The organism is Streptococcus suis S735, assembly GCF_000294495.1.
Taxonomy (GTDB): domain Bacteria; phylum Bacillota; class Bacilli; order Lactobacillales; family Streptococcaceae; genus Streptococcus; species Streptococcus suis.
The window spans coordinates 1,440,273-1,670,958 of the sequence record NC_018526.1; the positions used below are offsets into that span (position 1 = coordinate 1,440,273).

At 41.7% G+C, this 230,686-nt stretch carries 220 protein-coding genes, 3 pseudogenes and 1 riboswitch (2 of these 224 only partly in view); of the genes and pseudogenes, 52 read left to right on the forward strand and 171 right to left on the reverse strand.

Features of this window, described 5'->3' with window-relative positions:
- From YYK_RS07155 to YYK_RS07165, 3 genes are all read left to right on the forward strand, one after another.
- Positions 1-909 carry the 3' portion of a hydroxymethylglutaryl-CoA synthase gene (locus YYK_RS07155; RefSeq protein WP_012775288.1) on the forward strand. Its footprint begins 246 nt before the window's first position, so the window shows 909 of its 1,155 coding nt (coding positions 247-1,155); its start codon lies beyond the left edge, outside the window; the stop codon is at positions 907-909.
- 61 nt (positions 910-970) lie between these two features.
- Entirely contained in the window at positions 971-2,251 is a 1,281-nt protein-coding gene (locus tag YYK_RS07160; protein WP_012027565.1) for a hydroxymethylglutaryl-CoA reductase, degradative, read from the forward strand.
- A 227-nt stretch (positions 2,252-2,478) separates the two neighbouring features.
- Complete coding sequence (locus YYK_RS07165) at positions 2,479-3,645, forward strand: IS110 family RNA-guided transposase (protein ID WP_012027566.1); 1,167 nt, start codon at positions 2,479-2,481, stop codon at positions 3,643-3,645.
- A 234-nt stretch (positions 3,646-3,879) separates the two neighbouring features.
- Here YYK_RS07165 and YYK_RS07175 read toward each other — a convergent pair whose 3' ends face one another.
- Complete coding sequence (locus YYK_RS07175) at positions 3,880-4,347, reverse strand: GNAT family N-acetyltransferase (protein WP_012027567.1); 468 nt, start codon at positions 4,345-4,347, stop codon at positions 3,880-3,882.
- Between the two features lie 592 nt (positions 4,348-4,939).
- Here YYK_RS07175 and YYK_RS07180 point away from each other — a divergent pair.
- Positions 4,940-6,142 carry an IS110 family RNA-guided transposase gene (locus YYK_RS07180; protein ID WP_014917293.1) on the forward strand — a complete coding sequence of 401 codons (1,203 nt, stop codon included), beginning with the start codon at positions 4,940-4,942 and terminating at the stop codon, positions 6,140-6,142.
- 286 nt (positions 6,143-6,428) lie between these two features.
- Here the strand turns inward: YYK_RS07180 and YYK_RS07185 are convergent, their stop codons facing one another.
- From YYK_RS07185 to xseA, 10 genes are all read right to left on the reverse strand, one after another.
- Positions 6,429-6,704 carry an HU family DNA-binding protein gene (locus tag YYK_RS07185; RefSeq protein WP_002936247.1) on the reverse strand — a complete coding sequence of 92 codons (276 nt, stop codon included), beginning with the start codon at positions 6,702-6,704 and terminating at the stop codon, positions 6,429-6,431.
- Positions 6,705-6,793: 89 nt separating this feature from the next.
- Positions 6,794-7,390 carry a YpmS family protein gene (locus YYK_RS07190; RefSeq protein WP_012027570.1) on the reverse strand — a complete coding sequence of 199 codons (597 nt, stop codon included), beginning with the start codon at positions 7,388-7,390 and terminating at the stop codon, positions 6,794-6,796.
- On the reverse strand, positions 7,362-8,195 hold the full coding sequence (locus YYK_RS07195; RefSeq protein ID WP_014917294.1) for an SGNH/GDSL hydrolase family protein: 834 nt from the start codon (positions 8,193-8,195) through the stop codon (positions 7,362-7,364). Before YYK_RS07195 ends, YYK_RS07190 begins: the two co-directional genes overlap by 29 nt.
- On the reverse strand, positions 8,188-9,021 hold the full coding sequence (locus YYK_RS07200; protein ID WP_012027572.1) for a DegV family protein: 834 nt from the start codon (positions 9,019-9,021) through the stop codon (positions 8,188-8,190). Before YYK_RS07200 ends, YYK_RS07195 begins: the two co-directional genes overlap by 8 nt.
- A gap of 93 nt (positions 9,022-9,114) precedes the next feature.
- Positions 9,115-10,776 carry a DNA repair protein RecN gene (recN, locus tag YYK_RS07205; RefSeq protein WP_009910555.1) on the reverse strand — a complete coding sequence of 554 codons (1,662 nt, stop codon included), beginning with the start codon at positions 10,774-10,776 and terminating at the stop codon, positions 9,115-9,117.
- A gap of 2 nt (positions 10,777-10,778) precedes the next feature.
- Positions 10,779-11,204 (reverse strand): arginine repressor, encoded by a 426-nt coding sequence (locus YYK_RS07210; RefSeq protein WP_002936261.1) that lies wholly within the window; start codon positions 11,202-11,204, stop codon positions 10,779-10,781.
- Positions 11,197-12,018: a TlyA family rRNA (cytidine-2'-O)-methyltransferase gene (locus tag YYK_RS07215; protein WP_009910556.1), complete on the reverse strand. Its 822-nt coding sequence runs from the start codon at positions 12,016-12,018 to the stop codon at positions 11,197-11,199. Before YYK_RS07215 ends, YYK_RS07210 begins: the two co-directional genes overlap by 8 nt.
- Positions 12,011-12,880: a polyprenyl synthetase family protein gene (locus tag YYK_RS07220; protein WP_012027575.1), complete on the reverse strand. Its 870-nt coding sequence runs from the start codon at positions 12,878-12,880 to the stop codon at positions 12,011-12,013. Before YYK_RS07220 ends, YYK_RS07215 begins: the two co-directional genes overlap by 8 nt.
- Positions 12,880-13,095 carry an exodeoxyribonuclease VII small subunit gene (locus tag YYK_RS07225; RefSeq protein ID WP_002936269.1) on the reverse strand — a complete coding sequence of 72 codons (216 nt, stop codon included), beginning with the start codon at positions 13,093-13,095 and terminating at the stop codon, positions 12,880-12,882. The genes YYK_RS07220 and YYK_RS07225 overlap by 1 nt, the downstream gene beginning before the upstream one ends.
- The gene (gene xseA, locus YYK_RS07230; protein WP_012775291.1) at positions 13,070-14,413 is read right to left on the reverse strand and encodes an exodeoxyribonuclease VII large subunit; all 1,344 of its coding nucleotides are present in this window, start codon (positions 14,411-14,413) and stop codon (positions 13,070-13,072) included. Before xseA ends, YYK_RS07225 begins: the two co-directional genes overlap by 26 nt.
- Positions 14,414-14,580: 167 nt before the next feature.
- Here xseA and ypfJ point away from each other — a divergent pair, with 167 nt between their 5' ends.
- Positions 14,581-15,489 (forward strand): KPN_02809 family neutral zinc metallopeptidase, encoded by a 909-nt coding sequence (ypfJ, locus tag YYK_RS07235; RefSeq protein ID WP_014917295.1) that lies wholly within the window; start codon positions 14,581-14,583, stop codon positions 15,487-15,489.
- A gap of 208 nt (positions 15,490-15,697) precedes the next feature.
- Here the strand turns inward: ypfJ and YYK_RS07240 are convergent, their stop codons facing one another.
- The 3 genes from YYK_RS07240 to YYK_RS07250 form a co-directional block, all read right to left on the reverse strand.
- The gene (locus YYK_RS07240; RefSeq protein ID WP_012775293.1) at positions 15,698-16,249 is read right to left on the reverse strand and encodes an isoprenylcysteine carboxyl methyltransferase family protein; all 552 of its coding nucleotides are present in this window, start codon (positions 16,247-16,249) and stop codon (positions 15,698-15,700) included.
- 387 nt (positions 16,250-16,636) lie between these two features.
- The gene (locus tag YYK_RS07245) at positions 16,637-18,025 is read right to left on the reverse strand and encodes a sensor histidine kinase (protein ID WP_009910561.1); all 1,389 of its coding nucleotides are present in this window, start codon (positions 18,023-18,025) and stop codon (positions 16,637-16,639) included.
- A 1-nt stretch (position 18,026) separates the two neighbouring features.
- Complete coding sequence (locus tag YYK_RS07250; RefSeq protein WP_002936279.1) at positions 18,027-18,677, reverse strand: response regulator transcription factor; 651 nt, start codon at positions 18,675-18,677, stop codon at positions 18,027-18,029.
- Between the two features lie 231 nt (positions 18,678-18,908).
- Between YYK_RS07250 and YYK_RS07255 the strand changes: the two genes are divergently transcribed.
- Positions 18,909-19,610 carry a CPBP family glutamic-type intramembrane protease gene (locus YYK_RS07255; protein ID WP_012028427.1) on the forward strand — a complete coding sequence of 234 codons (702 nt, stop codon included), beginning with the start codon at positions 18,909-18,911 and terminating at the stop codon, positions 19,608-19,610.
- Between the two features lie 464 nt (positions 19,611-20,074).
- Here YYK_RS07255 and YYK_RS07260 read toward each other — a convergent pair whose 3' ends face one another.
- The 4 genes and pseudogenes from YYK_RS07260 to YYK_RS07275 all read right to left on the reverse strand — a co-directional run bounded on the left by YYK_RS07260 (position 20,075) and on the right by YYK_RS07275 (position 27,356).
- On the reverse strand, positions 20,075-22,891 hold the full coding sequence (locus tag YYK_RS07260) for a serum opacification factor (RefSeq protein WP_223375650.1): 2,817 nt from the start codon (positions 22,889-22,891) through the stop codon (positions 20,075-20,077).
- Positions 22,892-22,959: 68 nt separating this feature from the next.
- On the reverse strand, positions 22,960-23,115 hold the full coding sequence (locus YYK_RS10285; RefSeq protein WP_014636090.1) for a hypothetical protein: 156 nt from the start codon (positions 23,113-23,115) through the stop codon (positions 22,960-22,962).
- A gap of 568 nt (positions 23,116-23,683) precedes the next feature.
- A pseudogene (yzpA, locus tag YYK_RS07270) lies at positions 23,684-25,860 on the reverse strand (YSIRK domain-containing zinc-binding protein YzpA).
- Between the two features lie 560 nt (positions 25,861-26,420).
- Positions 26,421-27,356, reverse strand: a complete 936-nt coding sequence (locus tag YYK_RS07275; protein WP_012027585.1) for a manganese-dependent inorganic pyrophosphatase — start codon at positions 27,354-27,356, stop codon at positions 26,421-26,423.
- 138 nt (positions 27,357-27,494) lie between these two features.
- On the opposite strand from YYK_RS07275, the gene YYK_RS07280 reads away from it, so the two are divergent.
- Positions 27,495-29,192, forward strand: a complete 1,698-nt coding sequence (locus YYK_RS07280) for a M3 family oligoendopeptidase (RefSeq protein WP_012775294.1) — start codon at positions 27,495-27,497, stop codon at positions 29,190-29,192.
- Between the two features lie 109 nt (positions 29,193-29,301).
- On the opposite strand, the gene pflA is transcribed toward YYK_RS07280, so the two are convergent.
- Both pflA and YYK_RS07290 read right to left on the reverse strand, forming a co-directional pair.
- Positions 29,302-30,093, reverse strand: a complete 792-nt coding sequence (pflA, locus tag YYK_RS07285) for a pyruvate formate-lyase-activating protein (protein WP_012027587.1) — start codon at positions 30,091-30,093, stop codon at positions 29,302-29,304.
- A 120-nt stretch (positions 30,094-30,213) separates the two neighbouring features.
- On the reverse strand, positions 30,214-31,551 hold the full coding sequence (locus tag YYK_RS07290) for a hemolysin family protein (protein WP_004194632.1): 1,338 nt from the start codon (positions 31,549-31,551) through the stop codon (positions 30,214-30,216).
- Between the two features lie 132 nt (positions 31,552-31,683).
- Between YYK_RS07290 and YYK_RS07295 the strand changes: the two genes are divergently transcribed.
- Complete coding sequence (locus YYK_RS07295; RefSeq protein WP_012027588.1) at positions 31,684-32,463, forward strand: ABC transporter ATP-binding protein; 780 nt, start codon at positions 31,684-31,686, stop codon at positions 32,461-32,463.
- 15 nt (positions 32,464-32,478) lie between these two features.
- Here YYK_RS07295 and mnmM read toward each other — a convergent pair whose 3' ends face one another.
- Positions 32,479-33,033, reverse strand: a complete 555-nt coding sequence (gene mnmM / locus YYK_RS07300) for a tRNA 5-(aminomethyl)-2-thiouridylate-methyltransferase MnmM (protein WP_004194627.1) — start codon at positions 33,031-33,033, stop codon at positions 32,479-32,481.
- 121 nt (positions 33,034-33,154) lie between these two features.
- On the opposite strand from mnmM, the gene YYK_RS07305 reads away from it, so the two are divergent.
- The 3 genes from YYK_RS07305 to nadE all read left to right on the forward strand — a co-directional run bounded on the left by YYK_RS07305 (position 33,155) and on the right by nadE (position 36,204).
- Positions 33,155-33,799, forward strand: a complete 645-nt coding sequence (locus YYK_RS07305) for a prepilin peptidase (protein WP_014917297.1) — start codon at positions 33,155-33,157, stop codon at positions 33,797-33,799.
- 107 nt (positions 33,800-33,906) lie between these two features.
- The gene (locus YYK_RS07310; protein ID WP_012027590.1) at positions 33,907-35,367 is read left to right on the forward strand and encodes a nicotinate phosphoribosyltransferase; all 1,461 of its coding nucleotides are present in this window, start codon (positions 33,907-33,909) and stop codon (positions 35,365-35,367) included.
- A 12-nt stretch (positions 35,368-35,379) separates the two neighbouring features.
- Positions 35,380-36,204 (forward strand): ammonia-dependent NAD(+) synthetase, encoded by an 825-nt coding sequence (gene nadE / locus YYK_RS07315; protein ID WP_004194617.1) that lies wholly within the window; start codon positions 35,380-35,382, stop codon positions 36,202-36,204.
- A gap of 1,295 nt (positions 36,205-37,499) precedes the next feature.
- Here the strand turns inward: nadE and YYK_RS07320 are convergent.
- The 14 genes from YYK_RS07320 to YYK_RS07385 all read right to left on the reverse strand — a co-directional run bounded on the left by YYK_RS07320 (position 37,500) and on the right by YYK_RS07385 (position 48,213).
- A complete protein-coding gene (locus tag YYK_RS07320; protein ID WP_012027591.1) occupies positions 37,500-38,027 on the reverse strand; it encodes a VanZ family protein in 528 nt (175 codons plus the stop codon).
- Positions 38,024-39,136, reverse strand: a complete 1,113-nt coding sequence (gene rlmN, locus YYK_RS07325; RefSeq protein WP_012028433.1) for a dual-specificity RNA methyltransferase RlmN — start codon at positions 39,134-39,136, stop codon at positions 38,024-38,026. The genes YYK_RS07320 and rlmN overlap by 4 nt, the downstream gene beginning before the upstream one ends.
- Before the next feature lie 8 nt (positions 39,137-39,144).
- Positions 39,145-39,786 (reverse strand): YutD family protein, encoded by a 642-nt coding sequence (locus YYK_RS07330; protein ID WP_012027595.1) that lies wholly within the window; start codon positions 39,784-39,786, stop codon positions 39,145-39,147.
- Between the two features lie 187 nt (positions 39,787-39,973).
- Complete coding sequence (locus YYK_RS07335; protein ID WP_012775295.1) at positions 39,974-41,023, reverse strand: SepM family pheromone-processing serine protease; 1,050 nt, start codon at positions 41,021-41,023, stop codon at positions 39,974-39,976.
- Positions 41,010-41,498 carry a pantetheine-phosphate adenylyltransferase gene (gene coaD, locus YYK_RS07340; protein WP_014917298.1) on the reverse strand — a complete coding sequence of 163 codons (489 nt, stop codon included), beginning with the start codon at positions 41,496-41,498 and terminating at the stop codon, positions 41,010-41,012. Before coaD ends, YYK_RS07335 begins: the two co-directional genes overlap by 14 nt.
- Positions 41,488-42,027 (reverse strand): 16S rRNA (guanine(966)-N(2))-methyltransferase RsmD, encoded by a 540-nt coding sequence (rsmD, locus tag YYK_RS07345; RefSeq protein WP_009910569.1) that lies wholly within the window; start codon positions 42,025-42,027, stop codon positions 41,488-41,490. The genes coaD and rsmD overlap by 11 nt, the downstream gene beginning before the upstream one ends.
- Before the next feature lie 307 nt (positions 42,028-42,334).
- Positions 42,335-43,057, reverse strand: a complete 723-nt coding sequence (locus YYK_RS07350; protein WP_012027598.1) for a lipoprotein — start codon at positions 43,055-43,057, stop codon at positions 42,335-42,337.
- Positions 43,058-43,113: 56 nt separating this feature from the next.
- A complete protein-coding gene (locus YYK_RS07355) occupies positions 43,114-43,500 on the reverse strand; it encodes a rhodanese-like domain-containing protein (RefSeq protein ID WP_004194735.1) in 387 nt (128 codons plus the stop codon).
- Entirely contained in the window at positions 43,500-43,718 is a 219-nt protein-coding gene (locus YYK_RS07360) for a YqgQ family protein (protein WP_004194736.1), read from the reverse strand. Before YYK_RS07360 ends, YYK_RS07355 begins: the two co-directional genes overlap by 1 nt.
- A 307-nt stretch (positions 43,719-44,025) precedes the next feature.
- On the reverse strand, positions 44,026-44,628 hold the full coding sequence (locus YYK_RS07365) for a response regulator transcription factor (protein WP_012027601.1): 603 nt from the start codon (positions 44,626-44,628) through the stop codon (positions 44,026-44,028).
- Complete coding sequence (locus YYK_RS07370; RefSeq protein ID WP_024383662.1) at positions 44,625-45,719, reverse strand: sensor histidine kinase; 1,095 nt, start codon at positions 45,717-45,719, stop codon at positions 44,625-44,627. Before YYK_RS07370 ends, YYK_RS07365 begins: the two co-directional genes overlap by 4 nt.
- A gap of 8 nt (positions 45,720-45,727) precedes the next feature.
- Positions 45,728-46,459 carry an ABC transporter permease gene (locus YYK_RS07375; protein WP_012027603.1) on the reverse strand — a complete coding sequence of 244 codons (732 nt, stop codon included), beginning with the start codon at positions 46,457-46,459 and terminating at the stop codon, positions 45,728-45,730.
- Positions 46,456-47,334, reverse strand: coding sequence for an ABC transporter ATP-binding protein (locus YYK_RS07380; protein ID WP_012027604.1), 879 nt, complete (start codon positions 47,332-47,334; stop codon positions 46,456-46,458). The genes YYK_RS07375 and YYK_RS07380 overlap by 4 nt, the downstream gene beginning before the upstream one ends.
- Positions 47,335-47,694: 360 nt before the next feature.
- Complete coding sequence (locus tag YYK_RS07385; RefSeq protein ID WP_012027605.1) at positions 47,695-48,213, reverse strand: Dps family protein; 519 nt, start codon at positions 48,211-48,213, stop codon at positions 47,695-47,697.
- A 201-nt stretch (positions 48,214-48,414) separates the two neighbouring features.
- On the opposite strand from YYK_RS07385, the gene YYK_RS07390 reads away from it, so the two are divergent.
- The 4 genes from YYK_RS07390 to YYK_RS07405 all read left to right on the forward strand — a co-directional run bounded on the left by YYK_RS07390 (position 48,415) and on the right by YYK_RS07405 (position 51,574).
- Positions 48,415-48,627, forward strand: a complete 213-nt coding sequence (locus tag YYK_RS07390) for a CsbD family protein (protein WP_002942806.1) — start codon at positions 48,415-48,417, stop codon at positions 48,625-48,627.
- Positions 48,628-48,796: 169 nt separating this feature from the next.
- Positions 48,797-49,231, forward strand: a complete 435-nt coding sequence (locus YYK_RS07395; RefSeq protein WP_012775297.1) for a low molecular weight protein-tyrosine-phosphatase — start codon at positions 48,797-48,799, stop codon at positions 49,229-49,231.
- A 131-nt stretch (positions 49,232-49,362) separates the two neighbouring features.
- Positions 49,363-49,785: an MORN repeat-containing protein gene (locus YYK_RS07400; RefSeq protein WP_012027608.1), complete on the forward strand. Its 423-nt coding sequence runs from the start codon at positions 49,363-49,365 to the stop codon at positions 49,783-49,785.
- Positions 49,775-51,574 carry an acyltransferase family protein gene (locus YYK_RS07405; protein ID WP_012775298.1) on the forward strand — a complete coding sequence of 600 codons (1,800 nt, stop codon included), beginning with the start codon at positions 49,775-49,777 and terminating at the stop codon, positions 51,572-51,574. Before YYK_RS07400 ends, YYK_RS07405 begins: the two co-directional genes overlap by 11 nt.
- Before the next feature lie 226 nt (positions 51,575-51,800).
- Here the strand turns inward: YYK_RS07405 and YYK_RS07410 are convergent, their stop codons facing one another.
- The 14 genes from YYK_RS07410 to YYK_RS07480 all read right to left on the reverse strand — a co-directional run bounded on the left by YYK_RS07410 (position 51,801) and on the right by YYK_RS07480 (position 61,862).
- Entirely contained in the window at positions 51,801-52,454 is a 654-nt protein-coding gene (locus tag YYK_RS07410; protein ID WP_012027610.1) for a phosphatase PAP2 family protein, read from the reverse strand.
- Between the two features lie 24 nt (positions 52,455-52,478).
- Positions 52,479-53,036, reverse strand: a complete 558-nt coding sequence (locus tag YYK_RS07415) for an ECF transporter S component (RefSeq protein ID WP_012775299.1) — start codon at positions 53,034-53,036, stop codon at positions 52,479-52,481.
- A gap of 58 nt (positions 53,037-53,094) precedes the next feature.
- Positions 53,095-53,309: riboswitch (FMN riboswitch) on the reverse strand.
- A 49-nt stretch (positions 53,310-53,358) separates the two neighbouring features.
- Positions 53,359-53,904, reverse strand: coding sequence for a tRNA (cytidine(34)-2'-O)-methyltransferase (locus YYK_RS07420; RefSeq protein WP_002939238.1), 546 nt, complete (start codon positions 53,902-53,904; stop codon positions 53,359-53,361).
- A gap of 568 nt (positions 53,905-54,472) precedes the next feature.
- Positions 54,473-54,712, reverse strand: a complete 240-nt coding sequence (gene yidD / locus YYK_RS07430; protein ID WP_012775301.1) for a membrane protein insertion efficiency factor YidD — start codon at positions 54,710-54,712, stop codon at positions 54,473-54,475.
- Entirely contained in the window at positions 54,712-55,443 is a 732-nt protein-coding gene (locus tag YYK_RS07435) for a pseudouridine synthase (RefSeq protein WP_012027615.1), read from the reverse strand. Before YYK_RS07435 ends, yidD begins: the two co-directional genes overlap by 1 nt.
- Positions 55,433-56,002: an SMC-Scp complex subunit ScpB gene (scpB, locus tag YYK_RS07440; RefSeq protein ID WP_002939233.1), complete on the reverse strand. Its 570-nt coding sequence runs from the start codon at positions 56,000-56,002 to the stop codon at positions 55,433-55,435. Before scpB ends, YYK_RS07435 begins: the two co-directional genes overlap by 11 nt.
- Entirely contained in the window at positions 55,986-56,705 is a 720-nt protein-coding gene (locus tag YYK_RS07445; protein WP_002942755.1) for a segregation/condensation protein A, read from the reverse strand. The genes scpB and YYK_RS07445 overlap by 17 nt, the downstream gene beginning before the upstream one ends.
- The gene (xerD, locus tag YYK_RS07450) at positions 56,705-57,436 is read right to left on the reverse strand and encodes a site-specific tyrosine recombinase XerD (protein ID WP_012027617.1); all 732 of its coding nucleotides are present in this window, start codon (positions 57,434-57,436) and stop codon (positions 56,705-56,707) included. Before xerD ends, YYK_RS07445 begins: the two co-directional genes overlap by 1 nt.
- Entirely contained in the window at positions 57,433-57,891 is a 459-nt protein-coding gene (gene cbpB / locus YYK_RS07455; protein WP_012027618.1) for a cyclic-di-AMP-binding protein CbpB, read from the reverse strand. Before cbpB ends, xerD begins: the two co-directional genes overlap by 4 nt.
- Positions 57,888-58,415 carry a metallophosphoesterase gene (locus tag YYK_RS07460; protein WP_012775449.1) on the reverse strand — a complete coding sequence of 176 codons (528 nt, stop codon included), beginning with the start codon at positions 58,413-58,415 and terminating at the stop codon, positions 57,888-57,890. Before YYK_RS07460 ends, cbpB begins: the two co-directional genes overlap by 4 nt.
- The gene (locus tag YYK_RS07465; protein ID WP_012027620.1) at positions 58,388-59,398 is read right to left on the reverse strand and encodes a nucleoside-triphosphate diphosphatase; all 1,011 of its coding nucleotides are present in this window, start codon (positions 59,396-59,398) and stop codon (positions 58,388-58,390) included. Before YYK_RS07465 ends, YYK_RS07460 begins: the two co-directional genes overlap by 28 nt.
- Positions 59,395-60,189, reverse strand: a complete 795-nt coding sequence (gene racE / locus YYK_RS07470; RefSeq protein ID WP_012027621.1) for a glutamate racemase — start codon at positions 60,187-60,189, stop codon at positions 59,395-59,397. The genes YYK_RS07465 and racE overlap by 4 nt, the downstream gene beginning before the upstream one ends.
- Positions 60,190-60,278: 89 nt before the next feature.
- Positions 60,279-60,515 (reverse strand): YneF family protein, encoded by a 237-nt coding sequence (locus tag YYK_RS07475; RefSeq protein ID WP_012027622.1) that lies wholly within the window; start codon positions 60,513-60,515, stop codon positions 60,279-60,281.
- 99 nt (positions 60,516-60,614) lie between these two features.
- The gene (locus tag YYK_RS07480; RefSeq protein ID WP_012027623.1) at positions 60,615-61,862 is read right to left on the reverse strand and encodes a diaminopimelate decarboxylase; all 1,248 of its coding nucleotides are present in this window, start codon (positions 61,860-61,862) and stop codon (positions 60,615-60,617) included.
- Between the two features lie 133 nt (positions 61,863-61,995).
- Between YYK_RS07480 and pepC the strand changes: the two genes are divergently transcribed.
- A complete protein-coding gene (gene pepC, locus YYK_RS07485; protein WP_012027624.1) occupies positions 61,996-63,327 on the forward strand; it encodes an aminopeptidase C in 1,332 nt (443 codons plus the stop codon).
- 48 nt (positions 63,328-63,375) lie between these two features.
- Here pepC and YYK_RS07490 read toward each other — a convergent pair whose 3' ends face one another.
- Genes YYK_RS07490 through YYK_RS07500 form a run of 3 tightly spaced genes read right to left on the reverse strand, consistent with a single transcriptional unit; the run spans position 63,376 to position 65,368 of the window.
- Positions 63,376-64,077, reverse strand: a complete 702-nt coding sequence (locus YYK_RS07490; protein ID WP_009910586.1) for a Bax inhibitor-1/YccA family protein — start codon at positions 64,075-64,077, stop codon at positions 63,376-63,378.
- A gap of 21 nt (positions 64,078-64,098) precedes the next feature.
- Positions 64,099-64,581, reverse strand: coding sequence for an HD domain-containing protein (locus YYK_RS07495; RefSeq protein ID WP_012027625.1), 483 nt, complete (start codon positions 64,579-64,581; stop codon positions 64,099-64,101).
- 46 nt (positions 64,582-64,627) lie between these two features.
- Positions 64,628-65,368: a TrmH family RNA methyltransferase gene (locus YYK_RS07500; RefSeq protein ID WP_012027626.1), complete on the reverse strand. Its 741-nt coding sequence runs from the start codon at positions 65,366-65,368 to the stop codon at positions 64,628-64,630.
- Between the two features lie 129 nt (positions 65,369-65,497).
- Between YYK_RS07500 and YYK_RS07505 the strand changes: the two genes are divergently transcribed.
- Positions 65,498-65,779 carry an acylphosphatase gene (locus tag YYK_RS07505; protein WP_012775302.1) on the forward strand — a complete coding sequence of 94 codons (282 nt, stop codon included), beginning with the start codon at positions 65,498-65,500 and terminating at the stop codon, positions 65,777-65,779.
- A 69-nt stretch (positions 65,780-65,848) separates the two neighbouring features.
- Positions 65,849-66,763, forward strand: a complete 915-nt coding sequence (gene yidC, locus YYK_RS07510; protein WP_012775303.1) for a membrane protein insertase YidC — start codon at positions 65,849-65,851, stop codon at positions 66,761-66,763.
- A 198-nt stretch (positions 66,764-66,961) separates the two neighbouring features.
- Here yidC and greA read toward each other — a convergent pair whose 3' ends face one another.
- The 25 genes and pseudogenes from greA to rsmH form a co-directional block, all read right to left on the reverse strand.
- The gene (greA, locus tag YYK_RS07515; RefSeq protein WP_012027630.1) at positions 66,962-67,444 is read right to left on the reverse strand and encodes a transcription elongation factor GreA; all 483 of its coding nucleotides are present in this window, start codon (positions 67,442-67,444) and stop codon (positions 66,962-66,964) included.
- A 73-nt stretch (positions 67,445-67,517) separates the two neighbouring features.
- Positions 67,518-69,335: an endolytic transglycosylase MltG gene (gene mltG / locus YYK_RS07520; protein ID WP_012775304.1), complete on the reverse strand. Its 1,818-nt coding sequence runs from the start codon at positions 69,333-69,335 to the stop codon at positions 67,518-67,520.
- 71 nt (positions 69,336-69,406) lie between these two features.
- A complete protein-coding gene (locus YYK_RS07525; RefSeq protein WP_012775305.1) occupies positions 69,407-69,892 on the reverse strand; it encodes a GNAT family N-acetyltransferase in 486 nt (161 codons plus the stop codon).
- A 55-nt stretch (positions 69,893-69,947) separates the two neighbouring features.
- The gene (murC, locus tag YYK_RS07530) at positions 69,948-71,279 is read right to left on the reverse strand and encodes a UDP-N-acetylmuramate--L-alanine ligase (RefSeq protein WP_012027634.1); all 1,332 of its coding nucleotides are present in this window, start codon (positions 71,277-71,279) and stop codon (positions 69,948-69,950) included.
- A gap of 1 nt (position 71,280) precedes the next feature.
- Entirely contained in the window at positions 71,281-71,943 is a 663-nt protein-coding gene (zapJ, locus tag YYK_RS07535; RefSeq protein ID WP_012027635.1) for a divisome accessory protein ZapJ, read from the reverse strand.
- Between the two features lie 78 nt (positions 71,944-72,021).
- Entirely contained in the window at positions 72,022-75,114 is a 3,093-nt protein-coding gene (locus YYK_RS07540; protein ID WP_012775306.1) for a pilus expression-regulating Snf2 family helicase, read from the reverse strand.
- Positions 75,115-75,252: 138 nt separating this feature from the next.
- Positions 75,253-75,561, reverse strand: a complete 309-nt coding sequence (locus YYK_RS07545; RefSeq protein WP_012027638.1) for a hypothetical protein — start codon at positions 75,559-75,561, stop codon at positions 75,253-75,255.
- 1 nt (position 75,562) lies between these two features.
- Positions 75,563-75,901, reverse strand: a complete 339-nt coding sequence (locus YYK_RS10500; protein WP_012027639.1) for a hypothetical protein — start codon at positions 75,899-75,901, stop codon at positions 75,563-75,565.
- Positions 75,902-75,968: 67 nt separating this feature from the next.
- The gene (der, locus tag YYK_RS07555) at positions 75,969-77,279 is read right to left on the reverse strand and encodes a ribosome biogenesis GTPase Der (RefSeq protein WP_012027640.1); all 1,311 of its coding nucleotides are present in this window, start codon (positions 77,277-77,279) and stop codon (positions 75,969-75,971) included.
- An 18-nt stretch (positions 77,280-77,297) separates the two neighbouring features.
- Positions 77,298-77,923, reverse strand: a pseudogene (locus YYK_RS07560) (nitroreductase family protein).
- Between the two features lie 83 nt (positions 77,924-78,006).
- A complete protein-coding gene (dnaI, locus tag YYK_RS07565) occupies positions 78,007-78,906 on the reverse strand; it encodes a primosomal protein DnaI (protein WP_012027642.1) in 900 nt (299 codons plus the stop codon).
- Entirely contained in the window at positions 78,906-80,057 is a 1,152-nt protein-coding gene (locus YYK_RS07570) for a replication initiation and membrane attachment family protein (RefSeq protein ID WP_012027643.1), read from the reverse strand. Before YYK_RS07570 ends, dnaI begins: the two co-directional genes overlap by 1 nt.
- Complete coding sequence (gene nrdR / locus YYK_RS07575) at positions 80,044-80,535, reverse strand: transcriptional regulator NrdR (RefSeq protein ID WP_002938341.1); 492 nt, start codon at positions 80,533-80,535, stop codon at positions 80,044-80,046. The genes YYK_RS07570 and nrdR overlap by 14 nt, the downstream gene beginning before the upstream one ends.
- Positions 80,536-80,606: 71 nt before the next feature.
- Complete coding sequence (locus tag YYK_RS07580; protein ID WP_014917300.1) at positions 80,607-81,737, reverse strand: AI-2E family transporter; 1,131 nt, start codon at positions 81,735-81,737, stop codon at positions 80,607-80,609.
- A gap of 89 nt (positions 81,738-81,826) precedes the next feature.
- Positions 81,827-82,516, reverse strand: coding sequence for a response regulator transcription factor (locus YYK_RS07585; RefSeq protein WP_012027645.1), 690 nt, complete (start codon positions 82,514-82,516; stop codon positions 81,827-81,829).
- Positions 82,517-82,597: 81 nt separating this feature from the next.
- Positions 82,598-84,025 (reverse strand): NADP-dependent phosphogluconate dehydrogenase, encoded by a 1,428-nt coding sequence (gene gndA, locus YYK_RS07590; RefSeq protein WP_012028448.1) that lies wholly within the window; start codon positions 84,023-84,025, stop codon positions 82,598-82,600.
- A 96-nt stretch (positions 84,026-84,121) separates the two neighbouring features.
- The gene (locus YYK_RS07595; RefSeq protein ID WP_012027649.1) at positions 84,122-84,661 is read right to left on the reverse strand and encodes a YceD family protein; all 540 of its coding nucleotides are present in this window, start codon (positions 84,659-84,661) and stop codon (positions 84,122-84,124) included.
- Between the two features lie 9 nt (positions 84,662-84,670).
- Positions 84,671-85,588 carry a thioredoxin-disulfide reductase gene (gene trxB / locus YYK_RS07600; RefSeq protein WP_002942687.1) on the reverse strand — a complete coding sequence of 306 codons (918 nt, stop codon included), beginning with the start codon at positions 85,586-85,588 and terminating at the stop codon, positions 84,671-84,673.
- A 13-nt stretch (positions 85,589-85,601) separates the two neighbouring features.
- Entirely contained in the window at positions 85,602-85,826 is a 225-nt protein-coding gene (locus tag YYK_RS07605) for a DUF4059 family protein (RefSeq protein WP_002936682.1), read from the reverse strand.
- Between the two features lie 17 nt (positions 85,827-85,843).
- A complete protein-coding gene (locus YYK_RS07610) occupies positions 85,844-87,187 on the reverse strand; it encodes a DEAD/DEAH box helicase (protein WP_012027650.1) in 1,344 nt (447 codons plus the stop codon).
- 78 nt (positions 87,188-87,265) lie between these two features.
- On the reverse strand, positions 87,266-88,099 hold the full coding sequence (locus tag YYK_RS07615; protein ID WP_012027651.1) for a hypothetical protein: 834 nt from the start codon (positions 88,097-88,099) through the stop codon (positions 87,266-87,268).
- A 93-nt stretch (positions 88,100-88,192) separates the two neighbouring features.
- Positions 88,193-89,191, reverse strand: a complete 999-nt coding sequence (gene mraY / locus YYK_RS07620; RefSeq protein ID WP_002937990.1) for a phospho-N-acetylmuramoyl-pentapeptide-transferase — start codon at positions 89,189-89,191, stop codon at positions 88,193-88,195.
- Between the two features lies 1 nt (position 89,192).
- The gene (gene pbp2x, locus YYK_RS07625; RefSeq protein WP_014917301.1) at positions 89,193-91,442 is read right to left on the reverse strand and encodes a penicillin-binding protein PBP2X; all 2,250 of its coding nucleotides are present in this window, start codon (positions 91,440-91,442) and stop codon (positions 89,193-89,195) included.
- Entirely contained in the window at positions 91,442-91,765 is a 324-nt protein-coding gene (gene ftsL / locus YYK_RS07630; RefSeq protein WP_012027653.1) for a cell division protein FtsL, read from the reverse strand. Before ftsL ends, pbp2x begins: the two co-directional genes overlap by 1 nt.
- Before the next feature lie 10 nt (positions 91,766-91,775).
- Positions 91,776-92,726: a 16S rRNA (cytosine(1402)-N(4))-methyltransferase RsmH gene (rsmH, locus tag YYK_RS07635; protein WP_002937995.1), complete on the reverse strand. Its 951-nt coding sequence runs from the start codon at positions 92,724-92,726 to the stop codon at positions 91,776-91,778.
- A 270-nt stretch (positions 92,727-92,996) separates the two neighbouring features.
- On the opposite strand from rsmH, the gene YYK_RS07640 reads away from it, so the two are divergent.
- Genes YYK_RS07640 through YYK_RS07670 form a run of 7 tightly spaced genes read left to right on the forward strand, consistent with a single transcriptional unit; the run spans position 92,997 to position 96,212 of the window.
- The gene (locus YYK_RS07640) at positions 92,997-93,185 is read left to right on the forward strand and encodes a helix-turn-helix transcriptional regulator (protein WP_012027655.1); all 189 of its coding nucleotides are present in this window, start codon (positions 92,997-92,999) and stop codon (positions 93,183-93,185) included.
- Positions 93,186-93,195: 10 nt separating this feature from the next.
- Positions 93,196-93,729 carry a DUF3278 domain-containing protein gene (locus tag YYK_RS07645; RefSeq protein ID WP_012027656.1) on the forward strand — a complete coding sequence of 178 codons (534 nt, stop codon included), beginning with the start codon at positions 93,196-93,198 and terminating at the stop codon, positions 93,727-93,729.
- Positions 93,730-93,743: 14 nt separating this feature from the next.
- Positions 93,744-93,944 (forward strand): membrane protein, encoded by a 201-nt coding sequence (locus YYK_RS07650; RefSeq protein WP_012027657.1) that lies wholly within the window; start codon positions 93,744-93,746, stop codon positions 93,942-93,944.
- 10 nt (positions 93,945-93,954) lie between these two features.
- Positions 93,955-95,037: a DUF3278 domain-containing protein gene (locus YYK_RS07655; protein WP_012027658.1), complete on the forward strand. Its 1,083-nt coding sequence runs from the start codon at positions 93,955-93,957 to the stop codon at positions 95,035-95,037.
- 12 nt (positions 95,038-95,049) lie between these two features.
- Complete coding sequence (locus YYK_RS07660) at positions 95,050-95,394, forward strand: hypothetical protein (RefSeq protein ID WP_012027659.1); 345 nt, start codon at positions 95,050-95,052, stop codon at positions 95,392-95,394.
- On the forward strand, positions 95,384-95,731 hold the full coding sequence (locus YYK_RS07665; protein ID WP_012027660.1) for a hypothetical protein: 348 nt from the start codon (positions 95,384-95,386) through the stop codon (positions 95,729-95,731). Before YYK_RS07660 ends, YYK_RS07665 begins: the two co-directional genes overlap by 11 nt.
- A gap of 52 nt (positions 95,732-95,783) precedes the next feature.
- Positions 95,784-96,212: a NusG domain II-containing protein gene (locus YYK_RS07670; RefSeq protein ID WP_012775307.1), complete on the forward strand. Its 429-nt coding sequence runs from the start codon at positions 95,784-95,786 to the stop codon at positions 96,210-96,212.
- A gap of 307 nt (positions 96,213-96,519) precedes the next feature.
- On the opposite strand, the gene menA is transcribed toward YYK_RS07670, so the two are convergent.
- The 5 genes from menA to YYK_RS07695 all read right to left on the reverse strand — a co-directional run bounded on the left by menA (position 96,520) and on the right by YYK_RS07695 (position 102,053).
- Entirely contained in the window at positions 96,520-97,476 is a 957-nt protein-coding gene (gene menA, locus YYK_RS07675; protein ID WP_014636492.1) for a 1,4-dihydroxy-2-naphthoate polyprenyltransferase, read from the reverse strand.
- The gene (locus YYK_RS07680; RefSeq protein ID WP_012775309.1) at positions 97,469-98,518 is read right to left on the reverse strand and encodes an FAD:protein FMN transferase; all 1,050 of its coding nucleotides are present in this window, start codon (positions 98,516-98,518) and stop codon (positions 97,469-97,471) included. The genes menA and YYK_RS07680 overlap by 8 nt, the downstream gene beginning before the upstream one ends.
- Before the next feature lie 77 nt (positions 98,519-98,595).
- The gene (locus YYK_RS07685) at positions 98,596-99,075 is read right to left on the reverse strand and encodes an FMN-binding protein (protein ID WP_012027664.1); all 480 of its coding nucleotides are present in this window, start codon (positions 99,073-99,075) and stop codon (positions 98,596-98,598) included.
- Positions 99,076-99,236: 161 nt separating this feature from the next.
- Positions 99,237-100,142: a polyprenyl synthetase family protein gene (locus YYK_RS07690; protein ID WP_014917302.1), complete on the reverse strand. Its 906-nt coding sequence runs from the start codon at positions 100,140-100,142 to the stop codon at positions 99,237-99,239.
- Positions 100,143-100,160: 18 nt separating this feature from the next.
- The gene (locus YYK_RS07695; protein WP_012028454.1) at positions 100,161-102,053 is read right to left on the reverse strand and encodes an NAD(P)/FAD-dependent oxidoreductase; all 1,893 of its coding nucleotides are present in this window, start codon (positions 102,051-102,053) and stop codon (positions 100,161-100,163) included.
- Between the two features lie 182 nt (positions 102,054-102,235).
- Here YYK_RS07695 and YYK_RS07700 point away from each other — a divergent pair, with 182 nt between their 5' ends.
- The 4 genes from YYK_RS07700 (at position 102,236) to YYK_RS07720 (ending at position 106,723) form a co-directional block, all read left to right on the forward strand.
- Complete coding sequence (locus YYK_RS07700; protein ID WP_012027668.1) at positions 102,236-102,775, forward strand: Gx transporter family protein; 540 nt, start codon at positions 102,236-102,238, stop codon at positions 102,773-102,775.
- A gap of 263 nt (positions 102,776-103,038) precedes the next feature.
- Positions 103,039-104,388, forward strand: a complete 1,350-nt coding sequence (locus YYK_RS07710) for a TrkH family potassium uptake protein (RefSeq protein WP_002938011.1) — start codon at positions 103,039-103,041, stop codon at positions 104,386-104,388.
- Between the two features lie 11 nt (positions 104,389-104,399).
- Positions 104,400-105,065 carry a potassium channel family protein gene (locus YYK_RS07715; protein WP_002938014.1) on the forward strand — a complete coding sequence of 222 codons (666 nt, stop codon included), beginning with the start codon at positions 104,400-104,402 and terminating at the stop codon, positions 105,063-105,065.
- A 320-nt stretch (positions 105,066-105,385) separates the two neighbouring features.
- Positions 105,386-106,723, forward strand: coding sequence for an MATE family efflux transporter (locus tag YYK_RS07720; RefSeq protein ID WP_012775674.1), 1,338 nt, complete (start codon positions 105,386-105,388; stop codon positions 106,721-106,723).
- 21 nt (positions 106,724-106,744) lie between these two features.
- Here the strand turns inward: YYK_RS07720 and YYK_RS07725 are convergent, their stop codons facing one another.
- From YYK_RS07725 to YYK_RS07775, 11 genes are all read right to left on the reverse strand, one after another.
- On the reverse strand, positions 106,745-107,116 hold the full coding sequence (locus YYK_RS07725; protein WP_012775312.1) for a hypothetical protein: 372 nt from the start codon (positions 107,114-107,116) through the stop codon (positions 106,745-106,747).
- A 454-nt stretch (positions 107,117-107,570) separates the two neighbouring features.
- A complete protein-coding gene (locus tag YYK_RS07730; RefSeq protein ID WP_002939394.1) occupies positions 107,571-107,828 on the reverse strand; it encodes a DUF896 family protein in 258 nt (85 codons plus the stop codon).
- Positions 107,829-107,837: 9 nt separating this feature from the next.
- Positions 107,838-109,874 carry a glycine--tRNA ligase subunit beta gene (glyS, locus tag YYK_RS07735; RefSeq protein ID WP_012027672.1) on the reverse strand — a complete coding sequence of 679 codons (2,037 nt, stop codon included), beginning with the start codon at positions 109,872-109,874 and terminating at the stop codon, positions 107,838-107,840.
- Positions 109,874-110,791, reverse strand: a complete 918-nt coding sequence (glyQ, locus tag YYK_RS07740) for a glycine--tRNA ligase subunit alpha (protein WP_002939388.1) — start codon at positions 110,789-110,791, stop codon at positions 109,874-109,876. The genes glyS and glyQ overlap by 1 nt, the downstream gene beginning before the upstream one ends.
- A 310-nt stretch (positions 110,792-111,101) precedes the next feature.
- Positions 111,102-111,497: a DUF1398 domain-containing protein gene (locus YYK_RS07745; protein WP_014636495.1), complete on the reverse strand. Its 396-nt coding sequence runs from the start codon at positions 111,495-111,497 to the stop codon at positions 111,102-111,104.
- 350 nt (positions 111,498-111,847) lie between these two features.
- Entirely contained in the window at positions 111,848-112,552 is a 705-nt protein-coding gene (locus YYK_RS07750; protein ID WP_012027675.1) for a B3/B4 domain-containing protein, read from the reverse strand.
- A 181-nt stretch (positions 112,553-112,733) separates the two neighbouring features.
- Positions 112,734-113,426 carry a methionine ABC transporter permease gene (locus YYK_RS07755; protein ID WP_012027676.1) on the reverse strand — a complete coding sequence of 231 codons (693 nt, stop codon included), beginning with the start codon at positions 113,424-113,426 and terminating at the stop codon, positions 112,734-112,736.
- Positions 113,427-114,491 carry a methionine ABC transporter ATP-binding protein gene (locus tag YYK_RS07760; RefSeq protein ID WP_012775313.1) on the reverse strand — a complete coding sequence of 355 codons (1,065 nt, stop codon included), beginning with the start codon at positions 114,489-114,491 and terminating at the stop codon, positions 113,427-113,429. It abuts the gene before it with no gap.
- The gene (locus YYK_RS07765; RefSeq protein WP_012027678.1) at positions 114,484-115,851 is read right to left on the reverse strand and encodes a M20/M25/M40 family metallo-hydrolase; all 1,368 of its coding nucleotides are present in this window, start codon (positions 115,849-115,851) and stop codon (positions 114,484-114,486) included. The genes YYK_RS07760 and YYK_RS07765 overlap by 8 nt, the downstream gene beginning before the upstream one ends.
- A gap of 156 nt (positions 115,852-116,007) precedes the next feature.
- Complete coding sequence (locus tag YYK_RS07770; protein WP_012028456.1) at positions 116,008-116,859, reverse strand: MetQ/NlpA family ABC transporter substrate-binding protein; 852 nt, start codon at positions 116,857-116,859, stop codon at positions 116,008-116,010.
- 149 nt (positions 116,860-117,008) lie between these two features.
- Positions 117,009-117,698: a gamma-glutamyl-gamma-aminobutyrate hydrolase family protein gene (locus YYK_RS07775; RefSeq protein ID WP_012027681.1), complete on the reverse strand. Its 690-nt coding sequence runs from the start codon at positions 117,696-117,698 to the stop codon at positions 117,009-117,011.
- 380 nt (positions 117,699-118,078) lie between these two features.
- Between YYK_RS07775 and metE the strand changes: the two genes are divergently transcribed.
- Both metE and metF read left to right on the forward strand, forming a co-directional pair.
- The gene (gene metE, locus YYK_RS07780; RefSeq protein ID WP_012027682.1) at positions 118,079-120,328 is read left to right on the forward strand and encodes a 5-methyltetrahydropteroyltriglutamate--homocysteine S-methyltransferase; all 2,250 of its coding nucleotides are present in this window, start codon (positions 118,079-118,081) and stop codon (positions 120,326-120,328) included.
- A 3-nt stretch (positions 120,329-120,331) separates the two neighbouring features.
- A complete protein-coding gene (metF, locus tag YYK_RS07785; RefSeq protein WP_012027683.1) occupies positions 120,332-121,192 on the forward strand; it encodes a methylenetetrahydrofolate reductase [NAD(P)H] in 861 nt (286 codons plus the stop codon).
- Positions 121,193-121,540: 348 nt separating this feature from the next.
- Here metF and YYK_RS07790 read toward each other — a convergent pair whose 3' ends face one another.
- Entirely contained in the window at positions 121,541-123,001 is a 1,461-nt protein-coding gene (locus YYK_RS07790; RefSeq protein ID WP_012775676.1) for an NCS2 family permease, read from the reverse strand.
- A gap of 344 nt (positions 123,002-123,345) precedes the next feature.
- On the opposite strand from YYK_RS07790, the gene YYK_RS07795 reads away from it, so the two are divergent.
- From YYK_RS07795 to serS, 6 genes are all read left to right on the forward strand, one after another.
- Positions 123,346-124,158 carry a Cof-type HAD-IIB family hydrolase gene (locus YYK_RS07795; RefSeq protein WP_012775314.1) on the forward strand — a complete coding sequence of 271 codons (813 nt, stop codon included), beginning with the start codon at positions 123,346-123,348 and terminating at the stop codon, positions 124,156-124,158.
- Between the two features lie 221 nt (positions 124,159-124,379).
- On the forward strand, positions 124,380-125,372 hold the full coding sequence (locus YYK_RS07800; protein WP_012775315.1) for a PTS sugar transporter subunit IIB: 993 nt from the start codon (positions 124,380-124,382) through the stop codon (positions 125,370-125,372).
- 31 nt (positions 125,373-125,403) lie between these two features.
- Positions 125,404-126,213 carry a PTS mannose/fructose/sorbose transporter subunit IIC gene (locus YYK_RS07805; RefSeq protein WP_009910688.1) on the forward strand — a complete coding sequence of 270 codons (810 nt, stop codon included), beginning with the start codon at positions 125,404-125,406 and terminating at the stop codon, positions 126,211-126,213.
- A gap of 17 nt (positions 126,214-126,230) precedes the next feature.
- A complete protein-coding gene (locus tag YYK_RS07810) occupies positions 126,231-127,142 on the forward strand; it encodes a PTS system mannose/fructose/sorbose family transporter subunit IID (RefSeq protein WP_009910689.1) in 912 nt (303 codons plus the stop codon).
- Positions 127,143-127,201: 59 nt separating this feature from the next.
- Positions 127,202-127,573, forward strand: coding sequence for a DUF956 family protein (locus tag YYK_RS07815; protein ID WP_012027688.1), 372 nt, complete (start codon positions 127,202-127,204; stop codon positions 127,571-127,573).
- A gap of 217 nt (positions 127,574-127,790) precedes the next feature.
- Complete coding sequence (gene serS, locus YYK_RS07820) at positions 127,791-129,065, forward strand: serine--tRNA ligase (RefSeq protein ID WP_012775316.1); 1,275 nt, start codon at positions 127,791-127,793, stop codon at positions 129,063-129,065.
- Between the two features lie 50 nt (positions 129,066-129,115).
- Here the strand turns inward: serS and YYK_RS07825 are convergent, their stop codons facing one another.
- The 4 genes from YYK_RS07825 to YYK_RS07840 all read right to left on the reverse strand — a co-directional run bounded on the left by YYK_RS07825 (position 129,116) and on the right by YYK_RS07840 (position 135,837).
- Positions 129,116-130,705 (reverse strand): type I restriction-modification system subunit M, encoded by a 1,590-nt coding sequence (locus tag YYK_RS07825; RefSeq protein ID WP_012775679.1) that lies wholly within the window; start codon positions 130,703-130,705, stop codon positions 129,116-129,118.
- Between the two features lie 44 nt (positions 130,706-130,749).
- Positions 130,750-131,955, reverse strand: coding sequence for a restriction endonuclease subunit S (locus YYK_RS07830; protein WP_012027693.1), 1,206 nt, complete (start codon positions 131,953-131,955; stop codon positions 130,750-130,752).
- Positions 131,956-132,062: 107 nt separating this feature from the next.
- Positions 132,063-135,269, reverse strand: coding sequence for a type I restriction endonuclease subunit R (locus YYK_RS07835; RefSeq protein WP_012027694.1), 3,207 nt, complete (start codon positions 135,267-135,269; stop codon positions 132,063-132,065).
- Positions 135,262-135,837, reverse strand: coding sequence for a restriction endonuclease subunit S (locus YYK_RS07840; protein WP_012775681.1), 576 nt, complete (start codon positions 135,835-135,837; stop codon positions 135,262-135,264). The genes YYK_RS07835 and YYK_RS07840 overlap by 8 nt, the downstream gene beginning before the upstream one ends.
- Positions 135,838-135,957: 120 nt before the next feature.
- On the opposite strand from YYK_RS07840, the gene YYK_RS07845 reads away from it, so the two are divergent.
- A complete protein-coding gene (locus YYK_RS07845; protein WP_012028462.1) occupies positions 135,958-136,884 on the forward strand; it encodes a site-specific integrase in 927 nt (308 codons plus the stop codon).
- Positions 136,885-136,937: 53 nt separating this feature from the next.
- Here YYK_RS07845 and YYK_RS07850 read toward each other — a convergent pair whose 3' ends face one another.
- The 18 genes from YYK_RS07850 to YYK_RS07935 all read right to left on the reverse strand — a co-directional run bounded on the left by YYK_RS07850 (position 136,938) and on the right by YYK_RS07935 (position 150,855).
- A complete protein-coding gene (locus YYK_RS07850) occupies positions 136,938-137,330 on the reverse strand; it encodes a CPBP family intramembrane glutamic endopeptidase (protein ID WP_012027699.1) in 393 nt (130 codons plus the stop codon).
- A 20-nt stretch (positions 137,331-137,350) separates the two neighbouring features.
- Positions 137,351-137,596 carry a hypothetical protein gene (locus tag YYK_RS07855; protein ID WP_014636119.1) on the reverse strand — a complete coding sequence of 82 codons (246 nt, stop codon included), beginning with the start codon at positions 137,594-137,596 and terminating at the stop codon, positions 137,351-137,353.
- A gap of 177 nt (positions 137,597-137,773) precedes the next feature.
- Positions 137,774-138,406 carry a hypothetical protein gene (locus YYK_RS07860; protein ID WP_012027700.1) on the reverse strand — a complete coding sequence of 211 codons (633 nt, stop codon included), beginning with the start codon at positions 138,404-138,406 and terminating at the stop codon, positions 137,774-137,776.
- Positions 138,399-138,872 (reverse strand): GNAT family N-acetyltransferase, encoded by a 474-nt coding sequence (locus tag YYK_RS07865; RefSeq protein WP_002938864.1) that lies wholly within the window; start codon positions 138,870-138,872, stop codon positions 138,399-138,401. Before YYK_RS07865 ends, YYK_RS07860 begins: the two co-directional genes overlap by 8 nt.
- Before the next feature lie 63 nt (positions 138,873-138,935).
- The gene (locus YYK_RS07870) at positions 138,936-139,709 is read right to left on the reverse strand and encodes an acetyl-CoA carboxylase carboxyl transferase subunit alpha (protein ID WP_012027703.1); all 774 of its coding nucleotides are present in this window, start codon (positions 139,707-139,709) and stop codon (positions 138,936-138,938) included.
- Positions 139,706-140,572 (reverse strand): acetyl-CoA carboxylase, carboxyltransferase subunit beta, encoded by an 867-nt coding sequence (gene accD, locus YYK_RS07875; RefSeq protein WP_012028463.1) that lies wholly within the window; start codon positions 140,570-140,572, stop codon positions 139,706-139,708. The genes YYK_RS07870 and accD overlap by 4 nt, the downstream gene beginning before the upstream one ends.
- A gap of 14 nt (positions 140,573-140,586) precedes the next feature.
- Entirely contained in the window at positions 140,587-141,960 is a 1,374-nt protein-coding gene (locus tag YYK_RS07880) for an acetyl-CoA carboxylase biotin carboxylase subunit (protein ID WP_012027706.1), read from the reverse strand.
- Positions 141,961-142,253: 293 nt separating this feature from the next.
- Entirely contained in the window at positions 142,254-142,676 is a 423-nt protein-coding gene (fabZ, locus tag YYK_RS07885; RefSeq protein ID WP_012028464.1) for a 3-hydroxyacyl-ACP dehydratase FabZ, read from the reverse strand.
- Positions 142,673-143,149 (reverse strand): acetyl-CoA carboxylase biotin carboxyl carrier protein, encoded by a 477-nt coding sequence (gene accB / locus YYK_RS07890; RefSeq protein ID WP_014917304.1) that lies wholly within the window; start codon positions 143,147-143,149, stop codon positions 142,673-142,675. The genes fabZ and accB overlap by 4 nt, the downstream gene beginning before the upstream one ends.
- Entirely contained in the window at positions 143,150-144,385 is a 1,236-nt protein-coding gene (gene fabF / locus YYK_RS07895; protein WP_012027709.1) for a beta-ketoacyl-ACP synthase II, read from the reverse strand.
- Positions 144,386-144,410: 25 nt separating this feature from the next.
- Positions 144,411-145,145 (reverse strand): 3-oxoacyl-[acyl-carrier-protein] reductase, encoded by a 735-nt coding sequence (gene fabG, locus YYK_RS07900; protein ID WP_012027710.1) that lies wholly within the window; start codon positions 145,143-145,145, stop codon positions 144,411-144,413.
- 9 nt (positions 145,146-145,154) lie between these two features.
- Positions 145,155-146,075, reverse strand: coding sequence for an ACP S-malonyltransferase (gene fabD / locus YYK_RS07905; protein ID WP_012775318.1), 921 nt, complete (start codon positions 146,073-146,075; stop codon positions 145,155-145,157).
- A 1-nt stretch (position 146,076) separates the two neighbouring features.
- A complete protein-coding gene (gene fabK, locus YYK_RS07910; RefSeq protein ID WP_014917305.1) occupies positions 146,077-147,042 on the reverse strand; it encodes an enoyl-[acyl-carrier-protein] reductase FabK in 966 nt (321 codons plus the stop codon).
- Between the two features lie 172 nt (positions 147,043-147,214).
- Entirely contained in the window at positions 147,215-147,439 is a 225-nt protein-coding gene (locus YYK_RS07915; RefSeq protein WP_002938891.1) for an acyl carrier protein, read from the reverse strand.
- Positions 147,440-147,498: 59 nt separating this feature from the next.
- Positions 147,499-148,476 carry a beta-ketoacyl-ACP synthase III gene (locus tag YYK_RS07920; protein WP_012027712.1) on the reverse strand — a complete coding sequence of 326 codons (978 nt, stop codon included), beginning with the start codon at positions 148,474-148,476 and terminating at the stop codon, positions 147,499-147,501.
- A complete protein-coding gene (gene fabT, locus YYK_RS07925; protein ID WP_012775319.1) occupies positions 148,473-148,907 on the reverse strand; it encodes a fatty acid biosynthesis transcriptional regulator FabT in 435 nt (144 codons plus the stop codon). Before fabT ends, YYK_RS07920 begins: the two co-directional genes overlap by 4 nt.
- Positions 148,908-148,986: 79 nt before the next feature.
- Positions 148,987-149,778 carry an enoyl-CoA hydratase gene (locus YYK_RS07930; RefSeq protein ID WP_012027714.1) on the reverse strand — a complete coding sequence of 264 codons (792 nt, stop codon included), beginning with the start codon at positions 149,776-149,778 and terminating at the stop codon, positions 148,987-148,989.
- A 435-nt stretch (positions 149,779-150,213) separates the two neighbouring features.
- A complete protein-coding gene (locus YYK_RS07935) occupies positions 150,214-150,855 on the reverse strand; it encodes an HAD family hydrolase (RefSeq protein WP_012027715.1) in 642 nt (213 codons plus the stop codon).
- Positions 150,856-151,031: 176 nt separating this feature from the next.
- Here YYK_RS07935 and YYK_RS07940 point away from each other — a divergent pair, with 176 nt between their 5' ends.
- On the forward strand, positions 151,032-152,387 hold the full coding sequence (locus YYK_RS07940) for an aspartate kinase (RefSeq protein ID WP_002942489.1): 1,356 nt from the start codon (positions 151,032-151,034) through the stop codon (positions 152,385-152,387).
- A 938-nt stretch (positions 152,388-153,325) separates the two neighbouring features.
- Here YYK_RS07940 and alr read toward each other — a convergent pair.
- From alr to YYK_RS07975, 6 genes are all read right to left on the reverse strand, one after another.
- Complete coding sequence (alr, locus tag YYK_RS07950) at positions 153,326-154,429, reverse strand: alanine racemase (protein ID WP_012027717.1); 1,104 nt, start codon at positions 154,427-154,429, stop codon at positions 153,326-153,328.
- Positions 154,422-154,781, reverse strand: a complete 360-nt coding sequence (gene acpS / locus YYK_RS07955; RefSeq protein ID WP_012027718.1) for a holo-ACP synthase — start codon at positions 154,779-154,781, stop codon at positions 154,422-154,424. Before acpS ends, alr begins: the two co-directional genes overlap by 8 nt.
- Before the next feature lie 114 nt (positions 154,782-154,895).
- Positions 154,896-157,421 (reverse strand): preprotein translocase subunit SecA, encoded by a 2,526-nt coding sequence (gene secA, locus YYK_RS07960; RefSeq protein ID WP_014917306.1) that lies wholly within the window; start codon positions 157,419-157,421, stop codon positions 154,896-154,898.
- Positions 157,422-157,740: 319 nt separating this feature from the next.
- Positions 157,741-161,106, reverse strand: coding sequence for a transglutaminase domain-containing protein (locus YYK_RS07965; protein ID WP_014917307.1), 3,366 nt, complete (start codon positions 161,104-161,106; stop codon positions 157,741-157,743).
- Positions 161,107-161,714: 608 nt separating this feature from the next.
- Entirely contained in the window at positions 161,715-162,599 is an 885-nt protein-coding gene (gene scrK / locus YYK_RS07970) for a fructokinase ScrK (RefSeq protein ID WP_012775321.1), read from the reverse strand.
- Between the two features lie 127 nt (positions 162,600-162,726).
- Positions 162,727-164,604, reverse strand: a complete 1,878-nt coding sequence (locus tag YYK_RS07975) for a PTS sucrose transporter subunit IIABC (protein ID WP_012027722.1) — start codon at positions 164,602-164,604, stop codon at positions 162,727-162,729.
- Between the two features lie 205 nt (positions 164,605-164,809).
- Here YYK_RS07975 and YYK_RS07980 point away from each other — a divergent pair, with 205 nt between their 5' ends.
- Both YYK_RS07980 and YYK_RS07985 read left to right on the forward strand, forming a co-directional pair.
- Entirely contained in the window at positions 164,810-166,264 is a 1,455-nt protein-coding gene (locus YYK_RS07980; RefSeq protein WP_012775322.1) for a sucrose-6-phosphate hydrolase, read from the forward strand.
- Positions 166,245-167,210 carry a LacI family DNA-binding transcriptional regulator gene (locus YYK_RS07985; protein WP_014917308.1) on the forward strand — a complete coding sequence of 322 codons (966 nt, stop codon included), beginning with the start codon at positions 166,245-166,247 and terminating at the stop codon, positions 167,208-167,210. The genes YYK_RS07980 and YYK_RS07985 overlap by 20 nt, the downstream gene beginning before the upstream one ends.
- 80 nt (positions 167,211-167,290) lie before the next feature.
- Here the strand turns inward: YYK_RS07985 and nusB are convergent, their stop codons facing one another.
- From nusB to uvrA, 5 genes are all read right to left on the reverse strand, one after another.
- On the reverse strand, positions 167,291-167,710 hold the full coding sequence (nusB, locus tag YYK_RS07990; RefSeq protein ID WP_002938276.1) for a transcription antitermination factor NusB: 420 nt from the start codon (positions 167,708-167,710) through the stop codon (positions 167,291-167,293).
- On the reverse strand, positions 167,700-168,092 hold the full coding sequence (locus YYK_RS07995) for an Asp23/Gls24 family envelope stress response protein (protein WP_002942446.1): 393 nt from the start codon (positions 168,090-168,092) through the stop codon (positions 167,700-167,702). The genes nusB and YYK_RS07995 overlap by 11 nt, the downstream gene beginning before the upstream one ends.
- A 27-nt stretch (positions 168,093-168,119) precedes the next feature.
- Complete coding sequence (efp, locus tag YYK_RS08000) at positions 168,120-168,677, reverse strand: elongation factor P (protein ID WP_012775323.1); 558 nt, start codon at positions 168,675-168,677, stop codon at positions 168,120-168,122.
- A gap of 63 nt (positions 168,678-168,740) precedes the next feature.
- Positions 168,741-169,802 carry a M24 family metallopeptidase gene (locus YYK_RS08005; protein ID WP_012775324.1) on the reverse strand — a complete coding sequence of 354 codons (1,062 nt, stop codon included), beginning with the start codon at positions 169,800-169,802 and terminating at the stop codon, positions 168,741-168,743.
- Positions 169,803-169,900: 98 nt separating this feature from the next.
- A complete protein-coding gene (uvrA, locus tag YYK_RS08010; protein WP_012027732.1) occupies positions 169,901-172,726 on the reverse strand; it encodes an excinuclease ABC subunit UvrA in 2,826 nt (941 codons plus the stop codon).
- Between the two features lie 503 nt (positions 172,727-173,229).
- On the opposite strand from uvrA, the gene YYK_RS08015 reads away from it, so the two are divergent.
- Together YYK_RS08015 and YYK_RS08020 are read left to right on the forward strand one after the other, a co-directional pair.
- Entirely contained in the window at positions 173,230-174,174 is a 945-nt protein-coding gene (locus tag YYK_RS08015) for a magnesium transporter CorA family protein (RefSeq protein ID WP_002939248.1), read from the forward strand.
- A gap of 15 nt (positions 174,175-174,189) precedes the next feature.
- Positions 174,190-174,846, forward strand: a complete 657-nt coding sequence (locus tag YYK_RS08020; protein WP_012027735.1) for a DUF1129 domain-containing protein — start codon at positions 174,190-174,192, stop codon at positions 174,844-174,846.
- Positions 174,847-175,235: 389 nt separating this feature from the next.
- Here YYK_RS08020 and rpsR read toward each other — a convergent pair whose 3' ends face one another.
- From rpsR to rpsF, 3 genes are read right to left on the reverse strand one after another with little or no spacing between them, the layout of a single operon-like run.
- Positions 175,236-175,475: a 30S ribosomal protein S18 gene (gene rpsR / locus YYK_RS08030; protein WP_002939250.1), complete on the reverse strand. Its 240-nt coding sequence runs from the start codon at positions 175,473-175,475 to the stop codon at positions 175,236-175,238.
- A 32-nt stretch (positions 175,476-175,507) separates the two neighbouring features.
- Entirely contained in the window at positions 175,508-176,002 is a 495-nt protein-coding gene (locus YYK_RS08035; RefSeq protein WP_002942409.1) for a single-stranded DNA-binding protein, read from the reverse strand.
- A gap of 11 nt (positions 176,003-176,013) precedes the next feature.
- Complete coding sequence (gene rpsF, locus YYK_RS08040; protein ID WP_002942403.1) at positions 176,014-176,304, reverse strand: 30S ribosomal protein S6; 291 nt, start codon at positions 176,302-176,304, stop codon at positions 176,014-176,016.
- Between the two features lie 239 nt (positions 176,305-176,543).
- Here rpsF and YYK_RS08045 point away from each other — a divergent pair, with 239 nt between their 5' ends.
- Entirely contained in the window at positions 176,544-177,707 is a 1,164-nt protein-coding gene (locus YYK_RS08045) for an IS30 family transposase (protein WP_011922710.1), read from the forward strand.
- A gap of 318 nt (positions 177,708-178,025) precedes the next feature.
- On the opposite strand, the gene YYK_RS08050 is transcribed toward YYK_RS08045, so the two are convergent.
- Positions 178,026-179,015, reverse strand: coding sequence for a lipoate--protein ligase (locus YYK_RS08050; RefSeq protein WP_012027737.1), 990 nt, complete (start codon positions 179,013-179,015; stop codon positions 178,026-178,028).
- Between the two features lie 129 nt (positions 179,016-179,144).
- Here YYK_RS08050 and YYK_RS08055 point away from each other — a divergent pair, with 129 nt between their 5' ends.
- Positions 179,145-180,335 carry a DUF6688 domain-containing protein gene (locus YYK_RS08055; RefSeq protein ID WP_012027738.1) on the forward strand — a complete coding sequence of 397 codons (1,191 nt, stop codon included), beginning with the start codon at positions 179,145-179,147 and terminating at the stop codon, positions 180,333-180,335.
- A gap of 51 nt (positions 180,336-180,386) precedes the next feature.
- On the opposite strand, the gene lpdA is transcribed toward YYK_RS08055, so the two are convergent.
- The 4 genes from lpdA to YYK_RS08075 form a co-directional block, all read right to left on the reverse strand.
- Positions 180,387-182,147 carry a dihydrolipoyl dehydrogenase gene (gene lpdA / locus YYK_RS08060; protein WP_012027739.1) on the reverse strand — a complete coding sequence of 587 codons (1,761 nt, stop codon included), beginning with the start codon at positions 182,145-182,147 and terminating at the stop codon, positions 180,387-180,389.
- A gap of 273 nt (positions 182,148-182,420) precedes the next feature.
- On the reverse strand, positions 182,421-183,809 hold the full coding sequence (locus tag YYK_RS08065) for a dihydrolipoamide acetyltransferase (protein WP_002937767.1): 1,389 nt from the start codon (positions 183,807-183,809) through the stop codon (positions 182,421-182,423).
- Between the two features lie 340 nt (positions 183,810-184,149).
- Positions 184,150-185,145: an alpha-ketoacid dehydrogenase subunit beta gene (locus tag YYK_RS08070; RefSeq protein ID WP_002942393.1), complete on the reverse strand. Its 996-nt coding sequence runs from the start codon at positions 185,143-185,145 to the stop codon at positions 184,150-184,152.
- A gap of 286 nt (positions 185,146-185,431) precedes the next feature.
- Positions 185,432-186,400, reverse strand: a complete 969-nt coding sequence (locus tag YYK_RS08075) for a thiamine pyrophosphate-dependent dehydrogenase E1 component subunit alpha (protein ID WP_012775325.1) — start codon at positions 186,398-186,400, stop codon at positions 185,432-185,434.
- A 232-nt stretch (positions 186,401-186,632) separates the two neighbouring features.
- Here YYK_RS08075 and YYK_RS08080 point away from each other — a divergent pair, with 232 nt between their 5' ends.
- Positions 186,633-187,292 carry a trimeric intracellular cation channel family protein gene (locus YYK_RS08080; RefSeq protein ID WP_012775326.1) on the forward strand — a complete coding sequence of 220 codons (660 nt, stop codon included), beginning with the start codon at positions 186,633-186,635 and terminating at the stop codon, positions 187,290-187,292.
- Positions 187,293-187,327: 35 nt separating this feature from the next.
- On the opposite strand, the gene YYK_RS08085 is transcribed toward YYK_RS08080, so the two are convergent.
- The 12 genes from YYK_RS08085 to YYK_RS08140 all read right to left on the reverse strand — a co-directional run bounded on the left by YYK_RS08085 (position 187,328) and on the right by YYK_RS08140 (position 199,064).
- Positions 187,328-188,482 (reverse strand): carbohydrate-binding domain-containing protein, encoded by a 1,155-nt coding sequence (locus YYK_RS08085; RefSeq protein WP_012775327.1) that lies wholly within the window; start codon positions 188,480-188,482, stop codon positions 187,328-187,330.
- Between the two features lie 164 nt (positions 188,483-188,646).
- Positions 188,647-189,318 carry a lipoprotein gene (locus tag YYK_RS08090; RefSeq protein ID WP_012775328.1) on the reverse strand — a complete coding sequence of 224 codons (672 nt, stop codon included), beginning with the start codon at positions 189,316-189,318 and terminating at the stop codon, positions 188,647-188,649.
- 281 nt (positions 189,319-189,599) lie between these two features.
- A complete protein-coding gene (gene rbfA / locus YYK_RS08095; RefSeq protein ID WP_012775329.1) occupies positions 189,600-189,953 on the reverse strand; it encodes a 30S ribosome-binding factor RbfA in 354 nt (117 codons plus the stop codon).
- Between the two features lie 155 nt (positions 189,954-190,108).
- On the reverse strand, positions 190,109-192,931 hold the full coding sequence (gene infB / locus YYK_RS08100) for a translation initiation factor IF-2 (protein ID WP_012027745.1): 2,823 nt from the start codon (positions 192,929-192,931) through the stop codon (positions 190,109-190,111).
- 17 nt (positions 192,932-192,948) lie between these two features.
- The gene (locus YYK_RS08105; RefSeq protein ID WP_012027746.1) at positions 192,949-193,257 is read right to left on the reverse strand and encodes a YlxQ-related RNA-binding protein; all 309 of its coding nucleotides are present in this window, start codon (positions 193,255-193,257) and stop codon (positions 192,949-192,951) included.
- Positions 193,244-193,540 (reverse strand): RNase P modulator RnpM, encoded by a 297-nt coding sequence (gene rnpM, locus YYK_RS08110; RefSeq protein WP_002942375.1) that lies wholly within the window; start codon positions 193,538-193,540, stop codon positions 193,244-193,246. Before rnpM ends, YYK_RS08105 begins: the two co-directional genes overlap by 14 nt.
- A gap of 16 nt (positions 193,541-193,556) precedes the next feature.
- Complete coding sequence (gene nusA, locus YYK_RS08115; RefSeq protein WP_004194726.1) at positions 193,557-194,699, reverse strand: transcription termination factor NusA; 1,143 nt, start codon at positions 194,697-194,699, stop codon at positions 193,557-193,559.
- 73 nt (positions 194,700-194,772) lie between these two features.
- Complete coding sequence (gene rimP, locus YYK_RS08120) at positions 194,773-195,243, reverse strand: ribosome maturation factor RimP (protein ID WP_002942369.1); 471 nt, start codon at positions 195,241-195,243, stop codon at positions 194,773-194,775.
- A 570-nt stretch (positions 195,244-195,813) separates the two neighbouring features.
- Positions 195,814-196,452 (reverse strand): tRNA (guanosine(46)-N7)-methyltransferase TrmB, encoded by a 639-nt coding sequence (gene trmB, locus YYK_RS08125; RefSeq protein WP_002939002.1) that lies wholly within the window; start codon positions 196,450-196,452, stop codon positions 195,814-195,816.
- Positions 196,449-197,243 carry a cell cycle regulator CcrZ gene (ccrZ, locus tag YYK_RS08130; protein WP_002942360.1) on the reverse strand — a complete coding sequence of 265 codons (795 nt, stop codon included), beginning with the start codon at positions 197,241-197,243 and terminating at the stop codon, positions 196,449-196,451. The genes trmB and ccrZ overlap by 4 nt, the downstream gene beginning before the upstream one ends.
- A gap of 49 nt (positions 197,244-197,292) precedes the next feature.
- Positions 197,293-198,333, reverse strand: coding sequence for an ABC transporter permease (locus YYK_RS08135; protein WP_012775685.1), 1,041 nt, complete (start codon positions 198,331-198,333; stop codon positions 197,293-197,295).
- A complete protein-coding gene (locus YYK_RS08140; protein ID WP_012027751.1) occupies positions 198,330-199,064 on the reverse strand; it encodes an ABC transporter ATP-binding protein in 735 nt (244 codons plus the stop codon). The genes YYK_RS08135 and YYK_RS08140 overlap by 4 nt, the downstream gene beginning before the upstream one ends.
- Before the next feature lie 62 nt (positions 199,065-199,126).
- On the opposite strand from YYK_RS08140, the gene YYK_RS08145 reads away from it, so the two are divergent.
- Together YYK_RS08145 and YYK_RS08150 are read left to right on the forward strand one after the other, a co-directional pair.
- Positions 199,127-199,540, forward strand: a complete 414-nt coding sequence (locus tag YYK_RS08145; protein WP_012027752.1) for an HIT family protein — start codon at positions 199,127-199,129, stop codon at positions 199,538-199,540.
- Position 199,541: 1 nt separating this feature from the next.
- Positions 199,542-199,844, forward strand: a complete 303-nt coding sequence (locus YYK_RS08150; protein WP_012027753.1) for a methyl-accepting chemotaxis protein — start codon at positions 199,542-199,544, stop codon at positions 199,842-199,844.
- A 108-nt stretch (positions 199,845-199,952) separates the two neighbouring features.
- Here YYK_RS08150 and YYK_RS08155 read toward each other — a convergent pair whose 3' ends face one another.
- The 5 genes from YYK_RS08155 to YYK_RS08175 form a co-directional block, all read right to left on the reverse strand.
- A complete protein-coding gene (locus YYK_RS08155) occupies positions 199,953-201,146 on the reverse strand; it encodes an LCP family protein (RefSeq protein ID WP_012027754.1) in 1,194 nt (397 codons plus the stop codon).
- On the reverse strand, positions 201,143-201,670 hold the full coding sequence (locus tag YYK_RS08160; protein WP_012775687.1) for a GNAT family N-acetyltransferase: 528 nt from the start codon (positions 201,668-201,670) through the stop codon (positions 201,143-201,145). Before YYK_RS08160 ends, YYK_RS08155 begins: the two co-directional genes overlap by 4 nt.
- On the reverse strand, positions 201,663-202,103 hold the full coding sequence (gene tsaE, locus YYK_RS08165; RefSeq protein WP_012775330.1) for a tRNA (adenosine(37)-N6)-threonylcarbamoyltransferase complex ATPase subunit type 1 TsaE: 441 nt from the start codon (positions 202,101-202,103) through the stop codon (positions 201,663-201,665). Before tsaE ends, YYK_RS08160 begins: the two co-directional genes overlap by 8 nt.
- Before the next feature lie 100 nt (positions 202,104-202,203).
- The gene (locus YYK_RS08170) at positions 202,204-203,868 is read right to left on the reverse strand and encodes a DAK2 domain-containing protein (protein WP_012028485.1); all 1,665 of its coding nucleotides are present in this window, start codon (positions 203,866-203,868) and stop codon (positions 202,204-202,206) included.
- A gap of 2 nt (positions 203,869-203,870) precedes the next feature.
- Entirely contained in the window at positions 203,871-204,236 is a 366-nt protein-coding gene (locus YYK_RS08175; protein WP_002939192.1) for an Asp23/Gls24 family envelope stress response protein, read from the reverse strand.
- Positions 204,237-204,569: 333 nt separating this feature from the next.
- Here YYK_RS08175 and YYK_RS08180 point away from each other — a divergent pair.
- Positions 204,570-205,761, forward strand: a pseudogene (locus YYK_RS08180) (IS110 family RNA-guided transposase).
- Between the two features lie 208 nt (positions 205,762-205,969).
- Here the strand turns inward: YYK_RS08180 and YYK_RS08185 are convergent.
- The 5 genes from YYK_RS08185 to YYK_RS08205 form a co-directional block, all read right to left on the reverse strand.
- Positions 205,970-206,872 (reverse strand): ABC transporter permease, encoded by a 903-nt coding sequence (locus YYK_RS08185; RefSeq protein ID WP_002938141.1) that lies wholly within the window; start codon positions 206,870-206,872, stop codon positions 205,970-205,972.
- Between the two features lie 13 nt (positions 206,873-206,885).
- Entirely contained in the window at positions 206,886-207,842 is a 957-nt protein-coding gene (gene opp4B / locus YYK_RS08190; RefSeq protein ID WP_002938143.1) for an oligopeptide ABC transporter permease, read from the reverse strand.
- 1 nt (position 207,843) lies between these two features.
- Positions 207,844-208,785, reverse strand: a complete 942-nt coding sequence (locus YYK_RS08195) for an ATP-binding cassette domain-containing protein (RefSeq protein ID WP_012027759.1) — start codon at positions 208,783-208,785, stop codon at positions 207,844-207,846.
- A 2-nt stretch (positions 208,786-208,787) separates the two neighbouring features.
- Positions 208,788-209,786 carry an ABC transporter ATP-binding protein gene (locus YYK_RS08200; protein WP_002942324.1) on the reverse strand — a complete coding sequence of 333 codons (999 nt, stop codon included), beginning with the start codon at positions 209,784-209,786 and terminating at the stop codon, positions 208,788-208,790.
- Between the two features lie 385 nt (positions 209,787-210,171).
- Positions 210,172-211,962 (reverse strand): oligopeptide ABC transporter substrate-binding protein, encoded by a 1,791-nt coding sequence (locus YYK_RS08205; RefSeq protein ID WP_014917310.1) that lies wholly within the window; start codon positions 211,960-211,962, stop codon positions 210,172-210,174.
- A 212-nt stretch (positions 211,963-212,174) separates the two neighbouring features.
- On the opposite strand from YYK_RS08205, the gene pbp3 reads away from it, so the two are divergent.
- Positions 212,175-213,425, forward strand: coding sequence for a D-alanyl-D-alanine carboxypeptidase PBP3 (gene pbp3, locus YYK_RS08210; RefSeq protein ID WP_014917311.1), 1,251 nt, complete (start codon positions 212,175-212,177; stop codon positions 213,423-213,425).
- A gap of 244 nt (positions 213,426-213,669) precedes the next feature.
- On the opposite strand, the gene sufB is transcribed toward pbp3, so the two are convergent.
- The 8 genes from sufB to YYK_RS08250 all read right to left on the reverse strand — a co-directional run bounded on the left by sufB (position 213,670) and on the right by YYK_RS08250 (position 222,549).
- Complete coding sequence (sufB, locus tag YYK_RS08215) at positions 213,670-215,085, reverse strand: Fe-S cluster assembly protein SufB (protein WP_002938151.1); 1,416 nt, start codon at positions 215,083-215,085, stop codon at positions 213,670-213,672.
- Positions 215,086-215,434: 349 nt separating this feature from the next.
- Entirely contained in the window at positions 215,435-215,875 is a 441-nt protein-coding gene (gene sufU, locus YYK_RS08220; RefSeq protein ID WP_012775691.1) for a Fe-S cluster assembly sulfur transfer protein SufU, read from the reverse strand.
- The gene (locus tag YYK_RS08225; RefSeq protein WP_012027766.1) at positions 215,862-217,085 is read right to left on the reverse strand and encodes a cysteine desulfurase; all 1,224 of its coding nucleotides are present in this window, start codon (positions 217,083-217,085) and stop codon (positions 215,862-215,864) included. Before YYK_RS08225 ends, sufU begins: the two co-directional genes overlap by 14 nt.
- Positions 217,086-217,088: 3 nt before the next feature.
- Positions 217,089-218,351: a Fe-S cluster assembly protein SufD gene (gene sufD, locus YYK_RS08230; RefSeq protein ID WP_012775333.1), complete on the reverse strand. Its 1,263-nt coding sequence runs from the start codon at positions 218,349-218,351 to the stop codon at positions 217,089-217,091.
- 16 nt (positions 218,352-218,367) lie between these two features.
- The gene (sufC, locus tag YYK_RS08235; protein ID WP_002938165.1) at positions 218,368-219,141 is read right to left on the reverse strand and encodes a Fe-S cluster assembly ATPase SufC; all 774 of its coding nucleotides are present in this window, start codon (positions 219,139-219,141) and stop codon (positions 218,368-218,370) included.
- Positions 219,142-219,693: 552 nt separating this feature from the next.
- Positions 219,694-220,866 (reverse strand): glycosyltransferase family 4 protein, encoded by a 1,173-nt coding sequence (locus YYK_RS08240; protein WP_012027769.1) that lies wholly within the window; start codon positions 220,864-220,866, stop codon positions 219,694-219,696.
- Positions 220,863-221,585: an adaptor protein MecA gene (gene mecA / locus YYK_RS08245; protein ID WP_012775334.1), complete on the reverse strand. Its 723-nt coding sequence runs from the start codon at positions 221,583-221,585 to the stop codon at positions 220,863-220,865. The genes YYK_RS08240 and mecA overlap by 4 nt, the downstream gene beginning before the upstream one ends.
- A 127-nt stretch (positions 221,586-221,712) precedes the next feature.
- Positions 221,713-222,549: an undecaprenyl-diphosphate phosphatase gene (locus YYK_RS08250; RefSeq protein ID WP_012027770.1), complete on the reverse strand. Its 837-nt coding sequence runs from the start codon at positions 222,547-222,549 to the stop codon at positions 221,713-221,715.
- 126 nt (positions 222,550-222,675) lie between these two features.
- On the opposite strand from YYK_RS08250, the gene YYK_RS08255 reads away from it, so the two are divergent.
- Positions 222,676-224,241 carry an ABC transporter substrate-binding protein/permease gene (locus tag YYK_RS08255; protein ID WP_012028491.1) on the forward strand — a complete coding sequence of 522 codons (1,566 nt, stop codon included), beginning with the start codon at positions 222,676-222,678 and terminating at the stop codon, positions 224,239-224,241.
- The gene (locus YYK_RS08260; RefSeq protein WP_012775335.1) at positions 224,234-224,977 is read left to right on the forward strand and encodes an amino acid ABC transporter ATP-binding protein; all 744 of its coding nucleotides are present in this window, start codon (positions 224,234-224,236) and stop codon (positions 224,975-224,977) included. Before YYK_RS08255 ends, YYK_RS08260 begins: the two co-directional genes overlap by 8 nt.
- 124 nt (positions 224,978-225,101) lie before the next feature.
- Here YYK_RS08260 and YYK_RS08265 read toward each other — a convergent pair whose 3' ends face one another.
- The 6 genes from YYK_RS08265 to YYK_RS08290 form a co-directional block, all read right to left on the reverse strand.
- Positions 225,102-225,311: a capsule biosynthesis transcriptional regulator gene (locus YYK_RS08265; protein ID WP_009910800.1), complete on the reverse strand. Its 210-nt coding sequence runs from the start codon at positions 225,309-225,311 to the stop codon at positions 225,102-225,104.
- A gap of 85 nt (positions 225,312-225,396) precedes the next feature.
- Positions 225,397-226,299, reverse strand: coding sequence for an SPFH domain-containing protein (locus tag YYK_RS08270; protein ID WP_012027774.1), 903 nt, complete (start codon positions 226,297-226,299; stop codon positions 225,397-225,399).
- A gap of 9 nt (positions 226,300-226,308) precedes the next feature.
- Entirely contained in the window at positions 226,309-227,559 is a 1,251-nt protein-coding gene (ilvA, locus tag YYK_RS08275) for a threonine ammonia-lyase IlvA (protein ID WP_002937416.1), read from the reverse strand.
- A gap of 282 nt (positions 227,560-227,841) precedes the next feature.
- A complete protein-coding gene (ilvC, locus tag YYK_RS08280; protein ID WP_009910803.1) occupies positions 227,842-228,864 on the reverse strand; it encodes a ketol-acid reductoisomerase in 1,023 nt (340 codons plus the stop codon).
- A gap of 140 nt (positions 228,865-229,004) precedes the next feature.
- Positions 229,005-229,481 (reverse strand): acetolactate synthase small subunit, encoded by a 477-nt coding sequence (gene ilvN, locus YYK_RS08285; RefSeq protein ID WP_009910805.1) that lies wholly within the window; start codon positions 229,479-229,481, stop codon positions 229,005-229,007.
- Positions 229,474-230,686: the 3' portion of an acetolactate synthase large subunit gene (locus YYK_RS08290; RefSeq protein ID WP_012775336.1), read on the reverse strand. 491 nt of this gene lie beyond the right edge of the window; only the last 1,213 of its 1,704 coding nucleotides appear in the window; the start codon falls outside the window, past its right edge; the stop codon is at positions 229,474-229,476. The genes ilvN and YYK_RS08290 overlap by 8 nt, the downstream gene beginning before the upstream one ends.

The window sequence follows — 230,686 nt, forward strand, 5'->3', positions numbered from 1 at the left end:
GATCAAAGTAAGGCTGCCGCCGTCACCATTCATGGATTACTCGGTATTCAGCCCTTCGCTCGCTCCATCGAGATGAAGGAGGCTTGTTACGGTGCAACGGCTGGACTAAGTCTTGCCAAAAGCCATATCGCTCAATTCCCAGAATCAAAAGTCCTAGTCATTGCTAGTGATATTGCAAAGTATGGAGTCGCTTCTGGCGGTGAACCTACCCAAGGTGCTGGGGCAGTTGCCATGTTGGTAACCGCAAACCCACGAATTTTGGTCCTCAACAATGATAATGTCTGCCAGACACGTGACATCTACGACTTCTGGCGTCCCAACTACGACAAATATCCACGTGTTGATGGTAAATTTTCAACTGAACAGTACACCGATTGCTTGACGACAACTTTCGACTACTATCAACAAAAAACAGGCAAAACCCTCAACGATTTTGCTGCCATGTGCTTACATATTCCTTTCTCCAAGCAAGGGCTTAAAGGACTGCAAGCTATTGCTCAGGATGAAGAAACTCTTAGTCGCTTGACAGAACGTTTCCAGGAAGCTATCGTCTATAATAAAGTCGTCGGCAACATCTACACTGGCTCTATCTTCCTCTCTCTTCTTTCCCTTTTGGAAAATAGCAGAGCGTTAGAGACAGGGGATCAAATCCTCTTTTATAGCTATGGTAGCGGCGCTGTCTGTGAAATTTTCAGCGGTCAACTCGTTGAAGGTTATCGCAACCACTTACAAGAAAATCGTTTAGAACAACTCAATCAGCGTACAAAACTCAGCGTTAAGGAATACGAACAAGTCTTCTTTGAAGAAATTACCCTTGATGAAACCGGTTCATCCCTTGACCTACCAGAAGACCAAAGTCCCTTTGCCCTTATCAAAGTGGATAATCACAAACGTATCTATCGTAAATAAAAGCCAAAACGGCGCCCTTTGGCTCTCACCAAGGGGCGCTTTCCTATAGAAAGAGGAACCTATGTCAACTTTTTCCGGATTTTATAAAAAATCACGCCAAGAGCGCATTGATATTCTCCGTCAGAATCGTTCCCTAGCCGAAGATAGCTTAGACATTCTATACAAAGACGAAAACCTGCCAGAAGCAATTGCGGGAAAGATGGCAGAAAATCATCTAGGAACGTTTTCCTTACCTTTTTCTGTACTTCCAGAACTTCTAGTGGATGGACAAACTTACTCTGTACCGATGGTTACTGAAGAACCTTCTGTGGTTGCAGCTGCATCTTTCGGAGCCAAAATCATCGCTAAATCTGGCGGTTTTACAACGACTATTCACAACCGTATCATGATTGGACAAGTTGCTCTCTACGATATTTCGGACCATAGCAGAGCGACACAGGCGATTCTTGACCATAAGGAGAGTATTTTAGAAAATGCCAATCAAGCACACCCTTCCATTGTCAAACGAGGGGGCGGTGCAAGAGAATTGACTGTTGAGAGTAAGGATGAGTTTTTGATTGTCTATCTTCAGGTTGATGTACAAGAAGCCATGGGAGCCAATATCCTCAATAACATGTTAGAAGCTGTTAAGGATGACTTAGAAGAGCTCAGCAAGGGACAGGCTTTGATGGGAATCCTCTCCAACTATGCAACGGAGTCACTGATCACCGCCCAATGCCATATTGCCATCTCTAGTCTGGCTACCAGCTCTGCCATTGCTCAAGAAACTGCTCAAAAAATAGCCCTGGCAAGCAAACTGGCGCAAGTGGACCCTTATCGTGCTGCGACACATAACAAAGGGATTTTTAATGGTATAGATGCTGTCGTTATCGCTGCAGGAAATGACTGGCGGGCAGTCGAAGCCGGAGCCCATGCTTATGCCAGCCGTGATGGACAATACAAGGGGCTTTCTACTTGGTCTATTGATGGCGAGCACTTGGTCGGCTCCATCACCCTACCTCTTCCGATCGCCTCCGTCGGCGGCTCGATCGGGCTCAATCCAAAGGTAGCAGTCGCTTTTGACCTTCTCCAACAACCAAAGGCACGCCAATTAGCTTCTATCATCGCTTCTGTCGGTCTCTGTCAGAACTTTGCTGCCCTGCGTGCTCTTGTTACTTCAGGGATTCAGGCTGGTCACATGAAGCTCCACGCAAAATCCCTAGCGCTACTTGCTGGCGCCGAGGAGCATGAAGTAGACCAACTAGCCCAACTCCTGCGGAAAGAAAAGCACAGCAACCTAGAAACTGCTCAAAACTTATTAGCAAAAATGAGAGAACATTGGGAGTGGGAAAGACATCCATGATGGCTCCGCCCTCACCCACAGAATAATGAAAACGAACATAAAGCCCTCACTAGGTGTATAATCTTAGTGAGGGCTTTGTGGTTGACGAGTTACTGATGTTAGTCATCGCGGGAAAAACTAACCCACTCTACTGACGAGCACCCCAAAATATGCGATAGGCATGAGTATAAAAATACGACTACAATTCGGTAGATAAGCTCTCTAATTTTTAGAAGGAGGGAATTATCATGGAGGTTCTCTATCAATCTTGTGCAGGTATTGATGTCCATCAAGCCAATATTGTCGTCTGTATCCTACATGGACCACTCACCTCAACTCGTCCAAAGCGTGAGATGGCTACATTTGATACAACGACTAAAGGCCTACGTGCTTGCCACGATTTTCTCAGTCAATTTCATGTGGAAGCTGTTGGTATGGAAAGCACCGGTGTCTATTGGCGACCTGTCTGGCATGCTCTATGTGATGACTTCGAGTTGATACTCGCTCAACCAGCCCACATGAAGGCTATTCCAGGTCAGAAAACCGACAAGAAGGACGCTCACTGGATTGCCAAATTAACACGGATTGGTCTGCTTCCTCGGAGTTTCGTTCCCGATGAAACCATTCAAGAATTGAGGGAGTTGACCAGACAACGAAAACATTATGTGGAAAGTCGCAATCGAGAAACAAACCGTATCCATAAAATTCTTCAGTCAGGTGGTATCAAGCTAACAACCTATATTGAAGATATTATGGGGCTATCTGGTCGCAATCTCCTTCAGCTACTGGTTGATGGGACGCCTATTACACCTCGCATTGTCCATCAATCAGTTTACACCAGCTTGAAGAAGAAAGTGCCGCAGCTTCTGGAAGCCTTGGATGACTATTTTTCTGACCATCACCGCTTTATGTTAAAGCAGTCCTTAGAGATTTATGATTTTTATCAGAAGCAGATTGAGTTGTTGGAAGAGCGAATGAATGTCTATCTATCACAATATGAAAAACATGTAGAAATATTGGATTCCATCCCAGGCATTGATGTCATTACAGCTTCTGTTATCATTTCTGAGGTTGGAGTTGACATGAGTCAGTTTCCGACATTTGGACATTTAGCTTCTTGGGCTGGACTCTGTCCAGGTAATAATGAGAGTGCTGGTAAAAAACGAAGTACCAAGATTCGACACGGAAATTCATATTTGAAGAAATGTTTATGCCAAGCGGCCTTCGCTGTCAAAAGACAAAAAGGCAGCCCATTAGCAGAACGATATTATCAGATTCAAAGTCGGCGTGGCTCACAAAAAGCAACCATTGCACTTGCGCATCAACTATTAAAAATAGCCTATATCCTTTTAAAAGAACAGATGACTTATCCTGAATTTTTAGCACAAAAAAAAAGACTACTAGGGACGAGCTAGTAGCCTAACATAAAAAATTTTTCGCTTTGATTATATCATAGGGAGGGAGTTTTTGCATTCTTTTGAGTTTTCGTATAAGAACTCGACCAAGATAAAAAGAGTTCGTCTTCCCACCCCCGCACAGTTGATTAGGCCAGATTTGGAGTGCAAAACACGAACAAATCTGCCAATCAACCACTGCGCTGAGATGTTGACACGAACTCTGAGTAGTGGTCCTGGGCTTTTTGCCCAGCCTCACTCTATTATTTGCTCCATACGGAACTTTTGTGGTTTCATTCCTTGGCGTTCATAAAAACGGACAGCTCCTGCATTGTCAGCCCATACATCCAAGGTAAGATTGTGGCAACCCTGCTCCTTAGCATAGGAAAGAGCAAATTCATAAAGCTGCTCGCCAATTCTTTGACCACGCGCAGAATTGGCTACACACAAATCATCAATAAACAAGGTTTTAATTGGTTCTAAAACATCGCCTGTTGCGGTAGATAATTCACAAAAAAGATGCCCAACCACTTGTCCCTCTAACTCAAAGACAAAAATAGGCTTATCTGGATTTTCCAAAAGTGCTACTAATTCAGCCTCAGAAAATTTTTGACCTGCACTTTTAAAAATATCTGGTCGTGCTTGGTGATGCACCTGTAAAATATCTTGAAGCAATTCATTTAATATCGGAATGTCAGATTGTCTAGCTTTACGGATTGTCATAATACTCTCCTTTTGAGTTTTTATTATTATAGCACATGTTCATTTTTTAACAAAATAGGTCTACAGACCGATGAAGAATCTGAAAATTCGAGTATACTATAGGTGTATCCTAAAATTTTTCATAAATCTCCTAAAAAATCAGCTGGCCAAGGCTGGTTTTTTGTTGTCTTAAAACGAGAATGTGTAGTGTAGAAAACTACTAAAGTTTCTCTCTCTTTGACGCAAAATGCTTTTGCTTCATTTCCAACCTCCCAGAGTCACTCCCCTGACTCTTTGACGCAAAATACTTTTGCTTCATTTCCAACCTCCCAGAGTCACTCCCCTGACTCTGGGAGCCCCAAAACACAGAAACATACTAAGATTAGTAGTGAGGAAATCTCCGACGGGAGAAAGTACTCACTACTTTTTCTTTATGATAAAGTAGAGGTGTCTTGTTAAGTCGTAGGGCTTTTTGACGCTAGACGTCGCAACAAAAACTGGCAAGACACCTGTTTTAGAAAGAATGTTATCAAAGTATGTGGGACGCCAGACGTCGAGTATTGAAAATGACATCGCTAAAACAAGGAATCATTCAAGACAAAGAGGTAATATCATGCGAGTAGTTTTTGGGATTGATGTGAGTAAGGCAAGTTCAGAAGTGGCCATTCTAGTCAATGGTGAGAAAGTTCATGGCTATACCATATCCAATGACGCCATCGGCTTTGCTCGGCTACTTGGCGATTTGAGAACCGTCCATAAGCCAGAAATCATCTTTGAAGCAACAGGTGTCTATTCTCGCCGTCTCCAAACTTTTCTAGATGATAATGGCTATGCTTATACACGGCTTAATCCCTTAGAAACTAAGAAGCAACTGGATAGCTTGCGTGTGCGGAAAACAGATCAAATTGACGCTGAAAAACTGGCTCAATCTCAATTTGTGCTGAATCGTAAACCCACTTATGTCCAAGAAGAAGTCTACCAAAACTTGCGGGATCTCAGCCGTTTCTATCAGAATCTGACCGAGGATATTGTTCGAGCTAAAAACCGCCTGCACAGGGTCTTACAGGTCACTTTCCCTGAATTGGAAAATATCTTATCGACACCATCTGGCGAACAATACTGGAACTTAGTTATAGCTTTTCCTTGTAAGGACTGTGTACTTGAGTTAAGCAATGATGAACTCTCAAAGAGCATCCGTCTGTCCACTTCAAAACGGATTTCTGACAAGCGTGTGGCTTACTTAGCCGAGAAGCTTATAGCACTAGCTAATCAATCTTATTGTGCCGTCAAGAAAACCTCTCCAATACTGGAAGAGGTCCGTTACTATGCAAAAGAATTGCTTAGACTTTATGAACAGAGACAAGCTGTCTTAGACGAAATGGTGGAACTAGCTCAGCCATTACCTGAATATGACATTCTGCTCTCTATTCCTGGAATAGCTGAGACTACTGCAACAAGTATTATTGGTGAACTGGGAGATATTCGCCGTTTTCAGTATGCCAACCAAATCAATGCCTTTATCGGTATTGACCTGAGACACTATGAATCTGGTAACTTCCTCGCTAAGGAACACATTACCAAGCGTGGCAATCCCTACGCTAGAAAGATTCTGTTCAAGTGTATCCACAATATCGCTTCAGCCAGTCATACCAATCCTTGCCATATCGCAGACTTTTATGAGAAACGAAAAAGACAATCGCAAACGACTTCAACGAAGCCGCACACGATTGCCTCCATACATCGTCTCATTCGGACAATGTATTACCTCATTATGCATAACAAACTTTACGATTACGCTTCAACCCAAAATCGGTAAAACTGTTTATGCTCTATCATTGTAACACCTTATCAAAAAATTTCAACATAAGGTGTTGGTTTTGTATGCACTTTTTACACTAAAATGTAGTCCAAAATAAAACAATTTCCTTATTTTGACTATTGAACTCAAAATATTTTTCGTCAAATACCTTGATGGACTTGACAAATAGTAGAAAAAAAGCCCGTCGGACAAGCTAGAAAGCTTGATATGACGGGCTTTTTGATGCTTAGCCTCGCTCTTTTGTTTTTAAGCGAGGGATAAAACAGTCTATCCCCAGACTGTTTTATTTTACAGCATCCTTAAGTGCTTTACCAGCTTTGAAAGCAGGTACTTTAGATGCTGCGATTTTGATTTCTGCACCTGTTTGAGGGTTGCGGCCTGTACGTGCTGAACGCTCACGAACTTCAAAGTTACCGAAACCGATCAATTGTACTTTTTCACCAGCTGCAAGGTAGTCTGCTACTGCTCCGAATACTGCATCAACAGCTGCTGCTGAGTCTTTTTTAGTCAATGAAGTTGCTTCTGCAACTTTTGCAATCAAATCTTGTTTATTAGCCATTTGCTAAGTCCTCCAATAATTTTCTGAGTTATTACTCACTTCTATATAGTACCGAATTTTAGGCGTTTGGTCAAGTTTTTAATGCTATTTTACTGTCTTTTTCTGTAGATATCAACAATGAATTGGTCGTTGTACAAATCAATCGTATTCGCCTTTCCATACAGACCAAATTTGTTCTTCAGTTCTGTCAGTTGAACCTGTACTTGCGCTTGTTCTGAGTCTATTTTTACAAAGGCAGGTAGTTTATAATTTTTTTGTAAATAAGCTAATACCTCTGCTTTCGGCAAGGATAAACTTCCAACTGATATTTCTGTTATCCGTAACAAAATACTGCCATCTTCCATTTTGCTAGGTTGAAAATAAATATAGAGTGGGATAGTCACACCAAAAATCTGATAGCTGCCTTCAAAAACAACTTGCTGACTCGTTACGAATAATTGATAGGAAAACTCTTCCGTCTGATACTCTTTTAGATAGTTAGTGAGGGTTTGGTTGAGCTGTTCCCTATTAGTGGAGAAGGTCCCAACCTTTGTGTCTTCTGTACTAGTCTGAACGAGCTTTGTTAAATCCTCTCTATCTGTTTGAATCCGTGTATAGAGGACTATTCCGCAACCAATCAATAAAGACAACTGGGCTAAAAATAACCATTTCCAAATATTAAGGTTCCCAGCTTTCCGTGGTCTCATTCATTCTCTCCAATATCGCTTTTTTCATAATCTCATATCCAGTATTATTGGGATGGAAACTGTCTTCCTCATACAGTAAATTATTGGTAACTTGGCTACCATTTTGACTAATACCAGCCTCCCCTTCCAATCCTTTATAAAGCAAATCATTGATCGGAACAAAGTAGACATGCTGATATTTTTCAGTTATCTGTTCTGTCATCGTATTCCAATTATCAACAATTGTCTGCATTTCTGTCAATTCAGGAAAATTGAGGTAGAGTGGATTGTAAATCCCGACAACATAGATGGGAAGATTTGGTTTATTCTTACGCGCTGTCTTAATAATTGTATCCAATTGTTTTCCGTAATCTTTTGCGGGCTTATCAAAAGTTGAAACTTTGAGATTGGCAATGTTTTTAATAATAGCCTTGCGCAAATCGTTGCCACCAACTGTCAGAGTTAACAGATCTGCTGTTTTTAAGTAACTTATCAGCTCTCCATCTTCCTTCATTCGTTTAAGAATCTGATTACTGGTATTCCCAGAAACTCCGAAATTTTTATAATCTACTTCATAACCATAATCATTAGTTAGAGATTGAGCCAACAAGGGAACAAATCCCCCCTGTCCAGTTGTATCTCCAACACCTTCTGTCAAAGAATCACCAAGTGCCACATATCGAAAACTGATTTTTTCTGATACGGTAAGCTCTTGTCTGGAGATGCGAGATGAGGCAACAGGAATGAGCTGATGAAATAGAAAAATCGACCCTAGAATTGTCAGAAAAAAGAAAACAAAGCCTTGAATCAACTTCCTATTATTCATAACGAAGCAAAATAGCCCAGGCATCCTCACCAGTATGAGTTTGAATGATGGAACCTGTCTCTAAAACAGAAATTTCTTTTGAGACGTACTCTTGTAATTGACTCTTCATTTCATTTGCAAAATCTGCCGTTCCTGAATAGGAAATACCAATCTCGGCTACTTTTTTATCTGCTAGAGTTGCCGTGAACTCTTCCAGCCATTTTTTAAAGGTCTTATTGCCTCGTCCCTTGACAATCGGAGTCAGCTGATGGTCTTTCATTTCCATGATGACACGGATATTGAGTAGGCTACTCAGCATCCCTTGAACACGTCCAATACGACCACCCTTGACTAGATTTTCTAGGGTTGATACACCGATGTATAATTCCGTTTTTTCTTTGACTGTTTCAATAGCTGCAAGGATTTCTTCTTTGCTGGCACCAGCTTGTGCCATGCGTGCTGCTTCTACAACTTGGAATTTTTCAGCCTGATCTGTAAAGCTTGAATCGAGTATTGTCACATCAGCACCAGAAAGGGTTGCTCCTTGTCTAGCAGCTTCTACTGTCCCTGACAAGGCATGCGACAAGAGAATGGCAATAATCTGACTGCCGTCTTTAGCCAATTCAGCAAAAGTTTCCGCAAAGAGTCCTACTGGGGGCTGGCTTGTTTTTGGCAAGTTTTTCGACCCACGCATGAGCTCTAAGAATTCTCCTTCTTTTAAATCGTTGTCAGAGTATACGACTCCGTCAACCATTACAGATAATGGAACAACTGTTATATTCAATTCTTCGACCAAACTGGGTTCGATAGTCGTACTTGAATCCGTAACAATCTTAATCTTTGACATATTTCATCCTACAATTCTCTTCAATTTTGCCATCTATTATAACAAATTTTAACTAAAAAATAAACTTTGGACATAAGCAAAAAGGCTAGTCGCCTAACCTTTTTCTACTAATTCTTTTGCTTGATTACGGGCTGCATCTGTGATTTTGTCACCGGCTAACATCTTGGCAATTTCCTCAATACGCTCTTCTTTGGTCAAGAGACGGACACGAGAAACGGTCGAATGTTCGTCGGATATTTTCTCAATAAAGAACTGATAATCTGCAATAGCAATGACTTGTGGTAGATGAGAAATCGCCAATACTTGCCCATATTGTCCGATTTTATAAATTTTCTGGGCAATGGCCTGGGCCACACGTCCAGACACCCCTGTATCCACCTCGTCAAAGACGATGGAAGTCTTGCCTTCTTTACGGGCAAAGGCTGACTTAATGGCCAACATCAAGCGAGACAATTCTCCTCCAGAAGCCACCTTAACCAGAGGCTTGAAGTCTTCACCTGGGTTGGTAGAGATGTAAAATTCTACTGTTTCATTTCCTTCTCGATTAAATTTTCCTTTAGTAAATCGAACTTGGAAACGAGCTTTCTCCATATACAAGTCTTGCAATTCTTGGCGGATAATATCTTCTAAAACAACAGCCAATTCATGGCGTGATTGGCTGAGCTGACCTGCTCGTTCAACCAATTCTTTCTCTAAGTTCTTAAGCTGAACTTCCAAATCATCTCCAGATAAATCATTGCCTGTCAATAGATTGTATTCTTCGCTGATTTTACTAAAATAGTCCAAAACATCATCGACAGTTCCACCATATTTCTTCGTAATGGTATTGAGCAAATCCAGACGACTTTCCAATTGCATGAGACGATTGCCGTCAAAATCTAGATTATCGACCACATCGCTGAGACGCTTGGTTATATCTTCAACGACATAATAAGCTTCTGTCAGGCTAGAAGAGAGCTGTTTGTAGTCTGGATCAAATTCTTCCAGACTTTGCAAGTCACTCATAGCTGAGCGTAGGTTGTTCAAGCTTGAAAAATCTTCATTGTCTAACAGTGCATAGGCATTGGTCAGTGTATCTGCAATTTGTTTGTGGTTGAGCAGTTTATCGCGTTCCTGATTGAGTTGAATATCTTCCCCAGACTTCAAATCCGCTGCTTCGATTTCAGCAATTTGGTATTCTAGCATCTCAATCCGCGCCTTGTGTTCTTGCTCATTTTTTTGCTTTTCAAGAACTCGTTTGCGAAGACTACGATAGGCATCAAAGGTTGTCTGATAACGGTCTTTAAGACTCCAAAATTCATCTTCTCCGAAACTGTCCAAAAGACGGATATGGTGCTGGGATTTCATCAATTCTTCCTGGTCATGTTGACCATGAATATCTACTAAATATTGCCCAATCTGTTTCAAGACAGATAAATTGACCATTTGTCCATTGACACGGCTGACCGAACGGCCATTTTGCAGGATTTCACGGCGGATAATGAGTTCGTCAGCTACTTCAATCCCCTGTTCAAGCAAAATTTGCTCGAGAGCTCTGCTATTTTCAAAGGAAAAGAGCCCTTCAATCTCAGCCTTGGCGGCCCCATGTCTGATAACATCTGTCGTCGCACGCGCCCCTAGCATCAGGTTCATGGCATCAATGATAATGGATTTACCTGCACCTGTTTCACCAGATAGGATGGTCATCCCGTTTTCAAAATTCAGTGATACCTGCTCAATAATGGCGAAGTTTTTAATGGACACTTCTAGTAACATGGCTACCACCCTCTAACCGTCTGTTCGATTTGCGAAATAATACCTTCGTTTGTAACAATGAGCAGAATACTGTCATCATCAGCAATCACTGAAAAAACATGTTCTTGAAATTGTTCCAAAATCTGGCGTTTGACCACAGCAGAGCTTCCAGGTACCAGACGGAGATTAATCATTTTATCCATCACTGAGACTTCAAAAACATTCTGCGATTTTACCTTAACAAGACCTGCCTTTGGTAAACCATAAATATATCCCTTATCTGCTGATGGAACCTTAATAATGCCAAGTTCCTTGATATCACGTGAAACCGTTGCTTGTGTCGCATTGACACCCATTGCTTCTAGACGTTCAACAATTTCTTCCTGTGTATCAATAGGAAATCGGACTACCAAATCTTTAATGACTTCTAATCGTTCTCGTTTATTCATCCTTTTTAAATTCCTCATGTGCTTGATAGACTGTAGTTGTTATGACCTCTTTATCAATCTGGTTTGGTTGTGTTGATTTTTCTAAGTGCGCTAAAAATTCGATATTGCCATGACCGCCTTGAACAGGGGAAAAGCTAAGGGCTTTGACTGAGAAGCCTGTTTCCACGGCCATTTTTGTCACTTCTTCCAAGACTTTCAAGTGAACGGATTTATCCTTAACAATGCCATTTTTCCCAATCTGTTCACGTCCAGCCTCGAATTGGGGTTTGACAAGGGCAACAACCTGGCCACCCTCCGCTAAAATACGATGGAGTGCTGGCAAAATCAGACTCAATGAGATAAAGCTGACGTCAATGGACGCAAAACTTGGTTGACCAAGTTCGAAATCTCCCAACTCAGCATAGCGGAAATTGTACTGTTCCATGCTGATTACACGTTCGTCCTGACGTAATTTCCAAGCGAGTTGGTTGGTCCCTACATCCACAGCATAGACCTGCTTGGCACCAGCCTGCAACATAACATCCGTAAATCCGCCTGTTGAAGCCCCAATATCAATCGTTGTTTGACCCTCAACTGATAAGTGGAAAACCTGCAAGGCTTTCTCCAATTTGAGACCACCACGGCTGACATACTTGAGTTTTTCCCCCTTGAGCTTGAGTTCAATTCCCTCGTCAATCTTCTCACCTGGTTTATCGTAGCGTTCCCCGTTAATGACGGATATAACTAAGCCAGCCATAACACCGCGTTTGGCCTGCTCCCGCGTCTCGAAAAGCCCCTGTTTAAAAGCTAGTACATCTACTCTTTCCTTAGCCATTGATTCGTAAACTTTCTATGATTTCTTTGATTTTTTCTGTTGAAAATGGGACTTGTTTAGCCACTTGATCTAGCTCGTTGATTGCTTGATTCAAGCTATCTTCTAGAAAGACTTTTGAGGCTTCCAGTCCCATTAGGGCAGGGTAGGTAGACTTCTCAGCCAATACATCTTTTTGGGGAGTTTTTCCGATTTCCTCAAAAGTGGCTGTCACATCCAAAATATCATCCCGAACTTGAAAGGCTAGACCAATTAATTGACCCGCTTGTCGCAAATGGTTGATTACCACATCTGATTGTCCTGCAATCAAACCTGCTGCTACAAAGGGAAATGTCAATAATTTTCCAGTCTTATTGGCATGGATGGCTTGTAATTGTTCTAAGGTCAAATTCTGCCCTTCACCAGCCATATCCAAGACTTGACCAGCAACCATTCCAAAGGTCCCAGATGCCTGGGAAAGCTCTCTCACGAGAGCAAGGATGGTCTCAGCTGGTAAATCAACTTGGGCTAGGAAACCAAATGGATCTAGAAAGAGACTGTCCCCTGCTAAAATAGCCGTTGCTTCATCGTAAACCTTGTGGTTGGTCAAGCGACCACGACGGTAATCATCATTATCCATAGCAGGCAGGTCATCGTGAATCAAACTTCCCGTATGGATCAACTCGACACATGCTGCCACTTGGTAATGAGCTTGTTTTAATTCCATCCCAAAGGACTCTAAGATGGTCAATAAAAGCAAGGGGCGGATTCGTTTACCACCAGCCTGTAGCGAATAAAGAACCGATTGGTTGAGGCGTTCAGCTACCTGGGGTTGGTAAAAGTCTGCCATGGCTTCCTCAAGTCGCTGCAATTTACTGGCAACCATTAATCCATCTCCGCTTCACTGCCATCCGCCTGCATGACCTTGACCAAGGTCTTTTCAGCTTCTGCTAGTGTCTTTTGTAGGTCTTTCGATAGAACCATTCCTTTTTGAAACTCGGCCAGTGCTTCTTCCAGAGCCACATCGCCTCGCTCCAATTTGGTTACGATTCCTTCTAATTCAGCTAAGTTTTCTTCAAATGTTTTCGTCTGTTTGGACATGTTTTACCTCCACATCAAGTTGACCATCCTTCATCTGGATGGTTAGGTTTTCACCCATTTGTACATTTTCTACACTATCGATCACCCGACCATCTTGACGAATCATGGCGTAGCCACGGGCTACGATGCGACTGGTATCCAGCATAGTCAGGGCCTCAATCAGCTTGTCCGCCTTGGCCATCTTATTGTCATAGATATTAGCCATATTGCTCTTCAAGAGTCGTTCCTGCTGGATAATTCTCTCTTGGAAACTTTCTACTTTACGACCTGGATGCACACCTTGTAATCGTTGCTGTAGTAGGAGACAAGCCTGTTTCTGCTGGCTGTAGAGTTCTTTCATCCGTGTCTGCAATTGATTGGTCAAGCGGTCTAATTTTTGCAAATAACCATCATACAAGCGTTCAGGCTGGCGGAACATGACTGACTGGCTAATTTTCTCAAGCTGACCTCTTAGGAATCTCAAACGATTGGTCATGGCCTGATAGGCTCTATTTTCCTGCTGATTGAGGTAGCCCAGTAAGTCCGCCTTGGTCACAGGTGTTGCTAATTCTGCGGCAGCTGTTGGGGTAGCAGCTCGTTTATCTGCTACAAAATCAGCCAAGGTCGTATCTGTTTCATGACCTACGCTGGAAATGATTGGAATACGGGATTCAAAAATAGCCCGAACCACAATTTCTTCATTGAAAGCCCAAAGGTCTTCGATAGAACCACCGCCACGACCAACAATCAGAACATCCAAGTCATCCCGTTCATTGGCTCTTTGAATATTAGTAACAACCTCCTGAGCAGCACCATCTCCTTGCACCTTGGTCGGATAGAGAACAATCTCTACGCCTGGAAAACGTCGGCTAACGGTTGTAATAATATCCTGAATAACAGCTCCACTCGGACTGGTAATGACACCGATTTTCTTGGTAAACCGTGGCAAGGCCTGCTTGAATTCTTCTTTAAATAAGCCTTCCTGTGTCAGAGCTTGTTTGAGCTGTTCAAACTTGATTGCCAAGGCTCCAATACCATCTGGCTCAGCTTTTTCAATGACAATAGAATAAGAACCATTTGGTTCATAGAGCTGAATGCGCCCAATGACATTGATTTTCATTCCCTCTTCAAGCTCAAAGCCCAGATTCTTATAGACGCCTGCCCACATGGTCACTTGGATGACTGCCTTGTCATCCTTGAGCGAAAAATATTGATGGCTAGGGCGTTTACGGAAGTTGGACACTTGACCTGTCAAATACACCTTCTCCAAATACGGATCGCGGTCAAACTTTAATTTTAAATACTTAGTTAGATGACTAACCGATAAATATTCAACCATGTCCACTCCTTCTATATTGTATCCCTACTATTATACCAAATTTTGCACTTTTATACAGAACTAGGCCTATTATTTCCGATAGCTTTCCTATGTTTTTTTTCAACAATTTGCTATATAATAGTTTGTGAGAAAATAAGAACTTGTTGACAGGTTCTAAGGAGATTTATATGAAAATTGATGATTTGCGAAAAAGTTCTAACATTGAGGACCGCAGGGGACAATCCAGTTCTAACTCATCTTTCTCGTCTGGTTCATCTGGCGGAAATGTTCTATTGGGACTAATCTTTTCACGACTTGGTTGGAAAGGAAAACTACTTGTTCTTGTCCTTTTAGTAGCCTTCGGAGACATGTCAAACCTTGGTGGGTTGCTTTCCCCATCAACAGGGACTAATCCTTACCAATCGAGTCAAGTCACAACGACTGGTACAGATGTGTCTGATGCAGATGCTGAATTCATGAGTAAGGTTTTAGGATCGACAGAAGATTTTTGGGTCCAAGAATTTAAAGCCAATGGTTTAACCTACAATGCACCGACTATGGTTTTCTATACTAACCAGACCCAAACCGGATGTGGAGTTGGTTCCGCCCAAGCCGGTCCATTCTATTGCTCTGCTGACCGCAAGATTTATATTGATACTTCTTTCTATCAAGAATTATCTAGCAAGTATAAGGCTGCTGGTGACTTTGCCATGGCCTATGTCATCGCTCATGAAGTTGGTCACCATGTTCAGAATGAATTAGAAGTTCTTGGGGCCTACCATCAAAAACGGGCTCAACTATCCGATAAGGAAGGCAATGCGCTAAATGTTCGTTTAGAATTGCAAGCTGACTATTATGCAGGAGCCTGGGCCAAATATGTTGATGGACAAGGCATCTTGGATGCTGGTGATATTGACGAAGCCATGAATGCTGCCCATGCAGTTGGTGACGATACTCTTCAACAGGAAGCCTACGGCCGTACTGTTCCAGACAGTTTTACCCACGGCACTTCTGAGCAAAGGAAAAAATGGTTTAATCTCGGTTATACCTATGGTGACCTTGCTCACGCCAATACATTCTCCGTAGAGAAACCGTAAACATCCATAGCCTCTCGTAGCAATAAAGAAACTCTTGCAACATACACTTTTGCAAGAGTTTCTTTATAATATACAACTGACAAAAGCCAATTTACACATACGGTACCACTTTTAAATATGAAAACTGAATCATGTAAACTTACTCATCAACTCTAATTAGAGCGGTATCCTAGTTTCAAACAATATCACAATTATTATTTAGCAAACTTTAATTATTTCCAGTTATCTCTGCTGCAGACTGCACAGTTCCGTTTGGAATAATCACTGTTTTCAACAAATTATTTTCCTCGTGAATACGTCTGTATAAGATAACCATGTAGACTGGGAATAAGATGAGAAAACTATATGTTGCATGACACAATAAAGCTAAACCGATTAATTCTGGTATAATATTTAGGAAATAGTTAGGATGCTTTACAACACGAAACAACCAATGATCAACAAAACGATGATCTTTTACCAACATGAGCTTAACTGTCCAAATATCACCTAACAATCGTGTTACCCAAAATAACATTCCCATTGAAAACAGCAAGAATATCAAACCTAAGCTACTAAGCGTATCAAACTTGGTGTGTCGCACTACTGCTTCAACCAAACATGATAAATAAAATAGAATATGTACAATTGTTAATAATTTAGTATTTTGAACACCAAATTCTGAACCGCCGTTTTTCAAAATCCGTTTTTCGTTTTTAATTGAAATCTTCAAAAAATAGATTCTCACCAAAAAAACACAAATAACCAAAAAAACAATCATAAATCCCTCCTGTATTTTAACAGATTTTATCAAACACATCCATTATACAAAGTTAGACTGTCGCCATTCTATTCCTCTCCTGTTTTTTTTCTATTTTCCATTTGAGACTACAATAAAAGAGACCTGTTTTCAAAAATGGATGAAATCATGTCTCTTTTATAGTCTTTTAGTTTACTTTTAGTACCAGTCAACGAGCTGCAGACAGCTTGTACAGTCGAGTGACTGTGCAAGGTTGGAGATAGCACTTGCGGAGCAAGTCACCCCTGCAGAGTACAGCAAAGCGAGTTCAAACAATCCAGTGGAGTGTTTGAAGTTGGAAATAAGGAAACGGAGTTTCCTCTTACGTCGAAGTAATAAAAGAAAAACTAAATATTGTCTATATTTTACCTATATCAATTCATTACTATTCGCTGTACTTTGTGATTGCAAATGAATCATAAAACGCATAGTTTGTGTATCAGAAGCATAAAAAGTGTACGGAAAGCCGTGTTTTTCTAATATTTTCTGTACAATAAACAAACCAATCCCTATGCCACCATCTTTCTTATCACGACTGTAGTCTGGACGATAGAATGGACGAAAGACTTGATCCAATTCCTCGTCACTTAAAACACGTTCAACCTGATTTTCGATTATTAATTGATTTTGGCGTAGTACTACACGAATAATAGCCTCTTTACATGAGTACCGAAAGGCATTATCTAAAATATTCTTAATAGCTTTTAAGAAATAAACAGGATTTGCCTCAATGAGAACCGGTGATAGTTCTACTTCAAATTGATAGCCCTTAACCTCTGCCAAACTCTGATAACTTGTTAAAGAGGAATCAATCAACTGATCTAATCGGATTTGTTCTCTGCTTTCCTTTAAAGCCATATCAAGATTTGTCGCTTCTAAAATAGAATGAACTAACTCAGATTGTTCCTGCAAGATTTCCTTGCATTTTTTTAAATATGTATCATGGTCCTTAAATGGCCCCACATTATAAATCATGCCTTCGACTAACCCCAACATACTAGCTATTGGAGTTTTTAATTCGTGTGATGTGATACGGAGGAAATCAGACTTCTCCTTCTCACGTGCCATAGCACGTTCATTTTCCGTTCTTAATTCATCGATACTTGACAATAACTTGCTATACAGGCTGTTAATATCCTGAGCCAATATTGTTATTTCATCAGTTCCTGCAACAGCACAACTGATTCCAGACTCTAACGATTGCATTCGTCTTGTTGTTTCTGAAATTCTTGCTATTCTACGAGTGGACAGTCTACTGTAAACAAAAGCTACCGAAACTGCCAGAACAATAATCAACAGCAATATGAATGGATAAAAAGTTACCAATGTTTGACTGACATCAGATAACGAGTGAAATCCATAATTAAATAACAGATAATATGTAACTCCTTCTGCAGATGTTATCTCGGCTCCCCAAGAACCAATTTCATCAAAATCCCCATTTTCTAAATACTCGTTCTCATGCTTTTTAGCCATTTCATCATTGGGGTCTGGATAAATAATTTTTCTATCACTCGAAAAAAGACTAATAATAATATTCGGAGTTTTTATGTCGAAATCATCAATCTCAGATATAATCTTAGCTTCTGGCATCCCATCCAATTGTTTAGCCACAGTCATATAATCGTGTCTCAATTCCTGTTTCTTAACCTGATTATAATATATAGGCATAGCATAATACAATAACCCTAACAATGTTACAGAGATGAAAGAAATCATCGCAGCAACAATAATAAAATTTTTTCTGGCAATCCCCATATTAAGTACCCTCTATTTGATAACCACGACCAACTATTGTCTTCAAAGGAAGTGACGGCAATTTCTTACGGATATTCTTGATATGATTATCTAAGACACGACTATCCAATTCCGTATATCCCCATATTCCCATCATCAAGTTATCACGACTAACAATTTTCCCACGTCGTTTAGCTAAATATAGTAAAACTTCATATTCTTTTTTCGTCAATTGAACTTCTTCTTCTTCCATATAAACTGCCCCGCTAGTTGGTTGAATAAGAATTGTTCCTATCTCAATGCTATCTGTCTCTCCTTTTCCTCTCAAAATATTCTCAATCCGTTTTACCAATATAGTTGGTGAAAATGGTTTAACAACATAATCACTTATAATCTGATTAAAACTAATAAGCTGTGTATATTCGTCACCCATGGCTGTCAGCATCAAAATTGGAATCTGAGAAGTTTTGCGAATTTCCTTCAGTACTTCCAAACCTGTCATAGATGGAATCATGATATCTAAAACAATTAAATCGAATTGTTCTTCTTGAAACCTTTCTAAAGCAACCTTTCCATCAAAAACAGATTCTACCTGATAACCATGTTCTTTTAAAAACTCACAAACAACTTGACTAATAACTATGTCATCCTCTACAACCAAAATCCTTGACATTTTTATACCTCCTCGTAAAGTTCTATTATAAAATATTATTATACTTCAATTATATACCGATTCGTACAATGGTGCAACTCTATCATAGATAAATAGAGCACCATGTTCTGCTATTTCAGCTTTCTTTTGACTTCTTTTGTTTAAAACAGATAAAAAACAGACGAAACCGAGAGCATATATAGATTTGTTTGATAAACTGAACTAAACAAAAATGAAAGGAACTATCCCATTATGTGGAGTCCAAAAAAATTAACCGTATTAAAATGGTTTGATATTCTCATTCTAACAATTATTTTATTTGGAGATGGAATCATCAACTCTACTCTCCAATACATAGCCTTACAAAATCAAACTACAACTCTTCAAGAAAATTTGACATTTTCAACAATGGATAATTATAAGGCTTTGGCTCTACAGTTAGTTTGGCTCACAATAGCCATCTTCTATCTATTACTCCGAAATTTTGATTTCTCAATTTGGAAAAAACATATTTTTATTACTCCTTGGGTTCCATTACAAGCTGTTGCCTTATTCATTTTTTCTGCATTATGCTTGGATATCTATAATCTAGTATCCTATCAGTTTCTAGCTTCCAACACTCCATCCATGTTTCAACTATTTCCTAACATTGATTTATCACTGATCTTGTACTCATTGTTGAACGGATTTTATGAAGAAATTTTCTTCCTTAACTTGTGCTTACTGGTTAACCCTAAATATGCAAAATGGGCATTTTTATATTCGTTAATTATTCGATGTAGTTTCCATACCTATCAAGGTTTACTTAGTGCACTCGGTTTAGGCTTAATTCTAGGAACTATTTTCTATCTACTTTATCAAAAAATAAAACCTAAAAATTTATTACCATTTTTCCTAGCACATGCTGTGGCTGATGTTATCGGTTTAACTATTCTATCATATATTCTATACTAGTTATCTAACAGATAATTTGAACACAAGCTATCCTCATATCACCAAAGACTGAGTGGACCCCTACTAGTCATGACCACCCGTGAAAACGGGTGGTTTATTTTGTGTAATTTAGGAAAAGAGTGCCAAAAAACGCATAAAATCGTGTTGCTAAGAACGTTGATTTTATGCGTTTTATTATATGACTTATCTCAATATTTTTATTGAAATTTATATTTATGCCCAACTATACTTCTCAGAATCAATGTCCATATCTCATCTCAGCCTAGTATAGATTGACAGATTTATTCTACATTCCCAGTTCAGCCTCTGCAGCTATTGCGAATGGCTCGTTTTATATTCAATCTCCAAAGATTTCCTAAAACTTGGATCTGTACGGAGGGTAAAACAATTCCATCACTATTATAGGCATAATCTCTACTCTATTAACCATATGTATATACAAGTAGAAATTACACGACCAACATTTACTTCGATTCTTGCTTACGTTTTGTACGATAAAGTACCTGAGCTCCTACAAGAAGAGAGAGGGCAGTTAACGTATAGATTGGAGAATCAGCTTGTCCAGTAGATGGAAGCGAGTTTGACTTCTCGGTTGAACGATTCACACTAGATACTTTCTCCACATTGTCAGAAAGACGTGATTTCTGATTCATAGCAAGCTCTACCTGATTTGCCACCGTTTCGGCATTCACTTTATCCTTGATAGTAGAAATTGGAGCAGAGTTATCTGAATCTTTAATAGTCTTAGAAGAATCTGGAGTATCACTATTTTCTGCTTTACCAATCTCTTCAGTTGACTCTGGTTCCATTGGGCGAGACAAATCTGGGGTATCCATTACTTTTGGAATATCCAATTTTTGTGTACCTGCTGAACTGTCTGTATCTTCGATAGGCTTAGGTGATTCTGGTTTAACACTGTTTTCTGTTTCACCAATTTCTTTAGGTGACTCTGACTTCATTGGAAAAGTGGAATTTGGAATAATAATATTGTCCGTTGCTTTCGGAATTGTTGAGTCTGGTTTATTTGCTGAATCATCGGTTGAGTCTTCGATAATCTTAGGTGATTCTGGTTCAACATTATTTCCTGGTTTTTCGGTCTCTTCAGTTGAATCTGGCTTCATTGGAAGAGTGGGATTTGGAATAATAATATTGTCCGTTGTTTTCGGAGTTGTTGAGTCTGGTTTATTTGCTGAATCATCGGTTGAGTTTTCGATAGGCTTAGGTGATTCTGTCTCAACATTATTACCTGGTTTTCCAGTCTCTTTAGGTAACTCTGGTTGCATTGGAAGAGTTGAGTCTGGAACATTTGGTTCTGTCTGTTTAGGCATTTCAGGTGTCACCATAGGTGTCATATTTTCTACTTTTGATATACCTGTTGACTTGTCTACCACCTTATCTGTATCTTTTGGCTCAATAGGAACAGGAACCAAAACTTTCTTAGTTTCATGGTTAAGAGACACTTTTGAGGATGAGTATTTTGCTGTTTTTTCTCTATCATTATTAAGAGAATAACGAACCTCAGTTCTTACCAATTCTTGGAAACCTTTATTCTTTTTATTTTTTTTATGTTGCAATTGATATGTTAAAGATAGTGGCTTGTTAGTTTGATAAGCCTTGATTAAGTCTTCTTTATCTAAGTTCCAAGTAATAGTTGTTTTCGAGTTAGAGAAAAACGACCATAATAAACTAGATGTACCATTTGTGATTTTTACTTTAGAACTATCTGGTTTTTTCGCGAACTCAACATCATTTTCAAGCGAATCTACTAAGCTCACTTTAGTCAATACATCTTTAAATTTTTCTGCAACATTCTCGTCAATATTTAAAAACTCGCCCTTATCCCCAGACATTTTTTTCAAGTAGTCATCAAATTTATTCTTTTCTTCGCCAGCTTTGTCTTTGGTCACATCAACAGCGTAGAAATGAATCCCTTTCTCAGTAGCAATCTTTGCTTCTGCCTGAGCAGAGAGGTTATGATTGTAAAAGACATTTTTTCGACCGTAGAAAATGTAATCAACGAGGGAATTTGCAAACAAGTCAATTGCTTTTTCAGAGGTATTTGTCAAACCAATCTTTTTACCGATATAACTGAGAGTATTTGTAGGCAATGCAGCCTTATCTAATTCTTTTTTTAAATTATACTTTATTTTCTTTACAATAGCGTCTTTAAATGGTAATGGATCAAGTTTACGTTCATAAAAGCTACGGAAATGGTACCCCTCACCAATTTGTTTCTCATAATTGAATTTTTGTTCTTCTAATTTGGAGCTATCAATATCAGCTAAGTCAATATAGTCTAACGGGTTTCTGAAAAACTTTCCAATAAAGTCAGTTAAACCTGCGACAGTAGATACTCCATCTAATGCCTCATTAAACCTTGTAATTCCCAATTTATTCAAGAATTCAATCAAGCTCTTGGCATCTTTTAACAAATTTGCTCTGCGGACAGTCACATCAAATGTAAATGGCCAAGGCAATAGAGGGTTAGTATGCACCACTTTATCTTCATTGATTGTCTTATACTTAGTTTCTGTTTTCGCAGCATCCGTCAAATCATAACTAAATGTAGACTCCCCTTGTGACAGAAGTACAATATGTTTGCGTTTCCCTGATTTCTCGCTTTCTAAAATGCGACGTGCTTCATGGATTGCTCCCTGCATATCTACGCCCCAATTGTAATTTTGTTCAGCATCAGTGAAAAGCTTCTCAACCGTGTCTTCTACAGTAATACTGTTAACCTCTTGAGCTTCAGATAACTTGCGATTGAAACCGATCACACGCACAGAGTTACGAGAATTATGATTATTGGTTGGGTCAGTCATTTCTTTGACAAGCTTGACAATGTTATCTTTAGCTGCTTTTTTAGCCTCTTCATCCATTTTTTTAGATGTATCCACCAAGACAACTATTTCTGCACCCTTATCAATTTCTTTCGGCACAATTTGAGTTGTTACTGTGACAACTCCATCTTGCCCTACTTCTGCTGTTCGAGAAACTGTAAAAAGCTCTTTAGGAGTTTTATCCACTGTACTAGATACTGTTTCATTTGGTTTTTCAACCTTAGTAGAATAGTCATCTACTTCCTTCTCCACATACTGAACGGCTGGTTCTTCTTTTTCTGTTGCTTTTCCTTCAGAAGAACTAGTGTTTTCAGCAACTTGCCCCGTTGGCTCTGAAGCGTTTTCATTCGTTAATGCCTCAGGAGAAGCAGATTCTGCATTCGATTTTGGTAAGGCAGAAAATAGAAGAGGAGTCAACCACCTCTCCTTCCTTATTTTCATTAGCTTGGACAACTTTAGGGTCTTCAACAGCAATAGGACGTGTAATCGAAGAAGTATTATCTATCTCCTCATTTTTTTTCTAAAGTAGTACTTTCTGTAACAGGCGTTTCTGCATATACTGTCACTGTATTTTGAGGATAGAGTGTTCCCGATAAAGCTACCCCCGCTCCCAGCGAAACAAGTCCAATTGATAGCTTCCGCAAAGTGAATTTTGGATGATTCATTATGATTCCTTCTCCTTGTTCTCTATAAATTTAGAATGTATTTTCGCCCTTCTTTAGGTATTTTCAAAAAAGGAAGTATGGATGTCAATGGTAAATAACTTTAGTATCATTTTGTTCAAGAAGCGTAGAGCTTTTGGGAAAAGAATGGGCACCTTGTGTATTCATAAGGTGCCTAAGTCCTTCTGTTAACTGCTTACTTCACCTATCAAGTCAAGCAAGCATGATTACAACTCAAAGTTCCTATTTATCATTAACAATGACCATATCACAAAATGTGCGAGTCTATTACTACATAATTCATTCTACCATATAATTTAAAAACAGAATTTGTTTTTTCTCTATCGTTTGTTTATGTTTATTCTATTACAAAAATGATAATTGGTCTTTGAGTCTGTTATCACACACATTTATACAAGTGATAAATATTGCAATGAGTCTTCAAACTCTACTTTCACCTCTATAAGCAAATAATTCATTGAAAGAAAAATTTTAACTCTTTTAATTTAAAGCTACACAATGCCTCTCATCTGTCGCAAACGAATTTTTGAGAGAGCTTTGTCATCGCCTTTTACTCACTTTCTGTTATCTTTTTCTTGCCAATGAATAAAGCAAATAAGAATAATATGATCGATAACATTATATTGGCAACCAAGCTCGTTTTTTCACCGGTCTTAGGCAGGCTTTGAACTTGGGTATTCTCACCACTATCATGCACAGATACGTTTCCTTTTGTCCCTTTGTCTCTTACAGTACGAGCCATTTTCTCTTGCTTAGTAGGCATATCTTTTTTCGAATCATCAAAAATAGAAACCGTTTCTTCTTTTGATGGCTCTGCATTTTGCTCTACTTTTTTGTCAGTCAGCGTTTGGCGTACAGGTGGCAAAGTAGTTTGCTCAAGTGTGTTTGATTGTTCGATATTTTTGGTAATTTCTTTGCTAGGTTGCTCTTCCTTCTCGTCCTTTTTATCTGGTTTATTAATGCGGTGACCATTTCCTTTTTGAACCGTTACGACTTCCCAAGCTACCTGTTCACCTTCTTTATCAAACGCTCTAAACGATAAGGTTTCTCCATTTTTTAAAACACGACTACCCAAATCAAATTCGAATCGACCTGTTGAATCAGTTGAAGTTTTACCAATTATCTCCTCGCCATTCTGAGTTGATACTAGTTCAATCATTACATCTGGAGCTGTTTTGCCACTGATGTAACCATGATCTGTAGTGACTTTTTCTACTTGAAATGGTAAATCCATCACGTCTTCATCTTCCAAATATTGCCCTACAACTTCTTCCTTACTAGCGATGATATTATTTGTAACCGGGTCAATGATTTCAAAGCGAATTCTCTCACCTTTTTCAAAAGGCAATTGTAAATCTTGAATTTGGAAACCAAAAAATCCTAATTCGTCCACTTGAACTGGAGGATACTGTTTTCCTTTGATTGACGAAACCATGCGAACGTAGGCATTAAGATGTATCGTTCGACCGACAATATAATCTTTTTTATTATGCAGTTTAGGTACAATGATAGGATCTTCATCTGTCGCTTCATCCATATCTGCATCTTGTAAATAAGTTGCTAAAGATGCCATAACAGATTTATCCAATAATATACTTGAACCATCAACTGTATCAAGATGGACAGATACCAAGTCCTCTTGTTGATTGTGAGTCAATCTGTAGTACTTATCCTCGGATTGTAGGGCAGGCAAAGCAATCTTATAGTGACCTGTCTCATCAGCAATAGCTTCCATGATAAACTCTGAAGTATCAGCATTGTATAGATGCACACGACCTAAAGGAAATGTAGTTCCTTCCAAAACTGAAGTCGCACTTGATAAAGGTTTTACTGTCATTTGTGAAGATACTTTTTCTTTTACCAATGGTTTTACAATAGTATTAGTAATCACCGGCTGACCATCTTCTGATACAAAAGACAAAACCAATCTATCATCTGCTTTAAATTTTGAACCTGCTAAACTCTCGGAAAAAGTAACCTCAAACCGTCCATCTTTAGGATCAATTAGTGTCTTATCAGAGACAAAACTACCATTTATTGATAGATAGACTGAACCTTTGACAGAGGTATGACCAATAACTTTGCTCGTATGTTCAAAAACTGGTTCGATGAACACTTGATGCATTCCATTAGATGTTTTTTCTAATCTTTTTGCTGGAATTTCATAAGCCTCTGGATGTCGATTAGTCCTCACTACTACCTTACGCTCTTCAGAATCTGCCTCTAGAGTCCAAAACTGTTTCGGCAAAGCACTAATTTCCACAGTTTGGCTGTGAGCAAGTGGTTTACTCAACCGATAAGAAAAATCTCCCTTATCATCTGCTTCCAAAATATTCTCAATAGAAGTAATTGCTTCCCCATCTATCGTAATCGCTACATATCCACCAGGAGTGGTATTCCCTGAGATGGTTTGATCTCCAGCTTGAATCGGAGCAACCTCTAGATGGTTTTCAATAAATGAAAGTTCTTCCTCCATATCCTCCATCTCTTCCGATTTTTTTCTTCACTCGGTACCTCATCAGTCACTTCCTCAGCTTCAGCATTTTCCGAAACTGTATTGGTAAGCGATGATTCCGTGCTTTCTAATTGAGTTTCAAGAGCTGTAGCGTCAGTCTCCTCAGCCATTGCGGTTTCCATATTCATCCCTGTACCAATCCATAGAAAAGCAATTGCCACCGAAACTAAACCCATCTTACTTTTTCTCAACGAAAAAATCTTGCTATTCATCTTTTCTCCTTATATCTGTATTAACAATTAACGACACATATTGTCCTAGTTTTATTATAAAAAAAACATCTCATAGAACATTGTTTTTCATTAGTTTTTTATCTGTTTCACAGTTGTCTGTAATAAATAGCATGCTACATTTCGCAAAAACTTTGCTGGTTCTCATAGTCATTTAGTTTTTCTTTTATTACTTGTAAATACAATTTCTAAGTTATGGCACATTCAAAGTAAAGAACAAGCGCCTGAATTTTTCTATGATGCAGATCATTGTTTTTATCTCGGAGTGCTCGCTTTAATTCGTCAACTTATACTCAATGAAAATCAAACTAGGCGATGCATATGCAGATAGAACTGAAGTTTATCAAATCAAGTCAACAATGTCTGATTTTGATTTTCGAAGAGTATTAAATAGGAGTGGGTTTATTTGTCATGATGCCACTTGTTTATTTTGTTAACTATCACTTCATAAAACATGATTGTCCTCACAATAAAAAAAGCACCCGAAGGTGCTAGGTAAGATCATCCTACCGACTTCACGTTGAGGTAGGTAGAAAAATTCATTAGGCGTTGAAAGCGTCAGTCAACTGTGGCACCACTTGTTTCTTACGTGAAACGGCACCTGCAAGGAAGGCGTGGTTGTTTTCCAACTTGAAGTTGAAGGCTGCTTCTACCTTGTCCATGTTGCTACCGAGCGCAAGGATTTCTGAGTTTGAGTTAACGATGTCTGTAATCATCAAAACAAAGTCAGAGTAGCCATTTGCTACTGATGCTGCTGTCATAGCTGCTTCGATTTCTGCTTGGCGTTCCAAGACTTCCGCAATGTCCACTGTGTTAACTTGGGCTACACGCACGTCATTGCCATTCAAGCCAAATGTTTTGGCATCGATGTCAATCAATTCTTCTGCTGACTTGCTGGCAAGGTTGGTACCAGCTTTCAAGAGTGCCAAACCGTATTCTTCTAAGTTGACACCAGCAATTTCAGCCAATTCAGCTGCTACCTGTGGATCTGTTACATGAGTAGTTGGCGATTTAAGCAAGAGGGTATCTGAAATCAAACCTGATAGGAGAAGTCCAGCTACTTCTTTTGGAGGTATTACTCCGTTTTCTTTAAAGGCACGGTAAACGATTGATGATGCTGAACCTACTGGCTCCAAACGCATGTACAATGGATTTGCCGTTTCAAAGTTTGCGACACGGTGGTGGTCAATGACAGCTGCCACTTCCACTTCCTTGATGTCTGCGATAGACTGTTGGAATTCATTGTGGTCAGTCAAGATGACTTGGCTAACACCTTCTGCTTTTGCAGACTCAACCACGCGCGGTGCAGTAACACCAAAATAGTCAAGAGCAAAAGCAGTTTCTTCATTTGGCGTTCCTAGAACTACTGCTTCCGCATCACGACCAAACACTTCACGCTCCAAGTGAGCCCAGCCGTATGATGATGCAATGGCATCTGTATCAGGATTTTGGTGACCAAAAACTAAAAATTTAGACATGTCTACAACCTCATTTTTTCTAATAATCTCCTACATTTTACCATAAATAGAAAGACTTGTGAACATGGACGGGTCGGGATTTGCCAAACGTTTTCAAAAAGAGTAAGATAGAAGGTAGCAATACAAAAGGAGAAACATATGAAATTTTCAGACTATACCTATGTCCGTCCAGATTATGAAGCTATCAAGGCTCAATTTACTGACCTGACCGACCAGTTGGCTCAGGCAAGTGACTTGGAAACAACTCGCACACTTGTGGCAGCCGTTACCAAATTACTCAACCTGGTCGATACCCAGTATAATCTCTGGATGATCCGTCATACTATTGACATGAACGATGAGTTCTACAATGAAGAAACCAAGTTTTGGAATGAATATTCGCCACTTTTTGAAGAATTGACCACCAACTACTACCGTATCATTGTCCAGACGCCGTACAAGGAAGAACTGTCAGACATCTTGCCTCAAACCTTCTTCATGCAGGCAGAAAACAAGCTCAAGACCTTCTCATCAGACGTCATTCCATTATTGCAAAAAGAAAATGAATTGACCGATGAGTACAGCAAGCTGATTGCTGGTGCAGAGATTGATTTCCAAGGTCAGACCTACAACTTGTCACAAATGGGGCCATTCGGTCAATCAACCGACCGTGAAGTCCGCAAGGCTGCTTCTGCTGCCACAACTACCTTCTTTGAAAGCAAGGAAGCTGATTTTGACCGTGTTTACGATGAATTAGTAAAAGTCCGCACAGAAATCGCCCACAAACTTGGCTTCAAGGACTATGTGGAATACGGCTACCTCAAGATGAACCGTTTCGATTACAATCGTGACATGGTTAAGGTTTACCGTGAAGAAATCCTCAAGCATATCGTACCGATTGTACAAAATCTGCGTCAACGCCAAGCCAATCGCTTGCAGGTGCCAAGCCTCAAACACTACGACCTAAACCTTGAGTTCTTGGATGGAAATGCTGTTCCTCAAGGTGACCCCGACTTTATCGTCAGCCAAGCCCAAGACATGTACCGCGAATTGTCCGCAGAAACAGGCGAGTTCTTCGATTTCATGATTGAGCATGAACTCTTGGACTTGGTCGCAAAACCAGGCAAAAACAGCGGTGGCTACTGTACCTATATCCCTGACTTCAAGAGCCCATTCATCTTCTCCAACTTCAACGGAACCAGCGGTGATATTGATGTCTTGACCCACGAAGCAGGTCACGCCTTCCAAGTCTATCGTTCGCGTTGGATTCAAAGTCCAGAAGTTGTTTGGCCAACCTACGAAACCTGTGAAATCCACTCCATGTCTATGGAATTTATGACCTGGCCATGGATGGACCGTTTCTTCAAGGAACAAGTGGATAAATATAAATTTACTCACTTGGCAAGTGCCCTTCTCTTCTTGCCTTACGGTGTCTTGGTAGACCACTTCCAGCACGAAGTCTATGAACGCCCAGAGATGACACCAGCAGAACGCAAGGCAACTTGGAAAAAACTCCAAGACCTCTACTTGCCAGACCGTGACTATTCCGAGTCAGAAGCCCTCAACCGCGGTATCTTCTGGTATCGTCAAGGTCATATCTTTGCTAGTCCATTCTACTACATCGACTATACCTTGGCCCAAGTTTGTGCCCTCCAATTCTGGAAACGTACACAGGTAGATCACGATGAAAATGCTTGGGAAGACTACATCCGCATCTGTGATTTGGGCGGCACCAAGTCCTTCTTGCAAGTGGTTGAAGCCGCAAACCTCCAATCACCGTTCAAAGAAGGTGCCCTTGAAAGCACAGCTAAAGCTGCTGCTGATTGGTTAAATACAGTTAAGGATAGCGACTTATAAAACACAAAAATCTGAATGAATCAAATGACTCATTCAGATTTTTTGATTATATGATACTTGTCCCTAACACATTAAATCTTTTTCGCATCAATCTCCGACCTCTTCACTATTATCCCTTAATTCTATTCAAGTACTCCTGATAGGTCTCTGTCTCCATCAAGGCCTTTGCATTTTCCACTCGAGCCTTCGTTGGGGGCTTGGTCCCCTCTAGTGGATAGGGTCTGCCCAACTCACGCCACTTAAATTCACCAAGATTGTGATAAGGTAGCACCTCAAAACGTTCGACATTTTTTAAGGTTTTAACAAACTTACCAAGTTCAATCAAGTCCTCATCTCGGTCAGTCAAATTTGGTACCAGGACATGACGAATCCAAACAGGCTTACCAATGTCTGATAGATATTGAGCACATTCTAAAATAGTCTTGTTACTGTGACCTGTCACAATGCGGTGTTGCTCAGGATTCATTTCCTTAATATCAAGGAGCACCAAATCTGTTACTTCCATAAGCCGACTATATTTTTCCAAGTAACGCTCTGTCTTACGGAAAGTCAACGCACAGGTATCCAAAGTAGTGTGAATCCCTTTTTCTTTTGCAAGGGTAAACAGAGCAATTAAAAAATCAATCTGGATGGTTGCTTCACCACCTGAAACAGTAATCCCCCCTTCTTTTCCCCAAAACATACGAAAACGCAGAGCTTCATTCAAGACATCTTCCGCCGTTCTCTCAGTCGCTGCTGGATTGACCAGATCCCAAGTATCTGGGTTATGGCAATACTGGCAACGCATGTGACAGCCCTGCATAAAGACTACAAAACGTACCCCTGGGCCATCAACCGAACCAAAACTCTCTGTTGAATGAACCAAACCTGTCACTTTACGATAATCAATTTCTGTCATCATCTCATCCTCATCATTTTATAAGACTAGTATATCACAAAAATGAAAACGCTTCTATCATTTACTTTCTTTCTTTCATAACCATCATCTTCCGCAAGAAAAAAGCTAAAAGACTAGGTTGCCCTAGTCCTTATCGGTTTCTTCTTTCTCCAGTGGTGTAATCAAGAGTTTTAATTTTGTTACGCGACCATTTTTTACCTTATCGTTAATAAGAACTAGGTGGTGATCTTTACTATCTACTTCAAAGGAAACTTTCTCATCTTGGCTCGGAATGGTACCGACTCCTGTCAGATAATAACCAGCAATCGTATCAACGTTATCACTTTCCAACTCCATCTCAAAATGCTCATTGAAGTCATTCAAGGTCATATTTCCTTGGACGATATAGGTGTTGTCAGCAATTTCTCGAACAAAAATTTCTGTCTTATCGGTCTCATCATCGATTTCCCCAACAATTTCTTCCAGCAAATCTTCCAAGGTAACGAGACCTGCAACTCCACCATACTCATCTAACAAGATGGCCATTTGATTTTGGGTATTTCTCAATGATGTCAACAAATCATCCACGAAAATCGTTTCTGGAACGAAGAGAGGCTCCTGCATAATGCGGCGGATGTTGAGATTGTCAAAGCCATTACTGAAAGCTTCTGACAAGATTTTCTTGGTATGAATCAGACCAATGATATTGTCCTTATCGCCATCATAAACAGGGATACGTGAAAAATTCTGCTTGAGGATAGCTGCCATGATGGTTGCTGTATCATCCTCAATATCCACCATGAAAGCATCCGTACGGGGAACCATTACTTCACGTGCCATCAGCTCATCTAAAGAGAACACACCTTGAAGCATTTCGATTTCTTCGGCATCTAAGGTTTTCTCACTCTTTGTCAAAATATATTCAATTTCATCCCGTGTCATTTGCTCATCCGCATCATCAAAATTCATAGGAGTAATACGGCTGATAAGATTCGTTGCAGCTGATAATAACCACACGAACGGACTAACAATTTTTCCAAGGAAAATAATCACTGGTGCAGTGACTACTGCCAGATTTTCCTTCATATTCATGGCAATCCGCTTAGGATACAATTCGCCAAGAACGATTGAAACGAAGGTCAACATAGCCAGTGCAAGCCAGTAACCAGCAGTTTGAGCTGTTGTTGAATTCCCCATCCATTTGGCAAATACAGCTCCTAAATCATTAGCCAAGCTGGCACCTGAAAGGATGGAGATGAAGGTAATACCGACCTGAATGGTTGATAGAAAATTGTTAGGATTCTCTAAAACTTGAAGCAAGCGAATATATTTCCTCTCACCGTCTGCTGCCTTTTGTTCTACTCTTGAACGATTGAGGGATACAAGGGCCATTTCTGAGGCTGAAAAGAAGGCATTGAACAGAGTCAATAAGAATAAAATTAACAGTTGTAAATAGATGGTCTGACTACCAGGGTCTTCCATGATGTTCTCCTATAATAAAATTTATAACATTTCCATTATACCACAAATTCTAAAAATTAACATATTTCTTGTTATAATTAGTCCCTCATATCTGTTTATGTTACAATAATCAAAAGGAATAGGAGAGCAACTATGATTATTTCGATGAAGAATGTCCACTATAAACGACAAGGTAAAACTATTTTAGAAGACATCAACTGGGAATTTAGAAAAGGAGAGCGTTGGGCTATTTTAGGGCTCAATGGGGCTGGAAAGTCAACCCTCCTTCGTATTTTAATGGCTGAGTTTTGGAAGACCTCTGGTGACCTGACTGTTCTGGGGGTGGAATTTGGTAAGGGAGATATTCCTAGTCTACGCACCAAGATTGGGGTAGTTGGCTCCTTTTTGGCAGAGCGTTTTCCAATCGATTTGACGGCTGAGCAGATTGTCTTGACAGGAAAATATAAATCCTCCATCCTCTATCGTGAATACGGTCAAGCTGAATTGGATGAAGCCATAGACATGCTCAAAACCATTAAGGCTGAGCACTTGATCGGTCGGGCCTATGCTAGTTTGTCACAAGGAGAACGCCAACTCCTGCTGATTGCCCGAAGTTTGATGGAAGAGCCGGCTATTTTGATTTTAGACGAAGCAACTGTCGGTTTGGACCTCCTAGCTCGCGAGCGCCTGCTCCACCACATTGACTACCTCTGTCAACTCCCAACGGCTCCTGCCATTATCTACGTCACCCATCACGCCGAGGAAATCACTGATAATTTCACCCATGTCCTCCTGCTCAAAGATGGCATGGTCTTGGCACAGGGACCCAAAGAAGATATCCTGACACCTGAACTCCTCAGCGATTTTTATGGAAATCAGGTGGAATTGATTGACTTGGGTGAGGGAAGATTGTTCATTAAGCCGATATTATAAAAAACAAATCCAGCTCTAGTTCGAGCTGGATTTTAATCGTTCCACCATGACCAAAAATGGTGGGGTATTAACTTGGTTGAGCGGTTTGTAGAGCATGGCTGTAAAGACGGTTTGGTCAAGCTGGCTGATAAAGTCTAAAACTGCATCCTTCTCAAGAGCTCCACCCTCGTGACCATAGTAAATCATGATAGCCAAGCGACCTCCAACCACCAATCTATTCAGGACTTTCTCAATGGCTTGAAGGGTGGTTGCAGGCAGGGTAATGACTGACTTGTCCGCCGAAGGTAGATAACCCAGATTGAAAATCGCTGCCTTGCATTCATCCACATACTGGTCTAGGTTTTCGTGTCCTGTCAAAACCAATTGGGCATTGGTCAAGCCAGCTTTTTCTAGTTTTTCAGCCGTTGTAGTCAGGGCTTGTTCCTGAATATCAAAGGCCACAACTTTTCCTGCTCGTTGGGCTAAAAATAGCGTGTCATGGCCATTTCCCATAGTCGCATCGACCGCTAGGTCCTGGTCTGTTAATATTTCATCTAAAAAGGCATGGGCCATGTGTAAAGGTCTAAGCATACTTTCTCCTAATTATCGTCAATACATAAAATCTATCACATCTAGTATAGCATACTTTCCATCTTCAAAAAATTTTTTAAAAATCTTCCATTTTTCCTATTCCTTTTGCGAATAAATAGGTATGAAGACAATTATCCTATTTTTCCTTGGAGCTTCTATCGGCTCCTTCTTGGGATTGGTCATCGACCGTTTCCCTGAACAGTCCATTATCGCCCCCTCTAGTCACTGCAATGCCTGCAAACGACGGCTCAAGGCCTGGGACTTAATTCCAGTCCTATCCCAGCTTTCGACAAAATCCAAATGCCGTTACTGCAAGGCGAAGATACCTTATTGGTATCTGGGATTGGAATTCTTAGCCGGTCTAGTTGTCCTGCTCTGCCATTTTCAAGTCCTAAACCTAACCGAAACCATTCTCATCTTGGCAGGACTAGTTTTGACCATTTACGACATCAAGCATCAGGAATATCCTTTTGCTGTCTGGCTCATTTTTACTTTTATAGCTCTGATACTCTCCCAGCTCAACTGGCTTTTCTGTGGCTTTTTACTCTTGGCCTATCTGACTGAAAAATGGCAAATCAATATTGGTTCTGGTGACTTTCTCTATCTGGCAAGTTTGGCCTTAATATGTGGATTTACAGAACTCCTCTGGATTATCCAGAGGAGTTCCCTCCTAGGGCTTCTTGTCTTCGCCATTTTCAAACCCAAGTCTATTCCCTACGTACCACTCCTATTTCTTTCAAGTATTCCTATCATTCTGTGCACCTAAATCGAGTTTTTCTCGATTTTTTTGTTATAATAGAAGGCATATTAGAGTTCAACTCCATCAAAATAATTGGAGCACCTTCTTGATAGGAAGGCAAAAGGAGAAACGTTATGACACTATTTAAGGATGACAGTTTAACCCTGCATACCGACCTTTATCAAATCAACATGATGCAGGTCTATTTTGACCAAAACATCCACAATAAACACGCTGTATTCGAAGTCTATTTCCGTTCACAACCTTTTAAAAATGGCTACGCTGTATTTGCCGGTTTGGAACGCGTTGTAAACTACCTCAACAATCTCAGCTTTAGCCAGACAGACATTGACTATCTGACAGAACTAGGTTATCCGAAGGATTTCCTTGATTACTTGTCCCAATTGGAAATGACTCTCACTGTCCGTTCGGCTAAGGAGGGCGACCTGGTCTACGCTAACGAACCCATTCTGCAAATCGAAGGACCATTGGCACAATGCCAACTAATCGAAACTGCCCTCTTAAACATTGTCAACTACCAAACCCTAATTGCCACAAAAGCTCGCCGTATCAAGGCTGTCATTGAAGATGAGCCCTTGATGGAATTTGGCACTCGCCGTGCCCAAGAAATGGATGCTGCTATCTGGGGTACACGGGCAGCCTTTATTGGTGGAGCATCTGCGACTTCCAATGTTCGAGCTGGCAAAATCTTCGGCATCCCTGTCGCTGGTACCCATGCCCACGCCTTGGTTCAAACATACGGAGATGATTACAAGGCTTTCAAAGCCTACGCTGAAACCCATCATGACTGTGTCTTCCTCGTTGATACCTATGATACGCTTCGTATTGGTGTTCCAGCAGCCATCAAGGTTGCCAAAGAAATGGGAGATAAGATTAACTTCAAAGGGGTTCGGATTGATTCAGGCGATATGGCCTATATTTCTAAGAAAGTTCGTCAGCAATTAGATGATGCAGGTTTTACAGATGCGAAGATTTACGCATCTAATGACCTCGATGAAAATACCATCCTCAACCTCAAAATGCAAAAGGCAAAAATTGATGTCTGGGGAGTTGGTACCAAACTCATCACCGCCTACGACCAACCAGCTCTGGGCGCTGTCTACAAGATTGTATCCATCGAAGATGAAGATGGAAATATGCGTGACACCATCAAGCTGTCTTCTAATGCGGAAAAAGTCTCCACTCCTGGTAAGAAACAGGTTTGGCGCATCACCTCCAAAGAAAAAGGAAAATCAGAAGGGGACTACATCACCTTTGCGGACACTGACGTCACACAGATGGATAATATCTATATGTTCCATCCAACTTACACCTATATCAATAAAACCATCGAGAACTTTGATGCCCGTCCTCTCCTAGTTCCTATTTTCGAAAAAGGAAAACAGGTCTATGAACTTCCAAGCCTAGCGGAAATTCAAACCTATGCCAATCAAGAATTTGATAAACTCTGGGATGAATACAAACGCGTGCTCAACCCACAGCTCTATCCAGTCGACTTGGCACAAGATGTTTGGGATAATAAGATGAACCTCATCAATCGTATTCGCAAACAAACTCAGACCAAATCCATCTAAGAAAGGTATGTTATGACCCTACAGGAAACAATCATCAAAGAATTAGGCGTCAAGCCAAGCATTGACCCCAAAGAAGAAATCCGTCGCTCCATCGACTTTCTCAAAGACTATCTGAAAAAACACCCATTTTTGAAAACCTACGTCTTGGGGATTTCTGGTGGACAAGATTCGACCTTGGCTGGTCGTTTGGCCCAGCTGACTATGGAAGAAATGCGGGCGGAAACAGGTGACGATTCTTATCAATTTATCGCTATCCGCCTGCCTTACGGTGTGCAAGCTGATGAGTCTGACGCCCAAGCAGCCCTAGCCTTTATTCAACCAGATGTCAGCTTAACCATCAACATCAAGGAATCAACAGATGCCATGGTGGCTGCAGTCAATGCAAATGGGCTTGCTATGTCTGATTTTAATAAGGGAAATGCTAAAGCCCGCATGCGCATGATTGCCCAATACGCTATCGCTGGAGAACGCAAGGGGGCTGTTATTGGAACCGATCATGCCGCTGAAAATATCACTGGTTTCTTTACCAAGCACGGTGATGGAGGTGCAGATATCCTGCCCCTCTTCCGCCTTAACAAGCGTCAAGGTAAGCAACTTCTAGCTGCTTTGGGAGCAGATGAAAAACTCTACCTCAAAGTTCCTACTGCAGACTTGGAAGAAGACAAACCAGGCCTTGCTGACGAAGTCGCACTTGGTGTTACCTATAACCAAATCGACGACTATCTCGAAGGTAAAACCATCGACCCTCAATCCCAAACCATTATCGAAGGATGGTGGAACAAAACAGCCCATAAACGCCACCTGCCAATTACTATTTTTGATGATTTTTGGAAATAATACTCCTCGAAAATCAAAATCAGACGTTATTGACTTGATTTGATGACTGAAAAGCTCCTGTGGAGGTTTTCAGCCTGTTCCCTTGAAATATAAAAGGAACAGAGTTCTAACATCAACTTGAAGGCGCAAACAATGTTCGCTATATTTCCTAGCTTCAACTATCTCCCAGATAGTTTTGATGCGAAACATGTTCGCTATATTTCCAACCTTCAACTATCTCCCAGATAGTTGAAGCTAGGCTACTTTTGATTTTCATCGAATAATAAAAAATGGAGCCCTGACAGTTGAACCGTCAGGGGTTTTGTTTTTTATTATAACTTCAAACCATAATGAAAAAAGCCCACGCAGGAAAAAATATCCTGCGTGGGCGTCAATGGACACGGTGCCACCTCACTATGGACTCGACTAGAAAAGTCCATAACTTTTTCTCCTCTAACAAGGAGGCGCACGATAAGGGGTGCGGACCGAACTCTCATTGTTTCGAATTCATCGAACCAAACTCACTTTACTAAACCAGACAATCCATAAAATGGATACGAATGCTTGTTTGGCATCAGCCTATCTCATAAACCTCTATCATCTATTCACACCAACCATAGACTCTCTAAAGACAAAGTGTTTATTACATTTTCTGATTACTTGTAATTATACGTTACAAAATCAAAATGGTCAAGTGATTTTTAGAAATTTTCTAAACAATTTGAAAATTCAGTTTCCATTGCCTGAATCCATTAAAAACTAACAAAAAGCCACTCTGCTTAAGTGACTTTCTAAAAAACTGTACTCACGAGGCTGGGCTCAAGCCCAGCACCGCTTCTCAAAGTTAGTGTCACCATCTCAGCGCAGTGGTTGATTGGGTTTAACAGTCCAGTGGAGTGAAACAGTTCGGGGAACTGTTTCAGCCCGATCCTAGAAAGGGAAAAGCGAGGTTAAAGGTTGGAGATAAGATTTGCGAAGCAAATCTCAGCAATTCATGTTTTACACTCCAAATCTGACCTCTACGACTGATGCGAACTTTGTTCGCTATATCTCCAGCCTCCAAAGGTTCCCCGAACCTTCGGAGCTATGCGGAGGTGGGAGTGAAACAATTTGAGGAACTGTTTCAGCTGGTCACCTTAAAACTAGAAAGTGACCATAGAAGCCGAACCTAAATGTCTTTCCCACTCCCATATCAAAGATAGCTTTAGCTAGTCAAGGTCATTTTTAAGGGAATACTGACTGTATTTCAAAAAAATAACGATATGTAGCTTAAACAATAGCATTAGATGGACATTCTGAACCTGTGACGGTAGGTTCTAAGACTCCTGTTTGGAAAGGATTATCCCTCTCTTTATCAATGAATAGCTAAAATAGGCTAGTATTCCCCCCATTGTATTGGTCCATAAATCATCGATTTCAAAGACGCGTTGGGCATCAATCAGCAAATCCAGTAGTAATTGTGTGCATTCAATAAAAAGACTGATACAAAAACTATAACGAATCACCGCTCGAAGGCTCCGCCATTCTTCCCTAAGAAACAAAAGAAGAAAAATCAGAGGGAAAAGTAGAAAAATGTTAGTGATGTTTTGCAAGAAAATCCACCCTAGGTCCGCCAAACTATCTACCTTGTCCCCGTTGACGATGCTGTTGAAAGGAGTTGGTAAAAGATAGAGACGGCCAATTTGAATAATTCCTGGGGTCGAGAAATCCTTATACTGTGGGTACCAAGTCTGTGGTAGGAAACAAAGTAAAACAATAGCCAGAGCATAGGCTCCAGCTAAGGTCTTACAAATCTGTCTTCCCAGCTTGGTCAGGTTCCCATCTGCTTGGAAGAATTTTCTCATGCTCGAATACCTGCCTTTGCTTTTGCGGCTGCAATACGAGCACGGGCTTTTTCACGGTCTTTCTTGAGCGTATTGGAGCGCAATTGACCACAGGCAGCATCAATATCTGTACCATGTTCCTGACGAACGACACAGTTAACACCATTTTTCTTCAAAACATCAAAGAAAGCAAGAGTACGTTCCTTGGTTGAACGACTGTACTGGTCATGTTCACTAACTGGGTTATAAGGAATCAAGTTGATATAAGACAATTTACGGATATTCTTAGTCAAGTCAGCCAATTCCTGTGCCTGTTCCACTCCATCGTTGACCTCATTGAGCATAATATACTCAAAAGTCACACGGCGGTTGGTCACTTTGATATAGTCTTCGATTGCTTCAAAAAGAACTTCTATAGGGAATTTGCGATTAATGCGCATAATGCTCGAACGAAGGTCATTATTTGGCGCATGTAGAGATACTGCCAAGTTTACTTGGACACCTTCACGTGCAAACTCTCGAATTTTCGGTGCTAAACCTGACGTAGAAACAGTGATGTGACGGGCACCAATTGCCAAGCCCTTGTCGTCATTAACCACTCGCAAGAAGGTCATAACATTATCGTAGTTATCAAGCGGCTCACCAATCCCCATCACAACGATATGGCTAACACGCTCATTCTGATTGCGCTCATCCAAGTACTTTTGTACCAACATAATCTGAGCCACAATCTCACCGCTAGTCAAGTCACGTTGCTTAGGAATCAATCCAGATGCACAGAATGTACAGCCGATATTACAGCCAACTTGTGTCGTTACACAAACAGAAAGGCCATAGTGCTGGTGCATGAGAACTGTCTCAATCAACATGCCATCTGGCAGTTCAAAAAGGTATTTGATAGTACCGTCCTTAGACTCCTGTACAATCCGTTGTTTGAGCGGATTAACTACAAAATGTTCTTCCAACTTTTCAATCAAAGATTTTGGCAAGTTGGTCATTTCCGCAAAAGATTGGACACGAGAACGGTAGAGCCATTCCCAAATTTGAGTGGCACGGAACTTCTTCTCTCCGTTTTCTAAAATCCAATCAACCAGATTGGCTTGACTAAATGCATAAATTGATGGTTTCATATTTCTCCCTATTTCTGGCGGATAACAAAGTTACGCTTCACTTCATTCATCTCACGCTTGCTTTGTTTACGCTCACGTTTTTGAGAACGCTCCGTTTGACTCGCCTTAACACCAGCATTCTTCATAGTAAAATGACGCTGTTCCGACTGTTTGTTTTGCTGCTTCCCCTTTTTCTGACGGTCATTGCGATTACTTTTGTTTTCTTTTGGCGCAATAGGCTCCGTCCGCGGCTGATTTCTGTTCCGATTGCGAGAACGACTCCGCTTCCGACGCGGTCTATTCTCCTCCTCAGCAGGCAAGTCTTGTGGATTCGGATTGGCTAAGACGAAATAAGCACAACCAAAATTACAATACTCCGTCAAATAGTCGTCTAAGCGGCTGATTTTTAAGTCTGATTTAACATTTTTATCGTCTGTATAGAATCCCCTTAATCTCAGCTGCTCATTGCCCCAATCTCCCACAATATAATCAAATTTGAGCATGAGTTGTGAAAAACGTTGACCAAAAATCGTCTGATCAAAAGCATTCTTGTAATCTTCCAAAAGGTCCAATTCAATATTTTCAGATACAACCTTATCTCCGACACGAGCAAAACTCGGACCAGGGTATTTATTATAGTTATACATTTCAGGTGAAATTTCTTTTTTCATTTGTCCTCCTATCTTATAAAATCTTCATACGTAAAAATCATTTGATTAATAATCTATCTGGTCAGAATCTAAATTCTCACACTTAACCTTATCATTATAACACGATTTATCTGGAAATTCTTCTACTTTACCATTTAGGAGAAATTTCTGACAATTATAATATTATTCTCTAGCAAAAAAGGACGATTTACTCGCCCTTTGTTTTCTTCAAATAATCAATAGCCTCTTGAACAGTTTTCACAGGAACTACCTCAATATCTAGACCTGCTTTCTCGGCTGCTTCCTTAGCTTCTTCATAGTTCGTTTTAGCCTTTGGATTTTTCTTCAAAACTTCTACATCAACTGGATTGTTTGGTACAAAAAAGATACTTGCACCAGACTTAGCTGCCGAAATGACCTTCTTATCAGCCCCACCAATGTCACCTACTTTTCCATCCTGCTCGATAGTCCCCGTACCAGCAATAATCCGACCATCACGTAAGTCAGGCTCTGCGAGTTGAGTATAGATGGCAAGTGTAAACATCAGACCAGCACTTGGACCACCAATATCTCCTGTTTGGAAATCAATCGGAATCGAACTTTGAACCTCTGTATGATCTACGAGAGTGATACCTATCCCGTTTTTGCCATTAGACAATTTGATAATCTTACCGTCCGCAGATTTTTCCTGACCAGCGCTAATATAACCAACTGTTACATCACTTCCAACCTCCAAGCCACTCACATATTTAATCAAATCAGGAGAAGACTCAAATGTTTTTCCATTGATACTCACAACAGTGTCGGCAATATTAAGAACTTTTTTAAAGGTTGAATCATCCGTCAAGGCAAGCACATAGACACCAAAGAAATCAAGATTGACTTCTTTTCCTGCCAAGGTCAAACCTTGGTACTTCGCCATATTTTGCGATGTCTCCATGTAAAACCGTGCTATACGGAAATACTCCTCATTGTCGGCCCCTCCTGTCATCTCTTCAGAGGAACGAACTGTCGTATAGGGATCAAACTGAGCAGCGAATAGTTGTAAAGCTGTAGCCTGTTGGACTGATACATAGGTGAAGTTGTAAGAGCCATCCTCTTGGTCTATTTGATTGTTCACCGTTAGTACCTGACGAATATCGGCAGCTCCACCTGGACTTTCCAGATAATAAGGCAGACGAACAAAAACGGCAAACCAAATCAAAAGAGTTCCTAAAACAATAGATGCAATTAAGGTTAACTTCCTATTTTTCTTCATTCTTTCTAATCTCCTCACTAACAATTTCTGGAACATAAGGGCCTATATCCTGTTTGAAATACAGCAATTCTCTAACCTGGCTGGATGATACGAACTTAAGCTCTGGCTTGGCGATTAAATAAATAGTTTCCAAACCTGGCGCCAACTGACGATTGTAAAAATCAAAACTTGACTCGTATTCCAAATCGGTCGCATTACGCAATCCTCGGACCAAATGTGTTACTCCATAGCGCTTAGCTACATCGACTACCAATTCATTTTCAGACAGAACGACCTCGATATTCTCCATTCCTACAAAAAGCTTCTCCAAAATGGCTTTTCTCTCCAAACCTGTCAAGAGTCCTGCCTTTTTAGGATTGGTAAAAACTCCCACATATAATTTATCAAATAGTCCACTCGCTCGTTCAATTAAGTCCAAGTGTCCATTGGTAATGGGGTCAAATGAGCCCATAAACAATCCAATCTTATCTGACATATACTGTTACCTTACTAATTCCGTAGAGTTTCTCTTTCCATATCCCCAGCTCTGCTATTTCCTCCGGAAGAGAGACCGCCTTATCCGTTTCGCAGACTACCATAACATCATCTGCTAGTAAGTCACGCCGACAAAGTTCTGTTATCACATCTTCAATTTCCTGCTCTGCATAAGGAGGGTCCAAGAATACCAGGTCGAAAGGACCTCCCACACTGTTCAAAGCCTGTCTAGCTTCCATTGCTAGAAGCTGAAATTTATCTGCTTCCTTAGTCATTGCAATATTTTCACGGATAATGGCTTGTGCTCGTCGATCTCGCTCAACCAGAACTGCTGACTCCATGCCACGAGATATAGCCTCGATAGATAAACCACCACTGCCGGCGTACAAGTCAAGAACTCTACCACCCTCAAAATAGGGACCAATCATATTGAACATGGCTCCACGGACCTTATCCGATGTCGGTCTGGTTGTTTTTCCATCTAACGTTTTCAGTGGTCTTCCACCATAGCTTCCCGATACAATTCTCATAAGGTATATTATAGCAAAAAATGAAGCTCGTTGCTGAAACCAAGTGCACTTCCTGCTTTCCTTTTTGCACCAACTTTTTCAACCTTCTACCAAATACACTCTCAACCGCTATAGCAGGAAATTATTCTCGCACTATTCAACAAAATGATAAAAATAAAAAGCAAGGAAATTCTGTTTTACGCGAAATTCCTCACTCTTATCGTATGTATTTAAACTAGATCGTTACAAGAAAAAATTGATGTTGAAATACAAATAGCTATTTTTTCCAGTATGCTAATACGCCATAAAGAACCAGTAGCTAAAAAGTCTACGGATTATCTGGTGAACTCTCGTCAGCTGTTGGAACTGTTTCTACTGACTCAACCAGGCTAGTTGTTGAATCCGTCGTTTCCGCCGGGGCTTCAGAAACTGTTGGAGTTTCTACCACAGGTGCTCCTTCACTAGTCGGAGGCACTGAAGTACTTGTACTAGTTGACGCCACGCTGCTTGTATACTGGCTTGTTGAACTCACACTTTGATTTCCATATATATTTTGATTAGGCACTACATAGGATTCTTGTGAGGTCTCACTAGCTTCAGCAAGGTCCGTTGACTGACTAGTCCCTGTTTCAGATACTTTTTTCTCATCAGCTACTTTTTGGGCTGCTTCCGCTCTGACCAACTCCGCTTTTAGCTTAGCCTGTGTTTGAGCATCTGTCTGCTGTCCCACTAGCTCTTTTACTTGGTCAATCCGTTTCTGTAATGCTGCTTTTTTAGTCGCATCCGTAACCTTGTTTACTGCAGATTGTGCCTCTGCAAGTTTCTCTTCAGTATGTGTTCCTTCTAATACAATGACAGCATTCTCAGCATCCTGAAATAATGTATCAACCGTTTTTTTCTGATTGGACACTTGCTGTACTGTCTTTGTATCACTTGTTTCGCTTTGAGCATTTTTATACCAACTAGCGCCTAAGCTAATCAATAAAATAAGTCCCATAAAAGAAATAATGCCAATTTCTGCCAATGACAACTTTTCAAATTTCTTTTCCATATTTTTTCCCTTATCCGTCTTATTGCATAAGAAAATACTCTAGCCTACTGACAATGCTACTTAGTTGTTTTTACCTTACCATTCCATCCGTTTAGACCATAGCTTAAAATATAGATTTCGTTAAAGCCCTGTTTCTTCAGATGAAGGGCTGCAGGCGTTACCAACTGACCACGATCATTCTCATAGATTAAGACAGGTCTGTCCTTACGCAAAGCAGCTGTAGACTGGCGCAATTGCTGGTAAGGAATATTTCTCGCACCTAAGATATGCTTACGATTAAACTCACTCGGGTCTCGCAGGTCAATCAACTGACCTCCGTGTATCTTTTCTGCAAATTCTGCATTATCAATCACAGTCGCTGCACGACGCAATCTCCAGTAATTAAAGCCCATCCAGGCTCCCAATACTGCCAAAAATACTAAAAATACCCAAAATGTTTCCATCACTCATTCTCCCTTGATTTCTGATACTCTAATTCCAAACGATGTTCACGCCTCAAAACAAGCTCTGCTTCCATATATTCCAACCGATCTAAGACACCTGCCTGATAGATTCTATTTAATTCTATCTGCATCATTTCAATATCGTAGAGACGGTTGCCCATATAGACAATTATACCAAACCGTTTGAGTAATTGTTGCACATCATAAAGTCTTTTCATAAAAAAATTGTAGCAGAATTTTAGGTGTTTTTCAATATAATACTCAATGAAAATCAAAAACAGACTAGCTCCAAAGGTTTGGGGAACCTTTAGAGGTTGGAGATAGAGCGAACGTAGTTCGTTACTACTTACGCAGATAGAACCCTGTTACTATTTTGTTTCAAGGGAACAGGCTGAAAGGCTCCACTGGAGCCTTTTACTCATCAAATCAAGTCAACAACGTCTGATTTTGATTTTCGAAGAGTATAAAAACTCAGTCAAAAATCAGGTCTATAAAAAGATTGGACAAATGCCCAATCTCATTCGTTTATACTAACCAACCCTTTTCCTGTGCCACCTTAACAGCGGCGGTGCGGTTTTCGGCGCCTAGCTTGGACAGGATAGAGGTCATGTAGTTGCGGACTGTCCCGTCAGACAGGTGGAGCTGGCAGGCAATTTCCTTATTGGACAGCCCCTCTGCCACCAGCTTGAGTAGTTGACTTTCTAGGTTGGTCAAAGGGCTGCGTTGGGTTAAGAGAATATCCATCAACTCTGGCGAATACTCCTTCCGCCCTGCCAAGACCGTCTCAATGGTCCGCATGAGGTCTGCGATGGAGCGTTCCTTGAGCACATAGGCATCCACATCTGCCTTGACCGCTCGCTCGAAATAGCCCGGTCGCTTGAAGGTGGTCATGATGACAACCTTGACAGGCAAGGCTTGACCCCGCACCCATTCCAAGACATCTAGGCCCGTCTTTTCAGGCATTTCTATATCTAATAACACCACATCTACTGGCTCTTTTTCCAAAAGAGCAATGGCCTGGCTGCCGTTTTCTGCCTGTAAAACAGCCTCAACCGCATCTTGAAAACACAAGAGCTGACAGAGGGCGTCCCGCAGCATTGCTTGGTCTTCTGCGACTAAGATTCTCATTCTACCACCTCCTCAAACGGAATTCGGATGGACAGGCGGGTGGGATTTGCCAGAGAAAGAAACTCCAAACTGCCTTTCACCGTCACCAACCTGTCTTTTATGGTATGTAATTCCTGACCAGTCAACTTGGCAAAGCCCACACCATTGTCTTCGTAGTATAAAACCAATTCTTGCTGGTCTTTTTCAAAAACCAACCGGCATCTGCTAGCCTGACTGTGCTTGAGCAGGTTATTGCCCAACTCTCTCAGCACCATAGCCAGCTTGTTCTGGACAGGTAAGCTGAGATGCTCTGCTATTTCCCCGCCCAAGACAAGCAAATCCACTCCTGCCAGGTCCAACATCTGCTGTAAAATCTGGAGTTCCTCTGCCACGGTGTACTGCTTGAGGGACTGGACAATCTGGCGAACATCCTGCATGGAGTCTTTGGCTAAGGTCTGGAGCTCCTGCACTTCCTTCTTGGCCTGGTCAATCTGATCATGGTCTAAAAGTGTCTGGACCAGCTCAGCCTTGACAGACAGCATGGCAAAGACATGCCCCAGCGTATCGTGCAAGTCCTGACCGATACGGTTGCGTTCATTCTCAGCCAGCAGGAGATTGATGGACGCATTCTGCTCCTGTAGGCGTTGCTGAAGGGCTTCCCGCTTGATCTCAATCCAGCTGAAAATCAGCAAGGCCAAGCCAAAGAAGTGGATAACAAGTGCAAAAGCTCTCATCTCAAAAGGAACAGGGCCAAAGAGAGCCCAGAGGATAATGGCCAGTAACAAGATCCCATAGGACACCGTCCGATAGGTCGGCCGAGTTTCCTTGTAGTACCAGCCTAGCATATTGGACAGGTTAAAGATGAAGAGGGAAAATTGCAGATTGCCCCAAAAACTCATGACGGCGATATAGCCAATCAGGTAAAACCAAGCCAGCAGGGAATAGAGCTTGTGGTCGGTATAAAAGAGGGAGCAATAAACCAAGGCAAAGAGAATAGTCGCTAGGACAACTGCTGTTGGATTGGGACTATACTGGGCATAGTAAAAGGGAAAATAGAGAAAGACCATGCCCACGAAGAACATGAGCGGCACCTTTCTTTTTTCAAAAATCACGGCTTACCTCACTGTTGCTCGGATTTTCTATTCAGAACTAGAGCAATTCCTAAGAAAATTATCGCATAGCCTAGGACAATTAGCAAGGATTTCCAGAGAAAATCTCCCTCTTGGGCATAGGTGGTCACCAGCTGGTTGACATGGTAGCTAGGCATAAGTTTACAAATCCGCTGCACCCAGTCTGGAAAGAGGGAAACAGGCATCCAAGAGCCACCCATGATAGCCAGAACAAAGTAGAGCAAGTTTGCCACAACCGACATGGCCTGTTCAGACTGGATTTGCACCAAGAGCAAGCCGATAGCTAGAAATACGATAGAAGTTACAAGGAGTATGAGTGCGGACACGACCCATTCCTGAGCTGACAAGTCTACTCCCTTGACCAAGCCACCCACCGCAAAGACAACGGCAATGGAAGATACAAAGCAGAGCAAGACCCGTACCAGTTTGGATAGGTAGTAGTGCCAGATTGGCAGGGGTGAATGCTGGATAAAGGTCAACCAGCTATTCTTTCTGTCCTCTGCCAACATCATGGGAAAGGTGAAAAGGGCAAAGCCCGACATGGAAAAACCTGTCATTGTCAGCATGTAGGACTGGATAAAGGCCTTTTGCATGGCTGCATCATCAAACCGGACCGTTGATGAGAAAATCAGGAAAAAGATGACGGGCATACCGATAGACAGGAGAAATACTCCCAAACTTCTGGATAATTTTACCGCCTCTACTTGAACTAATGCTTTCATGATTCTTCCTCCCTCGTCTTGTCAAATAGGCTATTGAGCAGAGTTTTATTCTGCACTTCCAGGTCTGAAATCCGACAACCTGCCTCCTGCAAACTAGCCCAAACCTGCTCAATAGCTCGGGTCTTGAAGCTGACCGTATCTTGTTTGTAGCTGATCCCATTGATTTCAGCCAAGCTCTCCACCACCGCCGCAAAGGCAATCGGCAAAGTCACTTCTTTTTCTTGCTCCTCACTCCGCATAGCAAATGGCGTGGTATCTCTTAGTAGCCGCCCCTGATGCAAGACCAAAATCCGCTCCGCCGTATGCTCCACTTCCTCAATATAGTGGCTGGTATAAAAAATAGTCACACCCTGAGCCTTAAGTTCATGGACAATCTCCCAAAAACGCTGGCGGGTCGAAGTATCCATGCCCGCCGTCGGCTCGTCCAAGAAGAGCAACTTGGGCTTGCCAATTAGGCAGATGACGAAAGCCAAGAGCCGCTTCTGACCACCCGATAGCTTGCCGGCCAGTTGATTTTTTTGCTCTTGGGAAAAGCAGAGCAGGCTGTCGATTTCCACATCTGTCAGACTATCCTTGTAAATAGCTTGGAAAAAGCGGAGTAATTCCTTGACCTTCAGGTCTGTCGGGATAGCATTTTCTTGTGGTAAGACTGCTACCGTTTCTTTATTGGACCGAGCCTGTGGAGCCAGACCGTCCAACAAAACCTGGCCTTTCGTCGCCTTTCTATCACCCAACAAACAAGACATAAGCGTCGTTTTTCCAGCCCCGTTTGGACCGATTAAAGCCACACATTCTCCTGACTTGATTTCAAAGGAAATAGTGGACAAAATCGTCCGTCCTTTGATGATTTTTTCTAGTGCTTGTACTTCTATCATTTTTCTACCTCCTACTTCTTGAACATCTTATAGTCTTTTAGTTTACTTTTAGTACTAGGCAACGAGCCGCAGGCATAACTGGAATTAGGCAAGGCGAGTTAACGAAGTAATAAAAGAAAAACTAAATGACGATACATAGACAGTATATCTCGAAAAAGGAGACCCCACTAGAAGCCTTTGTCATGGACTCATGTGACAAATGTCATATTATACTCAATGAAAATCAAAAGTAGCCTAGGAAACGAAGTCGAAGATAGATCTGGAGTTCATCAAGGCAAGTTGACAACGGATAATTTTGATATTCGAAGAGTATTAAATAATGTAGCAAAAAAAGAGTCCTACTGTGGACCCTTCATCTATTTACAACTTAGGTGCTTGACCAAGTTCTGCCTGCAGCATCCAAATATGTTTTTCAATACTAGCCTTAGCCACATTGAAAATGTCGTTGGTTACGCTGTCACCTTCTTCATCACTGACATCAAACCCCTTTTGGAAAAGAGCAGCCAGATAGCGGAACACCTCTACCACACGCGCCAATTGCTCTTCAATCGTTACATTGTAATCACCAAGAACTTCCTTGAGCTGACTATTTTCACTAAACTCTTTAAGGGTAGAAAATGGTGCCCCACCTAAGGTGATTAAACGCTCACTCATCTCATCCAAATAACCATCAATTTCTTCCATATATTCATCCATCTTTGGATGCCAAATCATAAAGCCACGACCACGCATATACCAGTGAACTTGATGGAGGATTGAATGGGCTACTGATAAATCGGCCACCGCTTGATTCAAAACAGCCTTAGAATCAGCCAGTGATGGACGCGGGCTGAAAGACGCAATTTCTGCTGGAGATTGATAATATTTTTGTTTCATCATATATCACCCTTTCTTTTATTTATAATAATTATAAATAAAAGAAGAAAAAATTGCAAGAATTATCCCTCCTCCTCTGAATTATTGGCAGACAAATTCCTTGCTATATTAACTTATATACGTTAGACTAGTAAGTAAGAATAGTATGTGATTTTCTTTTTAGAAAATCATCGCCCCCATATGTGTATATCGAGGAGGGATTTTATGTCAGAAGAAAAATTTGACGCAAAACTAGAACAGCTATCTGGATCTGCAAAAGAGGTAATTGGTAAGCTGACCGGCGACAAGGAAATCGAAGTTGAAGGACTTGTTGAGAAAGGAATTGGCAAAGCAAAAGAGCTAGTCGAAGATGCAAAAGATGGGCTTGAAGGTGCCATTAACGGCATCAAAAATGCTTTCGACAAAGAAGAGAAATAAACAAAGAGTTCAATATAGGTAGGATTGGTCGTGCACTGTTTGATAATGAACATTACACTTAATTTGGTCTTTTACCTATAGCCCGAACAAAAATATGCAAGAGAGGGGAACTCAGACATTTACCTGTCGAGTCTACCTTCTCTTTTCTTATGTCACGAAAGGAGTATCTATGAAAAAAATCGTTTTTGTCTGTCTTGGAAATATTTGTCGTAGCCCTATGGCTGAATTTGTCATGAAAGACATGACAAGTCAATTTCACATTGAAAGCCGTGCTACTTCAAACTGGGAACATGGTAATCCTATCTACCCTGGAACACAGAAAATTTTCCAAAAGCACAAGATTTCCTATGACCAAGATAAATCATCACAGCAAATGAGCCAGACAGATTTCGAAGCATTTGATATTATCATCGGTATGGACAGCAATAATGTCCGAGATTTACAGAAAATAGCACCAGCACATGCCCAAAATAAGATTTTTCAATTCGCAGAAAAATCCGTACCAGACCCTTGGTATACTGGAGATTTTGACGAAACCTACGAAATGGTAAAGAAAGGTTGTCAAGACTGGTTGGACAGGTTACAGTCATTTGATCAAGAATAAGATTTTCTATGTAATATTTTTGTAATATTTGTAAAAAAATGGTAAACTATTTCTGACTGAACTGATAATTTCTTACTGTATCCTAGAAAGAACTGATTAGCATCGGTCAAATCCTATGAAAGAGTAAAACGATGAAAGAGTTCAAATTACCTAGTATAAAATGGCATGATATAACAAGTCATTTCACCCGTCCAAAACTTGAAATCCTCTCCCTTATTATTATCCTCATCTGTGCCCTCTCTGTATTTACAGGGCGAATTGCCAGCAAGCAAGCCATGACTTTCAATAATGGCGCCCTGCAGTACAACGGTTATGTGGTCGCAAATAAAATGAATGGTCAAGGAAAATTGACCTTTGATAATGGAGATGTCTACGAAGGACAATTTACAAATGGAATTTTCCACGGTCAAGGAACCTACACATCTGCAAGTGGGTGGGTTTATACCGGGCAATTTAAAAACGGCTATGCCGATGGAAAAGGAAAATTGACCACCGAAGGACAAGCTACCTACGAAGGAACTTTTAAACAGGGGATTTATCAATATGAAAATTAAATGGTTATCCGTTATACGTGTGATTGGATTAGTCTTTGTCCTACTCTATCATTTCTTTATCAAATATTTCCCAGGTGGCTTTGTGGGGGTTGACCTCTTCTTTACCCTGTCTGGATATTTGACAACCGCCCTTTTGATTGATGAGTTTGCAAAACATAAAAAAATAGATATTGTCAGCTTTTTCAGAAGAAGGTTCTATCGGATTCTCCCCCCTCTGGTTTTAACGATTCTTTTGGTTCTTCCACTTGCTCTGCTTGTCCGCAATGATTTCATTGCCAATATCGGCAATCAGATAGTCGCTGCGCTCGGATTCATGACAAACTTCTTTGAAATTCTATCAGGTGGTAGTTACGAGAATCAATTTTCACCTCATCTATTTGTGCATACTTGGACACTAGCCATAGAAGTTCAGTATTACCTTGTCTGGGCTGGTTTAGTTTGGTATCGGACTCGCATCTCAAAAAGTGTGGGGCAACTACGTGGATCAATTTTTCTAACATCTATAAGCCTCTTCTCGCTAAGTTTTTTAGCAATGTCTATCTCAAGTTTCTTTGTAGATAATTTCTCAACCATTTACTACTCGAGCTTCACACATACCTTCCCATTCTTCCTCGGAAGCATTCTCGCAACCATCGCTGGTATCGGAAATACAACAACTGCCTTCCAGCAACAAGTGAATACATTGAGTATCAAACAAGCTATAGGTCTGTTTCTTGGAGGACTAGGAGTAGAACTTCTTCTTCTCTTTACTCTTCAATTCAGTTCCATCTGGACCTATCTAATTGGTTTTCTTCTATCCAGTTTAGCTACAGCAACTATGATTTTTGCTGCTCGGGTACTTCACGAGAAAACCGAAGATGTCAAAGAACCTGCAATTATCCTCTTCTTTGCAAGTATTTCTTATGGTATCTACCTCTTCCATTGGCCCTTGCTCATTATCTTTACACAACTGACAAATGCCACTATCGCTGCGGGATTATCCTTTGTTTTTTCTACTATCCTATCAACTATTTCCTTCTATATTCTAGAACCATATATTGCTGGTAAAGTAGGAAGCTTGTTTGGATTAGCAATAGACTTAAAACCCTATAAAAAATGGCTTCTTAGCAGCTTTGCTTGCTTGACCATAGTTGGCTTAGGTATCTGTCTATTTGGACCAAAATTAGGAAGTTTTGAACAAGAGAGCATGGTTAGCAATCTTTATCAAGCTCAGACCCAACTAAATACAACACGATCTGCTGCTGAAAACGCTAAAGCTACTAGTTTTGAAATTCAAAAAGGAGTTATCATCTTTGGCGATTCTGTTACTGTTCGCGCTAGTTCTGCCATACAGACCGCGCTACCAGATGCACAGATCGATGGAACTGTCAGTCGAAATCTCTCTGAAATTGCTAAATTGATAAATCTTTATAAGCAAAATAATAGCTTGAAAGAGACTGTAGTTGTAGCGCTAGGTACAAATACTACGGATAATTATCAGGAACTACTAGACCAACTAGTCAAAGATTTTCCTAAAGGACGTCGCCTTATTTTTGTCACTCCTTACGATGGAAACTTCACTCCGAGCGAATCCATTTCTTATCAAACTGGTCAATACGAGAAAGAATTGGCTGAAAAATATGATTATATTTCCATTGCAGACTGGTATCAAGTTGCAAAGGATAATCCACCAATTTGGTACAATACCGACCTTGTTCATTTCAATCTTGAAAGCAATGGAGGCGAAGTCTTCGCCCAAACGATAAAAAATGCTGTTGAAGCCGTTGCTGATGGTCCAATCAAAAACTAGATTTATACATCATCATCCTCTGAGAATTTCTCGGAGGATTTTTGCACGATTTTCCGATAAGTCCAGTGCGAACTCTAAGAAATGGCGCTGTGCCTGAGCTCAGTCTCAATAAATCTTGTGAAATAAGCCACTTCTACAAAGGACGGAAAAGCGAAGTAACGATAATAGAAAGATGACAAGTTAAAAAAACTCCTACCTTTTACAGTAGGAGTTGGTGTCAAATTGACTATTTTTGCTTACTTTGGAAACGCCATTCAAAGCGTTTCTGATCGTAAAATGGATACATCATTTGTAAAAGAGTGACGGCAAGTAGCCAACCACCGATAATATCTGTCGGGTAGTGAACCCCAATATAGATACGGGATACAGCTACCAGGACAGCAAGTAGAATCAACATGGCTTGTAGCACAAGTCTAGCTATGCCTTTCTTCATCCTCTGGTGAACAATAATAACAACTGCTCCTCCAATCATCATAGTTGATGCAGTATGCCAGCTAGGAAATGAATAACCGATGGTATCAATCAACCATTCAATACTTGGACGCGGACGTTGGTAGACATATTTCAGGGCTGTGGATGCCACACCCATCGCCGCAAAACTAGCAAGTAGGAAATAAGCTTCTATCTTCCATTTTTTATAGTAGTAAAAGATAGCAGCTAGAATCATGGTAATAGCTAAAATAATAACCGTATTTCCTAAAACAGTAATAGAGGTCCAAAATTGACTGGCTCCACTTGGTAAATTTCCACGAATGGCAGACTGGACAGTCGAATCAAAACCTGCTAGGGTACTAGGATAAAATTTTACTACATAGCCCAATGTCACAAAGGCCAGAGCAAAAAAAGATGCGTTTCGTAAATGGATTTGTTTATTCTTCATACAGTATAGTTTACCTTATAAAGGTTAAACTTTCTTTAAAATAGGTTGGGCTGCTTTGTAACAGATATAAAATATTGCCGAAAGCACAATCCCTTGTAAAAGATTAAAAGGAAGTACCATCATAAAAAGATAGTTAGTCAGACCCAAGATTTCTTTAATATCAAAATTTGCAAAAGCAGCATAAACAGGCACCGCATAAACGTAATTTAATGCCAGCATCACTGCTGTCGAACCAATTGTCGCAACAGCGGCTGCTTTTAAATAATTTTTTAACGTTTGTTCATTTTTCCAGAAATAAGCTACTGCTAAAATGAAAACTGACATAGCTGCAATATTCATCGGTAAGCCAATAATTGTCGATGGTCCCTGATTATTTAAAATCAGTTTGAGAAAAGTTCGTACCAAAAGGATAGCAAAACTAGACTTCATATCTAGAATAAGCAGACCAAATAAAATCGGTACGAGAGAAAAATCCACTTCCAGGAAACTGGCTGTTGGAATCAGTGGAAATTTCAAATACATGAGCAGAAAGGATACTGCTGAGAGAATGGCGATAATCGTCATTTTGCGTGTGTTTGTCATAAGGTTCCTCCAATTTTGAAAATTGAAGAAGCGTGGAAGAGCAGGCAAAAGGCCTCCACTTCGTCTTCTCCCATCCAGACTTTACTGTCGGTTGTGGAATTGCACCACATCAGCTTTCGCTCGCAGACTACCAACGGTCTATTTTGTTCTAAAACTGCGTTAGCTCATCTCGACATACATTCAGTATGGTCTTCGATTCGCTGCCTAGTCGTAAAACAAATTACCACGTTTTACACTGCCGGTCGGGAATTTCACCCTGCCCTGAAGACTATTTCATCATACCAAAAAAGCCTTGCATTTGCAAGAGCTTGGTAAGTTTTCACTATTTTAACTTGTCCCCATCATAGGTGTGAACCAAATCTAGACCAGCGAACTGTTGCTGCCGAAGAGCCTCATATACAATCATACACGCTGTATTAGAGACATTAAGACTACGCACATGTTCATCATTCATTGGAATACGGATAGCCTTCTCTGGATGTTCACGCATAAAATCTTCTGGCAAGCCCTTATCTTCACGACCAAATAAGAAATAATGAATGTTCCCATCATTATAGTCTTCATCCGAATAGGTTTTATCAGCAAATTTAGATACTAAGTGAACACGTCCTTGTTTGCTGGCATAATCCATGAATTCTGCTAAATTGTCATAGAAGCGAACATCTAACTTATCCCAATAATCTAGTCCTGCACGTTTCATCTTACGGTCATCAATTGGAAATCCCATAGGCTTAATGATATGGAGAGGACTATTGGTTGCAGCACAAGTTCGAGCAATATTGCCTGTATTCTGTGGAATCTGTGGTTCAAATAAGACAATGTGGTTTTTGGCTGTTTCTTCTATATACTCTAATGTTTCAATATTCATAAGAACCTCTCTGGTGACATTTCACTAAACACGAATACCCTTCGAAAATCAAATCCAAACCATTGTCAGCTTCATTTTGCCGTATACCAGTACGGTCTGTTGCTTGTTGTCTAGTTTCTTTTTTTGATTTTCATTGAGTAAAAAGACTCGACTGTCTCCTATGGCAAGAAAGACAAAAAAATAGCCACACTGCCCGGAGTCAAGCTCAGCAAACAGCATGGTGAATGATGATTCATTCACTTAACTCACAACAGGTTTGAGTTAAATCAATGAAATCGTGATACTATTGTAGCTTAAAGAAGGCTGAAAATCAAGAGTTTTGCCCCATTTTTTTCAAATTTTCATAGAAAATCATGGAGGCTGGGCAGAAAGACCAACCTTGCTTCTCAGAGTTCGTGTCAACATCTGAGCGCAGTGATTGATTGGCTTTTACAGTCCAGTGGACTGTTAATATTGAGGCGAACTTGCTTCGCCCTATCTCCAGCCTTAAAAGGCTCCCAAATCTTTTGAGAGAGTACTAAAGGCAACCTAAAAACCTATATTTATACAGAACAAAAAGTAGGTTGCCCTACTTCTGCTTATTTCTTTTCAAACTAAACCTGTCCGGCACAGGATCTTCTCCACCTTCCACCAAGGGATGACAGCGACCAATTCGAGCCAACCCCATCAAAAAGCCTTTGAGTCCATGTTTTTGTAAGGCCTCGATCATATAAGCCGAACAAGTTGGACGGTAGCGACAAGAGGGCGGAAAAAGGGGAGAAATAAATTTCTGATAGAATCGGACCAAGCCGATCAAAAGTCTAGTCATTATTTTTTAACTGGCTTAGTAACGGCCAGGGTATGTAGTTTACTGATGTCTTTCTTATTGAGCTTGCGGTATTCTCCTGGACGTAGGCCGGTCAAGTCAAGATTACCAAAGCGAGTACGAGACAGCTTGTCTACCTGCAAGCCGACAGCCTCAAACATCTTCTTAACCTGGTGGTTTCGACCTTCATGGATTGTTAATTCTACAACTGAGCGGTTCTTAACAGGGTCCACCTTTATAATCTCATACACCGCAGGCTTAGTCTTTTTGCCATCAATGACAACACCACGGGTCAAGGGACGCAAAACTTCCTTGTTGGCAACCCCTTTGACACGCGCCAAGTAAACCTTATCAATCTCATTACGTGGGTGAATCATTTCGTCTGTAAAATCACCGTCATTGGTCAAAATCAAGACCCCAGATGTATCCCAGTCCAGACGTCCAACTGGATAAATCCGTTCCTTAACTGTTGGCAACAAGTCCACAACTGTCTTTCTTCCCTTGTCGTCTGACACACTAGAAATAACACCTCGTGGTTTATTGAGGAGATAGTAGACCTTCTCTTCGTTATAAATTGGTTGTCCCTCAACCTCTACCTTATCACCCGATTTGATAACTGTCCCTAGCTCACGAACAACCTGACCATTTACAGTAACTAGTCCTTGTTTGATTAGTTCTTCTGCCTTACGACGACTGGCAACTCCAGCATGGGCAATGTATTTATTAATTCTCATTTTCTAACTCATTTCTTTCTACGAATAGCTCTGTTTCCTCTTGAATCAAATCTATTTCAGACACATCAGGCAATTCTTCTAGACTATTAATTCCCATGTAATCCAGGAAATAATCCGTTGTCACATAGAGATTTGGTCTACCAAGAACCTCTTTCTTACCGTTCTCACGAATGAGGTCAAAGGCCTGTAATTTACTGATGGCACCACTGGAATTGACTCCGCGAATATCATCAACTTCAATCCGAGTAATGGGTTGCTTATAGGCTACGATTGATAAGGTTTCCAAAAGAGCCCGTGACATAGTCTGATTGATTGGTGTTTTGGCATAGATTCGCAAAAGGTTTGCATATTCTTTTTTAGTAACCAACTTGTAGCGATTGGAAGACTCCAAGATGGCTAAGCCTGAGGCTTTGTCTGCCATATATTTCTCACTAAGTTTCTCTAACTGCTGGCTGACAGCTGTCGGCTGCATTTCCAACATCTCTGCCAAATTTCGTAACGTCAAGCCATCCTCACCTGCCACAAAGAGCAGGACTTCGATTTCAGCTAAGCGATTCATCTTCACTCCTTACTAGATAAATATCTCCAAAAGTCTCTGTCTGCTCCAGGACGATTTCATGAACCTTGACCAATTCCAAAGTCGCAAGGAAGATCGTAATCATTTCATTGACATCTTGACTTTCTTGAAAAAGCTGACGGAGTTCAAGGCGTGGACCAGTCTCGAAACGACTGCGAACAAAGTCCATCATGTCTTCGATTTTATATTCATCACGGGCAATGGTCGCATGAGACTGACGGAGGCTTGCCTGTTTTTCAGCCATTACTTTAGAAAAAGCTAGGAAAATGTCAATGACGGTCTTATCCTTGGCTAACTGTACATCATCATAAATCAAATCTAATTTGGGTTTTGAAAAATAGTTGGCCCGTTCATCATGTTGCTCCCCTAATTTCTCACTGAGAAGTTTGAACTTGCGGTATTCTTCCAACTGGTCCAAGAGGTCCATTTCAGGATCATCTTCGGGATCAATTTGCTCAACAACCTTCGGCAATAACCGACGACTTTTGATGACCATCAATTGACTAGCCATGAGCATATATTCTCCCGCTACCTCTAAACGCATGGCTTGCAAGGTAGCAATGTAGGCCAAATATTGCTCAATAACCTCTGTAATCGGAACCTCGTAAATATCTACTTGATACTTGGACACCAGGTGTAGCAGGAGATCAAGTGGCCCTTCAAAATCTTTTAATTTTATATCCATTATCTAAATTTTTCCAAACTCATGCTTGTTTTCAGTCCCAACTGCTTGGCGATTTGGTCCAAGGATTTTCCTTCGTCTATCTGTTTTAGAATATACTGCTCTCGCAATTTTTGGGCTGTCCAATCAGGCTTGCCGATGGACTGGACAAATTCTGTCAGACGATTAAAAAACCATTGACGAGAATAGGTCTGTCCCTTCTTATCGAAGACATAGCGTCCAGACAGATGAGACTCCATATAGGGTATCAATTCCTTGGGCAGAGTGAGCACCCGCTTGGCTCCTCCCTTCTCAACTGTCAGGACTTGAAAATCCAGATTGACCTGCTGACTAGTCAGCTCTGCTATTTCACTTGGCGTCAAACCTAAATATGCTATCAAAAGTGCGATGAGCTGACCTTCTAGCCAAGGACTTTCTTGAAAGAGGAGAGTTAAATCCTCACGCTCCAGTTTCTTTTTGACGCTGGCTGGACCTGACGTCGTTTGCAATTTATAAAAACGATCCAGGAGATTATTTTCATAAAGAAAGTAGAGAAATTGATTGACCGCTGACATTTTTCTTTTCTGAGCAGCAGGTTTCAAGTCTAGAAGAGACTGCTGATAGACCAAAAGAGACTGTTGGCTAATCTCCCCCTTTGTTACTGTCACAAACTGCTGCAGGTCATAGGTATAGGACTTTTGGCTGTTGACACTGACCTTTTTGCTCTGGATAAAAGATTCAATCGCCTGCTTCATTTCTTGCCTTCTTTTGATGCTAGGGGGAAATTATGCAAGAGAGCATTGATTGCCTTTAAGATGGATTTTCGTGTAATGATTCCCATAAATTCTCTATTTTCCCCAAGGACGGGTAAGAAAGATTGATCTACTAGCTTACGCATCACCTCTGTCAAATCATAATCCAGACCAACCGTCTCTTCATCTGTCTTTACAATCACAGAAATATCTCTGTTTAACTCATCATCCGATAGTTCATTTTCAGCTTGATATTTAATGATTTCCGTCAAGCCGATGGTTCCAAAAAAGCGGCCATCTTCTGTTACCACAGGTACGCGTGAATAGGTCATGTGACTGAGTAACAGTTTTGCATGGTCAATATTATGCGTATCAATAATTACTGCCAATTTATCCGCTGGTGTCAAGAAAGTTTCTTCCTGGTCCAATAAAAAGGCTTCAAATTCTCTTGCAATCATCTTGAAATATCCTTTGTCAATGCTGGGTAAAGTTGGTGCTGTCGATTGTAGTAATCCACATGGAAGTGATCATCATAGATGGTCACAAGAGCATAGAGACATTCTCTGACCAAACCACGAGGTTGACTAACGGAGCCAGGATTGAGGAAGAGGGTCTTGCCACGCACTTCGGCATCAGGCACATGCAGATGCCCATACAAACAAATATCCGCATCAACTTCCTGGGCCCAATAATCCAACCGCTGCCAGCCGTAATTAATGCCATAAAGATGACCATGAGTCTGAGCGATAGTCACACCATCCAATTGAGTAATGAGCTGGTCAGGGTAACCACCAAAATAGTCGCAGTTCCCATTGACCACTTGAATGCCGTCCCACAAACTATCTTGACTATCCAGCTCCGAATCACCATTGTGAAAGATGGCATCGACCTTGCTAAGATAATGATGTTTAATATCCTCTACAATCTGTCTATCCCCATGAGAGTCGCTCATGACTAGGATTGTTTTGCTTGCTCCTGCCATACTGGAAATGCCTCCACTAATTTTTCTAGTGCTTGTGCACGGTGGGAAATCTTATTTTTTTCTTCTAGGGTTAATTCTGCCGAGGTCTTACCTGTTTCGCCTACGAGGAAAAGTGGATCATATCCAAATCCATTTTCCCCACGGAGGTCCATACCGATAAAGCCTTCCCAGTCCGCTTCGACAACCAAACTATCACGATTTGGAGCAGCCATGACCAGAGTACAATGGAATTGTGCCGAACGATCTTTCAGTTCAAATACCATGGCCAATTCGTGCAAGAGCTTGGCATTATTGAGCTCATCTGTGGCATCTGGACCTGAAAAACGGGCAGACCAAACTCCTGGCAGGCCACCTAAAGCATCAACCTTCAAACCAGAATCATCTGCCAAGACCATCTTGCCTGTCAGCTCTGCTATGGTTTCAGCCTTGAGCCGTGCATTTTCCTCAAAAGTCATACCTGTTTCTGCTACATCTGGCAGGTCAGGATAGTTGTTGAGGTTCTCGACCTGGTAGCCAAAACGCTCAAAAAACTTACGGAATTCCTTAGTCTTACCTTCATTTTTTGTGGCAATCAAGATGGTATCTCCCACGCTTGCCAATCCCTTGTCTTGACCGAAGAAATCTGCCGTGCTAACCCCTGCTTGTGGCAGATGAACCAAGAGAAGTTTGTCATTCTCAGTTACCAGAATAGCTCCTTGGTGTTGGAGGGCCTTGAACTGACGATTGTTTAACTCATTCAAAGTATCACAGGCAAATTGAAAGAGGGCAAATTCAGACTGAAGTTTGATCACTTCAATGTTGACACACTGGTTAAAGTTCTCATCTTCATAATTACCAGCAATTAGTTTGTCAAACAATTGACCAATCTGGTAAATTTCCTGCTCTCTGCCATTTTCACCAAATGAACCAAATAGATTGGCAAAGCTGGCTTTTCCAATAAACCAATTGTGTTCATCTCTGTATTCGTATATCTTGTCTGTCATAGTTCTACATGCTCCACATGAATATCAATGCCCATCCAGCTTTCAGCTATTTCTTTAAAAGCTGCCGGACTAGCTGTTGTGTAAAATCTGTGCTGAATATCCTTTTCGGTACGGCTGCGGTTGATTTGAAAATAATTTAATAAAACAGAAATATCTCGCGCACATTCTGCCCCACTGTCAATCAACTTGACATCCTTGCCCATGGCATTCTGGATGATAGGGCGAAGCAGAGGATAATGGGTACATCCCAAGACCAAGGTATCTACTTGCCCAACAAGTGGTCGAAGTGTCTCATAAACAACCTTTTTGGCCAAACTGGATTGGTGGCTATTGGACTCAACCAGTGGTGCAAATTTGGGACAGGCTAGGCTGTCTACCTGCGTTTCTGGAGAAAGGGCCTGAATTTTTTCACGATAGATATCGGATTGAATGGTCATAGCCGTTCCTAAGACACCAACCTTACCAGTTTGCGTTGCCTTAATAGCTGCCGAAGCACCTGGTAAAATAACACCCAAAACAGGAATATCCAACTTTTCCTTGACTTCTTCCCAGACTACCGCTGTTGCCGTATTGCAGGCAAAGACAATCATTTTTACATTTTTTGTCAAAAGGAAATTGACCAACTGCCAAGTATATTCTCTGATTTGTTCTGCTGGACGGGGTCCATAAGGTGCCCGTGCCGAATCTCCGATATAAACGATTTCTTCATGGGGTAGTTGGCGCATTAACTCACGCGCAACCGTTAATCCCCCAACACCTGAATCTAAAAAACCTATTGGTCGATTATCCATAATACTGAGAATAGCCAGAAAATCTGACTAGCCTTTCTTTTCTACTCAAAAAATGGGATCTGGGAATGAATATCCCAGTCCCAGTTTGATTATTTTTTCTTGCTTGCCACTTTTTGTTGGCTCTTGATTTGGCGAAGTACTTGTTGTACTTTTGCCTCGCTTGGTTTTTGCCCCATTTGGCTCATCATCAAACGCAAAGCATTCTCATCCAAAATTGGTTTATCAGCAATGTAGTTTTCTACCTGTCTGCGTGACAAGTAAATACCCAAGGCCACACCACCTGCAAATGCCAATACAATAAGTAAAATAGCTAAACCTAAGTTCATCTGTCAATCTCCTGACTCTTCTAAAAAGTATACTTCTGATTGTTTTTAACAATCTTTCAATAACCCTATTATACCAAATTCCCTAGTCTTTTCCAAGACTTACCTGTCAAAATCAAAACCGTAAATAGTTGCGAAATAGTCTTCTGGTGTTTCAGCACGACGAATCATCCGCGCTGTGCCATCTTCCTGCAAAAGGATTTCAGAAGAACGCAGACGACCGTTGTAGTTGTAGCCCATGGAGAAGCCGTGGGCCCCACTGTCATGAATGACCAAGGTGTCTCCTACTTCTACCCGTGGTAATTCACGATTGACCGCAAACTTGTCGTTGTTTTCACAAAGGGAACCAGCCACATCCACCACTTCGATTGGCGCATCTGGGCGCGTGATATTGGTGATATGGTGGTAGGCGCCATAGAAGGCAGGACGCATGAGGTTGGCTGCCGATGCATCGACACCAATATAAGTCCGATAGGTTTCCTTACGATGGAGCACCTTTGTAATCAAGTGACCGTGTGGCGCCAACATAAAGCGACCCAATTCTGTAAAGATTTTAACATGTCCCATACCAGCTGGTGTGAGAATTTCCTCGTAAACCTTACGAACTCCCTCACCAATGACAGCAATGTCGTTTGGTTCTTGCTCAGGACGGTAGTTGACTCCAATCCCACCTGATAGGTTGATGAAGTCCAAGGTCACACCTGTTTCCTCACGAATTTCCAAGGCCAATTCAAAGAGTTGACGAGCTAAGACAGGGTAGTAGTCATTTGTTACTGTATTCGAAGCTAGAAAGGCATGAATACCAAACTGCTTCACACCTAGTTCTTTTAATTCCTTGTAGCCCTTCATGAGCTGGTCCTTGGTCATGCCAAACTTAGACTCTTCTGGGTGGTCCATAATATCCGTTCCCAGCGAGAAGACCCCACCTGGATTGTAACGGAGGCAGACCGTTTCTGGGATACCAGCAACATTTTTCAAAAACTCAATATGCTCATAGGCATCAAGGTTAATGGTCGCCCCAACTTTTCTGGCATAAACAAACTCTTGCGCTTGGGTGTCATTAGATGTGAACATGATGTCTTTAAAGCCCAATTTTTCACTCATCAGCACTTCTACATCCGTTGCACAGTCCACTCCACAACCTTCTTCTTGCAAGATTTTTAAAATTGCTGGTGTCGGTGTCGCTTTGACCGCAAAATATTCTTTAAAGCCTTTGTTCCATGAAAAAGCTGCATTAAGGGCACGGGCCTTCTCACGAATGCCTTTTTCATCATACAAATGAAAAGGAGTCGGAAATTGCTCCGTAATGTTTTCTAAAACTTCTTTACTAACAAATGGTGTCTTGGTCATGTCACTACCTCATCAAATATTTTTCCTATTATATCACAAATATGTGAGGAACTGTAGCTTTCAACTCCACCAAATACTTGCAAAATAAATTATGAGCGCTATAATGTGATTATCATTAAAAAAGGAGTAATATATGTCAACATTAGATTTTGATTTTACAGAACGCTTATATGCCAACTATCTAGCTAATCCAAGCCTACAGGCAACCGAAAATGCCGTTAGCCACAACGGACTTTTGAAATCCTTAGAAACACGCCAAAGCGCCATCGACAATGACTATGTCTTTTCAATCGACTTGACCAAGGACGCTGTTTCAAACCAAAAGGCTTCTGGACGTTGCTGGATGTTTGCTGCATTAAACACCTTCCGCCATAAACTCATCTCTGACTTCAAACTGGAAAATTTTGAGCTATCACAGGCCCATACCTTCTTTTGGGATAAATATGAAAAGTCCAACTGGTTCCTCGAACAAATCATTGCTACAGCTGACCAAGAAATTGGTAGCCGTAAGGTAAAATTCTTATTGGATACCCCTCAACAAGATGGCGGTCAATGGGATATGGTTGTGGCCTTATTTGAAAAATATGGTGTGGTACCAAAATCCGTCTATCCAGAATCTATCTCATCCAGTGCCAGCCGTGAGCTCAATCAGTACCTTAACAAATTGCTCCGTCAAGATGCACAAATCTTGCGAGACCTCCTTGCAAAAGGAGCTTCTCCGGAAGAGGTTCAAACACAAAAAGAAAACTTGCTTCAAGAAATCTTTAACTTCCTAGCCGTCAACCTTGGCCTCCCTCCACGTAGCTTTGATTTTGCATATAGAGATAAAGACAATGTCTATCACCGCGATACAAATGTGACACCTCAGGCATTCTACGAGAAATACGTTGGTTTGAAACTATCTGACTATGTCTCCATTATCAATGCTCCTACAACTGACAAACCCTACAATAAATCTTATACAGTCGAATTATTGGGGAACGTCGTTGGTGCCCCTGCTGTCCGCTACCTCAATGTAGAAATGAACCGTTTTAAAGAACTAGCTATTGCCCAACTCAAAGCTGGTGAGTCCGTTTGGTTTGGTTCCGATGTCGGTCAAAGCAGCAATCGCCAAACAGGTATCATGGCAACCAACACCTACGACTTCTCTTCAGGTCTGGGTATCCATTTCCATCAAGACAAGGCTGGAAGATTAGACTACTCCGAAAGCTTGATGACCCACGCCATGGTCTTAACTGGTGTTGATTTAGATGACAATGAGCAACCTCTCAAATGGAAAGTAGAAAACTCTTGGGGTGACAAGGTTGGTGACAAGGGATACTTCGTCGCATCAGATAGCTGGATGGACGAGTACACTTATCAGATTGTTGTCCGAAAAGAATTCCTCACACAAGAAGAACTAGCAGCTTATCAAGCTCAACCACAAGTCCTTGCCCCATGGGATCCAATGGGAGCTCTAGCATAACAAACGACATATAAAAAAGAGGTAAATCCTCTTTTTTATATGTCATAATTAGTCTCTACTCAAACCACCAAAGATACGGAGTAGGTTGAGGAAGAGGTTGATGAAGTCAAGATAGAGCTGAAGCGCCATGGATACGACCCACCCTTGGCCAACATTACCACCAGTTTGTTCGAAAACATTGCGGATACGTTGGTTGTCATAAGCAATCAAACCTGAGAATACCAAAACAGAAATGATAGACATCATAAAGCTTAGACCAGAGCTACGAAGGAAGATATTAATAACACTTGCAATAATAATTCCCCATAGAGCTGCACGCAATGCCTGAGCCATACCAGAAAGATCCTTCTTCGTTGTCATCCCAATTACAGCCATGATAGCAAACATAAGAGCCGCTGACACAAAGGCAAGCACAACTGTTTCACTAGTATAGAACATCAAAATCATGCTAATGGTGATACCATTTGTTACTGAGTAGGCAAGAAACATTGGTAGAGCCATTGGGCTATTTTTAGCTGCCATTGCTGAAGCAGAAACAACCAAGGCAATCTGACCAATCATAATCAGCATCATGATGATGGAACCTGCACTCAGCAGACTAAGCAATAAAGATTGAAAGACGGTCACAGCCAAGAAAGAAACTAGAGCTGACAGACCAATTCCCATGGCAACCACACCATAAATTTTACCGAAGAAACGGTTGAGGGCGGTATTATCCACCTGATTAATAATAAATGAATCGTTATTCATACTATTCTCCTTTAAATCATCTTATTGAAACCGAAAGACCTTACGATTTTTCCACTTGTGTTGTAAGGGCAGACTCCACTCTCTCACAGCCCAATACTTATCCACGCATGTCACAATCCAGGATTCCTTGTAGCAAGGAGGAGCGATTGTCGCACCAAACATATGCTTCACAATGATGTCTTCTTCTAGTTTATTGAGTTGAATGAGTTTCTGAGCATTGCGTTTAGCAATTCGTGGATGAACCCAAGCATGGCTCTTGTTGAATTTGGTATCTCTCCAGTCATAGAAGAATAAATCATGCAATAGACCACCACGAGCTGTTGACTTGGCATCCCAACCAAATTTTTTCGCAATCTTATAACTTGTATAAGAGACATTGATGGAATGTTCCAAGCGCGTGGAGTGATAATGATGAGGAATTTTCCCCAATTTTTGCACCTTGGGTGTGGCAATCAAGTGCCCCACGTAATGCATGTATTCTTTATCTTGTTTATATGCAACCATTCGTTAACCTCGTTGGAATATTATACCACACTATAGTACAATTGGCTTAAATAAAGCTAAACAATAGAATACCCGCCGCAATTGCTACATTGAGGCTTTCCGCCTGCCCTGGCATGGTGATATGAACAAGTTGATCCGCCTCATCAGCCACTAAATCAGAAATTCCCTGACCTTCGTTTCCCATGACCAAGGCAAAACTAGAATGTGGCGTAATTTCCTTATAGTCAACCGACTGACTAGAGAGGGTCGTTGCCAATATTTGTATCTGATTGCTTTTAAGAGCTGTAAGAATGGAGGAAATTGGCATCCGATAAACTGGCAAATGGAAGTGACTCCCCTGCATGGAACGAAGCACTTTCATATTATAAATATCAGCCGACTTATCCGATAGAAATACTCCATCAAAACCAGCTGCATCAGCTGTACGAATCATTGTCCCAACATTTCCAGGGTCCTGCACATCTTCAAGAACCAAAAATTTTCCATCCAAAGTCTCAGGTAAACGTTGGCTCGGCAAAGCAAGTTGAGCTACTACCCCCTGAGGCGTCTTAGAATCAGCTAATTCTTGCATAATTTCAGGACTGACAACTGTCACATTGGCTAAACCTGCAACCTTTTCAAAATACTCTTCCACCACAAAAATATGCTCAATATTGGCTCCAGCCTCCATCGCTTCCTCCAGCAAATGCCAGCCTTCAATCAAATAAGAAGAAGTACGGTATTTTTTCTGTTGTAATTTCTTAACCTGCTTGACCAAATGATTGGCCTTTGAGCGAATGATCTCCATGAATGCCCCTTTTCTTTTACTGCTCAGCAACTTCAATTTTCCAACGGCTAAATCAATTATCTTGATTTTTGAACAGTCTTACCCAACCATGATATAATAAAGTAAATGTCTTGTCAAAAGGAGAAACTTATGCGAAAGGTAAAAATGATTGCATCTGGTCGTGTGCAAGGAGTCGGCTTTCGTTGGTCTGTTCAATTTTTAGCTGTGGAAATAGGCGACATCTACGGCAGAGTTTGGAATAATGATGATGGGACTGTCACCATTTTAGCTCAGTCAGATAATGCTGAGAAGCTCAGCCATTTTATCCATGAAATTCGGAAAGGGCCTTCTCGTATGGCCAAAGTCATCTATCTAGATGTCACCCTAGCCAATTTTGAGGACTATAAGGATTTTCAGGTTAGCTATAGATAAAACTTGTATATTTCCGTCAAAAAAAGTAAAATAGAGAGTATACTGAAAAAAACAAAGGAACGAAAAAAATTGAAAAATAAACGTCTACTCATCTTGTCAGGCATGGCCTTATCAACTCTTCTTTTCTTATCTGGTTGTGTTCAAACTGATAAAAGCGGAAATCCTACAGGTCCCATTTGGGATTGGTTGGGACAACCAATGTCCAACTTGATTCGCTTTTTTGCAGAAGATCAAGCTCTAGGATTTGGTCTTGCTATTATCATCGTCACCTTATTGGTTCGATTCATCATCCTCCCATTGGGAATTTACCAATCTTGGAAAGCTGCTATCCAATCTGAGAAGATGAATTATCTCAAACCGATTTTAGGCCCAATCCAGGAGCGCATGAAAAATGCAAGCTCTCAAGAAGAGCAACTTGCTGCGCAACAAGAGTATTTTGCAACTCAAAAACAATACGGTGTGAGCATGCTCGGCGGAATCGGTTGTTTGCCGATGCTGATTCAAATGCCATTCTTCTCTGCAATCTACTTTGCGGCTCGCCACACACCAGGAATTTCAGAAGCTACTTTCCTTGGTATTAATTTAGGTTCAACTAGCCTGATTTTGACAGTCGTTGCTGGTATTTTATACTATGCCCAATCGCTCTTAATGCAAGTCGGCATGGATGAAGAACAGAAAAAACAAATGAAAACCATGGCTCTGATGAATCCAATTATGATCATGATGTTCTCATTTGGGTCTCCTGCTGGAGTGACTCTCTACTGGGTTGTCGGTGGTCTCTTCGGTATTCTTCAACAAGCTATTACAAACTTCATTTTGAAACCTCGTATTCGTAAACAAGTGGAAGAGGAATTCAAAAATATCACAGTGTCAGCAACTCCTCGTAAAACGAAGGACGTTACTCCAACTGCTTCAGCAGTTATTGAAGAAAAGACATCTAACAAGAAGAGAAACCGTAACGCCGGTAAACAACGTTCTAGATAAAAAATCGCAACCATCTATTTCAGATGGTTGTTTTCTTATATAGACACTATGTAAAGATCCCCAGTTGAGAATTCGTGGATTTACCTGTACACTAGAATAAAAAAATAATCAACTTCTAACAGGAATTACCACACTCAATTAGAGGTCTTTACATATTGTCTATACAAAAAGAGAGAATCTTTCGACTCTCTCCACACCTTATTTCGTTTTTTCAACCTTCAAGATTTTTACATCATAGCTACCAGCAGGTGTTTCAATTGTTGCAACATCTCCTGTTTTTTTACCAATCAAAGCATGGCCAATTGGGCTTTCGTTTGAAATCTTGTTTGCAAAGACATCTGCACCTGCAGCACCAACGATATGATAGACTTCTTCCTCGGTCTCACCAACTTCTTGAACAGTCACAGTCTTACCAATTGCTACTTCATCCGCAGCAACTGCATCACTGTTTACGATTTCAGCATAGCGAATTTTTGTTTCGATTGTTGAGATTTGACCTTCAACAAAAGCCTGTTCATCTTTAGCTGCTTCGTACTCAGAGTTTTCTGAAAGGTCTCCGTAAGAACGAGCAATTTTAATACGTTCAACAATTTCTGGTCGACGAACTAGCTTTAGTTCCTCTAGTTCTTTTTCTAATTTTTCCTTTTCTTCCAAGGTCATTGGATATGTTTTTTCTGCCATTTGTCTTTCCTTTTCTTTTATTTTTCATGAAAACAAAATTATGTGGAAAACCACATAATTTTGTTTTAAGAATTTACTCATTATTAAGATGTGCATTTACATACTTAGCAACGTTTTGGTTATGTTCATCAATATTATTTGTAAAGTAAACATTTCCAGTTGTAACATCTGCTACAAAGTAAAGATAGTCTGTTGTGTTGGCATTAATCACTGCCTCGATAGCCGAAAGGCTTGGACTATCCACTGGTCCAGGCATCAATCCTGGGGTCCAATAAATGTTGTATGGTGACTCAATTGATGTATCAATCGCTGCATCTTCTGCTAGAGTTGTTTCTTGACCAAGTTTACCCTGAGCATACAAGATTGCAATATTAGATTGTAGAGGCATTGCTGCATTCAAGCGGTTAAAGAAGACACTTGCAATGTTTCGACGATCTTCATCAGTAGAACCTTCTTTTTCAACCAAAGATGCCAAGGTAAGAACTTCATTTACAGTCAAATTCTTAGCAGTAATCGTTTCATAATATGGTTGTAAACGATTATCCATCGCGGCAATCATTTGCTCAACGAGCTCTTCGATAGTTGTTTCATCGCTGTATTCATAAACCGCTGGGAAGAGGTAACCTTCCAACTGATAAATAACTCCACTATCAGCAGCTGGTAAGCTGGCAAACAATTTTGGATAAGTAGCAACCATTCGATTAATAAAATCTTGGTTGGTCACAGTAGCCATAAACTGTTCTGCAGTAAATGGTGTTTTATCGTTCTTATCTTTTGTATTAGTATTGTCTGTAATAGCCTGAGCAATTTGTGTTAATGTATACCCTTCAACAATCAAAACCTTCCCTGCAGCTTCTTTTTGAGCTGTCGGAGTTCCGCTTTCTTGAAGTGCTTTGGCGATGTCATCCACAGACATATTTTGTTTTAAATTATAAAAACCACTTTGGAAATTATTATAACTCTTAATTTTAGAGTAGTAATTAAAAATAGTAGCATTCTTAATCAACTTGTTGTCAACTAAAATTTTACCAATTTCTAAAGTTGAAGATCCTTCTGGAATCTCTACCTGAATAGTTTCTGTAGCTTTTGCATTAACTGGTTCCAGACTAGATTTTACCCACATATAGCCAGTAACACCTGTCACTAGGACTGCCACTACAACAATCGACATGATAACAGAGACAATGTGTTTAGCGGCATTATCTTGTTTTTTACGACGTTGCTTGCTTGTTCTGTGGGTTGTTCTTCTTCTGGGTTGTGTTTCCTGCATCTGCTTGTCTACTTCTGGAACAATAGCCGTTGTCTTTGGAGCAATAATAGTTTCCTCTAGTGCGATGATTTCTGTATCACCCGTTACAGCTGATACATCTTCCGTTGGAAATTCCAAAAATGTATCTTCCAAAGAAGACTTCTCTGAAAGGACAGACTCTACTGGCTCAGAAACTGACGAGCTTGATGGTACTTCATCAAATCCTGCCGTATTAGCAGCCACAAGATTCCTTAATTTCTCCAAGTTTCGTTCAACAGTATCTTGTGGAACTGGACTTGAAACAACTTCTTTTTCAATCACAAAAGTCTCTGGAGTAGCCAAAGTTTCTGATGTTGGCTCTTCAATACTTTCCGTCATCACTTCTGATTCTTGCTGTTCTTCTGACAAGTATGAATCAGGGAAAGCAATACCTTCTACTTTTACAATTTCAGTCTCTCTATGGGGGGCTTTTTCTTCGGCAAGACTAGGCTGGAGCTCATTGATAACTTCATTACGCTTATCAACAAGAACATCCGCTGACTGTTCCGCCAAACGTTTCACCTTCAATTCTTCCAAATCTCGTAAAATTTGATCGCGGAAGCCTGAAGACTGCGTGTTTTTTTCATTCGTATCCTTTGTCACGCTGTTACTCCTTTCACACAGTTACTATACATTATATCTTAAAGGCTTATGAATTGCAAGAACTTCCCTTTCTACAAGGCTTTCCAGTACATATCACTCCACCTTTGTCCTCCAAATTGCGACAAGGAGGGGCCAAAATCTTCAAACTGGTTCATTTCATAGTAGCTAATCAAATACCTCTTACAGGTCAGGGAAACTCCTTCAAATCCTCCCGCTAAAGCCACTTCTTTTATGGCTGCCAACAAAAGAGTTCCCACTCCCTGTCCCTTATAGGCATCCGCTACGGATAGACTGGCAATAGCTAGGTGACCGCCTGTCGGCATGTCACTCTCTGTCAAGTAAAAAATATCGTCTGTAACAGTCTGCGAAACAGAGGGACAGGATAATAAATATCCTGCTATTTCCTCATCGTGTTCCATTATTAAACAGGTTTTACTCAAAGTATTCAGATAAGTAGCAAGAACAGACTCAGCTATCCGTTCCTCTTTAGAAAAATTGGCATTTTCAATCAAAACAACCTGTTCTAAATCCGAAGGAGTAGCAAAACGAATTTCCATAATTTTCTCCCTTATATAGCGGAAAAACAGGGGCCATAGGCCTCCGTCTTTCTTTTTATTGGACGTTATTTGTAAGATTTGACAAGAGTCTTTCGAAGGAATATTCATAGGACTGAATATCACCAGCTCCCATAAATACATATACGGCATTGTCATGGTCTAAAAGTGGTGAAGTGTTTTCAACTGTAACAAGTCCACCTTTTTTGTTGATTTTAGCCGCCAAATCTTCTACCTTAACCTGACCATTGTCTGTTTCACGCGCTGATCCATAAATTTGAGCAAGGTAAACTGCATCTGCTCCATTCAAAGCATCTGCAAACTCATCGAGAAGCGCAATGGTACGAGTGAATGTATGTGGTTGGAAGATGGCTACCAACTCCTTGCTAGGATACTTCTGACGTGCCGCATCAATGGTTGCAATGATTTCCGTTGGATGGTGAGCAAAGTCATCAATGATAACAGTATCATTGACAATTTTCTCCGTAAAGCGACGTTTGACACCTCCAAATGTCTTCAAGTGTTCTGCAACCAGTTGCAAATCAAATCCAGCAATATAGAGATTGGCAATAACAGCTGTTGCATTCATCACATTATGCTTACCAAAGGTTGGAATTTGGAATTCTCCCAACTCTTCTTCACCATGGCGAACTTTGAATTGTGAACCACTTGTAGAAGGCTTCAAGTCATAGGCAACAAAATCATTATTGTCTTCCAAGCCATAATAGTAGATTGGAGCATTTGCCGTGATACGACGAAGTTGCTCATCTTCACCAAAAACGAAGAGAGCATTTTTTACTTGCTTCGCATAATCATTGAAAGCATTGAAAACATCCTCTAGACTAGTGAAATAATCTGGATGGTCAAAATCAATATTGGTAATGATGCTGTATTCAGGATGGTATGGGGCAAAGTGACGTTCGTATTCATCGGATTCGAACACAAAATACTGAGCATTTGCCGAACCGCGACCAGTACCATCACCAATCAAGAAGGAAGTATCTGTGATATTGCGCATAACATGTGCCAATAATCCCGTTGTAGAGGTCTTACCATGGGCACCAGCAACACCGAGGCTCGTAAAACCTTTCATAAATTCACCTAAAAATTCATGGTAACGTTTGTAGGTATAGCCCTGGGCATCAGCATAAGCGATTTCCACATTGTTATCTGGACGAAAAGCATTACCAGCAATCAATTCAACATCTGCTGTAATATTTTTCTCATCAAACGGTAAAATCTGAATCCCAGCTTGTTCAAGCCCGCGTTGTGTAAAGTAGTATTTCTCTACATCACTACCTTGAACCTTATGCCCCATTTGATGCAACATAAGAGCAAGTGCGCTCATACCCGATCCCTTAATTCCGATAAAATGATAGGTTTTTGTCATGTTATTCCTCTTCTATATGTGTCAAATTCAATTCTTGTGCCACTTGGCGATCTCGTTGTTGTCTGCGCTCAGGATAATTGTAAACCTGACTCTTTCTTAAAAAGTCATACGAATTTTTCTTTATAACCTGCTCCTGTTCTCTATCTTCTTTCTTCAAAGAATAGACAGCTGGCATATCAGCGAGAATATAGTCTGTCTGACGTAGGTTGTCCGCCAAACGTGTCAACCGACCTGCCTTAGATTCAGCTGTTGAAACGACAGGAGGTTTCACCACAACTTTAGCTGGTGCTGGTTTTTCATCTCTTAAGTAGGTTGCTGATCGTTTTTTCTTCAAGTCTTCTCTAGCCTGTTCACGAGCCAACTGCCCCTGTGTTTTCACTGGAGAAGGCTTCGTTTTAGTCAGTTGCTGAAGGCGTTCCTTGCGAGAATAATGGCTTGGCTTAGCTTCAAACAGAGGAGGCAGGAGCTCATCTTCCGTTTGTGCTACTGGTTTTGCCGACGCAACTCGCTGTGAATCGGTAGACCAGCTAAATTCCTTTTCTTGATAAGGTCCCCTGATATTGCTAATCAGGTCGCTCTCATCATATAAACTCATAATTGGATTTTCTCCAACTAGTACCTCATCATCTGCGACTAGTGGAAATCTTTTTTCATGTCTAATCATAAGTCATCCTTTCGAACCCTTATTATACCATACTTAGGCCTTATTTCCTAATTCTACGCTGAGTCAACTGATTCCATATCACTCAATCCCTAAAATCTCACGAATATCCTCAACCGTCAAATTCGCTCGGCTTTCATTGCCATCAAGAACTGTTTTAACAAGGTTCTTTTTATTTTCTTGTAATTCTTGAATCTTCTCTTCGATTGTCCCTCTAGTAATCAGGCGATAGCATTCAACCTTTTCAGTCTGCCCCATGCGATGAGCTCGACTGATAGCCTGAGCTTCCACGGCAGGATTCCACCAAAGGTCGACTAGGATGACTGTGTCTGCCCCTGTCAAATTCAAGCCAACGCCACCTGCTTTCAAGGAAATGAGAAAGGCATCTCGACTTCCTGCATTGAAGGCCTGTGTCATTTCTTGGCGTTGGTTAGCAGGGGTTGAACCAGTCAGAGTATAGGAAGTCATCCCAATTTCTATCAGCTGTTCTTCTATTTTTTCCAGCATATTTCTGAATTGGGAAAATATCAAGACCCTGTGTTCACCTTCTTTTAGTTGCAAGAGTAATTCTTTCAAACTATTAAGTTTGCCACTCTCACCACTAAACTCTTCCATGAAAAGGCTGGGAGTATCGCAGATTTGACGTAAGCGAGTAATTCCTGATAGGATTTCTATCTTGCTACGATTGATTTGAGCATCATCTGCGCCAGCTATTTGAGTCCGCATTTGTTGAAGCTGGGCTAGGTAGATAGCTTTTTGTTCATCTGTCAGTTCATTAAGTACATTGACCTCTATCAAATCAGGCAATTCCTGAAGAACGTCTTCCTTATGACGTCTGAGAACGAAGGGTTGAATGGTCCGCGCAATGTCCTTGGCTGCTAATTTACCGAAGTCTTGTTTGCCTGGCAATAAACCTGGTAAGACAATTTGGAAAATGGACCATAGTTCCGTCAAATGGTTTTCAATCGGCGTACCTGAGAGGGCAAAGCAATTCCCAACCTCAAACTCACGCAGAAGCTGTGCAATCTTAGATTGGGCATTCTTCATGACCTGCGCCTCATCTAAAATGAGGTAGTCAAAGCGTTCCTGTCTATAGAGTGCAACATCCTGTCTGAAGGATGGATAGGAGGTAACTAAGACTTGGTGATCATTGGCAATGATCTCTTCACGCTGTTCCTTGTTTCCATGGACAACAGCCACATCTAAACTTGGAGCAAACCGCTTACACTCATCTAACCAGTTATAAATCAAGCTAGACGGTGCCAATATTAAAACTTTGGAATCTTTTGTCATCCGACTGGACAGAAAGGCGATAGTTTGCAAGGTCTTTCCAAGCCCCATGTCGTCAGCTAAAATTCCGCCAAAACCATACGTATCCAGCATAGTCAACCACTTAAGCCCTGTCTGCTGATAATCCCTAAGCGACGTTGTTACTTCCACAGCAGGAAGCGGGAACAAATCTGGCTGAGCTAGATAGCTTGCCATTTCCTCAAATTCCTTGGAGAAACTGACTTGGTTGAATTGTGACAAGGATTGAGCCAATTGGTAACCGGCAAGAGCATGGACTTGTACCTGCCCCTCCTTACCATGACGGGCCCGCAAATAGATTAGGGTTTGACTGATTTTCTTGGTTTCCTCATCAAAAACAAATACCTTACCGCTCGGGCTAGTATAGTGATCCTCTTGATTCAACAAGGCTGTAATCGCCTGATCGATTTCAGATTGTTCAATACCTGATAAGTCAAACGAAATATCCAAAAGTGAGCCGTTACGCACAATTTCTAATTGAGGTTTGGCTTCAATATATAAAGCCTGTAGCCTTTCTGCTAGATGAACCTGCCCCATTTTTTGTAATATAGGCAATTGTTGTTGGAAAAATGGATAGAGCTCCTGCTGACTAAGAGCCGCTCTCTGGGCATGATATGTCCCCCTAAAGCCAGCTAAACGAATAGCCTGATAGACCCTCTCCAAATGTTGGAAATGGCTGGCAAAAGGCAGGAGAGCCAAATCCTCTTCACTCCTTACCTTACGTCCATCAAAATCCAAAACCAATTGGAGTGATAAACTGTCATTTGCCTCCATCTGAATATGAAATTCTGGCTTGAAATCATGAATGATGAAGCGTTTAGGTGCCTTAACAGTCCCAATTGTCTGCAAATCCAGCAAGCTTAAAGCCAGACGATTTTGGTCAGGGAAATCTACCTGCACTTTTCTCAAACCTGATTCGGTTGGAACAAGTTCGGAAATTTGGTAAATCAGATGTTCTTGATGGCGATTGACACTATAAACCGTGCCATTTACTAAGAGATAGCGCCCATGAAAAAGTGGTCGGACTGTTTTTTCGTGAATAACCATTTCAATCATCTGCGTGTGAACGGTCACCTCAAAATGATAGAGCCCTTCCTCACCTGTCAACGGAAGAACCATCAAGGAGGAATAGGACTGCTGTTGATAGGAAAAGTTAAAATGTTCTAGCTGATTTAACAGCTCCAACCCCTCCTCAAAATAGGCTTGTGGCAGACGAAAATGTCGTCCAAAATGAGTAAGAATATCCGAATCTATACCAACTTTCTCTGGTACCAAGGCCCAGAGAAAATCCAGGAGAGCCTGACTTGGTTCATCAAAATTTTCATAAGTAACTTGCTCATAATAATTTTTACCTATCTGATAGTGACCGTTGGCTTTCACAATGCGCAAAAAAGCTCCGATGTCCCGCACAATGTACGAACGTGTATCTGGCAAGCGGGTAATTTTCAAGGTCCAATCTATCTGACGATCATAGGGCAATAAGCTCCCTTCAACTGATAACTGATACTTAATCCCCAGTTCAGGTTCTGGCCGCAAAATTTCATCTAAAAAGAGACCGCCAAAATAAGTCCGACGGACGGTTTCCTTATGTTGTTCACCATCTTCTTTCAAAGACTGCTTCATATCCTTGCCTGAGGCATCATTTTTTAAAAAATACTCCGTGGCAGCTAGATGTTGACAGTAACCTTTACTTTGAAATAACTGGCAACTACACTGTAAATCGCTATCTGCATCGCCGTAAGTAAAGCGCTCACCAGCAATATCCAGCACCATCTTTCCATTCTCACTATGAAGAACAGTCAGTTTTCCAGCCTCGTACAAATCAATTCCTTCTTGGCGAATCCGCCCTGGCATCATGCGACCCATTCTAACTCCTTTATCCTTCAACCAATCATCAGCTCTTCTGTAAAATATATCTAAAATATTATCTTTTCATTATAGCATATTTTCAATTTGAATTGTTTAAATAGGTATCAAAAAACACCAGCAGGTAAACTGGTGTCTCTAATGAATAGCTAAATAATAAATCGTTGCTTGCCACATTTTCAAGATTGTTTTTCCGAATTTCCAAAGCCAAAATAGGGCAAATAGCAGGAAAACAACTGCCACTACTACGTTAATCAAGCCTTTTCCAACCAAGAAAAACTTGAAAAAGAAGACAGTCACACAAGTAAGCAAGGCAAGGAGTAAAACATGAATCAGAACTCCCAACCAGCCCAGCCAATAGCGAATTCCAAAGGGAGGGTGTTTCTTTTCATCGAAGTCTGCTAGACCAGTCAAAAACTCAACTAGCAACTCACCCAAAAATTCCATACTAGCCTACCTTTCTTACCTGTCGATAATATTTGGTTCGTCGAATCATCATCTTGATAGCCTTAAAGGAAAGTAAGGTTAGCATACTAGCCACGAATAGACAAAAAAGGAATATCACAACCAATGGCTGTTTATACTGATTATAGACCATAATTGAACCACCAGTAAAGGCGATAAAATAGGATGCCAAAGTCACCAAATTGAGCCAGATACAAGCCACTAGCCCCAGCCAATAACGAAAGCCGAAAGGTTTATACTGACTGTCTTCATAAAATACAAGAAAAAATGATGAAAAAGAAAGCAATATCAAAAAAGAACGCCAAATCGGAACCGCTACCATACCAACACCTCCAAGTCCATTCTAGCATATTTACGAATAGGTGCAAAGAAAAAAGAGGTTGCCCTCTTTATTTCCGTTTCCGTGCAATCAGATGAATCGGTGTCCCTTCAAATACAAAGGCCTTGCGGATTTGATTTTCCAAGAAACGCATATAGGAGAAGTGCATGAGCTCTTCTTCGTTGACAAAGACCACAAAGGTCGGTGGTTTGGTCGCAACCTGAGTCGCATAGAAAATCTTGAGGCGTTTGCCCTTGTCGGTCGGTGTTGGGTTGATGGCAATGGCGTCCATGATAACATCGTTGAGAACAGCCGACGGAATACGGGTATTCTGGCTCTCACTGATGGCCTTAATCATCTCAGGCAACTTATGCAAGCGTTGTTTGGTCAAGGCTGACACAAAGATAATCGGTGCGTAAGACAAGTATTGGAACTGGTCACGAATATCGTCTTCCCACTGCTTCATGGTATGGTTGTCTTTTTCAAGCGTATCCCACTTGTTGACTACGATAATCATTCCCTTACCAGCTTCATGGGCAAAGCCTGCGATGCGTTTGTCATACTCACGGATACCTTCTTCGGCATTGATAACCATCAATATGACATCCGAGCGTTCAATGGCACGCATGGCACGCATAACAGAGTATTTCTCGGTATTTTCATAGACCTTACCAGACTTGCGCATCCCTGCGGTATCAATCATGGTAAATTCTTGACCTTCTGGGTCTGTAAAGTGCGTATCAATAGCATCACGAGTCGTTCCAGCAACAGGCGACGCAATCACGCGCTCTTCACCCAAAATAGCGTTAATCAAACTTGATTTACCAACGTTTGGACGACCAATCAAGCTGAACTTGATAATATCTGGATTTTCTTCTGCTTCCTGAGCTGGTAGGTTTTCAATGATAGCGTCCAAGACATCCCCTGTTCCGATACCGTGTACAGAAGATACTGGATAAGGATCGCCAAGACCGAGTGAATAGAAATCGTAGATGTCATTACGCATTTCAGGGTTATCTACTTTATTGACAACCAAAATAACTGGTTTGTTTGTCTTATAAAGGATACGCGATACATACTCGTCAGCATCCGTCACACCTTCCTTGCCTGATACGACAAAGACGATAACATCCGCTTCATCCATGGCAATCTCAGCCTGATGCTTGATTTGCTCCATGAAAGGTGCATCCACATCATCAATACCACCTGTATCAATCAGGGAAAACTTACGGTTGAGCCACTCACCAGTAGCATAAATACGGTCGCGGGTCACACCTTCAACGTCTTCTACAATAGAAATGCGTTCCCCCGCAATACGGTTAAATAGTGTTGATTTACCAACGTTGGGACGGCCAACGATGGCGATAGTTGGTAGAGCCATAGCTCCTCCTCTTCTAGTTTACAATAATTTATTCTTTTCTAAGATAGACTTTGTTTCTGGTTGTTCAGCCTGACCAAACTGGGCAACCATACGCTCAGACCAGGATTCTGTCTGACGGGCACCTGCATAGGCTGTCTGAACTTGGTCGTAGGCTTGGATTACTTCCACGCCTTGCTCCACATATTCTTCCTGAAAGACAATGGCTTCGCTTTCCAAACGTGGTTTAACAGGATGGTTTTGGGCTGGTCGACCCAAGGCAATACAGAAAATGGGATAGGTATAATCTGGCAAGTTGAACAGCTCTGCTATTGCCATGGCCTTATGGCGAATCATACCGATAAAGACCCCGCCGTAGCCCAGACTTTCAGCTGCCAAGAGGGCGTTTTGCCCTGCTAGGCTCGCATCAACAGAAGAAATCAGGAGATTCTCTGTTCCTTTGGCATCAAAGTCTGAACCATGGAGTTGAGCCGCCTTGCTGGCACGATTATGGTCGCCCACAAAAACCAGAATAGCCTGAGCCTGTAAAATAGCTGGCTGGGGCACCAGGTCATAGAGTGCCTTTTTTTCTTCTCCGACTGCACCACAATGATGGAATAAGACTGGAAATTCTTCCAGCTAGATGCAGCTCGCCCAGCTGATATAATAGCTTGCAAATGTTCCACCTCAATGGGCTCTTCCGTAAAACGACGGACGGAAGTATGATTCAGCATCAAATCAATGGTTTCATTCATCGGCGGTTATTTCCTTTCAAATGCAAATCGCGAGCCAGATAGCGAATCCGCTCCATAACCCGTTGGGCCTGCCAGGTCTCATCACCAGACTTGCCAGATGCAAAATGCCGTTCCAACTCATCAAAGGAGAAATTGGAAGTAAAGAAGGTTGGCAGATTTTCCTGCATGCGGTATTGAAGAATGACCTGTAAAACATCGTCGCGCACCCACGGACTATGTTGCTCCGCTCCGATATCATCTAGTACCAAGACCTGAGCCAGCTTGATTTCATCAATCCGCTCCTTGACAGAGCCATCTTTGATGGCATTTTTTATATCGACAACAAAGGTCGGATAATGCAGAATGGTGGTCGAGAGGTGGCGATTGGTTGATAGGCGATGGGCCATGTAAGCCATCAAAAAACTCTTCCCAATTCCAAAATCACCATATAGATACAAACCTTTATAGTGTTCGCCGACCTGTTCAACAAAAGCATCAATGGCATCATAGACCTCTATACGATTACTGTCTGTGAAATCTAAATCAGCGATAGTAACTTTTTTGAGAGCCTGAGGCATATTGATGAGCTGAATGCGGTTCTTAATAGCTTCCAAACGACGGTATTCGACCAATTCCTCTGTTTCAAGATAGGACACATCTGCATAGCCCTCATTCATAACCAAAACAGGTTGATAGCCTTTTGCAATATAAGTCTCATCTTGTTTGACAAAAAGGTCACGCTGACTGATATATTCCAAAAACTTAGAAATGGAGAGGGTGATTTCCTGCTGAGTCAAACCTTCTTTTTTGATAAAAGCAGCGACTTCAGGATCACTCACTATCTCCTGATAGAGTTGCTGATAAGATTTTGAACTTGGATTGGTTGCCTGCGACAACCTGTCTTGAACTGATTTCATCAGCTACCTCCCTTACTTTCGTTTTCTAACATTCGTTTCCTAAGCGCTTCCATTCTTGCCTGAGCTTCAGGACTGTTATCCATGACAACCTCTTCCTTACTCCACTCAGGCACATTGCTTTTCTGTGGCTGGCTCGACTTGGTAACAGCTTGACCTGTCTTTAACTCTCTTAGATAAAGAACAGCTGCCTCTGCACTGCCAATTCCCTTGTAGGAAAAATCATTGCCCAGCTTCATAGCGTATTTTTCATTTAGATTGGCTGAGTCCACCTTGTTAAAGGTATAGAGGACCAAGACATTGATAACTTCGTCAAGCAGACCCAAATTGGCCAAATCCGTCAAGCATTTTCGTTCTGTTCCTGTCACCGCTGCCTTCCGTTGCTCCTTGATAAAGGACAGGAAGGTTAGGCTGGATTTTGATTTCGCTTCACGAACAATGGCTTGTTCTTGGGCAGTGAGGTTGGCGCTTTCTGTTGGCAATGACTGACGTGACTGCTGCAAGCGTTTGGTCGAGATCATCTGTCCAATAGCTGTTGCTTTAGCCTGCCGATAGGTTTCCAACCAGGTCCAACCTGCCTGCTCTGCTATGTAACTAAGCGCAATAATATCCTCAGCTTCATCCTGAAAAAGAAGCTTATCTTTAGCCATTAATGCCTTGAAGGCAGACCAGTCAAAATCATGTTTCGGTTCAAAAACAACTGGAGCCTGCCCATCCATGGTAAAGACCTGAGAAAATGTTTTTGAAATATTTTGTTCTTGATTGGGTTGGTGAACAAGCAGATTCTCCATACTTGACTCCCCAATCTTCCTTGCCAACAAGTTCTTATACAAGGGTTTCGCTAGAAAACTTTTTACGGTCAGAGGGGCTTGTAGCGCCAAACCTGTTAATTCATCTGCACGATAGAGTTCTAGGAGCCCCATGGCAGTCAGAACATCCAGAGCCTTCTCCAAACGATTCATCCCAAAATCCATGTGATTGAGAATGACAGTCCATTTGTAACGTCCTTGCCCTTGATCGGCAAAACTATAAAAGTAATAATAAAGCGCTAATGCATCAAAACCGATAATCGGCTGGTAGCATTTGCTAAGACTGACAATATCAGGTGTAAACGGGCTGATTTTTATATAGGCAAATAAATCATTTGGTTTCATCTTTTTTTCCCGGTTTTACCTTACTTCCTTTGGAGATCATCTGCTTAAGCAAATTTTCTAGCTCTCCAACATCTTTGAAAGAACGATAAACCGATGCAAAACGCACATAAGTGATTTCATCCAATTCGACCAATTCTTCCATTACCAAATTCCCAATGACATCGGATTCTATTTCACTATCACCTTGTGCTCGAACCTTCTGTTCAATCCGATTCACCACTTCATCAATATCATCGGTTGACACAGGGCGCTTTTGAGCAGAACGAATAATCCCATTGAAAATCTTTTCACGTGAAAACTGCTCTCTAGTTCCGTCTTTTTTCACAACGACTAGAGTTTTCTCTTCAATCCGTTCATAGGTGGTAAAACGTTGACCACATTGGTCGCAGGAACGACGACGACGGATGGTATTGCCATCTTCAGCCTGACGACTATCAATGACACTTGATTTCAAACTCTGACATTTTGGACAACGCATACTCTTTCTCCTACATAAACTTTATCACTTCAGTATAGCATAAAAATGACAAAAATAAAAGAAAGCGAGAATTACTCACTTTCTACCAATAATTCATCTTGCTTCTTCAATCGACTGGCAACCCATTCACGAACCAAGCGATAGACAACCGCAAAAATTGGGGTAAAGAAGACCATACCAAGTAGGCCAAACAAATTACCACCAATCAGGGCTGCAGCCAGGGTAAAGAGGGTCGGAAGACCAACTGATTGACCAACCACGCGCGGGTAAATCACATTTCCTTCTATCAGCTGAATAATCTGGAAAAGGGCGATAGACCAGAGTGCCAAGAGCGGATTTTGTACCGCCACAAAGAGAGCACTAATCAAACACGCTGAAAAGGGACCGATATAAGGTACAAATGATAGGACCCCAGCCAAAATACCAGCCATGCTGGCATAAGGAATTCCTGAGAGCGAATAACTAACAAAGACAAGTGTCCCAATGATACATGCCTCAACAATCTGACTCATCAAGAATCGGTCATAGGTATCAACAATAACTTCTCCAATATAGTTCACTACTCTGACAGCCTTCTCTGGCAAGGTAGCCTGCAAGAACTTTCTCGTCATCGCCTGCAAGTGTTCCTTGCTCCCTAAAATCGCTAGAGTGAAGAAGAAAGCCATTATCAACGTCATAGTGTTCGAAAAAATCCCCGTCACATTGGACACCAAGCCAGATAAAATCGGTGTGACCAAACTTGAAATAAGTGTTAAATTCTTCACCTGATCCAAAAAGCTGGCAATCTGGTCTCCGATTTGTCCCGACAAAAGACCATTTGATTCAAGAAAATTAGTCAGGGCATTTACCGATTTTGGAATGGCTGTGCTGCTAACCGAAACCAGTTCTGAAACAGTCGTCACCAATGTAGGAAGAACAATCACTACCAGTCCTGTCACAATTAAAGCAAATCCAATTAATACTCCAACAATTGCCAAAGACCGCTTGGATTTCTTTAAAAAAGAAATTTTTTCAAACTGATCTTCTAATTTTTTCATGGGAACATTGAGAATAAAGGCAAAAATAGCTCCAATAAAAAGCGAATTCATACTGCCCAATAATTGTTGAATAGCCCCATAAATACTAGACCAGTTGAGAACAGCTAATAATGTCGCTCCAGATAAGAGTATCAATATGACTTTTTCTTTAAATGATGTATTCATAACTTTTCCATTCTTACTTATTGGCTATTATTTTATCACACGCTTATAGAAAAAGAAAGAGGGAAAGCTTCCCTCCTCTCTACTCTAAATCAATCGCGCATGGCATATCCGACACCACGAACTGTTTTTATATATGAATCTTGATGTGGCAAATCCAGTTTACCACGTAGATAGCGAATATATACATCGACGACATTGGTCTCAGAAGCCGCTTCATATTTCCAAACACGCTCAAGAAGTTGTTCTCGACTAACAGGCTCTGGGCTATTCATTAAGGTTGCCAGCAGATCATACTCTCGGCGGGTCAAATTAATCAATTCATCACCTCGAGTCACTGTTCGATTTTGAAAATCAACCTTCAAATCACGATAGGCCGCATGCATGTGAACCTGTTTACAGTTATTGTCAATAAAGTCACGACCACGAAAAATCGCAGAGATTTGCTCCACTAAATCACTAATGACAAAGGGCTTCACCACGTAGGAAACAGCATAAGAGAGGACTTCTTCCCCATATTGACTAACTTCTGTCGGCTCAACTACCACAATCATGACCGTGGCTGGTTTTATCGCTAACAGTTCTGTAGCCAATTCCTTGCTGGACATGTCTGAAAGCTGAAAACTCATCAGAATCAAGTCAAAATCCGTTTCATGTGCCAAGGACATAGCCTCTTTCCCTGTCGATGCATAATCAACAAGATAGTCTTTTTTTTGCAATTCCATGGAAACAAAATGCGAGAGATTGCGTTCTTTACCAGCAATCAAAATTTTCTTAGCCATTGTCCATCCTTTTCTATTCTTTCAAATGGTGTAGGAATCGTATTATGACTAGAAAGAAGGGCGCTTCCACGCCCATCTTTTCTATTTTGATTCGCTATACCAGTCGTAATGGAAGATTCCTTCTTTATCTTTACGGTTATAAGTGTGAGCACCAAAGTAGTCACGTTGTGCTTGAATCAAGTTCGCTGGCAAGTTTTCAGCACGGTAGCTATCGAAGTAGGTAATAGCTGCTGAGAATGTTGGTACAGGAACTCCTGCTTGAACTGCCAAGGCAACAACATCGCGAACTGCCTGTTGATACTTAGCTGTTACATCAAGGAAGTACTCATCCAAGAGCAAGTTTGCCAAGTCTTCATCACGTCCGTAGGCATCCGTAATCTTTTGCAAGAAGCGAGCGCGGATGATACAACCTGCACGCCAGATTTTTGCGATTTCACCAAATGGCAAGTTCCAGTTGTTTTCTTTTGATGCTACGCGCAACTGTGCAAAACCTTGTGCATAAGACATGATTTTTGAGAAGTACAATGCTTGACGGATTTTTTCTACCAATTCAGCCTTGTCGCCTTCGTATGCAAACGGAGCTGGTTTTGGAAGGACCTTGCTTGCTGCCACACGCTCATCTTTGTAGGTTGAGATATAACGAGCAAAGACGGATTCTGTAATCAATGACAATGGCACACCCAAGTCAAGTGACGATTGGCTAGTCCATTTACCAGTACCCTTGTTACCAGCAGCGTCCATGATGTAGTTAACAATTGGTCCATCTTGACCTTGGTCATCCTTGCGTTTCAAGATGTCCGCTGTGATTTCAATCAAGTAACTATCCAATTCGCCTTGGTTCCAGTCAGTGAAGATGTCAGCCATTTCATCCACTGACAAGCCAAGCAAGTGCTGCATCAAATCATATGACTCCGCAATCAATTGCATGTCACCATACTCGATACCGTTGTGTACCATTTTTACGTAGTGACCAGCTCCATCTGGACCGATATAAGTCACACATGGTGCTCCATCTTCTGGTGCTTTTGCTGAAATTTCTTCCAAGACATCTGCCACCAATTCGTAAGCTTCTTTTTGACCACCAGGCATGATAGATGGACCTTCAAGGGCTCCTTTTTCACCACCAGATACACCTGTACCGATGAAGTTAATACCTGAGTTTGCCAATTCTTTTGAACGACGGATAGTGTCTTCGTAGAAAGTATTACCACCATCGATCAAGATGTCACCTTCATCCAAGTGCGGCAAGAGCGCTTGAATGGTTGCATCTGTACCAGGACCAGCTTGAACCATAAGCATGATGCGACGTGGTTTTTCGATAGATGCCACAAAGCTTTCCACATCGTAACTTGGTACCAAGTTTTTACCTGGGTTGCTTGCAACAACATCTTCTGTTTTATCAGCAGAGCGGTTGTAAATAGCTACTGAATAGCCACGTGATTCAACGTTAAGCGCAAGGTTGCGGCCCATAACGGCCATCCCTACAACACCAAAATTTGCTTTAGTCATTTGTTTACTCCTCTAATTTGTATCTCTTTTATTATACACTGAAAGCTTAAAATTGACAAGAATTTTCAGATAATTTAACTATCTTGCCAATCTGAGTTAGTCCTCATCTCCAAATAACCCTTGTAATTGGGCAAAAGGACTATTGGCTTCTTTTTTCTCTTGAGCTTTTTGTTGAAAATCTTCTTCAGTCATTAAAGCCCAAGCTTTACCAGATGGTAGTTCCTGTCCAGCTTCTTCTTCAGGTGTCAAGACTTTGATTGGTATAGCCAGTAAAATATTATCTGCTACACTCTCATCAAGGACAATGTGGTCATCTTCTACTACCAGTACCATATCCTCATCAATCAAATCTTGTTCTTTAAGAACTGCTTCATTGGCAACAAAGAGTTCATTGACGTTTTGGACCTCATGCAAAACAACTGGTTGCAGAGAACGACTGGATGCCAAGGTAATATCATAAGTCATCTGATAGTCCAAGAAAAAGAAGCCTGATTCAAAACGGACATTTCCAGTGACTTGGACTGGCGACAAGCCTAGAACTTCACCATTTCGAGCTTGCAATTCTTCCTGTAAATCCAAGGTTTTATCAAAGAAGATGCCATCTAGATTTTTCTGAATATCGTAAATATGAAACATTGTATTCCCCTATTCAGCTAGTTCTGTGATGTAGTTATAGACTTCTTGTCCAGCAACTGCACCATTTCCTACTGCCGTTGCAATCTGACGAAGTTGATTTTGACGAATATCACCGATGGCATAAATGCCTGATTGGGTCGTTTCCATCTTTTCATTAGTGATAACCCAACCAGCTTCGTCTGTAATTCCTAGGTCCGCAACTGTATCAGTCATCGGATCCAGACCGACATAGATAAAGACACCACCGAAGTCCAGTTCGCTGACTTCCTCTGTTTTCACATTTTTGATAACCACGCTTTGTACACGTAAGTCATCGCCCTTGATTTCTTCGACTACGCTATCCCAGATGAAGTTAATTTTTTCATTGGCAAAAGCACGGTCTTGGATGACTTTTTGAGCACGAAGCTGATCACGGCGGTGAACAATTGTCACAGACTCCGCAAACTGTGTTAAGAAGAGAGCTTCTTCGACCGCAGAATCTCCACCACCGACAACCAAGAGTTTTTGTCCACGGAAGAAGGCACCGTCACAGACTGCACAATATGAGACACCACGGCTATTGTAAGTATCCTCACCTGGAATACCTAACAAACGGTGTTTTGCCCCCATGGCTAGAACGACTGTCTTTGTCTCCAAAACACCATCCTCAGTAATCACTTTCTTAATTTGTCCTTCTTCCTCAATACGGACTAGGGTGCCAAAAATATGGTCCACACCGAATTTTTCCAAGGGTTCAAACATTTTTTCAGCCAAGGCTGGACCTGAAATATGGTCATAGCCTGGATAGTTTTCAATTTCCGCGGTATTGTTCATCTGACCACCATAAATACCACGTTCCAAAAGAGCTACCTTTAAATTGCTACGCCCTGCATAAAGAGCTGCAGTCATCCCCGCAGGACCCGCACCAATTACAACTGTATCGTACATATACTTTTTCCTTCTACGCTTTAAACATTAATAAGATTCCCACTACTCCAAAGGCTGCAATGGGAATTGTCATCACATTAATCATCAACAAATCAAACAAGAAATCTTGTCGTTCTTGCAAGGTTTTATCCACACCCTTTGTCGCACGCCAGATAAACCAGACCAGACTAGAAGTGATAATCAACAAGGAAGCTATTAGCAATCCTTGTAAATAAAAACTTAGAATGTTTTGTAACATCTTTTTCCTCGATTACTTTAAAAGGTTTGACGCTTGGCTTTACGTTCTGCACGACCCTTTGCACGCGCTTCAACTCGCTTGGTCTTGCGACGTTTTTCATCAACAGCCCATTGAATTTTCTTCTTGTAGCCTGGTTTGACTTTTTTCTTTTTCTTCTTGACCAAGCCAATCATTTCCAAATCTAGTTTTTCACGAGATTTTTCACGGTTAGCACGGCGGTCACGGTCGTAGGTATCGACAAATTCGCCATTTTTCATTTCTTTTGGCAAGAATTTGATATTGAGTTTTTCTAGCTCTCGAATATCTGCATCATCGCTTGGCTGATAAAGGGTAATGGCAATGCCTGATAAACCATTACGACCTGTGCGCCCCACACGGTGAACAAAGAAGGAAAGATCCTGTGGAATGGCATCATTGATGACATGACTGACGCCCTCAATATCAATCCCACGTGCTGCTAAATCCGTTGCAACAATGTACTGATAGTCCAAGTTCTTCACCTGGTTCATCATCCGCTTGCGCTCACGTGGAGGAATATCCCCATGAATCTTTGCGACACGAAGACCGTTCGCAGTCAAATAGCTATGCAATTCATCTGCACGTGTCTTTGTATTGACAAAAATCATGGCCAAGTAAGGTTGCATGAGCTTGGTTACTTCCAAGATTTGAGCATTACGGTCACGCCCCTTGGTTGAAATCAGCCAGTTTTCAATGGTATCCGAAATGACCGTATGGGTCTTGATTTGTTCCATGACTGGATTGGACAAGTATTTTTTCAAAAACGGTTGGAGTTTCTGCGGAATGGTCGCTGAAAAGACCATAAATTGCAAGTCTTTTGGCAGGCTGCCAGCAATCTTATCAACTGTTTCCAAAAAGCCCATGTCCAAGGTCATATCTGCCTCATCAACCACAAAGGTTTTGGCTTTATGGATAGCAAGGTCACCTGATTTGACCAAATCATAGATACGCCCTGGTGTCCCAACAACAATGTGAGGCTGACTAGCTTGAAGCTTGTCAATTTGACGGTTCTTATCCGTACCGCCAACATAATTGGTCACACGAACTTCTGTGTCCGAATGACTAGCCAACTGGCGTGCCGCTTGATAAATCTGAGTAGCCAGTTCACGAGATGGGGCTGTAATAACAGCCTGAACTTGGTCCAATTCCTCATTTAATTTTTGAAAAATCGGGATCAAGAAGGTATGGGTCTTACCTGAACCTGTTTTTGATTCCCCTATCAAGTCTCGCCCTGACAAAACAACAGGAATCAATTTCTCCTGAACTTCTGTCGGCTGGACAAAGTTAATTTCTTTCAAAGCCTCCTGAATATAAGGCTTGAGTTTCATATCTGTAAATTTCATAGTTTCCTCTTTAGTTGTATTCCCTCTATTATAGCACGATTTAGGTGGACAAGCAAAAAGGACGGATACCCGTCCTAATCAACTCTCACTTGCTTCAGTAAATTCTGCCTCAATAATTCCAAGTTCCTTCTCTTCTTCCAAACTTGCTTTAAAGGCCTCAGTGAGTTCTAATTCGCCATCAAAATCACCATTTATTTTTTTCACAAATGTGTCTGCCAACATCCCTCCCATGGGCTGGAAGGTAAAATAGGTCAAACCTCCTGAAATCAGACCACCCAAAATAGGAACTGCATTGGCAATGGTCTTTTCAACAGTCTTTTTGGTAATTTTCACACCAATCACTGCGGCTACCTTTTTCACCAAGGGATACCAAGTTGTCTTGGTCAAAGCCTGCATAGCTACTTTTTTACCGATATTAGCTCCGACTGTCTTGGATACTTTATTGAGAAGAACTGCTGAACCACCTGCTCCAAACATGACACCAATGTAGGCAATAATGCGGATTTGAACCTCTTCTGAAATTTCCTTCCCTTCACCAACAAATAATTCATCTTCACCAAAAAGATAAGCGATTTGTTGCGACAAATTCAAGGCAAAACCAAAATACTGAGCTATATCAGCAGTACCTGCCGCCACCGCTGTAAATGGATTCCCCGGTAAACCAGCTGCGAAAGAAATCAAAGATGTTTTCGTAGTCATATCATTAATGATTTTTTCAGCTTCCTTACGCAAAGCTTTTGTAGTGAAGACCGCCGTTGGTCCATCCGCAATAATTTTATCTAGATAGGGACTATCTTTAAAACGAGTCTTCAAAAATTCTTCCCGATTGACTTTAACCATAGGAAGTTGACTAGCAGCTGTCATGGTTTGAATAACCACTCCATATAACTGTTCTTGATTGAATTGTTCCATTTTTATCCTCCACCAATTCTCTCTCTATTTTACCCCCCCCCCCGACCATATTTGTCAAGGTAAAAAAACAGCATTTCTGCTGTTTCTGACATTTTATAGATAAAGAATAGCTAGGGTAATCAAGCTCATGATGAGACCGACTGACCAGAGGAAAAAGTCAACTTTCCACTCGCTCCATTTTTCAGCTTTTCCGGTCAAACCTCCAAGCTCCAAATGGTGATGAAAAGGAGTCATACGGAAGATACGACGACCTTCTCCAAAGCGTTTTTTGGTGTATTTAAAATATGAAACCTGCAACATAACAGAGGACGTTTCAATGACATAGACCAGGCCGATAAGGAGGAGAGTCCATTCCTGACGGAGGGCAATTGAAATAGTTGCCAACATACCGCCGAGAGCCAAGCTTCCCACATCCCCCATGAAAATCTTCGCTGGTTTACGGTTATAAACAAAGAAACCGAGCAAGCCACCAATCATGGTCACACAAACTAGAAGAATATCAAATTTTTGCTCATTGAAGGCGATGACAGAGTAAGCTAGAAGGCTGATAACAACTGAGATAGAAGCCAATCCATCAATGCCATCTGTCAAATTAACTGCATTTGAAAAACCGACCAGCCAGAACAGAACAAATGGGAAATAGAGAACTCCCAAATGTACCATGTGACCAAATACATTCAATTCTCCGCCACCTGCTCCTCTTACGTGGACAAAGTAGAAGACAATACCTCCTAAAATTTGTAGAGCAAGCTTTTGTTTAGGATTAAGACCTTCATTTATTTTACGGAAAATTTTTAAAAAGTCATCCAAAAATCCTACTACACCATAAAGGGCAAGGATGAAGAGGATGGCAAGGACACCACCCGTCAACAGTTGAAAGGCCGTTGCAAACAACAAGCTGACAAGAATCGCAACAACGAGAAAAACTGTTCCCCCCATTGTTGGTGTACCTGCCTTAAACTGATGTTGTTTCACATCTTCGTGCATCTGTTGCCCCTCAATGCGTTTGGCTTGATAAAATGTAATAAATCGTGGGATTAAGAGAACGGTTGCTAGAAAAGCTACCAATCCCGACATAAGTGCGAATTGCATGTCAGTCTCCTAAGGTTATTGTTATTTTCTTGGTTTTATTCAAAGCGGTACCGACCTCTACACTTTGGTCGACTACTTTTGAACCCGTTCCTTTATAGGTCACTTCGATACCAGTCCATTCAGCAAATATATCCATATTCTCTTTGGTGATTGCGTACAAGTCTGGCATTTCTTCGAATTTATTTGTCAGGAGTAGAACCTGTTGGTTGGCGATTACCTTACTTCCTTTTTCGACTGAAACTTTTTTAATTTCAGCACCGTTTCCAAGGATAACTGGTTGAACTAATTGACGGCGAAGTTCCTCAGCCGACTCGCCTGGTGCCTTACCAATGAGGTCTGGCAATTGATACTCTGTCTCATTAGCGACCCGTGCCAATGCTGGTGCAGGTGAATCCAGATTCAAATTGTCTTTCAACAGCATCGCTTCTTTCAATGTAGGACTGACAATGTCACGCCAAGACAGGACATTTAATACTTCCGGTTGGCGAATGGTCACATACATGATAAATTCAGGGTCTTCAGCAGGGATCATGGCTACTACAGAGTTGATGTAGGCACCTTTAATATACCCTTGACCATCTTCGCTGGCAATTTCCGCCGTACCTGATTTGACTGCAATATCATAGCCGTCAACCTGAATTGCAGGCCCCTGTAAGTCATGTGAGTAGAGCGTACCATAAACAGGGTCAGTACCGACATTAATCATATAGCGAAGTGTATCGTCGGCAGCTTGTTCAGAAACTGGATTTCCTACTTCTTCTTTCGAAGAAACTCTAGCTGTATCTGTATTAGGATCATAAAGAGCTGAGATAAATTTAGGCTCTAGCATAATACCATTGTTCGCAATGGCGGTAAAACTACGAAGCATCTGTGCTTGGTTTGCAGAAATCCCCTGACCAAACGATGACATGGCGATAGAAACAATGTTATCCTCTGGTACCATTCCTGGCGCCTCGTCCCCCATACCAAAACGCGTTGGGTAGCCAAAACGGAACTTAGTGAGGTAATTTAGCCATTTTTCATCTCCCATCTGTTGCTGCAATAAGGTCATCCCAACGTTACTGGATAGGGAGAAGCCTTGCGCATAATTGAGAGTCACAGCTGAATAACCTGCATTGAGGGTCCAGTCATTGATTTTCGCGTCTGCAATAACGTACTCATTATTGGTATAATATGCATTTGGGTCAAAGGTGCCGTTATCGATAGCTGACGCTACTGTTAGCACCTTCATTGTTGAACCAGGCTCAAAGGCCTCTTGATATAAGAGTGACCGCTCTAGCAGTCCTTCTTGTCCCAGACCTTCTTTGGTATCTGAATCATAGCTTGGCCTTTGGGTCGTCGCCAGTATTTCACCCGTCTTGGCTGAAACCAAAGTTGCATTCGCATATCGCCCTTTGGCGTTATCAAAAAAGGTATTCATATTGGTTTCAAGAGAACGTTGTAGATCGGCTGAAATTGTCGTATAGACATCCTGCCCGTTTACTGTCTCCGTTTCAACCTTTTCTGTCCCAGGTAGGACACGGCCTTGACTATCTTTCTCGTAGATAACCTTTCCGTCTTGACCAGCCAGAATATCATTCAGATAATATTCCAAACCACTCACACCCTGTAAACTATAACTACCATCCTTGTTTTCAACCAGATTAGCTAACCCGACAAAAATTGAAGCAAAATTTCCATTCGGATACATCCGTCCTGGACTAGCGTTAAAGGCAATCCCTTCAATACCTGCCGCCTTCATCTCTTCTTGGATTGACGACATTGTACTATAGGAGATATTCTTACCTAAGGTCCCAAAGTATACCTGCTTCAGTTCAGGTTGATTCAGCTGCTCCATAACATAATCTGTCTCCATTCCGAGATGCTTTTTAAAGATTTCTGCTACTTTGCTGAACTGAGAAGACTGCACATACAAAACTTTTTTCAGTTCTGACACATATTCTGTGTCAATGATGGCATAGACTGTATAGGTCGTTGAATCTTCCGCAATAGGAATTCCTGTACGGTCGTATATCGTCCCCCGTTTAGCTTGAACGATAACTTCACGCTGGTGTACCGCATCAGCTCTCTCTGACAAGTCCACCCCAAATTTACTATCGGTGCCGATAATATAGGCAAAGTTGATTAAAAAGAGAAAAAAGACGAAAACCGTCAAAAGAAGTAGGCTCTGTCCTACTCTTCGACGATTTTTTGACGGAACATATCGTTTTTTCAAGACATACCGCAAGAGTTTATTATTTCTTCTGGGCATTATTCGGCTACTCCAATATTGTCATTATTAAAAGTTAATCCAGCTTTTTCAGCAATTTCCATCAAGCGAGCTGAACGTGTCAATTCATTGACAGCTTGCTTAGCATCGTTAATTTCAATCTGTTTTTGGCTAATGTCTTGATTGACTTTGGCCATGCTAGATTGAAGTTGCAAAAGCCGCGTTTGCATAAAGATAATTCCTATCGCAAGGGCTAATCCAGATAATACGATGCTTGAATAGAAGGCTTTTTCTACACGTGTGAAGGTTCTAATTTTATCACCGATAACCCGCATAGTGGCTTCTCTACGTTTTTCTTGCAACATAGACTCTCTCCTATTTATGTACTTTCTTAGCTACACGCAGTTTGGCTGAATGCGCGCGATTATTTGCCTCTAATTCTTCTTGACTAGGTAAGATAGGCTTACGATTGACCAATTCAAGTGGCGCCTTCAAGTCATCTGGAATAAATGGCAAACCTTTTGGAACATCAATCGTACTTGCTTCTTTGAAGAGTTGTTTGGTCAAACGATCTTCTAAAGAATGGAAAGTAATAACAGAAATCCGTCCATCCAAAGCCAATAAGTCAATGGCCTGCTGGATAGATTCGTCTGCTGCCCCCAACTCATCGTTGACTTCAATCCGAATCGCTTGGAAAATCTGCTTGGCAGGATGGCCCTTCTTCTTAAGTTCCTTGGCTGGCTTGGCAGATTTGATCAGCTCTGCCAACTCAGTCGTTGTTTCAATCGGCTTGACCGCACGCGCCTGTTCAATCTTACGAGCAATCTGCTTGGAAAATTTATCCTCACCGTATTTAAAGAAAATCCGTACCAAGTCGTGATAATCATAGTTATTGACCACATCATAAGCCGTCAAATGTCCCTCACGATTCATCCGCATATCAAGCGGAGCATCTTGTTTGTAAGAAAAGCCACGCTCCCGCTCATCCAACTGTGGACTAGATACTCCTAAATCATAACAAATCCCATCAATCTCTGTTACACCTAGCTCCGCCAAGCGAGTCTTGAGATTACGGAAATTATCCCTGATAAAGGTCACTTGTCCCTTTTCAATGTAGGATGCCAAGCGAATATGGGCATGATCAATAGCAGTCTGATCCTGATCAAAGGCATAAAGATGCCCACCATCCGTCAACTGACTGAGCAGGTACTCACTATGACCCGCTCCACCCAGCGTTGCATCTACATAAATTCCATTGGGTTTGATGTCTAACATATCGACTGTCTCATGCAAGAGAACAGTTGTGTGATTAAATTCCTTGGTCATATCTTTTCCATTGTACCACAAATTAAAATAAAAAGTTGTTGCAAACTTTTTACAAAAAAACTGTCAAATATAGTTGACAACTTATATGAACAGGTATATACTAACAGTAAAGAAACATGTCACATATAGTTGACATCAACAGGGAGGTCTCCCACATTTTTTTACACTTGTATGTCGGATATAATTGACAACAATTTAAAAGGATAGTCAACCTATCCTCTCATTTTTAGCCAAGTATGTCAGATATAATTGACATAGAAAGGAGGGCACATGAACCGTGTCAAAGATTATCGCCTATTGCTTGGGATTTCCCAGCTGGATCTGGCCAAGGCTATCGGCGTATCCAGGCAGACCATCAATATGATTGAAAACAACAAGTACAACCCCTCGCTAGACCTCTGTATCAACCTAGCCAAAGCTTTACAGACTGACCTTAATAGTCTCTTTTGGAATCAATAAGGAGTTCATCATGAAAGATATTTTTACAAAAATTCTCAATCAAGCAACCAAGGATTTTTATTCCATTAGTGGTCCCATGGATGAAATGCGTCTGCAAGAAAGCTATCGCCTCAGTAACACCATTGTCATGATTGTTTTTCCTATCCTGCTAATAGGAAATACGATTGCACTTCTTATTGCCCTACGACAACCTGAAAAAGTTGGCTTTCTGCTCCCCCTAACCAATATACTAATCATCGGTTTCACGCAAGCCTTAGCTTCCCACCTTGCCTTGAAAAATGGCATTAGTCAAAGCTATGAGGATGAAATTAATGTGACCAAGCTCAATAAATCTCTTGTAAAAAGTAGTCGTAGCACATTTTTCGGAGCCTTCCTGGCTTCCACGACTGCCCCTGCTTTCTATAAAGAATGGTCTGTATTTCTTGAAGAACTAACAGACCCGACCCTCCTACTAGGTCGGTTAATTGTTGCAGGAGCTATCACCTTCATCCATTACTACTATTGTAAGAAGCAGTTACAAAAGAAAATTCTCGCAAACAAATAAAAGGAAGAAAAACCATGAAAAAGAATATACGTCAAGCTCTTATCTCTACCCTTATTTTTATCCCGCTCTTTGTCCTCTTTCAGCTTTGGGGCAATAGCGGAGCAGAAATCTTGCACACCATCAGCCAAGCAAAATTTTGGCTACAATTGCTGATTGCTGGGACCATCTACTTCTTAGGCTTTGTTTACATCTTACCATTGTTCGTTCAAAAATAAGGAGCTGCTTATGAAAAAAGAAACCTTTCAAGATAAATTAATCAAACGATTTTACGGTATCGCAGGACCCTTGGATGAATTTCGCCAAAAAGAAGCCTCCCGACTAGGCAATACCTGCTTTATCCTGCTCTTTTGGGGCACCATGGCTCTTACCCTACTGGCACTCGCTCTATCCAAACGCTACCCAGAAGTCGTTGCCTATGGCTACCCAACTGCTCTACTCCTATCCACTCTTTCCTCCAGTATGTATATGACATCCAAGATGCGCCACAGCCAAGTGGACAGTTTAGATGTAGAGGAACTGACTACCAAGGAACAGAAGCAGCTCAAGGGAGCAAGTATCAAATTCGCCCTCTATTTCACTGCCGTTATGTACATTTGGACTGTTGTTTTTGGTGCCTGGATGGAGGGGCTCAACCCTTTCGACCACCTATTTGACCTCCGAAAATTCCTTGCAGCCTGTCTAGGTGGTATTTTCACGGGCATTGCTCTTGAAATCATGTTACGCAAGCGCATGAAAAAGGCAGAAAACCTAACTATCAGCTCTGCTATTTCAAAAGAAGAACCCAAGTGGATCAAAAATATGATTAAACGTTTTTATGGTATCCGCGGTCCTTTAGACGAATACCGACAGGCCGAGGCTGATGCTATCGGCGGACAGGCCTTTATCTACTACTTCTACTTCCTAGCTCTTGGAAATGCCATCGCCTACTTCCTAGCCTACCGCTATCCTGTGGAGGTGGCTGCCTACTATCCAATGATAATTGCCTTCTTCAGTATTATCCTAATTGGTATCGTTAATATGCGCACCCTCCATGCTGACCTGCCTCAATATGACATGGAGGAACTAAGTCCTGAGGAAAGACAAGGACAGACCCTCAATCCACTCGTTTGGGGACTGGGTGTTGCCCTGCTATCTAGCCTCTTTGCTGGGCTGTCAGACCTCTTTAGCCTCCAGCTTCCCCTACTGGCCTCCAGCTTCCACGTCAAATCCCTCCTCTTCGGTGGTATGATGGGCCTCTTTGCCAGTCTAGCCCTGTCTGCCCTTGCCTATCTGCAAAAACTGGAAGCAGATACTGCCAAGAAAAAATAAGGAGCAGACCTAATGAATAAACCTTTTACACCCAAACAAACCTGTCGATTTTTTGTTCTATTTTATGCTTTATTTTCTGCATTCTTCATCTACTCTTACATGGTCAATGAGCCGATTAGCGGTTCATTCTTGCTCATGTTACCGCCCATTCAGATTATCAGATCCTTTAAAACAGAAGAAGAAAAACGATACTTTATCATTCAAGCCATCTTTGCCCTGTTTGCCATGACCTTGACCTATTCCGTGGGCATTTGGCTAGGACATGTCAAACCACATATCCTCATCCTTCCTGCTGGATTTGCTCTGGCTATTCTTTATCGATTGTATTTCAAAAAGGAGAAAACAGATGAACGTTAACAAACCGAAACTTATACTCACTTTGATTGTTCTCTCCTATACAACATTTTGTAGCCTGTATATACATAGCTACCTGACTGGGGACAATCCACCAATCTTTATCTTACCGTTCACTATACTTCCAATCTTGAATAGTGACTGGCAAACTACCAGTCCAGAATCAAATGCTGTCCAAGAAGCTATCCATCTTTATCGTAAACCACTGCTATGTTTTCTCTTTGCAGGTCTTGTCCTAACCTTCTCCATTGGATTTTTCACTGGTCAAATCAAACCACTCCTAGCTGGATTTTGGGGAATATTTGCTCTCCTGCTCTTTATTGGACAATTGAAAAAGTAGTCTGTATCCAACATTTTACAAAGTAGGATTTTTTCTATAAAATAGATTGTATATGACATTCAAATCCATTCTCAAACAACTCAAACTATTTGATTATATCTTAATCGGATTCACCCTAGTTTTATCCTTTCTTCCAGCAATTTTTACCTACACACAACTGACAACAGATGCAAATGAGGCAAAAACAATTGCCTATGTCCGCATCAATGGTGAGGTGGTCGACCAATTTGAATTATCAAAGGACACACCCCGTCAAGAAAAGACCTACTATCCCAATGAAGGGCAATACAATATCATTGAAGTTGATGGCGAACGCATTCGTGTCAAGGAAGACAATAGCCCAGACCAAATCGCCGTTATGACCAGCTGGATTAGCCAGCCAGGTCAACTCTCCGTCTGCCTGCCACATAACCTGTTGATTGAAATCAAATCCGTTGGCGGGGAAAACACTGACGAAGAAGAACTTATTTTACCACTATAGTCTTTTAGTTTACTTTTAGTACTAGCTCCAAAGGTTTGGGAAATCTTTGGAGGTTGGAGATAAAGCGAACAAAGTTCGCATCAAAAGCCGCAGGCATAACTCAATGCTTTCTTATTTCTAGGCATTGACTTGAAACAGTCCCCCAGACTGTTTCAATCAGACAAGGCGCGTTCAAATACTCCAGTGGAGTGTTTGAAGTTGGAAATTAGGAAACGATGTTTCCTCGCTCGTCGAAGTAATAAAAGAAAAACTAAATGACGATATAACAAAGAAGACACAGCCTGATGAACGACTGTGTCTTTCCTTTTTAGAAAATAAGGGCTAAAGCAAGTATCACCACATATAGCAGCGCAAAGAGTACAAAACTCTTTACTGCCTCGATAAAGGTTTCCCGTTTGAGTTGCTTTTTCAAAAATGTTTCTAGACTCTTATAAGCAGGCCAAACTCCGATTAAACCGGCCAATGCCCAAATTGGTAAGAATCCTATCAGACAGTAGATTATCCACAGCAACCATGGTAAACTTGCCAAGACAAAATACAATTTAAGAGCATTTTTCTTGCCAATATAGTAAACCAGAGTATAACGATGGTTGCGAATATCTTCTTCTAAATCACAGGTGTTGTTAGCCAACATGATATTAGCAATCAAGGTTACCAGAGGAATGGACATGAAAATAATTTCAATTATTTTTATCCAAGAAAATTGCAAAGTCATCCACTGACCGCTCACTTGGCTGGTCAGTAGCAAATCTGGTTGCTGAATAAATACAGCAAGAAAGAAGATGCCAAATCCCATGGTTACTCCAGAGAAAACTTCACCCAGTGGCATTCTCGAAAGCGGAATAGGTCCAAAGGTATAGAAGATACCAATGAGGAAACAGAGAGCTCCCATCGGTAGGAGGAGCCAACTGGTCCGCCATACAAGGAGTAATGAAACCAGTAGAGAAAAAATAAGTAGAGCAAGGACGATTCCAATCATCTGACGAAAATCTAGGGAGAATTTTCCAATCACATTGCTTTCCTGACGATAGGCTTCATCCTTGGCCTTGTGGTAGTCCATGCTATTGTTGATGGCAGTTGTACACATGTCAAAGCTAAGGACGGCAATAATGAAGAGGAGAGTATTGAGCCAATTGAAAGCTTGATAGCGATACAGGCTCCATAAAATCCCCAGGGTCATCGGAAAAACACTAGCTACCTTGGTCTTCATTTCAACAAATTCTAGAAATACAGACAAACTGAGCCCTTTAGTTGATTTATTCATTAACAAGATGATACTCCTCATTCGTTAATTCAAAGCTTTCTTTCAAGCCATCACTCAGATGAACGCCCTGCTCCTTATCGATAAAAACAGCTTCTACACCGTCAATCTGATTGATAAAGTCAAGACCTTTTTCCACACCTAGTAAGAAGAGAGTTGTGGAGAAGGCATCTCCTTGGATAGATGTTTTGGAAAAGACTGTCACACCTGAGATATCGTTTTCCACAGGATAGCCAGTTTTGGGATCAAGGATATGGTGATATTTGACACCGTCCACCTCTAAGTAGCGCTCATAAATACCTGAGGTAACAACCGAATCATGTGTCCCTGGCACAGAACCGACCGTTGATCCACGCACTTGGTCTGGGTCTTGAACTCCCACATTCCAACCATTTTGTGTCGTTGGCGAATCCCCCATAACCACTACATTCCCACCTAGATTAATGATGGCTGTCGTAATCCCTTTGCTTGCGAACAATTCTCTAACCTTATCTGCAATATAACCTTTGGAAATGGCTCCTAATTCTAAGGTCATTCCTTCTTTGATAAAGACAGTCTTCTTCTCCTTATCTAAAGTAATGTCTTTATAATTGATAAATGGCAGAGCAGCTTTGATTTCTTCATCACTCGGCTTACGTGCATCCTCATCTCCAATTTTCCACAGATTGCTCACAGCTCCAATGGAAATGTCAAATAGCCCCTGACTTTCTTTACTCATGTCAATAGCTGTTTCAATCACTTCAAAGGTACGTTCATCAACCTTGACAGCTTCTTTTCCTGCTGCCTGATTGATACGGTAGACATCTGCCCCTTCCAAGTTTGTGGACAACAGACTTTCCATCTCCTTGATATAGGAGACAGCTTCATCCATCGCTTCTTCCTGATTTTCATGATAAATACTCAACTGCACTACTGTGTGAAGTAAGCTTTCACTACGAGTCAACGGAGTTTTCACAACAGATAAACTTTCGTTTTGTTTACCACCACAGGCAACAAGCAAAACCATCAGTAGGCCCACGAACAATAGACTTGCAATTTTTTTCACTGATTTTACCTTCCCCCAAAAATAAGAAGACACAGTAGCCAAACAAGTGCGACTGTGTCTTTTCTGTATAGACTTAATTAGTCAAGTTTTACAGTTTCTGTTTTTCCTTCAGCAGCTGCTGCAAGAAGGGCTTCTGTACTCTTCTTGAAGTCTTCAGAAGTATGAGTTGCACCTGATACAACTTCAACAGCTGAGAGGTCTTGTTTCTCAACCAAAGCTGCATTGAGTTGTTCGATTGCTTCACCAGCAGAAACTCCAGCTTTATCTTTCATGTTTTTGTTGTACTCTTCATTTGCTGATTTAAGACTTCCATCTTCAGCTTCGTAGTCAAATTTTGACTCACTGATTTTTCCGTCTTTAACAGTCAATGTGTGAACAATTTTGTAGCCATAATCGTCTTTGCCTGACTCAGCTTTGTAAGTACCATCTTTCAATACTACTGTTTCTGTAGTTGAAGATGAAGTTGAAGTAGATTCTTGTTTAGAACCACAAGCAACAAGTGCAAATACCGCACCAAGAACTACCAAACTTTTCAACACAACTTTAGTTGTTTTCATAACAATACTCCTTTTGTAAAGTAAATAGTTTTATACTTATAATGATATACCGAATAAACTAAATTGTCTAGTATTTTTTTAAAAATAATGACTAAAAACTATTGCCACCAAATTTTGCATAGACGCAGTCGATAACTGTGATATTCTATCTACAAAACTCATCATTTTTCCAAATAGCTAACAATCAGTTTCTCTGTTTTGGCAATAGCATGCGTTGCAAAAATCCTATCTGTAAGGATTTCCAACCCTTCTGCCGTAGGGGATTGAATATAAGCCCGCAATTGCTGCTGGATAGACTTGTCTTCTCGCATGGCAAAAAGTAGCGGTGCAGTATAGATACCGTTTTGAATATCTTGCAATCTAGGTTTTCCTGATTCTGCCACATCCAGCTGGTAGTCAATTAAGTCATCTCGTAACTGAAAGGCCATGCCAAGTGCTTGCCCAGACCGAAAAGCCATGCTACTGTCTTTCCTAGATTGGCCTGGTACAAAACTCCCCAACTGACAGGCAAGTCCAAATAGAAAAGCTGTTTTTCCTTGAATTTGCTTGAGATAGGCTTTCATAGTCATATTGGCATCAAATTGATTGAGTAGCTGAGATAATTCCCCTCGAAGAATTGTTTCCATCAGCTTATCATTGCCCAAATCCAAATCATCACGTGACACCTCTAGCAAACGAAGCCCCTTTCCAAATAGTCGACTTGAATAGGCCAGAAGATAATCACCCGTGTAGATAGCGATTCGATTCGAAAATTGTTGATGAGCCGCCGTGACTCCCCGCCGTTTATCCGCGCCATCAATCACATCGTCATGAATAAGAGTCGCCAGATGCAGGACTTCTAAATGGGCAGCAAAATATAGCTTTGAACGGCTAATCTTTCCTTCCGTCATTTGTGCAAAGAGCAGACAGAGGCCGGCACGCAGGTATTTCCCTGGCGCCTCTACATATTCAACAATCTTCGCTGTAACTGCTGGATGCAGGACCATCATCTCAGATAAGATGATGGATTTTACCTCTTCAAGTCCCCTCTCAATCTCAGGATAGGTATTCCAAATTTGATGTACCACTAACTTTCTATATTTCCTTTATTTTTTATCCTTGATACGGTAAATATGCTTCGGCTTTCCATAAATCTTCTTATCTAGGAAACGACCCAACCATGGCATAATCCAGTAGTCTAGACCGAAGGCTCTACCCGCACCATTCATAAGAGAAATAGCTGCTGGGATGAACCAAATATTTACCCAGTAGAACATGCCTGACAGGCTGAACATAACTACCAAAGCAACGGTTGCAGCAGATACAATCCATACAAAGGCACCAGCAATCAAAGCCAGACCGATACCGATTTCTGCTACTGTCATAAATTTTTGCATAAAGAGTGCTACTTCTTGGTTTGGCATCATAAATTCCATGATAGTAGCAAACCAATCAGGCATTTTGTCCAAAACAGCCATCGGTGCTTCACCATAAGCATAGCTCAAACCAAAAATTGGTTCAGCTACTTCTGCCGCAGCAGTTGCCGCTTGTGAGGCACTTGAAACCGCCTCAGCAGCAGATGCTCCAGATACTGGATCAGCTAACCAAGGGAATGGGAAGACAACTTGATCCCCAAACCATGATGTTGTTCCAAATAGACCAAAGGCTTTCTTGATACCTTCGTAGAGCCATACTGAACCATAAAGGACACGCATTGGCACAGACCAGAGAAGATTTCCTTTGCCTGAAGTATGACCGCCAAAAATGTTTCGCTTATTCTGAATGTCAAAGAATTCATGACGAACATAAGAACCCATGTAGAAGAAACTACGGATAGTAAAGAAGTAGAGTAGGTTTACCATGTGTTTGACAGCCATTGCCATAAAGCCTGACATGTGGTATTTGTCCATCAAGAAGGCTACACCGTAGCGTGCTCCAATAGATACCATAAACCCATCATATTTACCTTTGTAGCTATGTTTTTCGCCGCCCTTGATTGCTGCAATAATATTACTTGCCGCAGTATGGCCTGTCTGTTCAGCTGCTTGTACAATCTGTGGAGTTGGTTTTCCTTCTGATTCTTCAAAGTAAACCAAGTCGCCAGCTACATAGACATTTTCCTTGCCTTTCGCTTCCATGAACTCATTGGCTATCAAACGACCTGCACGTGCTTTTTCAATACCAAATTCACTTGCGTCTGTATTGGCTTGAACACCAGCTGTCCAAATAGAGGTATAGGTAGGAATTTGACGACCTGATGAAAGTGTCAAGCTATCTTCTTGTACACTTGCTACACCATCGCCAAGAACCAATTCAACACCTTTTTTCTCAAGGTATTTGCGAGCCTTGACTTGCTCTTTTTCAGTAACCATAGCCAAGATATTTGGCGTTGCCTCAACAACCTTAAGTGAGAATTCTTTTGAATCCAACTTGAACTCACGCGCCAAAATTGGTACCCAGTCAATCAACTCACCAATCATCTCAATACCTGTGAAGCCAGCACCGATAACAGTAAAGGTTAAAAGAGCGCGACGTTTGGCTTCATCATGCTCACGCATGGCACGATAGCAAGCGTCAATCATGTGGTCATGCAAACGTTCTGCTGCTTCGATAGACCAAAGTGTAAAACCGTGTTCTTTAACACCTTTCACACCAAAGTCATTAGCCTCACCACCCATTGCAAGGAGCAGGTAATCAAAATCCAGAGTTTGGTGTTCCGCAACTACTTGTTTCTTATCGTAGTCAATCTCAACAACCTTGTCTGTTACCAATTGAACCTTTGGATATTTTTTGAAGATACGTTGAAGGTCATACTTGATTGCATTGGCTTCTACACGCCCAGCCGCAACTTCATGCAACTCTGTCATATAGGTATGGAAAGAGTTCTTATCAATCAAGGTAACTGTTACATCTTGATCCTTTTTAAAAGTTTTTCCTAGCAATCGAGCTGCTGCAATCCCCGCATAACCAGCACCGACAATCACAATATTTTTCGTCACAATGTTTCCTCCTTGTGAAAATCAAAACAAATTACATGTTTCCATTATATCGTATTCCAAGATAGTTGACAAGCAAATTTCAATAATTAGTAATATACACAAACAAAACTTGCCATAGTGAACAAAAACAAGTATGATAGTAAAATAGATAATCGACTAGAAAGAGTTTTTTCTCTACACCCATGAATTCTAAACGTCAAACACTTAACTTTATTACGATGCTAGCAGCTCAGGCAGTTGTCATTTCTTTGATTGAACGACTCATCACCCCCCCATTTGCTTTTGCTCCAGGCGCCAAGCTAGGACTGGGAAATTTGATTAGCTTAATTGCTATTTTTACCCTCCCTACAAAGGATAGCCTAAAGGTTGTCGCACTACGCTTGCTCATCTCAACCTTTCTGGGAGGCACCTTTTCAACCTTCCTCTATGGCTTTGCCGGAACTACTTTGAGTTATGTAGGAATGCTCTCTGCCAAGCAGCTCGGTCCAAACCGTGTCAGTCCTATTGGAATTTCTATTTTGGGCGGGATGTTGCACAATCTTGGTCAGCTTCTTGTTTTTGCTACCATCGCCCGTTCTTTCTATGTACTGAACTACCTGCCAATCCTCGCTTTTACAGGAATTTTATCAGGCTTATTGGTCGGACTGGCTGCTACCTACCTCCTCCAAAAGGTCGGACCTTTACGTCACTATCATCAACAAGTCTTAGCAGAATGGAAATAAATCTCCCTAGGTCAACTAAGGAGATTCTTTTTATGGTCCGCACCACTTTTTCATTGTCCATAATAATTCCCCCATAATCCTGGTGTCACAAATATAATGAGCCACCTCATATAAACACCACTTATAAAATCCATGGTAATAAAAAATAATGAAGCTTTCAAGAAGAGAAAAAAATCAGGTTCTTTGCGTGTTTTAGTCGTACATTTTCTTTCTTTTGTGCTACAATATCTTCATCTTTTATTTTTTTGAGAAAAGGTAGAATTATGTCACCATTTAGGATCAAACTTTCTCCCAGTCAGCGAATCATTATCAGTTTCTTATTCGTGATTCTGACTGGATCAATTTTACTAAGTCTTCCCATCTCACAAATTAGCACCTCTACAGCAAGTTATTGGGATCATCTCTTCACATCTGTCTCCATGGTTTGTGTGACAGGGCTATTTACCAAAGCCGTTGCTGAAACCTATTCTACTTTTGGACAGATTATCTGTATGATGTTAATCCAAATTGGTGGTTTGAGCTTGATAGGATTTATTGGTCTCTTCGCTCTACGCGGTGGTCGTAAAATGAATTTCATCAATATGGCGACCTTACAAGAGGCTCTAAACCGATCTGACACAAAATATTTTCGTAACTTCCTCAAATCAGCTTTTGGTTTTACCTTGGCGGTCGAAGCCTTTGGAGCCCTCTTACTGTCCTTTCATTTTGTACCTGAATTTGGATGGGCGAGAGGTTTATTTACCTCGATTTTCGTAGCTATATCAGCCTTTTGTAATGCTGGTTTTGATAATTTTGGCGCAACTAGCATCATGCGCTATGTGGATAATCCTCTAATCAACATAACATTAGCCAGTCTCATTATTATGGGAGGTCTTGGATTCTCGGTTTGGTTTGACCTTCAGACACAAATCGGGCAAAAACGTAGCCTACGAAAACTAGGGTTCCATACAAAGATTGTTCTAGGCCTGACAGCCATTATACTGACCCTCGGAACTCTGACTACCTTACTCACCGAATGGAACAACCCTTCTACTATCGGACAACTATCATTTGGCCATAAATTATTAGCCAGCTTTTTCCAGACGGTCACCATGAGAACCGCTGGTTTTGCCAGCATCGACTATACGAAGGCTGAACCAATCACCCTCTTGCTCTATATCTTTCAGATGATGCTTGGCGGAGCCCCAGGTGGAACAGCCGGCGGTATTAAAATAACCGCCTTCCTAACCTTAGTGCTCTATGCTCGTAGCGAGATTCTCGGTCTCCCTCATACCAACTTTATGGGACGAACCATCGATAACCTCAGCATCCGCAAAGCTTTTGCGACATTCTCAGTCTTCCTACTTATGTTTATCATAGGGCTCTTCGCACTTGCCCTAACAGATGACCGACAACCACTTCTATTTTTAATGTTCGAGGTCATGTCAGCATTAGCCACTGTAGGTGTTACGGCAAATCTGACTCCAAGCCTAACCATGGCCGGTCAAGCAGTCATTATGGCGCTCATGTTCTTCGGCCGTATCGGTCCACTTTCTATTCTCGCAAGCCTTTCTGTTCGAAAATTATCTAAAACCGAAAGTCTTCAATACGCAAAATCATCTATGCTTGTTTAAAAGGAGAAATCATGCCAAACTATACTATCGGAATTCTCGGCCTGGGAGTTTTTGGTACTACCATTGCAAAAACATTACACAATTACGATTGCAATATCATTGCTATCGATAATCATGAGCAACGTATCAATCATCTAGAACCTATTCTCACACGCGGTATTGTCGGAGACATCACCGATCGCTCGCTCCTACGTGCAGCAGGAATCGGTAACTGCGATGCTGTTGTTGTAGCTACTGGCGAAAACTTGGAATCCAGTGTTCTGGCTGTCATGCATAGCAAAGTTCTAGGTGTTCCTATGGTCATTGTCAAAGTCAAAGGAACAACTGCGAAAGAAGTCCTTCTTCGTGTCGGTGCCGATAAGGTTATTTCTCCTGAACGTGAAACAGGTATTTCTCTAGCAAAACAACTACTCCACCGCGATACAACCAGCCTCTTTGAGCTCGAAGGCAATGTTTCCATTGTCGAGTTTCACCCGCCAGTAAAATGGATTGGAAAAACACTCGGCGAATTAAAACTCCGCCAACATTATAAACTCAATATCATCGGTTACCGAAGTGGCGAAAATCAGGAATTAAACATCCAACTGACTCCTGACTATGTCTTCAAATCTGACGAACTCATCTTAGCAGTAACAGACCATAACACTGTCGATCATTTTGAAGAACTGACAAATTAATACTCAATGAAAATCAAAAACAGACTAGCTCCAAAGGTTTGGGGAACCTTTGGAGGTTGGAGATAGGGCGAACGTAGTTCGTTACTACTTACGCAGATAGAACCCTGTTACTATTTTGTTTCAAGGTAACAGGCTGAAAGGCTCCACTGGAGCCTTTCACTCATCAAATCAAGTCAACAACGTCTGATTTTGATTTTCGAAGAGTATAAATAACAAATTTACGCCCTATACTCCGTTTTCAGGAGAAATATTTTATCCCTAGAAAGCCTACTAGACTATCATTTATCTAGTGGGCTTATCATCTGTCAAAAGGAGAGATTATGAATGATTTAACCAAAGGAAAGCCGATTGCAGTCATCTTACAATTCGCTATTCCCTTATTGATTGGCTCTTTTTTTCAACTGGCCTATAATTTTGCTGATTCCATGATTGTGGGGCATACTTTGGGAAAGGATTCCTTTGCAAGTGTCGGTTCGACAGCCAGCCTGATTTTTTTAATCATCGGTTTTGCCCAAGGTGTTACCAATGGATTAACCATTATTTCTGCCCAACGCTTTGGAGCTGGCGACTTAGAGGGGCTTAAAAAATCTTTTGTCCACGGACTCTTCTACGCTTCCCTCATCAGCCTTTTACTAACAGTCTCAGCCTTAGCTTTTTTGAAACCTATCTTGGTCTTAATGCAAACGCCTGTGAGTATCATCGACCACTCCCATGCCTTTCTAACGGCCATGTTTGGAGGATTGACCTTTACTATTTTCTATAATTTTCTTTCTTCAGCCCTACGCAGTCTCGGAAACTCTAAAACACCTCTACTGGCTCTAGTTATCGCTTGTTTTATCAATATCGGTCTGGATTTTTTCTTTATCTTAGTTATGAACTGGGGCGTTTTCGGAGCTGGCTTTGCAACTATCCTTGCTCAAGCCTGTTCGGTCCTCTTTCTTATTTTTTACATTATCCACAAGGTACCTCACTATCATATCGGACTAGCTGATTTAAAATTGGATAGAGGTAATCTCAAGAAACATGCCCAGCTTGCTTTTCCAATGGGATTTCAAGCCAGTATTATCGCCATCGGAGCCATGACCTTGCAGTTTATGGTCAACCAACTAGGAACAGACGCCATCGCCGCCCAGGCCATTGCCCTTCGTACTGACCAGTTGGCTATGCTGCCCATGGTCAATCTGGGCTTGGCTATCGCAACCTTTACTGCTCAGAACTACGGTGCCAAGCTCTATGACCGTATTCGAGAAGGAGTGCGCCACTCATTACTCCTCAGCATTGCTTGGGCCATTGTATTTGCGGTCATTCTCATCTTGGGCAATCGCTTCTTCTCTGGTCTCTTTCTGCCAAATGCCAGCCAAACAGTGCTGGACTTGGCTCTTGTTTACTACATCATTAACGGCTCTTGTTACTGGATTGTTGCTTCCCTCTTTATTCTTCGTAGCTTTATTCAGGGACTTGGCAAGGGCTTTATCCCAACACTAGCAGGCTTTGGAGAATTGATTTTCCGAGCAGCAGTCGCCATCATCGGCATGCAGTATTTCGGTTTTTATGGAACCGCCGCCGCTAACCCCGCCGCCTGGATCGGAAGCATCATCGTCCTGATTCCAAGTTCCATCATCTTTATGAAAAAATTAAAAGCAGGACAAAGTATTTAGAAAAGAAAACGCATGAAACTCTCATGCGTTTTTAAAATAGTATTTTCGTAAGAATTGGATATGAAGGACATTCCAAAGCATAGCATAGCTGATCGCCACTACAAAAGCTAAGCCATATTGCCAATTAAATTCCAACACAAGGCTAACAAAAAGGAATATTCCCAGAAGGACCAATAATAAACTACTTGCCTTTTTCTCATCCCTCTTAAAATAAGCCAATAAGGCTTTATCAGGAGAAGCTTTCACTTCCTTGAACTGTTTGAAACTAGCACCAAGACTTGCTCCTGCCGCTCCTATAATTGCACCAGAATAATAGTGTGGAAGGACATAGACCGACAAATAAGCGACCGTAACATAGGCAAGCACCAACAAGGCATACACCAGTTTTTTCATGACCAACCTCCCTATCTATTTGTTTCCGTCCCTATTTTAACATAAATTTTATCGTAAATACAAGTCAAAATAATCTACTATGGCAATTGACTTTCTAACTCAACTTCTGTCAAGAGCGGGCTATAATAATCCTGCTCATCAGCCTAGAGCGGGCTGTTGGGTAGCATTTTTTAGTCTGAGCCAGAGATTTTTTCAAGGCTTTGCTATAGTCAAATAAAGAGCTTTTAGACAAGGAACTGAGGTGCAGGTAGTTAGAACAACCTCTAGGCTGTTCTAGCTTGGAAATAAGACTTGCGAAACAAGTCACTTTCGTAGAGTATGGCAAGCTGAAAGTGACGATGTATCAAAGCTAATTCAAATGACTATATCTCGAGTGATTCGTTATTGTAAGTAGGCTGCAAGCACAAAAAAAGACTAGAAAACCTAGTCTTTCCTTGTTTATTATCATTTATTCTTAGGAATTTGGATCATCCAAACTACGGCCATGCAAACCTTTTTCACGTTGGACTTGACGGAGTTTCTCTGGCGTCACATCATTGCCGTCTTCATCGACGACCTTGATACCTTCGATGTGGGCACGCACACTACGGCGGTAGCCCTCGATGTACTCCTCACGAAGAGCTGCTTGTTCCTGCAACTCCTCCTCTGTCAAGCCTTCCGCCTTTTTCTTGCGGGCCAATTCATTGATGCGATCGATTTTTGCTTGTTCCATAAATGCCTCCTACTTGCTATTCAAGAGATTGAAGACCGCCACAGCACTTGCCTTATCCGCCAAGGCTTTCAAGAGAGCCAAGCGGTTTGCTTTGACTGTTGCGTCATCTACCATAACCATGGTATTGTCGAAGAAGGCCGCGATGACTGGGCTGAGAGCAAAGAGCTTGTCCAAGTTGCCCGCCATATCTTCTGTCAACTCCAAGCCTGCCACTGCAGCAGCAAGGGCTTTTTCCTGGTCGTTTTCGAAGAGGGCCTCGTCAATCGCAGTCACCTCCGCCTTTTCAGCCAAGTTGAAGACACGTGACAAGTTTTCCACGGCTTCCTTGTAGTCAGCCTCTTTTGCTTTTTGGAAAATAGCAGAGCTGGCTGCCAGTTGCAGTCTGACCACAAAAGTTGAGCTGGCAAGTACAGCCTCGCGGATGTCTTTCGGAATGGTCTTGTCCATCATCTTCTCTACACGAGCACGGATAAAGTCCATAACAGCTGGCTGGTTGTCATAGGTCAAGCTAGCAAAATTCAAGCTGTAGAGCTCCGCAATCAACTGATCCAATGGAATTTCCCAACCAAATGCTTCCAAAATCCGCACGATACCCTGTGTTGCACGACGAAGAGCGTAAGGGTCGTTTGAACCAGACGGAATCAAGCCAACTGAGAAGAAGGATAGGAGGGTGTCAAACTTATCAGCCAGTGCCAGGACCGCACCGACCTTGCTCTCAGGCAATTCGCCTTCTGCTGAGTTTGGCAAGTAGTGCTCACGGATTGCCGCTGCCACCGCAGGTTTTTCCCCTGCAAGAAGGGCATACTTCTCACCCATAATCCCTTGCAATTCATCAAACTCACCGACCATGCCTGTCAAGAGGTCAAATTTGTAGATGTCCGCCGCACGCGCCACATCTGCTTTTTCACCCGCAGACAAACCTGCCAAGTCAGCCAGTTTTTCTGCGATAACTTTGGTGCGTTCCATGTGCTCGTAAAGTGAGCCGATTTTCTCATGGAAGGTCACAACTTTGAGTCGCTCTACTAAGTCAGCAATCTTGAGTTTTTGGTCCTCACGCCAGAAGAACTCACCATCTTCCAAACGGGCCACCAAGACTTTTTCGTTTCCTTTAATGACATTGTCAAGGTACTGGTCATTACCGTTTCGGACGGAGATGAAGTTTGGCAAAAGCTTGCCAGCCTTATCCCGCACTACAAAGTAACGCTGGTGGTTTTTCATGGAAGTTACCAAAACTTCTTCTGGTACTTCCAAATATTTAGTGTCAAAAGAACCCATGAAGGCAGTTGGGTACTCGACCAGATTGAGAACTTCGTTGAGCAAATCTTCATCAATTTCAACTGTCACGTTGTGTTTGTCCTCGATAGCCTTGATTTGCTCGACGATCATATTTTGACGCTCTGCGGGGTCAGTGATAACAAACTGTGCACGCAAGTCTGCCTCGTAAGAATCTGCACTTGCAATCTCAGTTTCATTTCCAAGGAAACGGTGACCACGGCTGATGCGACCAGATGTAATGTCCAAGAAGTCCATATCCAATGCTTCATCGTCCAAAAGAACGGTCAAGGTGTGGACAGGACGGATGTAGGCGAATTTGTTGGACGCCCAGTTCATGCTGACAGGGAAGGTCATAGCCTTCAAGACCTCTGGAATGCCCGCCAAAACTGTCTTAGCTGGCTGGCCTGCTTCGTGTTTGGTCACATAAACATACTCTTCGCCCTTGATCTCGCGGAATTCAATGTCAGCTGTCGTCAAGCCTTTGCCACGGACAAAACCTTCAGCAGCCTTGGTGAAGTTTCCGTCTGCGTCTAAGGCAATCTTCTTAGCAGGACCCTTGAAATCTTCTGTAAGATCAGTCTGCTGGTCTGCCAAACCACGCACACGAACAGCCAAACGGCGTGGCGTTGAAAAGACATCAATGCTGTCAAAAGCCAAGCGATTGTCTGTCAAAAAGGTCGCCATGCGGTCACGCAACTGGTGCATGGCTGGGGTTACGATGTAGGCAGGAATTTCTTCCAAGCCAAGTTCAACAAGTAAATTCTTTGTCATTATTCTGCGTCCTCCTTCAACAATTCTGCTCGTGTTGCTTCATCCAAAAGTGGGAAACCGAGTTTTTTCCGCTCTGCCACAAAGGTCTTGGCAACGACACGGGCAAGGTTACGGATACGGGCGATGTAGCCAGCACGCTCGGTTACAGATACGGCTCCACGGGCATCGAGCAGGTTAAAGGTATGGGAACATTTGAGTACATAGTCAAAGGCTGGGTGAACCAATCCTTCTTCCAAAGCCCGCTCAGCTTCTTTTTCAAACTTAGTGAAGTTTTCAAGGAGCATGTCTTGGTCGGATACTTCAAAGGAGTATTTTGAATGCTCATATTCTGGCTGGATAAAGATTTCACCGTATTTAACACCGTCAGCCCATTCGATATCGTAAACGGAGTCAACTTCTTGGATATAGGAAGCCAAACGCTCCAAACCGTAGGTTACCTCGGCTGTAACAGGGCCTGTTGCCAAACCACCAACCTGTTGGAAATAGGTAAACTGCGTGATTTCCATACCGTCCAACCAAACTTCCCAGCCCAGACCAGCTGAGCCTGTTGAAGGGTTTTCCCAGTTATCCTCAACGAAACGAATGTCATGTTCCAAAGGATTGATACCCAAACGCTCCAAAGATTCCAAGTAAAGTTCTTGGATATTAGATGGAGATGGTTTCATAACCACTTGGAATTGGTGGTGCTGATACAAGCGGTTTGGGTTTTCCCCATAACGACCATCTGCTGGACGACGTGAAGGCTCTACATAAGCCGCATTCCAAGGCTCAGGCCCGATAGCACGCAAGAAAGTGTATGGACTCATAGTACCCGCACCTTTTTCTGTATCATAAGCCTGCATGAGCAAGCACCCCTGCTCATTCCAAAATTGTTGTAAGGTCAGGATAATTTCCTGGAAAGTAAGTTTTTTTGACATATTTTTCCTTCTTTCTTTAAATCTAAGTCTTTTAGTTTACTTTTAGTACTAGGCAACAAGCTGCAGGCAGTACTGAGGTACGGCAAAGCGAGTTAACGACGTAATAAAAGATAAACTAAATGACGATGTTTTTGCGACGTGAGCCTTCCTAGCCGATACCGCTAGGAAAGGCGAACTAGTACAGCGTCTAGCTCAGTCGCCATAGCGATGAGCGTGTGGCAATTCGACTGAAAGGAGACTATGCCACTGGCGCTGTGAAAAGTAAGTTTCTTTGACATAACAGCCTCTTTCTATATATATTGCAAAATGGCTAGTTCTCCACACTCGGTATAGTTTCCACAAAGACAGCCTGTTCTGCCTTGTCCATATAGGAACAGGTCATGGCTTCTAGATCGATGACCCACTTGTAAATCCCTGCTTCTGCTGTTTCTTGGCAGAAGGTGAGAAAATCTGTTTGTCCAGCCTGATGATTGCGTAAGATAGTCACAAACTGGTCCAGATTGGCTTGGTCCGAAACAGGTATCGTCACTTGATAGCCCTGCTTTTCCAGAGTTTGCCCTGTCTGTGAGCGATAGGTAACCTGGCCAGACTGGATATCCACAATATTTTCCACCATACCCAAGTCCTTAAAATAGGCAATCAGTTTGGGAAAATCAGGCCCTGTAAACTGTTCATGCCCGTGATTGATATTTTCTAAGGTGAACATTGGTCTCCTTTCTTTATAATAGCTGTCTTTCACCTTGAGATGAAAAACAAGAAATACTCGGTCGGCAGACAAAAAGAACCGCATTCTCTTCCCCTGTCAACAGACATAGGGGCGTTGAGAACGCGGTTCCACCCTAATTTATTACTTCATTTGTATGATTCTGATTGAGTCGGACATGGTCACGACTGGGAAAGCGCCAATTATTTCAAGACTGGCTTGGCTTTCACTCTCCCAAGCTCGCTAGACAGGCTTTTGAAACAACCTTCTTTCATGCTTAGTATTGTAGCAGAAAAATCAGCATTTGTCTAGAAAGACCACTATTTATCCGAACACAATCCCGCTGACAAATCCTACAAGGCTATTGCAGGCCTATCGCAATCTAGTAGATATTTTTCTGGTACTACTCCCAAGAATTTTTCTGCGTGTTGACTGATAAAATCTAGGGCATTTTCCAAATCTTCTACTCTATCAGAATTGACCAACTCCATGACCAAGAAAGCATTCTTTGTCTCATCCGTAATCATGGTTCGCTCACCATCGCGCCAATTGAAACAGCGACAAACGGCGCCTTTATCATCCTTATAGCAAACTTCACCTGGTAAAGTTGGATTATTGGTTTCATCACCAATGAGATAGAATTCATCCCCACCCTCAGTGACCGTTAGTTGGAGATTGCCTACAAATGTATCTAAATCTTCAGCACCACATGGAAGACCAAAACGTAAACTCGCCGCATTATAAATGTCCACTAATGGAGAAATTGTTGTGACTGGACGGTCACTAGTTGAACGTTTCAAAAGTGCTTCGATACTAGAACGCGCGCCTTTTTTTGTTTTAAATTTTTGATAGGCTTGACGATATGTACGAATGACCTCATTCTCACTAAAGGTATCTTCCGTAAGAAATTTCTGGGCAATTCCGTTGCTTTCTTCCAGTAATTTCACTAATTCATCAGGCGATTGCGCCGGCGTTTTATAATCTTTCAATAATAGAACTCCAATTTTTGCATCTGGAAATAGACTCCAAAAAGATGAATCAACAACAAATTGTGACATATTCTCACTCCTTTTATAGAAAAATCAGCACCCTATGAACATCTTCTAAGACCTAACGACGTTCATAAAATGCTGTTGCATGACTACCCGGTGGCAGTGTTTATTTAATTAAATTTATTGTATAAAAATGCTTTAAATAAGTCAAGGACTATCCAAAATTTGAAAAAACACAACTAAATAACTATCTATGACTAATCTTTCTCGTCAAGAAATCTCCAATAAACTGGATTACGAAGATGATAACTAAAATCAAAAGAGTTGCTAAAAAGGTCACATCATTATTATACCGTAGGTAGCCGTATGATAGCGCAACCTGTCCCAAACCACCTGCTCCGATAGCTCCTGCCATGGCTGTATAGCCGACCAAGGAAACCAGGGCAAATGTCGTCACACGAATCAAGTCAGGCAGACCCTCACGCAGATAGACAAGGACAATATCCCAGAAAGTCGCACCTGATGCCTGAGCCGCCTCAATGACACCACGATCCAATTCTGATAAAACCACTTCAACCTGACGGGCAAAGAACGGAAAGACTGAAAGAGCGAGCGGCACCAAAGCCGCCTCTGTACCAATGGTTTTTCCAACAATAATTTTCGTCAAAGGAGCAATAGCCGCCAACAAGATAATAAAAGGAATGGCACGGAAGATAGAAGCCACCTTGTCCAAAATCCAATAGGCAGTCTTATTGGCAATAACCCCACGTGGACCTGTCAAGACCAAGAACAAACCAGACACCAAGCCCATAAATCCACCAAAAGCAAAGGAAACAAAGGTCATATAGAGGGTCAAATTAAAATGTGTTAACCAACCTGTCTGACCATCCCAGCCCAATTTATAAATATCTGGAAAATTCGTTTGAATCCATTCTAACATCTAGTTCGCTCCTTTCAAAATCGTCACTTCCACACGCGCTTCCGTCACTGCTTCAATCGCACGGTGCAACTGACCAGGTTCACCTGATAAGATCACCACCATCTCACCGACTGGCGTATGGTCCAAAATTTCAATATTGCCATAAAGAATATTGGCAGATACTTGATAGAATTTATACAAGTCATTCACAATTGCCGTATCCGTATTTGAACCTGCGTACTTGAGTTGCACCAAAATACTGTTCTCAGGCAAATTCTTAACAATATCCTGCTGGTAAATTTTCACCAAGGCCTCATCAATTCCTGTTGCTGTTTTGATGAAATCCTGTGTCAATTCTTCTTTTGGATGAGAGAAGATTTCTAAAACTGAACCTTCTTCGATCAAGCGACCATCCTGCATAACAGCCACACGGTTACAAATATCTTTTACAATCTGCATCTCATGAGTAATCATAACAATGGTCAAGCCCAATTTTTCATTCAATTCCTGCAAAAGTGCCAAAATCTGCTTAGTTGTTTTCGGATCCAAGGCAGAAGTTGACTCATCTGAAATCAAGATTTTAGGGTCATTGGCCAAGGCACGGGCAATGGCAACACGTTGTTTTTGACCACCAGACAACTGAGCTGGATAGTTTTCAGCACGGTCAGAAAGCCCAACCAAGTCCAACAACTTAGCAACTTTTTCTTTCTTCTCTTCCTTGCTCAAACCCGAATGCTTAAGGGCAAAGGCTACGTTTTCTTCTGCCGTCATTTGAGCCATCAGATTGAAATGCTGGAAAATCATGCCGATTTCACGGCGTTTGCTCCGCAATTGAGCTGGGGTAAGTGTGACCTTTTCTCCCTCGTAAATTACATCCTCATCGATAGTAATTTTACCCGCTGTCGGCACCTGCAATAAATTAATCACTCGAACAAGGGTAGATTTCCCTGCTCCAGAATAACCTACGATACCGTAAATATCCCCTTGATTGATATGGATGGTCACATCCTTTACCGCTTCAATCGTACGTTTTTTCTGCTGGAAAGTTACATCAATATTATCTAGCTTAATCATTTCCTTACTCATAACTTGCAATTAACTCCTCTACTAATTCAACATGGCTATAGTAGTCAGCGATGCTGACATTTTCATCACCTGCATGGTCGCGACTGTTGGCATTTCCTAATCCAAATCCTGCAATCGGCACGCCCAAGGCATGAAAAACTGTATGCATGGGTCCTGTCCCCGGTGACGTCGGCAAAACAGCAACTCCTTCTGGCGTCAACTTTTTAGCCAACTCAATCACATTGACAATGGCAGGGTGGGACATGTCACTTCGGTAGCTCATCTCTCCTAGAGTGAAGACAACCTCAACTTTGTCAAAACCATGTTTATCCAAATGCTGGCGAATCTTATCTAATACATCATGCGGCTCCAATCCAGGTACCAGACGGACTTCCATCTTAGCAGAAGCCTGAGCTGGTATGATGGTCTTGACACCTTGACCAAGATAGCCAGTTGACAAGCCTTGAATGGTAATCGATGGTTCAAAATACAAACGCTTCAGAAACTCACGACGATCTTCTATCAAGGTTGGAAGGGTTAGTCCATAAATATCCGTCATAGACTGACTGGTAGCCAGTGCAAATTCTTCCACCAAGGCCAATTCACGCTCATTTGGCTCTTGAACCTGATCGTAAATGCCTTCTACCAGAATTTGCCCATCTGCAGCCCGCATGGATTGAAGTGCTGATAATAAATACCAGCTTGCCGAATCAATGACACCACCATAGGAAGAATGAATATCCAAGTCAGCTGATTTGACCTGAAGATCGAAGGTCACAATTCCCTTATTCCCACCAGCAATTTCTAGCTGATGTAGGCTATTGCGATGCCCCTGCTCCCAGACAAGCAAATCAGCACCAATCAAATGTTCTTTATATTTTGAAAGATACTTATCCAAGTCGACAGAGGCTGACTCTTCTGCCCCTTCCATAATAAAAATCACATTGACTGGTAAATGGCCATTCTGTCTAGCTTGATATTTTTTCAAGGCCGACAGACGAGCTGTGATATGGCCCTTATCATCATCTACCCCGCGACCATAGATATAGCCATCGGAAATGGTCAATTCGAAGGGGTTGCCCTTCTCCCAGACCTGATCGGCATCTGCAGGTACTGTATCATAATGATTGTAGAAAATCAATGTTTTCGCATCTGGAACCGAAGCCTCAAACCTAGCCATGACAAAGGGTGCTGCATAACTATCATCCAAAACAACCTCTGCACCAGCTTCTTCAAATATATCTTTCAAGTAAGTCGCCACATCCAGCAAACCAATCTGCTGAGCAAAAATGGATTTCTTTGAAATCAAGACCTTCAACTTTTCAAAATAGGTTTGAATAATCGCATCATTTTCAAATGCTTGAACTTTACTATCTGCCATACTTTCTCCTCATACTCAATGAAAACCAATTAAATCTACTAACCAAAATCAAATATTCTCCCACATTTCTGACTTTGGTTAAGAGATTTTTTCTTATCTCTATAAAAACAGATAGAGGGCTGAACAATTCTGCCCAGTCCTCAACCTATTTACATTTTACCAAACTGGCTCATCCATACCGTCTGAAGTCTCTTCAATAACTTTTTTCACTTCATCCGTGTGGTAGGCTTCGATAATTTTCTTAATCGCTGCTGCTTGCTCTGATTTTTCCCAATCGCTACGAGCTGCAATCAAGTTGTACCACTGTTTTGAATTTTCATCTTTTTGCTCTTTGTAAAGGGCATTTTTGTAATCCAAACCAGCTTCCAACACAAATGTGTTGTTTACAACTGCTGCATCAACTGAGCTAAGTGAGCTTGCTGTTTGGCTTGCATCCAACTCAGTGATCTTCAAGTTTTTCTTGTTTTCAGTAATGTCAGCAATAGTTGCCAATTCTGTACCAGATACACCAACCTTGATCAAACCAGCTGCTTGAAGAAGGTAGAGAGCACGACTTTCGTTTGTTGGGTCGTTTGGAACCGCAATTTCTGCACCATCTGGAATTTCTTCCACTTTAGTGTACTTGTTTTTTCCATCAGCTGTACCTGAGTAAAGACGGATTGGTGCGATATAAGTATCCGCAATAGCAACCAAGTCTTCACCATTTTCTTGATTCCAGTTATTCAAGAAGTTATAGTGCTGGAAGGCGTTGATGTCTACTTCGTTTTCAGCTACTGCCTTGTTTGGCTGTGAGTAATCTGTAAATTGAGTGAACTCCAATTTCACTTCATCACCAAGAATTTCTTGAACTTTATCCCAACGGGCTTGCTCAGAATCGCTCAAGCTCATCACACCTACTCGAACAGTTGTTGCAGATGAATCTGAACTTGAAGAAGAGTTACCACATGCAGCAAGTACACCTACTGATAAAGCAGCCGTTGCCAAACTAAACAATTTTTTTAATTTCATAAAATGATCTCCTTAAATTAACTGTATCTATCTTAACACAGAATTTTCTTTCTGACTAATTGACTTTTTTTATAGAAAGTTATAACTTTTCGTTATAACAAATACCCTTGCAATTATAAGTATTGATAATAAAAAGAGGGATACCCCTCTTAAAATATATCTACTAAATACTGAAATAGGTCTCGATGTTGCTTACAATCATTGTATAAAAATTCTGGATGCCATTGGATACCAAACAAAGCTTGGTTCCCTCTACTTTCATAAGCTTCTATCGTACCATCTCTAGGATCCAAACCTGTCGCCACCAGTCCTGGAGCCAATTCTTTGATTCGTTGCTGATGGAAGGAATTAATAGGGCTCCCTTGGGCAAACAATTGACCGATTCGGCTTTTAGGTTTCACTTGTAAACGATGGGATGTCCCAGCAATACCATCTTGCCAATGATGATCCACCTCTTGTTCCAAGCTTCCACCTAGAGCAACATTCAGCAACTGCATCCCTCGGCAGACTGCAAAAATCGGTTTTCCCTGATGAAGGGCTTCCTCAATCAAAGCCAGTTCAAATTCATCCCGTTCCAAGAGGTAATCATTACTATCAATCAAGCGTTTTTGACCGTAGAGACTTGGATCCACATGCTGACCACCTGACAAGATCAACTTGTCAATCATATCGATATAATCCTTGGCTAAGTCAGGAGTTCCCATAGGAATAACCATTGGTACACCACCAGCCTGACGAACGCTGTCTGCCAATTCACGCGCTACCGTTACATATACGCGACCAGATTTTGTTGGAAATTCTTGCTCGTTTCCTGAAATTCCAATGATAACTTTTCCCATAAAAAGCCCCTTTCTTTCATTTTTTCAATTGTAGCATGGCTACCTAGCCCTGTCTAATATAGAAGTTTTATGGCTTGATAAAAAATAACTATCAGAACTACCTATAAACAATTGCTCATAAACAAGAGTTTGCCTTTAGCAGTTTCATAGATAAAATCTATACCACGCTTAAGAAAAAACTATACTGGAGCCAGCATAAAAAAGTCAAGCTTGATAAACAGGCTTTTTTTCAAGCTTTTATATAGAAGAAATATCAAAAAAGTAGCTCTCTTTCAATCTGTTATAGTCAAAAGTTATAACTCCCTCTAATTTTTTACAATTATACAAGAGTCGTTTTTTCTGTTAGGATAGGGGCATAGAAATATTTTGGAGGAAAAACCATGACTACTACTATTATCGGCTTCCCACGTATCGGAGAACACCGTGAGTTAAAATTTATCACTGAAAAATACTTTAGAAATGAAATTCCACAAGAAGAGCTTTTGGAAGCAGCTAAAGACTTACGTGCTAAGCACTGGAATATTGTTAAAGAAGCAGGCATTACTGAAATCCCAAGCAACGACTTCTCACACTATGACAATGTTTTGGATGCGGCAGTACTCTTCAACATCATACCCAAAGCTGTTCAAGACCTTGAATTAACAGACCTTGAAAAATACTTCGCTCTTGCACGTGGTTATCAAGGAGAAAAAGGGGACGTTCGTGCTAGACCGATGAAAAAATGGTTCAACACCAACTACCACTATATCGTTCCAGCTATTGAAAAAGATACAGAAATCAAACTAGCCGGTCATAAGATTTTCGATGAATTCCAAGAAGCAAAGAACTTGGGCATCACAACTCGTCCAGTTTTGATTGGTCCATTCACACTCTTACAATTAACTGATTTTGAAGAAGGTTTAACTGCTACTAATTTCGCTGATAGCTTAGTTGCAGCCTACGGACAAGTCTTTGAAAAATTAGCAGAGCTTGGTGCTGAAAAAATCCAGCTGGACGAACCTAGCTTGGTCAAGGATTTGACTGCTGAAGAAAAAGCCCTTTTCCTACGTATCTACCAAACACTCTTGGCAGATAAGAAAGGTTTGCAAGTTCTCATCCAAACCTACTTCGGTGATGTTCGTGATATTTACACAGAATTGACCAGCCTACCAGTTGATGCCATCGGTCTTGACTTTGTAGAAGGCAAGGAAACGGCTGCACTTGTTGCAACTGGTTTCCCTGCTGACAAGACCCTCTACGCTGGTATCGTCAACGGTAAAAATATCTGGCGCAACAACTACGAAAAGAGCCTGGCTGTTTTGGATGCTATTCCAGCTGAAAATGTCGTTATAACAACTTCTTGCTCCCTTCTTCATGTACCTTTCACAACAGCAAATGAAGAATTTGAACCAGCTATCCTCAACCACTTTGCCTTTGCAGTTGAAAAACTGAGCGAATTGCGTGATTTGGATGCCATCCGTAACGGTCAAGGCGAAGTTGCTCTCACAGCTAACAAGGAACTCTTTGCCCTTGAGCGTGTTGGTCGTGATGCAGCCCTTGCAGACCGTCTTGCAGGACTGACAGACACTGACTATACACGCCTACCAGTCTTTGCAGAGCGTGAATCCATTCAACGCGAGAAGCTAAACTTACCACTTCTTCCAACAACCACTATCGGTTCCTTCCCTCAAACCAAGGAAGTCCGTAGCACACGCTTGGCCTTTCGCAAAGGAAACATCTCAGAAGAAGAATACGATGCATTTGTCAAAACTCAAACAGATGAGTGGATTGCATGGCAAGAAGAAGTTGACTTCGACGTACTTGTACACGGTGAATTCGAGCGTAACGACATGGTAGAATACTTCGGTGAAAACCTGTCTGGCTACCTCTTCAGTAAAAACGGTTGGGTACAATCCTACGGTATGCGTGGAGTTAAACCACCAATTATCTGGGGTGATGTAACACGCTTGAACCCAATTACTGTCAAATGGTCTAGCTATGCTCAAAGCCGTACCAACAAACCAGTTAAAGGTATGTTGACAGGTCCTGTAACCATCCTCAACTGGTCATTCCCACGCGAAGATATTTCTATCAAAGAATCAACCCTTCAAATTGCTCTTGCTATCAAGGAAGAAGTTCTTGACCTTGAAGCAGCGGGTATCAAGATTATCCAAATCGACGAAGCAGCCCTTCGTGAAAAACTACCACTCCGTCGTAGCGACTGGTACAGCGAGTATCTTGATTGGGCAATCCCTGCCTTCCGTTTAGTACACTCAACTGTTGCACCAGATACACAAATTCACACCCACATGTGCTATAGCGAATTTACTGACATCATTCCTGCCATCGACAATATGGATGCGGACGTTATCTCCTTTGAAGCCAGCCGTTCAAATCTTGTTATCCTAGATGAACTTAAGGCTAAGAACTTCCAAACTCAGGTAGGTCCTGGTGTCTATGACATCCACTCGCCACGTGTCCCTGCCGTTGATGAAATTGCACACACTATTCAAGCCATCCTTGCTAAAGTACCGAAAGAAAAAGTTTGGATTAACCCAGACTGCGGACTCAAGACTCGTGGCGAATCAGAAACAAAAGCTAGTCTTATCCACTTGACTCAAGCAGCTAAGGCAGCCAGAAAGGAACTCTAATTTATGATTGGTCAAACCCCAAGTCTCTCATTTGAAATTTTTCCTCCAAAACCAGCAGTAGGCAATGAAAAGATTATCCAAACTCTCGATGAGATGCAAGGTTTGGCCCCTCATTTTATCAGTGTTACATGCAGCAATAACAATTTGAACGTAGAAGAGACTACTGTCAAGTTGGCTAACCATGTTCGCAATGAATTGCATATTCCAACTATCGCACATTTGCCAGCTGCTTACTTGACAAAAGAAAAGGTCCGATCCGTTCTTCATTCTCTCGATGAAATTGGTGTACATCAGATTTTAGCACTTCGTGGCGATATTATTGAAGGTCTTCCCCCTAAAGAGGACTTTCAGTATGCAACTGACTTGATTTCCTTTATCAAGGAAGAAGCCCCACATTTTGACATTATTGGAGCCTGTTATCCAGAAGTACATCCAGAATCACCAAATTCTGTCTCAGACATCAAAAATTTGAAAAAGAAAGTTGATGCCGGTTGCTCAACCTTGGTAACTCAACTCTTCTTCGATAACGAAGCATTTTATAACTTTCAGGAGAAATGTTCTCTAGCAGACATCGAAGTGCCTATTATCGCAGGTATTATGCCTATTATCAACAAGAATCAGGCACTTCGACTCTTGAAAACCTGTGAGAATATCCGCCTCCCTCGTAAATTCAAGGCCATCTTGGAAAAATACGAGCACAATCCTGAATCTCTTCGGGCAGCAGGTCTGGCCTATGCTGTAGATCAAATTGTTGACTTAGTGACCAATGATGTGGCTGGTATCCATCTCTACACTATGAACAACGCTGAAACAGCACGCACCATCCATCAGGCAACTCATTCGCTATTCAAACATTATAGTTAGAAAACTCCCCCTGAGCCCAAGCTCAGGGGTTATTCTATGCCCTGTGACTCCCAAAGACTACATGATAAATTTTTCACCCCATCATGACATTAATCCAGCGGATGTCTAGGTATGAGACATCTTGCTTACAATAACGAACAGCCATTTAAAATACAGTCACAAGGAGTAAAAATGGCACTAAGAGGAGACAGAGAAGCGACGAAATGGAAAAATAAACTCCATCCGTTTTCAATTTACAATCTTCAATACAGCATTATGCTGAATAAATCACATTGATTCCCATATATTTTAATCGTAAATAAAAAAACTGACCTTCAAATGAAGATCAGTTCAAGGATAATAAACAGATTACAAGATGGCTAGAATGATGAAATTCAGAATAAATAGAGCTGTGGCACCCCAAAGGATTGGATGAATTTCTTTAGCCTTACCTGTCGAAACTTTTACCAAGCAATAGAAGATAAAGGCGGCTGCAATACCGTAAGAGATAGAGAAGCAAAGCGCCATGAAGAAGGCGGCAAAGAAGGCTGGAAGCGCATCTTCAAAGTGGCTCCAATCAACATCAAGGAAGGATGAAACCATCATGACACCGACGATAATCAAGGCTGGAGCTGTTGCAGCATTTGGCACAATTCCAATGAATGGTAAAATCAAAATTGATAGCAAGAAGAGAACGGCAGTTGTAACAGCTGTCAGACCAGTACGACCACCTGCAGAGATACCTGCAGCCGATTCAACATATGTCGTTGTATTTGACGTACCAAATAGTGCACCGATAGAGGTACCAATCGCATCTGCAAAGAGCGCCTTGTCCATCTTAGAGTTAAAGCCTGTACCATTTTCGAGAGCTTTTTCATCTTCTTCTGAGAAAATACCAGTCTTACGACCTGTACCGATAAAGGTACCAAGTGTATCAAAGGTATCTGACAAGCTGAATGCAAAGATAGTCATCAAAACAAGTGGTAGACGGCTTGAGTCAGCAAAGAGCGAAGATAGACCATCAAAAGCCGCTAGGAAAGTTGTACCAAGCTCCGCAAAGGCTGTACCGGTATTGTTATTTGCAAAATCGATTGTAGACAGATCCACAACACCTGCTGGAATTCCAGCTACAGTCGTTGCAATAATACCAATCAAAATTGCACCACGCACGTTCTTAATAACCAAAACAGCTGTCAAAAGAAGACCGAACACTGTCAAGAGAACACTTGGATCAGTAAAGGTTGAAATACCAGGTACGACACCACCACCAGCAAAAACTGAGAAAACACCGTTTGAGAATGTTTCTGCTGTTGCATCTGCCGGAGCAACACCATTTACAGTAATAATATCTGAACCAGATGTCAAGAAGGTGATTAAATTAGAGTTTTTAAAACCAAGATAGGCAACGAATACACCGATACCACCACCGATGGCATGTTGTAAACTAACTGGAATCGCCTTGATAATACTCTTACGAACCTTTGTAACTGTGATAAAAACGTTAAACAAACCGCAGAGGAAAACCATTGCCAAAGCTTCTTGCCAAGTAAAACCAAGACCAATAACCACTGTATAGGTAAAGAAGGCATTCAACCCCATACCTGGTGCCAAGGCGTAAGGTACGTTAGCAAATAATCCCATAACAAGCGTTGATACAGCACTGGCAATTATTGTAGCCAAGAAAACAGCCTGTGTTGGCATACCTGCCACACTCAATACGCTCGGGTTAACGAACAAAATATAGGACATGGCAAAGAAAGTCGTAAGTCCTGCCATAATTTCCGTAGAAACAGTCGTTCCATGTTCTTTCAATTTAAAAAATTGATCCATTTTTTCATCTCTCCTTTTAATTTACGAACAATAAAAACATTATAATCAAAAAACATTATAATTTCAAGTTTTTTAATCTTGAAAACGTTATTTTATTAATTTTCAACTTTAAACATTCGTAAATTCCGAACGTTGCAATCTTGCAAAAATCTATACAAAATTACTTGCTTCTTTGCTTTTATTATCTCCTTTTGTTATACTGGAAGTTATTAGTTCAAGATGTGGCTACCTACAAGTACTATTCTTTGACGCATAAAACAATTTCTCAGCACTCTAACTACTACCTAAACATTATTCACTATTAAAAACTAGTATAACAACTCTAGAAAGGAATGCTATTAAATATGAAGAAAAAAATCATAGCTATCGATTTGGACGGCACATTGCTCAATAATGATAGCCAATTATCTGATTATACCATCTCAACTATAAAGAAGGTCCGCCAAGCAGGACACACCGTTCTTATCGCCACAGGTCGCCCCTATCGAATGGCTGAAAAATTTTACCAACAACTAGAACTGGATACTCCCATGATTAATTTCAACGGTTCTTTAGTTCACATCCCTGGAAAGAAATGGCAATGGGAACAAAATATTTTAATCGACAAAAAATACCTACTCGAATTTCTAAAAGAAGAAGAAACATTCGAGGCAGATTTTATTGCTGGTGAATACAAGAATAAATTCTACATCACTCAAAAGAACTTAGACAAGATTGATCCTGCTCTGATGGGAGTTGAACAGATTACTCCTGATACACTCATCAAACCTGAATTAATCACTAGTGATCCTCATTCCATCCTTATGCAGACTCGTGCAACTGATAAGTATGAACTTGCAAAAGAAATGAATGCCTATTTCAAAGATGAATTAGAAATCAATACGTGGGGCGGACCATTAAATATCCTCGAAACTTGTGCAAAAGGCGTCAATAAGGCAACCGCTCTGAGCTATGTTCTTAACCTCTACCAAGCCTCTCCTAGCGACTTAATTGCCTTCGGCGATGAGCACAACGATGTTGAGATGCTAGACCTAGCAGGAACAGCCTATGCCATGAAAAATTGTAGCGATACACTTCGTCCGCATGCCGACAGATTGACAGCATTTGCTAATTTTGAAGATGGTGTCGCACGTGAACTAGAAAACCTATTTTTATAGACATCAAAAAACCTGATAAACTATCAGGTTTTTGTCATATTCGTTGCATATTTTTATCACTTTTCTGAAACACGATTATCAAAAGTTTCGGAAATATTTTGCACTTTTAACACAAACCTACTTGACAAATGTACTGAAAACGTTTTATAATGGTATAGTTCGAACATGAAAGCCCATTCAATGGTTTTTACATGAACAAGAAAAATTTAGGAGGATCAATAATGAGTATTGGAATCATTATTGCAAGTCATGGCGAATTTGCTGCTGGTATTCATCAGTCAGGTTCAATGATCTTTGGCGAACAAGAAAAAGTACAAGTTGTTACTTTTATGCCAAGTGAAGGTCCAGATGATTTATACGCTAAGCTAAATGCTGCCGTGGACGCATTCGATGCCGATGATGAAGTTTTGGTTTTGGCTGACCTTTGGAGTGGTTCACCATTCAACCAAGCAAGCCGTGTAGCTGGTGAAAATCCAGATCGTAAGTTTGCTATCATCACCGGTCTAAACTTGCCAATGCTTATCCAAGCTTACACAGAGCGTATGATTAACGCTGCTGCTGGCGTGGAAGAAGTTGCGGCAAACATTATCAAGGAAGCCAAAGATGGTATCAAAGTTCTTCCAGAAGAACTTCAACCAGCTGAAGCTGCTCCTGTTGCCGATGCTGCTCCTGTTGCACTACAAGGTGCTATCCCTCCAGGTACTGTTATCGGTGATGGCAAGTTGAAAATCAACTTAGCCCGTATCGACACTCGTCTCTTGCACGGTCAAGTGGCGACTGGTTGGACTCCTGCTTCCAAAGCAGATCGTATCATCGTTGCATCAGATACAGTTGCCAAAGATGAATTGCGCAAACAACTCATCAAACAAGCTGCACCTGGTAACGTAAAAGCGAACGTTGTCCCAATCAAGAAATTGATTGAGGTTTCTAAAGACCCTCGATTCGGTAACACACACGCCTTGATTCTTTTCGAAACTCCTCAAGAAGCTCTTGAAGCAATTGAAGGTGGTGTTGAAATCAAAGAATTGAACGTTGGTTCTATGGCTCACTCAACTGGTAAAACAATGGTTAACAACGTATTGTCAATGGACAAAGATGACGTTGCAACCTTTGAAAAATTGCGTGACCTTGGCGTTGAATTTGATGTGCGTAAAGTACCAAACGATTCGAAGAAAGACTTGTTTGAACTTATCAACAAGGCAAACGTTCAATAAATCGATCTGTTAGTATAGAAAGGATTACAACATGTCAGATATTACACTTATTTCTGCAATTCTCGTTGTCATCGTTGCCTTCTTCGCTGGTCTTGAAGGTATCCTTGACGAATTCCAATTCCATCAACCATTGGTAGCTTGTACCCTTATCGGTCTTGTGACTGGTAACTTGGCTGCAGGTGTTATGCTTGGTGGTTCTCTACAAATGATTGCACTTGGTTGGGCAAACATTGGTGCAGCTGTTGCACCTGACGCTGCTCTTGCTTCTGTAGCTGCTGCAATCATCATGATCAAAGGTGGCGACTTCTCAACTGAAGGTATTGCCGTTGCAACAACAACTGCTATCCCTCTTGCCGTAGCTGGTCTTTTCCTTACAATGATCGTTCGTACTATCTCAGTCGGTCTTGTACACGGTGCTGACAATGCTGCTAAAGATGCAAACTTCGCTGCTGTAGAACGTTACCACTTGTTTGCTCTTCTCCTTCAAGGTTTGCGTATCGCAGTTCCTGCGGCTCTTCTTCTTGCAATTCCTGCAGAAGCTGTTCAAGCAGTTCTTGAATCTATGCCAGCTTGGTTGTCAGGTGGTATGGCCGTTGGTGGTGGTATGGTTGTTGCCGTAGGTTATGCTATGGTTATCAACATGATGGCAACTCGTGAAGTATGGCCATTCTTCGCACTTGGTTTTGCATTTGCTGCTATCAGCAAATTGACACTTATCGCACTTGGTGTTATCGGTGTTGCAATCGCTCTTATCTACCTCAACTTGTCAAAACAAGGCGGATCAGGTAACGGTGGTGCTTCATCTAACGACCCAATCGGCGACATCCTTGAAGACTACTAAGAGAAGGGAGATTCATCATGTCAGAAAAAATTCAACTTTCCGTAAGCGATCGTAAAAAAGTTTGGTGGCGTTCAACCTTCCTTCAAGGTTCATGGAACTATGAGCGTATGCAAAACTTAGGTTGGGCTTATGCAATGATCCCAGCTATCAAAAAACTTTACACTAAAAAAGAAGATCAAGCTGCTGCTCTTGAGCGCCACTTGGAATTCTTCAACACACACCCATACGTTGCTTCACCAATCCTTGGTGTAACTCTTGCCCTTGAAGAAGAGCGTGCTAATGGTGCTGAAATCGATGACACAGCTATCCAAGGTGTGAAAATCGGTATGATGGGACCTCTTGCTGGTATCGGTGACCCAGTCTTCTGGTTTACTGTTCGTCCAATCCTTGGTGCTCTTGGTGCTTCACTTGCACTATCTGGAAATATCATGGGACCAATCATCTTCTTCCTTGGCTGGAACATCATTCGTATGGCCTTCCTATGGTATACACAAGAATTTGGTTACAAAGCTGGTAGCGAAATCACTAAAGACATGTCTGGTGGTATCCTTCAAGACATCACTAAAGGTGCTTCAATCCTTGGTATGTTCATCCTTGCCGTTCTTGTTCAACGTTGGGTATCTATTACTTTCGCTGTAGATCTTCCTGCTAAACAATTGTCAGAAGGTGCTTACATCGTCTTCCCAGAAGGTACTGTTACTGGTGCTGAGTTGAAAGGTATTCTTGGTCAAGCTCTTAGCGGACTTAGCCTTGAACCAACTCAAGCTCAAACATTACAAGGTCAGTTGGACAGCTTGATTCCTGGTTTGATGGGACTTCTCCTTACTTTCCTCTGCATGCACTTGCTTAAGAAGAAAGTAACACCAATCACAATGATTATCGGTCTCTTCATCGTAGGTATTCTTGCTCGTTTCTTCGGAATTATGTAATCAAGGACCCCGCTCTTGCGGGGTTTTATGATATAATGAATATCTAGGGAGAGAGCACTATGGCACAATCACAAAATACAAGCGTTGAACTACAAACCACAGGGGTTTCCTACATGGGCTTTGGTGGCAAGGTTGGTAAATTTCTAATTGGTGACAAGGCACTTGAATTCTACCCAGATAGCAACGTTGAACGCTATATCCAGATTCCTTGGTCAGAAATGACTAGCATTGGCGCAAACGTTTCTGGCAAAGCAATCAGCCGTCATTTTGAAATTTATACAGAGAAAAGTCGATTCTTGTTTGCATCTAAAGATTCTGGTAAGATTCTTAAAATTGCCCGTGAGCATATCGGCAATGAAAAAGTTGTGAAATTACCGACTCTTATGCAAACAATCGGCAGAAAAATTTCGAATCTATTTGCCAAAAAATAAAAATTCAAGTATAATAGTAGAAACGGATAAGTAGCATCTGGCTCCTTCCAGAAAGTCTGCGGTCGCTGTGAGCAGATAGGAAAAAGTTGTGAAATTCTACCGTTATGAAATTATCAAAATACAATCAAGTGCACAGAATGTGAAGCTGGATGGAACCGCGGTAAATATCGCTCCAGCATCTCTCATTCTGTGCTTTTTTATTCTAAAGGAGACATCTATGCTAGATATCAAACGTATTCGTACTGATTTTGACGGAGTGGCTGCCAAATTAGCTACTCGTGGTGTGGCTGCTGAAACCTTGGCAAACATCAAGGAATTGGATGCAAAACGCCGTGAAATCTTGGTTACTGTAGAAGAATTAAAAGCAGAGCGCAACACCGTTTCTGCGGAGATTGCCCAAGCAAAACGCAATAAGGAAAACGCTGACGACAAGATTGCTGCCATGCAGAAACTGTCTGCGGATGTGAAAAACTTAGACGCTCAGCTTTTGGAAATCGATGAAGAATTAAACGCCATCATCACCGTTCTTCCAAATACGCCGCACGATTCTGTTCCAGTTGGTGCGGATGAAGAAGAAAACGTAGAGGTTCGCCGTTGGGGAACACCTCGTGAATTCACTTTCGAGCCAAAAGCTCACTGGGATTTGGGCGAAGACCTAGATATTCTGGACTGGGAACGTGGCGCAAAAGTAACTGGTGCACGCTTCCTCTTCTACAAGAACTTGGGTGCTCGCTTAGAACGTGCCCTCTACAACTTCATGTTGGACGAGCATATCGCAGAAGGCTACCAAGAAATCATCACGCCTTACATGGTCAACCACGACTCTATGTTTGGTACTGGTCAATATCCTAAGTTCAAGGAAGATACTTTTGAGTTGGCAGACACTAACTTCGTCCTCATCCCAACTGCGGAAGTGCCGTTGACCAACTACTACCGCAACGAGATTCTGGAAGAAAAAGACCTGCCAATCTACTTCACAGCCATGAGCCCATCTTTCCGTTCTGAAGCTGGTTCTGCCGGTCGTGACACCCGTGGTCTTATCCGCCTTCACCAATTCCACAAGGTTGAAATGGTCAAATTTGCCACACCAGAACAGTCTTATGATGAATTGGAAAAAATGACAGCAAACGCAGAGAATATTCTCCAAAAACTAGGCTTGCCTTACCGCGTTTTGGCCCTCTGTACAGGCGATATGGGCTTCTCAGCTGCTAAGACCTATGACTTGGAAGTCTGGATTCCTGCCCAAAATGCCTACCGTGAAATTTCAAGCTGTTCCAACACAGAAGATTTCCAAGCTCGTCGCGCCCAAATCCGCTACCGCGATGCTGCTGACGGTAAAGTCAAATTGCTCCACACCCTCAACGGTTCTGGTCTAGCGGTTGGTCGTACAGTGGCTGCCATCCTTGAAAACTATCAAAATGAAGACGGTTCTGTCACCATTCCAGAAGTTCTCCGTCCATACATGGGTGGGGTAGAAGTGATTAAACCTTAAGCCATACAAAGAAAGAGCGAGGAAAAATCCTACTCGCTCTTTTCATTTATCTAAAAATCTACTCCCAAAGTCTTTAATTGTTGACGAATCTTATCTTCTAGAGCCCGAATCTCTAGTCTATCTTGTTCTAGTTGCTGCGTTACTTGCCCGAGATCAATCTCTTCCTCTTCCTCAAAAGTATCGACGTAACGAGGAATATTTAGATTGTAGTCGTTTTCTACAATTTCTTCTATTGATGCCAAATGAGCATATTTGTCAACAGACTGACGATTGTGATAGGTCTCTACAATTTTTTCTACCATGTCATCGGAAAGGTGATTCTGATTCTTCCCTTTCTCAAACTCCTTGCTCGCATCGATAAAGAAGACATCCTTGGTCTGACGATTTTTTTTGAAGACTAGAATAGTGGTTGGAATGCCTGTGCCATAAAACAGGTTAGCTGGCAAGCCAATAACTGCATCCAGGTAATTTTTCTCAATAATCAGTTTGCGAATATGACCTTCTGCTGCTCCCCTAAAGAGCACTCCGTGTGGTAAAACAATGGCCATGGTCCCTGTATTATTCAGATGATAAAGACTGTGTAAGATAAAGGCAAAGTCCGCTTTAGAAGCTGGTGCTAACTTACCGTATTCCATAAACCGTGGATCCTTCAATTTGGACTCACGATTGTCCCATTTAGCAGAGTAGGGTGGGTTTGCAACAACCGCATCAAAACTACGTGGCTGATCGATTCCAAGTTCATCCACCCCGTCCGGCCAGTCACTTTCTAAGGTATCAGCATTATTCAAAATCATATTGCTGTAGCCGACCTGATGCATCATCAGGTTCATCCGCGCCAAGTTATAAGTAGTTGTGTTCATTTCTTGGCCATAGAATTTGATATGCTGGCCCTGAGGTAGTTCATTACGCACTGTTAGTAGCAAAGACCCTGAACCCATGGTTGGATCGTAAACAGAGAAGCTAGTATCTGATTTTTCCAAACCTAAAGTAACAATCTTGGCTAAAATCTTACTCACTTGATGCGGGGTATAAAATTCTCCACCTTTTTTACCTGCCGAAGCGGCAAACTGTCCAATAAGATACTCATAGATTTCTCCCAGAATATCCTTTCCTTCGTCATTTTTATACTCAATGCTATCAATCAACTTCACAATACTGTTCAAGGATTTTGCACGCGCAACCGTTGAATTGCCCAAACGAGAGTCCCCTAGATTGATGTCATTAAAGACGCCTCTGAAATCTTCCATAGCATCCCGATTGAGTTCTACATTGGCGTTAAAATGATCGAAAATCGTCTGGTAGTCACTCGCTACAATCTCACTGTTATCAATTTTGGCTACCAGTCTTGCCCAGGTATCTTCAGGCTCGATGGCATACCCAAGGTGAGAAGCTGTATTTTCCAAATGCTCTACCAAGTCATTCCCAACTGCTTCTCGCGCATAGGCATCCTGAACAGTTTCTCCTGGAGCAGGACTGATAATTTCATCTTCCACCAAGAAACGCTCTTGATGCTCAGATAGATAGCGATAGAACATGAAGGCTAGGATATAGTTCTTATATTCCGAAGCATCCATATTTCCTCGCAATTCATTGGCCATGGACCAAATCTGATTAGTAATGGCCTGAATAGTTTTTGACATGTTTTTGTAATCCTTTCATGTTGTTTCATTTTTTACTCGAAATCTCATTTTCGCTGATGAAGAGTAATAAGCTGATCTAGGTCGGAAAAGAAGCTACCGATGGCTTCTTGTTCAGGGAGGGTGGGGAGGGAGATAGGCATGCCAAGAAAAGTTTCTGTGTGGATTCTTTTAGCTTTTCTAGAGCCATTTGCAATATTTCCTTGATAATAATAAAATTCTTTGCGAGATACAAATTCTAACAGAAATTGCCCGTTTATCCCTTTCAATAAATCAAAAGCAGGCGAATCAAGAGTTGATTCATAACCATCAAGTTCTGGTGGAATAATTCCAAAAGCTTGATTTAAAAAGTCTAATTTCCCATATATAAACTGGCCTGATTTTCTTATATAATACTGTGTAGCTGAACTACCACTATAAATTTCTTTCTTGGAAACAACTCCTCTCCCCCATAATCTTACAGTTAACTTCCTTGCTATATCTCCTTTACTACCTAAAATTTTACTTTCTTTCATAAACTCCCCCAACTTACGCTGTTTCCAAGCGTCCGTAAATTCTGGGAATCTTAGCTCAGGAAAATCGTTTCCATTCCCTTTCGGAAACATTTTCTGTAACAAAGCCTTCTTCAATTCTTTAACATCATCTAATTTTCGCTGATGAAGAGTAATAAGCTGATCTAGGTCGGAGAAGAAGCTGCCGATGGCTTCTTGTTCAGGGAGGGTGGGGAACACTACTGTCGTGGATTTTAAATTAGCCTTACTAATTGAGCTCACTTTTGTCCCCTGCATTAAAGGTAAAATTTGATTATGGTATGCAGTTGAATTAATTAGATAACCTAAATAGTAGGGGGCATAAGAAACTTTCGGCCTAGCAACTATCGTATGTAAACCAGAAACAACATTCTTACCCTTAAAATTTCGAACTTCAATAGCTTTCCCAACAGTCGAGTCTTCTGCCGCATCCGCGAAAACAATATCTCCTTCACTAAGTAAAGCATCTGCAAAGTCTGAAATCGTACTTCCAATAATTGATGGAAGTTCTTTGTTACATACATCTAAAATAGCATCATATTTTGTTAAAATATCCCCATAATGAATGTTCTGAACTTCATAAAAATACGATGATAACTTATCTCTAGAAAGTGAGTTTGTTTTTATGGAAAAGTCCGCCACCTCCCCCAACTTACGCTGTTTCCAAGCGTCCGTGAATCCGGGGAAGCGCAATCGTGGTACGGTTGATTTTTCTTTTGTCATAGTCCCTCCTTTTCTACTCTCTTTTTGTTCTATTTCTGAAAGTTATTTTTGCAATTTTTCGGACGATTTCCATTCTATTATACGCTATCATCCAACAAAATCGCAACCTATTGACCAACCAAGTCGTCGGCCAAATCATATAGTGCTTGTCTCAACTGATTGCGGTACTGAATCTTGCTCAAGCCTTTAACAGCATCACCTTCTGCCCAGGTCTGGTAATCGCGACTAGCTTCTTTTATCAAGGTACGTAAGTGTCCGGTATCATCCAAGTCATTCTGACCATATCGATGTCTCGTCAACAACTCTCGTAGTTCTTGGTTGCGGATATGTTCCGTCAAGCCCCATTGGATTCGGAAAGCAAAGAGCTTCTTGTCAATGTAAACATGCGAAGCTTCTTGGATAATCTTCTGACTATCAATCCCCTTGACTGGATAAGCAAAGTTCATATCTTGTGTCGGAAAATCACCTCGATAGATTGCATCCCCTGTTTGACGGATCTGATCAGCATAGTTGAGGTCTTCCAAACCGCTTGCAAATCTATCCAATTCATCCCTGGTAGCTGCGGCTTCTACCATCTTCTCTTCGTGAACCTGATTCAGCAAGAGCTCAACCAGTTCGGTCAATTTATCGTAGTCAATTGTCACTTCCTTGATGTGAGTCATCTTGAGTTCAATTTGGTGAATGCTAACTTTTTGCTCTTTCGCCAAGGTTCGTTTCAATTCGTTGGCTAAGACCGTCGTCAAAAGTTTTTCTTCCTCTACAGACATTCCCAAACTTTCAATAAAGCGGTCCGGCTGATTGTAATCAAATCCTTCAATCACCCCATCAACCTCCTCTGGCTGATACTGTTTGAGCTTAGACAGTCCTTGATTGTAAGCACGGAGCAATTCTAACATAGCCTCACGCTTTTTCTCAGACTTCGGAATATCATTGAAATCACCCGTCAACTCTCTCAATTGGTCGACCGTTTGTTTGACTTCAGCAAATACTTCCTTGAAAGGCTTAGCCACCAGTCCATTTTTTTCATTGTTATTTTTTTGTTCCGCATCTGATAAATTAGCAGCACTATCATCTGCATAGATGGCCAAGGCCTGATTCATCAATTTCTCATTATGAGCTGGCCAGCGGTAATTGACCACCCGTCCAAAAGGTTTTTTATCCATATCCTCCACACGATTGGTACGAGAATAGGCCTGAATAAGACTGGCTCCTTTAAGGGTTCGGTCAACATAAAGAGTATTGAGCTCAGGAGCATTGAAACCTGTCAATAACTGATCCACGACAATCACCAAATCTAAGTAGTTCTTGTCCTGAGCTGTTCTATTGAGGCGACTAATCAGGTCCTCTGTATACGCAGCAACATCTGACAAGCCAAAGGACGTCCCAAATTCTGTGTTATAGATCGTAATAGCTTCAAGCAAACCAGTATTTGACTCGACCATGCTATCATTATTTTGAGTATTCAAGGCAAAGGTCAATCCCACCTTCAAGACCAGACCTCCTTGCTCTCGATGTAGTTGATTGATTCGTTGAAACTCTCGGAAATACATCATAGCCATGGGTGTGGAGGCCCTGCCTCCACCTACGTGGGTGGTGAACAAGGCATTGTAACGACCACTGCCAGAGCGATTTGCCCAGTGTTTGAAGACATCTTCGACTACCAATCGAACATGCTCTGGATTTTCATCATAGACGCTAGAAGTCACCGCATCATCCATATCATCTGGACTTAGATTGGCAATTTTTTCTTCAATCTGTGCACTTGTCCACTTCGGGTATTTTTGCCGATAAAAATCTGGTAAGTAAGTTGTTTTTAGTTTTTCCTGATCGATGGTTGTCTCAAAATCTACCTTAAACCCTAGTACATTGCGGTCACTAATGGCATTTTTAATAGTGTAGGCATGAAGAAGAGGGCCAAAAATATCTTGCGTCTGCAGACTAGCACCTGTATCATCTAAGTTGGGAGTTCCTGTATAGCCAATCCAAGCCGCTTTCTTAAAGGCCTTTTGAATCCCTGCAAAACTATCTCCACCAGTTGAGCGATGAGCTTCGTCAACGATAAACACGATATGCTTATCTGGTGATTTGAAGGATTTTCTCTTCACCAGTGTATCCAATTTTTGCACAGAAGTAACGATAATCCCACTATCCTTACTAGTCAACTGCCGTGCCAAGGCTGTGGTATTTTGAGTTTCTCGAATACTGCCAAAACTATTCTCCCCAGCTTCTGGATCATAAGCCAGATAATCATCCTTAGTCTGATTGGTCAATGCGATACGATCCACTAGAAAGACAACCTTGTCTACCTTGGGCATTCGACTTGCCAGCCAAGCTGTTTTAAAACTAGTGATCGTCTTCCCTGAGCCTGTCGTATGCCAGATGTAGCCAACCTTGTTACAGCCTAGTTCAAAATCGACTTTTTTTATCCCCTCAATGACCGCATGAGTGGCGTAAACTTGATAGGGACGCATGACTTTCAGCATTTGTTTCTGCGGTGTCCCGTCTAAGATCATGTAGTTGGTCGCCATCTGATGGGCCATAGGAATGCTGAGCATGGAATCCGCAAAGTCTTTCCAATTCCGAACCTTACTACCGTCAGATTTACGCTGCCAGTGGAAAGCAAAGTCCTTATTAAATTTTTCCGCAGTGGTATTGGCCATATAGCGAACATTGTTGGGGGCGATAGCGACTAGAATCTGCAAGGTAGAAAAAATATCCGTATATTGCCGTTCCTGGATATATTGGTGCATTTGGTTCAATGCCTTGTCCACATCTACCGTATCCTTTTTCTCTTCAATCTGAATAATAGGTAAGCCATTAATCAACAAGGTTGTATCGAATATACATTCTCGTCGTCCAGGGATTTTAGGAGTCCTACGAATTTGGTTCACCACTTGGTAGACAGTGTCCCCACCGCCTATCTTACGTTGGTCGAATACTGTCAAAAATGTATGCCGTCCATCATCAAGCGTAATTTCCAATTCGGAAACACCGCTAATTCCATATAAAAACTGGCCAGCCTCATAAGGTGTCTTCAGATCTGAAATAATCTGCTTGACTTGAGCAAACTCGGTATCGCTCAAGGGTTTGTCCAATCGATGTTGGTTGTGTTGCCAGAGAATATTACGAAAATTTTCCCATAATTGCTCCGTTGTCTTGATACCCGGCTCATAAGTCCACAGTTTAGATTTGACTGCATACAAGGTCGAAGAATCACTAACAGACCATTCTAAACCTTCTAGGTGCTCCGGTTGTGTAATAGTCCCTGTCGTAATATACTGAATCAATTCTGTTTCAAATGCTAATTCATTCATGTGAGTAAACCTCCTTTAACAAATATGTTAGTCGTAAAAAATCTCCTTGCGCATAAGCTTGCCGCTTCTGCCGTAAGGCTAATCCATCTAAATAAATCTTTCCTAGTTTCTGCTGACTATCTAAAGGAGGCAAGGCACCTAGCTGTAAACTTTTCAGTTGCTTGACTGTATATTTCATTACCTCACTCCCCTGTAAGCTTTGGTAAAACTGCCGTCTAATAGCCGAGGATTCATTGATCAGATACAGTAAGAAGGCCTTATCCAGCTTTGCAATGGGCTCAATTTTGATATAGTTCTGTGTATAGAGTAAGCCTGCGTGCTCCGCTCTCACTAAAACAGCCTTCCCCGATAGTAAACTAAAGAGTAAGTCTCCCTCCTCGAGCAAGGTCACTTCTCTATCTGTCGTCACGGTCCGACTATCTATCACTTCTTCTATCACCTCATAACCATCCAATTGATGATGTTGCTGATTGTAGAGGATATAGTCTCTAGCATCTTCCCAGCTAGTAGTATCCAAGCGAACCTGTAAACTACCTCCCATAAAGAGAGCCAATTCTTCTAGTTTCATAATTTCCCTTTCTTTGAAATTTTTCATAATTACATTTTTTGATAAACTAAGTATAGCATCTTCTCAGAAACCTGTCAATAAATTATGTAATTTACAAAAATTAAAAAAGGAGGTTCTGCCATGAACTTATCAAAAGAAAAATTGCTTTTCCATCACTATTATGCAAATTGGCTTCGGATTTACAAGGAAGGAGCCATTCGAGAAGTCACTCTCAAGAAATATAGAATGACATTGCAGTGGCTTATCAGGCTAGCTCCTAGTCTGTTGTTGGAAGATTTGAATCGGGTTCGTTACCAAGAATTGATTAACAGCTATGCTAAAACACATGAACGACAGACAACCATGGATTTTCATCACCAGTTGAAAGGAGCTATTTTAGATGCTGTAGATGAAGGAATTATTGAACGAGATCCGACACGTAAGGTGATTATCAAAGGAAGACTTCCTCGAAAGAAAAAGACAAAATACCTCAACCAATTTGAACTTCATCAGTTGATACAAGAATTACGTCTCGGAGAGGAGCTGAATTGGGATTGGCTCATCTTATTGATTGCTAAAACAGGTATTCGATTCTCCGAAGCCCTTGCTCTCACTACTCAAGATTTTGATTTTCACCGACAGCTATTGACCATTGATAAAACATGGAATTATAAAGGAGACGGCGGATTTTTACCTACAAAAAATAAATCTTCAATTCGAAAAATCCAACTCGACTGGCAAACCAGCACCCAATTCGCCAACTTATTACAGCACACCCAACCTGATGACCTACTTTTCGTGAAGAAAGAGCGGATTTACAACTCTACCATCAATGCCATTCTTGAAAAGCGTTGCCTAAGTGCAAATCTTCCTGTCGTCACCATTCACGCCCTGCGACACACCCATGCATCTATTTTATTATTTGCCGGGGTCTCTATCGCAAGTGTTGCTAGACGACTTGGTCATGCAAGCATAACAACGACCCAGAAAACCTATCTTCATATCATTCGTGAGTTGGAAAACCAAGATGTTGATTTAATTATGCGGTCACTCTCCGGACTTTGTTAAATTCCATGTTTCTACTTATAGCAAAAGACGAATCCGTATGGAACCGTCTTTTCTTATATATAGTAAAAAACTGTTGCAATGAAATTGTTCACCAAGTGTACGATTATTGGATAGATTAAGTATCTACTCTTGTAATAGAGGAGAGACAAAATAATACCACTGCCAGCATCAATCAACCAAGAGCCTAAGTCTGTTGGACCATGAAAGGAGCCAAAAACGAGGCTTGAAACAACTATTCCTAACAAAACCTGTGATCCAAATAATTTCTTAAAGAAGTAGCCTCGAAATATGACTTCTTCTACAACTGCTGGCAAAAATGCTGTTGTCAAGAGTGCCAGTCTAAAAGGAACTCCCTTCAAAAATTCTATAATCGAAGCATCGTTTTCTGTTGTGGTAACACCCTGCAATTCCAACAAATAATAACCAAGCATATCCGTCAACTGCATGATAGCAAAGGCTAATATAACTATCGCCAGACCGTCCCAAGTAAGAATGTTAGGGTCCCAGACTGGCAGATCATTTTTTCAGCCCGCCACCAGAAAAAGACTAAAAGTCCAAGTGTCATCAGCCCAACTATTACCAAGGTGACTTGCGATTTGGACCCTTCCAAAATCAGATCCGGAAGGACAGCAAGCACTAAGAGACCAAAAATCCTTAATAATAGCCAAATCTTCCGACCAAGCCATTTCAAACTTTGACCTAGTTTCTCCATACTCTTCTCCTCTTCCGCTTCATCATATAGAGTGCCTTCAATCTATTATAGGATTTCACGTAATGTCAATCAAACTGTTCTGTTGTTGTGATACAGTTTTACAAAAATTCAATGAATTTGTCAATATACACTAAAAAACAAATACCCTTACGATGTTTGTTGCCATCACCCCACTGATTATTTAGCGAGGTGTGTCATCTTCAAGTAGGGCTCTAGTAGAGAAAAGCCCTGAATCAAGCGTTCCAGCAGTTCCTCCTCGGAGGCAACGGTTCTAAACGGTACATCATACTTGACCAATACTTTACGAATCCGTCCTGCTTCAACGGCTTGTAATAGGCTCTGTCTATTCTCCTCCGTTCCGTCCAGGCGATAAAATACCTGTCCCTCTTGCACCCAATAATAAAGCGGTGCCGCAATCGAGCAGTTCAGAACACGATTTTGCTGAAGCAGAGAGGTCTCCACTTTCTTTCGTTCAATAAAACTGACTTCTACTGAAATCCCTGCTTCAGTTCCCTTACCATACAAACGAATAGCAAGAGCCGAGTCCGTTAGACTAGCAGAGGGAAAACGGTAATAGGTCCAAAAATGTGGTCTGCAAATTTGGGCTTGATTCATCCATTGACTGACCCTCTCAGGCACAAAGGGACTGACGTGCTCAGCTAAGACTAAACTTAATGTCTGAAACTCCTTGCGTGCTGCCTGTGCTACATTTTTTAAGGCTATCATATCGCCTGCCAAAGCTCCTGCTTTTTCAGGCTTGCAATAATGAACTCCTTGATAATCCAGGTATCTGCGACACTGTTCAAGCATCTGAATCTCCTATCCACTTCTCCATATAGACCATATCCATGCCTTCTTGTTCAGGCTCTGTTTTGATGGCCTTGTAGCCGAGCTTTTCGTAGAAAGAAACTAATTTAGACTCCTGCAAAACCGTGCAGAGAACCCAGCGTCTAACTGTCGGATAAAGGCTTTCCAATTCGAGCATAGCCTTGTGACCATAGCCTTTTCCTCTGTGGTCTGGATCAATACCAATCAAGCCTAGCCAGCCCTGTTCAGCGTCTTCAGCGACCGTTGTCCGTACTAGTCCGACTGTGTGCTCTTCCTCGATAATCTTGTAATAGCTACAATTTGGTCGTGCAAAGCGTGATTGGAAATAGTCCATAGTTTCAATGGCAGGGTTGTACTGGTCCTGATAGGTTTTATATAAAGCCGCAAATGCTCGGTGCTGAATAGGTAGCAATTCTTCTGCGTTTGATAGATCTGCTTTTACTAACATGGAAAACCTCCTGAAATTATTTTATCCATTGTATCAAATCTATCAAAAAAATACTAGGTCTTCCTAGTATTTTCTAAAGCGTTGATAGCGGTTTTCGAGTAGTTGTTCAAGTGGTAAGGCTTGTAGTTGAGCCAACTGACTGACCAGGTTGTCCTTGATATCAGACAAGACTTCCTTGGTCGCTCTGCCATTTTCCAAAACCACCCTATCGACCACTTGGAGTTTCTCCAACTCATAAGAAGTGATCTTCATGAGTTCTGCCGCTTCCATGGCTCGACTGCCGTCTTTCCAGAGGATAGAGGCGAAACCTTCGGGGCTGAGGACGGCGTACATGGAGTTTTCCAGCATCCAGACCTGGTCTGCCACCGCTAGAGCCAGAGCTCCACCAGAGCCGCCCTCTCCGATGATAATAGCGATAATAGGCACCTTGAGGTCACTCATCTCCATGAGGTTGCGGGCAATGGCCTCGCCCTGTCCACGCTCCTCAGCACCGACGCCTGGGTAGGCTCCGGCGGTATTGATAAAAGTGACAACAGGGCGACCAAACTTTTCCGCCTGCTTCATAAGGCGAAGGGCCTTGCGGTAGCCTTCTGGGTGGGGCTGACCGAAATTCCGTTTGAGGTTGTCCTGAAGGTTCTTCCCTTTTTGGATACCGATAACTGTCACCGGCTGACCTGCTAGAAAGCCGATGCCACCCACTACAGCTTCGTCATCACGGAAATTGCGATCACCGTGCAATTCGATAAAGTCATCAAAGAGTTGTGTGGCATAGTCCAAGGTCGTCAGGCGAGCTTGGTCACGTGCCAAACGGATCATACGTGCTACATCACTGGTCATCTGACACCTCCATGCATTCTCAGCAAGCGACTGATGGTCGCTGGCAAGTCCTGGCGTTTGACAATAGCATCGACAAAGCCGTGTTCCTGTAAAAATTCAGCCTTCTGGAAATCGTCAGGCAGATTTTCCCGAACGGTTGACTCAATAACCCGTCGTCCTGCAAAACCAACCAAGGTCTGCGGCTCAGCTAGGATAATATCGCCTTCCATGGCAAAACTAGCTGTCACACCTCCTGTTGTGGGGTCTGTCAAGACCGTCAGGTAAAAGAGGCCAGCATTGGAATGGCGTTTCACGGCTGCAGAAATCTTGGCCATTTGCATCAGGCTCATGATGCCTTCCTGCATCCGAGCACCGCCAGATGCGGTAAAGAGGACGACTGGCAAACGCTCTTCAATCGCCAACTCAAAGAGGCGGGTAATTTTCTCACCGACCACTGTGCCCATTGAAGCCATGATAAAGTGAGAATCCATGATTCCAAGGGCAACTGGCTGACCGCCGATTGTCGCCTTGCCTGTCAAAACAGCTTCATCCAAGCCCGTTTTTTGACGGGTGGCTGCTAATTTCTCTAAATAATTGGGGAAGTCCAGCGGATTAGTTGTTTCAATCCCTGTAAACAATTCCTCAAACGATCCTTCATCAACTGTCAAAGCCCGGCGTTCCTGGGCTGTAATCCGAAAATTATAGGAACAGTGTTGACAGGTTTTCTCTAATCCTAAATCATTCTTGTAAAGGATGACCTTACAAGCAGGACATTTAGAAAAGAGTTCATCTGGCACCTCTGGCTTTGCTTGAGGTGCTGACTCTATCCGCGAACGATTGGGATTGATGCGGATATATTTGTCCTTTTTGCGAAACAAAGCCATAGCATTCTCCTAGTTTACTTTTTTAGATCTTCTTGATAGCGGGGTAAAAATTCTTCCATGAGGTAGGCAGTGTCATAATCACCAGCCACCACTCGCTTGTCGGAAATCAAGTCCAGCTGGAAGTCCGTATTGGTCACCACTCCGTCAATTTCCAATTCGTAGAGGGCTCGCTGCATCTTCATCAGGGCTTCAAAACGATTTTCCCCATGCACGATGACCTTGGCAATCATAGAATCATAGTAAGGCGGAATGGTGTAGCCTGGATAAACAGCTGAATCTACACGCAAACCAACGCCACCACTTGGCAGGTAGAGAGTGGAAATCTTACCTGGACTTGGGGCGAAGTTGAAGGCTGGATTTTCAGCATTGATGCGGCATTCAATGGCATGACCAGTAATCTTCACATCTTCTTGGCGGACACTGAGTTCCTGACCAGCCGCAATCTTGATTTGCTCCTTGACAATGTCCACACCGGTGACAAATTCGGTAACAGGATGTTCCACCTGCACCCGTGTGTTCATTTCCATGAAGTAAAATTCGCCCTTGGCTTCGTCCAAAAGAAACTCAATGGTTCCTGCATTTTCATATCCAACTGACTGGGCAGCCCGCACTGCTGCTTGACCGATACGTTCCCGCATGGTCTGACCGATAGCAATTGACGGAGCTTCTTCTAAAACTTTTTGGTTATTGCGTTGAAGGGAACAATCCCGTTCTCCCAAATGAATGACATGACCATGCTGATCCGCCAAAATCTGTACTTCGATATGGCGAGCTGGATAGACAACACGCTCTATATACATAGCTCCGTTATCAAAGGCTGCTTTGGCTTCGCTGGAAGCCGATTCGAAGGCAGGCACTAGGTCTTCAGCTTTTTCCACCTTACGAATCCCCTTACCGCCACCACCTGCCGATGCCTTGAGCATGACAGGGTAGCCAATCTTTTCAGCGATTTCAAGGGCTTCTTGACTGGTCAAAACTTCACCGTCAGAGCCTGGAATAACAGGCACTTGAGCCTTAACCATCTCCGCCCGCGCGTTGATTTTATCGCCCATGGTATCCATAACCGTCCCAGAAGGTCCGATGAACTTGATACCAACCTCTTCACAGAGGGTGGCGAATTTGGAGTTTTCACTCAAAAATCCAAAGCCAGGATGAATGGCCTGGGCACCTGTCACAACAGCCGCCGAGATGACTGCCTGCATATTGAGATAGGAGTCTGTCGAACGGGCTGGGCCGATACAGACAGCCTCATCTGCCAACATGGTGTGGAGAGCTTCCTTGTCAGCCTCTGAATAGACAGCCACCGTCGCAATCCCCAACTCTCTGGCCGAACGAATGATCCGCACCGCAATCTCACCACGATTAGCAATCAAAATCTTCTCAAACATGATGAATCCTATCTCCTTTTTAACATAGAATAATTATTTATCACAAGCTCAGCCCTTAACTAGTTTGCAAAATAACGGACCGATTCATACTCAATGAAAATCAAAATCAGGCTAGCTCCAAAGGTTTGGGAAAGCTTTGGAGGTTGGAGATAGAGCGAACGAAGTTCGTTTCTCCAAGAGCAGATATACTCCTGCTACTTTCTTATCTTATGGTAGCAGGCTGTCAAGCTCCACTGGAGCTTGACACTCATCAAATCAAGTCAACAACGGCTGAGTTTGATTTTCGAAGAGTATTATTTTCCAATAGCAAAAGTCAACGTCCCCGACGCAGCCAGTTTTCCTTCCACCTCTGCCTTTGCCTCAACGACCGCAATGGTTCCACGGCGTTTGACAAATTTAGCGGTCATGATTAACTGGTCACCAGGTACAACTTGCTTCTTAAATTTAACCTTGTCCATACCGGCATAAAAGACCAGCTTGCCCTTGTTTTCTTCCTTGGATAACTCCAAGACACCTGCGGTTTGTGCCAAAGCCTCCATGATGAGAACACCTGGCATGACAGGATAGTCTGGGAAATGCCCATTGAAGAAGGGCTCATTAATGGTCACATTTTTGAGGGCAACAATCTCATCTTCCGATACTTCAAGGACACGATCGACCAAGAGCATAGGATAGAGATGAGGAAGCGCCTCTTTAATTTTCAAAATATCAATCATTTGATGCGTACCAATCCTTGTCCAAATTCTACAACATCTTGGTTGGCCACCAAAATCTCTGTGACCACACCGTCACGGTCAGCTGGTACTTCGTTCATGACCTTCATGGCTTCGATAATCATGAGGGTCTGGCCTTTTTTAACCGTATCCCCAACTGCCACAAAGGCTGGCTTGTCAGGGGCTGGGGACAAATAAGCCACGCCGACCAAGGGGCTTTCCACTACCGCACCTTCTGCCACGAGGCTGGCACCTGCTTCTGCTGGAGCTGGCTCACTCATTTCAACTGCTGGCACAGGGGCTGGGCTTGCAGGAGTTACTGGGGCAAGCGGAGCTTCTACCGCTGGACTCGGAGCCACTGTCGCCTGCTGGTTTTTACTGAAATGCAAGATCTCCCCAGCATTGCTATACGAAAATTCTCGCAAACTTGACTGGTCAAACTGACTCATCAGGTCCTTAATTTCTGTAATATTCACTTAGGCCTCCCAACGTTTGAAAGCGATGACTGAATTATGCCCACCAAAGCCAAATGTATTTGAAATGGCATGACGGATTTCCATATCACGCCCCTGTCCATAAATGACATCCGCTTCAATATCTTCAGATAATTCTGTCGTACCAGCTGTCTTTGGTGCATAAGAATGACGCATAGCCTCAATGACAGCTGCCGCCTCAACTGCACCCGCCGCCCCCAACAAGTGCCCTGTGAAGGACTTGGTGGAAGAAACTGGCGTGTTCTTGCCGAATACGGATACAATAGCTTGGCTTTCCCCTTTTTCATTAGCCGGTGTCGAAGTGCCATGGGCATTGATGTAGTCAATATCAGCTGGCTCTAAACCTGCTTCTGAAATGGCCAACTTCATGGCCTTAATAGCACCCAGACCTTCTGGATGCGGAGAAGTCATGTGGTAAGCATCGCAAGTATTTCCATAACCAACGATTTCCGCCAAAATCGTCGCTCCACGCGCCTCTGCGTGTTCCAAACTTTCCAATACTAAAACCGCGGAACCCTCTCCCATGACAAAACCATTGCGGTCCTTGTCAAATGGAATAGACGCACGTTCTGGATCCTCAGTAGTCGACATAGCTGTTAAAGCTTGGAAACCACCGATTGCAAACGGAGTAATGGCTGCCTCTGCTCCGCCAGCCAGCATCACATCTTGGAAACCAAACTTGATTTCACGGAAGGCTTCCCCTAAAGCATCATTTGATGAAGCGCAGGCTGTGATGATGCACTTGCAGACGCCATTTGCACCGACCTGCATAGCAATATTTCCAGCCGCCATATTTGGCAGGGCCTTTGGAAGAGCCATGGGACGAATGCGTTTTGGACCTTTTTCATTCATACGAGCAACTTGCTCTTCAATTTCCAAAATACCACCGATACCTGTTGATAAGATAACACCAAAACGGTCACTATCCACTGTCTCTGTATCCAGCTGTGCATTAGCAATCGCTTCTTTAGCTGCATAGAGTGCATAGAGCGAGTAATTATCGTAGCGATTTGTATCCTTTTTCACGAAATATTTGTCAAAAGGAAAATCTTTTAATTCCGCAGCATTATGGACCGAATATTCACTGGTATCAAACTTGGTAATCTTTCCGATCCCAATTTTCCCAGCCTTCAAACTATTCCAGAACTCCTCTGGCGTATTTCCGATTGGAGATGTCAGACCGTAGCCTGTTACTACTACACGATTTAATTTTGTCATTTTCAGTCCTTTCTCATTAGGAAACTTACTGCATGGTCAAGCCGCCGTCAACCGCAATCACCTGTCCTGTTAGATATTCTTGCTTGGCAAGAAACACTGCAACATCAGCTACTTCTTCTGTCGCACCAAAGCGTTTCATCGGAATTTGTGCAGTCATAGCTTCTTTAATCTTGTCAGATAAAACATCTGTCATATCAGATTGGATAAAGCCCGGCGCAATCGCATTGACACGAACATTTCGCCCAGCAACCTCACGGGCAATGGCTTTAGTAAATCCAATCACACCTGCCTTAGAAGCAGAATAGTTGGCCTGTCCAGCATTTCCAATCAAGCCAGATACACTTGATAGATTGATAATAGCACCCTCACGAGCCTTTGTCATTGGTTTCAAAACAGCCTGCGTCATATTAAAAGTTCCAGTAAGATTTACCTTCAGAACCGTATCAAAATCCTCTTCTGTCATACGAAGAGCCATTCCATCTTTGGTAATCCCTGCATTGTTGACCAAAATATCGACGCTACCGAGTGTTTCGATGGCTTCTGCCACCATTCGTTTGGCATCTTGCGCGCTTGAAATATCTCCTGAAATAGCTAGGACTTTCACACCGTAATCTGCAAAGCTATCCAGCAAGTCCTGACCTAGCTGACCACGACCATTAAGAACGACATTTGCTCCTAAACTGGCAAATTTATGAGCAATAGCCAAACCGATTCCTCGACTTGAACCTGTTACAAAAACATTTTTATTTGTTAATTCCATGATTCCTCCTCATGATTTGTTTAATACTATTTGTAGCCCCTCTATATCTTCAATTGCTACAACATGCGCCGTCTTATCGATTTTCTTGACAAATCCTGATAAGACTTTACCTGGACCGATTTCAATAAAGTTAGTCACACCAGCTTCCTGCATGGTTGCGATTGACTCATAGAAACGAACTGGTTCCATCACTTGACGGGGCAAGAGGGACTTGATGTCCTCTTTTTTCATAACCTCGGCTTCCGTATTACCGACCAACTCTACTTGGAAGTCCGCAAGTTCCACCTGCTCCAAGGCCTGAGCCAATTGCTCCGACGCTGGTCGCAGGAGAGCCGTGTGAAAGGGGCCAGATACATTGAGCGGAATCATCCGCTTGACACCTGCTTCCTTCAGCAATTCAACCGCCTCATCCACTGCAGCCACCTCGCCTCCGATGACGATTTGGGCTGGTGTGTTGTAGTTGGCTGGGGAAACAATCCCAGAGGTAACAGTCGCACAGATTTCTTCAATCAAGTTGACATCTGTGTTGAGAACAGCAACCATCTTACCAGTCCCTGCTGGCGCAGCCAGTTCCATATATTCACCACGCTTAGCAATCAGGGCAATCGCATCTTCAAAGGCCAAAGCTCCCGATGCCACCAGAGCTGAATATTCTCCCAAGGATAGACCAGCTACCATGTCGGGTTGTATTCCCTCTTCTTCCAGCAGTCGAAAAATAGCCACAGAAGTGGTCAAAATAGCAGGTTGGGTATAGCGAGTCTGATGTAATTTATCCTCTTGATTGTCAATTAGGTCGCGAATGTCATACCCCAGAATCTGACTAGCCTGGTCAAACGTTTCTCTAACTATCGGGTAATATTCGTAAAGGTCGCGAGCCATCCCCACTGTCTGAGACCCTTGACCTGCAAAAAGAAAAGCTGTCTTTGTCATCCTATTCTCCAACCGAAGCCCAACGGCTTGCCTCTTCTCTAATCACTTTGGCTGCTCCATAATAGATATCTTTCAAAATATCTTCACAAGATTCTTCTTTAGAAACTAGACCAGCAATTTGACCAGCCATTACGGAGCCATTTGTTACATCACCATCAACAACTGCATTGCGAAGTGCTCCCGCACCAAGCTCTTCAATAGCATCTGCCGAAATTTTACCTGCCAAGAAATCTTTCTCTGCAGCTGCATAAGCAGATGACAACTTATTCTTGATGGCTCTCACAGGATGTCCAACAATAGAAGCTGATACAGTTGTATCAATATCCTTAGCTTTTAAAACTTTTTCCTTATAAGCCTGATGGGCATTGGACTCTGTAGCTACTACAAAACGAGTTCCAACTTGCACCGCTTCTGCTCCCAACATAAAGGCTGCCGCTGCACCTGCACCATCTGCAATACCTCCAGCAGCAATAACAGGAATAGATACGTCTTCACCAACCTGACGAACCAAGGTCATGGTGGTCACTTTACCAATATGACCTCCGGCTTCCATACCTTCAGCAATAACAGCATCTACCCCTAATTTTTCCATGCGTTTAGCAAGGGCTACACTCGGTACAACAGGAATAACTGTAATCCCTGCAGCATGGAGACGCTCCATATACTTCCCTGGATTTCCTGCTCCTGTGGTGACAACTTTCACACCTTCTTCGATGACCAAGTCAACAATGTCATCCGCAAAAGGAGACAAAAGCATGATATTGACACCGAAAGGTTTGTCCGTGATAGATTTAACCTTGTCAATATTTGCCTTGACCACCTCTTTGGGAGCATTTCCTCCACCGATGATTCCTAGACCACCTGCATTAGATACGGCACCAGCCAAATCTCCATCAGCTACCCAAGCCATACCACCTTGAAAAATTGGATACTTAATATCGAGCAATTCTGTTATTTTCGTCTTCATAATTCCCTCATCTTTTTTTCTTGCTTACCTAATCATTTGAATATCAAATCATTAGGTAAACAAGTGAAGGGTTGCCCCCCCTCACTCAAAAAATAGTTTGATATTTCAATGTTTTGATTATCAAAGTATTTAACTTAAGAAAAATGCTACATAGCACTCTCCTTAACAGTCATTATTTTGTTTTTTCTTCAACATAAGCAACCAAATCGCCTACAGTAGTCAAACCTTCTTCAGTGTCGATTTGGATGTCGAATGCATCTTCGATTTCAGAGATAACTTGGAAAAGATCCAATGAATCTGCGTCCAAATCCTCAAAGGTTGTTGTAAGAGTTACTTCTTCAGCATCCTTACCCAATTCTTCAACGATGATTTCCTGTACTTTTTCAAATACTGCCATGATATGTGTCTCCTTTTGTAAAATAAAATATTTTAATCTTGCCTAGGGCAAGGAATTAACTAAAGTTGTAAGAGTAGAGTTCCCCATGTGAGGCCTCCACCGAAACCAGCCATGAGAATAGTCTGGCTTCCATCCAATCGCAACATTCCGCTCTCTACACATTCTGATAAGAGAATAGGAAGACTTGCTGCACTGGTATTGCCATATTTATCCATATTTGCTGGAAATTTTTCACGCGCCACTCCCAATTTACGAGCCATCTTATCCAGGATACGTATATTGGCTTGGTGGAGCAAGAAATAATCAACGCAATCCACAGTCATATCAGCTTGTTCTAGCAGCTCTGCCATGGTTGCCGTAACATCCCTCGTAGCAAATTCAAATATAGCTCTGCCCTCCATTTGGATAAAGGGTTGCTGACAGCTTTGTGTCGAGAATGGCGTCTCTTTCTGGTCTATCCCTGCTGTCAGACTAGCACCTCGACCGCCATCCGTTCGCAAGATTTCTGCTAAAAAGGTCGGTTGTTCACACGCTTCCAGCAAAACTCCTCCAGCACCATCTCCAAATAAAACAGCCGTTGATCGATCCGACCAGTCGACAGACCTAGATAGGGTCTCTGCACCAATGACAAGTCCTCTCTTATAGACTCCTGAAGCAAGCAATTTTTCCGCTGTTGATAGCGCAAAAACAAATCCTGAACAAGCTGCAACGAGATCATAGGCGAAAGCGTTTTTCGCGCCAATTGCTGCTTGAACCATAGCTGCTGTAGATGGCATTGAAGCATCTGGAGTAATCGTTGCTACGATGATGAAGTCAATTTCACTAGCATCTAGCTGAGACTTTTCCAGTAATTTTCTAGCCACTTGACTAGCCAAATCACTCGTCGTCTCTCCAGTAACAATGTGCCGTTGACCGATACCTGTACGGCTACGAATCCACTCATCACTGGTCTCCATTCGTTGAGCCAAATCATCATTGGTCACAATCTTCTTCGGAAGATAGTGGGCCACCTGACTGATTTTAGCATGGTTTCTCATTTCAAATCCTCCAAGAAGTGATAGAGTTTCATGAGTCCTTTCTTCATTACCTGATACTCTGCATCATCCATACCATCTGTAATCTGTTTCACCATTTCATTGTGAAATCGTTGATGCAAACGATAGACCAGTCGACCTTTTTTGGTCAGATAGAGATGAACAACTCGCCGATCTTTGGTCGAACGAATACGCTCAACATATCCTTTTCTTTCCAAATTGTTCAAGCTAGTTGTAACAGTACCTAAGGTTACCATCAAAGTCCGAGCAACATCACTCGGAGTAGCTCCATCAATACTTCCTATCACATCAATCGTGTGCATTTCCTTAATCGAAATATCATTGAATCGGCTACCACGCAGACTTGTTTCTTCAATCACCAACACATTGTTAAAAATGGCCGTTAGATATTCATTTACTTTTGGATCTTCCAAAACAGGCCTCCTTTACTTTGATAGTCAAAGTATAAACCATAAAACTTTGATTGTCAAACATTTTTTACTAATTTAAAAATTAATCTCCCGTAAACACTGGTCTACGTCGTTCTGCATGCGCTCGAACTCCCTCTTTAAAATCCTCTTTATAGGCTAATGTTTCTTGTAAATCCAGCTCCAATCGGCGATAAGACTCCCAGTCTTTAAATTGACTTTCCCATGTCAATTGTTTGATTGCTGCATAAGAATTTACTGAGCCTCGCAAGAGTTTTTTTATGACCTGGGCAACCGTCTTTTCTAGTTTTTCTGGCTCTGCCAATTTATAAATAATCCCATATTCTAAAGCCTTATCCGCTGATAAGCCCTCTCCAGTCATCGCCAAGTGACTAGCACGATTAGCCCCAATAGCACGACTCAGTAGAAAGAGCCCCCCCGCATCCGGCGCAAGTCCAACGCCTACAAAGGCTTGGATGAATTTTGTCTTGCTGGAGGCAATAACAAAATCAGCTGCCACTGCCATATTAGCCGCGGCTCCAGCCACTGCCCCATCTGTCACCATAATGACTACTTTAGACAATTTCTTCATCGCAAACGAAATATCATTCACCAGCTCTGCTATTTTTACCAAAGAAGCAATATCATCATCATCAACTGCACGCTTCATCTCAACTAAATCTCCACCCACGGAGAAAATGGAACCCTGTGCTTGAATTTGTAAAATTTTGACGGAGGCATCCCCTTCTGCAAGGCGGATTGCTTCTAAGATTTCTTCACACATAGGAATATTAAAACCATTTGCCACTTCCGGTCTGTTTAAAGTTAGAATCGCTACGGAATCAATTACTTCATAACGAATTGTTTGATAGGCCATTCTCTTGCTCCTTTCAAAATAGTTTGATAATTAAAAGATTTGAATATCAAACTTCAATTTCTTGTTTTCCATTGTAACATAGTTTTTAAAATTGTCACTTTTTTCTAGCAAGGAAAGTGTGACGTCCGAAAAAGATGGAGGCCATCATCGCAATATAAAATTTAGATATGCTAGAAAATAACGTGTCTAAGAATCTATATTCACACGCAAAGCGCCTTGGCTTTTTCACTCATCAAGGTAGTTTTGCGGGAAATACTGACTGTATTTTGAAAAAACAACCTCAATATGCAAGTCTGAACTGTAAATTATAGGCTCTAAGTTTAATTTACAACTTTCATTTTTTCACGTTAATACTTTTGGAAGATTTAACTGGATTCTGAGCTAGAAATACCATTTTTCACGAGAACTGATGCTTGGACTACAATATAATATTTCTTAAAATCGCAATAAGTCAAAGGCATCTTCAAGATTGTCTACCAATTTGTCTGCTTTCGACTGATCAATTCCATAATGCTGGTCTCGAATAGCCCAAACTGTCAAACCTGCTTTTTTAGCCGCTTCAATCCCCTTCGCACTATCTTCAAATACTAAAATGTCCGATTTAGCTACTCCTGTTGCACTAGCTGCTTTCATATAAACTGTGGGATCTGGCTTTGGGGCCTCACAATCCATCGCTGAGAAAACATGACTAAAGTGAAAGCGTATACCAGCATCTAGTAGAGCACGTTCGATTTCTGAACGGTCGGTATTTGAAGCCAAAACTACAGGAATACCTTGGATAGTTAGTCTCTCCAATACCGCTTTAACTTCAGGAAAAATCCTCTCTGCATAAGGGGTTGGTCGCTTTTCTTTATACACACGATATTCTTCTTCCAAGGCAGGGACATCCCAGTTATCATAATCATCCCCTAAAATCCGTTGCCAAATTTGACTAGCTCTTCCGCCGACAAATATAGATGGATCCAAATGATCAACCGATAAACCTTTTGTCGCTAAAAAATCCGCTCGACGTTGAAAATAGAATGTTTCTGTATCAAAAAGTACACCATCCATGTCGAAAATAATTGCTTTTACCATACTCGCCTCCTATTACTTTAATTGTAACACAGTTGAAAGAAAAAAATGTTTTTCTGAAATTTTCATACTTGTCTCTTGTTCGTTTTTCGATAAAATTCTTGGCAAGATTTGTCTGAACATACTGACAATTTCATATCATTCTGCTATAATAGAAAAAAATATCCAAGGAGATGAGAATGAAAGTTATTAAATTTGGGGGAAGCTCACTTGCTTCAGCTGGACAGTTAGAAAAAGTTTTCAATATTGTTCAATCTGATTCAGAACGTCGCTTTGTTGTGGTGTCTGCACCTGGAAAACGCAATGCCGAGGATACTAAAGTTACTGATGCGTTGATTAAATATTATAAAGAATATGTTAACGGAAAAGATGTGACTGCCAGTCAAGAATGGATCATCAACCGTTATCAAGCAATGGTTGACGAACTTGGTTTCACAGCTAACAGCATGAAGAAAATCGCAGACAGCATCATCTCTTTGGCCAGCCTACCAATTGATGATAACGAATTCCTTTACGACGCATTCTTAGCAGCTGGTGAAGATAATAATGCCAAATTGATTGCCGAATATTTTACCCACAGAGGATTGCCTGCACGCTATGTCCATCCTAAAAAAGCTGGTATTATTGTCAGCTCCGAACCAGGAAATGCTCGCATTTTGCCTTCAAGTTATGACAAAATCGAAGAGCTTCGTGATACAGATGAAGTACTCATTATCCCAGGATTTTTCGGTGTAACTGTTGATAACCAGATTTGTACCTTCTCACGAGGTGGATCGGACATTACAGGTTCCATCATTGCTGCCGGGGTCAAGGCTGACCTCTATGAAAACTTTACAGATGTCGATGGTATTTTTGCAGCCCATCCTGGCATCATTAAAAATCCACATTCAATCAAAGAATTGACCTATCGTGAAATGCGAGAATTAGCTTATGCAGGTTTCTCCGTCCTCCACGATGAAGCCCTCCTTCCTGCCTATCGCGGACGAATTCCATTGGTTATCAAAAACACCAATAACCCAACTCACCCTGGTACCCGAATTGTACACAAACATACCGAGCAAACAGTTCCTGTTGTCGGTATTGCTGCAGACGATGGTTTTGTCAGCATTAACTTGTCCAAATACTTGATGAACCGTGAAGTTGGTTTTGGTCGCAAGGTATTGCAAATTCTCGAAGATCTCAATATTCGCTGGGAGCACATGCCGACCGGTATTGACGATTTATCCATCGTAGTCCGTGAGCGTGAATTGACTCCTATCAAGGAAGAAGAGATCCTTCGTCAACTCAATACGAAAATGGAAGTTGACAAGGCCGAAATCGAACATGGTTTATCTATTATCATGATTGTTGGTGAAAATATGAAGAGCCATGTCGGTGTAACAGCTACCGCTACCACTGCCCTCTCTAAACAAAACGTCAACTTGGCAATGATTTCACAGGGAGCCAGTGAAGTTTCTGTTATGTTCGTTGTCAAAACCGAAGAAAAGAAACGCGCCCTGCACGCACTCTATGAAGCTTTTTTTAACGAGCAATAATCACAACGAGGTCGCTTCATACTCTTCGAAAATCAAAACCAGACGTTGTTGACTTGATTTGATGAGTGTCAAGCTCCATTGGAGCTAGTCTGATTTTAATTTTCATTGAGTACCAATTAAAATTTGAATAAACAAAAATAGCTTAGAATCAACGTTTCTGACGATGCAATTCTAAGCTATTTTTTATTTTTTATACTCAATGAAAATCAAAAGTAGCCTAGGAAACGAAGTCGAAGATAGAACTGGAGTTCATCAAGGCAAGTTGACAACGGATAATTTTGATTTTCGAAGAGTATTGGACTTTTTGACCAGCCTCATTATAGTCTTTTAGTTTACTTTTAGTACTCGCTCCAACTATCTGGGAGATAGTTGGAGACTGGGGACAAAGGGAGTGGGAAAGAACTCGACCAAGATAAAAAGAGTTCGTCTTCCCACCCCCCGCACAGTTGATTAGGCCAGATTTGGAGTGCAAAACACGAACAAATATGCCAATCAACCACTGCGCTGAGATGTTGACACGAACTCTGAGTAGTGGTCCTGGACTTTTTGCCCAGCCTCATCAAAAGCCACAGGCATAACTCAATGCTTTCTTATTTCTAGGTGACCAGCTGATGTACTTCGCTTTTTTGTTTTCAGGCTCAGGTACGAATAGTCCACTGGACTATTCGTATCCCCCAGATTGCTTGCACAGTCAATGGACTGTGCAAGGTGGGAGATAATACTTGCAAAGCAAGTCACTTTTACAAAATCAGGCAAGGCGAGTTCAAACAATCCGGTGGAGTGTTTGAAGTTGGAAATATGGAAACGATATTTCCTCGATTGTCAAAGTAATAAAAGGCAACTAAATGACGATATTTGTATTATAGACAATCTCTAGGCAACACTTCTCTAATATTTTAGCCTTCTATTTTAGTGAAAGAAGCGGATTATCATCACGTTTACTCAAAAATTCGAGGTAGACGATCTGTCAAAAGACAAACCACCTCGTAATTTATGGTTCCGATGCGATCAGCCCACTCCTGAACAGAGATCGTTTTATCTCCATCTTGACCGATTAGGGTGACTTTTTGACCAAGTGGATAAGCACGAGGTAAACGAATGGTGATCTGGTCCATCGAAATACGCCCTACAATTTCACAGGCCTGCCCATCGACTAGGACTGATAAGCCTTGTAAGCTTCGTACGAGACCATCTGCATATCCTATCGGAACGGTCGCAATCCATTCTGAATCGGTGCTGTGATAAGTAGCTCCATAGCCAATTGTTGTGCCAGCTTCAACCTGCTTTACATGAACAATTTCAGATACGAGAGATAAGGCTGGTTGAACACCAAACGGGAGTTCTAGTACTCGTCCACTTGGATTAAGTCCATAAAGAATGTTTCCCAAACGAACCAGGTTAAATACTGTATCAGCATGCCAAATGCTTGTTGCTGAATTGCTGGCATGAATCCAGCGCGGAGTAATTGGTAGAACATCCAAAAATTCTTTAAAAACAGACAGTTGACTCTCGAAGTGCGCCTGTTCAACCTCATCCGCAGTAGCAAAATGAGTATAGACTCCTTCGATGTCATACTCTAATTCTTCAAGGATAGCAATCGCTTGTAGCAAATCGGCTATTTTTCTAAAACCAATCCGCCCCATACCTGTATCCAGCTTAAGATGGACAGTTAGACCAGATAAATCAGCCTCTAAGTCTTTTGCATCTTGCAACCAGTCCAGACTGGCAACTGTCACACTGATATTGAGTTGATGAGCTACTGGTAAAAAACGTACAGGAACCACTCCTAAAATCAAGATAGGATGCTCGATACCCGCTTTACGTAACTCTAATGCTTCATCCAAATTCGAAACACAAAAACCAGCTGCTTGACTGGATAACTTTTTCGCTACCGCAACAGCTCCATGACCATAAGCATTCGCCTTAACAACAGCAAATGCTTCAGTCTTAGGGGGCAAGTTGGTCATTACTTGCTCGAAATTTTCCGCAATCGCATCTAAGTTAACCCGAATTTGCGTGGGTCGATGTTCACTTTCAATCATCTTTCTCCTCCAAAATCACACTAGCTTGTACAAAATTTCCTGAATGGCTAATGCTGAGCCAAATATTCCCATCAAAGGGACTCTTCGTCACATAGGGAACTCCTTTGCTGGTATTCAGAATTTCAATATCATGAAATCCTATCTTACCAATGCCTGTCCCCAAGGCCTTGGTCAGTGCTTCTTTGGCTGACCAACGTCCAGCTAAATATTCTAGCTGACGGCGACCGGACAGACTTTGATACCGTTCAAATTCTTTCTCTGTGAGAATCTTTTTGGGAAACCCTTGGTGTTTGATTCTGGCACTTTCAATCGCCTCCATCTCCTGAAGGTCAATGCCATGTCCTACTATCATTAATCGGTCTCCTTTTGCATAGTCACTTCATTTATTAAAATAAACGAACTGACTCTAGTGACTTGTCTAAAAATTGCAAAAGGACTGGACAGCCGTCCAGTCCACGCGTCATTCCTATTTACGGCCGTGACAATTTTTAAATTTCTTACCAGACTGGCATGGGCATGGATCGTTACGATCAACACCTTCAAAAGATACATTCTCCTGAATTGCATGCGATTGGTTCGGCATAATATTCTTAACAGCTGTCGTATGTGCTTCTTGACTTGTACGCTCACGCTCAATATTGTCATGAATTTGCGCCTTCATCATCAAGCGGGTTACTTCAAACTCGATAGCCCCAATCATATCGTTGAACATAGTAAATGCTTCTGATTGATATTCAACGATTGGATTGTTTTGAGCGTATCCACGAAGACTGACTGCATTGCGCAATTGATCCAAGGCATCAATATGGTCTGTCCATTTGTTATCCACAACACGAAGGATAAGAACTTTCTGGAATTCGCGTACACGTTCTTCATCGCGTAATTTTTTCACTTGCGAATCATAGACTCTCAAAGCACGTTCATAGAGCTCTTCGACAATCTCTTTCTGATTCATTGCTTCAAAAGTAGCTTTACTCAAGGTATCATCTTCAACGAGATTTGCATGCGCAAATTTGATAATACCATCAATAGCTTCATCTTTCGAACCAAGGAAGTGACCCGCAACTTGGCGTTCAATCGTCCGTTTCATCATCGCTTTGATTTCAGGAGCCAAATCACGGGCAGCAGTAATAACATCCTGGCGTTGGCGATAGATGATTTCACGTTGCTCACGCATCACATCGTCATATTGAAGGACTTGTTTACGTGAGTCGTAGTTGTTCCCTTCCACACGCTTCTGAGCAGATTCAACTTGACGTGTCAACATTTTAGACTTGATAACGGACTCTTCTTCTGTTAGATTCATACGCTCCATAAATACTTTGATGCGTTCTGAACCAAAGCGTTTCATCAAGTCATCTTCGAGAGATAGATAGAATTGTGATTCACCTGGGTCCCCTTGACGACCTGAACGTCCACGAAGCTGGTTATCAATACGACGACTTTCATGGCGCTCAGTACCAATAACACACAACCCACCAAGTTCACGTACACCTGGACCTAACTTAATATCGGTACCGCGTCCCGCCATGTTGGTCGCAATAGTGACCGCACCACGCTGACCAGCATTCATAATAATCTGTGCTTCACGATAGTGGTTTTTAGCATTCAATACTTCGTGAGGGACACCTGCAGCTACCAATTTTTGAGAAATCAAATCAGAAGTTTCAACCGCAACTGTACCGACCAAGACAGGTTGCCCTTTCTCATAGCGTCTCTTCACATCAGCAATAACGGCATTAAATTTGTATTCTAGACTTGGATAGAGTAAATCTTCGTGGTCAACACGCGCGATTGGACGGTTGGTTGGAATTGGTACAACACGGATGTTGTAGATTTCACGGAATTCTTCCTCTTCTGTTTTACCAGTACCCGTCATCCCCGATAACTTTTTATACATACGGAAAAGGTTTTGGTAGGTAATAGAGGCACTTGTCTTAGACTCGTTTTGAACCGGTACACCTTCCTTAGCTTCGATGGCTTGGTGAAGTCCATCAGAATAACGACGACCTTCCATCGTACGACCTGTAAATGGATCGATAATCATGACCTCTTGGTCTTCATTGACCAGATAGTCAATATCATAGGTCATGATGTAGTTGGCACGAAGTGCATTATCCAAGAAATGGGTAATGGCTACATTTTCAATATCGTAGAGGTTATCTAACTTGAAGAATTTCTCTGCTTTGTCAATACCTGAATCAGACAGTCCAATCGTTTTAGATGGAATGTCAATGATGTAATCTTCTGTTGTCAAAGATTTAACAAGATTATCTGCCAAGAAATACAACTGGTTTGTTTCCGAACCTTGTGCACCAGATACAATCAACGGCGTACGAGCTTCATCAATCAAGATTGAGTCAACTTCATCGACCAAGGCATAATTGAGAGGACGTTGAACCATGTCTTCTGCGCGAACAACCATATTGTCTCGGAGATAGTCAAAACCAATCTCTGAGTTGGTCGAATAAGTAATATCGCAGTTATAGGCCTCACGTTTTTCCAAGGGTGATTTAGCAGCTAAGTTGATACCAACTGATAGACCAAGCCATGAATACAATTCACCCATTTCAGTCGCATCACGGGTAGAAAGATACTCGTTAACCGTCACTACGTGAACACCTTGACCAGACAAGGCATTCAAATAAACAGGCATCGTTGCAGTCAGAGTTTTACCTTCACCTGTACGCATTTCTGGAACGTCACCGTTGTGAAGAACGATTCCTCCCATAACCTGAACCTTGTAGGGATAGAGACCCAAGACACGTCGAGCTCCTTCACGGACTACCGCATAAGCTTCGTACAAAAGATCGTCGAGGGATTCACCGTTATTGTAGCGCTCCTTAAATTCTGCTGTCTTAGCTTGCAACTGTTCATCAGTCAGCGCTTCCATTTCATCGGCATACGAGAAGACCTTGTCTGCCATTTTCTCAAGTTTTCTTAGCTCTCCCTTATCATTTTCAATGAGAGAACGAAGTACATTTGTTACCATACATTTCATCCTATTTCAGTTTTAGTCAATAATATATTGTAGCAGAAAACTAGGCAATTTTCAAGGTTTGGCACTAGGATACAGCCTAAATAAATGAAAATGCTAGCTTAATATTACTATTTTTACCACAAAACACCTCCTAGTCACAATAACTCCTAGGAGGTGAAAAATTTATAAAATTTTAAATGAGGAATCTGCGATATATCGGAGATTTAGAAATTCATTAAAAGCTCAGTTATCATATTATTCAGTTAATAAAAGCTCACATGAATAATTTTCTACACAAAGATAAACGTCATCTTTAACCTGTGTTAATATATTATTTTCCTCGAGAAAAATATCTCATGAAGAAACTAGTAGATAAAGCTACCCAAATTGTTACTAAGCTGTTAAGTACATTTTCCGAAGTAAGGATCTCTTTTTTCTCTGGCTCTCGATTCTCAATTGTTGCATTTGAATCGACCACTTTTTCTTCCTCAACAGAATTGTTACTACGTTCAAGAGAGGTAGGCACTTTCACCTTGCCAGCTACTGCACTTCTCTCTTGAGAAGAAGTTGCAACACCTACAGGCTCAACTGTTGAAATTGCTTCTTCAAACAATGTCGCAGATAAAGAGTAAGGTTGAGGCACCGTGTCTGAACCAGCATCTTGAACACGAATATCTGATGTCGGAACAGAAACTGCCTCATGAGTATTTGCTTCAACTCCATTTGGCGTAGTTGCATCTGCTTTCTCGTCTAAATGTTCATTTTTAGGAACCTCTAAAGTAAGTGAAGCAGAACTTGTTTGTGGAGCAGAAACCAGTGGGTCAGCTACTTCTTGTTTAGCTACCACCACCTCTGTAGAATTAGCTTCCGGTGAAGTTGGGGATGCTGAACTACTCGCAACTACACTTGGTTCTGTTACTTCTGTTGCCACTTCTGCTGGAGCTGTTTCTGATGAAGTTGGGATTTCAGAAATTACTTGTGGAGCTGAAACCGGTGAGTCAGCTACTTCTTGTTTAGCTACCACCACCTCTGTAGAAGCTGTTTCCGGTGAAGTTGGGATTTCAGAACTTACTTGTGGAGCAGAAACCGGTGCTTCAGCTACTTCTTGACTAGTTGTTACCGTCTCTGTAGGAGTTGTTTCCGGTGAAGGTTGAGATGCTGAACTACTCTCTTCCGATACTTCTGTTGCCACTTCTGCTGGAGCTGTTTCTGATGAAGTTGGGATTTCAGAACTTACTTGTGGAACAGAAACCGAAGGTTCAGCCATTTCTTGACTAGTTGTTACTGCCTCTGCAGAATTAGTTTCCGGTGAAGTTGGGGATGCTGAATTACTCTCAACTACACTTGGTTCCGGTGTTTCTGTTACCTCCTCTGTAGGAGTTGTTTCCAATGAAGTTTGAGGTGCTGGATTACTCTCAAGTGCACTTAATTCCGGTGCTTCTGTTGCCACCTCTGTAGGAGCTGTTTCTGATAAAGTTTGGATTTCAGAACTTACTTGTGGAGCAGAAACCGGTGCTTTAGCTACTTCTTGACTAGTTGTTACCACCTCGGCAGAATTAGTTTCCGGTGAAGTTTGAGATGCTGAAATTACTTGTGGGGCAGAAACCCGTGATTCAGCTTTTTCTTGACTAGCTGTTACCGTATCTGTAGAAATAGTTTCTGATGAAGTTGGGGATGCAGAACTTACTTGTGGAGAGGAAACTGTATTAACCTGCGCTTCACTCGATTCTTTGGATGAAGGCTCAACATATGGTAATTTAGCATCACTTTCTTCCTTAGAATCAACTGTATTCTGAGCTGTTTCTGAACTCGGTGAAACCATCTCTGTATTTCCTAAAGATGAAGTCTCTGTTTTATCCTCTAACTCAGTTTTAGCTTGTAGTGCCTTAGGAGCTGCTGGTGTTTGTTGAGAAGGAGCAGCTGAGATTGTTTCCTGTGTTGAAGGAGTTCCTTCAAGCTCCTCAGATTGCTGTGCAGAATTAACACTTGGAGCCGAAGCATCCTTGGAATTTTGGCTGACTTCATCAGAATTAGCTTGGTTTTCTTGCAATTCATTTCGGTTTCTATCATCATCAGAATTTGTGTTATTTTTCTGACGATTCTTTAGATAACTTTGATAAGTTTCTCCTTCCGAAAATTCTTTTCCAGCCTTCGCATTCATTTGCCCCAAGAACACTCGAGCTAAATCCATTGAATTTTCGAGTGCTTTAAATTCTTCTTCTGTAATCTTGGAGAGAGCACTCAATTTATCAATATCAGAATTGACAAATTGTAAAACACGATCATACCCCTCTTGTTTATCATCTTTATCGTCTTTATCCGTTGCTTTCGTTTCTTCTACTTTACGTTTCAAAGCTTTATAGATATCTAGCAAATGATTTTTCTTATTTTCTGTTATATAAGTTGGCTCAACATATGCAATATAATCCAAACCAACCAAGGACTTTTCTTTGTTGAACAACAGTAAATCTGCTGTTTTTTGTTTCATAGCCCAACTCTCATAATTACTATCAATAATCATGTAGTTACGCTCCGCCTTAGGCTCCTGTCCTGCCTCAACAACATCATAACTATCCTCACCAATAGTAGAAAAGTGTTTCTCGCTATATTTAGCTGAGCGCTGATGCTTATTCCCTGTAATAAAACCTGTACCGTCAATGGTGTGCCACTTTTTATCATAATAAACACGCGCTGTAGCATGCGGGACACCTTCTGCATTTTTCCCAACAACAACATAAGCAGGAAGCCCTAACATATTAAATGCACGGGCCGCAGTAGTGCTGAAACCTACACACATCGCTTTCTGACGTTCAGTAACCGCGAACAAATCTGATCCTAAGTAGTAATTGATGTCTGCATAATTTTGAACAGCCTTATTAGCAGCTTCCCAATCATATGTTGTATGATTGGCAACATACTGAACAAATGCCTTAACTTTATCGCGTTCACTTGATTGCTTCATAGCTTCTGAGGACTCTATCAACTTATGAATCAAGTCATCATTTGCTATAAAACGCTCTTTGGTAACGTTTATATTTTTAACTGAATTATGAGTATATTTACTATAATCCTCATAGTACTTATTATCAACTGTAAGACCATGCGAGTAAATAGTCATTCCATTAATATTTTTCAAACTATTCTCAGCAGTTCCTAGACCCGCAGCATTTAATAACTGCCGTTTATTGGAGTCAAGCTCAATCTTAAATAGTGCATGAATCCGTTTTGGCTCCATACTATTATGTAAGTCGCCATTTCCCGAAAACCTCAACTCTCTCATCTGATTATGATAATCTTCCTCATTATGAGCAATAACATCACCCTTGTTCATAACAAGGATATGTGGAAAGTCATGAATATTTTGAGTAACTTTACCATTGATTGCCAAAAAATTGTTGTTTTTACCAAATTCTTCCAATTCTTCCCGAGTTGATAATGTTCCCAGTCGATTTTCAAATCCTAATTTCAAAACATGAAATTGTCGTTGGTCCGAGGAGTAGTCTTTCAATTTTTTAGAAAATGCTTCCCAGTTCAGAACCTCTATTTTATTGGTGTTTTTTGGCGATTGTAAATGTGAGTTTTCATCTGCAAAAACAACCGGTTGTGATGTTCCGATAGATGCAAGCGCAAGAACCGAAGTAGAAAGGGTAAGTGTCAAAATAAGCCAGCGCTTACCATGCTGTTGAATTGGAATCATAAGTCCTCCATATAAGTACTTCTGAGAATAATTTCCCAGCCTAAAATTTGCATCCCAATTGTAACACTTTTAACTATCTTTTTTCTGCTATCTATCTGTGCTTTTCCTGTTTTTATAGACTTTAGTGTCTCCGCATCATCACTTTAGATATAGCGTTTTCATACAATTGGGAAACAACAACTTTCCTCTGGTTAAAAAATATCACTACACTATCGCCAATAAAAAGATTTTCAACCTTGCTTATGAATAATCATCAAAAGTTGTGGAACTCGTTTCTCTTTTTCATACCCGATGAACTCCAACAATGGCAAACTCTAATCTTTTATAGTCATCGTTAGTTTTTGAGGCGCTGTTTCGGCTCAAAAACTTAAATTGAAGAGTTGTTGACGAACTCTTTTAAGCTGGTCGAGTTCTTTCCTACTCCCCAAAACTGCCTTGATTAACGAATGGCTATCTCTTATGAATACAGTTTTTTAGATAAAAAGAAGTGAGAGTTACATAAAAACTCTCACTTCACTGTCAAGTTATTGTGATAATAAAACAACTTCACCCAATATTCTTCAATATATCTATCGCCAAAGTACAAATGAATCTGTTCTCATAGACAATTATGAATTTCTTGACACCTGTTTTGCCAAAGCAAAGTTCCCAAGAGTTGCAGAACCATTTTCAGCAACAGCTGGCGTTACGATATATTCTTTGACATCTGGTGTTGGGAGATAATCGTTCATCAAACCGACAAACTTCTCACGTACACGATTAAGCATGTGCTCTTGAGCCATAACTCCTCCACCAAATACAATTACTTGCGGACGATAAAGCAAGGTTGCCTGTACTGCTGCTTGAGCAATGTAGTAAGCCTGCACATCCCAAACGTCTGAATTGAGCTCGATCAATTCACCACGAATACCTGTACGACCTTCAAGAGAAGGACCTGCAACTAAGCCTTCCAAACACCCATTGTGGAATGGACACATTCCTTTAAATTCATGTTTTACATCGTAAGGGTGTAGGGCAACGTAAGTATGACCCGCTTCGGTATGACCCAAGCCACCGATAAACTCACCATTCTGAATAGCACCTGCACCAATACCTGTACCGATTGTATAGTAAACCAAGCTCTTTACCCCTTTACGAACCAGGGTTTCACCAAAAGCTGATGAATTCACATCTGTCGTGAAGTAGAATGGAATGTTAAATTCCTTAGCAATCAGACCAAGTAAATCAATATTTGACCAGTGTGGTTTTGGTGTCGAAGTGATGTAACCATAAGTCTGTGAGTTTTGATCAATATCAATTGGACCGAAAGAACCTATCGCAATACCTGCCAAACGATCTTCATAGCGCTTGAAGAATTCAACTGTTCTCTCAATCGTTTCATAAGGAGTTGTCGTTGGAAATTGCGTTTTTTCAACAACTTGAAAGTTCTCATCACCTACTGCACAAACAAACTTTGTACCACCAGCTTCTAAGCTACCATATAATTTTGTCATTTGATTGTCTCCAAAATTTTTATCACTTTTATTATAACATATAAGCAAACAGAAGAAAAAGGCTGAAAGCCTTTTTCCTGTTAATTATGTAGTAGAGTCATGCTCTACAAATCGATTTTATATAAGATTACTTAGCTACTTTCAAGAATTCTACACCGTGAGCGATTGTTCCCTCTGCAAGTGGAGATACTTCTGCAAAGTCAGCAGTGTTGGTCACGATGATCATGGTTGTATCATCAAGACCTGCTTCAGCAATCTTAGCTGCATCAAATTTAGCAAGCGGAGTACCAGCTTTTACTTTATCACCTGCTGCTACTAATTTTTCAAATCCATTACCATTCATTGATACAGTATCAATACCGATGTGAATTAAAAGTTCAGCACCAGACGCTGTTTTCAATCCGTAAGCATGGCCTGTTTCAAAAGCAATTGTTACTTCTGCATCTGCTGGAGCGTAAACAACACCCTCAGATGGTTTAACAGCCAAACCTTTACCCATAGCTCCTGATGAGAAGACTGGGTCATTAACATTTTCAAGGGCAACAACATCACCTGAAAGTGGAGATACAAGAGTTTCTTCGTTGAGCTCAACAGCTGGAGTTGCAGGTGTTGCTACTGGAGCTGCCGCTGCTTTAGGTGCAGCTTCTACTTCATCTTCAAAACCGAAGAGGTAAGTCAATGCAAAACCAAGAGCAAATGATACAGCTACCATAAGGATGTATTGGAACAATTGACCATTACCAACATAAAGTGTCGCACCAGGAATGATGGTTACACCCATACCTTTACCAGCAAGACCAAGAAGAGATGCTACAGCACCACCGATGGCACCAGCAATCAATGAAAGAAGAAATGGTTTGCGGAAACGCAAGTTCACACCGAAGATAGCTGGCTCAGTAATACCGAGGAAGGCAGAAAGAGCTGCTGGGAAAGCAAGAGCTTTCAATTTAGGATTTTTAGTTTTCACACCAACCGCTACTGTAGCAGCACCTTGTGCTGTCATAGCTGCAGTGATGATAGCGTTGAATGGGTTAGCACCAGTGTTTGCTACCAATTGAGCTTCCAAGAAGTTGAAGATATGGTGAACACCTGATACAACGATAACTTGGTGAACACCACCGATAAGGAGACCACCAAGCCCCATTGGCAAGTTCAAGATAGCTTGTGTACCAGCTAAGATGTAGTTTTCAACCACGTGGAAGACTGGACCGATGACAAACAAACCAAGAATAGACATGACAAACAAAGTCACGAATGGTGTTACTAAGAGGTCAAGAACTTCTGGAACAACCTTGCGGACTGCTTTTTCAAATTTAGCACCAACCAAACCGATGATGAAGGCTGGCAATACTGAACCTTGCAAACCAACAACTGGGATGAAACCGAAGAAAATGGTTGGCTTCACATCACCACCTGAAGCAACGACCCAAGCATTTGGCAATTGACCAGCAATCAGCATCATACCAAGTACGATACCGATAGTTTGGTTCCCACCGAATACGCGGAAGGTTGACCATACCACCAAGGCTGGCAAGACGATGAAGGCTGTATCAGTCAAGATTTGTGAGTAAACGTTCAAATCTTCTGGAAGAGTATAGCCGAGAGCTCCAAGAAGACCACGAAGACCCATGAAAAGACCAGTTGCTACGATAGCAGGAATGATTGGAACGAATACATCACCGAAAGTACGGATAGCACGTTGGAATGCATTGCCTTGTTTAGCAGCTTCAGCTTTTTGTTCACCAGTAGTCGCTGTTGGCAAACCAAGGGCAACCACTTCATCGTAGATTTTGTTTACTGTACCAGTACCAAAGATGATTTGGTATTGACCAGAGTTGAAGAAAGCACCTTGTACTTTTTCGATGTCTTCGACTGTATCCTTGTCGATTTTTCCTTCATCAACAACCATTACACGGAGGCGAGTCGCACAGTGAGCAACACTGCGTACGTTCTCACGTCCACCAAGGGCGTCAATGACTTTTTTTGCAATTTCTGTATTATTCATCTTGCAAAAATCTCCTTATTAAATATTTTTTGTTTTTTGAAAGTGTTTTCAAACTTTCGATGGTTTTATTATATCACTTTTATAAAATATGTCAAACGTTTATCACATTTTGTTTCAATTTTATCAAAAAACATTGTTAAAACTTGATTTTTCGCAAGAAAACGTTTACTATATTAATGAAAAACTAGAAAATTTGGAGAAAATTATGGCATTTACAACAGGGGAGCGTTACAGAGCTTATGCTGACTGGACACCCGAATACATTGAAAAAATAAAGAAGAATACAGAGAGTTCTCCTTGGAGGACAAATTTCCATATTGAAACACCACATGGACTGTTAAATGATCCAAATGGATTTTCTTATTTTAATGGAAAGTGGACTCTTTTTTACCAATACTTCCCATTCGGTGCTGCGCACGGATTGAAATCGTGGGTCCATACAGAATCAACAGATTTGGTCCATTTTGAAGAAACTGGTACGGTTATGTACCCAGATACACCACTTGATAGCCATGGTGCCTACTCTGGATCTGCCATGGAATTTGGCGACAAGCTCTTCCTCTTCTACACTGGAAATGTCCGCGATGAAAATTGGGTTCGCCATCCATACCAAATCGGTGCCTTGATGGATAAAGATGGTAAGATTGAAAAGATTGATAAAGTCTTGATTGAGCAACCAGAAGATACCACCGACCATTTCCGTGATCCACAAATTTTCAACTATAAAGGGCAATATTACGCTATTGTCGGTGGACAAAATCTGGATAAAAAGGGAATTGTCAAACTTTATAAAGCTGAAAATAACGACTACCTCAACTGGTCCTATGTTGGTGACCTTGATTTTGCCAATGATATGACCGCTTATATGATGGAATGCCCAAATATTGCGTTCGTCGGTGAGCAACCCATCCTTCTCTATTGTCCACAAGGTTTGGACAAAGAGGTATTGGACTATGGCAATATCTATCCAAATATGTACAAGATTGGTCAGAGTTTCGTTCCTGAAACAGCAAGCATTGTCGAACCGAGCGAATTGATCAATCTGGACTATGGTTTTGAGTGCTATGCAACCCAGGCCTTTAATGCACCAGACGGTCGAACTCTATCTGTTAGCTGGTTGGCACTTCCAGATGTGGAATACCCAACCGATGCTTATGACTACCAAGGCTGTCTGTCATTGGTTAAAGAATTAACCATCAAGGACGGTAAGCTCTACCAATATCCAGTCGATGCGATTACCAGTCTTCGTAAAGAAGCTCAGCCATTTTCAGCCCAAAAAGAAACCAATAATGTTTACGAATTGGAACTTGATTTTTCAGCGAGCACGAAGCACGAAATCGTATTGTTCGCAAATGAAGCAGAAAAAGGCTTGGTCTTGTCTGTAGACACTGAACAAGGCCAGATTACATTGGACCGTGGCAACTGTGGTCAGCCATTCGCACTCGATTTCGGCACAAGTCGCTCTTGCGAGATTTCTCCAGGAGCTCTTACAGCCAATATCTTCATCGACAAATCTGTCTTTGAAATCTTTATCAATAAAGGAGAGAAAGTATTTTCTGGTCGTGTCTTCCCTGATGCGGATCAGTCTGGTATAGTCATTACGACTGGTAATCCGACCGGAACCTACTACCATTTAGATTATGGTCGCAAAACTAACTGATGTCGCACAGTTAGCTGGGGTCAGCCCAACAACTGTCTCGCGCGTTATCAATAAAAAAGGATACCTATCTGAAAAAACCATTCGCAATGTCGAAGAGGCTATGCGTGAACTAGGCTACAAACCTAATAATTTAGCTCGTAGTTTGCAAGGTAAATCTGCAAAATTAGTTGGTCTCATCTTCCCAACAATAAACAATATTTTTTATTCTGAATTGATTAGCCATTTAGAAAAAGAGCTTTTTGATCGAGGCTATAAAACCATTATTTGCAATAGCCAGCACGAGTCCGATAAGGAACGTGAGTATCTAGAAATGTTAGCAGCTAACCAAGTAGATGGGATTATCTCGGGCAGTCACAATCTCGGTATCCAAGACTACGACCGTGTCGTAGCTCCAATTATCGCTTTTGACCGCAACCTATCTCCTTCCATTCCCATTGTCTCTTCCGATAATTTTGCTGGCGGGGTATTAGCTGCCCAAACCTTACAAAAAGCGGGATGTCACAATCCATTAATGATTACGGGGAACGATGATTCCAATTCACCTACCGGCCTTCGCCAAGTAGGTTTTACATCTATTTTGAACAAAGCCGAAGTTTTTCATATCTCCAGTGATTTCTCACCTGTGCGTAAGGAGATGGAAATCCGAGCCATTCTTGAAAAGCAAAAACCAGATGGTATCTTTGTATCTGGCGATGCAACGGCTATGCTGGTATGGAACATCATTCGTTCAATGAAACTGTCTATTCCAGAAGATATTAAATTGATTGGTTATGATGGAACCAGTTTCATCGAAAACTACTACCCTCAACTGACAACTATCAAGCAACCATTAACCGAAATAGCTCGCCTGCTGGTTGAACTATTAGTTGATAAAATCGAAGGAAAAAAACTGACAAAAACAGACTATATCCTGCCGATTAGCCTACTAGCAGGAGCTAGTATATAAAAAAAGCTGTACCTAATAAAAATTAAGGTGCAGCTTTTTTGTGATACATTCTCTTATTTCTCAAGTAAAAAAGAAGCTCATCAGGCTTCTTCTTTAATAAACTGGCTCAAAACTCCATTGACAAACTTAGCTGAAGATTCATCAGAAAATTCTTTAGCCAATTCAATAGCCTCGTTAACAGCAACGCGGTCTGGCGTTTCTTCGAAATGTAAGATTTCAAATAGGCCTAGTCGCATGATATTCTTGTCAATCAAGGTTAAACGGTCTAAGGTCCATCCTGCTTTTAATCGGCTAGATAACTCCTTATCCAAGTCATCACGATAGTCTGCTACACCATTGACAAGGTTAAGGAGAAAGAGCGGAATTTCAACTCCTTCTTGCTCTTCTTCTCTATCATAAAGATAAGAAAACTGAGCTGCCTGAACAGGTTCTTGACCAAATTCAAGTGATACGATTGCCTGCAAAGCACACTTACGCAGGGCATGTCTATTATTCTTCATCAAGGAAATCCTCTCCGAATAAATCTTTCAATGCTGGTTTTGGTGTTTTATCAGGAACAATGCCGCTGACATGGATATTAACCGCAGCCACTTGAACTTCTGCATAGTTATAAACTGCTGTCTTGACTGCACGTTGGATGTCCATTGATACGGCAGGAACATTTACACCATATTCTAGATAGACGTAAATATCCGCAGTCACTCGACCTTCCTCGTCAGTTTCAAGATAAACACCTTTATTTAACGATGTTTTTGACCAACTGTCTGCTACACGCTTATTTTGAAGGGAATGCACTCCATCAACTTTCGCTGCAGCAATGCCTGTAATTACTTCAAGGACGCGAGGTGCGATAACAATCTCGCCTTGATATTCTGTTGTCATAGGCTCTCCTTTCTTAAGAGGAAACGATTAAGCACGTGATACGTAAGTTCCTTCAGCTGTGTTGATAACGAGTTTTTGACCTGCTTCGATAAAGTCTGGTACGTTGACTACAAGACCTGTTTCCATCGTAGCTGGTTTACCTGAACCTGTAACAGTCGCACCTTTGATAGATGGTTGTGTTTCTGCAACGACCAATTCAACAGTTGTTGGTACAGTAACACCGATCACTTCTGTTCCGTAGAACTGGATCTTCACTTCAGAATTCTCCAAGATGTAGAGCAATTCTTCTTTGATAGTCGCTACTGGAATTTCATACTGATCGTAAGTCTCAGTATTCATAAAATAAGCTGTGTCATCCATTTGGTAAAGGTACTGTGCTGGAACTGTTTCGATAATAGCTTGTTCAAATTTTTCATCTGGACGGTAAGTTGTATCGAAGGTTGAACCTGTACGTACATCACGCAATTTCATACGCATGATGGTGTTACCTTTACCTGGTTTGTGGTGGCTCGCATCCAAAACTTTAATCAATTTACCTTCAGCTTCGAAGGTCATACCTGCTCTAAGTTTACTTGCTTCAATCATTGTATTGAATACCTCTTCAAATTTTATTTATTCGTTTTATTCTACCACAAACTGTCAAATTTCTCAAATGACAATCAATTCCTTGGGAGCTAATGTCAAGACTTCACAACCGTTTTCCGTAATCAATAGGTCATCTTCGATACGGACACCATATTTGTCATCCAAATAGATACCAGGCTCATCCGTCAAAACCATACCGGCCTTGATAGTCTCGTCAGATTTTCCAAAATACGGATATTCATGAATATCCAAGCCAATACCGTGACCGATGCCGTGTGTAAAGTTGGCTCCGTAACCCGCCGCACTGATAATCTCACGAGGAATAGCGTCAAACTCGCGGTAGGTGACACCTTCCTTGGCCTGCTCAATCAAAGCCTTATTGGCACGCAAGACCACATCGTAAATCTCACGCTCTTGATCTGTCACATGACCGATATGGATGGTCCGTGTCATATCGCTGACATAATGCTGGTAATAGCAACCAAAATCCAGCGTCAAGGTCTCACCAGATTGGATAACCTTTTCAGACGCTCTTCCATGAGGCATAGCAGAGCGGTAGCCAGATGCCACGATGAACTCAAATGATGCCCCTTCTGCACCGAGTTGACGCATGCGGTGGTCAAGGAAATGATTGACGTCCATCTCAGTCGTCTGACCTGGTTTGATAAAGTCAAGAACATCAATAAAAGCCTGATCCGAAATTTGACATGCACGGCGAATGGTCGCAATTTCTTTCTCATCCTTAATCATGCGCAAGTCTTCGATAAAGTTTGACATAGCAACCAGTTGATAACCCTCAAAAATGCTGGTCAGACTTTGATAGAAACCATAGGTCACCTCGCTATCAAAACCAATTTTTTCAAGCCCATCTTCCTTAATCACCTTTGCAATTTCTTCAAGGGCAAAACGGCTCTCGATAATATCAAAACCTTTTACTGATGCCTTGGCTATCAAGGTATAACGCGAATCAGTCACAAACAAGCGACGCTTGCCACTAATGAAGACAGTCGCCTCTGTCCCCCAAAAACCTGTCAGGTAGTAAATATTGTTTTGACCAGTTACCAAGATTCCATCAACAGTTGATTGAGCTAATTTTGCTTCAAATTTTTCAAGTCTTTTTTGCATCCTATTCCTCCAATGATTTTTTAACTATTATAGCAGAAATACAGACAAATACCAATTCTTCCTAGCAGATAGAGAAAAAAAGCCGCAGAGGCGACTTTTTATTTCAACTTCATTTTCAGATACTGGCCTGTAAAGCTGGCTGGGTTCTCCGCCACTTCTTCTGGTGTTCCTGTCGCGACAACGGTACCGCCACCGACACCGCCTTCCGGTCCCATGTCGATAATGTGGTCGGCTGTCTTGATAACATCCAGATTGTGCTCGATGACCAGCACGGTATTGCCATCATCAACAAAGCGAGCCAAGACCTTGAGCAACTGGGCAATGTCCTCCGTATGCAGACCTGTCGTCGGCTCATCCAAGATATACAAGGATTTACCAGTTGACCGCTTGTGGAGTTCAGAAGCCAACTTCATACGCTGGGCTTCCCCACCTGATAGGGTCGTTGCTGGCTGACCTAGAGTAACGTAGCCCAAACCTACATCTTGAATAGTACGAAGTTTCCGCTCAATTTTTGGAATATGCTTGAAGAACTCGACCGCGTCATTGACCGTCATATCAAGGACCTGAGCGATATTTTTCTCCTTGTAGTGTACTTCCAAGGTTTCAGAATTATAGCGGTGTCCATGACAGACTTCACAAGGTACAAAGACATCGGGCAGGAAGTGCATTTCAATCTTGATAATCCCATCACCAGAACAAGCCTCACACCGTCCACCTTTGACGTTAAAGGAGAAACGGCCCTTCTTGTAGCCACGAATCTTGGCTTCATTGGTCTGGGCAAACAAATCCCGAATATCGTCAAAGACACCTGTGTAGGTAGCTGGGTTAGAACGTGGTGTCCGTCCAATCGGGCTTTGGTCAATATCAATCAGGCGGTCCAAGTGTTCAATTCCTGAAATAGACTTGAACTTACCTGGCTTGTCCGAATTGCGATTGAGTTTCTGAGCAATAGCTTTTTTCAGAATGGAATTGACCAGAGTTGACTTACCTGAGCCAGACACCCCTGTCACCGCTACAAATTTTCCGAGTGGGAAACGAACAGTCACATCTTGCAGGTTGTTTTCCTTGGCACCGGTCACCTCTAAGAATCGACCATTTCCAACACGACGTTCCAAAGGAACTGGAATTTCACGTTTGCCAGACAGGTACTGGCCTGTAATGGATTTCTTGTTTTTAGCTACTTGGGCTGGTGTGCCAGAGGCCACGATTTCTCCGCCAAACACACCCGCACCTGGACCGATGTCAATCAACCAGTCCGCCTCACGCATAGTGTCCTCATCATGCTCCACCACAATCAATGTATTGCCCAAATCACGCATTTTCTTAAGACTAGCAATCAGACGGTCATTGTCCCGCTGGTGCAGACCAATCGACGGCTCATCCAGAATATAGAGGACACCAGACAGGTTAGAGCCAATCTGAGTCGCCAGACGAATCCGCTGGCTCTCACCACCAGAAAGGGTACCTGCTGCTCGTGAAAGAGTCAGATAGTTGAGACCAACGTTATTTAGGAAGGACAGGCGATCCTTGATTTCCTTGACAATGGGTGTTGCAATGGTGGCTTCATTTTCAGACAAGGTCAGATGTTCAATGACTTGCAAATGATCCGCCACGGACAAGTCTGATAATTGTCCGATATGAAGTCCCTGCTCGCCTCCGACTTTGACAGACAGGGCTTGGTCATTGAGGCGATAGCCGTGGCAGGTCCCACAGGTCAGTTCATTCATGTAAGTCTTCATGACTGTCCGTGTGTAATCACTATTGGTTTCACGATAGCGGCGATTAATGTTGGTAATCAAGCCCTCGAATGGAATGTCAATATCTCGGACTCCACCGAACTCATTTTCATAATGGAAATGGAATTCTTTCCCGTCAGAACCGTTGAAAATCAGGTTCTTCTCCTCTTCCGTCAATTCCTCAAAAGGCTTATCCATGTCCACACCAAAGTGATTCATGGCCTGCTCCAACATCTGAGGATAGTAGTTGGATGAGATTGGATTCCAAGGAGCCAAGGCACCTTCACGCAAGGTCTTGCTGGCATCTGGGACAATCAAATCCGTATCCACTTCCAGCTTCATGCCCAAACCGTCACAGTCGCTACAAGACCCAAAAGGAGCATTGAAAGAGAAGAGGCGAGGCTCCAACTCTGGTACCGTAAAACCACAAACTGGGCAGGCATAGTACTCAGAGAAAAGCATTTCCTTCTCATCCATGGTGTCGATGATGACATAGCCGTCCGCAATCCGCAGGGCCGCCTCAATGGAGTCAAAAAGCCGCGAGCGAATGCCATCTTTGATCACAATCCGATCGACCACAACTTCAATATTATGAGCCTTGCTCTTGGACAATTCTGGTACTTCCGACACATCATAGACACCGCCATTGACACGTACCCGAACATAGCCGTCCTTCTGGATTTTCTCAAAAATGGTCTTGTGTTGCCCCTTTTTCTTACGAACAATCGGAGCTAGAATCTGCAAACGTTGGCGTTCTGGCAATTCCAAGACCTCATCAACGATTTGTTCCACCGAAGAAGCCGCAATCGCTCCGTGGCCATTGATACAGTAAGGTACCCCAACCCGAGCATAAAGCAAGCGGAGATAGTCATTGATTTCCGTCGCTGTACCGACTGTCGAACGCGGATTCCGCGATGTGGTTTTTTGGTCAATGGAAATAGCAGGGCTGAGACCCTCTATGGAATCCACATCAGGCTTGTCCATGTTGCCCAAGAACTGACGAGCATAGGCAGACAAAGACTCCACATAGCGACGTTGACCCTCGGCATACAAGGTATCGAAAGCCAAACTCGACTTACCAGACCCCGACAAACCAGTCACCACCACCAGCTTCTCACGCGGAATGGTCACATCAATATTTTTCAAATTATGGGCACGCGCCCCATGAATCACAATATTTTCTTGCATAACATGATATAAGTGCGTTAAGAAAGCGATAAGAAAATAGGAAAATGTGACGTCACATCAGTGACAAAACATTTTGTCTTTTTCTCGACGCTTTTAGCACGCATTCGAATCCTTTCTAAGATATAAAGAGCATCAAATGCACAGTCAAAATAGGCGGTAAGTCCGAATTCTGTGATTTCGAAGATGCACCCCCTTCAAGACAACTAGTGCTTTCACAGGTTGAAAACCGAAGAAAGTACAGATGTCTACGACGCAGAAACCAGTTCCCATACTTATCCATGAAGAAACTAGCACTTTTTGACACCGCATTTAGCCCGTGTTCAATTCCTTTCTTAAGAGGCTATAAGCTATGGTATACGGAACAAGGAAAAGTCCGTACAACTTATTCGCTTAAATGTCTACATATTATATCACATTTCTATATAAAACCTTTCCGAAACTGCACATTTTTTGGTATAATAGAGGTTGCGTTAACGCAACAAAGATAAAAGGAGGGCAAAGATATGAAACAAATTTTTCTATCAACCATGACTGATTTAGAAGAAATCCAAACCTTTGAACCAGGGGCTTGGATTAATTTGGTCAACCCCTCCCAGAGCGAGTCTATGGAAGTGGCTGAGCACTATAAAATTGACATCGCTGACCTGCGAGCACCGCTCGATGCGGAAGAATCCTCTCGTATCACCGTCGAAGATGACTATACGCTCATCCTGGTCGACGTCCCAATTCTTGAAGAACGGAACAACAAGACATATTATATTACTATTCCTTTGGGAATTATTCTAACAGATGATGCAATTATCACGACTTGTTTGGAACCATTGCCACTGTTTGAGCAGTTTATCCATCGTCGTCTACGGAATTTCTTCACTTTCATGAAGTCTCGTTTCGTTTTCCAAATTCTCTACCGAAATGCTCAACTCTACTTGTCAGCCCTACGGACCATTGACAGAAAGAGCGAAGAGATTGAGAAGCAACTCCATGAAGCCACTCGAAATGAAGAATTAATTGTACTCATGGAATTAGAAAAAACCATCGTCTACTTCAAGGCTTCCCTCAAAACCAATGAGCGTTTGGTCAAAAAACTTGCTAGTTCCTCACGCCTACTCCGTAAGTATGAAGAGGATGAGGATTTGCTTGAAGATACCTTGGTCGAAACCCAACAGGCCATTGAGATGGCAGACATCTATGGTTCCATCCTGAACTCTATGACCCATGCCTTTGCTTCTATCATTTCTAACAACCAGAATACCATCATGAAAACCTTGGCATTAGTGACAATCGTTCTCTCTATCCCAACCATGGTCTTCTCTGCATACGGTATGAACTTTAAGGACAACATCATTCCTTTTAACGATATTCCCTATGCTTTTTGGTGGATTATCCTCTTCGCATTTGCAATCAGCCTATCACTCACCTTCTACTTCATCCGTAAGAGATGGTTTTAAACTAAGGAGATTAACATGTCATTTACAGAAATCAACGGATTAACAAAAAAGAACCAAGAATTTATCCATATTGCGACCAACCAACTGATTAAAGATGGAAAGTCTGATAGCGAAATCAAAGAACTCTTGGAAGAAATTTTACCAACTATCATTGAAAAGCAAAAAACTGGTGTGACTGCCCGCAATCTCTATGGAGCACCAAGTGAGTGGGCTGCTAGTAAGACAATTTCTGAACAGGAAAAGAAAGACCAAGTGGAATACAATGAAAATCCATGGTTGATGTGGCTAGATTCTAGTCTTTTCATGCTTGCAATTATTGCTGGTATCAATGGTTTGATGAATCTTTTTGGTCAAGGTGCACAGTATGGGCTATTAACCTTATTTGTCATCGGTTTCGGTGTTGGTGCAGGGATGTACTTGATGTACCATTTCGTTTACAGAGAACAAATTAAAACTGGGCAACGTCCTAAATTGCTGAAAGCTATCGCTTTTCTCGGACTTGCTACGCTGGCTTGGTCAGTCGTTTTCATTCTGGCAGCACTGATTCCGGCCGCATTTAACCCGGTTCTTCCTCCGCTTGTTACTATTCTTATCGGAGCTGCTGCTTTCGGTGCACGCTACCTCTTGAAAAAGAAATATAACATTCGCAATGCCATGTCCCCAGTTCAATAATAAAACAAAGCGATTGGAATATTCCAGTCGCTTTTGTTTATCTATACAGTTCAGCTATCAAATCGCCCGAGAACCTTATCCGCTGTCACTTGTCTATGTAATCTGCTGAAACAGTCTATCCCCAGACTGTGCCTCGCTTTCTAACTTCTTGGCTCGGGTTGAAACAGTCCATTCAAAGGCTTAATTCGCTTTCTTAATTTCGAGTTCATGAAAAAATGGTCCACTCTCGCCGTTGCGCCTTTCCAGTTTCTTGGGCGCAAGCTAAAAAGACCCGTCGGGGTCTCAATTCGCTTTCTTATTTTCATGCTCATGAAAAAACAGTCCATTCTCGCCGTTGCGCCTTTCCAGTTTCTTGGGCGCAAGAAAAAATGGTCCACTGGACCATTTTTTTAATCTTCGTTTACGAATGGTAAAAGAGCCATAACGCGAGCACGTTTGATAGCTGTTGTTACTTTACGTTGGTTTTTAGCTGAAGTTCCAGTTACACGGCGTGGAAGGATTTTTCCACGTTCAGAAATGAAACGGCTAAGAAGCTCAGTATCTTTGTAATCAACATATTCAATTTTGTTAGCTGCGATATAGTCAACTTTTTTACGGCGTTTGAAACCGCCACGACGTTGTTGAGCCATGTGTGTTCTCCTTTATATTATTAATTTTTGACCTAGAATGGTAGGTCATCGTCTGATATATCCATTGGATTACTTGCTCCAAATGGACTTTCTTCTCGAGCGAAGTTTGGTGTAGATTGTGCAGGCGCTTGATAAGGCGAGTTATAGTCATTTCCTCCAGCAAACGAGTTGCCAGCTGAATAGCCTCCACCTTGACCTTCACGGGCAGTACGGCTTTCCAAGAGTTGGAAACTTTCTGCAACTACCTCAGTAACGTAGACACGTTGCCCTTGCTGATTGTCATAGCTACGAGTCTGAATACGACCTGTAACACCAATCAGAGCACCTTTCTTAGCCCAATTCGCCAAATTCTCAGCTTGTTGACGCCAAATGACTACGTTGATAAAGTCCGCTTCACGCTCACCGTTTTGATTTTTAAAATTGCGGTTAACCGCCAAAGTAAAAGTCGCAACAGCTTGATTAGACGGAGTATAACGAAGTTCTGCATCACGGGTCATACGACCAACCAATACTACATTATTAATCATACAACACCTTCTTACGCGTCAAGTTTGACAATCATGTGACGAAGAATGTCGCCGTTGATTTTTGACAAACGGTCAAACTCTTTAAGAGCTTCATCGTTGTTAGCTTCAACGTTAACGATGTGGTACAAACCTTCGCGGAAATCTTTGATTTCGTATGCAAGGCGACGTTTTTCCCATGCTTTTGATTCAACGATAGTTGCACCGTTGTCAGTCAAGATAGAGTCAAAGCGTGCTACCAAAGCGTTTTTAGCTTCTTCTTCAATGTTTGGACGAATAATATAAAGAATTTCGTATTTAGCCATTGATATGTTCCTCCTTTTGGTCTAATGACTCATGGTCTAGCCACGAGTAAGTGAGGGATACTCACAGAAAATAATTATACCATAATATAGAAAATGTGCAAGTGAAAACAATTTTCCGAAAACATTTTCACAAAAAAGTAAATTCCCAAAGTAAGTTCTAGTCTGTCTTAAAAACTGGAAATTAGACTGAGACAAAGAAATAAGGTAGAACTTACTATGGGACAAGTTGGTAACTGACAATGAAAAACAAACACTTAACTCTCTCTGATCGCAATGATATTCAAATAGGAATTGAACAACTTAAGCCCTTCTCAGCTATAGCAGCTAAGTTAGGAAAAGATCCGTCCACAATTTCAAAAGAAGTTCGGAGAAATAGGGTGATAAAAGAGAACTCTAGTACCTCCAATTGTGAGGCTTGCCCTCTACTCAAAAAGACTCCTTACGTTTGTAATGCCTGTCCGAAAAAGAGAAGCAACTGCGGATACCAGAAACAGTTCTACTACGCAAAAAGAGCTCAGCTTGATTATGAAGTTAAGCTCTCAGATTCGAGAACAGGTGTTGCACTAAACAAGGAAGAATTCTATCGCATGGATGAGATTGTTTCTGCTGCCATCCAAAAGGGACAACACCTCAACCACATCATCGCCTCAAACGAAATGTCGGCATCCAGAGCTTCTATCTACCGATACCTTGAAAAAGGCTATCTGTCCACAAAGCCCATTGATTTCCCCCGTGTCGTGAAATTCAGAAAGCGGAGAATCAGAAACCTACAACCCATTCCTAAAATCGCCAAAGAAGGACGGTCTTACGAGGACTTCCAACGCTTTCTCACAGAGAAAGGAATCAGCTATTGGCTGGAAATGGACACCGTTACTGGACGGATCGGCGGAAAGGTACTTCTCACCTTTAACCTCTCCTTCTGTAACTTTATCTTCGCTCAATTACTTGATAATAAAACAGCTAATGAGGTCGCTAAACATCTCTACGCTATCAAGAATGACCTGCATCAGAAAGAGATGGACTTTTGCGAAATATTTCCTGTCATTCTGACCGATAATGGCGGTGAATTCGCTAGAGTGGACGATATCGAAATGGATGTTCGCGGAGAATCTAAGCTATTCTTCTGTGACCCCAATCGTTCTGACCAGAAGGGGAGAATTGAGAAGAATCACACACTTATCAGAGATATTCTTCCTAAAAGAAGTTCTTTTGACAACTTGACACAGGAGGACATCAACCTGGTTTGTTCGCATATCAACAGCGTCAAACGAGCTTCTTTCAACGGAAAATCAGCCTATGAACTCTTTACATTTACCTACGGTGAGGAATTGGCAACACTTTTGGGAATCTCTAAAATTGACCCTGAGAACGTCATTCAATCACCTCGATTATTGGATAAGTAATCGCTAGTTTTTATCAAAAAATAATTTCAAAATAGAAAGGAACTTGTTCCATCCAAAATTCCAGATAGCTAGAACTTACTTTGAGACGTCTCAGAGCCAGTAACTTTAGTGTACTCTTTTTTCAACATTTTCAACCCTAAAACTCACTATTATCAACATTTTTAGTCAAAAACAGAACTTAGTCTGAGACTAAATTCTGTTGATGTTATGCAGTTTTCTCAGAGTAACTTCTGGAAGGACGGGAACTAGAACTTACTTTGAGAATTTACCATTTTCACAAAAAATAAAGACTGCCCAAACAAAGGGCAGCCCTATGAATTAAGCTACAATCGCTTTTGCGACTTCTTCTGTTGTCATACGCGAGAAATAATGAGTAGTATCAATCTCTTGAAGTTTAGCAAGTACATCCGCATATTCATAACGTGTACCAACTAGTAAGTCTTCAACATCAGCTACATCCCCAATACCGAAGAAGTCACCGTAAATCTTGATGGATTCGATGACAGATTTTTCAGCCTTGATATAGGTTGTGATTTTACCAGCCGGGTAACGAACGCTGCGCTCCACAGTGTATTCTGGTGTTTGACCGTAGGTCCAATCCCATGTTGCAAACTGCGAATCACGGATTTCTTGGATTCGAGCCAAATCATCCTCAGTCAACACATATTCATCCATTTCTGGATATTCTTGCTTCATTTGGTTGAGGATGGCATCCTTGAACTCCAGAACGGTCATCTTATCTGGCAACTCGTTGTTAATGTTGGTCACACGGGCACGAACGGATTTAACACCTTTGGACTCGATTTTGTCTTTGCTGACCTTGAGGGCACTTGCGAGGACTGACATATCCACATCAAAGAGCAAGCAACCGTGGTGCATCATGCGACCTTTGGCATAGGCTTGGGCGTTACCACAGATTTTCTTTCCGTCGATTTCCAGGTCATTACGACCGGTGAAATTGGCCTCTACACCCAGTGTTGCAAGGGTATCAATCACAGGTTTGGAGAAGGTTTTGAAGTCAAAGGCTCCCTCGTCTGCCTTATTTGAAATAATAGTATAGTTGAGGTTATTTAGGTCGTGATAAACTGCGCCACCACCTGACAGACGGCGAACAACATGGATGCCCTTTTCGTCTGTGAATTCCTTGTTGATTTCTTCAATAGCATTCTGGTGCTTACCGATAATGATGGCAGGCTCATTGATCCAGAGAATAAAAATTTCGTCAATATCTGTTAATTCCTTGAAGGCATAGGCTTCGAGGGCAATGTTATAAGCTGGGTCATTGCTGTTATTTACAATGTATTTCATGCAAAACTCCTTTATTGTTAACTAATTTTTATTATAGTGGAAACGATAACAAAAGACAAGTATTGAAACTCTTCTTGTCCATTCTTGAATTTTCTCAAAAATGATGGTAGGCTATAAAAGGAGGTTTTCATGAGCAAACACTTAAAATCATTTTTGATCTTTTATCTAGCCGCAAGCATCTTTCTTCCTTTTATGTGGTTTATCAATGCGCCACTTATCTGCTTTGTACTTCCTCTTTATCTGACCTGGAAAAACATCCGCCATTTTTGGGACCTTTTGAAAAAACAGTTAAAAGAGTATAGTTTTTGGATTAACGATGGTTTGATTTTCTTTTTAGGAACAGGGCTAAGTTGGTTGGCTCTTGAAATGGCTCAAGTTGTTTACGTCGATTGGCCAGAAACCTTGGTTAATAACCAGATCCACAGCCCAATGCAGACCGAAGCCTGGTCAGGGCAGTTTTTCCTACTCCTTTTGGGTGTTTTAGCTTATTTGGTGCTAAACATCTTCCAAACTAAGCTCCTCCCCCCTCTCCTAACGGTCCTCCTCATCAGCTGCCTATATCCAAGTTTTGTCTTTGCTGTTTTGTGGACTATACAACTTTCTAGTTTGATTGAAACAGATTTCTTCACCTACTGCTACCTGTGTTTGGTTCCTTTCAATATTTGTCTCATTTACAGTCGGACAATTTTACAAACCATTCAACTGTGGCAAGCAGAATTAGCCAAGCAGAGCAACCCACGCTTTCCTAGACTTTCTGCTCTCCTGCAAAAAAGCCTTTCTCTGCCAATTTGGCTCCTCTTCTTCAGTCTTCCCTATCTTGCAGTTCTTGGCTCCTATCTCATTCTCTTTGGTCAAAAACCTGACCAGCTACTTCAGATGTGGACGGAAACCAGTGATTGGGCCTTGTCGGAAAAAATCTCCCCACCAAACGCATTCTATGATGAACACTATCTTTGTACAGTGGGGGCTGCTGGTCACCGTAAACTGGTCAAACCCATTCGTATGGGGGAACGCCATGGACATCGTGTGGTGGTCAATCGTCAGCTACAAATTGCCAATGCTTTTGAACAAATTTTAGAAGAAAGATGTCCACGCCTGCATCGTTGCGTTCGTTCCAACTACGACCGGTATGGCTATCCCATTTCCAAACATATTCGCAAAGCTTGGCAGGCGGATCTGATCTATCTGATCATGAAACCAGCCGAATGGCTCTTCCTCATCGTCATCTATCTGCACGATCGTCAGCCAGAAAATCGCATTGCTGTTCAGTATTTGCCGCTATCAAAAAATCTATTACCACAAGAAAATACTAGCAATTAGTAATATATCACAAAAAAGAAAGCCACATGGACTTTCTTTTTGCTTAGCTTATTATTTGCGTTTTGGTGGGTTGTGGATTGCAACACCAAGAACATCAAGAAAGGCTTCATACATAACCTCTGAGAAGGTTGGGTGACCGTGGATTGATGCTGCCACATCATCAACAGTCAATTCAGATTCCATGATAGTTGCTGCTTCGTTGATCATTTCAGCTGCAACTGGACCGATGATGTGAACCCCAAGGATTTCATGGTATTTCTTATCAGCGATAACTTTTACGAAACCATGGGCTTCGTTAGAAGCAATAGCACGACCGTTACCAGTGAAGCTATTGCGACCGATAAGGATGTTTTCTTTACCGTATTTCTCGATAGCTTGGTCTTCTGTCAAACCAACCATAGCGATTTCTGGGTGTGTGTAAACCGCTGCTGGTGTGAAGTCTAATTTAGCCTTGTGGTGGTTACCATGGATGGCATTTTCAGCTGCCACTTCACCCATACGGTAAGCAGCGTGAGCCAACATCTTAGTACCGTTGACATCACCTGGTGCGTAGATACCTGGGATTGATGTTTCTTGGTATTCGTTAACCTTGATACGACCGCGGTCTAGTTCAAGGTTAAGATTTTCAAGACCAGCCAATTGTGGTACACGACCGATTGAAAGAAGGGCTTTTTCAGAAACGATTTCTGAGCCGTCATTCAACTTGATTGTCAATTGGTTGTTGGCTTCGACGATTTCAGATACACCAACAGATGTCAAGAATTTCATACCTTTCTTAGAAAGGACTTTTTGCAATTCAACAGACACTTCGCGGTCCATACCTGGAATGATACGGTCAGCCATTTCAACAACGGTTACTTCTGTGCCGTATGATGCGTAAACCAAACCAAGTTCTACACCGACTACGCCACCACCCATAACAGTAAGTGACTTAGGAATTTCACGCAAGTCAAGGATATCATCAGAAGTCAATACCAACTTAGAATCAATACCTGGGATATTGATGCGTGATACTTTAGAACCTGTTGCAAGGATGATGCTACGACCTTTGATGACCTTGTCGCCGATGACAACAGTCTTGTCAGGATTCACTTGACCAAGACCGTTGAAGATTGTTACCTTGTTAGCTTTCAAGAGACCTTGAACGCCACCAGTCAATGTCTTCACAACCTTGTTCTTGAAGTCAACTGTCTTGTCCATATCAACGGTATAGTTTGTTGAAGCAAGGTTGATACCACGCTCAGCCGCAATCTTCAAGCCGTCAAGGATTTCAGCGTTTTTGAGGTAAGTCTTAGTTGGGATACAACCCTTGTTCAAGCAGGTACCGCCAAATTCTGATTTCTCAACGATAGCGATTTTACCGCCCAATTGAGCACCGCGGATAGCAGCGTAGTAACCAGCAGGACCACCACCGACAACAACCATGTCATACTCGTCTGCTGCCAATTCAGCCTTAGGAGCTTGTGGAGCTGCTGCAGGTGTTGCAGGAACTTCCAAACCAGCTGCTTTCAAGTCAGCAGTTGCTTGAGCAACCTCAGCTGGAGCTAGTGCAGCACCCACTTCAACTGATTCGCCTTCTGCACCAAGGTAGGCAATGACTTCTGTTACAGGAACTGTTGCACCGTTGCCATGAACGATTTTCAAAAGAACACCTGATTCTTCCGCTTCCAATTCCATACTTGTCTTATCTGACATCATCTCCAAGATAACATCGCCTTCGTTGACAAAATCGCCCTCTTGTTTTTTCCACTCGATGATTTCGCCTTCTTGCATATCTACACCAAGTTTCGGCATAATAATTTCAATTGCCATAGTTAAGATACCAAGAGCGAAGAGAAAGCGACTGAAAAATAGGAAATCGTAGAAAATCCTGATTTTCTAAACGATTTATCTTTTTTCCGAGCTTTCCGCTCGGGTTCAATTGCTAAAACTCTCTCGCTCTTATTCCCTTTCTTTATTTTTTCTCTTTACCAAATTGAGCACAGGCTAAAAACCTATTGAAAAAGATAAATCGCCTCGTGCCTCAAAGCACATCGTTGATTTCCTATTTTCATACGTTTTTCTTAACGCCTTTTGCATCTTATCTCAGATCAACAATTCCAATGGGTTTTCCAGCAAGTTCTTCAAGTCAACCATGAACTTAGCACCATTCATACCATCAATGATACGGTGGTCGATGGTTAAGCAGAGTGCCATGATTGGACGGATCTTGATTTCGCCGTCAATAACAACTGGTGTTTGAACAGTTGATGCTACACCAAGGATTGCTGAGTTTGGTTGGTTGATGATTGGGTTAAAGGTTTTAGTACCAAACATACCCAAGTTGGTGATAGAGAAGGTCGAACCTGACATTTCAGCCCCCTTCAACTTACCAGATTGAGCCTTCTTGATGACATCTTTCGAAGCCACCACAAAGTCAGACAAGCTCATCTTATCTGCGCCGTGAACAACTGGAACCACCAAGCCATCATCTAGACCCACTGCGATACCAAGGTTGACGAACTTGTGTAATTCGATTTCTTGTGCATCGTTAATCAAAGATGCGTTCATGTAACGGTGTTCTTCTTTCATCAAAGTACGAACAACCGCAAGACCGATCAAGTCTGTAAAGGTTACTTTCAAACCAGTCTTGTTCATGATTGGCTCAAGGACTTGCTTACGAAGTGCCATGAGGTTGGTCATGTCAATATCGTAGTTAAGTGTAAATGTCGGAGCAGTCAAGTAAGAGTTGACCATACCTTTTGAAATCGCCTTACGCATTGGGCTCATCTTGATGATTTCAACGCCTTCTGGCAATTCTTTAGCTGGTTTTTCTTCTGCTTTTGGTACTGGAGCAGCAGTTTCTACAGCTACAGGAGCAAGTACTGCAAGAACGTCGTTCTTGACAATCTTACCGTTGACACCTGAACCTGTAAGGGTTGACAAGTCAACACCTTGGTCTGCTGCAATACGGGCTGCAAGCGGAGTTGCTTTTGGAGCTGCTCCCTTGAAGTCTTCGACGTCAACCTTGTGGACACGACCGTTAGCACCTGTTCCTGGAACAAGACCCAAGTCGATTCCAAGCTCACGCGCCAATTTACGCGCAGCTGGCGTTGCACGCACCTTGCCACTACCTTGTGGTTTGGCAGCAGTTGCAGGAGCAACGATTACTGGTGTACGACCCGCAGGTACTTCTTCAATAGCCGCTGCTGGTTCAACAGCAGGAGCAGATGAAGCGCCGGCTTCAACCGTTTCACCTTCAGCACCGATGTAGGCAATAACTTCTGTTACAGGAACGGTAGCACCGTTTCCGTGAACAATTTTCAATAGGACGCCTGACTCTTCTGCTTCCAGCTCCATGCTGGTCTTGTCAGACATCATTTCCAAGATGACGTCGCCTTCGTTGACAAAATCGCCCTCTTGTTTTTTCCACTCGATGATTTCACCTTCTTGCATGTCCACACCGAGCTTAGGCATAATGATTTCAATAGCCATTATTAAGATACCAAGTCCGAACAGAAAACGAATGAAAAATAGGAAATCGTAGAAAATCCTGATTTTCGTAACGATTTATCTTTTTTCCGAGTTTTCCGGACGGGTTCAATTCCTTTCTTTCAGTTTCTTACCTTGTCAAGAACCAAACCAGACTTCGATAATCGAAGCGGCTCAATTCTTTTCCAAGCATTCTTAGTCATGCTAGAACATTTTATTTCTAGCATATTAGGGTTATCGTCTTTCCGATTGCTTTTCTGACAAGGCGATTTGGTGCAGGCATAACTTACGTTAGGCAAGCCAAATCAACACAGCCAGAAAAGATAAGTGGATGACGATAAAATTAACCCTTGTTTACTTGCTTATAGATTGCCGCTTTGATTTTCTCTACGTTTGGCAATACTGCGTTTTCAAGAATGTTTGCGTAAGGAACTGGTACATCGTCTGAAGCGATACGGATGATTGGTGCATCCAAGTAGTCAAAGGCTTCGCTTTCTGTGATGATTGATGCGATTTCACCGATGAAACCACCTGTTTTGTAAGCATCGTTAACCAAGATAACCTTACCAGTTTTCTTCACAGATTCGATGATCAATTCTTTATCCAATGGGATAAGGGTACGTGGGTCAACCACTTCTACGCTGATACCTTCAGCAGCCACTTCTTCAGCCGCTTTCAAGGCACGTTCCAACATACGACCGTATGAAATAATGGTTACATCAGTACCTTCACGTTTGATTTCACCCTTACCAAGTGGAATGTAGAAATCTGGATCCAAGTTCACTTCTTCTTTTTTACCGTAAAGAGCTTTTGGCTCCAAGAAGATAACTGGGTTGTTGTCAAGGATAGATGATTTCAGAAGACCTTTTGCATCGTTAGCAGTACCAGGTGCAACCACCTTGATACCTGGAATGTGAGTCAACCAAGCTTCAAGAGACTGTGAGTGCTGTGCTGCTGAACCGATACCTGAACCTGAAGCCACACGGAAAGTTACAGGTGTTTTCAAACCACCACCAAACATGTAGTTGGTTTTGGCAGCCTGGTTAACAATTGCATCAAGGGCAATTGTGATGAAGTCCATGAAAGTCAAGTCAACGATTGGACGAAGACCTGTTTGAGCTGCACCAACCGCAGAACCAGCGATTGCAGCCTCAGAGATAGGCGTGTCGCGAACGCGTTTTGGACCAAACTCGTCCAACATACCAACAGATGTACCAAAGTCACCGCCGTAGATACCGACGTCTTCACCCATCAAGAATACTTTTTCATCCTTACGCATTTCTTCGCTTTGAGCCAAGTTAATCGCTTCACGCAAGGCCATTACTTTTGTTTCAGCCATTTTTTACTCCTAATTTATATCAATTTATCTATACTGAACTAAGGAAAACCAAACAATTACTACGATGTAATTGTTTATTGTCCCAGCTTAAGACACCTTAGAATTGTACTCGAACTTGAGTAGGTAGTCCACCCTAGTTTGACTTGCTATTTAGAGCTTAGTCAAACTTCTTACGTTTGTAGTTAGGTTCTGACTAGAGGCTTGGAAAAATAGATGAGCCATTAGTGATGTCCACATCACTAGCTGACTCTCTAATTTTTCTGTGCCTCTTTAACGTCCTCACACCCTAGTCTACAAACACATCCTCATAAGCTACTGAGATGTCTGGATCTGGGCTTTCTTGTGCGAATTTCACAGATGCTTCTACTTGTTCTGCGACTTGTGCTTCGATGGCATCCAATTCTTCGTCTGTCGCAATCTTGTTTTCTGTCAAGTATTTGCGGTATTTCTTAAGTGGGTCTTTTGCTTTCCACTCATTGACTTCTTCTTTAGTACGGTAAACACCTGCATCGGCAGTTGAGTGACCAAACCAGCGGTATGATTCAACTTCGACCATGGCTGGACCTTTACCTGCACGAACGTACTCGATGACTTCTTGCATTTTTTCATAAACAGCAATAACGTCGTTACCATCCTCAACATAATGACCTGGAATACCGTATGCAGCAGCACGTTGGTAGAGGTGAGGAATCTTAGTAGAATAAGAAATGTCAGTTGAAATACCGTAACGGTTGTTTGTAATGAAGAAGATAACTGGCAAGTTCCAAACAGCTGCCAAGTTCATTGATTCGTGGAAGGAACCTTCGTTAGTAGCCGAATCACCTGAGAAGGCAATAACAATGTTATCTGTACCGAGGTATTGTTGCGTAAGGGCCGCACCCACCGCAAGGGCATAACCACCACCTACGATACCGTTTGAACCAAAGTTTCCTTTTTCAACGTTAGCCAAGTGCATCGAACCACCACGACCTTTAGATGTACCTGTTGCCTTACCAGCAAGCTCAGCCATCATGCCGTTGATGTCAATACCTTTTGCAATAACGTGACCGTGACCACGGTGGTGTGAGAAGATGATGTCCTCATCTGTCAATCCAGCAATAGGTCCAACAGCCGCAGCTTCTTCACCGACTGAGAAGTGAGTCATACCTTGTACGAAACCGCGACGCACTAATTTGTTTAATTTCATGTCAACATCACGGATTTGTTGCATTTTCAAGAACATGTCCAAATGTTGTTCTTTTGTGATAGATACCATAATTTCCTCCAAAGGTTTTTCTCTTTCTGTACTATGATAGACCAATATTTCACAAATGGCAAGTAATTGAACCGTTTTCTTTTTACAGAAATTTTTGTGAAAACCTTGATTTAGTGCGTTTTTTCACAAATCATTAAAAGATTCACTTTACTTGTTTGAAACTTTTTTCACAAACTTTGAAATAAGCTTGCACGCCGTCTTTCTTTCTGTTAATATAGGTACGGAGGTTCTTATGGAATTCGATTTATTTCTTATGATTTGTAACTACATAGGCACTATCGCATTTGCTGTTTCGGGGGCCGTAAAAGGATTTAAGAAAAAGTTAGATATTTTTGGAATTAGCTTGCTCGGTATCATTACCGCCGTTGGTGGGGGAATTATTCGAGATACGATGGCCAATCGCATTCCTGCCGCCTTGACTGATCCTACAGCCATCTATTTATCTCTCGGAGTAGCGATTAGCATGTACTTGATTGTTATCAATCTAAAGCAGGACAAACCACTTGATAAGAAGATGATTCATTTCCTTTCCCAGACAAACCTTATCTTTGATGCGATCGGTCTAGCCATCTTCGCCCTCATTGGAGCCAGTACTGGCATCTCTCTCCAACTAAACGCTCTAACCAGTGGTATTCTGGCAGCTTTGACAGGTGTCGGAGGCGGAATCACCCGTGATTTACTCGTCAATGAAACACCCATTGTTCTTAAAGAAGATGTCTATGCTGTCCTTGCATTTTTCTCTGGAGTCCTCTATCATCTTTGCGTTGTAAATTGGAAATTACCACAAATTCCAACCTTCATCACTATTTTTACCATTTCTTTAATCATTCGATTATTGGTAATTAAATACAAAATCAATCTTCCCAATATGGAAAGCAAACGAAAGGTCTGAGTTCGTCAACTCAGACCTTTTTGTATTATTATTGATTACCAGCCACCGTGGCCACCAGCACCTGGTCCTGTTGCTGTGATTTGAGTAATCTGCTCACCGTTAACTGTCACAGTACCTCCTGTCAATTCAGCAGTTCCGTCGAAGTCAAAAGCAGATTGAGCTGTTACATCAATTGTACCACCTGAGATATAAATGTCTCCATTAGCATCAAAGGCATCCGTATCTCCACTACCTACAGCTACTTTCAAGTCACCGCCAGTTACCTTGATGAAGATTTCTGATGATGTTGTACTTGCCGCATTAATAGCATCATCTGAACCATAGACATCTAATGTACCACCATTGATAGTGATATTAGTTCCTTCCAAGGCTTCTGCTGATTCTGATACTGTAATGGTACCTCCGTCAATTGTCAAAGCCGTCTCCGCTTTAATACCATCATCACCTGCTGTTACAGTAATTTCACCACCTGTGATAGTTGTATAACCTTTGGTAGTATCTGTATCATTTGTAGACTTGATACCATCACCACCTGCTGTTACATTGATTGTACCACCATTGATTGTCAATGAATCCTTACCACGGATACCATCATCCACTGCAGTGACGGTAATATTTCCTGAATTCACGACAAGGTCATCTGTCGATACGATGCCATCTTGGAAGTTGCCTTCAACGGTCAGGCTACCATTACCAGTGATGGTCAAATCAGCTTCAACATGGATAGCCCCTTCAATATTGGTGTCTGTATGATTGCTGGTATCTTTCACTGTATTCGTCGTACCATCTTTGATTTCCAATTCAACATTGTCAGCATTAATAACATTGATTGCTGCTGTATCTGAACTTGAAATCTCAGCACCTGCTAGAATGATGCGAACATTGGCATCTGTTTCAACCGTTACACCAGCTGTTGTTGAACCAGTTAAAATATAGGTTCCACCCTCAGTAATTTTCAAGCCATCATTTGAAAGCTTCACTTCTGTCGTTGGAAGGGCTGACCAGTCAATAGTTGACGAACTTGAATCTGATGAAGTGCTATTATTTGAAGTTGTCGCTACACTTGTCTGACTAGTTGCTGCTGAGCTTGAAGTAGTCGTTGAACTTGAAGTAGATGAACATGCTGCTAAGACACCAAGGCTCATAAGAGTAACACCAGAGTAAAGTAATTTTTTAAGATTTGTTTTCATAATGTAGATTCCTTTTCTTTAGGAAGTCGTATCCCTTCCTGATATGCTCCTAGTTTACCTTTCCTTCCTAAAAGAAAGATTAAAGATTGCCAAAAGAAAACTTAAACTTCTTAGGAACTACAAAAGGCCGGGAAACCCAGCCTAGGAATAATCATTGATAAAATCTATAGCTTAACCCAATGCAAGCTTTTCAACTCAAGCAAGGGAGAAGTTTCAGGATTGGTATCTGATTCAGAAATCCGTTTTAAACCTGGAATCATCGCATTGTATTGATAAATGCGAAAAACACCAGCTCCTTCAAATAAGTATGTTCCATCCTGTAAAGGACGAAGTAGGGCGTCCGGTCCAATTTCAAATCCAAGATTGCGGAAATTATCCACCAAACGTAGACTCTCATCGGCAAGCTGAGTATAAAGGTCAATTAAGACATATTCTCCCGACTTGTCCAAAGCTAGAAGCAGCTCCTCTGTACCATCATGGTTAACATCATACAAACTATAAAATATTCCACTGTATTCTTGCCCCTGGCTAGTTAATAAGCTCAGATAGCTACTGGCCTCATCCTGATTAATTGCCTCAGCAGGCTGACCCATATTCGCTTGATAACGATCAATAACTGATTGGTATACTTCACTTAGCTCAGGAGTGGTCACTGAGGATGCTTGCGTCTCGGAGCTAGATGCTATTGTTGACGCTTGCTGCAAACTAGAACCATCTGAAACTTGGCTTGAAGCACTAGAACTAGAACTCTCACCACCTTTTACCTGATTAGACTGACAAGCAGCTAATAGTACAACCGTGGACACTAACATCAGTTTACTAATAAATATTTTCATAACTTCCTCCTGTGCTCTATCTTTGGTCTTATACTCTTCGAAAATCAAAATTATCCGTTGTCAACTTGCCTTGATGAGTGAAAAGCTCCAGTGGAGGTTTTCAGCCTGTTACCATGAAATAAGATAGTAACAGAGTTCTATCTTCGACTTCGTTTCCTAGTCTACTTTTGATTTTCATTGAGTATTAGTATAACATCTTTCCGAGGGCTTGTAAACGCCACCATATATGGACAAAGCATCCGAGCCAGAAAAAGCCGAATGTTGCCATCCGACTTTTGTTGTTAATCTTTCTGATCAAGAGCACGCAACATTTGGTCAATTTTATTGCCGTACTCAATTGATTGGTCTTTTTCAAAGACCAAATCCGGAATTTTATAAAGAGTTAACTTACGACCAAGTTCTCTCTTAATGGTTCCCGTCGCTTTTTCAAGACCCGTTTGTGCTTTTTGATTATCGGATGCCAAATTACTCATGATTGTGTAATAAACCTTGGCCGTTGACAAATCGCCGACCATCTGAACATCTGTAATAGTCACTCCCTGCACACGTGGATCACGAACTTTCTTTTGCAAAATCTCATTGACTTCGCGCTTGATTTCCATCCCGACACGGTCTGTACGAAAATGATTCGCCATATTCTTTCCTTTCTTAGATGATAGAAAAGCTGAGTTTCCCCAGCTTGAATAATCCAAGTAGATTAAAAACTATTGCTTTAAAACCTACTAAAATCTATTAAATTGTCACTTCCTCGACAAAATCACTTGTCTATGACTTTGACAGTGAGAAAATATTATTTTTTGATTTCTTCCATGATGTAAGCTTCAATGGTATCATCAACTTTCAAGTCGTTGTAGTTCTCAATCATCAAACCACCCTCTTGGGCATTACCAACTTCTTTCACGTCATCTTTATAGCGTTTCAAACTAGCTAGTTTACCATCAAATACTACAACACCATCACGGATAACTCGAACACTTGAATCACGGGTAACCTTACCACGTACGACCATGAAACCACCGATTGTTCCAACTTTGGATACCTTGAAGGTTTCACGAATGATTGCCTCACCAATGATTTTTTCTTCATATTCTGGATCAAGCATACCTTTCATGGCATCTTCCATCTCTTCGATAACCTTGTAAATGATGCTGTGAAGACGTACTTCAACATCATCTGCTTCAGCTTGGCTACGCGCTTCAGCTGTTGGACGAACGTTGAAACCAATCACAAGAGCATTTGAAGCTTCCGCAAGAGTAATATCTGATTCATTGATAGCACCAACTGCAGAGTGGACGATATTGACACGTACTCCCTCTACTTCAATCTTTTGAAGCGATGATGCAAGAGCTTCAACAGAACCTTGTACGTCGGCCTTGATAATCACATTAACTGACTTAACCTCACCTGCTTTAAGGGTATCAAAGAGGTTTTCAAGACTAACTCGTTGCGTTGCTTGACGCTGTTTAAGAAGAGCACGTTTAGCACGTTCTTCACCTGCTGCACGAGCTGATTTTTCATCTTCATAAACCGCGAAATGGTCGCCAGCCATTGGCGTTTCGTTCAAACCAGTAATAGATACCGGTGTAGATGGACCAGCAGTTTTAACACGACGACCAAGGTCATTTGTCATGGCACGAACACGTCCGAAGGTATTTCCGACAACGATTGGGTCTTGAACATTAAGTGTCCCTTGTTGAACGAGGAGGGTTGCAACCGCACCTTTCCCTTTATCCAAATGAGCTTCGATAACTGTACCAATCGCACGAACAGTTGGGTCTGCCTTCAGTTCTTGGATTTCAGCAACCAAAAGAACAGTTTCCAACAATTCATCAATGTTTTGGTTAAACTTAGCTGAGATTTCTACAAATTCAGATTCTCCACCCCAAGCGGTTGAGATAACACCGTGCTCAGCCAATTCACCGATGACACGCTCTGGGTTTGCACCTGGCTTGTCAATCTTGTTGATAGCTACAATGATCGGCACATTAGCTGCTTTTGAGTGGTTGATAGCCTCAATCGTTTGCGGCATGACACCATCATCTGCTGCAACAACTAGGATGGTCAAGTCGGTAACAGATGCACCACGTGCACGCATAGAAGTAAAGGCCGCGTGTCCTGGAGTATCCAAGAAGGTAATTTTCTTACCAGCTTCCTCAATTTGGTAGGCACCGATATGCTGTGTGATACCTCCAGCTTCTCCAGTAGCAACACGAGAATTACGTAGGGTGTCCAACAAGGTTGTTTTACCATGGTCAACGTGTCCCATGATAGTCACAACAGGTGGGCGTTCTGTCATCTCTTCTTCATTGAGGTAGCCCTCTTCTACGAAGAAACGCTCAATATCTGCGTTATCGACCTCTACCTTTTCTTTCGCTTCAATACCATAATCAACCATGAGGAGTTCGATAGTATCTCCATCCAAAGATTGGTTTTGAGTCGCCATAACTCCCATAAGGAAGAGTTTTTTCACAATTTCAGCAGGTTCACGTTTGATTCGTTTTGCAATTTCTGCGACGGTCATGCCAGCAGTATATTCAAATTCAGTTGGCAATTCGTGGAACTTGCGTTCTGTGACAGGTTTGGCAGGTTGGTTAGCCTTGCCTTTTTTATTTTTCTTGTTGTTATTCCAGTTACTTGTTCTTTGATTTCTCACTTGATTTTGACTATTTCGATTTCTTTGTTGTTTCCGTGGACCATCTTCTTCGTCACTATTAAAGTCACGTTTTTTATCTGGTCGAGCTTGTTTCTTACGACGGGTATCTACAGTAGTTTCTGCAACTTGCTCTGGTACCGATGCAACAAGTGCAGGTTTCACAAATGGTTTGCTTTCCACAACCGGTTCTTCAAACTTAATTTCTTTTGGCTTCTTAGGTTGCTTTTTAGCTTCCTGAGCCTGACGAAAACGTTCTTCACTGGTACGAGCATACTCCGCATTTTGTTCTGCTTTCAAAGCAGCAGCACGCGCTTTGAAGTCAATTTTAGGTCCTGCTGGTTTTGCAGCCTCTCTTTGTTCAAAGCGAGCTAACCGACCTGAACGATTGTCCTGACGACGGTTGTCTCGATTATCGCGACGGTCTCCAAATCGGTTGTCTTTCCGCTCTTCTGGACGCTGGTCACGACGATTGTCGCGGCGATCATTTCGCTCATTGTTTGAACGTCCCTGACCTAGTTGACGGTTGTCACGACGGTCCTGATCAGATTTAGCTTGACCACCTTTTCCTTGATTCTGAGCTCGCTTAGCAGCCTGCTCTTTGGCCCGTGCTTCACGCTCTGCCTTAAAGTTTCGACTCTGTGGACGATGTGAAGCTGATTGTACTGCACTTGCCGCAACTTCTTCTTTTACTACTGGCTGTGTTTCCTTAGCTTTTTCTACCTTAGCTGTTTCCACTTTTGGAGTTTCATCAACCTTCTCAGGCTTGCTAACTTTTGCCGCAACTTTAGTTGCCTCTGATTTTTGTCCCCCAAAGCTTTCTGCAAGGCGTTTAGCACTTGCTTCATCTACGCTTGAAGCATGACTTTTGACTTCAAAACCCAATTCTTGAGCCTTAGCAACAACTTCCTTACTGCTTACGCCTAATTCACGGGCTATTTCATTCAATCTCTTCTTAGACAATGCCTTGTCCTCCTGTTCTATTCCATAATAGACCTCATCTTCTTTGTAAATCCAGCGTCTGTCACTGCAAGAACTTTTCTAGCCTTGCCGACAGCTGCACTCAATTCCAGTGTTGAAAACACTGTTACAACTTCTACTTGATAGGTATGACTTTTATCTGTTACTTTTTTACTTAAATTTCCAGCAGCATCTTCGGCTAAAAACACCAACTTTGCCTGCCCTTTTTGAATAGCTTCAACAACCAGGTCCTCACCCGAAACCAGGCGACCAGCTCGCTGGGCCAAACCTAATAAATTTAAGATTTGCTGTCTCTTATTCGAGTCCAAGTTCTCTCCTCTTGATCTTATGATCAACATAGGCAATTAATTCATCGTAAAATTCTTCGGCCACTTCCATACTAAAGGAACGATCGAAGACACGACGTTTCTTAGCTTGGCTTGCCTCATCATTGTCAAGCTTGATGTAAGCTCCACGACCATTTGCCTTGCCTGTTGGATCGATAAATACTTGACCTTCTTTATTTTTTACAATACGGAGCAAATCCCGTTTGTCGATGATTTCACCGGACACCACAGACTTGCGCAAGGGTATTTTTCTAGCTTTTGCCATGGTTGCTCCTTTTGCCTTATTCTTGTTCTTCTGCGACTTCTTCTACAACTTCGTCTGTTGCATATTGAGTTGCTTCAAAAGCTTCATACTCCGATGCTGACTTGATGTCGATACGGAATCCTGTCAAATGCGCTGCCAAACGAACGTTTTGACCACGACGACCAATTGCCAATGACAACTTATCATCTGGTACAACGACTGTAGCATGTTTCCCATCTTCCGTGTCAAACAATACTTGGTCAACTTCAGCAGGTGCAAGGGCATTGTAGATAAATTCCGCTTCATCTGCTACCCACTCGATAACGTCAATATTTTCCTCAGTAGGAATCATACGGTCATTCTTAGCATCATAACGAGCTGGGTGGAATTTGCTAGTGATTTTCTTAATATTTGAACCACCACGACCAACGATAGTACCAATAGCATCTACGTTTGGATTATGGCTACGAACAGCCACTTTCGTACGGTCTCCAGCTTCACGGGCAACACTCATGATTTCAACTGTTCCATCGTATACTTCTGGAATTTCCTGTTCCATGAGACGTTTGATCATTTCTGGATGGCTACGGCTGACAAATACGTTAACACCACGACCATTGTCTTCTACCTTGTAGACATAGACTTCGATGCGATCATGAGATTGGAAAACCTCACCAGGAATTTGGTCTTGTTTTGACAATTGTGCTTCAATCGTACCAAGGTTGACATAGATAAAGCGATTATCAAAACGCTCTACCGTACCTGACATAATCTCATTTTCATGTTGCTTGTAGGTATTGAAGGTAATGGCACGCTTTTGTTTGCGCATCTTTTCCATGATGGTCTGTTTAGCTGATTGAGCAGCTACACGTCCAAATTCCGCTGGGTCTTCTTGGAATTTAATTTTGTCACCCATTTCATAAGCTGATGAAATAGCCAAGGCATCTTTTAGACTAATTTCTAGTCGGCTATCAAATACTTCATCTACTACTTCACGAACAGTAAATACATGGAAATCGCCTTTTTTCTCGTCAAATTCAATCACTGCTGATTCTGATTGACCATAACGGCGTTTATAAGCTGAACGAAGCGACTCTGTAACTGCATCAATGATATCCGCTTTGTTAATACCCATGTCTTCCTCTAAAATACGGAAGGCTTCTAGCATTTCTTTACTCATGTTGTTTTCCTTTTGCGCTCAAAAGGTCCTTTCTTAAAGTCTAATATCTTTATAAAATACTCATGAAAGAGCATTATAACTTAACAGCCAAACGGGCCTTAGCCACCGTCTGGTAAGGAATAGTTACTTCCTTCTTACGAGTTTTATCCATATACTCCATAATCAGGTCTGTTCCATCAAAGGAGAGCAACGTTCCTTCAAAAACCTTGATTTTATCAATTGCCTGATAGAGTTTGACATGGATGTACTTTCCAACCGCCTTCTCAACAGCATCTGCCGTTTTTAAAGGACGTTCCAAACCTGGACTTGTTACCTCCAGCATGTATTGGTCTGGAAATGGGTCTGGTTTGATAGTGTCCAAAATCGGACTGATCTTTTCGGATAAATCTGCCGTATCTTGAAGGGAAATTCCACCCTCCTTATCGACAAAAATCGATAGGACATAGTCACCGCCCATTTTACCATATTCCACATCTACCAACTCGTAAGGAGTTTGAATAGCGGGGGTAATTGCTGCTGTGACCAATTCAATAATTGATGACATAAACACCTCCTATTTTTACAGTCGCTAGAAATACATTACTCAAATAGTTCGCACTATCCAGGACTCTCTATTTCCTTTGACAGTAAACTCCCTTGTACTATCATTCATTCTATATACAGAAATCCGTGTACAGGGAAAGGGTTGACTGACGCCAACCCCTTTTCTCATTATTCACTTCCATTATTCTATCATATCTATCCCTATTTGTAAAGGAAAACGATGGATTATAGACATTTATAATCTTTTAGTTTACTTTTAGTACTCTCTCCAAAGGTTTGGGGAACCTTTGGAGGTTGGAGATAGGGCGAAGCAAGTTCACTTCAATAGCTGCAGACAGCTTGTACAGTCGAGTGACTGTGCAAGGTTGGAGATAGCCCTTGCGGAGCAAGTCACCCCTGAAGAGTACGGCAAAGCGAATTCAAACAATCCAGTGGAGTGTTTGAACTTAGAAATAAGGAAACGGAATTTCCTCTTACGTCGAAGTAATAAAAGAAAAACTGAATGACTATAGTTTATTCGACAAAGGAAAAAGGTCTCTGTTAGACCTCTCCTCATTTTCCACTAAGGGAATTATTGAAACTGTGCTTCCACACGATAGATGACTTGACCCTTGTTTGAGAATTTCTCCTCATACTCTGTCATAACGTTACCTTCCAAACCATCCGCATGCAAATCTAGCCAAACCTGCTTCAAGACCATGCCATATTGAGAAAAACTAGCCAGGCTATACTCAAACAGACCACGATTATCTGTTTTGAAGTGGATTTCTCCCTTCTCAGGTAGGATTTCCTTGTAGGTATCCAAGAATGACTTGTAGGTCAAACGGCGTTTCTCATGACGTTTCTTAGGCCATGGATCTGAAAAATTCAGATAAAGCTGATCTATTTCTGCCGGTGCAAAATAGTTGGTCAAACTCGAACCATCCACCTGCAATAATTTTATATTTGGTAAACCAGCTTCAAGCACACGGTCCAAGGCATAGCTTAACACGGTCATCTGAATATCAATACCAATATAGTTAATATCTGGATTTTGCGCAGCCATACCAGTGACAAAGCGACCTTTACCAGAACCAACTTCTATGTGGATAGGATTATTGTTTCCAAAAATCTCTGCCCATTTCCCCTTACACTCCTCTGGATTGGAGATAACATACTGGGGATTGTTTGCTAGAAGCTCACTCGCTCCCTTACGATTTCTAACTCTCATACTTCCTTATAGAAACTCTGACGGAATTGCCGTAGAGCATAAATTTCTTTATTTGCAGCCAAAACATTGTAGCTTTCTACATGCTTAGCTATTTGGTTTAGATAGCCAAGCTGGCCATACCAATAAACCTTATTTAATACTGTGCTGTTATATTTGTAGCCATAAGCCCGAAGCCACTCTTCCCAGGACTGACGAGGAATATAATGCGTCAAAATATAGGCAACATCCAACATCCGATCCGTTACACAAGCGGTCTCCCAATCTGTCAAATACACCAAACCAGACGTCGTTTCTACCCAGTTACTATGATGCAAATCTCCATGAACAAATGTTGCCACCTCTTGACGGAATCTTGGTAGATTATTCAATAAATCTTGACAGATAGATTGCAGATAAGAATTCTGTCCCAATCTAGTTGGTGCCTCTTTTTGCCAACGATAAACCAAATCCTGAGGTTCCATATAGGTATAATTCATCTGCAAAGCCTGATTGAGCAAAATGCGAGAATAGTGCATTCTCACCAGTATTTGACGAATCTGTTTACTAGTCATATCTTGACGCTCCAAGGTACGACCATTCAACCACTCCTGCTCTACACGATGCCCCATTCCTACTTCACGATTTGCTGACAAAACGGGTGGTGTAATTTGCTCACGCGCAAGAGCAGACACTATCGGAGGCATCTCATACTTCACAAAGACTGGCGTTCCGTCTGACCGTAGGCCTTTAAACGCTTTGCCACTATTTCCTGCAATAGACTGTAATTGTAGCCCACTGGTATCAAACTGCATGCCTTTCCTCCTTTAAAAATTCCTTACTATTTTACTAATTTTCGTCTATTTAGTCAATCAATTTTTTTAATTTTAGAGGCAAATATATTTCATGCAAGAAAATCCCCACGAGAAGTAAGACGACTACCATCGCATTCTCTTTAGAAAATAGCAGAGCAAAGCCCAATTCCACTACTAATAGACTATATAAAATCACTCTAAGCAAATTCTGAAGACCAATTTTCTTGGAATCTTTCTCCAGAGGATACAGTTGTGTTATATATTGATAATCATAATGCTTGTAAAGCCCCAACAACTGGAAGACAAGCAAATAATGAAAGACTAAAACTAGGCCGATGGATAACCACGATTCTTCAATGGCAAATAGGGACAAAATCGCCAACAACAGTAGACGTATCGTCAAGCCCAAGTAGTCTCCTGAACGCAAGAAAGCCCGTAAGTAGAGATAAAACCAAGTCTGTCTCGACTTGACGAGACGCAAGATTCCATTGAGATAGCTTCTCGGTTTAACAGTCGTACTGATTCCTTTAACCGTTGTAAATAAGGCAAAGAAACGTAAAATAGACTGTTTCCTTTTTTGTTCATCTTGAATAGCCTTAGACCAGTCCAATACTCCCTGTGACTGATAAGCCACTAATTGGCGCTTGACAAAAAGACATTTTAAAACCAACAAAGTAAGAAGACCAGATACAATCATCCACACCGGTAAACCCAGTTTCAAATAGATTGGTAACAAAACAAGCTGAACCACCACCTGTATAGAGGACCAAAACAAGACCGTGCGTCTGGCTGCAACCTCGAGTCCTTGCAGAATGTCTTTTTCCTTGGTCAATAGGAAGATTTGATCAGCTTCTTCTAAATAAGTCGCAATTCTTCCGGACAATAGCACCAGTAGACTGATTGCAATAACCACCAAAACAATCGGCAACGGATTCTCAGGGAATGACAACAATAATTGACGATATTGCAAACTCAAAAAGCCTAATAAAACCATGAGAACCAAAACAAAATGGTCATTCAGAACATAGCGCAGATACTTGGAACAACGATTTAAAAAATCTAGTCGGCGTTGTTGAAACAATTCTTTCATCCAGCCACTCCTTCTTGCGTCAAGGCCAGATAAATTTCATTCAGACTTGCACCATCCATACCAAATGCGCTTTGTAGCTCCTCCAAATTTCCAGTTGCACGGACCTGTCCCTGATGTAAAATCACAAAAGAGTCGCACATTTTCTCAGCTGAGTCAAGAACGTGAGTGGACATGAGGATTGAAGTGCCCTTAGATTTTTCTTCCCCCAAAAGAGCGATTAAATCAGAGATAGCCACAGGGTCTAATCCCAGAAAAGGCTCATCAACAATCAACAGACTCGGCTCCACCATAAAAGCACAAATAATCATGACCTTCTGCTTCATTCCCTTTGAAAAATTGACAGGAAACCAGTCCAATTTCTCATCCAAGCGAAACAGTTTTAACAAGTGCTCAACACGTCCCCAAGCTTGCTCCCAGGATAAATCATAGGCCATTGCTACCACTTCCAAGTGCTCTTTGAGGGTTAGTTCTTCATACAAACTTGGTGTTTCAGGGATAAACCCAATTTTCTTCCGATAATTTTCAGCCCCTTGTAGCAAAGTTAGGCCGTCAATTACAATCTGTCCTTGATAGGGTGTCAAAAGACCGATAATTTCCTTAATAGTCGTTGATTTCCCTGCACCATTTAAACCAATTAGACCAACTAATTGACCATCCTCAACGGTAAAAGATACATCTTTCAAAACTGGGATATTGACATATCCTCCAGTTACATTTTTTACTTCTAACATACATTTCTTCCTATAATTTGATATAATTATTATAACAAAAATCCTAGAAAGAGGTTGCCATTATGTCGGATTGTATTTTTTGCAAAATTATTTCTGGAGAAATACCAGCTTCAAAAGTCTACGAAGATGACCAAGTATTAGCCTTTTTAGACATCACTCAGGTCACAAAAGGACACACATTGGTTGTCCCTAAAAAACACTACCGAAACGTGCTTGACATGGATGAAGAAGCTGCAGCCACACTCTTTTCTGTTGTGCCAACCATCGCTCGTCAGTTAAAAGAAAAACTTAGAGCTAGCGGTCTAAACATCGTTAATAATAACGAGGAGGCCGCTGGGCAAACCGTCTTTCATACACACATCCATCTCTTACCACGCTTTAACAATCAAGATGGATTGAGCATTCAATTTAAAGCCAACGCCCCTGACTTCCCAGCCCTGGCTCAACTGGCACAAGAGCTCTATCTAGGAGAATAATATGAAACTTCGTAATATCATTTTAGCCGTAAGCGCCGCTACCGCCAGCTTCCTTGCAGTCACGCATCGGGATAAAATTACCAAAGAAATAAAGGAAACCAAACAACTTCTATCAGATATTCAACTGAGCAAGGACAATATTCAGGAACAACTTGCCATTATCCAAAGTTTTCAAGAGCCCTTGCAGGAAATGGCTTCTGACTTACAATATAAGACTCGAGTCTATCAGCAAAGTATTGCAGGAAACTTGGAAGAAATCCAACAGATTCTCAAAAAATACCAGAATGAGAATAACACTCCCTAACATCTGGAATTTCCAAATATATAAAAATAGAGGTTGAAAACAACCTCTATTTTTATAGGCTTTTAGTACTCGCTCGTCAAAGTAATAAAAGAAAAACTAATGACTACATTATTGTGCCCCGTTTTCATCACCGAGTACTGGCTCTGTTGAAAAATCGGTTACCTGCTCTTCTGTTGTCACAGTCGTAGTAGCCGATGGACTCCCTATTTCTGGATCCAAGCTTTCTGCCCATGGACTTGCTTCTAACAGCAAGAGATTTGTATATGCATCATAAACGTTTATTGGACTTGGCAATCCCATCTGTCCTTCGTAGACCTTCACGTTTGTGACTAAGTCGGTCTTTTCTTCTAAGCCGATAGATTTTTTCAGAACATTTTGCATTTCCAATAGATGTGTACTGGTTGGTAATTGATAATAGATTGCATCAACCATTTGATCCACACCGCGCAACTGATAGGAATTCAACTTGGAGACAGAGTCCTTGTACCCCAAGAGATTTGGAATTGTTACAGGACTAATCTCAATGTTGGTTCGCATATTATTAGAAATGGCAGTCAGAATCTTCTTATACTGGGTAAAACCGTCTAACTGAAGGAGTTTTTTTATAATAGCCGTTATAACTTCACGTTGACGTCTCTGACGACCAATATCCCCCTCAGGATCATCATAGCGCATCCGAGCATAAACCAGCGCCTGATCCCCATTTACCAACTGTTTCCCCGGCTGGACAATAGAGGTGTAGGCAGGCTCATGTTCCGAAATGGATATAGGGAAGCCAAGAGTATTGTTTACCTCAATACCTCCAACCGCATCAACAAGCTCAACCAGACCATCCATATTTATTTCGATATAACGGTCAATGTTAATATCCATCATCTTTTCGATCGTGGCAATGGCCATTGGTGCCTGTCCGTAGCTATAAGAATGATTTAGTTTTTCAACCGTTCCTGAAGACTCCCCATTCGCTTCTGCAATCTCAACCATAATATCACGAGTCAAGCTCATCATATTGGTTTCCTTAGTCTTGGGATTAACAGTTACCAAAATCATCGAATCACTACGGCCACCCTCCCAATCTCCCCCGCGGGTCGCTTGGTCCATATCCACCCCCATCAGTAGGATAGTTAGGGGCTCTGTCGCATCAATCGGAGTTATTTTTTCTTCTCCATCTAGCTGCTTAAATGTTTTCGAAATAGCATCCGTAGAAAAATTTAACAAGCTGGCTCCATATATTAAGCCGGCACCTACTGTTAAACCAATAATAGCCAAAGACATTAAGAATATTTTTTTTCCAATTGTCATACTTCACCAATTAACTTGCCCATATAATAAAGATCAAGCCATTCTCCTTCATCTGTTCTAGCCCCACCTATCTGGGTTCCTTCAATGTTGAATCCTAGTTTTTGGTATAAATGTACTGCCGCCTGATTGCGAACCTGAACCGTTAATTCCAAACGCTTCAATACATCCATTTCCTCTGCCCAATGCAATACTTCCTCCAGTAAAATCGTCCCTATACCGTGACCCCAGTAGGCTTTTTTTACTGCAATAAAAATATTTCCGATATGGCTAATGCGAAACTGCTTAGAGGACTTAACAGAAATTGCGCCGACGACTTCCGAACCAACCTTAGCCAACAGGCACAATTCACGAGGATTTTCGATCCCTGCTTCGAAGATGGTCTCTATTTCATCAACACTAAATCGAAAACCAGTCTCATCCATGACTAGATAATCCGTTTCTCTAGCAACTTGATTCATAAAATCAATAAAAGCTGCTGCATCAGCTGGTTCAGCTTCACTAAAATACACTTCTTTTTCAGACATTTTGGAACTCCTTCGCTAAATCGCTACTTTGAGCTCCATGAGATTCGACTGTCAATCGTCGACCATCTCCCTCTTTCTCTATACGAATGAGCAAATAGTCATCAAATAGACTGACATCCAGTAATTCTCCCCACTCGATAACCGTTAGACCTCCTCCATAGAGAAAATCATCCAAATCAATCGAGTCAGGGTCATCTCCAATTCGATAAACATCTAAGTGATAGAGCGGCATGGCCCCCTCATACTCTCGAACAATCGTATAAGTAGGACTCTTAATCATCTGTTCAATTTTTAACCCCTTGGCCAAACCCTTGGTCAGAGTTGTTTTCCCAGCACCCAAATCCCCTGATAATACTAGAACTTGATTTGGCTTACAGGCCTTTCCAATTCTCTCACCAATGGCAATCAATTCATTTTCATTCTGACTATACATGTCTTTAATTATACCATAGCCCCAGTAGTTTGTCATAGGTCTACTGGAAATTGTAGACAAGTCGACAGAAAAAATCGCAAGCCAGAGCCTGCGATTTTGTTTATTCTACGCTGAAAAGATATGGATAGACTGGTTGATTTCCTTGATGGATTTCGACCTCAACATCTTCAAATTGTTCTTCTAGCTGTTCAGCAAGAGTTTGAGCCAATTCTTCATTACCATCTTCACCGATGTAGATAGTCACGATTTCGCTGTCTTCATCCAACATTTTATCAAAGGTAGCCACAAGTGTCTCCATCATATCTGGATTAGAAACCACAATCTTGCCATCAACCATACCAAGGTTGTCATTCTCATGGATTTCAAGACCGTCAATGGTTGTATCGCGGACCGCAGTTGTCACGCTACCACTTTTCACCTCTGCGAGAGATGCCGTCATCGCTTCAAAGTTGCTTTCCAAATCACGACTTGGATCAAAAGCAAGCAAGCTAGTAAAACCTTGTGGTAGGGTCTTAGTTTCCACAACCTTAACCGCAACTTCTGCAACCTCAGCAGCCGTCTGAGCAGCCATCAAGATATTTTTGTTGTTTGGCAACAAGATGACATTGCGGGCATTGACCAATTCAATAGCATTGACAAAATCTTCTGTTGATGGGTTCATGGTCTGACCACCTGAAATCACATAGTCAACGCCTTGTGATTTGAAGATTTCTGTCAAACCTTCCCCAGCAGCTACCGCAATAATAGCATACTCTTTTTGTTCAGCCGGTTTTTGGAAACTTTCTACTTTCTCAACCTGAGCTTCATGTTGCTCACGCATATTGTCCACTTTTACCTTGACCAAGCTACCATATTGAAGACCCGCTTGCATGACCAAACCTGGATCTTCTGTATGGACATGGACTTTAACGATTTCATCATCGTTGACCACAAGGAGGGAATCCCCAAGGTCGTTAAGGTAGTTACGGAATTCTTCATAATCAAAGTCCTTGACATAAGTAGGCCCCTGGCGAAGAGCTACCATGATTTCTGTACAGTAACCAAAGGTAATATCTTCAGTCGCTACATGACCTGCAACTGACTTGTGGTGCTCAGCATTGATCATTTCAGACATAACAGCAGGTGTCGCCTCAAAATCTTCCGAAGCAATATACTCACCCGTCAAAGCTGACAAGAAGCCTTCATAAATGTAAACAAGACCTTGTCCACCTGAATCGACAACACCAACTTCCTTCAAGACTGGAAGCATCTCTGGCGTTTTCTTAAGAGCACGATTAGCACCGTCAAGAGTGGCACGCATGACCTCAACCGCATCATCAGTCTCTTCTGCCTTTTTCAAAGCGGCAGTGGCTGCCCCACGCGAAACAGTAAGAATTGTTCCTTCAACTGGCTTCATAACGGCTTTATAAGCCACTTCTACACCATGTTGAAAGGCTTGCGCCAAATCCTTACCGTCCAATTCAACCTTGCCTTTAACAGATTGACCAAAACCGCGGAACAATTGCGACGTAATAACACCTGAGTTTCCACGAGCTCCCATCAACAAGCCCTTAGAAAGAATTTGCGCAACTTCTCCAACAGTAGAAGCAGACTTATCTGCTACTTCTTTAGCACCATTGGTAATAGTCATCCCCATGTTGGTACCAGTATCCCCATCCGGAACTGGGAAAACATTGAGTGAGTTCACATATTCGGCTTGTTTATTCAGACGAGTTGATGCTGCCTGCACCATTTCTTGAAATAAACTAGTTGTAATTTTAGACACAATTATTCTCCTACGACTTTGATATTTTGGATAAAGACATTGACGGCATCTACAGAGATACCTAGTTGATTTTCCAAGTTGAACTTAACGCGTTCTTGGATGTTGCGAGATACTTCACTGATTTTTACACCGTAGCTCATCACAGTATAAACATCGACTGCAATGCGACCATCTTCCAAGGTCTTAATCACAACACCTTTAGAATAATTTTCTTTTCTCAAAAGTGCTTGAAAATTATCCTTGATCGCAGACTTACTAGCCATCCCAACAACACCGAAAATCTCAGTCGTAGCACCGCCAACAACTGTGGCAATCACGTCATCAGTCAATTCGATTTGGCCGTCTTTAGTATTGATTTTAACAGTCATAATTCGTTACCTCAAATAGTTTTATCACTCCATTTTACCACATTTTCTGCTTTCTGTAAAAAACAAGCTTGTTACATCGGATTTTACAAAAACATACTAAGATTAGTAGTGAGGAAATCTCCGACGGGAGAAAGTACTCACTACTTTTTCTTTATGATAAAGTAGAGGTGTCTTGTTAAGTCGAGAACTCTTTTGACGCTAGACGTCGCAACAAAAACTGGCAAGACACCTGTTTTAGAAAGAATGTTATCAAAGTATGTGGGACGCCAGACGTCGAGTATTGAAAATGACATCACTAAAACAAGGAATCATTCAAGACAAAGAGGTAATATCATGCGAGTAGTTTTTGGGATTGATGTGAGTAAGGCAAGTTCAGAAGTGGCCATTCTAGTCAACGGCGAGAAGGTACATAACTACACCATGTCCAATGATGCCATTGGCTTTTCTCGGCTACTTGGCGATTTGAAAACCGTCCACAAGCCAGAAATCATCTTTGAAGCAACAGGCGTCTATTCTCGTCGTCTTCAAGCTTTTCTGGATGAACATGGCTACGCTTATACACGACTCAATCCCTTAGAAGCCAAGAAGCAACTGGATAGCTTGCGTGTGCGGAAAACAAATCAAATTGACGCTGAAAAACTGGCTCAATCTCAATTTGTGCTGAATCGTAAACCGACGTATGTCCAAGAAAAAGTCTACCAAAACTTGCGGGATCTCAGCCGTTTCTATCAGAATCTGACCGAGGACATTGTTCGAGCTAAAAACCGCCTGCACAAGGTCTTACAGGTCACTTTCCCTGAATTGGAAAATATCTTGTCAACACCATCTGGCGAACAATACTGGAACTTAGTTATAGCTTTTCCTTGCAAGGACTTCGTGCTTGAGTTAAGCAATGATGAACTCTCAAAGAGCATCCGTCTGTCCACTTCAAAACGGATTTCTGATAAGCGTGTGGCTTACTTAGCAGAAAAGCTTATAGCACTAGCTAATCAATCTTATTGTGCCGTCAAGAAAACCTCTCCAATACTGGAAGAGGTCCGTTACTATGCAAAGACTTTATGAACAGAGACAAGCTGTCTTAGACGAAATGGTGGAACTAGCTCAGCCATTACCTGAATATGACATTCTGCTCTCTATTCCTGGAATAGCTGAGACTACTGCAACAAGTATTATTGGTGAACTGGGAGATATTCGCCGTTTTCAGTCAGCCAACCAAATCAATGCCTTTATCGGTATTGACCTGAGACACTATGAATCTGGTAACTTCCTCGCTAAGGAACACATTACCAAGCGTGGCAATCCCTACGCTAGAAAGATTCTGTTCAAATGCATTCACAATATCGCTTCAGCCAGTCATACCAATCCTTGCCATATCGCAGACTTTTATGAGAAACGAAAAAGACAATCGCAAACGACTTCAACGAAGTCGCACACGATTGCCTCCATACATCGTCTCATTCGGACAATGTATTACCTCATTATGCATAACAAACTTTACGATTACGCTTCAACTCAAAATCGGTAAAACTGTTTATGCCATATCATTGTAACACCTTATCAAAAAATTTCAACATAAGGTGTTGGTTTTGTATGCACTTTTTACACTAAAATTTAGTCCAAAATAAAACAATTTCCTTATTTTGACTATTGAACTCAAAATATTTTTCGTCAAATACCTTGATGGACTTGACAAATAGTAGAAAAAAGAGTTCCCAAAGGAACCCTTTTCACAATTAACCTAAACGCTGCTTAGCATCTGCTGCACGTTGGAAAGCTTGTCCGACATAGTTGATACAGAGCATCATCACAAGGATGAAGATGGCTGCTGGCAACCAAATCCATGTCTTGTTTTCCAAAATATCTGCATTGCGAGCATTGGCAATCAAGGTACCCAAACTTGGTACTGTCGATGGCAGACCGAAACCAAGATAAGTCAACGAAGTCTCGATACCGATATTTCCCGCAAAGTTCAAGGTCAAGTTAACGATAATCAATGAACTTAAGTTTGGTAAAATTTCACGGAACATAATCATAAAGTCGCTTGTTCCCAATGTTTTTGATGCATTTACATAGTCCAAACTTGCCTCTGACAAAGTCCTTGTACGGAATAGACGAGCCTTGGCCGTCCAATAAAAGGCACTCATGATGAGAATGAAATGATAGATTGTATAGTTCTTGATAACTGTCACGAAAACAATAATCAACATTGTCACCGGCAAAATCATGATGAAATCGACAATACGCATCAAGAATCCATCTAAACGACCGCCATAATAACCAGAAATCAGACCGACAGAAATCCCGACAATACTTGTAATAATCGTAATGGTAAAACCGATAATGATTGAGTTACGAGCGCCGATAATCAGCTGACCAAAGATATCTTTACCACCTTCATCTGTCCCCAAGATATAGCCGTCAACACCTGGTTCCAAGTAACGTCCCAAAAGGTTGACTTTCATAACTTGTTCTTGATTCAACAGAAGTGCACCGATAAAGACTGCTAAGAGAACCGTCACTAAGATAATTAATGAGGTCAATGCAAGTCGATCTTTCATAAACTCCCGCGCGATGACACGGAAGCCACCTGGAGGAGTTGAAGCAGATTGTACTTGTTTTTTATTTTCTTTACTCACCTTACTCCTCCTTCTATTTCACACGGATACGTGGATCCACGATACTCATGATAATATCTGAAATCAATGTCCCCAACAAAGTACCCATACCAAATACCAACAATAAAGCTAAGATAACACTATAGTCACGACTAGAAATAGAGTTAAAGAATAACTGACCGATACCTGGGTAAGTGAAAATATTTTCAATAAAGATAGAACCACCAATTAATCCTGTCAATTCATAGCCCAAGAAAGATGCGATTGGTAAAATCGAATTACGGAAAATATGACGGTTATAAACAACTCTCTCAGGAACACCTTTGGCACGAGCTGTACGAACATAGTCCTGACTCTTAGCATCAATAATCCCCGTACGGAGATATTGAATAGTAACTGTTGTTGACAAAATAGCCATTGTAATCGCTGGCAGAATCATATGGTGTAAACGACTGAGAGTCGCTGCAAATCCTTCCACACCTCCACTAATCGAACCACGCGTCGGGAACCAGCCCAAACTAAAGCCAAACATCCAGAGCATGAGAATGGCAAAAACGAAAGTTGGAGTTGAAAATGTCAAGAAGTTATACACGCCAATGATTTTATCTGCAAGTGAGTTTTGATAACGACCTGCAATCATACCCAATGGAAGTGCAATCAAATAAGTCAATACCATCGTCAAGAGGGATAATCCAATTGTATTATTCAAGCGCTGCATGATGACATCAACAACTGGTTGTTTAAAAATAACACTCTGACCAAAATCTCCTTGCAAAAGATTGCCTACCCAGCGGAAATACTGAACAGGGATTGGGTCATAGTAACCTGCCGCAATCCGTTTTTGTTCAATGATTGCTGGATCAATATTGGGGTCAATCAATCCTGTAAAGGGATCCCCCGGCATCATCTTCGCAACAAAGAACGCAATGACACTCAAAATAATAATCTGCGGAATCATCATGAGTAAACGACGTAATACTGTTTTCCACATCTTAGTTCTGACCTCCTTCTGGAAGGGCTACTTGATGAGTTTCTGAGAAGGATCTCAAATCGTACACACGACCGTTTTCATCATAGTATTGACCTTGCATTTCTTGATATTCTTTTTCAGCAGCCAAACGCTTTTCTTTATTCTTCAATCGATTGAGTGGGTCAATCGTTGGAATAGCTGACAACAAACGTTTAGTATAAATGTGTTGTGGATTATTATAAATATCGTTCTTATTTCCTGTTTCTACGAAACGTCCGCGATACATGATGAACAATTCATCACACATGTGTTGCACAACACCGAGGTCATGGGAAATAAAGAGATAGCTGAGCTTAAACTCATCTTGGATACGTTTCATATAATTCAAGACCTGTGCCTGCACAGACAAATCCAAGGCAGAAACCGGCTCATCTGCAATAATCAAACGAGGATTACTAGCCAAAGCACGAGCAACACCGATACGTTGGCGTTGACCACCTGAGAATTCGTGAGGATACTTAATCAGAGCTTCTTCATTTAGACCGATTGTATCCAAGAGTTGAAGAACTTTTTTCTTTTCTTCATCTGGAGATAAACGGTCAAAGTTACGAATTGGTTCTGCAATGATGTCCAAGATACGTTTTTTCGGGTTGAAACTTGAAAGAGAATCTTGGAAAATCATTTGAACATCACGATTAAAGTTTCCTTTTTTACCACGTGATTTGTTGGTTACATCTTGTCCTTCATAGATAATCTGACCAGAAGTGGCACGCTCTAAACCGATAATTGCCTTACCAATGGTTGATTTCCCAGAACCTGACTCACCTACCAAACCATAGGTTTTTCCTTCTTCAAACTCAATATTAACACCATCCACAGCATAGACATGGTCCGTCACACGGTTAAAGAAGCCACTACGAATTGGATAATGGACTTTTAAATCTTTTACTTCAATAAATCCCACTATTAGGCCTCCCCTTCAAAATAGAATGTCTCATGGCAGGTACAACGAACAAAGTGATTTGGACCTACCTCGTGCATGCTCGGATTCTCTTCATGAGCCTCTGCTCCAATCCACGGAATACGCGGAGCAAAACGGCAACCTTTACGAACCATTTTTGTAATCGGCGGCACAATACCTTCAATAACATGAAGATCGCCTCCTTCGCTACCTGATTGAGGATTTGACTTCAAGAGCGAACGTGTATATGGATGTTTAGGATTGGTAAACAATTCTTCTACTGGCGCTACTTCGACAAACTGACCACCGTACATGACCGCCACACGATCAGCAGTTTCTGCAACTACTCCCAAGTCATGGGTAATCAAAATAATACCAGAACCTGTCTCCGCTTGAATATCATTTAAGAGATCCAAGATTTGTGCTTGAATTGTAACATCCAAGGCTGTTGTAGGTTCGTCCGCAATAATAATTGGCGGTTTACAAGACAAGGCCATCGCAATAATGATACGCTGACGCATACCACCTGAAAGCTCATGTGGATACTGTTTAAATGTCCGCTTAGGATTTGGAATACCTACCTGAGCCAAGAGTTCCAAAACTCGCTCTGTACGAGCATTGGCATCCAAATCAGTATGATAGAACAGTGCCTCATCAATCTGTGCACCAATCGTCATCAATGGATTTAGAGAAGCTAAGGGATCTTGGAAAATCATACCAATATCATTACCACGTACTGTATTGTACTTAGCTTCATCCATGCCAATCAATTCCATATCATTGTACTGGATGCTTCCTGTGATTTTGGTATTCAAAGGGTTATGCAAGCCCATGATGGTCGTTGCCAAAGTTGATTTTCCACAGCCAGATTCCCCTACAATTGCCAAAATTTCATTTTTTTGCAATGAGATGTCAACACCGTCAACAGCGTCAAAATAATCATCTCCAATACGGAAACCGACGTGTAAATCTTTAATGTCTAAAAGCGGTTTTTCGGTAGCCACGCTTTTTCCTCCTTTATGTGCCAGCTAATCAAGCTCAATCAATTCAATAGCCTTACGATTATCAAGTTCATATAACGTTTGATTAACTGACTTTATATAACTACTCTAGAATAACATATTTCTACCAAATTATCGTTTGATAGCGATTACCCAGAAGTAAAAAATGTACCTATATCCAATCATAAATCAAGACCATCCCTATCACTGTCTCAATTAGGAATTGAGTAGGTTAATGTTCTTCATCTTGAGTTTTTGTTAGTAGGGACTCATTTTTGTGTACTGAGTGTACTGAGTCTACTATACCACAATTATCTGAAAATTCCAATAGCAATCTGAAAAAAGCCAATCAAATTGGCTTTTTCAGATTCTATTGTCTTCTAACAAATTATTCTGCCACTACACCCTTATCAGCTGTCAATTCGATACCCTCATAAGCAAGACCTGTACCCGAAGCTGAGCCGTATTTTGTATCATAGCTTTTCACACGTTTATTAACAGCAGTAATTTTTTCTGACTCAAACGTTGGAATAGCAAATGCTTGCTCGTGAGCATATTTTTGCCAAGCCTTATAGTTCTCAACGTTTTTCTTATCATCAAACGACTCTGCTGAGCTGATAGCTTCCAATAACTTGGTGTTTTCATCGGACACGAAACGTGACATATTGAAGGCTGCGATAGGCCCCCATAGACCACTTGGGTTTGGATCGTAACCTGTTGACCATCCACCAGCATACATATCAATAGCAGCATCATTAGCCTGAACTGAGTTATAGAACGACTTACCTTCAACTATACGTCCTGTGTAAAGTTCGACATTCAAGCCAACTTCTTTCCACCAAGCAATGTATTGTTGTACAAGCGCTTCGTTAGCTTCAGTACGTTTACGAGCCGCAAAGGTAATCTTGAATGCCTTACCATCTTTGCCTTCACGGATACCATCACCATCTACATCTTTGTAGCCAGCTTCATCCAAAAGCTTTTTCGCTTTTTCAGGATTGTATGAATAGCCTTCCAACTCTGAATCATGAATATCGCCGAAGAATGAGATAATCAATGATTTTGCAGGGTGGTAAAGACCGTTGTATAATGACTTACCAGCTGTCTTGGTATCAATCGCATAGGCAATCGCTTGACGAAGTTTCACATCATTCATCTTGGCATTTTCATCCATAACGTTCTTACCAGCTGCTTCGTCATATTTACCAAAATTAAACGAGATATACTCATAAGACGACTCTAACTGACCAACGATATTCAAGTTAGAAGCATCCTTATATGAATCTAACTGATCAACCGGCATTTCTGCGATATCATAATTCCCCGCTTTCATTTCAGAAACAATAGTATCAGGAGATACGATGTCAATCTTCAATGAGCTTGTTTTTGGTTTCGTACCCTTGAAGAAGTATTCGTTTGGTACGTAAGTGATAGACTCACCATTGACGATTTCCTTAATCTTCCACGGCCCCATACCAACAAGCTTCGCAGTACGTGAGTATTCGCTCTTTTCCCAGTCTGCAACAGGGATGTCTTTATAGATGTGTTCTGGTTGGATATAGGCTGGGACATCACCACCTGCATACATCATTGAAGGTGACATTTCTTTTACAGTTAATTCTACTGTATAGTCATCAACTTTCTTAATACCAGAGATGTCTGATGCTTTTCCATCAACAAATTCTTGCATACCTTCAATATTCAAGAATTTATCATCAAAACGAATACCTGTATAGTCTTTGCTTGCCATCGACTTAATTGTAAAGATGTAGTCGTTGATTGTGAATGGCTCACCATCTGACCACTTGTAATCCTTACCAGTCAAGCTGACTGTGATTTTCTTGCCTTTTACATCAAATTCAGCCTTGGCAAGACCTGAGTCGTCCAACTTACGTTCTCCGTCGTAACCGAACATTGAAATATCAACCATACCACCAAATGTTGAATCAGTAGTATTCTCAGTCAACTCATCAATTAAAAGACCTGATGAAGTTGTAGGAGATACCCAAGCATATTTCAATTGAGCATCTGCGACTGCTGTTCCATCTTGTTTTACTTCAGCCGGGAATGACAATTCCTGTTTTGCTGCACCTGATTGTTTTGAACCACATGCTGCAAGAACAGATGCTGAAAGGAGAGTCACACCTGCAAGTGCAAAAAGTTTCGTTGTCTTTTTCATAAAACACCTCTGTTTTCTTTTTGTTTGACACTTATTACTATGTCTTATAAAAATCATTATATCATAAATTTTTCTTAAATAAAGTCTTTTTGTCAGAAAATTTTGTAAAAACATATTTTTTCATCATTTTCTCATTTTTTACATGTTTTTTCCAAATTTTTCTCACATTTCTTGTGATATAATAGAATAAAATACCCCAAAAAGGAATGATTATGCGTAAACTTTTACTAACACTCACTACAATCCTTGCTGTTTTTTTAACTTCCACACCTATTTTGGCAGAAGATTTTTCTGTTGCAGCCAAGCATGCTATCGCGGTTGAAGTAAGTAGCGGCAAAATCTTGTATGAGCAAGATGCCGAAACCAAAGCAAGCATTGCTTCTATCAGTAAGACATTGAGCATTTACCTGGTCTACGAAGCACTGGCAAAGGGGGAAATCACTTTAGATACTATGGTAGATATTTCTGATTATCCCTATAGCCTCACTTCTAATACTGAATTAAGCAATGTCAATCTAGATGAACGCTCCTATTCTGTAAGAGACCTATTAAACGCTTCTTTAATAACATCATCCAACAGTGCTATTATTGCTCTGGCAGAAAAAATAGCCGGTAGCGAAGCTGCATTCGTGGATCGAATGAAGGCAAAAGTCCAAGAATGGGGAATTACCGATACAAAAATTGTCAATGTATCCGGGCTAGATAATACCGACTTGGGTGAAAATATTTATCCAGGTTCCAGTCCTGAAGATGTAAATATGTTTTCAGCCCTAGATGTTGCTATCATCGCAAGACGATTAATACTCGACTATCCTCAGGTACTCGACATTACCTCGCTAAACGCCTACGATTTTGGCGGCTACACTTACTATAGTACCAACCAAATGCTGAGCGACGGCACTCACGCTCGTGGAGGGGTGGACGGCTTAAAAACAGGGACCTCAAACTCGGCTGGTTCAAGTTTTCTTGCAACAACTCAACAAGCTGGTATGCGCATTATCACAGTAGTATTGAATGCCAATGATGGGCTGACCTCTCCAGAAAATCGCTTTGTCGCGACAAATGATTTGATGAACTATGTTTATTCTAACTTTTCGCTTGTTACACTAGTAAAAAAAAGTGAAGCCTTTGGAGATAGTAAGATAAAGGTTTTCAACGGTGAAAAAGAAACAAGTCCTGTTGTTGCAGCAGCAGATTTAACTGTTGTTCAACGAAATCAAACTGATAATGTCCCCACCGCAACTTTCACAACGGATATCAAAGAAATTGATGCTCCCCTCAAAGCAGGGACCTTGGTCAGCAAACTACAACTGAAAGATCAAGATCTCATTGGAAAAGGTTATATTTCCGAGCAAACTGGTGTCGATATGATTATCCCTAGCGATATGAAAGAAGCATCCTGGCCATTCTCTTGGTGGAATCAATTTGTCCGCTATGTCAATGAAAAAATTATAAAAAAATAGTATGTCGAACGATTTTCGACATACTATTTTTTTATCGTAGAGTGACAACCGCTACTCCTTATCTCCAGCCTCGGTTGGAGAGTGAGTTGGTGAGAGTTCCTGACAGAAAATGACGAGCGTGGAAGGTAACAATTCCATTCGTCAATTTATAAAGAAGAGCTACTGCCGTCGCTCCTCATCTCCTACTTCAGTGGGGAGTTTGACGGGCTTGAACAGCTTTAAAGCTGTTCAAGTTCGCGGCAAACTATCCCACTGAACCCTCCATCTCATAGGCAATCAGTCTGTTGAGTTCGACTGCGTATTCCATTGGGAGTTCTTTTGTGAATGGTTCAACAAAGCCCATGACAATCATCTCTGTAGCTTCGGACTCGGACAAGCCACGGCTCATGAGGTAGTAGAGCTGTTCTTCTGAGATTTTTGATACTTTGGCTTCGTGTTCGAGGGCCACTTGTGAGTTGTGGATTTCATTAAATGGAATGGTATCTGATTTGGAAATATCATCCATAATAATGGTGTCACACTCAATGTGGCTGATAGACTTGGCTGAGTTTTTCGCAAAAGTGACTTGACCACGGTAGTTGACTTCTCCACCACCACGGGCAATGGATTTGGACACGATAGAAGATGAGGTGCGTGGGGCGTTGTGAATCATCTTAGCACCGGTATCCTGTACCTGACCCTTGTTGGCAAAGGCAATGGACAACATGGTTCCACGTGCCCCTTCACCTTCTAGGTAAACCGCTGGGTATTTCATGGTCGTCTTGGCACCGAGGTTGCCGTCAATCCACTCAACTGTGGCATTTTTCTCGGCACGGGCACGCTTGGTTACCAAGTTATAGACATTGTCTGACCAGTTCTGAATGGTGGTATAACGCATATAGGCACCTTCGTGGGCGATGATTTCCACAATCGCTGCATGAAGACTTGCCGTTGAGTAGGTCGGTGCCGTACAGCCTTCTACGTAGTGAACACTTGCCCCTTCATCTACGATGATGAGGGTGCGTTCAAACTGACCTGTTCCTTCATTGTTGATACGGAAGTAGGTTTGGAGTGGAATATCCAGCTTGACACCTTTTGGTACATAGATGAAGGTTCCACCTGACCAAACCGCTGAGTTGAGGGCAGCTAGTTTATTATCTGACGGCGGAACAAGTTTTCCAAAGTATTTTTTGAAGAGTTCTGGATGTTCCTTGAGAGCCGTGTCGGTATCCGTAAAGATAATGCCATGCTTGTCGTACTCTTCCTTCATGTTGTGGTAGACCACTTCTGATTCATACTGGGCAGAAGCACCTGCTAGGTAGGCACGCTCGGCCTCTGGAATACCGATGCGTTCAAAGGTTTCCTTGATTTTGTCTGGTACATCATCCCAGCTGCGTGCTGGCTTATCTGACGGTTTTTGGTAATAGACAATGTCATCAAAATCCAGCTCAGACAAGTCGGCTCCCCAAGTCTGCATCGGCATTTTCTTGAAGGTTTCGTAGGATTTCAAACGGAATTCCAACATCCATTCAGGCTCGCCTTTGATACGGGACATTTCACGAATGACTTCTTCGTTCAAACCCTTACCTGTCGAAGCCACCAGTTCCACGTTCTCGTCATGGAAACCGAATTTGTATTCTCCAAGATCAATCGGGGTTGGTTCAATTCTTTCTTCTGACATAATATAAGATACTAAGCCCCTTAAGAAAGCAAATGAAAAACAGGAAATCGACTTCGTGTGCAAACACACGCGGAGATTTATCTTTTTTCAAAAGCTTTTAGGGCGAGTTCAATTTCATTTCCAATCAGAAACTGAACAATCCTTTCTGTATGATTTTCATTTTTGTTTATTCGATGATGCTCAGTAAGCATCTTCACTTCGTTCGATTGCTTTCTTCAAGACACTAAACTTGGTTGGAACTAAAGTTCCTAACCAAGTAACGCAAGGTTCTAATCAACCTTGCTAAGTGGCTTACTAATTGGCTGATTTTGGTAATATCGACCAAAATCGCTCATGTCGCAGTTACCCTTCATTCAGCACTGTCACTTCGTTCCAGTGCTTTCTTCAGGGCATTCCACGGTAATGTGGCACATTTGATGCGTTGGGGGAATTTGGCAACACCTGCGAGGAGGGAGGCGTCTCCCAGTTCCTTCTGGCGTGGGTCTTCTTGACCTCGGACCATTTGTGAGAAGATTTCTGCTAGTTCTTGAATCTGACTGATTTCTTTGCCAAGCACTGCTTCAGTCATCATAGAAGCTGATGCGGTTGAAATGGTGCAGCCAACGCCGTCAAAAGCAATATCGGTAATCACATCTTTTTCAATCTTGACGGACAATTCAATCACATCGCCACAGGTTGGGTTGTGGAGTTCTAACTTTTCCACTCCGTCCAAGCTTCCGCGATGACGAGGCGACTTGGAGTGTTCAGACACAACTGCCATATAAAGAGAGTCTAATCTAGATAGGGCCATTGAAAAACTCCTTTGTCTTGATGATTGCCTCGACCAACTTATCACAGTCAGCCTTGGTATTGTAAATGTAAAAACTTGCTCGTACAGTAGCAGGCACCTGCAAATATCTGAGAAGCGGTTGGGCACAATGGTGGCCTGCCCGCACAGCAACACCTTCATAGTCCAGAGCAGTTGCCACATCGTGTGGATGCAAGTCGTCCAAGTTAAAGGCAATAACTCCCGTCCGCTTGGACAGGTCCTGACTGCCATAAATGGTCAAGCCTGGAATAGCCTGCAATTTTGGAAAGACATAGTCAACCAGTTCTGCCTCGTGGGCCTGGATAGCGTCCATACCAATTTCGGTCAGGTAATCAATGGCCGCTCCCAGACCAATCGCACCTGCAATATTGGGCGTTCCTGCCTCAAACTTCCAAGGCAATTCCTTCCAAGTAGCTGACTGCTCATAGACAAAGTCAATCATTTCACCGCCGAATTCAACTGGCGACATGAGATTGAGCAATTCTTCCTTGCCGTAGAGAATGCCAATTCCTGTCGGTCCCAACATTTTATGACCTGAAAAGGCATAGAAATCCACGTCTAATTCTTGCACGTTGACGCCCATGTGGGGAACTGACTGGGCTCCGTCCACCACCAAGTAGGCACCGACTTGATGCACCAGCTCTGCTATTTCCCCAATAGGAACCACGCCACCTAGGACATTGGATACGTGGGCCAGGGAGACGAACTTGGTCTTAGAAGATAGTAGCGACCGCAGATGGTCCATGTCTAGCTCGCCGTCTTTTAGGGTCACATAGCGGAGCTTAGCACCCGTTTGCTGACAGGCTTGCTGCCAAGGGATGATATTGGAGTGGTGCTCTTGGACCGAGATGATCACTTCCTGGTCTGGCTGGAGAATTTCCTTTGCAAACTGAGCCACCCAGTTAAGACTAGTGGTCGTTCCTCTGGTAAAGAGAATTTCCTTGCTAGACTTGGCCTGAATAAAATCTGCCACCTTCTGCCTAGCCGCCTCGTAGCGAGTAGTTGCCCGTTCCGAAAGGGTGTGAACGCCACGGTGGACATTGGCATTGTCCTTCTGGTAATAATCCGCCAGCACATCTAGTACCTGCTGCGGTTTTTGAGTGGTCGCCGCATTGTCCAAATAGACCAGCGGCTCATCGTTAACAACTTGGTCTAGGATTGAAAATTCCTTGCGAATGCGTTCCAAATCCATATCTTATCTCTTTGTTAGTTTTTCTTCAATCACGGCAATCAGTTGGTCACGAACTTCCTTAACAGGAATTTCTGTGATAACAGAGCCTAGGAAACCACGAACAACCAAGCGTTCAGCTGTTGCTCGGTCCAGACCACGACTCATGAGGTAGTACATGTCTTCTGGATCCACCTGACCGATTGAGGCTGCGTGTCCAGCTGTGACCTCATTCTCATCGATAAGGAGAATTGGGTTAGCATCTGAGCGAGCCTTATCAGACAACATGAGGACACGGCTTTCCTGCTGGGCATCCGCTCCTTTAGCACCGCGGACAATGTGTCCGATGCCATTGAAGGTCAAGGTTCCACTTTCTAAGATAACCCCATGTTGCAGGATGTGACCGACCGAATTATGACCGTAGTTGGTCACGCGCGTATCCACACCTTGGACCTGACGACCTGATGACAGTCCGACAACTTTGAGGTTGGCATGGCTACCGTTTCCTTTTAATTCGCTGTCCAAATCGGCAACCACATTTCCTTCGTTGAGCAGACCAATCGCCCAGTCAATCGTTGCATCGTTTCCGAGATAGCCGCGACGGTTGAGGTAGGTATCCAAATGCTTGCCAAGGCGGTCAATGGCCGCAAACTTGATTTGGCTACCAGCAAGGGCGATTACTTCCACGACAATATTGGCTGAAGTCGTTGCTGCGCCGTCGCCCAAACTTTCAAAGCGTTCTAGATAATTAAGCTTGGCATTTTTTCCAGCGATGATGAGGACACGTTTATTAAAAGCAACTGGACTAGTGCTGTCTTGGTAGAAAAGGGCCTCAACTGGCTGGTCGATTTCAACATTATCTGGCACGTAGAGGACAGCTGTTGCGTTAAAATAGGCTGTGTTATAGGCGGCTAATTTGTGTTCATCGTAGGCTACGGCAGCGCCGAGATACTTTTCAAGTACATCTGGAATGACATCCATAGCCGATGCGAAGTCAGTAAAGACTACACCTTTCTCTACAAGGGCAACCGGCAACTGTTCTAGAATCGTTTGGCTGCCAACTTGAACCAACATAGGATTGTCACCGATAGCTGTAAAATCTGGAACTGCCCCGATTTCATCATTTGTAGCTAGGCTTCCGTCACCTAGATTCCAACGGTGAAACTTGACCCGCTCGATAACCGGCAAGTCCAGCTCTGCTATTTTGTCAAAAGCCTTAAGACGCAGGTCTGTCAACCAAGTTGGTTCTGCCTGCAAGGCTGAAAATTCTTGAATCTTTTCTTTGGTCATAGCTTCCTCCAAAGACTTAAATGTCATCTTCTTTGTAGTCGATGCCAAGCTCTGCTGCGACTTGGACATAACCTTCTTTTTCCAAGCGTTGTGCCAATTCTGGTCCGCCTGACAGAACAACACGACCTTCCATCATGACATGGACAACATCAGGAGTGATGTAGTTGAGCAAGCGTTGGTAGTGAGTAATAATCATGGCACCAAAGCCTTCACCACGCATAGCATTTATCCCCTTTGACACGACTTTAAGGGCATCGATGTCCAAACCTGAGTCAATCTCATCAAGAAGGGCAAAAGTTGGTTCCAACATGAGTAATTGCAGAATCTCATTGCGTTTTTTCTCACCACCTGAGAAACCTTCGTTGAGGTAGCGCTCTGCCATTTCCTCTTTCATGTTAAGGAGCTCCATCTTTTCATCCAACTTAGTAATGAAATCACGAACAGAAATCTTGTCTTCGTCTTCCTTACCAGCGTTCATTGCGGCACGAAGAAATTCCGCATTAGTAATCCCTGGAATTTCTGACGGGTATTGCATAGCCAAGAAAAGACCCATACGGGCACGTTCATCGACTTCTAATTCTAAAATATTGACACCGTCAAACAGAATCTCACCTTGGGTAACTTCATAACTTGGATTCCCCATGATGGCTGCTGAAAGGGTGGATTTCCCTGTTCCGTTCGGTCCCATGATGGCTGCAATTTCACCTGTTTTAAGGGTCAAATTCACACCCTTCAAGATTTCTTTGCCTTCAATTTCCACATGAAGGTCTTTGATTTCTAATACTGACATGCTGTGCTCCTTTTCATTTTTGTCCTCTTCAAAAACCACATTAACTGACCAAGCTAACTAGATACACCGATAAGACTCAACTTTGGCAGTGGGGAAAGAGCTCGACCATTCATAGAAGAGTCCGTCAACAAGTCCTAGTTTTAAGTTGTTGAGCTGGGAGTGGGAAAGAACTCGACCATCCATAGAAGAGTTCGTTTTCCCACCCCCGCACAGTTGATTAGGTCAGATTTGGAGTGTAAAACACGAACAAATCTGCCAATCAACCACTACTGCGCTAAGATGTTGACACTAACGTTGAGAAGCGGTACAGGGCTTGAGCCCAGCTTCACTCCACTGGACTGTTAAACCCAATCAACCACTACTGCGCTGAGATGTTGACGCTAACTTTGAGAAGTGATGCGGGGCTTGAGCCCAGCCTCTTTTCTTGTTAATGATGATTTTCAGAGAGTGTTAATCTATAAAATAGTCTTTTCTGACAATTTTAATTAACCATATCCACTATATTATATCAAAAAAAGAGCCTGACGGCTCTTATCTTGTTTAGAAAGATTCTTATTTTCTTTTTTTCTCTTCACAGCACTTTTTATACTTTGCGATTTTTTCTTGACGGTAACTACTATTACCAATAAACCGAAGAAGATTGAGCAATGGAGTTCTATTAATACCAAAGATGCCAATCAATTCACAGAGAATCTCAATCCCCAGTCCCATGGTCACCAATAGGAGAATCCCCCCTATTCTACTCGAAACATTGAGCAAAAGAGAGGTCAGGGAGAATAAGAAAGAGATGGCGTAAATCACCAAGACTGTGCCACGATGAGTAAGTCCCAGAGAGAGCAAGCGATGATGCAGATGCATCTTATCTGCTTCATAGATTTTTTGCCCAGACAATTTTCGACGAATGATGGCTACTACAGTATCCGTAATAGGCACTCCAAGAATAATCATCGGAGTAACCACTGCAACAGCTGTCGAATTTTTCAGTCCTTGAAGGGACAAGACTCCAATCATAAACCCGATGAAGAGGGCACCTGTATCGCCAAGATAAATGATAGCAGGATTATAGTTATACGGTAAAAAACCTACAATCGCCGCAACCAAAACAAAGATGGTTAAGGTCAAAAAAATATTGCTATCATGCAAAAAGAAATAAGACACAATTCCCATCGTTGTCAGGGAAATAATCGATACTCCCGAAACCAGACCATCCAGACCATCAATCAAGTTGACTGCATTCGTAATGGAAACAATCCAAAGGACCGTTAATAGAAAAGAGAGCCAGACAGGAAATTGAAGGAAAGGTCCTCCAAAAGGAATCTTAAAGCTATCAAAACGAAATTCCGTAAAAATCCAAATAATCGTCGCTGCAGCTAGAATACCAAACATTTTAGGAGCAGGCTTTAACTCCTTGACATCATCAATGAATCCCGTAAGAACGATAATGCTGGATGCTAGGACCAGGGGCCAGATATAATGCAAGTAAGTGCCATGGTAATTGACACGGGTAACAATTCCTGGTAAAAACCATAGGACAGAAATGGTAAATGCCACAAAGATAGCCAGACCTCCCGCTGAAGGCATGGGCACCTTATTTATTCGCCGTGCATTGGGATTATCAACTGCTCCAACCCTCAGGGACATAAAACGAACCAAGGGGGTCGCAATGGCTGATATGACCATGGTTGTAATAATGACCATTATGTATTTTAGAGCAAAAGGAATCATACTGTCGGAACCTTCCTAAGCTCCTCAATTGCCGCAAGCGGAAGCATCAAAGTTCCGTGTTCTTGTAAAGCAGGTCTGGTCAACTTAGTATCATTGGTAAATTCCAACATTCTTGAGAGAATGTAGCCTGGATACTGCTTGGAACGATTTTCTACATTGATAAGAACTGTCAAGTAGTAGTGACCATCCATTTTATATAATTCCGATTCTTCTACTGGATAATCAACCGTACCAACAAAAGTAAACAGATCCTCTATCGTTGGAAATTCCAAAATATAGTAAATATAGCGCTCCTGCTCCTCTTCATCTGCTTCTTCCTCTTGCTCTACCTCTTCCAAATGACGAACAGCTGTTGCATCCGGTGCACTTTTCTCACGAACGGTTTGCTCCAAACTCTTGAAAAACTCATCTGGAGTCATACTTGCGACATCACCAAGTTCCGACAAATCTGTAAATTCATCAAAATTCAAGTTCTGATCCAAATCAGATTTGGTAACAAAGATGTCCACCCGATCTGGCTTCGGAGTCACACGAAAACTCAGCATACCGCTTTCTCGGAAAGTCATTGGTAAATCCAATTCATCCAAAACAGTGTAAAAGAACTCCTCTGTCTTTTCTTGCGGAATGAGAAAGTCCGAAAGTTCCATTCCTCTCTCTTCCAAATCATCTAATTTTATAGTGATTTTCAAGGTTGAATCACTAATTTGCTTTACTTTCATAACTACCTCATTCATTGATTCATCAATTTTTTAAAATTGATTGATCATTTTCAATACTCATACATATCTTCCACCATTATACTAAAACCAAGCTCGAAAGACAAAAGAAAAGCAGGTCTCCCTGCTCTTAAAATAAAAATGTGATAAAGGCATAAACCAATAAAATCGCCCCTAAAATGATGCGGTAGTAACCAAAGACCGTGAAATCATGTTTTTTAACAAAGTCTGTCAAGAAACGAATAACAACTAAGGATACCAAGTAAGCCGTCACACTAGCGACTAGCAAGATCCATACCTGCTCCATATTCAGGCTATTGCCATCTAAGAAATATTTAACAGCCTTCAAACCACTATAACCAAACATGGTTGGAATCCCAAGGAAGAAGGTAAAATCTGCCGCCACAGATCGGCTGGTCCCCAAAATAATCGCTCCCAGAATGGTCGCACCTGAGCGACTAGTCCCCGGAACGATGCTTAAGACCTGGAAACACCCAATCAACAAGGCAGTTTTATAAGACATTTTCGCTAAGTCCGTCACCTGTGGCTCTATACCTCTGTTACGGTTCTCAATCCAAATAAAGGCAATACCGTAGACAATCAAAGCAATCGCAATCGGTACCATAAAATTGAAATGTGCTTCAAACCAATTATCCAACGGGACTGCAATTAGGATGGACGGAATACAGGCAATGACAACCTTGGCCCACAATTGCCAAGTCAATTGAATATCACGCTTGGTTTTTCCAGGCTGAAATGGATTCAATTTTTTAAAGTAAATAGTCATAACTGCTAGAATTGCTCCTAGCTGAATGACAATATTAAACATTTCTAGGAAGTTCTTACTTTGGTTTAATTTCACGAACTCTTGAACCAAAATCAAATGCCCCGTTGAAGAAACTGGCAACCATTCCGTTACCCCTTCAATGATTCCTAAAAATATAGCCTTCAACAATTCCAATAGCATAAAAAGCTCCTTTTCATCAATTCTCTACATTATATCATAAAAAAACTCCCTATTCATAGTACAAGGATATTGAAATTTGTCAGAATTTTTAATAAAATGGTGTAATAGCATTTTAAAGGAGACACTATGAAACGTAAACTCAGTATATTTCTGCTGACCCTAATCGCTGTTTTTTCTGTAACAACAGGGGTTCGGGCAGACGAATACCTGCGGGTCGGTATGGAAGCTGCCTATGCACCATTTAACTGGACCCAAGAAGATGATAGCAACAGTGCCGTTCCTATTGAGGGAACCAATCAATTTGCCAACGGATATGATGTTCAGGTTGCAAAAAAAATCGCTGCATCCATGGATAAAGAACTCTTGGTTGTTAAAACCAAGTGGGAAGGCTTGGTCCCTGCTCTTACATCTGGTAAAATCGATATGATTATCGCCGGTATGAGCCCGACAGAAGAGCGCAAGAAAGAAATCGCCTTCTCAGATAGCTACTACACTTCAATTCCTACCCTGGTTGTTCGTTCTGATAGTCAGTACGCAAACGCAACCAGCTTGGAAGATTTTGCTGGCGCAAAAATCACTGCCCAGCAAGGGGTTTACCTCTATGATTTGATTGACCAAATTGAAGGGGCTAACAAACAGACTGCCATGGGAGATTTCTCACAAATCCGTCAAGCTTTAGAATCTGGCATTATAGACGCCTATGTTTCTGAACGTCCAGAAGGTCGTACAGCAGAAGCTGCAAATAAAGCTTTCAAAATGGTTGAATTGGCAGACAGTTTTGAAACCAATGCCGAAGACGTGACCATTGCTGTCGGTATGCGCAAAGATGACGAGCGTATCGCTCAGGTCAACGAAGTCTTAGCAACTATTTCAGAAGAAGAGCAAATCGCACTTATGGATGATATGATTGAAAACCAGCCCGTTGAAGAAGCCAGCGAGGGCGAAACACCTAGTTTCTTCGCCCAAGTTTGGAATATTGTTGTTAACAACTGGCAACAACTTCTGCGTGGAACTGGGATGACATTACTCATTTCCATCCTCGGTACAATTATCGGTACTGCTATCGGTCTCCTCATCGGTGTCTTCCGTACAGCTCCAAAAGCAGCAAACAAGGCGCTTGCTATTGGTCAAAAAGTGCTCGGTTGGATTATCAATATCTACATCGAAATTTTCCGTGGTACGCCGATGATTGTACAATCCATGGTTATTTACTATGGTACCGCCCAAGCATTCGGACTCAATCTTGACCGCACACTTGCCGCTATCTTCATTGTATCCATCAACACAGGTGCCTACATGAGTGAGATTGTCCGCGGTGGTATCTTTGCCGTCGATAAGGGCCAATTTGAAGCTGCTACTGCTCTCGGATTTACCCATAATCAGACCATGCGTAAGATTGTCCTTCCACAGGTTATTCGTAACATCTTACCAGCGACTGGTAATGAATTTGTCATCAATATCAAAGATACTTCTGTATTGAACGTTATCTCAGTTGTTGAGCTCTATTTCTCAGGAAATACTGTCGCAACCCAAACCTATCAATATTTCCAAACCTTTACGGTTATTGCTATTATCTACTTCATCCTAACCTTTACTGTGACACGTATCTTACGCGCAGTTGAAAAGTATTTTGATACAGATACATACACAACAGGTGCAAACCAAATGCAAGTCGAGGTGCCACATGACTAAAAATGTAATTCTTGAAATCAAAAATCTAAAGAAATCATACGGACAAAATCAAGTCCTCAAAGACATCTCTATTAGCGTTGAAAAGGGCGAGGTTATCTCAATCATCGGTTCATCTGGTTCGGGGAAATCAACCTTCCTCCGATCTATCAACCTTTTGGAAACACCAACAGAAGGACAGATTCTATACCACGGACAAGATGTTTTGGCTAAAGGATATGATTTGACGACTTACCGTGAAAAACTAGGTATGGTATTCCAATCCTTCAACCTTTTCAACAATCTAAATGTATTGGAAAATGCCATTGTAGCACAAACTACGGTACTGAAACGAGATCGAGCTGAGGCAGAGAAAATCGCCAAAGAAAATCTCAACAAGGTTGGCATGACCGAACAGTACTGGCAAGCCAAACCAAGTCAACTCTCTGGTGGACAGAAACAACGCGTGGCCATTGCACGTGCCCTATCTGTTGACCCAGAAGTTATCCTCTTTGATGAGCCGACTTCTGCTCTCGATCCAGAGATGGTCGGGGAAGTTCTCAAAACCATGCAAGATTTGGCAAAATCAGGATTGACGATGCTTATCGTAACTCACGAAATGGAATTTGCCCGTGACGTATCTGACCGCGTTATCTTTATGGATAAGGGTGTCATCGCCGAAGAAGGCAGCCCTCAACAAATCTTTGAAAATCCACAGGAAGAACGCACACGTGAATTCCTTCAGCGTTTTCTTGGATAAACTCAATCTATTCCATAGAAGACTATTACTTACCAGTTTCAAAGCTGGTAAGTTTTTTTAGACTAAAAAAAGAGGAATTCGTAAAATTCCTCTTTTTGGACATCTCTAAATGAAACCATTTAGATTAGTTTTCAAATTTCTTGTGGTTTTTGTCGTAAAAATCAATCAAACCCAAGGCAGTTGCAAATGAAATATTGTCAATCTTAGCGCGACCTTGTGCAAGAGCGATAACTGACATTTCACGAGCATTTGTTTCCTTACTGATACGGTAACCTGTGATTTTCTTTTCACGAACCCAGCCGACAACAGCGGCTACTTTTTCGTAACTAGTCATTAGAAACCCCTTTCTTTTTTATTCGTGCAATTTAGTATAATATGTTTTAACCTATTTTGTCAAGTAAAATGTTCGTTTTTTACCATCATTTTGCCCTAAGAGATGATAGTATTTGCGTCCTTATGTCTTCGACCCCCTCCGGATTCCCCGGAAGGAAGATAGTTTGATTACCTCCTTGTGCAAAATTATTGAGAGTATCCAAGTATTGGTTGGTCAGCAAGATAGACATAATCTGCTCTTCAGATAGGCTAACATTTGATTCTTTCAGTTCACGAATCGAATCTGCCAGTCCGTCTACAATCGCCTTACGTTGTTGTGCAATACCTACACCATGCAAGCGATCCTTTTCAGCTTCTGCTTCTGCTGCTGTGACAATTTTTATCTTGTCAGCTTCTGCCAATTCTTGGGCCGCAACCCGTTTCCGTTGAGCTGCGTTAATTTCATTCATAGATTGCTTAACCTCGGCGTCTGGCTCTACCTTGGTAATTAAGGTTTTGACAATAACATAACCGTAGGTTGACATTTCTTCTGCTACTTGTTTTTGTACCTCAAGTGCAATCTCATCCTTTTTCTCGAAGAGCTCATCCAGTGTCAATTTAGGCACAGATGAACGCAGGGCATCTTCAATATAGGACTTAATCTGTGCTTCTGGGTGCATGAGCTTGTAATAGGCATCCGTCACATTATTTTCATTTACTCGATATTGAGTTGCCACATTCATTGTGACAAAAACGTTATCCTGCGTCTTGGTTTCTACCACAATTTCACTTTGCAACATCCGTAATTGAATGCGGGCTGCGATGACATCGACTCCAAATGGTATTTTAAAGTTAATACCTGAAGTAGATGTTTTTTGGTATTTCCCAAAGCGCTCAATAATAGCGACCGTCTGCTGCTTGACAACGTATAGCCCTGAAGCAATCAAAATCAAAGCAATCAGTACAAAGAACAAGAAACTACCAATAAAAACAATTGGACCAAACACCATAATGACCTCCTAAACTAGCATTTTATAAAGCGAATCATTTTCATGAAGATTGATGTACTGGGGATCAAACTCTTCCAAGCGAGAAATAAACTGCGTATAATCTGTTTTATCTCCTAGGGCAATACCGATTAGAACCGGTCCTGTTCCCTTATTGGCACGTTTGATATATTCAAAACGAGTAATATCATCATTTGGCCCTAGAATATCATTTACAAATTCACGAAGAGCCCCTGGACGTTGTGGAAAATTAACAACAAAGTAGTGTTTAATTCCCTCGTAGATAAGCGCACGTTCCTCCATTTCCGGCATCCTGTTGATGTCGTTATTACCACCAGAAATGATACAACAAATGGTTTGCCCCTTGATTTGGTCCTTGACTACCTCAAGAGCTGCAATCGTTGCTGCTCCTGCTGGCTCAGCAACAATACCCAGCTTAGAATAGAGGTCTAAAATAGTCCCGGAAATCCACCCTTCATCCACACCAATCAGGCGATCTACGTATTTCCGAGCCACTTCGTAGGTCGACTTACCGACTTTCTGTACCGCAATACCGTCAGCAAATTTATCAATTTGGTCTAATTTAACCGGACGACCTTTATCAAAAGCCGCTTTCATTGACCGTGCCCCACTTGCTTCAACACCAACAATCTTAATTTCAGGTGCATGTTCTTTCAGATAGGCCGAAACGCCTGCAACCAGACCACCTCCTCCTATGGGAACTAAAATTTGGTCAAAACTAATGGTTTGCTCTTCCGCTTCTTCCAAGATTTCATAGGCTACTGTTCCCTGACCAGCCTGCACATTTTCATCATCGAATGGGTCTATAAATGTTTTCCCACTTTCCTGAGTATAATCTTGTGCTGCCTTGGCTGACTCATCGAAGGTATCACCTACGAGCCGAATCTCTACATAATCTCCTCCGAAAAATTTAACCTGCCCTATTTTTTGTTGCGGAGTTGTAATGGGCATAAAAATCGTAGCAGGAATTTGCATTTCCTGACAGGTGTAGGCCACACCTTGAGCATGGTTTCCGGCCGAAGCACAGACCACTCCGCGTGACTTCTCATCATCTGTCAATTGTGAAATAGCATAATAGGCTCCTCGAATTTTAAAAGAGCGAACACGCTGTTCATTTTCTCTTTTTAAATAAATAGTTGCACCATATTTTTCCGACAAGTATCGACTATAATCCAAGGGGGTACGTACTACCACGCGCTTAAGAACGGAGTATGCTTGTTCTACATTTTTTGCTGTAATCATAGTTCCATTAATTTCTTTCTATATTTATTGTATCAATATTCCCTAGAAATTCCTAGTATTTAAACTATTATTATGTCATTTTATAAAAACCGAACTTTTTTATTTTTTTAATGTATTCATGAATGAAATGGGCAAAAGAGCCGGAAAAAACCAGCTCTTTTATTCATTTTCAGAGATAGGGAAAAAAGGGAATGACATCCCCTCATCCGCCAACTCAAACCTTAAATGTATTGCCATCACTCAAAGTAAAGCTGACTATCCTCCTATCCACCATGATAGTGTTTAATTATAGATTTTGAATGCGTCGTCATCATTGCGTCCGACAAATGGCATTGCTTTGCGGAGCTCTGCACCTACTTTTTCGATTTCAAGATTCTCTGCTTCTTTACGATAAGCTTCCATACGTGGACGGCCTGCTTTATAGTCATTTACAAAGTCATTTGCAAATTTACCAGATTGAATATCTGCAAGGACTGCCTTCATGTTTTCTTTGACTTGGTCTGTAATCACACGTGGACCTGATACATAGTCACCAAATTCAGCAGTGTTTGAGATAGATTGGCGCATTTTCTTAAAGCCACCTTCGTAGACAAGGTCAACGATGAGTTTCATCTCGTGGAGAACTTCGAAATAAGCCAATTCTGGTGCATAACCTGCTTCTGTCAAGACTTCAAAACCTGCCTGCATAAGGGCTGTCAAACCACCGCAGAGAACAGCTTGCTCACCAAACAAATCTTCTTCTGTCTCTTCTTTGAAAGTTGTTTCCAAAAGACCAACACGGGCTGAACCAACACCTTTTGCCCAGTCCATCGCAATATGTTTTGCATTGCCAGTTGCATCTTGGTAAACAGCATAGAGGGCTGGTACTCCAAAACCTTCTTCAAAGGTACGGCGGACCAAGTGACCTGGACCTTTTGGTGCACACATGAAGACATCCACATCTGCTGGTACCTTGATAAATTCAAAATGAACGTTGAAACCATGGGCAAAACCAAGGGCATTGCCCGCTTCCAAGTTTGGAGCGATTTCTTCATTGTAAAGGTCTGCTTGGATTTCGTCTGGAGCCAAGATCATGATAACATCTGCTTGTTTTGCTGCTTCTGCTACTTCAAAAGTTTCAAAACCATCTTCTTTTGCCTTGTCAAATGACTTACCTGCACGCACACCGATGATGACATCGTGTCCTGTATCACGCAAGTTTTGAGCATGGGCATGACCTTGTGAACCATAACCGATAACGGCGATACGTTTACCGTCAAGTGCTGCTACTGTTACATCTTTTTCATATTGCATTGTTACTGTCATAATTTTTTCTCTTTTCTATTTTTATTTGTAGTTTTGGATGTTCAAAGAAAATGAAGGCTAGACTAGGCGATGTAGGCGAAGATAGAACTAACGTCCATCAAGCCAAATCAACGCAGGATAGGTCTTATTATCGAAAAGGATTAGTCTCTACTAAAGCCAGTCGCACCCGTTCTTGCGATATTCTTGATGCCATAAGGCTGAATCACACGCAGGAGGGCGTCAATCTTATCTCCATCACCTGTCATTTGAATGGTAATGGAGTGAGGTGCTACATCGACAACATTTGCTCTAAAGGGTTGGATAATCGCTAAAATTTCTGCTCGTTTTGTTGGCGGAGCTGAGATTTTAACAAGAATCACCTCACGCTCTAAGTGGGGAATGTCCGTCAAATCACGGACACGGACCACATCAATCAAGCGGTTTAGCTGTTTGATGATTTGTTCGACCTCATCGTGACTGACCACGTCTACAATCACCGTCACACGTGAGATGCCATCTACTTCTGTTGGGCCGACGGAGATGGACTCAATATTGATTTGGCGACGAGATAGGACACCTGTAAAACGATTCAGAACACCAGATGAATTTCGCAATTTAGCTGTTAACATTCTACGCATTGAACTTCACCCCCAACATTTCTGCATTGCTCTTACCTGCTGGCACCATCGGTTGAACATGTTCACGATTAGAAATATGAACCTCTATGAGCATTGGTTTATCTTCTAAGATAACTTTCATATCTTCACTTAGAGTCGCTGGATTGTCAAAACTATAATGACTAATTCCGTAGGCCTCTGCCAACAATTGGAAATTCGGTTCATCGTCAAAGACAGATTGGCTACGACGCTTTTCATAGAAGGATTCCTGCCATTGACGAACCATTCCAAGAGAGTGGTTATTGATCAACACAACCTTAATCGGTACACCATAGCCATTCAAAATAGCCAATTCTTGGTTGGTCATTTGGAAGCCGCCATCACCAACAAAGATGATTACTTCTTTATCTGGATTGGCTAATTTGGCGCCGATAGCTGCAGGAATACCAAAGCCCATGGTTCCCATGCCACCAGATGTTACAAGTTGGCGTGCATGTCTGTAGGGGTAGAATTGAGCGGCCCACATTTGATGCTGACCAACGTCTGTTACGACAATGGCATCCCCTTGCGTCAACTGACCAATTAATTCAATTGCCGCCTGTGGCTTAATAACCTTTTCATCTTCATCATACCAAAATGGTGCCCGACGTTTGTTTTCCAATACTTGTGCCGTCCAATCAGCATAGCCTGTTTCGACTGTTTCTAAAGCAAGCAGAGCTTTCAAGGTTGCCTTAGCGTCGCCCACTACCGGAATAGCCGTTTTGACAACTTTACCAATTTCTGCGGGATCAATATCAATATGTGCTACCGTCGCATTTGGCGCATAGGTTGTTGGATTTCCTGTTAGGCGGTCATCGAATCGCGCTCCAATATTGATAATGTAATCAGCCTGATCCATAGCCATATTGGCAGCGTATGAACCGTGCATACCACCCATAGCCAAGGATAATTCATGCTCAATGGGCATTGCACCTAATCCAAGGAGGGTTGAAACTACTGGAATACGGTAGCGCTCTGCAAAGGCAACTAATTCTTTATTGGCATCTGCATAATTGACACCACCACCAGCCAATATAACTGGTTTTTGAGCTTGGCTAAGCTGTTTCAAAATTTTCTTAACCTGCAAACCATTTGGTTCAATCGTTGGCTGATAACTTGGTAGGTGTAGAGTTGGGTCATGATAAAAATCAACAACTCTTTCTTGGATATCTTTTGGAACATCAATA

Bases quoted from the DNA above. Each gene is read 5' to 3' on its own strand.
- YYK_RS07200 (WP_012027572.1), bottom strand. From the start codon at position 9,021: ATGTCAAAGATTAAGATTGTTACGGATTCAAGTACGACTATCGAACCC.
- YYK_RS07500 (WP_012027626.1), bottom strand. From the start codon at position 65,368: ATGGAGATCATTCGCTCAAAGGCCAATCATTTGGTCAAGCAGGTTAAG.
- YYK_RS07180 (WP_014917293.1), top strand. From the start codon at position 4,940: ATGCGAGTAGTTTTTGGGATTGATGTGAGTAAGGCAAGTTCAGAAGTG.
- trxB (WP_002942687.1), bottom strand. From the start codon at position 85,588: ATGTACGATACAGTTGTAATTGGTGCGGGTCCTGCGGGGATGACTGCA.
- YYK_RS07320 (WP_012027591.1), bottom strand. From the start codon at position 38,027: ATGAGAAAATTCTTCCAAGCAGATGGGAACCTGACCAAGCTGGGAAGA.
- YYK_RS07985 (WP_014917308.1), top strand. From the start codon at position 166,245: ATGGTCGCAAAACTAACTGATGTCGCACAGTTAGCTGGGGTCAGCCCA.
- rimP (WP_002942369.1), bottom strand. From the start codon at position 195,243: ATGTCATCAATTATTGAATTGGTCACAGCAGCAATTACCCCCGCTATT.
- YYK_RS08255 (WP_012028491.1), top strand. From the start codon at position 222,676: ATGAAACGTAAACTCAGTATATTTCTGCTGACCCTAATCGCTGTTTTT.
- YYK_RS07860 (WP_012027700.1), bottom strand. From the start codon at position 138,406: ATGCTTGAACAGTGTCGCAGATACCTGGATTATCAAGGAGTTCATTAT.
- pflA (WP_012027587.1), bottom strand. From the start codon at position 30,093: ATGATGACAGAAATTGATTATCGTAAAGTGACAGGTTTGGTTCATTCA.
- tsaE (WP_012775330.1), bottom strand. From the start codon at position 202,103: ATGTATAGTCAGAATGAAAATGAATTGATTGCCATTGGTGAGAGAATT.
- YYK_RS08080 (WP_012775326.1), top strand. From the start codon at position 186,633: ATGGAATTCGATTTATTTCTTATGATTTGTAACTACATAGGCACTATC.
- YYK_RS08075 (WP_012775325.1), bottom strand. From the start codon at position 186,400: ATGGTATCTATCACAAAAGAACAACATTTGGACATGTTCTTGAAAATG.
- uvrA (WP_012027732.1), bottom strand. From the start codon at position 172,726: ATGCAAGAAAATATTGTGATTCATGGGGCGCGTGCCCATAATTTGAAA.
- YYK_RS08140 (WP_012027751.1), bottom strand. From the start codon at position 199,064: ATGTTAGAAGTAAAAAATGTAACTGGAGGATATGTCAATATCCCAGTT.
- YYK_RS08065 (WP_002937767.1), bottom strand. From the start codon at position 183,809: ATGGCTATTGAAATCATTATGCCTAAGCTCGGTGTGGACATGCAAGAA.
- acpS (WP_012027718.1), bottom strand. From the start codon at position 154,781: ATGATAGTAGGACATGGCATTGACCTTCAGGAGATGGAGGCGATTGAA.
- ilvN (WP_009910805.1), bottom strand. From the start codon at position 229,481: ATGCGTAGAATGTTAACAGCTAAATTGCGAAATTCATCTGGTGTTCTG.
- pbp3 (WP_014917311.1), top strand. From the start codon at position 212,175: ATGCGTAAACTTTTACTAACACTCACTACAATCCTTGCTGTTTTTTTA.
- YYK_RS08150 (WP_012027753.1), top strand. From the start codon at position 199,542: ATGAAACTTCGTAATATCATTTTAGCCGTAAGCGCCGCTACCGCCAGC.
- nusA (WP_004194726.1), bottom strand. From the start codon at position 194,699: ATGAGTAAAGAAATGCTAGAAGCCTTCCGTATTTTAGAGGAAGACATG.
- YYK_RS07290 (WP_004194632.1), bottom strand. From the start codon at position 31,551: ATGGAAGACCCTGGTAGTCAGACCATCTATTTACAACTGTTAATTTTA.
- greA (WP_012027630.1), bottom strand. From the start codon at position 67,444: ATGGCAGAAAAAACATATCCAATGACCTTGGAAGAAAAGGAAAAATTA.
- ypfJ (WP_014917295.1), top strand. From the start codon at position 14,581: ATGAAAATTGATGATTTGCGAAAAAGTTCTAACATTGAGGACCGCAGG.
- ilvC (WP_009910803.1), bottom strand. From the start codon at position 228,864: ATGACAGTAACAATGCAATATGAAAAAGATGTAACAGTAGCAGCACTT.
- YYK_RS07835 (WP_012027694.1), bottom strand. From the start codon at position 135,269: ATGAATGAATTAGCATTTGAAACAGAATTGATTCAGTATATTACGACA.
- YYK_RS07420 (WP_002939238.1), bottom strand. From the start codon at position 53,904: ATGAATATTGAAACATTAGAGTATATAGAAGAAACAGCCAAAAACCAC.
- YYK_RS07160 (WP_012027565.1), top strand. From the start codon at position 971: ATGTCAACTTTTTCCGGATTTTATAAAAAATCACGCCAAGAGCGCATT.
- YYK_RS07275 (WP_012027585.1), bottom strand. From the start codon at position 27,356: ATGTCTAAATTTTTAGTTTTTGGTCACCAAAATCCTGATACAGATGCC.
- YYK_RS07595 (WP_012027649.1), bottom strand. From the start codon at position 84,661: ATGTTTCATATTTACGATATTCAGAAAAATCTAGATGGCATCTTCTTT.
- nrdR (WP_002938341.1), bottom strand. From the start codon at position 80,535: ATGCGTTGTCCAAAATGTCAGAGTTTGAAATCAAGTGTCATTGATAGT.
- YYK_RS07815 (WP_012027688.1), top strand. From the start codon at position 127,202: ATGGCACAATCACAAAATACAAGCGTTGAACTACAAACCACAGGGGTT.
- YYK_RS07710 (WP_002938011.1), top strand. From the start codon at position 103,039: ATGTCACCATTTAGGATCAAACTTTCTCCCAGTCAGCGAATCATTATC.
- accD (WP_012028463.1), bottom strand. From the start codon at position 140,572: ATGGCTTTGTTTCGCAAAAAGGACAAATATATCCGCATCAATCCCAAT.
- YYK_RS07725 (WP_012775312.1), bottom strand. From the start codon at position 107,116: ATGAAAAAACTGGTGTATGCCTTGTTGGTGCTTGCCTATGTTACGGTC.
- xerD (WP_012027617.1), bottom strand. From the start codon at position 57,436: ATGAAGCAGGCGATTGAATCTTTTATCCAGAGCAAAAAGGTCAGTGTC.
- fabK (WP_014917305.1), bottom strand. From the start codon at position 147,042: ATGAAGACGAAAATAACAGAATTGCTCGATATTAAGTATCCAATTTTT.
- YYK_RS07800 (WP_012775315.1), top strand. From the start codon at position 124,380: ATGAGTATTGGAATCATTATTGCAAGTCATGGCGAATTTGCTGCTGGT.
- YYK_RS07975 (WP_012027722.1), bottom strand. From the start codon at position 164,604: ATGAATAATACAGAAATTGCAAAAAAAGTCATTGACGCCCTTGGTGGA.
- YYK_RS08045 (WP_011922710.1), top strand. From the start codon at position 176,544: ATGAAAAACAAACACTTAACTCTCTCTGATCGCAATGATATTCAAATA.
- YYK_RS10285 (WP_014636090.1), bottom strand. From the start codon at position 23,115: ATGAATCATCCAAAATTCACTTTGCGGAAGCTATCAATTGGACTTGTT.
- YYK_RS07295 (WP_012027588.1), top strand. From the start codon at position 31,684: ATGATTATTTCGATGAAGAATGTCCACTATAAACGACAAGGTAAAACT.
- YYK_RS08135 (WP_012775685.1), bottom strand. From the start codon at position 198,333: ATGAAAGAATTGTTTCAACAACGCCGACTAGATTTTTTAAATCGTTGT.
- YYK_RS07760 (WP_012775313.1), bottom strand. From the start codon at position 114,491: ATGAGTAAGGAAATGATTAAGCTAGATAATATTGATGTAACTTTCCAG.
- YYK_RS07935 (WP_012027715.1), bottom strand. From the start codon at position 150,855: ATGGTAAAAGCAATTATTTTCGACATGGATGGTGTACTTTTTGATACA.
- scrK (WP_012775321.1), bottom strand. From the start codon at position 162,599: ATGACAAAATTATATGGTAGCTTAGAAGCTGGTGGTACAAAGTTTGTT.
- YYK_RS08035 (WP_002942409.1), bottom strand. From the start codon at position 176,002: ATGATTAATAATGTAGTATTGGTTGGTCGTATGACCCGTGATGCAGAA.
- YYK_RS07940 (WP_002942489.1), top strand. From the start codon at position 151,032: ATGAAAGTTATTAAATTTGGGGGAAGCTCACTTGCTTCAGCTGGACAG.
- YYK_RS07770 (WP_012028456.1), bottom strand. From the start codon at position 116,859: ATGAAATTAAAAAAATTGTTTAGTTTGGCAACGGCTGCTTTATCAGTA.
- YYK_RS08005 (WP_012775324.1), bottom strand. From the start codon at position 169,802: ATGCAAAAAAGACTTGAAAAATTTGAAGCAAAATTAGCTCAATCAACT.
- YYK_RS08020 (WP_012027735.1), top strand. From the start codon at position 174,190: ATGTCATTTACAGAAATCAACGGATTAACAAAAAAGAACCAAGAATTT.
- YYK_RS08055 (WP_012027738.1), top strand. From the start codon at position 179,145: ATGAGCAAACACTTAAAATCATTTTTGATCTTTTATCTAGCCGCAAGC.
- fabG (WP_012027710.1), bottom strand. From the start codon at position 145,145: ATGGAATTAACAAATAAAAATGTTTTTGTAACAGGTTCAAGTCGAGGA.
- rbfA (WP_012775329.1), bottom strand. From the start codon at position 189,953: ATGGCGAATCATTTTCGTACAGACCGTGTCGGGATGGAAATCAAGCGC.
- murC (WP_012027634.1), bottom strand. From the start codon at position 71,279: ATGACAAAAACCTATCATTTTATCGGAATTAAGGGATCGGGTATGAGC.
- fabD (WP_012775318.1), bottom strand. From the start codon at position 146,075: ATGACAAAGACAGCTTTTCTTTTTGCAGGTCAAGGGTCTCAGACAGTG.
- ccrZ (WP_002942360.1), bottom strand. From the start codon at position 197,243: ATGCAGTTTGATACCAGTGGGCTACAATTACAGTCTATTGCAGGAAAT.
- sufU (WP_012775691.1), bottom strand. From the start codon at position 215,875: ATGGCCCTATCTAGATTAGACTCTCTTTATATGGCAGTTGTGTCTGAA.
- YYK_RS08225 (WP_012027766.1), bottom strand. From the start codon at position 217,085: ATGGATTTGGAACGCATTCGCAAGGAATTTTCAATCCTAGACCAAGTT.
- YYK_RS07850 (WP_012027699.1), bottom strand. From the start codon at position 137,330: ATGCAGTTGACGGATATGCTTGGTTATTATTTGTTGGAATTGCAGGGT.
- YYK_RS07685 (WP_012027664.1), bottom strand. From the start codon at position 99,075: ATGAAAACAACTAAAGTTGTGTTGAAAAGTTTGGTAGTTCTTGGTGCG.
- YYK_RS07640 (WP_012027655.1), top strand. From the start codon at position 92,997: ATGAACCGTGTCAAAGATTATCGCCTATTGCTTGGGATTTCCCAGCTG.
- rpsR (WP_002939250.1), bottom strand. From the start codon at position 175,475: ATGGCTCAACAACGTCGTGGCGGTTTCAAACGCCGTAAAAAAGTTGAC.
- YYK_RS07190 (WP_012027570.1), bottom strand. From the start codon at position 7,390: ATGAGACCACGGAAAGCTGGGAACCTTAATATTTGGAAATGGTTATTT.
- sufC (WP_002938165.1), bottom strand. From the start codon at position 219,141: ATGTCAGTATTAGAAATCAAAGACCTTCATGTGGAAATTGAAGGCAAA.
- YYK_RS07750 (WP_012027675.1), bottom strand. From the start codon at position 112,552: ATGTCACAATTTGTTGTTGATTCATCTTTTTGGAGTCTATTTCCAGAT.
- glyS (WP_012027672.1), bottom strand. From the start codon at position 109,874: ATGACAAAGAATTTACTTGTTGAACTTGGCTTGGAAGAAATTCCTGCC.
- YYK_RS07865 (WP_002938864.1), bottom strand. From the start codon at position 138,872: ATGTTAGTAAAAGCAGATCTATCAAACGCAGAAGAATTGCTACCTATT.
- YYK_RS07505 (WP_012775302.1), top strand. From the start codon at position 65,498: ATGCGAAAGGTAAAAATGATTGCATCTGGTCGTGTGCAAGGAGTCGGC.
- YYK_RS07210 (WP_002936261.1), bottom strand. From the start codon at position 11,204: ATGAATAAACGAGAACGATTAGAAGTCATTAAAGATTTGGTAGTCCGA.
- YYK_RS07525 (WP_012775305.1), bottom strand. From the start codon at position 69,892: ATGGAAATTCGTTTTGCTACTCCTTCGGATTTAGAACAGGTTGTTTTG.
- mnmM (WP_004194627.1), bottom strand. From the start codon at position 33,033: ATGCTTAGACCTTTACACATGGCCCATGCCTTTTTAGATGAAATATTA.
- YYK_RS07330 (WP_012027595.1), bottom strand. From the start codon at position 39,786: ATGAAAAAAGAAATTTCACCTGAAATGTATAACTATAATAAATACCCT.
- ilvA (WP_002937416.1), bottom strand. From the start codon at position 227,559: ATGATTACAGCAAAAAATGTAGAACAAGCATACTCCGTTCTTAAGCGC.
- YYK_RS07670 (WP_012775307.1), top strand. From the start codon at position 95,784: ATGACATTCAAATCCATTCTCAAACAACTCAAACTATTTGATTATATC.
- YYK_RS07840 (WP_012775681.1), bottom strand. From the start codon at position 135,837: ATGAAACTAGAAGAATTGGCTCTCTTTATGGGAGGTAGTTTACAGGTT.
- YYK_RS07920 (WP_012027712.1), bottom strand. From the start codon at position 148,476: ATGAGAAACCATGCTAAAATCAGTCAGGTGGCCCACTATCTTCCGAAG.
- YYK_RS07765 (WP_012027678.1), bottom strand. From the start codon at position 115,851: ATGGCAGATAGTAAAGTTCAAGCATTTGAAAATGATGCGATTATTCAA.
- YYK_RS07775 (WP_012027681.1), bottom strand. From the start codon at position 117,698: ATGGGAAAAGTTATCATTGGAATTTCAGGAAACGAGCAAGAATTTCCA.
- mecA (WP_012775334.1), bottom strand. From the start codon at position 221,585: ATGAAAGTAAAGCAAATTAGTGATTCAACCTTGAAAATCACTATAAAA.
- YYK_RS08250 (WP_012027770.1), bottom strand. From the start codon at position 222,549: ATGCTATTGGAATTGTTGAAGGCTATATTTTTAGGAATCATTGAAGGG.
- pbp2x (WP_014917301.1), bottom strand. From the start codon at position 91,442: ATGCCCAGAAGAAATAATAAACTCTTGCGGTATGTCTTGAAAAAACGA.
- YYK_RS07580 (WP_014917300.1), bottom strand. From the start codon at position 81,737: ATGAATACATCATTTAAAGAAAAAGTCATATTGATACTCTTATCTGGA.
- YYK_RS07980 (WP_012775322.1), top strand. From the start codon at position 164,810: ATGGCATTTACAACAGGGGAGCGTTACAGAGCTTATGCTGACTGGACA.
- fabZ (WP_012028464.1), bottom strand. From the start codon at position 142,676: ATGATTGATATTTTGAAAATTAAAGAGGCGCTTCCTCATCTCTATCCT.
- YYK_RS07400 (WP_012027608.1), top strand. From the start codon at position 49,363: ATGAAAGAGTTCAAATTACCTAGTATAAAATGGCATGATATAACAAGT.
- YYK_RS07540 (WP_012775306.1), bottom strand. From the start codon at position 75,114: ATGGGTCGCATGATGCCAGGGCGGATTCGCCAAGAAGGAATTGATTTG.
- YYK_RS07245 (WP_009910561.1), bottom strand. From the start codon at position 18,025: ATGGGGATTGCCAGAAAAAATTTTATTATTGTTGCTGCGATGATTTCT.
- rnpM (WP_002942375.1), bottom strand. From the start codon at position 193,540: ATGGCAAAAGCTAGAAAAATACCCTTGCGCAAGTCTGTGGTGTCCGGT.
- YYK_RS07305 (WP_014917297.1), top strand. From the start codon at position 33,155: ATGAAGACAATTATCCTATTTTTCCTTGGAGCTTCTATCGGCTCCTTC.
- gndA (WP_012028448.1), bottom strand. From the start codon at position 84,025: ATGACTAAAGCAAATTTTGGTGTTGTAGGGATGGCCGTTATGGGCCGC.
- YYK_RS07870 (WP_012027703.1), bottom strand. From the start codon at position 139,709: ATGACCAGTGATGTAGCACGTATGATCCGTTTGGCACGTGACCAAGCT.
- YYK_RS07605 (WP_002936682.1), bottom strand. From the start codon at position 85,826: ATGTTACAAAACATTCTAAGTTTTTATTTACAAGGATTGCTAATAGCT.
- YYK_RS10500 (WP_012027639.1), bottom strand. From the start codon at position 75,901: ATGGTAGCGGTTCCGATTTGGCGTTCTTTTTTGATATTGCTTTCTTTT.
- YYK_RS07350 (WP_012027598.1), bottom strand. From the start codon at position 43,057: ATGGAAAAGAAATTTGAAAAGTTGTCATTGGCAGAAATTGGCATTATT.
- rpsF (WP_002942403.1), bottom strand. From the start codon at position 176,304: ATGGCTAAATACGAAATTCTTTATATTATTCGTCCAAACATTGAAGAA.
- YYK_RS07395 (WP_012775297.1), top strand. From the start codon at position 48,797: ATGAAAAAAATCGTTTTTGTCTGTCTTGGAAATATTTGTCGTAGCCCT.
- YYK_RS07185 (WP_002936247.1), bottom strand. From the start codon at position 6,704: ATGGCTAATAAACAAGATTTGATTGCAAAAGTTGCAGAAGCAACTTCA.
- yidD (WP_012775301.1), bottom strand. From the start codon at position 54,712: ATGACTAGACTTTTGATCGGCTTGGTCCGATTCTATCAGAAATTTATT.
- metE (WP_012027682.1), top strand. From the start codon at position 118,079: ATGACTACTACTATTATCGGCTTCCCACGTATCGGAGAACACCGTGAG.
- scpB (WP_002939233.1), bottom strand. From the start codon at position 56,002: ATGAATCGCTTAGCTGAAATCGAAGTCCTGCTCTTTGTGGCAGGTGAG.
- YYK_RS07995 (WP_002942446.1), bottom strand. From the start codon at position 168,092: ATGACAACAGAATATCAAGGCGAGATTGTTATCGCACCTCGCGTCCTT.
- YYK_RS08260 (WP_012775335.1), top strand. From the start codon at position 224,234: ATGACTAAAAATGTAATTCTTGAAATCAAAAATCTAAAGAAATCATAC.
- YYK_RS07825 (WP_012775679.1), bottom strand. From the start codon at position 130,705: ATGTCAAAAACTATTCAGGCCATTACTAATCAGATTTGGTCCATGGCC.
- YYK_RS07930 (WP_012027714.1), bottom strand. From the start codon at position 149,778: ATGGCCTATCAAACAATTCGTTATGAAGTAATTGATTCCGTAGCGATT.
- YYK_RS08145 (WP_012027752.1), top strand. From the start codon at position 199,127: ATGTCGGATTGTATTTTTTGCAAAATTATTTCTGGAGAAATACCAGCT.
- YYK_RS08205 (WP_014917310.1), bottom strand. From the start codon at position 211,962: ATGAAAAAGACAACGAAACTTTTTGCACTTGCAGGTGTGACTCTCCTT.
- YYK_RS07810 (WP_009910689.1), top strand. From the start codon at position 126,231: ATGTCAGAAAAAATTCAACTTTCCGTAAGCGATCGTAAAAAAGTTTGG.
- YYK_RS07260 (WP_223375650.1), bottom strand. From the start codon at position 22,891: ATGAAAATAAGGAAGGAGAGGTGGTTGACTCCTCTTCTATTTTCTGCC.
- YYK_RS07855 (WP_014636119.1), bottom strand. From the start codon at position 137,596: ATGGAGAAACTAGGTCAAAGTTTGAAATGGCTTGGTCGGAAGATTTGG.
- zapJ (WP_012027635.1), bottom strand. From the start codon at position 71,943: ATGATTAGACATGAAAAAAGATTTCCACTAGTCGCAGATGATGAGGTA.
- menA (WP_014636492.1), bottom strand. From the start codon at position 97,476: ATGAATAAATCAACTAAAGGGCTCAGTTTGTCTGTATTTCTAGAATTT.
- secA (WP_014917306.1), bottom strand. From the start codon at position 157,421: ATGGTAACAAATGTACTTCGTTCTCTCATTGAAAATGATAAGGGAGAG.
- cbpB (WP_012027618.1), bottom strand. From the start codon at position 57,891: ATGATTGCAAGAGAATTTGAAGCCTTTTTATTGGACCAGGAAGAAACT.
- fabF (WP_012027709.1), bottom strand. From the start codon at position 144,385: ATGACAAAATTAAATCGTGTAGTAGTAACAGGCTACGGTCTGACATCT.
- sufB (WP_002938151.1), bottom strand. From the start codon at position 215,085: ATGTCAGAAGAAAGAATTGAACCAACCCCGATTGATCTTGGAGAATAC.
- YYK_RS07830 (WP_012027693.1), bottom strand. From the start codon at position 131,955: ATGACAAAAGAAAAATCAACCGTACCACGATTGCGCTTCCCCGGATTC.
- YYK_RS07310 (WP_012027590.1), top strand. From the start codon at position 33,907: ATGACACTATTTAAGGATGACAGTTTAACCCTGCATACCGACCTTTAT.
- YYK_RS07165 (WP_012027566.1), top strand. From the start codon at position 2,479: ATGGAGGTTCTCTATCAATCTTGTGCAGGTATTGATGTCCATCAAGCC.
- YYK_RS08070 (WP_002942393.1), bottom strand. From the start codon at position 185,145: ATGGCTGAAACAAAAGTAATGGCCTTGCGTGAAGCGATTAACTTGGCT.
- xseA (WP_012775291.1), bottom strand. From the start codon at position 14,413: ATGGTTGAATATTTATCGGTTAGTCATCTAACTAAGTATTTAAAATTA.
- YYK_RS07655 (WP_012027658.1), top strand. From the start codon at position 93,955: ATGAAAAAAGAAACCTTTCAAGATAAATTAATCAAACGATTTTACGGT.
- YYK_RS07665 (WP_012027660.1), top strand. From the start codon at position 95,384: ATGAACGTTAACAAACCGAAACTTATACTCACTTTGATTGTTCTCTCC.
- rlmN (WP_012028433.1), bottom strand. From the start codon at position 39,136: ATGAAACCATCAATTTATGCATTTAGTCAAGCCAATCTGGTTGATTGG.
- YYK_RS07335 (WP_012775295.1), bottom strand. From the start codon at position 41,023: ATGAAGAAAAATAGGAAGTTAACCTTAATTGCATCTATTGTTTTAGGA.
- YYK_RS07385 (WP_012027605.1), bottom strand. From the start codon at position 48,213: ATGATGAAACAAAAATATTATCAATCTCCAGCAGAAATTGCGTCTTTC.
- recN (WP_009910555.1), bottom strand. From the start codon at position 10,776: ATGTTACTAGAAGTGTCCATTAAAAACTTCGCCATTATTGAGCAGGTA.
- YYK_RS07220 (WP_012027575.1), bottom strand. From the start codon at position 12,880: ATGGTTGCCAGTAAATTGCAGCGACTTGAGGAAGCCATGGCAGACTTT.
- YYK_RS07445 (WP_002942755.1), bottom strand. From the start codon at position 56,705: ATGGATATAAAATTAAAAGATTTTGAAGGGCCACTTGATCTCCTGCTA.
- YYK_RS07790 (WP_012775676.1), bottom strand. From the start codon at position 123,001: ATGGATCAATTTTTTAAATTGAAAGAACATGGAACGACTGTTTCTACG.
- YYK_RS07650 (WP_012027657.1), top strand. From the start codon at position 93,744: ATGAAAAAGAATATACGTCAAGCTCTTATCTCTACCCTTATTTTTATC.
- mraY (WP_002937990.1), bottom strand. From the start codon at position 89,191: ATGCAATTCGCACTTATGTCGGGATTGGTAGCTTTTCTAGCAACCGTT.
- YYK_RS07405 (WP_012775298.1), top strand. From the start codon at position 49,775: ATGAAAATTAAATGGTTATCCGTTATACGTGTGATTGGATTAGTCTTT.
- rsmD (WP_009910569.1), bottom strand. From the start codon at position 42,027: ATGAGAATTGTATCGGGAAGCTATGGTGGAAGACCACTGAAAACGTTA.
- YYK_RS07390 (WP_002942806.1), top strand. From the start codon at position 48,415: ATGTCAGAAGAAAAATTTGACGCAAAACTAGAACAGCTATCTGGATCT.
- YYK_RS08155 (WP_012027754.1), bottom strand. From the start codon at position 201,146: ATGACAATTGGAAAAAAAATATTCTTAATGTCTTTGGCTATTATTGGT.
- YYK_RS08270 (WP_012027774.1), bottom strand. From the start codon at position 226,299: ATGGTGTTTGGTCCAATTGTTTTTATTGGTAGTTTCTTGTTCTTTGTA.
- YYK_RS08240 (WP_012027769.1), bottom strand. From the start codon at position 220,866: ATGATTCCTTTTGCTCTAAAATACATAATGGTCATTATTACAACCATG.
- YYK_RS07880 (WP_012027706.1), bottom strand. From the start codon at position 141,960: ATGTTTGAGAAGATTTTGATTGCTAATCGTGGTGAGATTGCGGTGCGG.
- alr (WP_012027717.1), bottom strand. From the start codon at position 154,429: ATGATTGAAAGTGAACATCGACCCACGCAAATTCGGGTTAACTTAGAT.
- YYK_RS07415 (WP_012775299.1), bottom strand. From the start codon at position 53,036: ATGACAAACACACGCAAAATGACGATTATCGCCATTCTCTCAGCAGTA.
- metF (WP_012027683.1), top strand. From the start codon at position 120,332: ATGATTGGTCAAACCCCAAGTCTCTCATTTGAAATTTTTCCTCCAAAA.
- YYK_RS07435 (WP_012027615.1), bottom strand. From the start codon at position 55,443: ATGAGAATTAATAAATACATTGCCCATGCTGGAGTTGCCAGTCGTCGT.
- YYK_RS07410 (WP_012027610.1), bottom strand. From the start codon at position 52,454: ATGAAGAATAAACAAATCCATTTACGAAACGCATCTTTTTTTGCTCTG.
- dnaI (WP_012027642.1), bottom strand. From the start codon at position 78,906: ATGAAATCAGTTCAAGACAGGTTGTCGCAGGCAACCAATCCAAGTTCA.
- YYK_RS07805 (WP_009910688.1), top strand. From the start codon at position 125,404: ATGTCAGATATTACACTTATTTCTGCAATTCTCGTTGTCATCGTTGCC.
- YYK_RS07795 (WP_012775314.1), top strand. From the start codon at position 123,346: ATGAAGAAAAAAATCATAGCTATCGATTTGGACGGCACATTGCTCAAT.
- coaD (WP_014917298.1), bottom strand. From the start codon at position 41,498: ATGTCAGATAAGATTGGATTGTTTATGGGCTCATTTGACCCCATTACC.
- YYK_RS07480 (WP_012027623.1), bottom strand. From the start codon at position 61,862: ATGACCAAGACACCATTTGTTAGTAAAGAAGTTTTAGAAAACATTACG.
- YYK_RS07380 (WP_012027604.1), bottom strand. From the start codon at position 47,334: ATGATAGAAGTACAAGCACTAGAAAAAATCATCAAAGGACGGACGATT.
- YYK_RS08085 (WP_012775327.1), bottom strand. From the start codon at position 188,482: ATGAAAACAAATCTTAAAAAATTACTTTACTCTGGTGTTACTCTTATG.
- YYK_RS07375 (WP_012027603.1), bottom strand. From the start codon at position 46,459: ATGAAAGCATTAGTTCAAGTAGAGGCGGTAAAATTATCCAGAAGTTTG.
- YYK_RS07715 (WP_002938014.1), top strand. From the start codon at position 104,400: ATGCCAAACTATACTATCGGAATTCTCGGCCTGGGAGTTTTTGGTACT.
- trmB (WP_002939002.1), bottom strand. From the start codon at position 196,452: ATGAGAGTTAGAAATCGTAAGGGAGCGAGTGAGCTTCTAGCAAACAAT.
- YYK_RS07545 (WP_012027638.1), bottom strand. From the start codon at position 75,561: ATGGAATTTTTGGGTGAGTTGCTAGTTGAGTTTTTGACTGGTCTAGCA.
- YYK_RS08175 (WP_002939192.1), bottom strand. From the start codon at position 204,236: ATGACTGTTAAAATCAATACTAAAGACGGCCAAATCGAATTGACTGAT.
- YYK_RS07755 (WP_012027676.1), bottom strand. From the start codon at position 113,426: ATGTTAGAATGGATTCAAACGAATTTTCCAGATATTTATAAATTGGGC.
- YYK_RS08160 (WP_012775687.1), bottom strand. From the start codon at position 201,670: ATGTCTGAAAAAGAAGTGTATTTTAGTGAAGCTGAACCAGCTGATGCA.
- serS (WP_012775316.1), top strand. From the start codon at position 127,791: ATGCTAGATATCAAACGTATTCGTACTGATTTTGACGGAGTGGCTGCC.
- YYK_RS08050 (WP_012027737.1), bottom strand. From the start codon at position 179,015: ATGAAATACATTGTAAATAACAGCAATGACCCAGCTTATAACATTGCC.
- YYK_RS08015 (WP_002939248.1), top strand. From the start codon at position 173,230: ATGAAACAAATTTTTCTATCAACCATGACTGATTTAGAAGAAATCCAA.
- YYK_RS07730 (WP_002939394.1), bottom strand. From the start codon at position 107,828: ATGGAACAAGCAAAAATCGATCGCATCAATGAATTGGCCCGCAAGAAA.
- YYK_RS07475 (WP_012027622.1), bottom strand. From the start codon at position 60,515: ATGAACTTAGGTTTAGCTATTTTACTTATTGTATTGGCATTTGCAGGT.
- efp (WP_012775323.1), bottom strand. From the start codon at position 168,677: ATGATTGAAGCAAGTAAACTTAGAGCAGGTATGACCTTCGAAGCTGAA.
- YYK_RS07610 (WP_012027650.1), bottom strand. From the start codon at position 87,187: ATGAAATTTACAGATATGAAACTCAAGCCTTATATTCAGGAGGCTTTG.
- YYK_RS07365 (WP_012027601.1), bottom strand. From the start codon at position 44,628: ATGAGAATCTTAGTCGCAGAAGACCAAGCAATGCTGCGGGACGCCCTC.
- YYK_RS07495 (WP_012027625.1), bottom strand. From the start codon at position 64,581: ATGGTTGCATATAAACAAGATAAAGAATACATGCATTACGTGGGGCAC.
- sufD (WP_012775333.1), bottom strand. From the start codon at position 218,351: ATGACCAAAGAAAAGATTCAAGAATTTTCAGCCTTGCAGGCAGAACCA.
- YYK_RS07645 (WP_012027656.1), top strand. From the start codon at position 93,196: ATGAAAGATATTTTTACAAAAATTCTCAATCAAGCAACCAAGGATTTT.
- YYK_RS08090 (WP_012775328.1), bottom strand. From the start codon at position 189,318: ATGAAAATATTTATTAGTAAACTGATGTTAGTGTCCACGGTTGTACTA.
- YYK_RS07615 (WP_012027651.1), bottom strand. From the start codon at position 88,099: ATGGAACAATTCAATCAAGAACAGTTATATGGAGTGGTTATTCAAACC.
- YYK_RS07195 (WP_014917294.1), bottom strand. From the start codon at position 8,195: ATGAATAATAGGAAGTTGATTCAAGGCTTTGTTTTCTTTTTTCTGACA.
- YYK_RS07215 (WP_009910556.1), bottom strand. From the start codon at position 12,018: ATGGCTAAGGAAAGAGTAGATGTACTAGCTTTTAAACAGGGGCTTTTC.
- YYK_RS07175 (WP_012027567.1), bottom strand. From the start codon at position 4,347: ATGACAATCCGTAAAGCTAGACAATCTGACATTCCGATATTAAATGAA.
- der (WP_012027640.1), bottom strand. From the start codon at position 77,279: ATGGCTCTACCAACTATCGCCATCGTTGGCCGTCCCAACGTTGGTAAA.
- YYK_RS07240 (WP_012775293.1), bottom strand. From the start codon at position 16,249: ATGATTGTTTTTTTGGTTATTTGTGTTTTTTTGGTGAGAATCTATTTT.
- nusB (WP_002938276.1), bottom strand. From the start codon at position 167,710: ATGAAGAATAATAGACATGCCCTGCGTAAGTGTGCTTTGCAGGCAATC.
- lpdA (WP_012027739.1), bottom strand. From the start codon at position 182,147: ATGGCAATTGAAATTATTATGCCGAAACTTGGTGTAGATATGCAAGAA.
- YYK_RS07355 (WP_004194735.1), bottom strand. From the start codon at position 43,500: ATGGAAACATTTTGGGTATTTTTAGTATTTTTGGCAGTATTGGGAGCC.
- YYK_RS07280 (WP_012775294.1), top strand. From the start codon at position 27,495: ATGAAATTTTCAGACTATACCTATGTCCGTCCAGATTATGAAGCTATC.
- rsmH (WP_002937995.1), bottom strand. From the start codon at position 92,726: ATGACCAAGGAATTTAATCACACAACTGTTCTCTTGCATGAGACAGTC.
- YYK_RS07465 (WP_012027620.1), bottom strand. From the start codon at position 59,398: ATGACAGACAAGATATACGAATACAGAGATGAACACAATTGGTTTATT.
- YYK_RS07660 (WP_012027659.1), top strand. From the start codon at position 95,050: ATGAATAAACCTTTTACACCCAAACAAACCTGTCGATTTTTTGTTCTA.
- YYK_RS08265 (WP_009910800.1), bottom strand. From the start codon at position 225,311: ATGACTAGTTACGAAAAAGTAGCCGCTGTTGTCGGCTGGGTTCGTGAA.
- YYK_RS07845 (WP_012028462.1), top strand. From the start codon at position 135,958: ATGAACTTATCAAAAGAAAAATTGCTTTTCCATCACTATTATGCAAAT.
- glyQ (WP_002939388.1), bottom strand. From the start codon at position 110,791: ATGTCAAAAAAACTTACTTTCCAGGAAATTATCCTGACCTTACAACAA.
- YYK_RS07360 (WP_004194736.1), bottom strand. From the start codon at position 43,718: ATGAAAAGACTTTATGATGTGCAACAATTACTCAAACGGTTTGGTATA.
- racE (WP_012027621.1), bottom strand. From the start codon at position 60,189: ATGGATAATCGACCAATAGGTTTTTTAGATTCAGGTGTTGGGGGATTA.
- pepC (WP_012027624.1), top strand. From the start codon at position 61,996: ATGTCAACATTAGATTTTGATTTTACAGAACGCTTATATGCCAACTAT.
- YYK_RS07720 (WP_012775674.1), top strand. From the start codon at position 105,386: ATGAATGATTTAACCAAAGGAAAGCCGATTGCAGTCATCTTACAATTC.
- YYK_RS07255 (WP_012028427.1), top strand. From the start codon at position 18,909: ATGTGGAGTCCAAAAAAATTAACCGTATTAAAATGGTTTGATATTCTC.
- YYK_RS07700 (WP_012027668.1), top strand. From the start codon at position 102,236: ATGAATTCTAAACGTCAAACACTTAACTTTATTACGATGCTAGCAGCT.
- YYK_RS07965 (WP_014917307.1), bottom strand. From the start codon at position 161,106: ATGATTCCAATTCAACAGCATGGTAAGCGCTGGCTTATTTTGACACTT.
- YYK_RS07570 (WP_012027643.1), bottom strand. From the start codon at position 80,057: ATGAAACCAAATGATTTATTTGCCTATATAAAAATCAGCCCGTTTACA.
- YYK_RS07915 (WP_002938891.1), bottom strand. From the start codon at position 147,439: ATGGCAGTATTTGAAAAAGTACAGGAAATCATCGTTGAAGAATTGGGT.
- YYK_RS07490 (WP_009910586.1), bottom strand. From the start codon at position 64,077: ATGAATAACGATTCATTTATTATTAATCAGGTGGATAATACCGCCCTC.
- YYK_RS07460 (WP_012775449.1), bottom strand. From the start codon at position 58,415: ATGGCAGGAGCAAGCAAAACAATCCTAGTCATGAGCGACTCTCATGGG.
- YYK_RS07250 (WP_002936279.1), bottom strand. From the start codon at position 18,677: ATGTCAAGGATTTTGGTTGTAGAGGATGACATAGTTATTAGTCAAGTT.
- YYK_RS07585 (WP_012027645.1), bottom strand. From the start codon at position 82,516: ATGGCTAAGAAAATTTTGATTGCTGGTAAAGAACGCAATCTCTCGCAT.
- YYK_RS07745 (WP_014636495.1), bottom strand. From the start codon at position 111,497: ATGTTCACCTTAGAAAATATCAATCACGGGCATGAACAGTTTACAGGG.
- nadE (WP_004194617.1), top strand. From the start codon at position 35,380: ATGACCCTACAGGAAACAATCATCAAAGAATTAGGCGTCAAGCCAAGC.
- opp4B (WP_002938143.1), bottom strand. From the start codon at position 207,842: ATGTGGAAAACAGTATTACGTCGTTTACTCATGATGATTCCGCAGATT.
- YYK_RS07225 (WP_002936269.1), bottom strand. From the start codon at position 13,095: ATGTCCAAACAGACGAAAACATTTGAAGAAAACTTAGCTGAATTAGAA.
- ftsL (WP_012027653.1), bottom strand. From the start codon at position 91,765: ATGTTGCAAGAAAAACGTAGAGAAGCCACTATGCGGGTTATCGGTGAT.